The organism is Dictyobacter vulcani (assembly GCF_008974265.1).
Classification (GTDB): Bacteria; Chloroflexota; Ktedonobacteria; order Ktedonobacterales; family Ktedonobacteraceae; genus Dictyobacter; species Dictyobacter vulcani.
The window spans coordinates 1,326,446-1,557,131 of sequence record NZ_BKZW01000001.1; the positions used below are offsets into that span (position 1 = coordinate 1,326,446).

A 230,686-nucleotide genomic window follows, 5' to 3' on the forward strand; every position below is an offset into this window, starting at 1 on the left:
GACATGGAGTTTCTGCCGATCATCGTCCAGTTCAAAGATGCACGAACGCTCGGCGCCTGATAGATGGACAGCCTGCGTGGTAATAATCTGCAGGACTTCGTCGAGATTTAAGGTGGAGGCGATAATCGATGAGACGCGGTGGATGGTGGCTAATTCGTGCACCTTGCGCCGTAGTTGCTCATCAGTCTGCTCATAAAGCCGACCGTTCTCGATATTGATAGCCACAATACCGGCCACGACCTCAACGAAACTTACTTCTTCTCGCGTAAATTCTCGCGGCTCAATTGACTGCACACTGATGACACCAATCAAGCGTTCAGTGCCACCGAAAAAGATGATGGGTAATGCCATCAAGCCATGAAAATCTGTATGATACGCACGCGCCTCGGTGGCAAAATTCATATCCGTCAGCGCGTCCGTGGTAAAGAGTGGTCGCCCTTTATCCGCGACCCAACCACTATAGCCCTCACCCAGACGTAAGGTAAAATGCATACCCCCCAGGGGACGAGGACCATTGGTCGCGCGCATCGTCAGGACGCGCTGCAGCTCATCATAGAAAAAGATGGAACAAAGCTCTACGTGTAGTTCGGCAGCGACTTCTTTGGCCGTAATTTCCAGGGTCTGATCCAGATCCATGACGGAATTACTGACACCATTAATGCGCTGCAGTGCGGTCAGGCGCTGCTCTAATTGTTGCGTGATGTGGGCGCTCTCAACTTTGTATTGATCCGTTACACTCTGATAGCCACGGGCCAGCGACATCACACTGATGGATTGCAATTGAGATAATCTGCTCGTGACTTCTGCCAGCATAATCGGCTGCTCCTGAAACATCTCTTTCAGTTCGTTCAAAAGAGCATCGATATACTGTTGCAAACCATTTAAGCGCCCATCTAGCTTGCCACCTTGTTCCGCCAGCCAGCGACCAGACTGCTCAAAGCGGTCAGCCAGATTTTCATGAGTGACACCTTCACTTTTAATCAGAGCATTAAGAAGAAGCCAGGCGTCACTTCCTTCCTCTGGCCCATGGCTATCGCCAGAGACCCGCTGCAAGCAGGCCTGCAGGCGCGAGATATGGGTATGTAACACTTGCTCTACGTCCTCGCCTAATATCACGTTTTTTTCCTAATCTGCTTCTTTCCACACTAAATTGCCGCTGACCATACCATCCATCACACTTTGTCCATTTAACGTATTTTAGTTGGGCAGTGGAACCGTGTCAAGATACAAGCAGATAGTCAGGCAATAAGGTGTGGACATGAGATGGCCTACTATAGTATGACGAATGTCCTATCGTACTCTCATTTTTTACCACGAAGCATTCTCCTTCGTCATATAAATAAGGTTCCCAGGCCAGGATAATTGTTTGATAAAGAGGTTGTTTGATAAAATGAAATGCTCACAATGCGGCATGCCGCTCTCTCCAACGCGTACCAGTTGTCCACGATGTGGCGCATCAGCTGGAAATGGGGCTACGCGTCCATCGGGGAAGATTAAACTGACTCGCGATTCGTCATCCGTGCCCCAGCATATGATGCCACCTGCACATGAAAGCAACGCTCATAGTCAACAATCGTCCTGGGGAACACTGGCACCCGCTGCTCCCCCGTTGGAACCGCGGTCTGAGCAAGGAGTATTTACCGCGCAGGCTGGACAATTTTCACCCGCGCAGAGTTCCTTTCCCAACCAACCGTATGCCGCCATATTGCCACCTGCGAACGCTCAGCAGCCGATGTATATGCCATCGACACCCATGCCAGCACAACCACCTTCGGCCCCTCGGCCACCAGACATGACCGGATCTCCGTCGCTTGTACAGCCTCGTCGCAATCCTGCCCGCAAACCAAATACACGTCTGGGCTATACCATTGCTGGTCTCTGTTTTATGGCTGGTGCCCTGATTATGATCTTTGTGTTCATTATGGCGCAAAGTCTGTCGATGACGCCCTCGCTGACCAATACTGATTCCAATCCAACCCCGACTATTGATCAGACCTCCTCACAGCCAACCGCTCCTGCCAAAACGCATAATGTACAGGCGACGCCAACAACGGCAGCGGCAACACCAACGGCGGCAACACCAACAGCAGTTGCCTCTAACCAGCTCTATATCGATCAGACCAACCTGGCCAGTGCCGTGGATACCCATACCGGACAACCGCTGCAACTCACCAACACCTTTCACGTTGGTCAACCAGTGTATGTGACGATGGCCATTCATCAGGCAGCCTATAGTGGTACCATTTGTCTGAATTGGTCACTCAATCAACAGGGCTACCCCTACCGTAGTACCGCTTCTCCGGGTGGGGCAACCGATCTGGATCAGATCAGCGCCTATTTCTTCTACAAGCCAGGCGCGGCCGGCACGGGTTCCGTCGATATCTCCTGGTCCAGTTCAGCAACCTGCACCAATACAATGCCCATTAAACGGTTATCCTTCACCGTCGCCTGAAGTTAAAGCGAAAAAAGGGCGCCATCATGGTTGTATGATGACGCTCTTTTTTTTATGGACCAGATGCTCTGTTTCCGCATCTTCTCTGGCTACGAGGAGAGCCAGGCTGGTTAACAGGCTACTTTGTTCATGCGGTGTTAATGCCTGCAGGGTAGTCTGGGCAGGCCGCCATAGCCTGCGACATGCTCCAGGGCAGCTTTCAATCCGGCTACACCATATTTAGAAGTTACCGCGGTATTGGCTGGAATCAACAGTGCCTGCAGGATGCGGGCTTCCTCGATTTTCTCTTGCTCAAACAGACTTTGCACACGACACACGCTCCGTGGAAAGACATTGGCCAGCGCGGCTACAGCGCCAATCGCACCAGAGACCAGGGCCGGCAGCAACATATCAGCACTACCGGCGAAGACACGAAAATCAGGCTCAGTCCTGGCTACCAGTTGCATTAATTTACTGACATCACCGGAACTATCTTTGACACCGATAATATTAGGATGCTCGGCCAACGCGCAGATGAGTTCAACGCTCAGGTTAATGCCAGCCGCGCTTGAAGGCATATTATAGATCAGAACCGGCAGTGGACTGGCATCGGCAACGCTCCGATAATGTTGACTGAGGGCAGATTCATTCATGCGGCGTGGATAATATGAGGGCGGCAGTATTAGCGCAAAGTTGGCACCATAGTGGGACGCCTGCTGACAGTAGGCAATCGTCTGGCGGGTAGATTGCGCGCCACAACCAGCGATGATTGGTAGATACACAGTACTGGCACTTTGTACTTCGTGGCAGATAGCCAGCAATTGTGCTCGTTCCCTATCCTCTAAATGGACCGCTTCGCCATTGGAACCCATTAATACATAGCCAGCGATTCCTGTCGTTGCCAGACGGCGCAGATGGCGCTCAAACGTCTGCAAGTCCAATTGCTCATCCTGCCTGAAAAAAGTTGGCACCGGGGGATAGACTCCACCAGGTAGAACCAGAGGTGGCATTGGCATAGACATCCTCCTGCTCACTGTGGCTTCACGCGCTACAACATACGTGCAGCGCGTGAAAAACATACATTCAACTATGAGCGCATTATACCATGGATGCTTTGCCCGTTAACGCCCTCCCAGAGCCACCAGAGCAATCAAAACCACGATCAGCACGACCATTCCAATCCCCAGGAAGCGCACAAACAATGCCTTCCTGGCAGCCTTCTGGCGGAGATCGTCCACACGTATCTCTTCAGATGGTGACCAGTGTGCCATACCACAATAGGGGCAGAGGGGAAACAACTCATAAGGAGGACAGAGCCCACCCTGGTCAGGAGTTTTGTCCTGCCCATAGGAATAGGCGCCGATCTCATAGCGAATCTGCTCGCTCTCAAAGATAGCGGTACAGTGCAAACAGCGCAACAAAAGGTATTCAGGCCAATCTGTAGCATGACATTTGGGACAAAAACGTGGCAGTGGCTGGCGCTTGCCCTGCACGTTGCGATCCTGATTCCAATGATGGTGACAGCGATGGCAAAAATACTGTTGTTTCGCCTCAGGAGCCACCCCGCGTAACAGACCATCCTGCACCAGTTGCTGGGCCTCATGCGGAGCCAGCGTATACTCACTATCGCCCAGATCCACACGCAGCGGCTTGCCAGACTGCAAGACAGGAAACGCATAGTGTCGCTGACGATCGCGCCGAGCACCTGGCGAAACCTCCGTCTGCGCCGCTTTATGGCCTGGTGTGCGCATAGTAGAAGAAGGGGCGGAATATGTCCGTTTAGAGGACATAGAGCTACTATGACCATCCAGCAAGTGTTCAGAACGCCGGAGATCATACTGCTTACGCGCCACCGGATCATTGAGCGTCTGGTAGGCCTGCAAGATATGGGCCATGCGCTCATTCGCATCCTCGCCTTTATAGACATCAGGATGATATTGGAGCGCCAGCTTTTTAAAGGCAGCCTTAATAACCCCTGGCGAAGCCGCTGAGTCTACCCCAAGTAATTCATAGTAATCAGTAAATGTATTCATTGATCAATCAGCATAGGAAACGTGTCCGCTAGTAATTTTTTGTAAAACAAGGTATCTTCTAGTACATAGACGAATAACATATCAAAAGGTTGTATAGATGGTAAAAACACGAGAATATCAGGTGCTGTTAAGTGCCTGCAACCAGGAGGGCTGCCTCCTCTGCAATCTGGTACATGAGAGTATCTTTCGCTACCTGGATGCCTGGAAATATGAGCTTTTCACCGATGTGGATATTCGCCAGGAGCTACGCAATACCCAGGGCTTCTGTCATATTCATACCTGGCAACTGGCAGGCATGGGCGCAACCTTACCAATCGCGCAGGCATATCGGGATATTCTCTCCGATACCATCGATCAGTTAGAGCAAAACACTACACTTACCTCACCTGCAGCGGGTGGTTTATTCCGTCGTCTCTTCGATAATAAAAGTGATACCAGTTCTAAACCCGCTTGTCCAGCCTGCAAACAGAAACTGCAGGCTGAAGAAGGCTATATTCATAACCTGCGCCAGGCCTTACTCGATGACGAATTTGTGGCGGCCCTCTCCGCTTCAACCGGACTCTGCCTGGATCATTTCCGCCAGACCAGCGAGTTGCGCGGTGCTGAAGTGTCCGGCAACTGGCTGCAACGTTTACGCCAGGCTCAGCTTAGCTGTTTGAAACGGCTGGATGCACAGTTAGCTGAACTGATCCGCAAACATGATTATCGTTTTAAGGATGAAGAACGTGGCGACGAAATGAAAGCCTGGCAACGCGCAGCTGGCCTGGTAGCCGGAGAAGATGTTCTGAAAAGAACAAAAGACGCATAATTTATTATTACACGCCTTTTCTCCTGTCTTGTCCAAACGCCAACTATCAATGCGCCTGGTGTTTTATTTAAATCATGCCTGATCAAAAAGGGAAAAAGCAGCATTGCTTTTTCCCTTTTTGTCGTCACAAGAAAGCTATTGGTATTAGTGGGACGCACTCTGTAGTCCAGCATAATCACTACCTTCGACGAAGTCCTGCGCTGAGATTGAAGCGCCTTGCGGCAACACGCGCCAGAACTTGCTGGCCGTGTGATCCCAGTTTTCCAGGAGCGCTTCAGAGTATTTGCTGCGGGTCTTGCGGGCATGTAGCTCCACGATACTGCGCAACGCCTCCAGTTCACCACCATCCGAGATGCGGCTCAGGCCCACCATCTCGCTATTACAGCGGTGTACGAATTGCTCCTCACGATCCAGGACATAGGCCACGCCAGAAGACATACCAGCGCCAAAGTTTTGTCCGGTTTCACCCAGGACAACTACCAGACCACCGGTCATATACTCACAGGCATGATCGCCCACACCCTCGACAACCGCGACACCACCACTATTGCGGACCGCGAAGCGTTCACCGGCACGGCCAGCCGCAAAGAGGTAGCCGCCAGTGGCGCCATAGAGAGCGGTATTGCCCAGAATGATGTTGTCCTGCGAAGCAAAGATTGATTCACCTGGAGGTGCGATAATAAGCTGTCCACCTGCCATACTCTTGCCCACATAGTCGTTAGCATCGCCGCTCAGGATCAAGCGCATGCCGGTTACATTGAAGGCACCAAAGCTTTGTCCGGCCGATCCGTTGAAGTTGCAGGTGATACTGACACCAGGCAGGCCGATATTCCCATAACGACGTGCCACTTCACCGGCCAGGCTCGCTCCGATCGAGCGATCATAGTTATTGATCTCATATTGAGCAATAATACTACGCTCACCGCGCAACGCCGGCTCGGCATCCACCAGCAACTGCTCCGCGACCTTAGACTGCGGTACAATCGTCTGGACGGTAGGATCTGAGATGACCGGTAACGAGGTTAGCAACGGTGCCACATCCAGATCACAGGATTCTTTACACTCCAGCAGATTCGCTCGTCCGATGATATCCTCTAAGCGCGTAAAGCCAAGCTGGGCCAGTAGTTCCCGTACCTCTTCAGCTACCTGGGTCAGGTAGTTGATCAGGAATTGCGGCCGACCGGTAAATTTGGCGCGCAGGTCTTCACGCTGAGTCGCGATACCTGCTGGACAGGTGTTCAGGTGGCACTGGCGAGCCATATCACAGCCCAGGGAGACCAGGGCCGAGGTACCAAAGCCAAATTCTTCGGCACCAAGCAGGGCGCCAATAATCACGTCGCGACCGGTCTTAAAGCCGCCATCGACGCGCAGTTTAACGCGCTTGCGCAGGCCATTCTTGACCAGCACCTGCTGTGCTTCGGCCAGACCACGTTCCCAGGGCATACCCACATGCTTGATCGACTGGATCGGTGAGGCACCGGTACCGCCATCGTGACCACTGATCACAACATAATTGGCATGACCTTTCGCCACACCAGCCGCGATCGTACCCACGCCGGCCGCTGAGACCAGCTTCACGCCCACGCGAGCCGTAGGATTGACCTGGTGCAGATCATAGATCAGCTGCGCAATATCTTCAATACTATAAATGTCATGGTGCGGTGGTGGCGAGATCAACTGCACTCCAGGAGCGGTATGGCGCAGTTTGGCGATAAATGGCGTCACCTTAAATGGAGGCAACTGACCACCCTCACCCGGCTTCGAGCCCTGAGCCATCTTAATCTCAAGTTCCTGCGCTCGCACCAGATACTCCGGTGTCACACCAAAGCGCGCCGAAGCCACCTGCTTGATCTTACTGCTGACGGGATAACCCTCAAGCGTTTTGTGATACCACTCAGGATCTTCGCCACCCTCACCCGTATTGTTACGAGCACCAATACTATTCATCGCCGCCGCAATCGTCTGATGCGTCTCAGGACTTAATGCGCCCACGGACATCGCTGAAATGACGAAGCGGGTACGAATGGATTCCATCGATTCTACTTGATCCAACGGAATCGGATTGGCAGGCGCAAAGCTCAACAGATCGCGCAGCACCGTCGCGGGACGTTGATAGACCAGCGAGGTGAACTGTTGATAATCTTCTTTGCTACCGGATTGAGCCGCCTTTTGCAGCGCACGCACAATCAAAGGATTGAAGGCGTGATATTCAGCATCGCGACGGAAGCGATAGCGACCCAGGTCGGCCAGTTTACGCTTCCTGGTATTCGCAGCAACCTCCAGCGCGGCCTGTCCCTGTTCCAGTTCCTGCGCTTGCTTGATCAACTGCTCAGCCACCAGCCGATAGGTAATCTTGCCCGTATGGAAGGTGGAACCAACAAAGCAACGCTCGACAAACTCGGGTGCCAGACCCAGCACCTCGAATTGTCCCGCGCCGATAATATTGCGCAGGGTTGAGATACCCATGCGCGCCATAATCTTGCACAGGCCTTCTTCAATGACATGAATATAGCGCTCGACCGCCAGTTCGCGTGTAATATGCTCTAGACGGCGCTCGCCAGCCATCGCCCGCACGCTTTCCAGCGCCAGCGTAGGCACAATAGCTTCAGCACCATAACCCAGTACAAGTGCAATCTGATGTACATCGCAGACTTTGCCGGTCTCACAGATCAATGAAGCACTGGAGCGTAAACCTTTTTCGACCAGGGCGCGATGGACTGCTCCGATGGCGATGACCATTGGTATCGGAATGCGCGTCAGGGATGCGTCGTTATCACTCAAGACAATCAATGTGAAGCCCGCATGAATAGCGTCGATCGCTTCCTGCTCCAGTCGATCCAGGGCTTTCTCCAGACCATCCTCTCCATCGGTGATATCGAAGGTCGTTAAGAGTGTACGCGAGCGGAAGTGCTCATCCTTCAGTGTGAGCAGCGCGTGTAACTGTGCCTCCGTCAGAATCGGGGAGGACAGATGGATCAGGTGCGCATGCTCGGGAGCTTCGGTCAACAAACTACCACGACTACCAATATAGGTGTCCAGTGACATCACAATGCGCTCGCGCAGAGGATCGATCGGTGGATTCGTCACCTGAGCGAAACGCTGCCGGAAGTAGTCCGAGAAGGAACGTTGTTGATGTGATAGGACTGCCAGCGGCGCATCATCCCCCATACTCCAGGTCGGCTCTTTATTCTCCGACAGGATCGAGCGTAGCACCATCTCGACATCCTCATGTGTATATCCGAAGATTTGTTGATGTGTGAACACGTCACCAGGTAGTATCTGTTCCGCGGGCTCTTCAACGCTGGCGGCCGGCAAGTCGGACAGGCTTAAGCGCTGACTTTCCAACCACTCCTGATATGGTTGACGCTGCGCCAGTGCCTCCTTGATATCATTATCACGTAAGAAGAGTTGCCGCTCCAGATCGACAGCGATCATTTCACCAGGACCCAGCCGACCTTTCTCAACCACATCTTGCGGCTCAACCGAGACGACGCCCGCCTCAGAAGCGACGATCAACAGGCCCTGCGCCGTCAAAACATAGCGGGCCGGACGCAGACCATTGCGATCCAGGGCCGCGCCAATCGTGTGACCATCCGTGAACACCAGCGCGGCAGGACCATCCCATGGCTCGATCAAGCCAGAGTGATATTCACACCACGCGCGCCGGGCAGCATCCAGTTCTTCATCATGCTCCCAGGCAGGCGGGACTAACATCTGCATACTTTGTAAGAGGCCGCGGCCAGAAGCGGCCAGGAATTCCAACGCATTGTCCAGTTGAGCCGAATCGCTATTTCCCGGCTGCACAACCGGAAGCAGATCAGCGATCTGTTCATTCCAGTAGGGCGAGGACATCGAGCTTTCACGTGCCTGCATCCAGTTGCGGTTACCCTGGATGGTGTTGATCTCACCATTATGGGCCAGCAAACGCATTGGTTGTGCTAGCGGCCAGGCCGGAAATGTATTGGTGCTATAGCGCTGATGGAACACAGCCAGCGCACTCGTATAGCGTGGATCGGCAAGATCAAGGTAGAAATTTGCCAGATCGTCCGGTGCCAGCAGACCTTTATGCACAACAATTGTGTGGGAAAGCGAGACAACATAACAATCGGATATCTGCGCTTCAGTTAATCTGCGCTCGATCACACGTCTCGCATGGTACAAAGCCTTCCCATAGGCTTCAGGAGTAAAGTGAATGGGACACGAAATCAGCACCTGTACAATCTCGGGCGCAATGTCGCGTGCGCGTGCGCCAAGAATGTCATAATTGATAGGAGGGTTACGCCAACTCAGAACGGTCAGATCGGCCTCATTGAGAACCTGTTCGATAATCTGCCGACACCGTTGTGTCTGCGCACTGCCACGAGAGGGGAGAAAAACCATACCGACTGCCAGATCGGCAGGCCTGGGGACAGGTATTTGCTGTTGCTCAAGCTCCTCAAGAAGCAATGCTCCAGGGATTTGTGTGAGTATGCCAGCGCCATCGTAAACCTCTGCGTCCGCATCCTGAGCACCACGGTGGGTTAACCGCGCCAACGCTTCCAGGGCCTGTTGCACCAGCGAATGGGTGGCCTCGCCTGAAACGTGCGCTAAAAATCCCGTACCGCAGGCATCATGTTCCATACGGCTATCATAAAGCGGATATGTCGTTTGACACGCAGATTGAATGGCTTCATGCTTGTGCGTCATGCATTGCTCTCCCAATTAATGACTATCTTGCTCAATGCTAAGGAGGCACCTGCGCCGGAGCCGGAGAGTTCGACGAACTGTCGTTGGCCGCCGAAATCATTTTGCAGTTTCGGGTAATCGCAAGAGGGACTTCGTTTCTGAAAATTGAACGGTGGAGTACGCCAGTCATGGCGTTAAAATGAAAGAGCGACATAGCTCTTAACGAATATGTAATGTTACCACTTGTGGAGAGAGTATAGCATACAGGTAAGCATACAAACAAGCTTTGTATATGTAGAAAATGCCTATACTGATCCTCGAAAGATAGTATATTTTTGACCCTGATTTTCCAACCTCATCCGTGTACCGGCGGCGCTGGTCGCCAATATGTTTCGCTTAAGCCCAGGGACGGTTTGATCCTTAGAGGAGATGAACGAAAGTAGGTTCGACCCTTTGGGTCGATTGGTTCCCTGCATACTATCCTTGCTTGATCATGAGCAAGCTATGACATGTTAGGCAATGCGTTCGTGTGGGGGGAGACAATCGACCCAAAGGGTCGAACCTACCATTTGTATCTCTCTTGATCCTTTTTGCATGCGTTGCTTCATGATCATGCCACCATTGTAGCCATTCCATCCATAACCGAAACGTATTGGCGCTTGCCGCTGCGACCTCCCAGAGAATTTCTATATTTCAGAAAAAAAAGTGTGACAGTCAGAGTAGCTCTAACGATGAGTAAATGAGGTCTCAAAAAGATAAATCTCTGACAAAGGATAAGGGTGCACCAATTGAATTTGTCACCGCAATCAAACGTCTCTGGTGCTGCACTAATTGATGAATTATATCGCCAGCATGCAAGGACCATTTTACGATTAGTGCGGCGCCAGATTAGCTCTTTAGAAGACGCAGAAGATATTATGCTTGAAGTATTTATTGCAGCACTACAAAGCGAAACCTTCTTAAAATTACATAACAATGAACAACAGGCATGGCTAAATCGGGTAGCGCTCAATAAATGCTTTGATTATCACCGTATTGCCACCAGAAGGCCAGTGGTCCCTCTGGATCTAGTAATTACCAATCTCTATGATGATGATGAACACGGCCCGGACAATGTAGCGGTCCAGCAAGAAGAATATCGTGTATTACAACAACATTTAACATCATTAACAGATCAACAAAGAGAAATTCTCCGTTGCAAATTTGGACATAATATGAGCTCTCCTGAGATTGCCAGACACCTGAATAAAAGCGATGGTGCAATACGCATGATCTTAGCGCGCACGATCAAACTTTTGCGTGAGATCTATCGCAAAGATGATGAAAGGAGGGGGAGTTAATGAGTCAAGATGAAACCAGAGAGTCGTTAACTCCTGAAAACATCGATCAGTATATTGCGCAAATGGCGAATGGAGAACCGGCTGAAACACGCCTGAGCACCGATCTTCAACAGTTTTTCCAGGCGGAAATAGAAGAAGATGAAGCGCTCGCACGTGTGCATCAACGCTTACGCTCGCATATATCCACAGAGGCTCAAAAAAAGAAATTTTTACCTGCACAACGTTCGATACCTCAACGTGAAAGGAATCACTCCATGAACATAGCAGTAAATGCTCCACGTGTGCCCATTTTCAATCACAGATTGGCGCTTGTCACAGCCAGTACGACCGCCATCCTGCTCATCGCCAGTTTTCTGTTCGCATTACATCTACGGCAGCCTTCTCTTCCTCCAGTAACAGGAATACCAAATTATACGCAACCTAAACCAATCTATGTGAGTTTTGAAAATCAACTTGTCAAACTGGATCCGCAGACGAAGCACGTACTATGGCGCTATCAGATCGGTAACGATCCAAACGCAAACATGATTAGCTACAATCCTGTGGTTAGTGGCAATACAATTTACTTTGTTGTGATCACGACCGGGAAAATATATGCGGTTGATGCGCAAACAGGAAAATTACGTTGGGATAACTTCTTAAGTACTCTTATGGTAGAGCCACCTTATATCGTAGATGGTGTTGTGTATGTGAGTTACAAGGTTCGCAATAACAATCAAATGCTAACAGAAGTCCGAGCCTTCAATACCAATGGTACAATCAAAAAAAATTATGGTCCAATTGGCAGTATTGAAGGAATTTTCAATGGTGTCATGTATACATATACATATACAGTACATCCAAGCACGCCACCACATGCCAGCGACGCAACACCAACCACAAATATCCTCACTGCAGTTCGCATCAGCGATGGCCACCAGATCTGGCAACGCATCCTTAGTGAGGGAAACCAGGTATGGGAACATCTCTCTAGTGTGAGCCCTATTATCAATGCACATGTCTCTGTCCAGGGATCAATGCTCTATGTACCGGCTAACCTGAGCACTGTTTATCAAGGGACAAGCCGTCCATACACACCAATATCCTATATATATGGTCTCAATCTCCAGACCGGAGTACCTGTCTGGAGATCACCTGTAATCAACAGTGCTAACGTCACAGAACCAATGTTCGATAAAGGGAAACGGATCTACTTTATGGATGCAGTCAAAAACGAGGTAGATGCTCTGGATCCACGCACGAACACCTTCGCATGGAAAAAGAAATTTCCTGGTTGGACTGCTGGTGGATCACCCATCATTGTAGACAATACCATGTACATTGAGCAGTCACAAGGCTACGCGCATGATGCTTCTGGACGAATCATCGCGCTTGATACGAGGACAGGAAAGCAAAATAAGGAAATCACCACATTTAAAATCTCTACATGGCAAATGTGGGGCACCGCTAACTTTGTACCAGAAGATCATGCGATCTTTCTTGCTACAAGCTCAAACATCCTCGAAATCGATGTGCACTCGGGCAATAGTACAGTCAACATCTCACTTAATACATTGTTTGGAAAAAATATAGATTTTGCTACTACCGCATACGCATTAACAATTGTGCATTGAGCGAGTTTTATTGTCACCATAGCCATCAGAAATAACATAGTCTTGATAGACTGGGACTGGGGGCGCTGCAGCCCTCAGTCCTACTATTTTTTGGTTAAGCCCAGGGCTGGTTTGATCCTTGGAGGGTAGGAACGAATATATCTGTGCCGATAAAAGGTTCCATTCCATCAAATGATCGGTAAAATCGCACATGTAGGTTCGACCCTTGAGGTCGATTGGTTCCCATCATGAGACCCTCGCTTGACCACGAACAAACCGTGACATGTGGGGCGAAGCGTTATCGTGGGGGTCAGGAAATCGACCTCAAGGGTCGAACCTACATATTTACCTTTATTGAACCTTTGATAAGGCGTTACATCCAGCACGCTAGGAATGGGCGGGAAGGCTGGATTGGGGGTATGTGCTAGAATTATGGGTGGGTGCATACGATCAAGCCAGTAGATGGGCCAATGGTGGCTGATGGATATCTCTGGGCTGTAACAGGCTGGCAATGATGTTGATCCTGTACCAATAAGATGTGCTTCAGGTTGCAGGTGCAAGACCTGCCGCTACAAAGTAAGGACAATTCAATGTCAGAACAGATGTATCGCCGAGAAAAAGGCAATCCGCTCCGACAGGATATCCGTATCCTGGCGAATGCACTGGGGCAGGCTATTCAGCGGCACGAAGGGCACACCGTCTTTGATACAGTTGAAAGACTACGTGGCCACTGTATACGCCTACGGGATTATAGTGAACGCTTGCATCAGGCGGACACGATGGAAAAAAGTCAGTTACTGCGCGATATCCAGACGCTGGAGCAAGAGATCTTGCAAATTGTGAGCGAGAGTGATCTGGATACGGCGATCGATGTGATTCGCGCCTTTACTGTCTATTTCCATCTGGTCAATACTGCTGAACAATATCATCGCATCCGCCGCCGTCGCGCCCATGAGATTGATCCTGAGACGACACCACAGCGTGGCTCTCTGGAGGCTCTGGTTGAGTTTTTTAAACGCAATCAGCTTGATAGCGCGACTCTGCAAAAACTGTTCGATAATCTGGCCATCGATCTAGTTTTTACCGCCCATCCCACAGAGGCCACACGCCGTAGCTTGATTACTAAATCTCGACGTATTACTACCCTCTTAACACAACTGGATCATGCGGAACTGATGACTCCTCATGAGCGCGCCCGCTGGCAGCGCAATCTGGATACGGTCATTGATCTGCTGTGGCGAACGGATGCGGTACGCCAGGTACGCCCGGAGCCGCTGGATGAGATTAAGATGGGCATTTATTATCTGGATGAAATTGTCTATGATGCCCTGCCGGATCTGTATGGGGAGTTCGAGGAACTGCTGCAGAAAGATTATCCAGATCTGAAGGTTCCGCCTTTTCTCCGCATGGGCTCGTGGATCGGTGGCGATCAGGATGGTAATCCATTCATCCATGCTGATACATTGTTGACCGCGCTCTCACAGCAACGCAACTATGTGCTGGTCCATTACCGCCGTGCGCTGTTTGAACTGGCGCGTGAATGTTCACAATCAATTGACCATGCCACAATTACGCCAGAGTTAGAGGCTTCGCTGGCCCGAGATGCGGAGGCCATGCCTGACTATGCGGCAGAACTGGGACCGCAGACGGCACTGGAACCGTATCGTGCCAAGCTCTCGTTTATGTGGAAACGCCTGGGCGAGACCAGGAGCATGTCTCCCCTTCCCCCCCACGCGTTCGGGAATGTAGGTACTACGCAGTCTGAAAGCAACAACGACAAAAATATTGCCTATCAAAGCGCCGAAGAGTTGCTGGCTGATCTACATCTGGTTGAGGCAAGTTTACTCGCAGATGGCGAAACCGCTATCGCCAGAGGCGCGCTACATACCCTGATCCGTCAGGTCGAGGTCTTTGGCTTCTATTTCGCGGCCCTGGATGTTCGCCAGCATAGTGGACGCCATGCCGCTGCACTCTCAGAACTGCTCCAGGTTACAGGCTTGCGTAAGGATGACTATAAGACTTTGGATGAAACAGAGCGCGTTCGCTTGCTGGAGAATCTCATTGAGGATCCCCGCATCCTGACGCGTCCAGGTCTGAACCTGAGTCCCGAGACGCAACAGATCCTGACCAACTTTGATACTATTCGCCAGGTGCGCGAAACATTTGGTGAGCGAGCAGTGACCTGTTATATCACCAGTATGTCTAACTCGCTCAGCGATTTGCTGGAAGTTCAGTTCTTTTGTAAAGAGATGGGCATCTATGATCTGCCAATCGTGCCTCTGTTTGAAACGATCGAGGATCTACGCAACTGCACCGCTATCCTGGACACCGCCTTCACCCACCCACTCTATCAAAAATATCTGGCCAACTGCCAGCGCGAGCAACAGGTTATGCTGGGTTATTCGGATAGCAGTAAGGATGGGGGTATCCTGACCTCTAGCTGGGAACTCTATCAGACCCAGAGCAAGCTGGCCGAGTTAAGTCGACGCCATCAGGTGGCGATCACGATGTTCCATGGTCGTGGTGGAGCTATTGGACGCGGTGGTGGACCCATCTATGAAGCCATCCTGGCCCAGCCTCCTGGATCGGTCAATGGCCGTCTGCGGATCACGGAGCAGGGCGAAATGCTCTCCTTCAAATATGGCATCCATGATATCGCAATCCGCAACATGGAACTGGTCCTGGCCGGAGCCATCCAGTCCAGTATTCCTGATGAAAATATCATCGAGTCGCAGGTCCATCCTAAAGCCAAACCCGATTGGATCAACACGATGGAGCGGCTTTCCGCCAGCGCCTTTGCCCGCTACCGCAAACTGATCTATGGCGATGAAGGCTTCCTGACCTTCTTTGAGCAAGCAACCCCGATTAAAGAGATCGGCTGGCTCAATCTTGGCTCGCGACCAGCACGCCGCAGCGTTGGCCGCGCCATCGACGAGCTGCGTGCCATTCCCTGGATCTTCTCCTGGATGCAGACTCGCTATGTCTTACCCAGCTGGTACGGCGTCGGCAGTGCCTTGGAGGAATATCTGCAAGAGGAACCCGCTCGTCTGAGCCAGTTGCAGCAGATGTATCAACAGTGGCCATTTCTCAAAACATTTATCGACAACCTGCAGATGACACTCTCAAAGGCAGATATGAGTATCGCCCATGACTATGCCGCCTTCCTGGTTGAAGATCGAGCCCTGAGAGAGCGCATCTCAACAGAGATTCAGGCCGAGTATGATCGTACCGTCCGGGCGGTCGTCTCCATCGTTGGTGGCACCAAGTTGCTCGATAACTCACCTACGCTACAGGAATCCATCAAGCGGCGCAATCCGTATGTCGATCCCTTGAGCTACTTCCAGATTGTCCTGATCAAACGCCTGCGTAGCCTGGGTGGACCACTTACGCTGGATACTGAAGCATTCCAGCAGGCCTCACCCGAAGAACAGGAACGCGCCAGACTCACCTATGGCGTCCTGCTCACCATCAACGGCATCGCCGCCGGCGTGCGCAATACCGGCTAAGCGCCAGCACAACAAAGAGCAAGCGCACAAGCCATCATGACTTGTGCGCTTACTCTTTGTTCAGAAAACTAGAACTCTGTCAAAGTTGATGCGAAAGCAGGGGTGCTGGGGATGCAATCCCCAGACTGGGTTCCAGGGCTGTGCCCTGGCCTCCCCTCCTCTCTCGCCCGCTACGCGGGCGAAGCTTGTCAATATAGCATGACTAAGTACTCTGTCAGACATCATTTGATAGGAAAGCGGGGATGCAAGGGGCGGCGAGCCCCTTGACTGGGGGATCGGGGGCTGTGCCCCCGGCATTTCCCCTCCTCCCGCCCGCGTAGCGGGCGCACAACCTGGCAAACGAAGTTTGACAAAGTACTAGTGCTTAAATTCCCGTAGCAATTTTGGCAACAGAATCGCATGCGACGCCAGCGCCGTAGCCCATAAAGCAACAGTAATCACATTCCCATATTTTTTTGTAAAGGTATTTTTATCAGTATTTATATTCAAAACTACTACTTATCCTCTTTATTGAACTAAAGCAGAACTTTTAGTGTTACCAATACACTAACTATACATAAATTGTAGCCTATAACAGGTTAACTAAACAAGCTGAAGCATAAAATTAATGCTGATCCCTGGAGGTTGTTGGCGCAATCATCTACCCCAAATAATGATCACCATTACGTCAAAAATCCAATATAATCGCAAATGTAGGTTCGGCCCTGGTGTCCAATACTTTTCGGTCAGCGATACGTAGAGAGATGGTTCGACGTGACCAGCAAGCGCTGTGTACGTGGAGAGGGCGCCACACGCGGAGGCCGCACTGCTGCGTTTGCGCAGGCCAGCGTGCTCGAACAACGCGCAGTGCTGTGGCGCCTACAGAGATCGTGTGTGCCGTGGCCTGCTCGCGCGCACATGGTGGAAGATCACGTGGATCCTCCCCGTACCTTCTCGGAGAGGATCATGAAACAAGATCCGTCTTGGTGTAGGCGCCACAGGCATGCGATGCTCTTTGAGCACCTCGCTCCACGATCACGCCGCATGCCGGCCTCTGCGTGTGGCGCCCTCTTCACGTACGATCCGCTGCTTTTCTCCACATACCTTTCGCAGCCAAAAAAGCAAGGTTGGCGTGAGGAAGTTAATCGACCGCAAGGGTCGAACCTACCGTTTTTGCTTCTTTTTATCATTAAAAAGGCAGGCATTGATGAACACCATCAATGCCTGCCTGTAATAAAGGTCCGCTACTTATTTTTTAGCTTTCGGTGTAGCGGTAGCGGTTGGTGTTGGCGTGTTGCTCGTTGCACCGAGGTTGATACTGGTGTCATCAAAATTTTTGAGATTGACGACGGTACCACTACCGCTGGTATAGGTGATCGTTACTGTATCTCCAGTTTGCACCAATGGTAGTTTTGGTGAGAGCGAAAGGTTGGCAGTAAAGATGTAGGGTTGGCCCGAGATTTGCAGGTAGTAGACAGTATTGGTTCCCTGTTGGACCGGTGAGACACGGATGACTTTACCGGTCGCGGTTTGTGGCAGGTTGCTGACTGTACCACCAGAGTTCCCGTTGCTGGCCTGCGAGGTCAACCATTGCTGGTAATCACGCAGTCCTGAGCTGAGATCAGGATCAAACTGGACGTTGTTGCCGTTGAGTTCACGGGCATCAACCAGACCCACGGCCTGGAAGATATCACCGCTATTAGTCGTCTGCGCATAAATGGCAACCCAGGTCGGAGTATTATAGATCTGGTACAACTGCACAGAGGCCACACTATATCCACGAATGTTGGCACGCGTCGATTGGAAGGTTTTGGTGACGTTATCGCCAATACCCAGGCCGGAAGACTTGGGATAGAATTTGGCCTCGTTCTTATGGGTATCAAACAGAAAGACGCCGGTACTTGAATTGTCATTCGCAGAGGCTGAAGTCATTGCAATCAACCAGACTGGCTGATCCACATTATTATACAGCAGCTCTGGTGTGCCTGCAGGAGCCTGTTGTCCCAGACCGGAAGGATTAAACCATGGAGCGTTGTTATAGAGTCCCCACCAGCTGAGGTATTGGGAAACCGTCTCAGACGGCATCACACGATCGACCCAGGCCGGTACATTCTGCGGATTATATTCTTTAATATCGCCGGTATTGGCATCCACCAGCAAAACTTTACTCAGAGCATCACCGGTATAGCCACGTGTGGGCTGCATCAATGAGATCGTCCAATAGGGATGCAGGCTATCGTCCAATTCCAGCGTGGGATCAACCAGCCGCCCATAGGTATAGCCGCTCAGGTAGACATGGCGCAACAGATCCTGGTTGAGCAGGGCTCCTGGCAGGTAGCGGATGTTCGATTGCTTCTCAGTATGCAACTGTGGTGCCTGTTGTGGATCCTCGGCATCCACCATCACAAAGCCAGGTGTTTCTGGATTGGAAAGATTCACGAAGAGATTATTATAACTCAACTCCGACACATAATAGAGGTGATGGTTGATCGACTGCAACGTATAGCTGGCTGGGTCCAATTGATAGGCCGAACCCAGATTCTGACCGGTTGAGCCTAATACCTGCTGTCCCTTGTAAGAGGCAATACTCTGACTGACCAGGACAATATGTTTGGCGTCGGTCGGTGGTAAATCGGGCGCTGCTTGCGTACTGACATGGGGAATGGCGGCTAACGCTTTAGCATTGCCATCGAACCAGGTTGTAAAAATGTTGATCAAGAATGTAGCGGCGATACCAAGTACAGCCACCACAACCAGACCAAAGATGCCAGCCGCGATCGAACGGCGCGAGACACCCGAAGCGCCCGCGCGCGGCGAATAGCTCTGCCCCTGACTGATATTCACACCCATTTCCAATGCGCCACGAGCACCACCAGCCATCGAAAACAAATTGATGATACTACTAATCATAAGCGGCCACAGCACCCACTGCCAGCCCCAGAAAGGACCGGTTAATGCTGGCATCGAGAAATAGAGGATCACCAGAGAAAACACATAATTGAAGATGAAGTATCCCAAAAACCAGCGACCAAATGAGCTAGCATTAAAAGGCTCTTTGCGCCCAAAGCCCAATCGCCCAATGGTCAAACACGCCATAACAATCAAGGTAGCGATCAGCGCTAACAAGAAAATGACCATGTAAGTTGCACCCCTTATAATAATCAGCACAGGATCCGTATTGCTAATTCTAATAACATTTTGCTATGTAATTTATAACATAATGCTATTTACAAAGTCAAGCTTTACAGCCTCAAATCTCCACCATCACCACATTCTTAGAGCCCGTACCGGCAGCGCTGGTCGCCAATATTTTTCGTTTAACGATTTTTGTGGCTGCGAAAGACGTTGTGCAGAAAAGCAGCAAATCGTACATATTGCTTGCTGGTCACGTCGAACCATCTCTCAACGTCTCGCTAAACGAAAAGTATTGGCGCTGGTCGCTGCGATCTCTTCGCGTCCGAGCAAGCAGCCTGGTTGCGTTCGCTCCTATAGGCGCATGGCAAGAAACCCGACGTACCAGCAGCGCTGAAATTGTGTCTATCGCCTCGTCAATTTGAACTTTATCTTAAGACGTTAAGACAATAAGACGTTAAGACATTGTACAGAATTGTCTTAAATCCATGCGACATAAACAAGCAATAAGAGCATATGTTATGAAAAAAGATATCTAGCCTAAGACGTTAAGACAATAAGACGTTAAGACATTTCTGTAAATGTCTTAAGCTAAGCTTTTTTTGTGCGATTTGGTATCCTTAGTATAATATATATTGTATATATTATATATTATACGTCCTTAGGGAGATTATATTATTTTTCAAAAAAATTAATATATTAAAGCAAAAAGTATTGCTGAGTCCATAAGTCAAGAATCTTACCCAGTCCCTCACATTGGTATGACTAAGTTCTTATCTGGCTATCCAGGGTTCAGGCCACACTTCAATACTTTGCATAAATGTCTTAACGTCTTATCGTCTTATCGTCTTAGGCTAGATATCTTTTTTGCATTTTATGCCCTTATAATATCATCATATCGTGCTAAGTTAAGACATTTCTACGCAATGTCTTAACGTCTTATTGTCTTAACGTCTTAAGATAAATTATGCTTTAGCAGATTTTCACACACGGTTGAGGTGGATAGTGTGCAGGACTCACACACATTCTATGGTTTTGTGCGTTGACTTTTCGCAAAGTGGATGGTAATCTTTTTTATAAGACAAATAAATATACGACCCGCGTTGAGCGAAATTAGTATGGAAGCAACTACTAACAGCGATCCGAAGGAGAGTGAGAGTTCGGAGTGGGAACGTGCATCCAGAACGCATTCGTGAGCGGCTGACCGAAGAAAGCTTGCTGCTAGAGTTGCTCTGACAGCAATGCAAGTAGGACAGGTGGGTGGTTCCCATGTAAGATATTAACCAATAAAGTGGTCACTGTCAGTCTGGTCACGATGGTGTGACATACATACAGCTGAGTTGCAGATAGTGACAATTGGGGTGGCACCACGGGCATAGCTCCACGAACGAGAGGCTTGATAGCTTCCAACGTGACTGTACTCGTCCCTTCAACCATGATGGAGGGGGCGAGATTTTTTTTACCTCTTTGCACCTTCCATCGCATTCCAACTTTTTCTTTGCTCTCAACTTAACTCTCTGGCGACATATAGCCAGACAACACCTGAGGGCAAAATAGTTCCGGAAGAAGAGGTGCAGTAACATGCAGACACAACTGACAAAGATTCCTTCAGCAGTTCGCAAACTTGGCATACCTTCAGTGGTCGAGATCAGCGAGCAGATTATCGCTGAAGAAGGGGCCGTCCTGATCGCGGAGGCTCTATCAGATGCAGGTAAAAACAACCTGCTTGAATTTACAAGTGGACGCGTTGGTTTTCTAACCGAAGGCGACATTCTCCCTGTTGTCCTTGGCAAGCGCCGCGCCTTGCGCGAATATAGTGGCGACATTCCTGAACAGCTCGCCGTCGGCGATACGCTGTATTATCTCTGCGAAAGCGGAGTTGTCGGCGAGATCCGTGGCTTAAATGAGCAGTGGGGAACCCCGATGCAGGTGAAAATTCTGGGTAGCCTGCTCCACAACGGCCAGCCTGTCAATCTCAAACATAGTGCCCTGCCCAGCCATACTACCCTGGAGCAGAGCGCTCCGATTATTGGTGTGGTCGGCACCTGTATGAATATCGGTAAAACAACCGCCATCTGTAAGATTATCAAACATTTTAAAGCTCAGGGTCTACAAGTCGCTGGCGTAAAGCTGTCTGGCGTCGCTTCAACGCAGGATCTGGATACAATCGCGGATGCGGGCGCTTCTCCTGTGCTTGGCTTTATGGATGCGGGACTCCCCTCGACCTGTGGCGATCCTCAGGCAGTTGTTGAGGCGGCAATCGGTGTGCTGCGGGCAGTAAATACCTTCAAGCCTGATCTGATCATCGCCGAGTTTGGCGATGGCATTCTGGGTGAATATAACGTTGGCCATATCCTCCAATCACCCGAGATTCAACAGCATATCAGTTCTTTTATCGTGGGCGCAGGCGATCTGGTCGGAGCCTGGGGCGCGCAAGAAATCATGCACCAGTACGGTGTTCCGGTCACCGTCATCACCGGTCCTGCGGTCAACAATGATACTGGCGTGCAGTATGTGGAAACGCATTTCCATGTACCCGCGGAAAGTAATCAGCATGCCATGCCAAAGACGCTCCAACTGATTGAAAAAAATCTCGCCACCGTGAAAGCCAGACAGGCGCAATTTGTTGCGGTGAAATCATAGGCCATCGATCAGGAAGGAGGAACATTTATGCATTTACCACAAACCCATAGTTATTCACAGCCACATTTCCTGAATACGGCCGATCTGCAACAGGAGGAAATCAGCGCGTTAATCGATCTGGCCCTGGATTTAAAGCAGGGCAAAGTCAAGAAGAGTCTGGCCGGCAAAACGCTGGCCACCCTCTTCTTTAATCCTTCGGTCAGGACCCGCGTCTCGTTTGCGACCGCTATGTTTAAATTGGGCGGACAGGCTCTGGAGATCAGTAGCAACAATGTCTGGTCCTTTGAATATCAGGATGATGTCGTGATGGATGGCTCGACCATCGAGCATGTCAAAGAGGTTGCGCCAGTGCTCTCGCGCTATTGCGATGGCCTGGCTATTCGCTGTAGTGAACTGGTCACCAAATCTGCCCAGAGCGCCAGTTCTGGCAGTTGGGCAGAGTCAAAACAGGATGTCGTGCTCAATAGCTTTGCCAGATATGCCACGGTCCCCGTCATCAACATGGAATCCAATGTCTATCATCCCTGCCAGGGACTGGGGGACGCGGTCACGATCAAAGAGCAGTTTGGCGAGACTCGCGGCAAGAAATATGTACATACCTGGGCCTATCATCCCAAAGCTCTGCCGATGGCGACCACAAATTCCCAGATGCTGGCCGCCTGCGACCTCGGTATGGACGTTGTGATTGCCCATCCACAAGGCTGGGAGCTAGATCCTGAGATCCTTGCGGTCGCTCAAAAACGTGCTATACAGAGTGGTGGATCATTAGAAATCTCATATGATCAGGATGAGGCGATTGAAGGGGCCGATATCGTGTGTGCCAAAAGCTGGGGTGCGCTTCCCTATTATGGCAACTGGGAAGCTGAAAAAGAGGCCCGCAGCAGTTTGCAGCATTGGATTGTTGATGAGGAGAAAATGGCTCGGACCCACGACGGCAAATTTATGCACTGCCTGCCTGTACGCAGAAATGTCGAGGTGACGCAAGGCGTGCTGGATAGTAACCGCTCGATTGTCATTGACGAGGCCGAAAACAGAATGTGGGCCCAGATGGCCCTGCTGGCCACACTCTTAGATCAGTAACGAGCCAGGCGTAACCGCTAGTTACACGCGCCGCTCCGGCGCTCGTAGCTATCCAGGTTGACCTGTCATTATGTTCTGCTTACCCATCCTTGCCCACGAGAAGGATGGATGGAAAGGATGATCCATGCAAACGCAAATGCTACCAGAAGTGGAGCTTGTTACTCGCCCTGCTCGCTACGCCAAACTTATCCTGGAAGATGGGACGCAATTTGAGGGCCGATCCTTTGGCTATCAAGGGAGCACCTCCGGCGAGATTGTCTTTAGTACCGGCATGGTAGGCTATCCAGAATCGCTCACCGACGCATCCTTCGCCGGCCAGATCCTGGTGCTGACCTATCCTCTCATCGGTAATTATGGCGTTCCTGCCAGTAGTCTCTGGGAGGATGAGCATATCCATGTTAAGGGACTGATTGTCTCAAATTACATTGACACGCCTTCGCATGTCCAGAGTACGATGTCGCTGGGTGACTGGCTGGTGCAGGAACAGGTTCCCGCGCTGGAGATCAAAGATACGCGCCTGCTGACACAACATATTCGCGACCATGGTGCGATGCTCGGCAAGATCATTTTTGAGCACGATGTTCCCTTCTATGATCCGAATCATGAGAATTTGATAGCCCGGGTCTCAACCCATCAGGTAACAAAATATGGACAGGGACCTAAAACTCTGGCACTGATCGACTGTGGCGCCAAGAAAAATATTCTGCGCTGCCTGCTGAAACGCAATATCGAGATTGTGACTGTTCCCTGGGATTATGATCTGTTCGCCAGCGGGACTGACTTTCACTTTGATGGCATCCTGATCTCCAATGGGCCGGGAGATCCCAAACAGGCGACCAGCACGATCCAGACGCTTCGCACGGCGCTGGAACAGAAAGTGCCAACCATGGGCATCTGTATGGGCAACCATCTACTCACGCTGGCGGCGGGCGGCGATACAACAAAAATGAAGTTTGGTCATCGCAGCCAGAATCAGCCCTGTATTATGAAGGACAGTCAACGCTGCTATATCACCACACAGAATCATGGCTTTGTGGTCAGTGATATCCCGCCAGGCTTTGAGCCCTGGTTCACCAATGCCAATGATGGCAGCAACGAAGGCATCATTCATAGCTCACAGCCTTTCATGTCCGTGCAATTTCACCCCGAAGCAGCCCCAGGGCCGGTGGATACTGAGTGGGTCTTTGATTACTTCCTGGAGAAGATTTGATGGAACAACTACATAAAGTATTGCTGCTGGGGTCGGGGGCACTGAAAATCGGCCAGGCGGGCGAGTTTGATTACTCGGGTTCGCAGGCCCTGAAAGCATTGAAAGAAGAGGGATTACAGACCATTCTGATCAATCCCAATATCGCCACCATCCAGACATCCAGCCTGCTGGCCGATCGCGTCTACTTTCTGCCGGTGACGCCCGAATTTGTCGAGAGGGTCATCGAACGCGAACAGCCTGATGGCATCTTATTGTCCTTTGGTGGTCAGACCGCCCTCAATTGCGCCATCGCCCTCTACGAAAGGGGCGTGCTGGCCAGACATAACGTGCGTATTCTGGGCACACCGATCTCGGCGATTCTTTTGACTGAGGATCGCCAGAAATTCGCTGAACATCTGCATAGTATCCAGATCCCTACCCCACAGAGTCAGAGCGCGACCAGTCTGGCCGAGGCCCTGGATCTGGGTGAAAAGATCGGCTTTCCGGTCATGGTACGGGCAGGCTTCGCGCTCGGTGGCCAGGGATCAGGCATCGCCAGGACACGGCAGGAACTTGAAGAGATTGTCGAGCACGCACTTTCGTTTGCTCCGCAGGTGCTGGTTGAGCAATATCTTCATCACTATAAAGAGATAGAATATGAAGTGGTTCGCGACCGATATGACAACTGTGTTACCATCTGCAACATGGAAAACATGGATCCGCTGGGCATCCACACCGGAGAATCCATCGTGATCGCGCCCAGCCAGACGCTGACCAATCAAGAGTATCACCTGCTACGGGCGGCCTCGATTCAGATCGTCAGGAGTCTGGGGATTGTCGGCGAATGTAATGTGCAGTTCGCCCTTGATCCTGCCAGCAGCCAGTATTATGTGATCGAGGTCAACGCACGCCTCTCGCGCAGTTCCGCCCTTGCCAGCAAGGTAACAGGCTATCCACTGGCCTATATTGCCGCTAAACTGGCGCTGGGGTATGGCTTGACCCAACTATCCAACAAAGTTACCGGTGTCACCAAAGCCTGCTTTGAGCCCAGCCTTGATTATCTGGTTGTCAAAATTCCACGCTGGGATCTCGCAAAATTCAAAGGCGCGCAAGCAACTATTGGCACTGGCATGAAATCAGTAGGCGAAGTAATGGGGATTGGACGCACCTTTGAGGAAGCCTATCAAAAAGCGCTGCGCATGCTGGAGCAGAATTTCGAGGGTGTCCTGCCTCCGACAGGCTTCTTCTCATCCCAGGAAGAAGTGCACTATTATCTGTCGACACCCACACCTAAACGCCCCTTCGCCATTGCGCAGGCGCTCCAGCAAGGCATGAGCATCGAAGCTATCCATATGCTTACAGGCATTAATCCCTGGTTCTTGCAGCGCATCCAGCATATTCTGCGACACGAACAGGCGATCACACCACAGACGATGTTGAGCGCCGAGCAGTTCTGGCAACTCAAACAGATTGGCATATCGGATCAACGTATCGCGGAACTCCAGGGCAGCGATGCGCTCAGTATTCGTGCGCAACGCCAGCGTCTGGGGGTCACTCCCTCCGTCTTGCAGATTGATACAATGGGAGCGGAATTCCCCGCCGAAACCAATTATCTGTACCTGACCTATAATGCCCAACACCATGATGTCTCGCCCGGCACAGACCAGAGCGTCATCGTACTTGGCTCAGGACCCTATCGCATTGGCTCCTCGGTAGAGTTTGATTGGACCAGCGTGAGTACGGTCCAGGCTCTCAGGAAGTATGACAAACAGGCCATTATTATTAACAGTAATCCTGAAACCGTCTCTACCGATTATGATGTCTCGGATCGGCTCTACTTTGAAGAACTGTCCTTTGAACGCATCGCCGACATCTATGATTTTGAGCAGCCTGGCGGACTGATCGTTTCAGTAGGTGGCCAGACGCCCAACAATCGCGCCCAGGCCCTGGCAGCCTATGGCTGTAGCTTACTGGGCACGCAGGCCAGCAATATTGATCGCGCCGAGAACCGCAATACCTTCTCACATTTACTGGACACACTCGGGGTCCAGCAGCCAGAATGGAACACCTTTCATACGCTCAGCAAAGTCAGCGCCTTCGCCGAGCGGGTCAGTTATCCCGTCCTGGTCCGACCATCCTATGTGCTCTCCGGCAGCGCCATGAAGGTCTGCGACACACCCGAGGAACTGGAACGCTATACCCGGGAAGCAGCGGCCCTTTCGCCGGATCATCCGGTGACGGTCTCAAAGTTCTTTGAGTATGCGCGTGAGATCGAGTTCGATGCCGTCGCTCAGCATGGCATTATCAAGGCCGCCATCATCTCGGAACACATCGAGAACGCCGGCGTGCATTCGGGCGATGCCACCATCGTACTCCCGCCACAGAACATAACTGACACGATCCAGCGCGAGATCAATCGTATCGCACGCAAGATCGTTCAGGCCCTTGAAGTGACCGGTCCTGTCAATATTCAATTCCTGCTCAAAGATGGACAGGTCTATGTGATCGAGACCAACGTGCGCGCCTCACGGACCTTTCCCTTTATCGCCAAAGTCACAGACATCAACCTGATGGAACTGTTCGTCGACGCCCTTTTCCAACAAGGAGATATAGCAGAGATCCAGGTACCAGCGCCATCCTTTGTCGCCCTCAAAGCCCCACAGTTCTCCTTCTCCAGACTGGCAGGCGCAGATCCAGTCCTGGGTGTTGAGATGGCCTCCACTGGAGAAGTCGCCTGCTTTGGACAGGATCTGGAGGAGGCATATCTAAAAGCCATGCTGGCCTCTGGTGGCACAGTTCCCCGCAAAGGGATCCTGCTCAGTCTGCACGGAGAAGAAAAGCTCAGCGCCCTTCAAGAAAGCCTGCCCCACCTCAAAGCACTACAGCTACCGCTGTATGCCACGCAGGAAAGCTGGAACTACCTACAGGAACAGCAGATCGACGCCATCCTGCTCGCAGAAGACAATGGCGAGATCGAAGCAGCCTTTCGCCAGCAACGCATTGATCTCGCCGTAGTCATCGTCGCCGGACGCCTGCAGCGCGACTTTGATCAAAACTATCACCTGCGCCGCCTGGCCATCGACTGCAACATCCATCTGATCACCAAACTCAAACAGCTCCGCCTCTTCCTGCGTGCCCTCGCCAGTCAAGACCCGGACACCCTACCCATCAAAGCCTGGGACGAATACGTAACGGCAACCTTCATGGTTGCGACCTGTTGACGTACGAACATGTAGGTTCGACCCTCGAGGTCGATTGCCTCCCCCAGCATCGATCTCGCCCCGAAAGAGACCGATTCCCATTTTCTTGCTCGCGTTGGGGCCGCTTTGGCGTGATGGCTCCAATCGCCCTCGAGGGTCGAACCTACGCGCTCGCGTTGGGGCCGCTTTGGCGTGATGGCTCCAATCGCCCTCGAGGGTCGAACCTACGCGTTTTACCCCTCTTGAGGGTTTAGACGAACATTTTCTCGATTGAGGAGACCAGGATGCCCTGGGCACCGCGTGTTTTGAGTTCTTCGATGACATCCCAGAACATGTCTTCGCGAATGGCGGTATGGACGGCCATCCACTCTACATCGGCGGTCGGTAGCACGGTGGGCGATTTGAGTCCGGGCATAATAGTAGAAACGTATTCCAGTTCGCTGGTCGGGACGTTCATCATGACATATTTGTATTCGGAGGCGGTAATGACGCCACGGAAACGGGTCAGCAGGCGCTCGATGATGGCGGCCTTATGGCTATTGGCCAGCGCGTCCCGATTGCCAATCACAATGGACTGTGAAGCAAGAACGGTGTCGATAGCCACCAGATCGTTGAGGCGCAGGCTACTGCCAGTACTGACCAGATCCACGATACCTGAGGCCACACCCAGCGCAGGCGTAATCTCAACGCTCCCACTGATGGTGATGACATTGACATCAACATTGCGCTCCGCAAAGAAACGGGTGGTCGTAGCCGGATACGAGGTCGCGACTTTACAACCAGACAACTGCTCGATGCGCTCGATGCCGCTCTCCGCTGGAACCGCCACCTTTAAGCTACAATGGCCATAATTCAGTGGCATGATTTCTTCAACAGGCTTCTCGGACTCAACCACCAGATTGCGGCCGACGATACCCAGATCAACGACACCTTCAGCAACATATTCGGCAATATCATCATCGCGTACGTACAGAATATCCATTGGAAAATTGCGGCAGTTACTAAAGAGACGCTGCTTATAGGACTCAAAGTGCAGGCCTACGGTACGCAACAGGTTGCGCGTATCTTCGGTCAGCCGCCCATCTTTCTGTATTGCCAGTTTAATGTGATCATCATTCAATCTTAAAGTCATGCCAGTTGTCTCCTCCAGGCATTTTGCCCATAAAAAAAACCTCCCCTCCTCGTCAATCGAGGAACGAAGGTAAAATCCGCATTCTACTATTACCTCAATGTATATCATTCATAGCCACACAATCACTACTGATCGCCGCAGATACGAACGTAATCACGCATCCTACTTTATCTTTAGTATATAAACCACCCCAACCATTGTCAAGAGAAAAACATAAGCCTATAAATCTTTAACCTATGGATAAAATGCATACATAATCACATGAGAGAGCACTCCCCATACACCTCACTAAGACCAGGAGAACAACAACTAATCGATCATCGAATTGACATTCTCGTCGTCAGTTGCATGTGGGCTTATTGGATCGGCCACCGCTGTAGCATGTTCGTCGGTTGTAGGTGGGGTCATTGGATCGGTCTCAAGCTCTTCCACCGGCTTCGGTTTTGAGCGATAGACAAAGCGGTCCGAGACCAGATACTTGTAGACAAAGGAGAAACAGAGTCCAATCGGATTAGCGATATACTCGCTGATATGGAAAATATAGTGGCAGATCAGCGCTACCGACAGGGAAATAACCAGTGCGGAAACGCTGGTCAGTTCTGCCTTCAATAGACGCTGTATCCAGATTAAGGCCCGGTTGGGTCTATGCTCGGGATAGGTGATAAGTTGATTCATAAAGAAATTAATACCGTTGCTGACAGCAAAGGCAAACACATAAGCGATTGGATAGAAGATGTTGAGCAGGTGGAAAAAGACAAATAAGGCGCCCTCATTAATAATTATGCCAATGCCACCAATGACAGCAAAACGTACAAATTTTTTACGCAATAGATTGCTGATGAAAGAATAAATAGAAATGCTCCTTTTTTTAATATGCACGATACAGCTGCTATATTTATATATTGTAACGTGCTATAAAAATGAAACGCTCCAGAATTGGACTTCTTTGTAACACACACGCATTGAGTAGGTTCGGCTCCACATGATCGCGGTAAGGCGAGGTTGATGGAAAGCTAGCCAATCGGCTTTTATAAACGCTTAAAGCGATGCCATGGTTACCATTTGTTCCAGTGGAGGACGGTATCGAGTGGTTCGCGGGCGGCGGGTTTGAAGTCGGTGCCGATGGTATAGGCAACGGGTATCAGGGCAACCTGGGTGACCTGTTCGTAAGGAATACCAATGATCTCGGCAACTTCTTTTTCATAATCGAGATGAAGGGTGGTCCAGGCAGTTCCCAGGCCACGTTCACGGGCGGCCAGCATAAAACTCCAGGTAGCAGGAATAATGGATCCCCAGGGACTGGCTTGATTGCCTGCCGGTTCACCATCAGGTCGGCCATAGAAACAGGGAATAAATAACACGGGCGCTTCGTGCATATGTTCGGCCAGATAATCTACCGAGGTCATCACGCGTTTCTGTACCTGATTACGCTCAGGCTGATCGGCAAACAGCTTACCAGCCGCAGTCGGACCATCGCGATATTCATAGTAACCGCGTCGGTAGTAATCAGAGATCGCTTTGCGCTTCTCGGGATCGGTCACAATAACAAATTGCCAGCGCTGGCGATTGCTCCCTGAAGGGGCCTGGAGAGCGATTTCTAAACATTCGCGGATCACTTCAGGCTCAACTGGCCGTGAAAAATCCAAACGTTTACGCACAGCGCGTGTTGTCGTCAATACTTCATCAGCGCTTAAATGTAGAGCGGTCACAATATTTCTCCTTGATGGTATCTTCTCGTTAGTATAAGCGATTACCTATACACCATTTCATAAACGAGCAATTCTGTAACCTTATTCCAGGATAGACAAATTTACTAGCAACCCTTTCGTGGTGCTAGTAAATTTGTCTATCACCATGTATGGCCTGTAACAGGTACAGACCCTGGAGCTATGTGAGTTTAGCCTTACCAGGCCGGCCCTGTCCGGGAGGTGGCTGGTTCGGGCGCATTGGGTCGGGTGGTACTGGAGTTGAGTATGTCGATTCAGCGGTTGTATTCACGCCACCCATTGCTGGTGCCCGATTAAAGGGTTGTGACATATCAATCTGGGAAGGTGCAGTTCCGATGCCGCTCAAACGACTTTCACTGCGCTCAAGCAGGCGCTGCGCGCTCTCACGACCACCCAGACCAAAGGCCAGGCCACAGGCAAGAGCAATAGCGCCGACGATGGCGGTGAACAGCGTCGTAATTAAAGCCGGAGCAATATTGAGTTGCTCTAACGCAATCAGGATGGTAAAGCCCAGGATCGCGTAGCGAGCTACGCCTGCCAGCAAGTTCGGATTCGCCATACGCGTGCTGGCGGAGGCACCGCGCACCAGATCCGCTACCACGGTTGATAGCAACATACCCAGGAAGAGGACAACGATCGCTACAAAGACATTTGGAATATAGCTGATAATCTGCGTAATAAGCGAACTCACCGTATTTAATTCCAAAGCGTTACAGGCCGGTACCAGGAAGATCAGGAAAACAAACCAGAAAACGATTCGCCCTAACAGGGCGGCTGGATCCATATGGATATTCATTTGCTGGCTAAAGCGGGTTATCCCGGCACGATCCCCAAGGCGATCAAAACCAACCCGGCGCAGCAACAACGTCAGACCCTTTGCCAGCAACGATGCTACAATCCATCCAATCAGCAGAATCACTAAAAATCCAATTAACTTGGGGATAAAACTAATAAAGAGGGAGAGGGCATTGGCTAACGATGTGTAGATAGCCGTCCCCCAATTGGTAAAGGTTGTCATGACCACACTTCCTTTCGCATGTACGCATGTTGATTCGTTTGCAGTAATGCTACTTAACATACGCCTGACAACAGATGGTTGACGCGGATTTTTACACTGAAAATCGATAATATATATTTTTAAAGCACAACTTTTAATATATGTATGTATTCTTACCAACCACCACTCGTAGCGGCTGCATAAATATTATGTGAACATTGACCTTATGCCGACCCTTTTTTATGTGCAGACATGGATTTGACATTTCAGGATAGGACTGTTATCCTGTTACACATATCAGATAAGACCCGCGTTGAGCGAAAGTAGTACACGTGTTACAGCTAACAGCGATCCGAAGCAGAGTGAAAGTTCGGAATGGCCATGGACACATAGAACGCATTCGTGAGCGGCTAGCCGAAGAAAGTTTACTGGCACGCTGCCAGCAAACAAGTAGGACAGGTGGATGGTTCCCACGTCAACAGAGCAACCAGGAAAGTGGTCTTTCAATAGCATTCGCTTGCGTATGAAAGACAATTAGGGTGGTACCACGGGTGTGATCGGGCAACAGGTCCCTCACTCTCGTCCCTTCAAGATTGACGGAAGGGGCGGGGGTTTTTTATTGTCCCGCAGCTTCTTCCATAGCACAATCGAAGGAGTTTACATAATGGTCACCGCTAAACAGGGACTTGATCCCTCTATAAGCATTATTCGTGCCCACACACAATCAGCCAGCAGTCGTGCAGTTTCTATGCTATGCTCCAGCGTTGCCAGAGCGGATAGCATGAAAGCGGGTGCGCGATGACAAAGATCTGGCAAAAAGGCTATAGTATCAACGCACAGGTTGAACGCTATGCCGCCGCACAAAATAGCCTCCTGGATCAGCAGTTGATCCGCCATGATGTCTGGGGCTCGCTGGCTCACGCTACCATGCTCAAACAGATCGGCATCCTCAAGGAGGAAGAACTACAGCACCTCAAGCAGGCACTGCTGGAGATCCTGGCGCAAGAAAAGCAGCAGAGCTTTACGATTGATCCCGCCGACGAAGATGTCCATACCAGTATTGAGAATTATCTGGCCCGGGTCGCGGGACCAGCCGGTAAAAATATCCATACTGCGCGCTCGCGTAATGATCAGGTGCTGGTAGATTTGCGCCTGTATAGTAAAGAAAAACTCCTACAGATCAGCCAGCAACTCTTTGATCTCTGCTCAACCCTGCTCAACTTTGCGGACAGCCATATGGAGATTCCCATGCCCGGCTATACGCATATGCAGCGCGGCATGCTCTCATCCGTGGGATTGTGGGCCGCCAGTTTCGCTGAAGCGCTGCTGGATGATGAGCGCTTGCTGCTGGCCGCGTACGAGATCAATGATCAATCCCCACTTGGCTCGGCCGCGGGCTATGGCGTCCCGTTGCCGATTGATCGTCAACTGGTCGCGGACCTGCTCGGCTTTGCCCGCGTACAGAATAATGTTATCTATGTGCAGAATGCTCGTGGCAAGATCGAGGCGGCTATCGTGCAGGCACTGACACAGATCATGCTGGACCTGAGCAAGATGGCGCAGGATCTGCTGCTCTTTACGACCACCGAGTATGGCTTTTTCCAGGTCTCACAGGAGGTATGCACCGGCAGCAGCATTATGCCCCAGAAACGCAACCTGGATATTATGGAATTGGTGCGCGCCCGCACTCAAACAATGCTGGCCCATCAACAACATATCCTGGGCATTGTCAGCGGCCTGCCTTCTGGCTATAACATGGATTATCAGGAAACCAAACGGCCCCTGATGGAAGCGCTGGATCTCGCACAGGCAAGTATTGATATCTGCACCCTGGTTATCAGCCATGTGACCGTCAATACCGAGCGTCTTGTGGCGGCCTGCTCGTTTGAGCTTTTTGCCACTGATCGCGCCTATGACATGGTCACTCAGGAACATATGCCTTTCCGCGATGCCTATCGCCTGGTGGGCAAAGAAGTCACCGCCCAGCTTGATCAATATCTCCCCTTACCGGGCGAAAATCAGGAGCAACTGGTAGCTCGCTTGAAGAAGCGGACCCATCTGGGAGGAACGGGAAATCCTGGCCTGGCCCAGGCTCAACAACGCCTTGCTGACGCGCAGCAACGCTGGCAGCACTATGCCACAACCTTTAAAACCGCTATCCAACACCTTGTTGGAACAGCACAGTTCACAATTCTGGAGGAGGAGTAAACATGGCAACCGTTGTACTCGCATACTCAGGTGGATTAGATACCTCAGTCGCAATTCGCTGGATCAAAGAAAAATATAATCTGGATGTCATCGCCGTAACCATTGATGTCGGCAATGAACGCAATATGCAGGAGATATCTGAGCGCGCCACCAGAATTGGTGCCGTCAAGTCCATGGTTGTGGATGGACGCGAGGATTTTGTGCGCTACTTTGTCTGGCCGGCGTTACAGGCTGGCGCGATCTATGAGGGTCAATATCCCCTGGCTACCGCTCTGGCCCGCCCATTGATCGCACGCTTGCTGGTTGAAGTTGCACGTCAGGAAGGCGCGGTCGCCGTAGCCCATGGCTGTACTGGCAAAGGCAACGACCAGGTGCGTTTCGATGTCTCGATCAACACCCTGGCACCAGACCTCAAGATTATCGCGCCGGTGCGCGAATGGAGCATGACCCGCGATAACGAAATAGCCTATGCCGCCGAACATAATATTCCCATCAAAGCCACCAGTGCCAGTCCCTACTCGGTTGACCAGAATCTCTGGGGCCGCAGCATCGAGTGCGGTATCCTGGAGGATCCCTGGGAAGAGCCACCCGCAGACGTCTTTGACTGGACCGCTGATCCCGATAGCGTTACTCTTGAGCCAACCTATCATGAGATTACCTTCGAGCATGGCATACCGGTCGCGCTCAACGGCGAAGAGATCCCTGGCTATACACTGGTCGAGACCCTGAATAGCGAAGCAGGCAAATATGGAATCGGTCGCATTGATCATGTCGAGAACCGCCTGATCGGCATCAAGTCCCGTGAGATCTATGAAGCTCCGGCCGCAGTGGTATTGCATGCCGCCCATAACGCCCTGGAGGGACTAACCCTGAGCCGCGAACAGATCCGTTTCAAAGAGACGATCGCTGCTGAATATGCGCGCCTGATCTACAACGGACAGTGGTATAGCGCTCTGCATCAGGACCTGGCCGCGTATGTCCAGAGCACCCAACGCTTCGTCAGTGGCACCGTGCGCGTCAAGCTCTCACGCGGTCGCTGCCAGATCGTGGGCCGCAAGTCCGACAGCTCACTCTACAGTCTCGGCCTGGCCACCTATGATAGTGGAGATCAATTCGATCATAATGCCGCCCTGGGCTTTATCAAACTATGGGCCCTCCCCCTGACCACACAGGCGCAAGCACAATTGCTACCCTCGATCGGATTTGAGGGCAACCTGCTGAACAACAGCGAAGGCAAAGTCCAGATCGCCACCAACACCAAAGACAAAGCCTCGGAAGCATAATCCTATCGGACAAACAAAAAGAGCCGGAGAACTTACCTGTTCTTCGGCTCTTTTTGTTTGTTGTATGTAAGTGGTAAAACTAAGCTTTACCGGTTGGGACAGCCTTCTCGTTGGTCTGAAGCTCTGGAGTTTTTGGTACGGCTGGCTTCGACTCGGCTGCGGCCTTCTCTTTTGCTTCGAGGGCCGCCGCTTTTTTCTGCTGGCGCGTATCACGCCAGTTTTTGAGGTCCAGCATGCGTCTATAGGCCTGGAACAGGAAAGGATTATATGGTAGATCATAGCCAGGCATTGAGAGGCGCGAGAAGCCATTAAAGCCACGCTTAAAGCTATAGACACCCCACAAAGGATCTTTCTGGGCCTCTGGCTCTTCCAGGGAGTCAGGAATGCCCAGGAAATCATAAAACTCACAACCATGGGCTTTAGCCCAGCGCATACCGGTCCATTGCAGCAGGTGATTGGGCATCAGGTTGCGGCCCTGGTTTAATGAGGCCCCATAGCGATACCAGCACCATTTTCCCAGGCGGACCAGCACAATAGCCGCGATGGCCTTGCCTTCGTGCTCAGCGAGCAGCAGAGCGTAGCGATCATCTTCTTCATAGAGTTTAGCCAGAAGCTCAAAATGTTCAACATTGTGAATATAGAACTGGTCGCGCTCACTGGTCTCCTGCAAGATACGATGGAAGATCTCATGATCCTCATGGCCATGACCCTCACGGATCGTCACACCCTTACGGCCAGCCAGGCGGATATTATAGCGCCACTTCTCTTTCATATTCGCCAAAATATCTTTTTCATCGGGGCGAATATCCAGAATCCATTCATTACGAATATGCAAAGCCTGAGTGCAGGGTTGGAAGCCACGACGCGTCAGAGCGGAAGTCCACTGGACATCCCCCAGATCAGCAGCAGGTTCTAGCTTCAGCATAAATGCCCCAAACTTGCGCGCCTCGCTCTTCACAAAATTCAGCAAGACACCCATAGCAGGCGAGTTTGGATCATCAATCACGGGACCACGTGGCGCATAGAAAAAGCAACTACGCAACATCGACATTTTGACTACCATGACCAGCATAGCGGCGCATAAATTATTCTGCTCATCCACCACACCGATACGTAAAATCCTTGAACCAACATCCTTAGATAGTTCACCCCACTCATATGACTGAGTGATAATTCCATACGGAGACTTCGCTACGAAGTCGTTCCACTGCCGCCGATCAGTAATGAAACGTGCTTCCATTTTCTTTTCTCCTCTATAGCAACCTGATGTAGCGGCAACCCTTGCAGCCAATACGTTTCGGTTAAGCCCAGGATTGGTTGGATCCTTGGATGGTATGAACGAACGTATCTACGCCGATAATAGGTTCCATTCCACCAAATAATCGGTAAAATTGTACATGTAGGTTCGACCCTTTGGGTCGATTCGTGCCTGCATAATATCCTTGCTTGACCATGAGCAAGCCTCTTCACGCCTTGCTTCACCGCTTTTTCACTTGCGTGATCCTGCGGAGGTGAGGGTAGCGTGGAGGCACGAATCGACCCAAAGGGTCGAACCTACACGTTTTACCTCTCTCTTGATCCTTTGAGAAGGTGTTCCTTCACCGTCATGCTATCATTTCAGCCATTCAATCCTTAAGAGAAAAGTATTAGCCCCAAGGGCTACCGCTACAGTTATACACCTCTAGAACGCACCATCACAGTAAGTTGTTCCAAACCAATACAGCATTTTTAAACAAGGACACCATCTCAACAAGTTTATCATGCAAGCAGGTAATAGACCATAAAACAGAACTAATGTCACATTTTTCTTGCCTGACTGCTTCAGAAAAAAAGCCTCCCCTTCCCGAATGCGATGGAAAAAGCTATAATAAACTTCAATAATGTAGCAAACATCCATGCAATCATAAAAAGCAATCGTGATATAAATGAAGGTTCCCAGCCAGCACCTATGGCGACCATAGGGCAAGAAAGAACAAAAAAAGAATGACTGTACTCGACACAATCCGGCACCGCCGCAGTATTGGCAAAATGACCGAGCAGATTCCAAGCCGTGAGCAGATCGAACAACTATTGGAGGCAGCTACCCATGCCCCCAATCACCATAAAGCCGAGCCGTGGAAATTTTTTGTGCTCGGCGGGACCGCACGTAATGAACTCGGTGAGATTATGGCGCAGAGCCTGGTTAAACGCCAGCAGGATAATCCACAGCTGCGCAGCCAGGCCATCATTGATAAAGAGCGCCAGAAGCCACTACGCTCACCCATTATCATCGCCGTGGCCTCAGAAGCACCCAGACAACCCAATGTAGTCGCCATTGAAAATATAGAAGCCACCGCAGCCGCCGTCCAGAACATGTTACTGGCCGCCAGTGAGCTCGGGCTGGCTGCGATCTGGCGCACCGGCGATGCCGCCTATGATCCAGAGGTCAAAAACTGGTTGGGACTGACCGCCGAAGACCAGATCGTCGCCTTTCTGTATCTCGGCTATCCCGCCATCCAACCCGCTGAGAGCCAGCCACAACCAGTGGACAGCAAAACCACCTGGCTGGGATTATAAACATCCAAATAATAAACACGAGCGTTGGTTTTGAAATCTACCAACGCTCGTGTTTATATTATTTACAAAGTTCCCTGCAGTAAGCAAAATTCCCTTTAGTACTGGATCAACGCAAAGACATCGTGGCCTTCTAAACGCTCCCGACCTTTCAGGAAACCCAGCTCTACCAGGAAGGCGATACCAGCAACATGGCCGCCCATCTTCTCAACCAGCTCAATGGATGCCGAAACCGTACCGCCGGTAGCCAGCAAATCATCCACAATCAACACACGCTGACCGGGTTTGATCGCATCAGTATGTAACTCAACTACATTGGTCCCATATTCGAGTGCATATTCCACACTCACGGTTTCAGATGGCAACTTACCGAATTTACGCACCGGTACGAAGCCACAATTGAGCAGATATGCCAGCGGTGCCCCGAAAATAAAACCCCGAGACTCAACGCCAACCACGGCTTCAATACCAGCCCCGGCATAATGCGCGGCCAAACGATCCATCGCAACATGAAATGCCTTAGGATCCTGCAGCAAGGGAGTAATATCCTTAAAAAGGACCCCTTCCTGGGGAAAATTAGGAATATCGCGAACCCAATCTTCCAATCGTATAGGCTCGGATGTTGACGTCATGAGCTATGTTCTCCTCTGTATGAAATTGGCACTAACACAGGGTAGGTCAGACTATCCATTGTAGTTCTTGACGGCCCCCTGCCTTCACGGAACATCAATTGTAAACACTAGATCATGAATAACAATCAATATTTTCTCCGTTAGCAGTATACGCTAGCCATTTCTCACATGCAAGAAATTTTTGAGCGGGTACTCTCATTCTAACACATGAGAAACGTTGATCCTACGAGGCAAGCAGCATGAACATCAACATCCACAACCTTAGCGCTAGTACGCTGTCTGCGCTTGAGTTCCCTCAACCGGTGGCAACTGCGCCGTACAATACGCACAACGTGTCGCCTTCAAAGGCACCGAACTCAGACAGAAAGGACAATCCTTTGTGGTTGGACCCTCTTCTTTTTTGGGACGCAAACGATTATAGCGATCATTCAAGGTGTTGATTGGTTTGACCACGAAAAAATAGACTACTGCCGCAGTCAAGATAAAACTGATCAGAACACCGATAAAATGCCCATACGCCAATGGTGGAATAGCACCAACCGGCGGAGTTTTAACTTTATCAAAGCTAGAGGTATGAGCAAAAGAACCGATCAATGGCTGTAAAAAGTCAGTAACAAAAGCCTGGACCAAACCATTGAATGCGGCACCGATGACAATACCAACCGCCAGGTCAACAACATTGCCACGCAACAGGAATTTCTGGAAATCACCCAGTGTATTCAAGCCACCTCTAAAGCCACGTTTTCCGTAATCCATAAGATTATCTCGATCAAATAAGTCCCGAGCCATGAACACTCCTTCTCTTTTAAAAAGCGATGAGACCACGATAAATTTGCCAGTTTATTGCACACGCATATATTACGCATGAGATAAATATTCCGCTACAGCATAGAGACATGTATTTCTGTAGCTGGCCATATCATGCACCGTAAACAAATGCATGTACAAATGTAGCTATTTCTCAGAGTAGCATAAAGCAGAGCCATAATTCTAGTGCGAACGAGCTCATTTGCATGCGGCATTTCAAATCAGCGAATAATAGGCAAAGGATAAAATGCCATCTGGAGCAAGTAGTAGAGGCTGGCGCGTGGTTATGCTATACTCGGTAAAAAATTACTAGCAATCACCACGCTACACAAAGAGGTACTATGCCTGAATATATATGGGGACGTAATCCCGTTTCCGAGACATTACAAGCTGGACGCCATGTACAGCGCCTGCTACTCGCCGAGGGGGTGCGGGAGGCACCGGCTATCGCGGCCATTTTAAAAGAGGCCAACCGACGACTAATTCCTGTCGATGTGGTGCCGCGCCACCGCCTGGACCAGATCAGCCATGGGGCTGTGCATCAGGGCTGTATCGCCCAGGTAGCGGAGCGCACCTACGCCAATCTCGAAGATATCCTGGCCCTGGCAGAGCAGAAACAGGAAGCGCCCTTTATTTTGATTCTGGATGCGATTCAGGATGTGAATAATCTGGGTTCCTTGCTGCGGACCGCTGAAGCGGCCGGAGTCCATGGGGTCGTCATTCCAGAGCATCGGGCAGCTGAGGTCAACGCGACCGTCGTCAAAACCTCTGCTGGCGCGACCGAGCATATCCTGATCGCGCAAGAGACCAATATTACGCGCGTCATTGATAAGCTCAAAGAGCAGAATGTCTGGGTGGTCGGTCTGGCAGGAGAAGGCAAAACCCTCTACACGCAGGCGAATCTTACCGGTGCCCTGGCCCTGGTTGTCGGCAATGAAGGCAAGGGACTGGGCCGATTGGTCCGTGAACATTGTGATGTATTAATCAAGCTCCCGATGTTTGGGCGCGTCAATTCCCTGAATGCGGCCGTAGCGGGCAGTATCTCGCTCTACGAAGCATTACGCCAGCGAGCCGCGCAAAGTGGAAAAAAGTAAGACACAAGCCAAAAACCAGTACCAACACAGAAAGATAGACGTATTAAGAGTGAAAAGGACTTAATCCGTTACGCACCATCATTCAGTAACGTCTATCTTAATACAATGTTGTGTTCTCAGGAGTAATTCTAGTGTTCAAAACTTTTATCAGGTCGCTGGGTGTCTTATTTTGCGGCATTGTCGGGTTGGCTTTCTTTACCCTTATTTATACACAACCGGCGGCAATGGCGAGTCCATATCCAGCTATGGATCCCACACCGACGCCAACTTCAACCACTACCTATACGCCTGGTCTGAATCTGGCCCTGCCAACTGGAGGCGCACCGTCCGGCCATGCAGGAACGGTCATTCAGTTAACGGGCACAGGATTTCCGCCGAATAGCGATGTGACCTTCTCAATCGCGACCGATCCCAATCAGTGCGCGACCGGCAATGGTGGAGTGGCGGCCTTGCAGCCACAGCAACCCGCCAAAGCCGACGCCAATGGTGGATTTATGGTCCAGGCTGCGTGGCCAGATGGTGCGAACCAGGCCAATACAAAATATTATGTCTGTGCTACCGCATCGGGCAGTAATGCGGCCGCGCCTACGCCCTTTACATTTGTGGGCGCACCAACCGTCGTGCCTTCGAGCCAGAGCGTCAATGCGGGCGACAAAGTCACCCTCACAGGCCAGAACTGGCTGCCCCAGCAGGTCTTAAACATCTCGATTGCCCCGAGTGCTGGTGGTAATCCTATTGCTACTTCCCAGGCCACACCGGACGCCAACGGCAATTTTAGCGTGGATGTATCCATTCCCGCGGAAACGGCTGCCGGAAGCTATAGCATCAACGTTGTTGGAACCACCGATCCTAATCTAAAAGCAAGTGCAGCTACTGCGCTTACGATCAACGCACAGGCCACACCCACGCCTGCAGCGACCGCCACACCCACACCAGCCCCCACTCCAACAGCTCAAGCCACACCTTCCCCTACACCCACCACAGGCTCCTCTGGTGGCAACTCAAACATGCTCGGACTGATCTTCGGCCTGGGAGGTATTGGTGTCGTCCTGGTCATTGTAGGCCTGACCATGTTCCTCTCGCACTCCCATAACAACTAACCTGATCAGAACAACAATAAAAAGCGCGACCGACATAGTATATCGGTCGCGCTTTTTATTGTTGGATGACTTAGAGCGATAGACGCTTGAAGATGCTCTCAGGAATCGATTTGATCACCAGCATAACTACACGCCAGTAGCCTGGAACATAGGCAACATCTTTGCGTTTTTTGATCGCCTCATAAATGTCCTTACCCACAGCCTCGGGTTTAGCAAAGAGCAAACCCTGCTTCATATGGGCGGTCATCGGGGTCGCCACTGAACCTGGCTTAATAGTAATCACCGAGACACCAGATTTCGATAGACGGTTGCGCAGGCCCTGTAAGAAGGTGCTGACTGCCGCTTTGGCCGTTCCATAGACATAGTTCGTCTGGCGGCCACGATCACCGGCTACCGACGAGATCACAGCGATACAGCCACGCTTCTGCTGTTCAAAGTAGTTCGCACTCAGCGTCAAGAGCGAGATCACGCTGAGGGCATTGGTATTCAGTTCCTGCAACGTCTCAGCCACGCTCAGCTCACTGGCCCGCTGATCACCCAGCGTGCCATGCGCGATCAAGAGTACATCCAGACCACCCAGGGTCGCAATCGCCTGCTGCAACATCTCATCATGATGCTCCAACTGATTGAGATCCAGCGTATAGGTCTCGATCGCTTTCGCGCCACGCACCTTTAAGTCGGCGGCAACCACGGCCAGTTTCTCGCTAGAACGGCCAACCAGGAAAAAATCAGCGCCATCGCTGGCAAAGGACTTGGCGGTTTCATGAGCCAGCGCAGAAGTGGCCCCAATAATTGCAACTCTCATCGTATTTTTGCTTTCGTCTCATTATCTATTGCTACATCACCAAAGCGGTCTCAAACAGATATTTACGCTTCGTGATGAAAACTTTGTACTATTCTAGATATATTAGATATACATCGGGGTCGTGCGATCGGTCCCTTCAGTGACACGGCGCCAGAAGCTTGAGGAGAATTTAGGATCGATATATTGCTCGAACTCTTGCCACTGCGGATAATACTTCTTAAAGGACTCAGGACTCATGCGCGCATCTTTAGCCGGATAGAGCACACCACCATTATCCTCAACAATCCGGTCCAGCTCATTCATAAATGTGCGTGTGCGCTGACCATGATTGGAGAAATCCAGCGCCAGAGTGATACCTGGACGTGGGAAGGACAACATGCCCGGTGACTTGATATGTCCAAACTGCTTCAATACCGTCAGGAACGAGCCCTCACCTGCCTGCTGGATATGCTGGATACATTTGTGCATAGCTTCGCGCCCATGCTCAAACGGCACCACAAACTGATACTGGAAGAACCCACGCTTCCCATAGATTCGATTCCAGTTGTGGATAGCATCCAATGGATAAAAGAAAGGATCATATGGGACAACTTTGCTGACGTGCTTTTCTAGCTGAACGTGGTAGTATGCTTCGTTGAATGCCTTGACGGTATAGGTATTGAGCGCAAAAGAGGGGAAATCAATCGGCACCATCAGCGGCAATTTCTTTGGCTTATATTTCTTGGCCAGCTCAGGATCCTGATTGTGGTTACCACGCGAGAACTTACCACGGCAGAGCTTGTCACCACCAATCAAAAGATCTACCCAGGAAACGGTGTAGTCATAATCTTTATCCGAGGCAGCCGAAAGCTCAAAGAACTCATCAAGCGAGTCAAAACGGATCGATTCCATATCGATGAATGGGTTGACGATCTTGCGCAGCCGGAACTCGGCCCAGAGGATCACACCAGTCAGGCCCAGGCCACCAATAGTGGCGCGGAAAAGCTCGCTATGCTGCTCAGGGGAACAGATCAGATGCTCACCACTGGAGCGCACCAGCTCAAATTTCAGCACATGGCAACCAAAGGTTCCGGCGGCATTGGTGGTTTTTACCATGCACATCATTCGCAATCGCACCGCCAACTGATACAAACTTTGTACCAGGTGTCACTGGCAGGAACCAGCCACGGGGTACCGCCACTTGCAACACATCTGCCAGCGAAACACCGGCCTCACAACGAATAATACCCTGCTCAGTATCAAAAGAAATAAAGTTTTTTAGATGACTTGTATCGACAGAAACGCCATTTTCATTCAGACAGCTATCGCCATAACTGCGTCCATAGCCATAAGGGAGAATCGACTGATCGATAGATGCCAGGTCTGGCAATTCATCGCGCCAGTATACGGGTACGACCTGGTTATTGGTTACTGATGGATAACGTCCCCAGGATTGGGGCTGTTTATTTTTAGATGCCATAACGTATCTATTCCTTATCGAGTATACTGCGAAGGGGCAATTTTCAAATAGTTCTTACGTCCATCATAACGCATAGGCACTAACTTCGCTACGAATCAACCAAAAGGTACAGTGCAAGCGGCAGCAGTACCACCTGATGCCGGCCAGCATTCATCACAAAAAAGAACATACAGAAGGGGCCTGACAGAAACTCTCATATGTTTCTATCAGACCCCTCTAGCAATTGCGCTTAGTACGCGGGTGGCTTAGCGACCAGTCAGGGAAGCAAACAGGTGGAAGGCGGCTGGATTAGCAGCATTCAACACGAGCTGAACGATGACGGTCAGGACCAGCAAGGAGGCCGATGCCAGCGTAATTGAGGTAGCCAGGCTCATTGAAGTAACCAGGCGACCTTCCTTCTGTGGCTCATCAAAGAACATGACTTTGATGACACGGCCATAGTAAACGATCGAGACGATGCTGTTCAACAAAGCTACTACTACCAGCCATTGCTGGCCAAGCTGCCAGGCAGCTGTGAAGATAAAGACTTTGCTGAAAAAGCCTGCCACCGGTGGAATACCTGCCAGTGAAAGCAGACAGAGCGCCGTACCCACACTCAAGAGCGGAGCGCGTTTCCACAGACCACGGAAATCATCAATCTTCTCACCACCGGTCAGGTTAGCCAGAGCAATGATGCCAGAGAAGGCACCCAGATTGGTGACCACATAGACCAGGATGAAGAAGAGGACCGCAGCAATACCTGTCGCGGCCGCAGCTGGACTCTTTGGAGCCATGCTCAGAGTGCCAACCACACCGACCAGGATATACCCGGCCTGCGCGATACTGGAGTAGGCCATCATACGCTTGATATTGGTCTGGACCGCTGCCACAAAGTTACCCAGTGTCATGGTCAGAGCGGCCACAATCGACAGGACTACGACCAGTGGAACCAGATCAACCTGCCACAGTCCACCATAGATCAGGACACGGATCAAGGCCGCAAAGCCAGCAGCTTTTGAGCCGACCGAGAAAAAGGCGGTCGCAGGTGTAGGAGCACCTTCATAGATGTCAGGAGCCCACATGTGGAACGGAACCGCTGAGATCTTGAAGCCGAAGCCAGCAATGATCAGCACGTCGGCCACAATCACCATCAGGTTGCCGTTTGAAAAGCCCTTGAAGGTCTGCGCCAGACCCTGCAGATCGGTGGTACCAGTCAGTCCATACAACAAAGCAAAACCGTAGAGCAGAATGGCCGAGGACATCGCACCCAGCAAGACATACTTTACAGCCGCCTCAGAGGACTTGGTATCCGAACGGATCAGGCCTGCCATCACATACAGTGGGAAACTGGTCAATTCCAGAGCGATATAGATTGTGATCAACTCGCCGGTACTGGCCATGAACATCATACCCACAACTGAGAAGAGCAAGAGCGCATAGAATTCACCATCCGCATGCACATACTTCCCAATATAATCATAGGAAGCCAGAACAATCACGGCGGCAATAATCAAAAAGATAACTTGAAAAAAGAGAGAATATTGATCCACCACCAGCATGCCGAAGAATGCGGTTTTGGTACCACTAAATGTAATGGCCTGCGCAATCGTAAAGGCCGCAGGCACGATCAAACCTACCAGCGAGATAGCCGCGATGACAATACGTTTCTTCGTGAAAAGATCAACGGCCATCACCACTAACGCTAACAACATCACACTGATTTCTGGTGCTAGCAGGTAGAGATCAGACGGCTTAAAAGACATAATTACTCCTTAACCCCTCAGTGAGGGACAATCCAAACATAATGTGGATCGCCCTCACTGAACAGGGGATCCCCCTACTTCATTGCGGTCACAGCCGTATGGATAATCGGCGTGATGCTGCTAGAAATCATATCAATCAAAGGCGCTGGATACACACCAACGAACACGACCAGACCGGCCAGAGCCAGCAAAGGAATAAGTTCGCGGCGCGAAACATCAGGCATCCAATCCCATTTCTGGTTGAATGGTCCAAAGAAGACGCGCTTAATCATCCACAGGAGATAACCAGCGGTCAGGATCATCGTAAAGACAGCCAGAATGGTCGGAATGGTCCAGACGCGGAAACTACTGGTGAAGACCATGTATTCAGCCACGAAGCCAGCCAGACCGGGAAGTCCCAGCGAAGCCATAGCCGCGAAGGTGAAGAGCGTTCCCAGCATCGGCATGCGTTTAGCGATACCACCAAAGACCGCGATTTCACGAGTATGGGCCAGGTCATAGACAACACCGACGCAGAAGAAGAGCATACCGGTGATGATACCGTGGCTGAACATCTGCAAGGTTGCACCTGTCAGGGCCACCTGCCGGAACGCCTGATCGCCACCTGCCAGCGCACCCTGGAACATACCATTGCCAGCGCCAGCCGCAGCGGCGACACCCAGCAAGATAATACCCATGTGGCTCACACTGGAGTAAGCGATCAGCTTCTTCATATCCTTCTGCACCAGACAGATAGCCGCGCCATACAGAATATTAATGACCGCGATTACCGCCAGCCAGCCAGCGAACTGGCCCAGGCCTCCAGGGAAGAGGGTAAAGCAGAAGCGAATCAAGCCGTAGGCACCCATCTTCAGCAGCACACCAGCCAGCAGAACGCTGACCTCGGTCGGAGCATCCGTGTGGGCATCCGGCAACCAGGTATGGAATGGGAACATCGGGATCTTCACCGCGAAGGCCATAAAGACCAGCAGGAAGGTCAGCAACTGTAAGCTAATACCGATACCCAGAATGGTTGTTGTACCACCAATCAAGTGATGGGACAGGTACTGCATGTCCGAGCTACCCATGGTGAAGTACAACAGGATAAAGCCGGCCAGCATAAACACGCTACCAAAGAACGTGTAGAGCAAGAACTTCCAGGCGGAATAGATACGTCCAGGCACACCGTGCTTGATCGCATCACTCCCCCAGACACCGATCAGGATGAACATCGGAGCCAGCTCAACTTCCCACATCAGGAAGAAGAAGAAGATATCCAATGCCATAAAGACACCCATCACACCAGCTTCCAGCAACAGAATCAGGGCCAGATAGTCTTTGAAGCGCTTCTTATTCCAGCCACCAATCACGGCCAGCATGGTCAGTAACGCATTCAACACCACCATTGGCAGGCTCAAGCCATCCACGCCCAGGAAATACTGAACCGTGAAATGCACCGAACCCGCATTAAAGTTAATCCAGGGAAGCTTGACTTGATCCGCCAGATTATTCAGATCACCGAATCCGGTAATGCCATGAACATTCAAGATACGAAAGAAAATGTACAGTGAAAGTACAAAGGTCGCAGCCGAGAAAGCCAGGGCTACCCATTTAGACCATTCAGACCATTTTTTTGGAACCACATAGATTGCCAGTGCACCAAGAACGGGCAGCAGGAGAATCCATGTGAGATCATAAGTGAAAATCGACATGTTTTCTTAATCCTTTACTTCAAGCCCGTGGTGATCAGGACAATTACAAGGATCGCCAGGATAGCCACACCACCAAAGAAACCGAGCATATAGGTCTGTACGCGACCAGTCTCCAGACGCCGGGCACCCTGACCCAGGCCAGTCACGCCACGCGCCACACCATTGACGATACCGTCCACGACATATGTATCGAACAACTGCGACAGCTTGGAGACGCCACCCAGGATCACATAATTTGTGAACAGGTTGTACAGGTCATCAACATAGTAGCGGTTATACAGCAAACGGTGTACCGCACGCAAGGCAGGTTTGGATTCAACAAACTGACTGATCTTAACCAGTTCAATGCGTCCATACACCACCCAGGCAATACCAAGACCAGCCAGCGACACCACCACACCAATCCAGGTATCAGTAGTTGTCAGCAGCGTAGGAATGCTCAGGTTACTTACAGCCTCTGCGCTCACGTTCACATACTGGTAGAAACCAGTCCAGTAACCGGCGATGATCGAAGGGATGACCAGCAGCATCAACGGAATGGTCATGGTCAATGGCGACTCATGCACCTCTCCGGAACCACGGTACGGACCACCCCACAGGCCCATAAATTTGCCACCCTTACCACCAAAGGCCAGGATAAAGGCACGCAGCATATAGAAAGCGGTCAGGCCAGCTGTGATCAACGTCAAGGCATAAATGATAGGATGACCATTCTCCAGCGCCAGACCAATGATTTCTTCTTTACTATAGAAACCGGACATGAATGGGAAACCAGAGATAGCCAGTACGGCAATCAACCAGGTTACAGCAGTAATCGGCATCTTCGAGGCCAGCCCACCCATCAGACGTACGTCCTGAACTTCTTTATGCATGGCGTGGTGCAGACCGTGCAGCACGCTACCAGCGCCCAGGAAGAGCAATGCTTTGAAGAAAGCATGCGTGAAGAGGTGGAACATACCAGGGCCAGGGCCAAACTCAGGACCAGCCACACCCAGACCGACAAACATATAGCCCAGCTGGCTAATGGTTGAGAAGGCCAGCACACGCTTGAAGTCCGACTGGACCAATGCGATCGTCGCGGCAAAGAAGGCCGTAAACGCACCGATCGAAGCCACAACCTCAAAAGCAAATGCAGGAGCATGTACGAAGAGTGGGAAGGTACGGGCAATCATGTAGACACCAGCAGCAACCATGGTTGCGGCATGGATCAGCGCGCTCACCGGTGTAGGACCTTCCATAGCGGAAGGCAACCATGTGTGCAGAGGAAACTGAGCTGACTTACCAATGGCACCACAGAAAACCAGGATCATCGCGATACCCAGCAAGGTGGAATGATCCAGGGAGCTACCAGGAATGCGTGCCTGTATCTGCGCAAAGTCGAAAGATCCTGTATTGACAAAAAGGATCATGATACCGAGGATGAAGCCAACGTCACCAATACGGTTCATCACAAAGGATTGTACGTTCGCAGTCGCAGGAGCGGGACGCTGTTCCGCGGGTTTCGCACGCTTATTGATCCAGAAACCGATCAATAGGTAAGAGCTTAAACCAACCAGTTCCCAACCGCAGAAGATCACCAGGAAGTTCTGGGCGAAGATGATCAACAGCATCGAGAAGCAAACAGGGACAGGTAGGCGTAAAAACGCGCATAACCCGCCGAGTTCTCCATATAGCCCTGTGAATAAAACTGCACCAGCAAAGTAATGGTTGTCACCACCACCAGCATGGCAATTCCCAGGCGATCCAGATGGAAGGCAATATCATAATGCAGATTGCCGACATTCAGCCAGTTATAAGAAAACACGGTAATGCCGGACTTTGCCAGATCCGCAGAAGTTGCTGAACTGAAGAGCAGCACCCAGGAATAGATACAGGCAACAACCATAATCAGCAACGCAGCATAAGCGCTAGCTTTTGCACCGGCCGAAAGATGAGGAACCTTAGGATCTTCATCGTCATCCTCACCATGTCCAGCATGCTCATCACCATGGGTTCCCTGCGCCTCAACGGCATGATGTTCCCCATGACTGGTATGGGCCGCAACCTTTGGGCGGCTCAGCATATCCCATACACGGGTACCAAAGATGATGACAGCGAAAGAGAGGAGCGGTGCGAACAAAATTGTCCAGGATAATTGATACAACATCAGATCACCACTTCATCATATCGATCTCGCCAACATCTACCGTAGCACGTTTGCGATAGATGGCAATAATCATCGCCAGGGCTACCGCAGCTTCAGCCGCAGCAACAGTGATAATGAAAATAGCGAAGATCTGTCCAGTCAAGCGCTCTGAGAATGTCTTGACGGTATTAAAGTAAGAAAAACCCACCATCGTAATATTGACGGCGTTCAGCATAATTTCAATGCCCATCAATACGGCAATGGCATTGCGTTTGACGATAGCACCATACAGGCCAATACAAAAAAGCACGGCCCCTAAAACAAGAAAATGATTGAGTGTGAGTTGCATCCCTTACTAATCCTCTCTGCCGATAACAATTGCGCCAACAATTGCGACCAACAATACCAGTGATGCAATTTCAAAGGGGAGCACATAGCTGTAATGGATGGGACTGTACAGCAATTGGCCTATGCGTACCACGTTATCGGGTAACTGTTTGGCTACCTCAGACGTACTGACAACATTTTTTACAGCCATCTGGCTCGATGAAACAGCGTAGATGATCGTCGCACCAACACCGATACAGATAATTGCAGCCACAGGCCATAATTTATTGGCGGGATTGGTCTGCCGCTGTCCAGTGATGCGCGTTAACATCAGCGCAAACAAAATCAGGATCGTCACCGCACCTACATAGATGAGGATTTGCACAATAGCGATAAATGATGCACTGAGCAAGACATAAATACCGGCCGCCATGGCGAAAACCATGACCAGAGCCAGAGCGCTATGCACAATATTGCGAAGCCCCACCACCAATAATGCGGCACCCACCAGGATCACGGCGAAGATCCAGAATAAGAGGGTGGCTAAATCCATAAAAAAACATACCTCCGGATTATATCGGATATTATTGGATCGTAATTTCAGACTCAAACCAGAGGGAGAAGATTACACATCCTTACATTGGTTTATTGTGTTAAAAGTATTGTATCTCATTCTATGACGCCTGGACATGACAAGCGAAGCCTGCTTATTCCATGGGGGTATAGAATGCGTGCATAGTCCCTCTGGGATTCTAACAAAACATGGGGCTGGTGACAAGGGGAAAAAAGTTCTATCAATCCGCCCATTAGTAGCAGATCAGCCCCATCGCAAAATACCCGTTTCTTTCGCTATTCCGGCCTTTCGCTAAAAGAATAGAGATACAGTCAAGTTCAAGTATTCCATTATCTTGCTTAACCAAAATGTAGGACCCACGGCGCGTGAATGCGATAGGTGTGCTATAATTTGTGTTGAGCATAGATAGTTTCATGAAAAAAGGGCGTAATTGTGGCATGAGCTTAACACATACATCTCTCGATCAAACTCAACCTGAAATAGTACGCTGCACTCGTTGCAACACAGAGTTGCCCCCCTCGGCCACTTTCTGTGGACAATGTGGTGAGCGGGTCGAGAAACATAGCGGCGATAAGTCTTCTCCAAAAAACGCCGACATTTCTGATCGTTATCGTATCACTTCGTTGCTACGAAGACAACCACCAGCCCAGGTCTTACTGGCCCTGGACACCCAGCAACAACGCCCGGTCGTCATTCATGATATAGATATTACTACGTTGGATGATGAGAACCGGGCTCAAGCGATCGCAGCGGTCCAGACTGAATATGACCTGCTACGTCGACAACGTATCCCGACGATTATGCCGCTGGTCGATCTACGCTACTATGATGGCCATTTATACGTTATCGCCGCCTGGCCATTCGCCCTGGCAAAAGACAAAGAGAGTGCTCACCCCCAGCACCATGTCTCAACACTCCAGGATCTCCTCCAGAGCGGGCTCGGGCTCCCCGAGGAACAGACGGCCATCCAATGGATCTACCGGCTAAGCCGCGCACTTGAACAGATCCATCGCCTGGAAATTCTGCTCGGTCAGATTGAGCCAGCCACGATCCTTGTCAGTCAACATAACTATAGCGGCGAGCCTCTCCTGATCGTCTCATGGTTGCCAGATCTCTTATATGAGCTCATGCCACAGCCATTGAACCATGCCAATGTGTCACCATTTTGTGCACCAGAAGTAGTACGAGGAGATATAGAACCCCGCTCAGATGTCTATAGTCTGGGAGCAATCCTGTATCTTTTACTGGTTGGCGTCACCCCCACCAATGCCAACAAACGCCAACAACAACCATTGCCTTCTTTACGTGACCTCAATCCACACATCAATAGTACTTTAGATATGGTCGTCATGCAGGCTTTATCGATGGAGAGAGAACTGCGTTATCAGAGTGCCAGCGAATTCTCAGAAGCGCTGCAACAATTCATACCACTAACGCAAGACGGTTACCGTACAGCGCCAGTGGAAACCTCATCCCTTGAAGATAAAGAAGCTATACCTATCTCTTCGAATATTGTCGATAATAAAATTAACGGGGATAATGAGGCAATAGAAAACGCAGATTCTGAAGACATGACCATTTCGATTGTCCCTCTTCAGGCCCGGATGGCCCGGCGCTATTTATCCAGGATCAAAACAGGCAAATTAGAGTTGCCAGAACAACCAACCGGGGAGGCAATAGTGGAAAAAGGGTCAATACAACAAAGACAAAATGATGCAGAGAGGTTAGAGGAACCGTTGCAAAAGGAATTAATCAGTCCAACTACGGATGAAGATCATGGCCAGGAGGCGGCCTATAGTGCCTCTACCCCTGCTGAAAGTGACGTTATTGAGCGATCAGATGCAGCAATAGCAGATCCCACCAGCAGCCCTGAACCAGCGTCACCGGCGACGGTCATTGAAAAGACGCCGGAACCCCCTGTCGAGGAACCAGAGACGGCCGCTTCCATTCAGGAGCCAGCGCCGGCGGCTCCCACACAGGATATCGCCCAGCTGGCAACCGTTCTGATCAAAAGCGACTCGATCGAAGCCGCGCTGGCGGCTCGCGCTGCCCAGCCCGATACCTCGCTGGCGAGTTCGCCGGTGCCTGCTACGAGGCAAACGAATGAAACACCAGCAAGACAGGATTCGTCTACCGGCTCCAGAGATTTATCCATCGGGCATATTAAAGATCTAATCACCGGCTCCCTACCAGGCCTGACGCGCTTGCGGCACCCAAAGGATGGAAGCACGAGCGAAGATGGCCAGAGCCCTGACAGTACCCTGCTCAGGCGCATGCAGCGTTTCATCCTGGGAGAACCACAACATAATACCTCCGCCGCTGCGCTAATCGAGACACCAATGCGTGTCCAGCCCAATCAGGGCTACTCGATCAGGGTGAACATTATGGGACGAGCAAAAACCAAACTTGATCCCAATGCAGGCGGCCTGAGCGCACTGTGTGAAGAAGAAACAGTCCATATCGAAGTACGTTCAGCCCTCTATCAAAACTACGCCTATATTGTTCAACAAGCCGATGTCAGCATTCCAGCCGCAGGCTATGTGGCCGAAATCACCATGCCGATGCAACCAGTAGTGGTCCCAGCGGCCGCCGCGAACGATTGCACATCTTCTTTATGGATAGCAATCGCAACCCGCTGTATGAAAAACCCTTTGTGATTGAACTATTCATCTCGCACCTGGTCCAGAGCGGACGTGAAGGACACAACGTTCTCTCCATACCACTGTAAAACCACAAAAAGAACAGGGGGCTCATTATCAAACAATCGATAATGAGCCCCCTGCTTGTAACTGCGCTATTTATCCGGGAACAATTGGTGATTCACCAAACAGGAAAATAGTACCAGCCATCATCACATACAGCAGAATCAACAATAACCCTTCTAGCCAGACGAGTTCCCCATCCTTGGTAATCTCACTGAAGAGGAACGTCGCCAGCGCCAGCACAGCCAGTTCTACCAGGCTAAAGACCAGGTCCAGACGTACTGGCATAAACACGCTCACCAGTACCAGAATTGGCGCCATCAACAAAGCAATCTGGATCGACGAGCCAGCCGAAGCGGATAGCACCATACCAATCCGTTTATCCAATGCCATGGAGATGGTGTTAAAGTACTCAGGCAACCCACCAATCAAGGGAATAAAGACCAGACCCACAAAGGCAGGATTCCAATGCAGCACCTGTGTCATCGGCTCAATTGTTCCCACCAGAATCTCTGATATGATGGCCACGCCCACAGTTGCCAGCGCCAGGAGCAGCACACCGCGCCAGAGAGGCGTCTTCCCTCCCTCATGTTCAGTCCCTTTTTTCTCAGCATCCAACGCCTGCTTGTGCTGCGACAAGACATCGGTTACTGAAGGGGTATTCCCATCCGGATCGGTCTGCATCGCGACAGCACCGCCTATTTCGGGGGATTGTTTAGTCTCATGAGCAACGATCGCATCTACCGTACCGTCAATACGCCTCAGCACACCACTCTTGCCTTCCACAGCACTTTGCGCCACATGCTGGCGATAAGAGAGCAGGCGTAAAATAGCGGCCGCGGAACGCGCTCCCACCAATGGCTCCATATCCGTTTCATCGTTCGCTGGCTTATCGCCAACACGGAAAACACTGAACAGGATCGAAGCGATATAGCCAATCAAAAGTGTCACTGCGATTACATCTGAGAGCAAGACACCCCGCTGGGTAACCATCGGCTGATTCGCACGAGTCGCAAAAAGTTCAGCAATGGTTGGTAATAACAAGCCACCAATTGAAAGAGCCAGCAGTGAAGCATATTGGCTGGCTGAACGTCTATCAAATTGTAGTCGTCCATGTTTAAAACCACCAACACAGACAGCGACGCCTAATACAAGCAAAACATTACCCAGTACAGTACCAATGATAGAAGCACTTACGACATCGACCAGACCCTTACTGAGCGAGATAATACCAATGATCAGTTCCGTGGCATTACCAAAGGTCGCAAAGAGTAGCCCACCAATGCGTTCACCCGTATGTTCAGCAATCGCTTCCACTGATTGACCAATTAAAGCCGCCAGAGGCACAATACCCAGAGCAGCAATAACAAAGAGAACCAGCGGCGGAACATGCCAGGGCAAAGGCGCATATTCGAGCACAACAGCTAAGCCAGAAAAGATCAATAAGAAATACAACCAACGCGGCATCTCAATTCCTCCCAATTATGCTGGATCGAAATCCATACGTTGTATACGCTCATTCAATCTCAAGGGTTACAGTTTAGCGAGATACAAGCTCTTTATCGGTACAACTCCAGGGCTTGTATCTCGCGGCCCTTGCACAAACCCACCAACTTTTGCCATACTCTCTAATGGAAATATCACAAAATTTATTTTTCATCTGTACTATGTGCAAAGGTTTTAGCTTATGAAACGCAATTTACTGGCCAGACTCCGTTCAAACGGCAGCTATTATATTATTGGTGGCTTACTCTTACTTTTAGGGGTACCACTCTACCAGGTTGTTATCCTGGGTCCAACCGGCTTCAGCAACGCCCTGGAAGCGACTGGCGCTGGCCGCTATACAGCCTATCTGGCCTGGATCAGTAGCCATTCGGTCTCATTCTTGATCTATCGCTTGATCCTTATTTTCGCCTTTCTGCTCTTATGGACTTTTCCATTCAACCTGCATCGCATCATTGTGGCCCAGGAATTGATGGATCAGCAGGAGAGAGATGAATCCGCTCATCACAATCAGGACTTAACGGAAGCAGCTATTGGCAAAGATGATGATGGAGATGCAGAAGAGGATGAAGACGATGGGATGCCAGCGTATCCATGGCGTGGGAAAGGGTTTGTGGTTCTGGCAGCCTGGCTGGGCGTCATCGGACTGAGCATCTATTTAATTGGGAGTATAGTCAGTACTGCCTATTTATTTCTGGCTGCCAGCAGTACAGGAAGCGCGATTCACAATAGTGTCACCACCCTATCACCCATCTTCTCAATCATCACAAACGTCATTGGCACAGGCTTGATCGGCCTCGGCTGCCTCTTCTCCGGCGCGATGATTGCGCGCACAGGAAAAAATCTCTGGCCGGGAGTATGGGTCGCCTTTGGCTATGTATCACTCTTCATTGGTGCTATGCTCTGTATCAGTGCAGTTGCGGTCATCAGTGTAGCCGGCAATGGACAAAGCACCCTGACGACGGTCGCTACCCTGCTCTTCGCAGGTTGGGCCATCTGGCTTGGTGTGATGCTGGTGCGCCTGAAAGCAGAACAATAACATAAACAGGCATACAGGCAGGATCAAACGCGAAGCTTCAAGCCAGGTCCTGCCTGATAACTATCTTAAGATTGCATAGCCCTGGCAATACTGGTATATTCAGCATCGCTTAAACGCCAGCCAAGTGCACCAGCGTTCTCCTGTGCCTGGCGAATCGTCTTGGCACCAGGAATAGGAATCACGTGCGCATCGGTCGCTAATAGCCAGTTCAGGGCCACCTGAGCCAGCGTCTTGTCATGAGCCTGGGCCGCAGCCTCCATTGCCGCAAACAAGGGCTCCATCTTCTGCTGTTGTTTATTCCCTAGATTTGACATCATACGCCGCTGCCACGAAGGCAATGTTTCTTTTCCCGGACGATATTTGCCGGTCAGGACACCTTTGGCCAGTGGACTGTATGCAATCAGCGCAACATCCAATTGGCGGCAAGCTTCTAACACGCCTTTGGCTTCAGGATTGCGATGGAGCAAGCTATACTCAACCTGATTAGAGGCCAGAGGAATGTCATGGCGTGCCAGCCGCGCATGAGCCTGGCGCATCTGTCTGGCGCTATAGTTACTCACACCGACAGCGCGCACCTTACCACTGCGTACAGCTTCAGCCAGCACATCCATCAAGCCATTAATACTCAGAAAAGTAAAGGGCCAGTGAATCTGATACAGATCGATCTGCTCTACCCCCAGCCGCGCAAGACTGGCATCCAACGCATCCAGCAACTGTTTTGACGAGAAGCGTTCAGGCAGAGGAGCAAACTTACTGGCAATCAGGATCGGGCGGCCATCCTGGCGTTGACACTCACCAAGAATACGTTCAGATTCGCCTTTCCCATATATTTCAGCCGTATCAAAAAAATTCAAGCCATTATCCAGGCACAACTTGTACGCCTGCGTAATATCATCACGTGTAAATGATTTACCATAGCCCCAGAGTCCTGTATCACCCCAACTCCAGGTTCCGATACCCAGCGCAGGCACAGTAATCCCGGTAGCCCCTAATTTACGTTGATCAGTCTCAATCATCAAAGCAAGTACTCTCCTTTATGTAGCATATATACTCTCTACACGAGCAGTTAAAGCTGTCCGTTATATGCAACTATCCCACACTGGACATAATCCTCTTTGCAGGAGATCGCCAGGACCTTATACTACTTGTACAGATATGGCGTACAGAATAGATGGGTAATCAGAAGAAAGGAGAATTTCATGCAGATAAAAAGCCAGCCCGGAAGATACCTTCCGGGCTATGAGACCAGACAAATGAGTTATCGAACCTCTTCTTTGGATTGGGATAGCACCGTATAGCCAGCACGCCAGCACTCTATTGCCTCGGTCGTCCTCCCCAGCTCCTCAAGAACCTGCGCCCAACCGCTATACACCTTCGCCTCATCAGCATATGCCTGGGTCGCTGCCAGACACACTTTCGCTTTTTCGTACCAGGAAATGGCCTCTTCCAGTAGCTTTCGCTGTTGATCACCTGTCTGCCGCCGGGCTGCCTCATAGGTCACATTAGCGATAACATGGTACACCCGACCTTGCATATGTCCATCAACGGTTTGTTCCATGTTATTCAGGGCCAGCTGGCAATAGCGCTGCGCTTCTGACAAGCGTTGTTCCGCCAGACGCACCTCGGCCAGGGCAGCACAGTTGAGCATCGCCATAGTAGGGCCATGATAGCTGTTGGCGATGGCTAAGGACTCGGTATAATGATCGGACGCCTCACGATAATTGCCCTGCTGCAGACATACCTGACCCAATAAATTATGCATGCGCGCCGCCATTTGTTGATCCTCACGCTGCACATACAAACGCAACGCTTCCTGGCCGGCAGTATAGGATTTTGATAATTCATCGGTATACCGATAGACGTCACAAAGCCCATAATAGATATCGGGCAACGCAGTATCATTGTTATAGTGTGCGCAAAGACGAATGGCCTCTTCATAATGTTCCAATGCCGGGGCATACAAACCACGCATCAAACAGGTCATGGCCAGATAATAGCGAGCATGAATCCGTACTACTGGCAGATGCACACGTCGATCGTGTAAGACCTTCAGACAGCGTATAAAATGGAAAGATGCATCTTCATAAGTAGAAAGATTGACCGCCGCCATACCCAGGCGCAATAAAGCCATCGCATGGCGCTCCCGCTCTTGCGGTGTTTCAACGTCCAGGCTGTCATCCATACCTGGCAATAATGGCGAAAGTGTCGCCAGCGCATCCCCCCACTGCTGACGTGAGATATGACACCAACCTAGCAAATATACTACCTCTCGTTGCAATTGCTCATCATCAAACTGCATGGTAGTGAGCACCTCAAGAGCAGCATCATATCTTCCTTCTTCCACCAATAATCTGGCCCGGTAGAGTAACATCCTGACATCTGCATTTTGTATCACAAGCGATTCCCTCCCTTACGAAAAAATAAGAGCAATTATAGCACAATTATTTTTATAGGTATATATATCATTTAAACCACAAGAAAAGCATAGCTTGAAGCATATGGTAAGCAAATACAAACAAAGAATAACTTATCTTCATTCGTCTGCAGCAAGCATTTAACCAATCTTTGTAGAATGCTAACACTTGATAAGACTATGCAAAGTTATCATTATTAAATTCTCTATTCATAATTTCGATGAACGATAGAATATTTTCTTTAGCAGTGGAAAAGAACTGATGCAACAGGCGATGAAAAGAGGATGCCAGTAATTTAATACTGTATATGAATAGCGCTAATGGAGATGAAACGCATATATGCATTATGCTAAAAATATAACGGGATTCTTGCGCCCCGAGGCCGCGCCCACAAAGCCTCAAGAGATTCCCGTTGTAAACAGTATAGCGCAATTGTGCTCCTTACACAAGAAGACATTACTTATGGGAGTAAAAACCCTCTATGTCTGATAAAAAGAATAGCTAGCAAGCAAATACAATAAATGTATAAAATATAGAATATACTATAGACTATTATTAGTCATTACACATTTTCAAACTGAAATTTTTACGTAAAAACCCATATATCGATCATAGGGCAGAATAGCTCTTGCGTGGGGTGTGCTCCCGTGGTAGACTGTCGGAAGATAATGGATAATTATCTGAAAAATCATAGATACTGTAAAAATGATTTTTTCCGATTGTTTACACTAAGCAGAATAATGCGGGGCGTAATCAAGGGTGATAAACTCATCCACGCAATCAGATAGCATGGATGAACCTGTGGCGGAGTATAGAAACTACAATCTTTTATTTGTTGATCAAATATGTATCGAAGCAAAATGATAGTTTTACACGTATACATATAATGCGTGTGCTAAAGCACCATCGCGAAATTTTGTGGTATGCATCCGGGTGCATACATATTTATTTATGCAGAGGAATATATTGTGGATAACGAACCTGAAATCAGCCGAAGGAGAAACCTGGTGCAACAGAGGAATAACAGCACAGGAGATCAATTTGCAGGACGCCGTATTGTAACTATCGGCGGAGGATCAGGAACATTTTCACTCCTTTCTCATCTTAAAAAGTATCCATTTAATATCACAGCTGTAGTCAATATGTCAGATAGTGGTGGCAGTTCCCGCCGCCTCATGGATGAATTTCGACGCCAGTTACCATTGGGCGACCTACGGATGTCATTGGTAGCGCTGGCCCGCAACGGGGCCTTATGGCGAGAAGTCTTTATGCATCGTTTTGAAAAGTCTGAAGAGGCCAGAAATGAGCAGGCCATCAGCGGTGTTGGTGGGCACAGCCTGGGAAATCTCATTCTCAAGGGTTTACAAGATATCAATAATGAAGATCTCCTGCTGGCCATTGAGGATGCGCAAGAACTTCTGGATACGGCCGGGAATGTGGTGCCGGTTACCCTGGCTCAAACAACCATCTGCGCGGACCTGGAGGATGGTACATCTATCTGTAGTGAAACAGAGATTGATACACGTGGAGAAAAGCAACCAGGTCAACTTTCAGCCATTCGCCATTTACGGCTGGTGCCAGAGGACGCTCCTGCCTGTCAACAAGCCGTCCGCGCCATTCGTCGCGCTGACACGATCATTATTGGTCCTGGAGATCTCTATACCAGCCTGATGCCCAATCTCCTGGTACCTGACATTGCCCGCGCGGTCCGTGAATCAGATGCTGAAAAAATTTATATCTGTAATCTCATGACCAAACATGGCGAGACAGATAACTACAAAGCATCGGACTTTGTCGATACCGTCCATCGCTATTTAGGGGGACGCGTCGATCGCGTACTGCTCAATGACGGCACATTCCTGCCAGAGGTACTCAAGGCTTATGCTGAAAATGGCGGTCATCCAGTCATGATTGACCGACCACAATTAGAACGTATGGTGCCCAGTGTCGTGATCGAACGCTTCAACTTTGAAGGTGATTCACTGGCTCGCCATGATCCAGAACGGGTTATGCACGCCATCTTCAATCCTGAGACCCATTAAACACCCGTTCACCAGATCAAGAATGCCGGATAACTAAAAGGTTATCCGGCATTGTCTTAAAAGCTCAGTCCTTGTGCGATCGCTTCAAATTCTTCGCGCGGGAATGCCCGCATAGTCTGGATATGTAAACTTCCATGCGCCAGCGTTTTCAGGATAATATGGGCAGCCGTCTGATCATCAGGGGCCTGCGTAACCACAATATAATCATACTGTCCCATCACCAGATAAAAACCAAGAAGTTTCCCTCCTGCCTCTGTTAATGCCGCCTCAAAATTCTGCAGCCGTTCAGGTGCATTTTTGGCTTCCTTCACCCCTTGCTCGGACAAATTCACCAGGCTAATATAGGTTGGCATACATCCCCCCAACGTGGCTAGTCGATATCGCTCCAGGTGTCGCGTTTAATGATGGTTGCCGCACAGATGCATAGACAATGGAAAGCTATACTCTGTATGGACCAATTGTACCCAACAACCATATTGACTCACAAGGTACAAAAATCTTTGCTAGCAGGAAGAGATTTCTTCCTATCCTCATCAAGAGCGATGAAAAAAGACCCGTCCCTCGCATAATCCAGCCAGGGCTCCTACCAGTGAGAAAAAGGCAATATTGTTGCTCCCCTGCTGCCCCCAGGCAAACATGCCACTGGTCAATAAAATATAACTTAAAATAGCGAGAATAGAGCCAATGAAAGGACGAGTAAACCAGGTGATGACGATAAATGTCGGTGGACGATCAACCTGTAAACGTCCCAGCGTCAAAATACAGCTAATGCAGCCGCCCAGAAGGCCATAGACCATCACTAACCATGGCACCCCTAGTGGGTTAAATCCTTTATTGAAAACGCCATTGACTACCCCGAGTCCCTGGATGACAGCAAAAATCAAGACAATGAGTAATAGAAAAACCAGATACACGGCAAAAGCGATGAACCAGCGTTGCGCCTGAGGAGAGGGCTGCGACATAAAAGAACGTGGCACCAGATCTACGGCTGGCAATAAGCGCTCTTTAAAGGCCGGTAATGGCTCAGTATTATGCTCGGGATTGAGCGCGGCCTCACTGCCAGGAAGTGGCAAAATACTCTGTGGCAGCTGGGATGAACGCACTTCAGAGATCTGGGATGAACGATGGTCCGCACTCTGCGAGGTGAGAGATGTATACTGCCCGGGTGCGCTATGCTGATGCAAGGCACTCTCTTCCAAAGAGCTATTCATCGCGCTGATCCGCATCGAGCGCTGGCCCATAAAACGTTCGTTATCGGTCGCTTCGTGTTCACTATTCCAGCGCTGCTCGCTCTGGCGTTGTTGAAAACTGCGTTGGATATACTGTTCGGGTAACTTTTGTTTCTGCGCAATCGTCGCCAGACGCTGCATAAATACCCCATCCTCGGTACTCTGTTCAGCCCGAGCAAAATGTAATTGCTGATAGGCCAGTTCTGTTGCTACATAGGTAACGCTGGTTAACTCACGCTCCCGATAGGTCTCATACACCACGACTGGAACTCCCTTAAAAAATTTTTGCGGCGCTATCGCAGCATGGATAGTATCTAATAAGGATGGCTCATCCTTATTTGGCTCGGACAGACGTCGTGGAATACGATACAACACACCCCACACTTCAGCATCAGGATCCAGGCTCGGGCTAATCGCGACAATCGTTGGCCCTGTACTCCCATGGATACGCTGAGCCCCCACAATCAAGGAATAGCCTTTCAGAACAGCAGGACCATAGAGCAAAGCCAGGCCTGCCAGCCGTTCAGGACTATTGAGGACTGCCGCATCCATCTCCAATCCATATTCAAAAAGCCAGATAAACTCTTGTCCATCTTCCGCGGGCTTGATAGACCCCACAGTCGGCGTCGCCAGCGACTTCTCGGTGTCACGCTCACCAAACTCTTCCGGTACAGGGGGAGCCGAGGGAGCTTTAGCGGGAAAGGTCGGAATGGGGGCGGAATCCTGTGATAGGATACCTGGATACTGGCCCCCTGAGGACACCATCATTTCATAGGAAAGCGGGCGCGGAGTATTGCTACGTACAATAGGCACACCCGGCACGACCTCTTCATTCTTCGCTTCTTTTTGCTCTACCTCTTCGGATGCCACTCCTTTTTTCAGCTTTTGCGCATCCCTGGGCTCTGGTTGCTGCGGTTTTGGCTCCATTTCGATTGCACTCTCCTTCCATTCCCTACCCACCAGACCAATCAAAATTACAGCTTCTATCATGCTAAGATACTCATATTGCCCGTGTTCACCAAATCAATAGGACTAATGGGGGGCGCCGGCTTTTTTTAAGCTGAACATTTTGCGGAGAAGTGCAGACAATTATGAGGCGTTTTCCTGCTTTTTATCATCACACTATTGGTATGCGTTCCACGGGTGAATCTCGCTCATCTGAAGGCGTTCTACGGGCCATCAAACGACGCATAGCAATACCAATACGGCGAATTCCTTCTGTGATATGTTTTTCTTCGGGTGAGGCAAAACTGAGGCGCAGATAATGATGTCCTCCTCCATCAACATGGAAAAGCTCGCCAATCACAAAAACAACCCGTTCATGCGCCGCTTCCCGCAACAGGTTACGCGCACGCATATCGCCGGGAAGACGATACCAGAGGTGTATACCGCCCGTTGGGGGATAGACTCGTCCACCCGTGGGCCAATAGGTCTCGATGGCCTCTAACATCAATGTCAACTTGCGTTGATAGCACTGACGCGCCAACTGCAGGTGTGCATCCAACAGCTCGCGCCGAATCAGCTCAGAGATAATCCATTGGCCGATAGCATTGGTATTCAGATCAAACGTCTGCTTATATAAACCCAGGCGCTCAATCATTGGTACCGGGGCAGCCAGCCAGGCGACCCGCAGTCCAGGCGCCAGCATCTTAGAATACGTGCTGAGATAGAGAACATTGCCATAGGTATCCAACGCCTTCAATGGCTGGGGAGCCTTATCATTAAAATAGATTTCCCCATAGGCATCATCCTCAATAATAGGAATTTGATGGCGCTTCGCCAGTTGGAGCAAACGGCGCCGGCGTTCCAGCGACATAACAACTCCAGTAGGATTTTGGAAGGTCGGGAGAGTATAGATAAAACGCGGCTGGCGCCGGGCCAATACTGTCTCTAACAGGTCCACCCGCATCCCTTCATTATCAGTCGGAATGCCGATGATACGAGCACCCAGTGCCCGAAACATCTGAATCGCGCCCAGATAGGTTGGAACTTCGACCACAACTTCATCGCCCGGCGACAAAAGAAAACGTCCAATCAAACCTAATCCTTGCGTGGAGCCAGACAGGACCAGAATATTCTGTACGTCCACCTGCACCCCACGCTGCCGCATTCTGGCCGCGATACTACGGCGCAAACTCAATAAACCATCCACAGGACAATAGCCCAGCGCGCTCTGCCGAGCAGTCGTCAGATTATCAGCCAGGATCGACTGGATGAGTTCAGCCGGTAACATATCTGGTGGAGGCGTGCCCTGGGCCAGTGAAATAATTTCCTGGCGTTCTTCCATCGAGGAGAGCTCGCTCAAGACCCGCGCATCAGGACCCAGTAAGGCATCTTCATTGGCTGATAGGCCCAGCAGCCAGGAGGGCAGACTCTGTTCAAAATAGTCATCTTCCAATTGGAGGTTGCTCCGCTTCACCAGTGTCCCCCGGCCAACATGCCCTTCAATCAATCCTTCGCTCGACAGATCATGGTAGGCATTCATGATCGTCGTGCGATTCACCCCCAATTCCTGCGCCAGGGCACGCTCTGGCGGCAGGCGTGTTCCCTCAGGGAGATCCCCGGAAAGAATCGCCTCACGTAACCCCAGACTGATCTGGCGATACAGTGGGGTACCATTTGCACGTTCAAGTCGTACAAATGCGCTGATCGAGGCGGTAAAAAAAGGTAATGGCTGATGATTTGGCCTATCCTGTCCCATGGCTTTCTCCCTATTGGCTGCTCTTACCATCCAGTGTAACCAATCCAATAGGGACAGAACAAGGGCCAATTAGTGAAAATATGAGCAGTCCAAAAAAGCCTTTGTTAGTGTTTGCTTCCAACTTTTATCGAGGAGCATACCGCCAGCCGCACTCGGGCACTAAAGCGCCCATAATTCTTTTAATAACTGTGGTGCATATGCGTGTGCTTTTCACACGCATATGCACCATAGCTATTAATGTTGGAGCGCCAAAGGCGCGAAAAGCATGCTGAAAAGCGATTGTAGCATATGGAGGGGACCGCGATAAATTATCGAAGCAAAGAAACGTAGCGATGCGATCCAGCTTTAAGTATCCAGGGGGCTGGAGAGTATGCTACACTAAACCGCATCGTCTAGCCTACAAAAAAGACGAAACTGAGGAAGCAACCTTAAAAATTGTTTGTTTGTATTTTGGGGATGTAAAATACTATTTATGGAGCCATTAGAACAACGTATACAACAAGTTTGTACAGATCGCGAACATGGATCGCGTTGGCTTGTAAAAGAAGCGATTATTATTCTTAAAGATCTGGCGCAAGATACCCAACTCTCAGAAATCCAGCGTCTTCAGTTATTAGCCAGTAGTGCCAGGCAATTGGCTCAGGCCAGGCCAGCTATGGGAGCACTTGCCAGTGCCGTTGGTCGCGTGATCCATGTCCACGAAGAGGGAACTGAGGCGATCGCGCACGAAGCTCAACAATTGCTCACGGACTATGAAACCGCCACCCAGAAAATTGCAGAGTATGCTCAACCCTATTTAAAGGGACATCTGATGACCTGTAGCATTTCCGGAACCGTGCTGGATGTCTTGCTGGCCCACAAAGAACAGATCAGTCAGATCACCATCCTTGAAGGTCGACCACGCTATGAAGGTCGCGCAATGGCGCAAGCATTACACGAGCACGGTATAGCTGTCACGATCATTACGGATGCCCAGGCGGACATCTTTCTTCCGCAATGCCAGGGAGTTGTTGTAGGAGCCGATAGTATTCTGATCAACGGAGATATCTTAAATAAAGCCGGTACCGCTCTGCTCGCCTGGGCGGCCCATGGTCGGAATATTCCGTTCTATGTCCTGAGTGAAACCCTGAAGATCTCACCCAATCGCTGGTACGAACATGATCCGGCCCGCCAGGCCAGTAATCTCAATCTACTCGAGGAGAAAGAAGCGGCTGAAGTCTTTGCGAATGCCCCGGCTGATATCGCGGTACGAAATTTTTATTTTGATCATACGCTCTATCGTCTGGTCACGCATGTGATTACGGAAAATGGTATTCTTGACCGCCACAGCATTCGCGAGATTGCAGTCACCACACGCACAAATGCGCGCATTTTAGCCAGGTGGCAAGCATAGTCCAGAGGAGCAGTCACCTTGCCTTCTTCTGTTTTTTTTAGCTACAATACCCTACAATAGGGTAAAATATAACCTGAACTTCATACCACTGTGCCATAAAAAATGAGCACCAGCGAGACGCACAGAGAAAGGTCCAATTATGTATTCGAGGAAGGAAGAAGAGGATTGGGAGGTTACCGCCAATGGATTATATGTAGCAACAAGAGGATATCTGATACGTCGTGGCTACTGCTGCTCCAACAAGTGCCGCAATTGCCCATATATCAACTGGCGCAATGACTCTGAATGGCAACCACTTCCAGCCGAATGCATTAAGCGCGCTCGCGTAGCTCCCAAATCAGCCGTCGCCGCCCAGGCACTCCTGGCTTATCATCAACAGCAGCTGAAAATATGCTCACCAGACGAGGTAGAACACCAGACCAGCATGGTTGAGCACTATCAGAGGTTACTGGAACACTGGGGTATAAAAAATGAGAGAAGATGAGGATTTCATCTTCTCTCATTTTTACATATTCACATGCCTATATGCCTGTTTATGAATGCCAGACAAACGACACACCGGGTCCAGGTGTATGATGTGCCCAGGAGAATTGTCCCCAACCAACAACGTTCCAGTTGGTAGTTTCCACCGAGCCATCAGCATTAATCTTCTCAACCACACCTACGTGTCCCACCCCACCGGCATACTGGGTACCGGGTTGCAACACAATAATCGAAGGCAGATGAGGTGTAGTGGTCACATTCCAACCACTATAATTCCTGGCATTGTAAGCCCAATCCCCGGCATTACCGGTCCAGGGTACTGCATAGCCGGTCAGATGATGATATTCATAGTCTGCCCAGTAAGTACATTGTCCGGCAGTAAATGGATTGTAAAAACTGCCATCAGCAATCGTACCAGTGCTAGATGAAATACCGCCAGTAGTGCCCGTTGAACCAGGATTCACTGGCTGTTGTGGCTGAACCGGCTGTTGTGGTTGAACCGGCTGTTGCGGCAAATTATTCGTCTGGGTGCCATCTGGCAACGTGAAATTATTCTGTACGCCAGCAAAGCTATATTTACCGCCGGCTCCGTTTAATTCAAAACCATCCTGGGTGACTGCCGTGGCGGTAGCCGCTTCAGCCGCAATCAGAGCGGTATTGTTCTGCTGCGACTTACTTGTATTCATGCTGGGATTAAAAATCTTGCTCAAGCTATTCGCCGAGCCAGGACCCATCGGCAACACCGCTGCCAGTACTCCCAGTATTACAGCTACCAGAGCAACAGTCGCTCCAATATTCACGACGGCACGCCTTCCCTTAGGAGGACGCAATGTACCCGCACTTTTCTTGCCCGTAGCTGGAATCAATAGAGGTTTGCGTTGCGTTGGTGTCAACTCATGTGTCACCGGAGCAACAGTAACCTGATCTACTTCTCCATTTTGCGCCTCTTTCAACGCTATTGACTTCTGCTCAGCAGAGGGAAAGGATGTTGTCACACCACCCGTCTGCGGGGTAGATGTCGCAAAATCCAGTTGTTCTACGCCATGGGACGTATCAGTGTATTCATTTGAAAACATGTATACAAACCTTCAGTTCGTTAGAATTATTTCTCTTATGAGCCGGCAATCAATTGCACTTCTGCAGGCCTCCAATCACAGCGTATTCAATTACGTCTATGTAAGTCAAATCATCGATATTTATCAGGACTATGGAGCTATACCTTTTTAGCTTTTTTACGATAAAAGCTGCATAAAAATCAAACGGAGATAGAGTACTCTATCTCCGTTTGTGCACAATTACTGTTTAGCCGGGGAACCAGACGAATCTAACGCCAGGTCCTGGATGGAAAGTAACCCAGCTGGTAGTGGCCCAACCGCCATTCCAGTTCCAGTTACTGGTTGAAACACCATTATAAGGATTTGCCACCCCGGTCTCGACCACGGCGACATGCCCATATGAGCCAGCACCCTGAGTATAGGGAGCCAGAACGATGATCGAGGGTCCATTGGGGTTAGGCACAGAAGAGGTTCTCCACCCATAAGCAGGAGCCTGATAGGCCCAATCGCCCGCGTTACCGAGCCAGGGCACCCAGTGACCAGTTAACTGGTGATAGCGCATATTGGCCCAATAGGTGCATTGTCCATAGAAAAAGCGGCTCAAACTGCCCTGATCCGCTGCTGGAATGGTGGTGGTGGTGGTGGTGGTCGGCGCAGTTGTTACACCAGCATACACCTGGTTACCTGCGTCAAAACCATCCTGGGTGACCGCGGTGGCGGTAGCCGCCTCAGCCGCAATCAGGGCGGTATCATTCTTCTTAGAGGTCGTTGAATTCGAACTGGGATTAAATATTTTTGCCAGGGTACTATTTGCCTCGCCATTACCAGTCGGAAGTACAGCCACCAGAGCGCCAAATAAAATCACCATTAATACCAGAGCCACGCCTGCGTGAACCACGGCCCGCCTTCCCTTAGGAGGACGTAACATTCCAGTGCTTTTCTTGCCCGTGCCTGGAATCAATACAGGTTCACGCAATGACTTCGTCGTATGCTGGTTCTGTACTGTACCTGGCATCATGGCAGAATCTAATGGCAACGGAACAAGGGGAAATTGTGCCTCACCAGGAGCTTGCATCGCAGTGTTCGATCCAGAGGATGGATCCGGATCCATCAGCATGCTCGAAGCTCCACCACCCATTTGTGGTGTATGAGATCCCCCATTAGTGTGTTCACCTTCGGCATTACGAGAACGGTCACGAAATAACATACACATTACCTTCAATCTTACGCAGGTGCATCAGATACGACGCTTCAAATAGATTAGTTCAAATACTCAATTTGACTTTACCTAAATACTAGCGATTCAGTCAATTAATCAGACTTTTTGTAGGACTATATAACTATCATGTATTTAAAGGTAAAGATTTTTAAAATAGCGCAATGCTTGTCTTACATGAGACCTGCGTCGCATTCTTCGAATAAAGAAGATGGCTTATACTGATTTTTTCATGGCGATACGATTGATATCGTGACGAAAAATTCAGTATAAGCCATCCAGCGAACACAGCATATATGTTCTTGCTCTGACGCCTCGTTCCTACGGCGCTGACATTATTTTTGCGTGAAAGTAACGTCAATCATAAAAAACGATTGCACAGCGCGTTTGTCAATCTGGATACCAGAGAAAACTGATACCACGACCAGGATAAAATGTATGCCAGGTAAGGGTGGCCCAGTCGCCATTCCAGTTCCAATTACTGGTCAGGACACTACCGTCAGCATTGACCTTTTCAACAACGGCAACATGGCCATACGCGCCAGCGCCCTGGGCATAGGGACCAAAAACCATAATCGAGGCACCGCGTGGATTGGGAGTACTCGAGAGATTCCAACCATACGCAGGAGCTTGATAAGCCCATTGATAGGCATTTCCTAACCAGGGTATCCAATGTCCGGTCTCCTGATGATAGCGTTGATTGGCCCAATAGGTACATTGTCCATAAAAAAAACGATGCAAATTCCCGATATCCACAGCAGAAACATGGAGATCCAGCGGAGCAACCTTGACTCCCGCATAGACACGGCCACCACCGGGATCAAATCCATCGACGGTGACGGCGGTGGCGGTGGCCGACTGAGCCTGAATCAGGGCTGTATCGTTTTTTCGCACCGATGTCGTATAAAAGGGAAAAGAAAAGCTGGCATAGAGATGCTCGCTCTTGTCGACTGGCACCAGCGCCATGATGCCTCCTACGGCAAGAAATATCGATAAGATGCTGATTGCACCATGCACGATTAAACTCCGCCCCTGTAATGGCGTTGCCGCCACCGGCACCGTTTTTTTCATCCCATTGCCGGGAATCCATAGTGACGGTCTGGCTAGTGGCTGTGGTGGAATGACTGAGCGCACAATTTCCTCGGTCCTTTGCCCTCCTGTCGCTTGAGCTTTTAACATGGTCGGATCAGGATTAATGGGTAAAACCTGGGGAAGCGCCGTTACAGGTAGCCGCGAACTGGGAAATTGCCGCCCCCATCAGGAAAGGGGTGAAATGAGCGTTGAGTGGCTAAAATATATTCACTGGAAACTGCTGACGGAAACAATGGAGGAGTATGGACGGCATCATAAGAAAAGAAATGCTCATTTTCAGGAAAAGGCAATTGTTCAATCGGAACGTCGAGCCCTGCGGCTTCATGTACCGGAGGGACTATATGGCTACGCTGCCGATAGAGATTCTTCCGTTTACGATAACGATCTGAAAACAACATCCGTAAATACCTTCACAATTTAGCTGAGTTACACTACTACATAACAACCCGACACCAAACGTACTCAACTTCTCATGTTAACTGTACTCAAGTCTGACTTTAAAGTCAAATGCACCTCTATTACATAGCAATATGGTACTACACAACGTATATGTTAAAATATATACTATAGACTCATAACGCATATATCATTTCTTCTATTTTTCGCACGAGATAGCGTTAGCTTACGATCAAAGGAGGGATAGAGAGGCATTGAAACACCTACCTGATTACTACAAAACTGACATCATCCATGGTAGGATATGATAGCGATTGCTCAGGAAGCAAAGATACATAACCTCTACTTAATGGGGTAGAGGTTATACTTCCAACATATTACTCTTCAAGGTCTTTGGACGTTATATCAGAGAGATGAAGGAAGCAGGTCAAACAATCCAGCACCATTAAAAAGGTTCGTAATTTAAAAGATAGTGTTATTAGGAGCTAAAATGAAACGCACCCTGCGTCTTTTTGTCCCCTTGCTGCTGATCATGCTGATGCTGCCATCATGTGGTCCAGTATTCGCAGTAGGAACGGACGGGCAACCTACCCCCAAAGCCACGAGTGCCAGCAAAGCCACTACCTGTCCCGCTAGTCTCAGACAACTACCTACCTGCCTGACCCCTGAAGCGATGCGCCAGGCTTACGGCATTCAGCCGTTATATCAAAAAGGTTTTACCGGAAAAGGGCAGACCATCGTTGACATTGTTTCCTTTGGCAGCCCAACCTTGCAAGAAGATATGGCCGTGTTCGATAAGACCTTTAATCTGCCAGCGGTAAACCTCCAGGAGATCTCTCCACTTAACACCCCCGAAAGTGATCCACATCACGACAAATCCGGCTGGGCCGCTGAGACTACGCTGGATGTACAGATTATCCATGCCCTGGCACCAGACGCCAAAATAGTCGTATTGATCAGTCCGGTCGCAGAAACTGAAGGCACGGTTGGCCTGCCAGAATTTCGCCAGCTTGAGCAATACACCATTGATCATAAACTCGGCAATATTGTTTCTCACAGCTGGGGTGCTTCAGAGTTGACCTTTAAGGATAAAAAAGGTCAGGACGAACTGAAACTGTGGAATCAATTATTAGAAACCGCAACCACTCGTCAAGGGATGACCTACTTCTCTTCTTCCGGCGATAATGGTGCCACTGATTATGCAGATCTGGACGCCAAAAAGATCGCCAATGTCCCTACCACCAGTTTTGCCGCCGATTCTCCCTGGGTGACCAGTGTCGGAGGCACAAGCATGGTGAATAGTAACGGCACGTTCAAGGAAATAGCCTGGGCTGGCAGTGGTGGCGGCTTTAGCTCCTTCTATGCCACACCTGCGTACCAGAAACTCTTGCCAGCGTCAACCCTGGAGCAATTTAAAGGTCGCCGTGGCGTACCTGATGTCTCTGCTGTCGCTGATCCTTTTACTGGAATGGCCGTATATATCGGTGGTAGCTGGACGCAGGCTGGAGGCACAAGTGCCAGTTCGCCAGTCTGGAGCGCCATCATGGCCCTGGCCAACCAGATGGCCGGTCGCCCGCTCGGTTTTATTAATCCAGCACTGTATAAAATAGCGACAACCGGTACCTACCACCAGGCATTTAACGATGTGACCGTCGGCAATAATGATAATCCCGCAGCAAAGGTCAAAGGTTTTGCGGCCACAAGCGGCTGGGATGCCGTCACAGGTTTAGGCACACCCAATGCCCAGTACCTGATCCCTGCATTAATCAAAGAAATGTCCTGACAGCGCAACCCGTTCTCATTACGATGATGATATGGAGAAATACTTATGCAAGAGAGTATTTCTCCATATCATCGCTCCTCTTCAAAATTCCCCTCTGGCTTTGAATCTTTCTCTGTTCTCACGTCATGCTGCCGTAGCGGCAGGTCTTGAGCCTGCGGCCTCTTCACGCATGAGCGGGGTTCCGTAGCGGGCCCAGCGTACAAACGACAGCCGTAACGCTTGCTCGGACTCCTGGCAGGATTATAATAGGCCTTTATAAACACACCATTCGGCGTTTAAGATGGAGCCTCCAGCGGCACCACGAATGGTATTATGGCCCAGCATGACAAACTTGTAACTGAGGATCGGGCAGCGGCGCAGGCGTCCCAGCGTCACGGTCATACCAGCGCCAGCATCTCGATCGCGCAGCGTTTGTGGTCGATCACGTTCATGTCGATAGCTTAAGGTGTGTTCCGGCGCACTGGGCAACAGGACCGCCTGCGACTCCGGCACATAGTTTTCCCAGACGGCAATAATCTCCTCAGGACTGGCCTCGCGTCCCAGTTCAATACTGGCACACTCCAGGTGTCCTTCACGGGTCGCGACACGATTACAATGGGCACTCACCACTAATGGCGCGTCGACAAAGCCACGTCCTTCTTGCCAATCACCCAGCATCTTCAGCGTTTCACTCTCCACCTTCTCTTCTTCACCACTGATGTACGGAATGGCATTATCCAGAATATCGTATGAAGGGAGTCCTGGATAGCCCGCGCCAGAAATAGATTGTAGAGTGGTCACCAATACTTTACTGACGCCAAAGACCTGTTGTAAGGGCTTGAGCGCCATAACCAGAGGCGTAGAAGCACAATTGGCATTGGTGACAATAAAACCAGACCAACCACGCTGTTCTTTCTGTTGAGCCACCGCAGCGATATGGTTCGCATTCACTTCTGGAATCAGCAACGGAACATCAGGAGCCATGCGGTGATTCTTCGCGTTACTAAATACCGCCACGCCTGCACGCGCAAAGGCGATCTCAATCTCACCAGCGATCTCACCCGGCAAGGCAGAAAAGACAATCTTGACCTCTGGCATCTCCTCCGGACGACAACCAACCACGGGCAATGCCGCTACAGCTTCGGGCATATCACCACCCGTCAAACGCCAGACCGTCGCCTCTGCATATGGACGACCATTGTGCTTGCCAGAAGCCGCCAGCGCGACCACTTCAAACCAGGGATGCTCCTGCAACAACTCGATAAAGCGCTGGCCAACCATTCCAGTTGCCCCCAGCACACCCACAGGAATCTTCTCGTGTTGTCTCTCCATAGTTTTTCTATTTTCTTGCTAAAAAGGACAGGCAACGCTAGCGCAGTATGCCCGTCCTTTCGTTTCTATTTACTCATTTCAGCATAGAAGATCAGGCTTGACGACGCTCTTGTTTACGCGGAGCAGGGTGGCGCACCAGCGGAATAACCGGTGCAATCAGATCTCGATGCAAGCAACGTAAGGCCCGCTCGCTTGAACGGTCTTCCACAATCAAGGTAATACCTTGCTCGGATGCTCCCTGTGAGATAACAGGAATACGCTCACTGGCCAGGGCGGTGATCGCGCGCGCAGAGCTCATTGGATCACTGGTGAAACCTGAACCGATACAGGCACAGGCGGCCAGGCCACGACGCACCGAGACACGCCAGAGTGTGGCATCCATATCGTGGTGTAATAACTTTACCACTGAATCCACAGACTTCTCATCAACCAGAAACGATAAATGATGACCGGATGAAGAGCAGATAGCGACTGGCGCGGCACCTGCTCTGGCAGCCAGCACAAAAACCTGTCCGGCATTCTCCGGCGCGCCAAAGAGATCTGTACTTTCTACCGTAATTAATGCCAGTTTGCGGCGCGTCGAGATCGCTCCAGCCCCACTTGTTGTATGATCCACCGGACCTATCACAGTGCCGCGAATATGCGGGTGAAACGAGTTACGAACCCGGACAGGAATGTTGCGCCAGGCAATCGGAATCAGGGTACGCGGATGCAGAACTTTGGCACCAAACCAGGAGAGCCGAGCCGCTTCAGCATAGGATAAATGTGGTAATAATCTGGTATTGGCAACCAACCGGGGATCAGCCGTCAGGACACCATCGACGTCGGTATAAATAGAGATATCAACACAATCCAGGGCTGCACCAATCGTGGTTGCTGAATAATCTGAGCCATTACGTCCCAGGGTGGTCACAAAACCAGTAACGGTCCGTCCAATAAAACCTGCTGCGATCGGGACAATGCCAGCCTGCACCAGAGGATAAATCAACGCCTGAGCATTGGCACGCGTCTCTTCATTTAATGGGTCCGCACCCTCAACCACACCAAAAGGCTGGGAAGGATCATGAGGTGGATGGCTGGTAATGATTACCTCTTTGCTTACTGGTTCAGCCTGTATACCATGCATTCTACTGGCTGCCGAAACCAACAGGATCGAGAGTCGCTCACCCCATGATGCCACGGCTGCGGTACGCAGATGTACCATATCACCAGTTGTAGCAACCCTCCGTAAAGTATGTACATCCTCGATCAGATGGGAGAAAGCATCCTCAAGGAAATGGAGCAAACGGGTCCGCTCATCGCCCGCTGGTGTGACCTGAGCAGCCGCCTCAATATGCTTCTGCCGTAGCGCGAGCAATTCTTTATCGCAAGCGACATCCTCACCGGAACATGCGTGACCTGCAATGCGCAATAACTGGTCAGTAACACCGGACATAGCCGAGACAACAACTACCGGGAACGGAACAGCGGAATCATGCAGCGTATCAGCTATAATTGATGCAACACGACGAATACGTTCTCCATTACCAACCGAGGTACCACCAAATTTTAAGACACAGACAGATTGTTCCATAGCACACCACCAGCCTTTATCAAACGACATTGGGATCTGCAGTCCTTTTTCAGTGCAGAAAACGCACTACAGATCCCAAAGAGGACTTAGCTACGCATCCAGAGCAACACCAACATCAGCGACTGCCGCTTTCAAAGCCTGATCCAGATCCTCAATCAGGTCTTCCACGGTCTCCAGACCAACTGAAAGGCGAATAAAGTCTGGCGTGACACCTGTCTCCACCTGTTCCTCAGGCGTCAACTGGGCGTGGGTTGTGCTGGCAGGATGGATAATCAATGACTTGGCATCACCAATATTAGCCAGGTGTGAGAACAACTCAATATGACGAATCAATTGTTTACCTGCTTCAAGGCCGCCCTTAATGCCAAAACCAAGGATGGCACCATAGCCGCCATGGGTAAAGTATTTCTGTGCCAGGTCATGCTGCGGATGATTTTTCAGACCAGGATAGGTCACCCAGCTCACAGCCGGATGCTGCTCAAGGAATTCCGCGATGCGCAGGGCATTCTGACTATGGCGCTCCAGGCGCAACGGCAGGGTCTCAAGTCCCTGGAGGAAGAGCCAGGAATTGAAAGGAGTCGTAGCAGGACCCAGGTCACGCAGCAACTGGACACGAGCTTTGATGATATACGCCAGCGGACCCACGGCTTCGACATAGCGCACACCATGATACGAAGGATCGGGCTCGGTCAGGCTGGGGAACCGACCGCTGGCCGCCCAGTCAAATGTTCCACCATCCACAATCACACCACCAATTGAGGTGCCATGCCCACCAATAAACTTGGTCGCCGAGTGCACCACGATATCCGCACCATGCTTCAAGGGTTGGATCAGATATGGTGTGGGAATGGTATTATCGACAATCAATGGCAAGCCATGCTCATGCGCAATATCGGCGACCGCGCGGATATCCAGTGTGTCCAACCGAGGATTGCCAACCGTCTCGGCGTAGATCGCTTTGGTGCGCTCATTGATTAAAGGCCGGAAATTTTCGGGATCGCGGCTATCGACAAAATGTACTTTGATGCCCAGTTTCTCAAATGTGTAGTGGAAGAGATTATATGTGCCACCATACAGGCTGGCCGATGAAATGATCTCGTCTCCAGCTCCGGCGATATTGAACAGAGCCAGTGTTTCCGCGGCCTGGCCTGAAGCCACTGCCAGCGCACCAACACCACCCTCAAGCGCGGCCACACGCCGCTCAAACGCATCCTGGGTAGGATTCATAATACGTGTATAGATATTGCCAAACTGTTTGAGCGCAAACAGATTCGCCGCATGTTCCGGACTATCAAAAACATACGAAGAGGTTTGATAAATAGGCACAGCACGAGCCCCGGTCGCACTATCAGCGGTCTCTTGTCCAGCGTGTAAAGATAATGTTTCAAAACCATAACTGCGATTATTGTTCAATGCCATGAGAATCATTCTCCTTTTACAATTAGAACTGACGAAGAGCGGCGGTCAATTGATTCCATTCTTTCAGAAATGCATCATGACCATGTGGAGAATTCAACTCCACATAACGCGCATCGCCTCCCACCATTTGCACTTTATCAGCTAGCCTGCGCACATGCGACGCGGGAAAGAGAAAGTCGGAACTGATGCCGACGAATAATATCTGGCTACGAATACGGCCTAACGCCTCTTCCAGGGATGCATAGCCTTCACTTACATCATAGAGATCCATGGCCCGACTGATGTAAAGATAGCTATTGGCATCAAAGCGCTGAGCTAATTTGTCACCCTGATAATAAAGGTAATTTTCCACATCGAAGCGACCGCCCAGCTCGGGCGCAAAGGTTGGAGCCGTCACTGGCTCACGCTGAACCTGATTACGCGAGAAACGCATCTCCATCGACTCTTCGCTCTGATAGGTGATCATGGCCAACATGCGTGCAATCGAGAGACCACTGGCAGGTCCCTGTCCGGGCAAGTAATCGCCACAGAGCCAGGCAGGATCGGCCATAATCGACTGGCGCGCCACCTCGTTGAAGGCGATGGCCTGTGCCGACACGGCGGCCGAAGCTGCGATAACCGCTACCTTCTCAATCAAATGAGGATAGGTTACCGCCCATTCGAGTGCCTGCTGACCACCAATCGAGCCGCCTGCCACCATAGCCAGACGCCGCACACCCAGATGCTTGATCAACTTATGCTGGGCCCGCACCATATCTCGAATAGTAATCACCGGAAAACGCATGCCGTATGGTCGATCAGTCAAAGGATTTTTTGAAGAAGGTCCGGTACTACCAGCACAGCTACCAATAACATTGGCGCAAATAACAAAGTAACGGGATGTATCAAAGTACTTGCCAGGGCCAATCAAAGGATTCCACCAGGCCGCCCGGGGATTCTCCGGATCGGCGGCATCGTGGGCATGTGAGGTACCGGTTAAAGCATGGGTAATTAAGATCGCATTATCACCAGTTGTATTCAACTCACCCCATGTCTCATAAGCCACGGTCACCGGACCCAGGCGCCCACCACGCTGCAACAAAAGCTGATCAAAAGTAAAAGTCAACACGTCATTCTCTGTCTGAACCTGTGACTGTGTTCGTTGAATATATTCTAATTGCGCTACCACGTTACACTCCTTCCTGGAAAAAGGAACAAAAAAAACCCTCACCCTACAGGGGCGAGGGGTAAACGTCTTCGCGGTACCACCCTGGTTTGCTGACACCTCACGATATCAGCCTTTACGAGTGTTATCCAGGCACCCACCTCTTGTCCACTCATTCATCCACCCCACAAGATAACACTACGGCTATAACGTAGCCCACGGCTCAGTCTACTACCTCCAGCGGAGGGTTCAACCTGCAACTCAGAGGCCATCTTCAATGCCGGTACGGCGCTGACATCTCATCTGCATCAACTCTCTGTAGCCGCCCTTAACATTTACTCTTCCTCTTCAACGTATTTCTTTTTTTAGCTTGTAAAGTACACGAGATTCCAGGAAACAGGTAACAAAAAAGCCCCTCTCTCAGGGGGGCCGCTACATTGCTGTTCCCCTCATCTTGCAAAACATGAAAACATGTTTCACCGGAATTGGCACCCTGCTTGCTACATTGCAAAGCGGGTTGCCGGGCTTCACAGGGCCGTATCCCTCCACCTCTCTTGATGAGAGCAGTTACTACTGCAAATATTCAGTTATGGTATGTTCTTTTTAAAGTTATGCTTTAACTTTTGTAGCATTAACGTTAATGAGTAGTATACCCAAGTTGATTCGCGACTGTCAAGGGCACAACCGTTACATCGATGTGTACAAATTACACATAGCGCTAGATTTAAATCTGCAAGGAATGATTAAGAGTCAGCTTCTAACTCCAAATAAACCTTGGCATAAATTTCGCGTAAAGAGAAACGAGTCTCAATGCTGGCAAGCTCGACAACGTCATTTCTATCTCTATAAAGTGAAACGGCCCATTGAGAAACACTCACACGATGATGATGTTCAACATAACATTTACGCGAATCCACAAATAAGATTTCTTGAATGGTTGGGTAATATTGATATACCTGAAGCTTTTCTATTTTATCAATCCGCTCAGTAGTCGGCGACAAAACCTCAACAACAACTGATGGAGCTTCTAAGGCTTTCTTCCGCGTCCAATCGAAGGGATCGCAGGACACAGAAATGTCAGGATAATAACATTTATCGTCTGTTAACTGCACAGCTACATCAGAACTATACACATTGCAATCACTGGAACGTAAAGCAGAAACGAATAAATATGAAAGGTTAGCCGCAATCTGGCCATGCGCAGGAGAACCACCAGTCATCATGCGAATATAGCCATCTACATATTCATATTTTCGCTCAGGAAAAGTTTCTACCAGCTTCCAATACTCATCTAGCGTATATTTGTCCTGCGGATTTAACATGTGAGACGCCCCTCCTGCTCCACTATAACACACTTTTGCTAGCAGTCTGTCAGACATCATGTGATGGGGAGGCGGGGATGCAAGGGGCGGCGAGCCCCTTGACTGGGGGATCGGGGGCTGTGCCCCCGACATCACCCCCATCCCGCCCGCGTAGCGGGCGCACAACCCATCAAACGAAGTTTGAAAATGTACTAGCAAGAATTACTATACACCAAAAGCAATAGCTTTAACAACAAACAAGCACAACTGCGTTCAGGTGACTCAGCAGTATTGATACATCTACTCTTTGCAACCATTACGCGTCCTGCCGTGTTATGTCCTATAAGATCATCAGCCATGTAGCAATGGATGTTGAACATATCAAAAATGGGGACTGCTAATTATCGTTTCTGGGGAAATTAGCAGGCATATAAAGGAAAGTTATGGAAGATCATGACGAAGAACTTATCCGTTTATTAGCAAATGATATCACTATGCACTTTGAACAACTCGTACTGGCCTATCAAGATCGTCTCTATGCATTTGCCTTGAGCCATGTACGCAATCCCCATGCGGCAGAAGAGGTGGTCCTATCAGCATTGGAACGCGCTTATTATGCGCTCAAAGGCTATCCGCCTCAACGCATCGCCTTGCTCAAACTCGGTGCCTGGCTCTTTGAAATCACACGTAATCTTGCGCATAACTATCTGCGTGATCTACGGACACGCGAGAAAAGATTACCATCCGTCTCACTGGATACTGCTGAGAGCAGTTTTGGCGAATATATCGAAGATCCAGATATCACACCTGAGGAAATAGCTTGCCACAATGAAGATCGCCAGGAACTGGAACAAGGCATTGCCAGTTTGCCCGCCAGTTATCAAATGGCGATACAACTCTATTATTTTGAGCATTTCAGTGCCCGCGAAATTGCTGAACGTGTTGGCCAACCAATTGGCACGGTCAAGTCAAATATCCATCGCGGCACAAAGCTCTTACACCAGTTATTACATACACACGCAGAGGAGGCCCGCTGATGGAGGAGAATAGTAAGGCTCCAGCAACACTCTTACCGGCGCTTTTACAGCGGCTCCAGTTGGCCGAGCCAACAACTACCACCAGAGAAACATCCAAACAGGGAAGCGAAGCTGGTTGGCAGGAACGTGTTCAGGCGATCCATGAGTTGCGTGGACAACACGATATACACACACTCATGCCAGCTTTCACTGATCCAGACGAATCAGTACGGCTAGCCGCTGTCCAGGTTTGTGCGCATTGGGGTGAGCAGGCGCCAATGCAACAGTTGCTAAGCAGTTTGCATGATCCATCCTCATTAGTACGCCAGGCCGCCATCTTTACTTTAGGCTCACTGGATAATGACGTGGCCAAGCAACATATCAAGGATGCGCAATTTGATCCCAGCCCGATTGTTCAAGAGGCCGTACTCCAAATGTTAGCGCAGCACACGGAGTCAGGAGCAACCTCAATATATAACGATACAACACCAGTCACAACACCAAGACTCGTAGCGGATGGGCAAACAGCGTATATATCCACTTCATCAGTAAGCGATGACCATGATGCTACGAAAAATAGTATCGAAATGGACAGGACAAATGCGACTGATCAGAGTGTTGAGATTATGCCGCTGGCAGGCAAGACACCACATAAAACTAATACCAGCATGAAAAAGAAGCGAAATTGGTTGGGCGGACTGATGGCTGCGATCCTGCTCTTTGGCCTGCTCGGTTCCTGGCTTGTCGTCAGTTATCTGCCCAACTTGCAAACAGCTAAAGATAGCGAAATACCACTCTGGACGTATTCCGTCCCAGTGGGAAGCAATAGCATCTCGTGGAACTCGGACAGTTCGCAACTCTCCTTTGGAACCCAACCATATGCACTGAATATCTATACTTTGGCTAACAAGAAGCTGCGTACCTATCCTGCTGTTGATACAGCAAAGCAAATGCAGGCAGACAAGAGCGGCGCAATGACGGATAATACATCACCTGATACAAAATACCTGATTGGTACAAGCATTGATAAAACAAAAATTACTGGCCAATTGCATATCTGGGACAATAAAACCGGCCAAATTTTGGCAAGTTATCCATACTACCAGCCAGCAGGCTATCAACCAGCAAATGGCTTATACGCAGTGGCAACACCTCAGCTTTCCTGGTCACAAGATAATGCAAATCTGGCGACGGTAGATGGCAAAGGGAATTTGATTGTCTGGCACGCACCAGATGGTCAGCACCCCGCGTTAATCTTCTCGTTGAAAAGTAGCCATGGTACGTTTGAGAAAGTCGCCTGGTCAGCAGATAACAAGACCCTGGCAGTAACCACCACAAGTGGCTATCTGGAAATCTGGAATACGTTCACACAAAAAATGATTGCGGCAGCCCTGATTGGTGATGTACAAACAGTAACAGTATCTCCAGACGCTCGCTATGCGGCAACAGGAAATTTATCCAATACCATGTCGATCTTAGATACCCAATCAGGCAAAGTTATCGACCATCCACTCACAATTCCCTACACCAAAGCAGACAATCTGGTCTGGTCAAGGGATAGCCGCTACATGATCCTGTATAAAGATGGAGATGGTGATAATAAGGTCAGCACGCTTGTCTGGGATATTGCACATGACAAAAAAGTTTTTGAAACTCAGTCATCAGTCCAGGCTTCAAGTGTATTATCACCCGATGGACATGATGTGGCCATCGTAAGTCCTGATGATCAGCAGATCAACATCTGGGAGGTCAGTACTGGTCGCAAGCTAGCTACCCACATAGGAAAGCTGGGTCCCGATAGCTTTTCGCTACTCTGGTCACCCAATAGTAAATATATTGCCAGCACCTATCAGGATCAGCAGGTACAGTTGTGGGACGCTCAGAGCGGTCAAAATATCACCACGTATGCTAAGTTAAAGGGAGAAGTACAAACCCTCATCTGGTCTCCCAATGGAGCTTATATGGCGATTTTAACCGCCAAACGCACTCAAGTAGATGCTAATAGTTATAGAATTTCAGATTATAATCTCTCTATCTGGTCAGTACCAACCCATTAAACAAAAAAGCCACAAAGCGGCATGGTCTGAATAGAGATTGCTTTGTGGCTTTTTACTTATCCGCTGGCTTATTCCCAGCTAGAAACTTGATTGAGGGCTTCGATCTGGGCGGGCGTAAGTGTGAGATCGATGGCGGCAAAGTTGGGCTCTAGTTGTTCAGCAGTATTAGCACCAATAATGGGGGCAGTGATAACCGGCTGTGAGAGCAACCAGGCCAGCGATACAACCGCCGGCGTTGTATCACACTCTTGCGCGATACGCTGTACGGTATCAACGGTTCGCCAGGCGGCATCAAAATTGTATTTTTGAGAGATTGAGGCAGCCCGCGCCCCCTTGCCTTCCGTACCACGTTTGTATTTTCCGGTCAGGAAGCCACCGGCCAGCGAACTATAGGGAATGACTCCGATCTGATATTGCTCGCAGATGGTCTTGAGATCCCGCTCAAACTCAGCCCGGTGGACAAGATTATAATGGGGTTCCAGCACATCATAGCGGGCGGTATGATGTGCATCCGCACTCCACAGGCTTTCCATCAGGCGCCAGGCAGGATAATTGGAGGCTCCGACATAGCGAACCTTGCCCATACGCACCAGATCGTTGAATGCCGTCAGAGTCTCATCAATAGGGGTATCAGCATCAAACGCATGGGCCAGGTAGAGATCAATATAATCTGTTTGCAGACGGCGCAGAGAGGCGTCAACTGCATCTAAAATATGTTTACGTGACAGGCCACGATTGTTGGGCTCATCGCCCATCGGCTGATAGACTTTGGTCGCAAGTACAATGTCGCTGCGCTTACGACGAGCATGCAGCCAGTGGCCGATCATGCTTTCGGATTCACCACCCTTATTGCCTGGCAACCAGCGAGAATAGAAGTTGGCCGTATCAAAAAAATTTCCACCCCGCTCCGTAAACGCATCCATGACCGCAAAGGCGGCCGTCTCATCCACGGTCCAGCCCCACTGCATGGTTCCCAGACCCAGAGCTGAAATCTTCAAACCCGTACGGCCTAATCTTCGGTACTGCATTGTGATCCGCTTCCTTTCATGTGCATCAGCAAGGAAACATACAATCTATATTTCCAGGTTTGCTGTAGCGCGAAATTTACACGATACAATCTCTATGCAAGCACGAACAAAAAGCCTGCTGCGCTTCATAGTAGTCCCAAAGATTAGTCCGCTTGTCTCCTTCAGCTCTCAGGTGATATGAAATTCAACCTTCACGCTTATTTTTCAAGATCCAGCCGTTCAATAATCAAGGCATTAGAGAGACCGCCGCCTTCACACATCGTCTGGAGTCCATAACGTCCCCCCTGGCGCTCAAGCTCATGAAGCAGGACAGCCATCAGGCGCGCCCCGGATGCTCCGAGTGGATGTCCAAGGGCAATAGCGCCCCCATTAACGTTAACCCGACTCATATCAGCCTGGAGCTCATGCTGCCAGGCTAAAACCACACTGGCGAAGGCTTCATTGATTTCGACAAGGTCAATCTGGTCCAGCGTCAAACCAGCTTTAGTCAGGGCTTTCTGGGTAGCTGGAATTGGAGCAGTCAACATGAGAATGGGATCATCGCCAGCCAGGGCAAATGAGATAAAACGTGCTCGTGGTCGCAAACCCAGCCGCTCAGCGGTGCCACGTTCCATAATCAAGGTAGCGGCCGCACCATCGCTGATCTGTGAGGAATTACCCGCTGTAATCACGCCATCCGCCTGAAAGGCCGACTTTAAGCCACCTAATTTCTAGGCTACTATCCACCCGAATACCCTCGTCACGCTCAAAGAATACAGTACTCCCATCAGCGGCTGTCACTGGAACCGGTACAATCTGGGAGGCAAAACGACCCTCGACCGTGGCCTGATCCGCCCGACGATGGCTCTCCAGACTAAAGGCATCCAGCGTGGCGCGGTCCAGTTCCCATTTTCTGGCGATCAACTCGGCACTGATACCCTGAGGGATCAGGTGACCGGCATAGCGCTGCTCCATACGAGTGCCAAAAGGCGATGCTACCCCCTGAGAATTTGATCCCATCGGTACACGCGTCATTGATTCCACGCCAGCCGCAATCGCAATATCATAGGCACCACTGAGTACTCCCTGAGCAGCAAAATGGATCGCTTGCTGGCTGGATCCGCATTGCCGATCCACCGTTGTCCCTGGAACAGATTCAGGGAAGCCAGCAGCCAGGACCGCGTTACGTGCGATATTCAAGCTCTGCTCACCGACCTGGCTGACACAACCAACAATTACATCATCAATTAATGCAGGATCTACCTGCGTGCGCTCAATCAGGCTAGAAAGTACATGGGCCAACAAATCAACTGGATGCCAATCCTTTAGTTGCCCACCACGCCGACCAACTGGTGTACGTAAAGCCTCGACGATGACAGCTTCTCGCTGTGTAAAACCAGATGCCATTGCTATTTCTCCTTATTTCCAACCAGTAAACAACAGTGCAATCTCATTCATGAAATACCCGCCAACTATAAGTAAGCCACAAAGAGCGTGTGGGAACAAGGCATTCCCACGCGCTCTTTGTGGCTTAAACAGAGAATATAAATATGGTGATTTATCCTCGCAATGAACGCTCTTCCGCCAGAGCGATGCGCCGCGCCTGCATTTGCTTCGTCAGATATGCCCCCAGTCGGGTACAGGGTTTCTCGATGAGGTGATACGAAAGCAAGGCAACCGGAATAACGATCACCAGCACACTGAGCCAGTACAGCAAATAGCTTGCCTGACCAGTAATGGGAATATGTGGCAAGAGCTGGACATGAAAGAAAGAGATGAGTGGTAGGTGCCACATATACAGGCCATAAGAGATCAGCCCGATCCATACTAACGGCTTCCAGCTAAAAATCCCTTGTAACCACTCAGGGCCAAACAGAATACCGAGCACACAGGAACCATAACCCAGCGCGATAATCATTTCATTAAGCCACTCAAATTGGGGAGCCAGCACATTCAAAAACGCGAATGCAGGCACTTGCATATGACCCACATTGTAATGCCAGATAGACATACAAAACAGGAGCAACAACCCTAAAGGCACAAAAAACAGACTCGTGTTTTTGAGGCGTTGGCGCAGGGCGCTTCCATGTACGGGATGCCAGGCGTACGTGTAGCAGAGGCAGATAATCATACCAACCGCAAAATTCTCAATGTATTTTCCCGTCATACCATACAGAAAAAAGAAGATAACGCTAACTACTATATTAGCAGGATGTTTGACAATCGGCGTGTTATTAGCCAATATGCGCAAAAACAATCCCCACACGATCAACAGGATACAGCAACCAATCATCACCAGTAAACGTTGCCGTGGCAACGCTGGCAGCCGTTTCGCCACCAGCAAAAAGCCCAGGGCAAGTAATGGCAAGATCATATAAAACTGCCACTCGATGGCCAGCGTCCAAAATGGACCGTTCAGTTGGCGAAACGTAGAACTGGAGGAATCCATGAAGAAAGTGAGAAAAAGCGCTAACTTTTGCCAGTGGTCTGGCTGCAAATATTCTTGCTGAAAAAGCAAAATAATCGCAAACAAAGCCACATAATAGGCAGGAATAATACGTAACATGCGCTTCACATAAAATTGACGTGCACTGGGCCAATTTGATTGAAACAGGAGGGATTTGGCATAAGGCAAAAAAAGCAAAAAACCAGAGAGAATAAAAAAGAGAGTCACGCCAGACCCACCAAAAGTCGCTAATGCACTGGCAATAGGATACTGCTCCGGATTCCATAAAAGACCGAGAGACATCTGATTAATATGAAAGGTCATTACCAGAATAATCGCACATGCCCGTATTCCATCCAGGGCGGTAATATTATTTTTTTTGGACGCAGCAGGTAGCGCCACATGTTCAACTGACAACGTAACAGGCTCGGAATCTTTGTGCTTGTGCTCAAGGGGATGATCCACACCTACCTTACCATCAACTCCATCAAATCGCATTGCTATTTTTATGCCTTTCCTTTACATGCATACTATCCTGGAAAACCAAAACATTTCTTATTTGCTATAAGTGCATATATCAATAAAAAAACGCGTTTATAACGTTCCTCTTTGCAATTTATAAGCAAATTCAATGTCCATGTTCACACTATGCTGCCTTGCAGATGCGAGGTTAGTTAGCCATGAGTTTTTCTTTATAGCATGTTTTCATATCAGAAAGAGATCTGGCATAGAAAAATAGCCATATGGGTTAGCTAGAAAGTAATATGGAACGCAAAAAAAAAGGATACTATCCCTGAACAGGGACAATATCCTATGACAGGTATCTTATATTTGCTGTTACTAACGCTGGTAAGGATCAGTATTGTAGCTCGCCTGCCCAAACATCACCCGGCCACGGTTGACTGGACGCTGACCAAACACCAGGTAGAGGAATGGTCCAATAAATGGCAGACACCAGATGATCAAGAGCCAGATCACTTTTCCCATGGAAGAGTGATCATCTTCCAGGATAAAAACTGTTTCAATGATGTGACCAATCACTGGTAAGAACACAATGATTAAAAACAAGAGTGAATTGGTGGCACAGCCTCTACTACCAGACATAATTTTTATTCTCCTTATTTACAGACATAGTGTGTGCTACTATGCCAGCAGATTTTAACATTCATATCAGAATTCTTGTGCTTGATTGTACAGGCAATATCTTAAGCTACTGCTAGTTATAGTACGGTCAATGAGGGCAATTTGTTGCACATGAGCTGATTGAGCATGAAGCAGGCTCAAGCAAAACAGACGGAAAAGTGTAAAGTTGAGCCGTTGCGGATACCACTGTCTGCCCAGATCTGGCCGCCATGCATCTGCACAATTTTTTGCGCAATTGAGAGATCCAGGTTTCGCTCCTGGCTGGAGGAGATGGGGCGATCCAACGGGTAGCAATAGCTCTCTAAGATGCGTTTTAAGCCACCAGCCGAAATTCCCGGTCCTGGATTATGCATACTCACATGTACAGTATTCTCATGAACCTGGCTGGTTATGGTAATTGTGCTGCCCTCAGACGCGAATTCAAGCATATTGCAGAGTAAATTGGAGATAACGATGGTCAGTTTCTCGCGATCACCTAGCAGAATGGGGAGGGCAATAGCCAGGCGGAGCGCAATCTGATGATGAGGATGCATCACCCGTAGTCGTTTGACCACAGCGGTAATTAAGACGTTTATGTTTAACCATTCCAGACAAATATCCATTTGATCTGACTCGATCCGCTCTAAATTAGCCAGATCATTGATCATATGTACGAGCCGTCTGGTGTCAGCATGAATATCAACGGCAAATTCTTTTAACGTATCCAGGCTCAAAGTCTCATCGCACATCAGTTCACTACACTTCTGCATCTCCAACAGGATAGTGCGAAACTCATGATTGATGGTGGTAATAAAATTATTTTTTAAGGCATTAATGCGCATCAGTTCAGCATTTGTCGATTGCAAAGTACTCAGTATCCGCATCTGTTCACGCTGTTCTCGGTCGCGCTGCATCGCCAGTGCCAGCATCCTGCTTAACGTCTTGATGACTACAATTTCAGGCAACTTCAAGGGAAGTTGTGTTCCCCCATAATCCAAAAACAAAAGACCAATCAAGGTGGACTGATGAAGAATCGGTATAATCATTCTATGCATAGGATGGTCGCCTGATCCAGAGTCCGCAAGCGTTACTGTAAGAATCTCACCGGCACACAAACACTGAAACTGATCAGGATTTTGTAGGATTGCGTTGAGTCGCATGCTGCCAGCCCAATATTGCACATAGGCGGATGCAGTACCAGCACAGGCCAATGGCGAAACCATCTCCGCCTCCTGGGAAAATTCAGCCAGCATGGCAGCATGACAGATAAGATGCTGTCGAATACATTCAAGGCAACGCACCATGACTGATGACATCATCCCTTCCGATCCAACTGCCTGCGGTACAGCCAATATAGGATCAGGTGCAGACGGATATTGCTGTAAAAGGATTGTAATCAGCGCGCTTAAAGATTCTAGCGCACTCTGCATACGTTTGGCTTCCTGCTCGACTGCCAGCATTGCTTCATTGGATAGTAGTTGCTCCGCTTCCTGACTACCAATCGAGAGAAGAAGACCATTCAATGATGCTGCATGATGGAGTTCTTTACCGTCTCTGCCCATACTTTTACTCCTTATTTTTACCTATTTATAGTCTACAGAACGCGCATAATAGGGGTAGATAGCTATAGTATTTGCGTATTTTGCCAGATACATATTCATTGGAATGTTCAATTTCACAACAAAGATAAGCAGCCTCTCATAGCCAGAGGCCGCTTACCAGTTAACTTCTGTACATTAGGGAAAGCTACACCAGGAATATACATTGAAGGCCTGGCACATCTGCTATATTTATGGCTGGACATTGATATTGCCACCCAGATAAGCACCACCACTGGGAGCATTAGAGCCACCAGCAGCTGGTACAAATTCCATACCATCGGCCGCTATCTGTGTACCAGATTCTCCAGTCATGTTACTCAAAACTACACTGCCAGTCGTACCACGGCGAAAGTAATATGTTCCCAGGCTCACCCAGCGTGTCCCGGTGTTAACGGTGCCAAAGGGTCCGCCAAAGATACCGATATGCGATTCATCAAGACGAACGGTATGGGCAATCGTCAACCCTGGATTGGCCGGATTGATGCTATAAATGGTATAAGGAACCCAGCTACTGGTAGCATGGGTGTCGTTGACATAGACCCCTACCTCGTAGTAACCGTCAGCCGGGATTGTGGGCCGCCAGGTTGCTGTAGCGCGTGCGCCCCCCGTATTGGTCCAATGCACATCACCGCGAATATTGGTACGGAAGAAATCAGACCGCCAGGCACCGGTCGAACTCCACCCACGAGCGCCATCATCCACCAGGATCGCGCCAGGATACACACGACTTCCGCCTAGATAGGGTACAACCAGACGAGTCGCTGGAGTATCAACCCACAGATAGCGATCCCTGACAATATTTGGGTCCCTGCCACGTCCACTCCAACCAAATGGATCGGTCACGTTCCAGCTCGGCTGGTAATAAATCGACATATGCAGGTGCGGGCCGGTAGAGGCGCCTGTCGTACCACTGGTCCCAATCTGCCATTGAGTACCAACCCGATCACCATCCGCGACTAGGATGGCGCTAAGATGACCATAGGCACTGATCAAACCATTGCCATGATCAATCGCCACCCACAAACCCAGCGATGAATTGTGATTGACCGCATTAAACCAGCCAGCACGGATAACCTGTCCGGACGCTGTGCTGAGCACTGGCTCAAAAGCCATATCCAGATCGTAACCATTGTGCCCATCATAGCAACTCAAACGGGCCACACAATCATAGACAGAAGCCCCCAGTTCACACCGTCAAAACGCACAAACCAGCCATCATCGGCGTACCAGGGTTTATCATGATCCATAAATGAAATGGTACGCTGCATAATAGTGCGGCTACCATAGTAAGGCCGATGCATAAACTGGAAGCCGCCTCGTAGTTGCTGCTGTGACTGCAGAGGCTCAGCCGAAGCCTGGTCAACCTGCGCCAGCCAATGCTCATTTCTCCCCCTGCCAGCAGAACAGACCAGCCCACCAGTAGCAGCAACAAAAACCAGAGTCGGAAATGTCGTCGAAACCATACAAACTTCATAGCCATCTATCCTCTTTTACACCAGGGAAGCACATCTGAACATATTTCCCATAACACTACAAGATGGGAAGCAAGGGGCGTGCGCAATACTCAAATTCGGTCTTGTGCTATCCCCAGGCAACTATATGTGAAAGGACGGGCGAGATCGGGACCACTTGTGTCTCACCAGATGATCCCACATTGAGTTGGGCAGACCAGTAGCGAGGCATGCCTCCTAAAACGGTATTCACCGGATTGAGTGCGGCAAAGATGACGCGATCACTTTGAGCGGCCCAGGTAGGATTGATATTCCACTGTTGCCCCGTCTGAGCTGAGGTTGCAACCAGACGCGTGCGATGGGTACGCAGATTAACCACGCCAATCGCGCTTTGCAAAGCCTGATAGGAGGTATCGGCCCGCCGATCACGGATATTTGTACGCACCACGTAAGCTAACTTCTGTCCATCTGGCGACCAAGACGGCATGTAGCCATGACCACCATCCACCTCCGCCAATCGCTGCTGCCGCCGCCCCTGGCTATCCATGGTCCAGAGTCCTGCGGCAAGAAAAGGCGCGGGACTATCAGCCAGACGCTCATAGGCAATCTGTTTACCATCTGGCGACCAGGCAAACAACCCGACAACTGACTCCAGTCCAGTTGTTGCAAAGAGATGTGTTTGATGGCTGCCATCGCTCTGCATAACATAGGTATCGCTGCCCAGACCAAGGCCTTCTGTAGTTGAGTAGACGATGCGTGAGCCATCTGGCGATGGCACGGCATCAATCAATTTGGCGGACGACGTACCAATATTAATATTGACATGAGATCCTGTGGCCGCATCTACCGACCAGAGACCGGGATTCCAGCTATCCCCGTTATCCAGCGGAGCCAATGGACCCAGTGGAAACATCGGACGGTACAGGAAAGTATGGCCATTGCCATCAGGTTGCCAGCGCAAGAAGTTGCCCATCACGGCATCAGGTCTGAAGGATACCTGATTCTGCTGGACATCATACATCCACACCTGCTCACCATGATCCCGATTGCCATCAATCGCCAGATAATGGCCATCCGGCGATAACTGTAATGATAGGACCGAATCAGAATTGACTAACCCAAAACTATTTCCAAGTGTAATCAGCGGCTGAGGACTTTTCAGAGGCTGCCCATCTGCCCCTTTAGGTGAGCGAGCCAGTACGAAACCGCGCGCATCTTTGATAGTGTAGTAGATATAGGCATTTGAAGCCACCTCTGGAGAACCCAGAAATTGTGGATACAACTTCCATGCTGTAAAACCTCCAGCGATCACTGTCACAATACACAATATCAGAAGAGGTAATAAAATTCTTCTTTTCATGAGCATTCCTAGTTCTGCATACGTTCATGAGATAATGCGATCTATTAAGCAGGAGAATTGATAGATATCCCACAACTGGTGGAATAAGTCTGGTAATCCCAATCGACTGAACAATAAAGCAGAACAGGGCAAGTCCCACCAGCCCGACTGGATAGGACTTATGATAGGGTCACATGGATCAAAAAGAGTATGGGCGCTTTCTTTAGTGCCCCTGTGCGCCCAGGAGAAACGACCACAATAAAAGTGAGAACCAAATACTCACTTAAAAGAAACGGCGCGCGACTTTCATTAAGAGGGGATGATAGACATGTTCATAGCCGCCAGCATAGTGCAATACACGGCCACCCCAGCCACGCTTGAAGCGGTAAACACCGGCCATAGCTTCATCTTCCGCATCGGTAGCGGGAATGCCCCAGAAATCATACTGCCGGGCCCCCTGCTGTTTGGCCCAGCGGATCGCTTCCCACTGCAAGACATAATTAGGCATCAATTGACGCTGCTGGTTACTGGATGCCCCATAGAGATAGATGGCCTGGCCAGCCAGCATCACAACCACAATACCTGCCAGCAATTGACCGTCATGCTCGGCCAGCAAAAGGCGCAACCGATCATCGGGCGCAAACACCTTCCAGGCCTGCTGATAATACGCCAGGCTATGAATACCAAACTGATCGCGCTCACCCGTGGTTTCCAGCAACGCATACCACGCATCCACATCTGCCAGCGAGTTTGCCACACGAATCTGGACCCCTTTACGGCCTCCGAGGCGGATATTATAGCGCCACTTCTCCTTCATCTGGGCCAGCAAACGCTCCTCATCAGGCTCCAAATCCAGCACAATCGTCCTCTGGGGCTGTACTGTTGGAAGAATACCAGCGCCACGTGATCGGGCAAAACGCGCCACCAGTTCACCCTCAGGCGTAGCCTGGTCGATGTCTGGCTCCCAACGCAAAGCGATTGCTCCCCTGCGGCGCAGATAGCGATCTAATTGTCTGAAAAATTCCTCACACAGTCCAGGTTGCAACCAATCTACGACCGGACCACGCGGGATATATGCCAGATGGCCTAATGCCAGCGGGACACGCGGCGCCGTTTTACGCAAAACTTGAGCAGCCGCCACTATCTCACCATCCACATATAAAGCCAATCTCAATGGAGACCAACCAGAAGTAGCCTTAAGCTCCCCCAGTCCCAACACTGCAAAAAATGGCCATACTTATGTCCCGCCACAAACGCATCCCATTGCTGACGCTGACTGGCAGGTACAATCCGTAGCACGGCTGGCAAAGTATTCGCTGTCGCCTGCGGCTTAACATCTGTTACCATAACATTAACTCGACTCTTTCCAGGTATCATTTCCTTGAATAAAAAATATATGGCTTTATTTTAATACGAACTCATAGCCAAAGCCCACACATTATCCATAATATAAGCAAATAGTAACTCATGGCTACAAATTAAGAGGATCGGAACTCCATACATACAAGTACATAGCTGCGCTCACTCGATTGAATTGCATGCTATAATATTTGAGTTACAACCTAACTATCCTAAGCACCGGTCCTTTGACCGATAGGAGGCTATCCGTGAAAATAGTGATCCTGGGTTGTGGCCGTGTTGGTGCAACACTTGCCACACAAATGGATGAAGCAGGACATACAGTATCAGTTATTGACAGCAGTAGCGACGCTTTCCAGCGCCTTCCTCTGAAGTTTTCAGGCGAGAAGATCGTTGGCAATGGCGTAGACGAAGAGGCCCTGCGGCGTGCAGGACTGGAAGACGCAGACGCCTTCGCTGCCGTTACCAATGGTGATAATCGCAATATTATGGCCAGCCAGATTGCCAAAGAAATTTTCAATATTAAAAAAGTTGTCTGCCGCATTTATGATCCTCTTCGGGAGCAAACATTTAAAGAACTTGGCCTGGAGACAATCTGTCCAACAACCATCATCTCGGGTCTGGTCGCTGAATCGCTCACCAATAATACATCATCCGCAGCCGCCACAAAAGCAAAGTGAGGATCGATTATCTATGATGACGACCCATTGCATCTGTATGATTGATGTCATGGTGCGTAACATATATCCCATATACACAGGAAGAGAGTAGGAGAGAGGCACACACATGTATATTATTGTCGGGGGCGGTGGCGATGTTGGCTACTACCTCACACGGTATTTGCTCCAGCAGGGTCATGAAATCTTGCTTTTAGAGAAAGAGAATGGTCGCTTTCAGACACTTTCAGAAGAGCTAGGCCAGTCAGTTCTCAAAGGTGATGCTTGCGAAGCAAGAACCATGGAAGACGCGGGAGCACGCCGAGCGGACGCAGTCATTGCAGTAACGGGTGAAGACGAGGACAATCTGGTCATCTGTCAGATGGCTAAAGAGCGCTTCAATGTTGGTCGCACTATTGCGCGGCTCAATAACCCTAAGCATGAGGAACTCTTTCAGCGTTTGGGGATTGATGTCACCGTTAGCCCAACCAAGGCGATTCTCTCCTTGATTGAATCTGAACTCCCAGGCCAGCGCTTTGTACTCCTGATGAATCTCAAACGAGCTGGACTTGAAATTATTCAGATTGTGGTCCCATCACTCTCAGCAGTCGTGGGGAAACAACTCAATCAGATCAATCTGCCACGCCGCAGTAATCTGGCCTTGATCATTCGCAATGGCGAGCCAGTCATCCCAACAGCCGATGTGACGCTTGAAGCCAACGATGAGATCTATGCCCTGGTAAATCGCGAAGGCGAAGAAGAACTACGCAATACCTTTGGTAACGCATAGAGCGTTATCAACCCGGGGCGGTAGGAGCAGATGACCAGGGCCATTTGCTCCCGACCACGGATAAAGGGAAACATACGCTTAATGTGTAGTAGATGTATCCTCTAGACGCTCATCAACATGTACCCGTGAACGCAATTCATCTTTACTCTGCTCATTCACTCCCCCCACCAATACCTTATTAGGCCGTTGAATCATCCAGGGTGCGCGCTTCCGCGAGAGAATCTGGTCGGCACTCTCACCACGCGCAGAACGATAGATGCTGGCCACGACCACCCAGGCCGCCGCGACTATCGGGGTTGCGATCAGAGCACCAAAAACCCCAAACAGCTTGGCTCCTACCAGCAATGAAAGAATCGCAGCTACCGGATGCAATCCCACGGCATGCCCGACAATACGTGGACCCAGGATATTGCTCTCCAATGCCTGCATAATAATAAATAAAACCACAATAATTGCGGTTCTCCGCACTAAATCAGGATCCCCCTGCAGGAGCGACAACAGGATAGGTGTGATAGATGCCAGGCCCGGACCCACCATCGGGATCGTTTCAAAGAGGAAGGCCAGCACGCCACAGATTAACGCATAATTTCCCAGACCTGAGACCAGACAAATCAAACTGGTGCCAACTCCAATGATCAGGGCCAGCGTCAACTGACCACGAATATAGTTGCCAACCACACGCATGAGCGCATCCTCAAACAGCAACACATTTGGCAACCAGGATCTGGGAGAGATACTGATCAGGTTATTCCGAATGCGTTTCCCATCCAATGTGAGATAGAAGCTTAAAACCGTGATCAGCAAGATATTGAGAAAAATGTTAACGCCATTGGTCACCAGCGCAATTACATTGCCCGGTATCGATGTAGCAAAGTCATAAACTTGCCCTTGAATCTGCGAAATCGCATTCTGAATCTGCGAGTAGGGAACGCCCACATGCACTAACGCCTGGATGAAACTACGCAGCGTATCAGGCAAGGAAAAAGCAAAATCAGAAATTGTGTTAGAAAACGTATTGACCTGCTCAACCAGTGAAAAAACAAGTTGATAGGCCAGACCAATAATGGCACCTGACACCACAATATAGGTAATGGCAGTAGCCACAATACGTGGGATACCATATTTACAGAGAAAATTGACAGCTGGCGTCAATAGAAACGCAACAGCCATAGATAACAAGAGGACGACAATCGCCTCAACAAATTGCCCTAGCAGGGTCCAGACTGCCCAGAATATAATTCCAAAACAGACAATACTAAATAATATATCGCGCGTCCGCTGCCAGTTAATCTGATCCATACACATTCAGCCCTCATCAGTGATAAATCTTACCCGCATATCCTCTGGCATCCATTGTGACAGTTTTTGGCTGGAAGAACAAGCTTATTGATGTTTTTCAGAAACATGGTGTGCCTTGCCATTTGCACATGTGTCGATACAACTATGAAAGCATACAGTAAAAACTTGCTGGCAGTTCCGTATACAATAGTACCAGGATGAAATATTTGTCATAAAACTACAGAAAAATCATAGAAATATTACCAGACGTTCACCTCAAATGAGCGAACACATTTACTAAAACGAATGAGAAGAGAAACATGCCAAATAGCATACAGTAAAGACGTAAAAACAGCCAGAAAGTATGGTTCTGTTGCCAAATGAGCCCTTTTCAGAAACAATATACAGTAGAGACATCGTATGGGGGCATATGTATATGTTGAAACTTTCTTTATTTATATGTCGTCATTTCCTTAGGAGCGTACACTGCAAATTGCTCGGCTAACAAAAAGGAATAGCTCTAGAGCCAGGAATGTAAAAGAGCCTGGTGAGCCTTTCCGCAGGGCGTGGAATGTCCTTCATTCTTACTTGTTTTCCATAAACAGAGGCAGAAAAAAGGAGAAAACGTGCCTGAATAGCAAAAAAAATCGAGTTACAGCGTACGGTAAAAAAACAGTCACATTACTTTTGTTGTTTATTACAAAATGGTAATCGTATCTTGCTTCATAAGAAAGCAACGTGAAAGAGGATGTGCCCGTGGCAATCACACCTACTACATTGTTATTATCTATTCTACTTGTTTTTCTATTGGGATGGATGGTCGTTTTTGCATACCTTGCATTAAGACGATCTCCTGAGCCAGTAGCAGAGGCAAGAGTGGCATCTGTACCACAACCCATCAAGGCACAAACAGTGCCCTCACAACTTCCTAAAATGAGGCCAATGGAGACTTTGCATGCGGAGTTGTCAAAAAAAGAACCAGTTCTGGAGCAATCCTTCAGATAAGACGCTGTATATAAACACAAAAGATGGCACCAACCTTACATCCATACGTGGGATAGGTTGGTGCCAGTTGTACTACTTAACCAGAGAGAGTAGAAGGGTCGAGTCAGGCAAGGCTGCGGTACAGCAGAAAGAGAGTATTTAGAATTGTATGTGTTCTCCCGCACGAGGAGAACGGAATTGACCGGCGTCATTGATAAACACAAAATGACTATCCTGTACATTCACGAGCATATCCACTTTGCCATCGTGATTTACATCTTTAAACATCAGCGTCACAGGCGCAAGATCTTGATCAGCCCCCACCAGGTCAGGTCCTAGATATACCCTGGATTTTGCGGCATCTCCCCCCTGCAACTCAATCACCTGAATATGGCGATTAAGGTTTAAAGCGATAAAATGACTGGGATTGGCTATCGAGTCATTATGCCCAACGGTGTAATCCATTTGAAATGTTCTGGGCCGACCATAGTGTAAATCGTCCTGCGTAACTTGCCACCAGTGGGTAATTCCGCTAACAAGCATCCATCCTAACAGCATACTGATCATAGCCAGGCCAACATAGACGGTCCAGTGTACCCGCGCATAACCAGATGTAGCGCGCGACGGGCGGCGGTACGGCACAACCTCCTCGGTATCAACTGGATAGCGATTGACCGGAGGCAACGAAGGCTGGCTGGCAGTACGGCGCTGTGGAACAGCGTGTTTACCTGTCAGGCGAGAGAGACCTGGTTCAGTGTAAGCAGACCACTGCTCGTCTCCGCGTGGGCGGTCGGTCTCTGTTTGCACATCACTACGGTAGCGCACTACACTACTCGACAAACGAGAAGATGGCCAGATATCGTCATACTCCTCATCGAAAATATCCGGGGTGGCCGGACCCCTCCGGGTTGGCACGCGCCTGGTTGCACGAACATGCGAACTCTGCTCCACATCGCTACCGTCCTCTCTTTATATTTTTACCGGGATAGGAACTTTTGTTCTAACTACTTTCATAGTACATGAAACAACCAAACCTGTCAACAACTATTGGAACAAAAATACTATACCATAGAAAATCCAGAAGTGCACATACGCAGTAAAAACCAGAAACGCCGTCTGATTAATAGCCTTGAGAGGTGGAGAGAAGCGGGTTGGTACGCGAAAACAGCGCCTGGGATGGCTCGGTTGAGAGTCATCCCCAGAGATCACCTTGCACAATTTCGGAAGATGCTGCAGTGCGTTTTTTAGCTGGTGAACGGCGCTCGCGCACTACTTTGCGCGGCTCCTGTTCTACCTCAGCCGGCTCTACAAGCTCAGGCGGAGCAATAAGCTCACCGGATGGAGAGAGTAGCTCAACCGTCACCTCAAAAATCGAGGCACGCTGGACAGAGATACGTGACCATTGTCCTACCAGTGTTTCCAGCGTCGCATCCTCGCAGGTCTGCAATGCTGGATCCAGGCGACGCAATTCATGCAGTGCTTCTGACCAGACAGTCCTGCCACCTGCTTTTTGTTCTAACCAGTGTTGGAAATGTTGCTGAATCTGTTCTAACCAACGCACATGATACATACCCAGTCCAGCCACAAAAGTAATATCGCTTGTTCCATGTGCACAGACACGTGTCGCTGCCTGCTGTAACTCGGAGCGTCGATAGCAATTAAGCAAGGCATAACACTGACTTTCTGGTACAAAACCCAGTTCCTGGACCTGCTGGTGGATTTCTGGTAAAGCTAAATGCGCTAGCCGTTCAGCAAAATCATCATACTGTTGCTGCAATACTTGCAATACATCCATCACTGATAGCTGGCTTTGATAATAGACCACAGGAAAATCTGCCACAATACTGCTAAAAGCCTCTTTAGCCTCCAGTGGAATGGCCAGGACCAGATCTTTCCGACCACGTAAGTAGTGTAATTTCTGCACCTTCCGTTCGCGATAAGCCGGCGTCCAGAAACCCAGAATCTCAAAGTAGATACGGCGCTTGCCCCGACTGAGTGCAAAATCCGGTAGAAAGATGCCTTTGTCTAACAAAAGTGGTTCCTGCTCACGCTCCAGCTGCCAGCCATCCACGCCGTGGTTTCTAGCCAGTGAGAAAAACGCTTCGGAGAAATGCTGTTCAATACTACTGTCAAACAACAATGACGGATCAACCGCGGCCAAACCTTGCTGCGGCTCACTAACGGCAGGCAACAGTTGCAACACTCTGGCATCCATCGCGAAAGTATAAGCACGTTGTAAGAAATGGATCCGGGCCTCGGCCTCAACAATACCACTGGCCAACTGAGGCTTCTTCCGGGTTGTGTTCTGGCCATAGCCCAGTAAAAACCGGCACAGGCGAGCCAGCCGTAAACCATATTGTTGGGGAGCACCAGTCACTTCCTGGGGGCCATAAAGGGTTAAATTCAACAGGGGTGACATGGTCTGACCAGATAGTGATGATTCGGGTGCCTGCTCATATTCCAAATCATAATAGACGCCCAGACGACGGGCCAGAAAGCACAGACGTTTAATCACTGCCCCGATACCCGCAACAGGAGTCAAAGGGGATGTCTGGGCGCTCTCAGCGCGACTGAAAGCCATATAATCAATCACAAAGTGGACACTTGAGGCATTAAAGAGAGCGGCCTCAAAGGCCCATTGATTATACAGCGTAGCAATATCCTGGGCCGTGGGAGGACTGGCCGCCTCGCGCGTCAGTAAAGCCTCACCCTCGCTATCCAGCACCAGCAAGTAGTCCAGATCCTGGGCGGAAACCGCATAACGGCTGGCAAATTCCGCTAATATCTGATCCCGTTGTTGGGCACGCAAAAAACCATGGTGTAGTTCATTGACATAGCTATAGAGAGCCAGGCGCAATTGGGTCGAAGAGGCAAGTTGTAGCAGTTCCTCGTTGCCGCCCAGTTCGGAAACAACGGTATTCCATTCGCGCTGCCGCCAGTTATACCAATGGCTTAAAGTGGCCAGCAGACAATTGGCCATCCGATACTCACCAACATATGCCCGCGCCTCATCCATAGCAAACGCTCGTTGTGGTTGGCCAAGCAGTCGCTCATGATAAGCAATCAAGCGACTGATCTCATCATGGAGCTCACCAGCCCGCAAAAAATGAAGCGTGACGCCCAGACTTCCCCCACGCCGTTGCACTGATTTTTTGACATCTTGTAAACTAAAACGCACCCGCTACTCCTCCCGATGTGTTGGTACAATACCCCTCTGGCATTGCTTGTATGCTCTCAGCAGAATAACCCGCTGCAAAACACTGTATGTATTATAGCGAGAATTTCACGCAATGGTGAACCAACAAAAAAAATGCGGACGCTCACTGCGTCACTCTCCTACCCTCTACCGATCGCCTTAAGCAAGTAGTATAGTATTATCTGGACCATTGGAAAACACAGATCTTTCCACGTCTTATTTTTTTGCAGCAGGGATCAAGCGGTGTACGTAGGATAGATATCCTAAACAATTGAGTGTCTGCTTTAACTCTGTTATGGTAGCAATGGGATAGTACAGACTTTGCCGATAAGAAAGTTGTCGGTGAACAGGAGGAGGCCATGAGCACATCTCCGCGCCGCATTGGACAGTATGAGCTCTTACAACAAATTGGAAGTGGACATGTAGGGGAGGTTTGGAAAGCGCGTGATTTAGCCCAACGTCGTGACGTTGCCATCAAACTATTACATAGCGATTTACAAGCAGACCCGAGTTTCTTGAATCGCCTGACCACTGGCGCCAGGACCCTGACTACCCTGCGTCATGAGAATCTGGTCAGTGTCTATGATGCTGCTGTCTCGCGTCCCGGTGAGGCGCGTGAGACTACCGCATACATTGTTATGGACTACATTGAAGGATATACACTTCGCGATTATTTAAAAGCGACCGCCCAGCGAGGTATCTTTCCATCAACCACAGATATTGTCTATCTTTTCTCATGCCTGGGAGCAGCGGTCGATTATCTCCACCGGCAAGGGATCGCCCATGGCGATATCAAACCAACCAATATTTTGCTTAACAAGCAGCAGCGAACGCGTTTTGCCGCTGGCGAGCCGCTGCTCACCGATGTAGGTCTGACCCAGATTGCAGGCAATGATAGTTACCTTGGTGCCCCACATTATTTATCACCTGAACAGGCTCAAGGTCAGCCCGCAAAACAAGAAAGCGATATTTACGCCCTCGGAATTATTCTCTATGAGCTGTGTACTGGCGCGGTTCCTTTCCGTGGAGACAATTCTTTCGCCGTCATCTCACAGCACATCAATACGTTGCCAACCCCGCCCATGTTATTAAATGCCAATATTCCCACGAATCTGGCGCAAGTCATTCTACGGGCACTGTCTAAGGATCCTGAGTCCCGCTTCGCCGAGGGGATCCAGCTGGCTTATGCGATTGCCGAAGCTTGTTCCGTACCAGCAACCCATCCGGCAATTCAACATATTGCTACCCGCATACAACAATTTCCGACCTCATCCAGCCCGAACCAGAACAATATGCAGTCCATTCTGGGCGTCTCTCAACCGCTGACATCCGCGTCACCTGTTTTTATGCGTCCATTAGGGGATATTACTAGCCGCCAACAATCACAGACAGGACAGGAACAGCCGGCCTCGCTCAATGCCAATCCCGATGTCTCAGCCTCGATGGTCTTTCCAAACTCGGGTCCATTAACTGCAGTAAACCCGGGTCAATCCTCGCGACCAGCACAGACCTCATCTGGCGGTTTCAGGCAGCCCAATCCGGGCTCATTACCGTCTTTGGACAGTACCTCGGGTCCGCTTTCTAATCCGACAGGAAAACATTTCCACTTACGGCAAACATCGCTTACCCAGATACCAGTTGTGGATCCCAACAAACTTGACCAGCCCGGCTCGATTCCAACTACTCCCGATCACGCCAACTCATTTACATCTGGACCAGATCTGGTAAGTCCCTATCAATCCCAATCTGAAATGGGTGGAGCATATCCACAGCAGTTTGAGCAAGCAGTACCACAGACACCACCGCTCTCATCAGCTCAGATGCCGTTGCCAGTACCCGCCAGACAACCCGTCTATAAAAACAAATATGTGATGGCCATTGCAGCCATCCTGGTGATAGCCGTGATAGCTGCCAGCATCGGCATCTCTAATGTGCTCAGGTCGGGTAGCAACGGCGGACAGACAGCCACGAACATCACTAATGCAACCACTCCCCTGCCAAAACCGCAGGGACCTGGTACCGCCTTTTTCCAGGACGATGCCCTGAATCATAATGACCAGCTACGCATCACAATGCAGGATATTCCGGCTCCAGCCAATGGAAAAGTCTATTATGCCTGGTTACAAACAGACACCCAGAAGATCTTACCGCTGGGTGCACTGGATTTACAGAATAAACAGATAGACTTTATGTATGCGGGGGATCAAAACCATGGCAACTTGATTGCCCATACCAATGGCATTCAAGTGACCATGGAAACCGCTGGTAGCCAGCCAGCGATTCCCAGCAAAGAGCTTGTTTACCAGGGCACATTTAACAAAACAACGTTACCTGAAATCAAAAATATTCTTTACACCACACCTGGCCTTCCAAATAGTTCTGTGGTGGTAAATATGTTTGAGACTATCAAGTCGTTGAATGATAAGGCATCCAGTATTGTAGACTCGCTGAATCAGACCAAGGATTATGGCCTGGCCAGGCGCCAGGGAACGCGTATCATCGAGATGATCGATGGTTCTAAATACGCCAGCACAAGTGGCGATCTGCCCAACAATCTACCCAGTCAGATCAATATCCCCGTTGGCTTGCTTTCATCCCCTGGTCATACGGGCTATATAGATATTCTGGATAAACATCTGGATGCACTGAATGGAGCAGCAGGCAACGACACAAATCTTCAGCAGCGTATCCAGAACGCCAAAAACGGTCTGACCGATCTGCGTGAGTGGCTGCAAACAATGCGTGAAAACGATGTCCAGTTATTAAAAGCCACTAATCTGTCCGACCCTAAGAATCATAGTGCAGCCCTGCAATTAAAACAGCTGGCCGCCGATGCCTATACCGGACGTATCATTCCACCAGATACCACAGCCAAACCTACACGTGGCTCGGCTGGTGCGCTCCAGACCTATATCGAAACTCAATATATGGCTGCGCTTGATTTAACGGCGGTGAAATAACAACCATTCAGCCATAAACAAAAGCACGGCTTGCAGAAATACTTCTACAAGCCGTGCTTTTGTTTATGGGGTTTATGAATGGGAAACGACATTATCGACTGGAGGTGTCAATGGCACATTGGAGATCCCACCAACACCAAATTCGGCTGCGACCGCCAGATGATCGCTGGCATGGTCGCCTGGTAGGCCATCTTCCCCGTTAATCACCACATGGCACGTAGACAAGCGCTCAGCCATGATCGGATCAGCAAAGACATAATCAATTCGTCCGGCCGGAGCTGCAGCTGGACAGGTGAAGCCCAGTTCGAGAGGATGGACGTGGCGGAAACAATCGATATACTGGCCCGCTAACAGTCGAATGCAGCCGCGCGGTGCATAAAAATATGCCGCCAGATCAAAAAGCTTACAAAGCACATCACTCTTCGCAACCAGGCGCAAAACAGGAATCAACATACGTAATTTAGGGGGCACCACCGAGTTAATATGGGGATGGCCATCATTGAGGGTGATATTCTTGCGCCGTGCATCCAGCCGTACCACGTAACGCAATAACGAACTGGCGGTAAAAGCATCCTTCGGAGCCAGGGAATTGAAATCCCCCATCAGCATATGTGGCTTGCCTTCAGCACGCAATGGGGCCATGATCTGCAGAATCTCCTGCATCTCACGCATGCGAATATGATTTCCAGCCCAGCCCCGGTTAAAAGCAGCCGACAAATGGATCACGAAGATCGTTAGAGGCTGGCCATTCTTCTCCTCAACACATACTTCGAGCAGCGGTCGCGCCAGGATACCAGGACGGGCATGATGGCGCACCGAGATTACAGGTAAACTAGTCATCAGGGCTGTCTGATAATCTCCGCGATTACCAGTCTCGGCTCCCTTAATCAACTGCATACCCAGCGCGTCAGCCAGTTCTTGTACGACCAGTGGACCAGAGATCTGAGGATTAATACCCTCGGCAAAGCCCACCACATCGGGATTTTCCGAGCGAATGATCTTCAACAGTTGTTCAGTTCTTTTCGCACCATTTTCGCGCAGGCTATAGCCCCCGGCAAGAATATTATATGAAACGATACGAGTCATGTATTTTGATCCTTTTTATCAGAAATAGTATTGCTATGCGTTTTCACCATGACACAGGCCAATCAGAACATTCATAAAAACCTCCTTCAGCCTTCAATGCGCAGGCAGTGGAAGATATTACACTCAGCCATTAGCGTTATTTATCGATCAGCATACAACATCGGACAATGGAGGGACCTTCGCCAACGATTTTCACGCGGGCAATTCCTGTTTTACTATAGCAAACGCCGTAAAAAACATGAAAGGTAGAGGTTTATCTGGCTACTGAAGTACCAGGTTCATCTCAATGGGGATTTACATCTGTTCATTCATGAAAGCGTGAGGAAAGCACATGTGGATATCCCTTTGGAGGTATCCACATGTGCTGAAACCGCTAGCAGGCCACTATCTGCGCAATTACCTGGTTATTTCCAGGTGACGCGATCCAGCAGATACATGGTGAGCTCACTGATAGGCAAGCGAATCTGGGTCATGCCGTCGCGCTCACGTACCGTCACGGTCTGATCATCCAGGGTCTGGAAGTCAATGGTCACACAGAATGGTGTTCCAATTTCATCCTGACGACGATAACGACGACCAATATTGGCGACATCATCGTACTGAGAAACCATATAGCGGCGCAGATTCTGGTGGATCGAGCGGGCAGTCGAGACCAGTTCCTCTTTATTCTTCTGTAATGGCAAGATAGCCACTTTAACCGGAGCCAGCCATGGATGCAGGTGCAATACCGTACGAGGTTCTTTTCCATTCGGATCTGGCTCTTCTTCGTATGCATCCAGCAACAGATTCAAGAAACTGCGATCAACACCACCCGAGGTCTCAACGATCCAGGGAGTGTAGCGCTCTTTGGTCAGCGGATCGGTGTAGCGGAGATCCTGGCCACTATACTCAGAGTGACGTGTCAGATCCCAGTCCTGCCGCCAGTGCACACCTTCCCACTCCTGCCAGCCCAGAACGGTCTGATACTCGATATCAAACGCTTTCTTCGCATAATGAGCCAGTTCATCACTGCCATGCTCACGGAAGCGCAGGCGATCCTTATGATTGATGATGCCCAGATACCACTCAAAGCGTAATTTCTTCCAGTACTCATACCATTCATCCATATCATTAGGATGAACAAAGAACTGCAGATCCCACTGCTCAAATTCGCGCTGGCGGAACAAGAAGTTTCCTGGTGTGACCTCGTTACGATAAGCTTTACCGATCTGAGCGATACCAAATGGAACCTGGACACGTGATGATTTAACGACATTATCATAATCCAGGTAAATGTTCTGACAGGCCTCACCGCGCAGGTAGGTCTTCATGCGGTCGCCCTCTACCACGCCCAGATAGGTCTCCATCAGCAGATTAAAGACACGAGGCTCTGAAGTCAGTTCGCCGCCACAATTTGGACATTTATGCTGCTCCAGATTCGCTGGATCCAGGTGATCGATGCGGAACCGGCGTTTACATTTCTTACAATCGACCAGGCGATCCACAAAGTTCTCAACGTGGCCACTGGCCTCCCAGACACGAGGATGGGTGATAGTGGCACCATCGATACCCACGACATTATCGTGGTTCTGGACCATTGACCACCACCAATAGCGCTTAATATTATTGCGCAATTCCACGCCCAGAGGACCAAAGTCATAGAATCCAGCGACACCGCCATAGATTTCAGAATTGGGGAATACAAAGCCACGGCGTTTAGACAAAGAAACAACTTTTTCAATGGGGACCAGAGGAGTATTTTTAACCTCCGGCTGATTTTCGGTCTGTGTCATGAGTGGGTTCCTCTCGCAAAAAAAATGCCCCAGGCGTCTATAGCCCAGGGACGAATATACCAACGTATGCCTGGGCAACTACGTTTTACGGCAATATCCGCGGTCCCACCCTGCTTCTCCACTCAACCAGTGAAGCCACTTATTCTCAATGCATCCGGCTCAGAAGCGCCCTTCATCTGTCTCAGATTGCCGACCTCACACCATCTGCCGACTCGCTGTTATCTGTACCAGACTACTCCTCTTCCTCAACACCAGAAAACATTTGTATTCTATTCTTTAGAGGTAGTATAACGAAGAACCCTTGAACTTGCAAGTGGAAATACAATAATACCTGTGTGGATTGAGCAAGTTGTATCAATATGCCATACCTTGTAGAGGGCTATCAGAGGTGCTACAATAGTGCAGAAATAATGGGTAACAAATTAAAGAAGAGATGGAAGAATACGTGGTGACCGAGCACGATTACCAGGCTGACATACAAGCCTTTGCCGCGCGTTACACATTCCCTATTGACACGTTTCAATTGGAAGCCATAGAGCAACTGGCGCACGGACAATCCGTGCTTGTCGCGGCACCCACTGGTACAGGAAAAACTCTTGTAGCAGAGTACGCTATCTGGCGTGCACAACAAAATAAACAACGCGTCATTTATACGACCCCCTTAAAAGCGCTTTCTAATCAAAAGTACCGCGATCTGCGTGAAGTCTATGGTACAGAGGCAGTCGGACTGGTAACTGGCGATATTGTGGAGCACAGCCGCGCCTCCATCGTTATTATGACGACCGAGGTCTACCGTAATATGCTACTCGAAAAAGGTGGCGAACAAGCTGGCCTGGGAGCGGGTCCCTCATCACTGGCCGATGTGGGCTTTGTTGTCTTTGACGAACTACACTACCTCAGCGATGTAGGACGTGGACCTGTCTGGGAAGAGGCGATCATCTGCTCTCCTGACCATGTACAACTGGTTGGACTCTCAGCAACCGTGAGCAACGCCGAGGATCTGGCCAGTTGGATCAGCCGCGTCCATCGTCCAATCTCTCTGGTAACCCACGAACAACGTGCGGTTCCGCTCGAACATTACTACTTTTTGGATGGCAAACTCCATCTTGTCCAGGATGCCGATGGTAATCGCATCGAGGAGTTCCCTAAGGTTGGTGGAGAAGCCAAACTGGCTCAGATGCTGGGTCGCAACCGCGTTTTCTCCTTTGATGAAGATGAGGACGAGGATGAAGAGAGCGATTTAGAGACAGATCTATGGGAAGAACGCCGTAAGCGCAATCGTGGCCTGCGTCCCCAGGATCATCGCATCTCACGCAAAGAGCGCGAACGCTTACGTTCCCGTCCTCGCACAACTGGCAAAGAACATACCGACAAAAAAACCGAGGATGACAACGCTATTCCTGAGAGCAGTACCAGCAGCGAGGCACAAACAACAGGTGATTCTGCCCGCCAGGAGAAGCCCCGTGGACGCCGCCTGCAACAGCGTAAAGCACCAGAGCCGGGCGAGATCCTCACGGTCCTGCGTGAGGCTAAGATGCTTCCCTGTCTCTACTTCCTCCCCGGCAGACGTGTCGTGGAAGAAGCCGCTATGAGCGCCGCGCAGCACAACTTTACCACACCTGAAGAAGAAGAGTTGATTCGCGCAGAGACTGAGGTCTGGCTGGAACATCTACCAAAAGAAGATCGTAACCTCCAGCAGGTACATGCTCTGCTGCGTCTCTTGCCGCGTGGACTGGCTTTCCACCATGCAGGACTCCTACCAGGACTCAAGGTGCTGGTTGAGACCCTGTTTGCCCGTGGACATTTGCGCGCTGTCTTTGCGACCGATACGCTGGCGCTGGGCATCAATATGCCTGCTCGCTCAGTTATTGTTGGGAGTCTCAGTAAGTTTGATGGCCAGGAGATGCGCCTGCTCACACCTAACGAATATCGACAGCTGACAGGACGCGCCGGTCGCCGTGGTATGGATGTCCATGGATCCGCGATCATTCCATACTCACCCTGGGAGCCATTTGAAACTTCCTTCCAAAAAATTACGGGCGATATGCTGCCTGTCACCAGCTCATTTGTGATTCGCTATAACTCGGTGCTCAATCTCTGGCGTCCAAATGATCTACAACACCTGCGCCGCATCTGTGCCTCCAGTTTGCGTGAGTACCAGCGCTATCTGCTCTGGGAGATTAATGAGCTACAACGCCTGGAGAAACGTTATCAGAAGGCCCGCAAATCTGGCAAAAAGAAGAAAGGGGCCGCGTCTGTAGAGGCTGAACGTGCCCTTGAGCGCCGACGCGAAAAGATCGGTGCTTTTCCGCTCAGTCGCGCCGGAGCAGCCGAACTGGATGGGACAATCTTCGCCCTGCGCGCTATGGGCCATATCGGACAGGATGAGCAACTGACTGTCAAAGGCCGCCTGCTCCGTAATATCTTCCATCCCGCCGGTATCGTGCTGGTAGAACTGATGACCAATGGTTATCTGGAAGATCTTTCGGCCGCTGAAGTGGCTGAAGTCTGTAGCTGGTTTACCTATGACAATGATCGTCGCCTGAACAATCGCGATGTCGTTCATAATCGTCTGGCGCAGATCCGCCGCGAACTCTGGCACATTATCCAACATGTGCGTGGTGTCGAGGAGCGGGCAGGCGTGAACTTCACTCCCGGCATTGTTCCTGAGTTCCATGGCGTAGCCCTCGCCTGGGCACGCAAGACCACGCTCAGTGGCTTGATGAAACGCATCGAACTGGCCGAAGGTGATATCATGATGATCCTGAACCAGAGCATCGATCTGATCCAGCAACTGCAATCCGCGGTCGGTCATGTGCTCGATAACCGTGAGATCTGGCAACAGCTTTCACCTGTCATGGTTGAAGGCATTTATAATGAACTGAATACGCCTGATTATATGGCGAAGCGCAACGAACAGATGTTGCGCCAGCGTGAGCATCTGGAGCGCCTGCGCCCAATGTTAGGTCAGGCGGCCGCCTCACTCCTGCACGGTATTATCGCGCAGAGCCGCACCGTTCCTTCGATGGCCGTTCAGATTGGGACAGAAGAAGTCCCACTGGATGCCGAAGAGGACCGTGATGCACAGGGCTTATCAGACACTGAAAGCTTTGTGGGCGATCTCTAATATCACTATTTCATCAAGAATTGCCGCATATTTACTGACAATTCTTGATGAAATATTTTCGCACACAATGTGTGTCTCGACATATCGTCAACAGCAATTTGAAATCCACTGAAACACAATGCCTTTCCTACACCCCCAATAAAATCAGAAATTTCCCGTTTAATCCATTACTAATAAATAGCACGAAAGCACAAATTGACGCAGTAATAGACATTACTTTGGTCATGCTTGCACTACCATTTCATTGTCAGAAGCATGGAAGTTGACTAATATGTACAAAGGTACAAGTATGTCGGGAAGGCAGGGTGAGGAAAACCAAGGTTAGTACTGACTGGCATGTGAGCGCCAGTTGTAATAGAGGGGTAGAGTTTTGATGAAAGCAGAAGCATTAATTGGAAGGGCATTAGGCACATGCACACTCCAAAAGTTAGTAGGGCAAGGTGGCATGGGCGCAGTGTATCTCGCTCAGCAGTCCCGCCCTCGGCGTCAGGTTGCCGTAAAAGTGCTTTTACCTATAACCCAGCTGAATGCCAACCAGTTAGCCGCATTTCTAGAACGCTTCCGCCGCGAGACTGATGCCGCCGCTTCTCTGGAACATCCAAACATTATGCCTGTCCATGAATATGGAGAGCAGGCTGGTATCGCCTATCTGGTTATGCCTTACGTTTCAGGGGGCACGTTACGCGATGAACTGGAACGCGAAGGGCCGTTAACCCTGCAAAAGACGATGGATTATTTAGATCAGCTTTCCGCGGCCCTGGATTTTGCTCACGAACACGGGGTTATTCACCGCGATATCAAGCCCGCCAACATTATGGTCACAAACGAAGGACGCCTCATCCTCTCTGACTTTGGTCTGGTCAAAATTATTGCCGCCGGGCAGGCCCCTCAGGTACGTCTGACAGGTGCTGGTGCACCAGTTGGTACACCGGATTATATGGCTCCAGAGCAGGTCATTGGTGAGGAAGTTGATACACGCGCGGACCTCTATTCTCTGGGTGTGATTCTTTTTCAAATGCTTACTGGCACGACTCCATTCCAGGGAGAGACGCCGATGCAGATTGCCGCCCAGCATTTACAGATACCACCTCCTTCCCCGCAGATGTTACGCCCGGATCTGCCCATTGCCGCCGAACAGGTGGTGCTACGCGCTATGGCGAAACGCCCCGGAGACCGCTTTATGCGGGCTGAGGATATGGCCAGAGCGTTTCGTAATGCCCTGCTTAACTCAGGCATACAAATCGGCGCAGCTCAAACATGGGCCGGCCTGCTCAGTGGCTCAACAGCCTCACGCATGGCGGTTCCTAAAGGACAGTTTGATCCTATGCGCCAGACTGCTTCGATGCCTAAAGTGACAAAAGCAGATTTATCTCCTCGTGCCACTGGCAATTTACTTAATCGCGCAGCTATGCCACCAATGCCGCCCGCGCAGAATGGGTTTGCAGCAACAAATCAGAACAATCCATCGCCACGGGCAACTGGCGGCCTCTTAAGTCGAACAGGGATGATGGCCTCTGTCAAGTCAAATGCTGCTGCACTGGATGCTCAGCCACGTAGCGGCCTGCTCTCCAGAACCGGCAAATCCCCTATGACCGGAACAGATAATGACCTCGGGAGTGGGCTACATCCATCCTGGAACCGCGAGTCTCCACAGACGCCTACAGCACTTCCTGGTAATGGTGCGATGATGAAAACTCCCACCAATGCCCTGGCGCTTCAAGAAACAAGAACATCGACGGGCACGCTTAAACTCAATGATCCAGTTAAAGTCGTGAAAGTACCAGTTGCGGGCCAGCCAGGCCAATATATCACCGGCATCTTGCCCTTCGAACGCCAACCAGAAGAAGAAGAGAAGCCACAAAAACAGCGTAAGGCGATGAAGCCATGGATGCCAACCGCACTGGCAGCAGCCGCCGTCATTGTGGTCCTGGCATCTCTGGGCATATTGCTGTTTTTCCAGAATCAGAGTAAAACAGTCCTCAATGGTCAGCAATCCCTGGCTGCTACCGCCAATGCAGTTACTCCCGATACGCCGGGCGCGCGCGCTACAGCACAGGCAATCGCCAATATACTTGTTACGGATCCCCTGGATAAAAATAACAATGGCTGGCGTACGAATCCCGCTAACCTTTATAGCTTTAAAAATGGTGCTTATCATATTGCTGTCCAGGGAGATAAAGGTAGTGGCGCCATTTTACCCGGCAAATCCTATGATGGCCCCATAACCTATCGCTTGACGATGCAAGAAATCAAGGGCAATGATAACGATGCAGGCAACACTTTTGGCATGATTTTCCGTTTCAATCAGCAAAATAAAAATGGCAAAACAAATACCACGTTCTATACCTTTGAGGTCGCGAATACGAAAGGTAAAGAATACAAATTGTGGCGCTACGATGATAGCCAGACTAATCCCTGGACCACAGTGAAAAACGGTACGCTGGCCATGGGGAATGAATTTCATCTGGGCAAACAGGCCAATACCATCGAGATTGCCATGAATGCAGATAAATTTACAGTCACCGTCAACGGAAAAAAATTACCAAAAGTCTTTCAGGATAATACCTATAAAAATGGTACTGTAGGCATGACGGTCAATATGAATGGTACCGAAGTTGCCTTCAAGAATCTCTTGCTCACGCGGAACTAAACCATCAGCTACTACTGTCTTTTCATCATATCCCTGTTATGGCAGGCATATACAGTAAACACACTGCTCCATAACAGCGAAAGGAGAAAGTATTCTGGGACGGTGGTTATGATCAGTCACAGCAGTATAGCTAGCTTTGACGGCAAAGAGGAAATTTTTTCATGAATGCAGAAGAATTATGTGGAAAGGTGCTTGGCACCTGCACGCTCCAAAAGGTGATTGGACGAGGTGGCATGGGAGCAGTGTATCTGGCTCAACAGTCTCGTCCGCGCCGTCAGGTGGCGGTCAAAGTTCTTCTACCCATCACGGCCTTCAAACCGCAGCAACATAAAGCGTTCCTGGAACGCTTCCGGCGCGAGACCGATGCGGCCGCCTCATTGGAGCATCCTAATATTACGCCTGTCCACGAATATGGTGAGTTAGATGGCCTGGCGTATCTTGTCATGCCATATGTCAGCGGTGGAACCTTGCGTGATGAGCTAGACAATGAAGGGAAGCTACCCCTCACACGTATTGTGAGTTATTTAGAACAGATGGCGGCAGCACTGGACTTTGCTCATGAGCGCAAAGTCGTACACCGGGATATTAAACCTGCCAATATTTTGATGACCCCGGAAAAACGCCTGCTGCTCACAGACTTTGGCCTGGTTAAAATTATTACCGATGGGCAGATGAATCAAAATCCACTCTCCGAGGTCGGTATGCCAATGGGGACCCCTGATTACATGTCTCCAGAACAGGTGGTCGGTGGTGTGGTGGATGCACGGGCGGATATTTATTCTCTCGGAGTCTTGCTCTATCATATGGTGGCCGGTGTACCGCCTTTTCAAGGTGAGACGCCGATGAAGGTGGCGCTTCAACATTTACATACGCCACCACCCCTACCCCGTATGCAACGCCCAGATTTACCTCCTGCGGCTGAACAGGTTATCTTGCGTGCCCTGGCTAAACGCCCTGCAGATCGCTATGTCAGCACCCGCGATCTGGCTAGCGCCTTCAGATTGGCACTGGAAGCAGCCGGAGTCCAGGTAGATGGATCGGGATCGGGCGGTCTCGGCGACTCGGGTAATCGACGCCGCGGACTCTTTGATCCTGTCTGGCAGAGTCCAACCTCTGAACCTGTCTCACAACCTGAGCCACAAAAAGAGATGGCCAGGTCACCACAGGTCCCCCCCGCAGCTAAAATTGCATCGGAGGGCGCCAGGCGTCGGGATATCGTGGCCCAGACCAGTATGACACTGCCATCTTTTTCTGGCATCTTAACAGATATCAATATTCCAGGCTTGCAACCGTTGAATGCCCAACCTTCAGCCTTGCCAGGGCAAGGCTCACTACTGGATGCTAAAGACGGTCCAGAAACTCCTGATAACGGCCTGTCATCTATTGGTGTTACACCCTTGCCGCCAACAATCGGATTTGAGAAACCACCTGCAGTTCCTAACACACCCGTTGGCAAACAAGGTGTAGCACATACACCGCTACCACCAGTTGCGGAGGAAACTACGGCAGGTGCCAGGAAGATGTTTGTCCCACCCGGGTTACGACTTGCGCATAAAACCAATTTGCGCGGCATGCACAAAGATACAGCTTCCTTGCTCGCTACCAGACCAGGTAAAGAAGGCGGACAAACATCGGCAGAGGCAGTAAAACATAACCAACAAGGCGGACAGGCACAAGCAATATCTGGCTTGCGGGCGAATGCTGGTACAGCCAATGTATTGGCAGGAACCGCCACCTCAAAAGAGGATACAGGAGCCTTACCAGTACAGGCATCATTCACATCCTGGCAAGAGCTACTAAAAAAATATAAGAAAATAGCCTTCCTGGTTGCAGTGGTAATTCTGATTGTGCTTAGCATAATCATCTATACATTTATCCAGACCATGACTCCCCCACCAGCGGGAGGATCAATCCGCTTTCAGCAGCATGCCATCAGTGCAACCACACCGCTGGCTCCTGAAACGCAGATGGGTCTGGTGCATAGATGAGCTAGCCAGGATCCAGCCATAAATGATGGCCCAATCAACACATTTTGAGTGGTTGATATAGAGGCAACATTCTTTATTACTGTAAAATATACGCCATTACACACCGGTGAGAGATATGAATAATCAACAAGGACCTTTTAATTCGCCGTTCTCCCCAAAGATGGGGAATCAATCAGGCGACGCAGGACAAACTGAGAATACGAGAAAAACTGGGCCCAACGCACGCCTGGGGCGCAAAGCAAATCTGCGCAATCTGGCCGATCAGCGTACGGAACCACCAATGACCAATCCAGATTGGACACCACAACAGCCCGACGCAGGAAATGGACCTCAGTCCTTTCTGCCGCCGCAACAAAGCTGGGGTGGATCAGCTGATGCTCAGTCGTCTCAACCTGCTCAGAGATCGTGGAATGAAACCGCAGCCGAGGCATTTCAATCAGCGCAACAACCGGGAAATGGGGCTGCAAACCAGAATTTTCAATCTCCACCGTCACAGTCAGCCTCAAATTTCAATACGATGGGGAATAGCAACACCCAGCTTGGATCCAATGGCCAGCCGCAACGCACCCCAACGGGACAGTTAGGACGCGGTTCCTCGCTCCTGGGCAATCCAATGTTTCCCAAAACGAATAATGGACAGGCAGCACCGGCGACACGCCAGCTTGACGACACCTATGGCGCGCAGCCCAATGGCACTAACAACAGTGGTATCTATAACAAAAAACCTACCGGTGCCCTCGGCACTAGTGGCATATTCCAGAATCCTGGTAGCACCCAGGGTAACAGCGGCACATTTAAAAATCAGACCGGTGCTCCTGGCAATAACGGTATGCATCAGAATCCTACCGAGGCCTTCAGCACGAGTGGCATGTACACCAATCAAACTGGAGCTTCAGGCAACACTGGCGCGCTTATGCATCCTGCGGGCGAGTATAGTGGTGATACTGGCATGCTCAAATTGAACCAGGCCGTCAAGGTCGTGCGTATCCCGGTCGCCGGCAAACCTGGAGAATTCAAAACCGGCATCCTACCCGTGATCTCCCAGACTCCGACCGGTACCCTACCACCATTGCCGCCACCTGACGCCTCCTTTCAAGGGAAAGTCAAGAAAAATGGCAAGCTCGTGCTCCTGGCTGTCCTGGCTTTACTCATCGTCTTTGGCTCCGGCATCTATATGATGACCCGCTCCAGCGGCAACATGCCGGTCGCAACTACAGGATCTGGCAATAAACCAGGCCAGACAATCTCAAACACCAATCTCAATGCTACTGCAACAGTACAGGCACAACCAACTCCCACATTTCTTATTGATGACAACCTTAGCTCTAATGGACGCGGTTGGCTAACTACTGAAACAAGACCAGATCTATTGAGTAAAGGTATCAAAGCCTATTTCGCCGATAATGCTTACCATGTTAGTTCAAAGAAAACAAAGGACGTTCCATACTTTGTATCTTCTGCGCAAAGAGGCATCGTAACGCCAGCAAAATACACTTTAAGCGTGGACATGCAACAAATCAAAGGTGATGAGGGTAACGCTTTTAATTTCTTTGGCTTGCTCTTTAATTATACCGAGATAGGTGGTCATCCGATAACCTATGCATTCCGCCTCGTTAACAATAAAGATGATCGGAGATACGAGTTCACTACCCTTGACGATCGAATAGCAGGAGGCGGCTGGGCCCCCGATCCAAAGTGGAAACATGCCACTGGCAAAGAGTTCAAGGGTGGCAAGGCAAAAAACAACCTGAAGGTACAGGTGGTTGGTCACCAGTTCACCTTCTTTGTGAATGGGGTCAAACTGGGTAGCGCGACAGATTCAAGCTATGGCCCTGGCAACGTTGGTGTAGGCGTCAATGGCTTAGCCGATAAAGATGGCTCAGATGTTGCCTTTACCAACTTCGTGATGACGACAACCAATTAATTTTTTATTGATCTTATCCGTTCTAGCGCACACACAACATTTCTGGGTGGAGGTATTCGTTGATAACTATGACTAACATAATCGCGTCTGTAGCACTACAACAGGCAGGCCTACTGGCTTTTAAATCAAAGTCAACTGACATCATTCCGATTGTCTTATGGGTCACAGGTTTTCTCTGTCTGCTCAATATTGGACTGGCGATCTTTTATCGCCGCAATAAGCACCTTGAGATCCTGTCCTACTATGGAGCCTGTGCATTTGAACTGCTGCTCTTCGTAGGTGCCTTACTGGTACTGCTAGGCGTCATCTCACAATCACTGTTCCGCCTACCGCCCGGACTCCCTATCAACCAGGCCGAGATAGGCGTAGCACTCGCCATCGGCCTGGGACTCTTCCCTGCTGCCTACTGGCACCGCATCAACTTGTCCGAGTTGCCGAAACGCATTAACGAAGATGGCAAAAACATGAACAACGCTCAAGCCAAAGTGCGCGTTCGCGACCGCAGCATTCCTGGCGAGTGGATGAACTAAAACAACCAATCAAAGGCGGCAGAAGAAAGAATATTTCTCCTGCCGCCTTTTTTTATATCGCTATATATCCTGCATAGTGTAGCCCATTAAAAAGCTCTCAATAAAAAAAAGGAGCGGGCCAGTGCATTTTCATTGGATAAATCCCATCCTATTCCGTTTATGTCTATGAAATACAGGTAAATAGCTTTCTGCTATAATAATCATAGCCTTTAAATAGTCAGCCTGAGCAGACAGCTGAACATAAACATAAAGATATTTTGACCGGGTCTACCGAAAACAGATGCAGGACAGAGTACCTGCATGCATCATAATGAAAAAGGATAATGAGCATGACGACATTTCCTGAACCGAACTCATCTACTACTTCTTCGGTGGAGCAGTACTATACTTCTCCGGTTCCTATGCAGGCGAATAACAACACGTCTTATGCTATCGTGACCCGCAATCTGATTCGCCAGTTTGATCAGAAATGGGCGGTGAATAATCTCAATCTAACGGTGCAAGCGGGCGAATTCTTTGGTTTTCTTGGACCCAATGGAGCAGGTAAATCCACGACGATCAAAATGATGGTTGGCTTGTTGCGACCCAGTTCGGGCAATATCTGGGTTGGCGGCATCGATGTCTGGCAAGATCCACTCAAAGCCCGGGCCTTGATGGGAGTACTGCCAGAATATCTGAATCTCTACGAGCGCCTGTCTGGACGCGAGTTTATTACCTTCTCGGGCCATATGTATGGCGTGCCTGAGGCTGATATTCTGAAGCGTACTGAGGAGTTATTGCAGATATTGGATCTGGCTAATGATGCGGATAAATTGATTGTCGACTATTCAGTGGGTATGCGCAAAAAAGTAGCCTTGGCCGCTGCGATTATTCATCGTCCCCAGGTACTCTTCCTGGATGAACCATTTGAGGGCATTGATCCAGTCAGTTCACGTGTCATCCGCGACATTCTACAGGACCTGACGCACAGGGGTACCACGATCTTCTTCTCTTCGCACATCATGGAAGTAGTGGAGAGGCTCTGTACCCGCGTGGGTATCATCAATCAGGGAGTCCTGGTTGCCGAGGGTACATTGCAAGAGCTACGCGAGCGCGCCAGTGGCAATGGTGGGGATAAAGATGCCACCTTAGAGGATATCTTCCTCAATGTAATCGGTGTGCGCAATGAGAACCACAATTTAAGCTGGTTGGACTAGGATTATCCATAAAGCACGGAGAGGCTGCATTATGTTCATCATATACGTAATGCAGCCTCTCTTACTACCAGAGATCCTCTTTATGCGACTCCAATTTCGCCATTCTCCATCTGAATCTCAATCAAACGTGCGTAGAAGCCACCGCGTTGGAGCAAGCGATGATGGGTACCCTGCTCCACAATACGTCCCTGATCCAGGACAAGAATAAGGTCTACGTTACGGATGGTACTCAGACGGTGTGCGATCACGATTTGCGTACAAGAAAGACTATTGAGACTCTGCTCGACCGCTCGCTCGGTCGTCACATCCAGGGCGCTGGTTGCCTCGTCGAGTAACATCAGGACGGGATTATTGGCCAGGGCGCGCGCCAATGCCAGGCGCTGACGCTGTCCACCCGAGAAGACACTCCCACCTTCTGACAGCAACGTTTCATAGCCCATCGGCATCTTTTCGATATCCTCATGGATAGCTGCGGCTTTTGCGGCTCGGATAATCTGCTTCATACTCATATCAGAGTTATTGAAAGCAATATTTTCGCGCACAGAGCCACTGAAAACAAACGACTCCTGCAGCACAACACCAAACTGCCGCCGTACCTCCTGATAGTTGAGTTGCTTCAATGGGATACCATCATACAGGATATCTCCGCTGGTAGGAGTGATCAGACCGATCAGCAATTTGCCCAACGTGCTCTTACCAGAGCCAGTCTTTCCAACCAGTGCCACCTTTTGTCCGGGTCGAATATGGACCGCGATATCATTCAAAACAGGTGGGGTATTAGGATCATATTGAAAACTTACCTGCCTCAGTTCAAGTGCACCTTTCAACCGTGGTGGTAACTGAACCTGCTGCAGGTCCTGCTCCGGTTCGCTCCCAAGTACATCCGCCAGACGGTCAAAGTGGGCATGCGCTATTTGTATTTTCTGTCCACTGGAGGCCAGTGAACTGAGAGGAACCAGAAATGAAACGGCCAGCGTGCTCAGTGCCAGCATAGAACCAACGGACATGGCACCATTGATCACCTGCGTAGCCCCTATCCAGAGCAGTAGTAGTGGCGATAAGAATTGCAGGATCTCAAAAGCAATCCCGACCATCGCCTGAAGATAGTTACGCTGGTTAGAAATATTCATCTCGTCAAAAAAGAGATTTGTCCAACGGGCCAGCGCTCGCTGTTCCGCGCCAGCGGCCTTCACCGTGGCAATACCGGCCAGCACCTCGTTCAGATATCCTTGCGTTTTTCCTTGCGCAATCAGATCACGCATGGTCAGCCTGCGAATAGCTGCGGCCGTAGATAGTAGCAAACCTACCTGCACTGCACCAATAACGATGGTCGCACCAGCAAATAGCTTCGATTGGATAATCAAGACTATAAGATAGACAAGTACCGATGAACCATCCAGCAGAGTAGAGATCATCTGACCCGTTAATAGATCACGAATGGCCGCGTTGCTTTCCGCACGTGATAGCAGATCGCCATTCAAACGCATCTGAAAGAAACGATAGGATAAACTCAGCAAGTGCTCCAGAAAGTGCAGCATCATTTGCGCATCCATACGTGTTTGCAGATAGATAAGTAAAGAAACACGCAGTAGCTTCATGACGCCTTGCATCAGAATCAGGAAGAGCATACTGATACCAAGCATGATTAAAAGATTGCCAGCTTTGGTTGGGATCACATAATCGATAATCGTCTGTGTTAACAGCGGCGCGCCTAATCCAATAATCTGTAGTAACAGGGAAATGCCAATAATCTGGGCCATAACCCCGCGCATATCTGGCAACGAGCGCAGATAGGTCCACAGCGAAAGAGTACGGGATGAAGTATGGCGCTCAAAACTTGCGCCCGGTTCGAGCATAATTAAGACACCTGTAAAACCCTCCTCAAACTCCGCCTGCGATAATTTTCTGCGCCCTGTTGCTGGATCAACGATATCCACATGCCGGCTAGACCAGCGCTCAATCACCACAAAATGATTGAATTCCCAGTGAGCGATGGCTGGCAAGGTGAGAAAACGAAAATCATTCTTTTTCAACGAGACGGTACGCACCCGCAGTCCATACTGGCGTGCAGCCTTTACAATCGCCAGCGCGGACAGACCATCACGGCCCACCCCACAGAGGTCCTGCACATCCGAAACACTGACTGTACAGCCATGATAATTCAAGATCATTGCCAGACAACATGCTCCGCATTCAACGGCACTCATCTGTCTCAGTTCATGCACACGACGCCAGCGTCTTTTGCGGCGAGGGGCTGACACTCCTGCTGAGGATGGCTGTCTGGCTTCCTGTGCCTGCTTCTGAACCAGTTGGGGCCTTGCGGCTGCTTGCTCTGGTACTATACTGGCAGGCTTGTTTTCAGGCACCCTCAGCACCTGTGGCTCCGGAGAAGATGCACGTGAAACCTGCTGGCCTTTAACCGCAGGCATCGGCCGGCTCGGCAATGAAAGGAGTTGAGGGCCAGAAGCTATATGTTTATCAGTATGCAGATTATCCGTGGGAGGAGCAGAAATCGTGGAGGATACCGGGCGTCGAGAGTCAGTGCGCCGAAAAGAACCGGGTAACATAAGCCGGGGCGGCCCCTGCAGCTTCTGCGGCTTCTTGCTCACCATGCCTTTTCCGACAAATTGGGTATGCTGTTTCTGTTCCATAATCACTCTATCCTTCTGATTTTCTGAGAAGTTGATTGAATCCTGGAAGCAAGGAAAGCACACTCTGCGATCCAGTCTGAATCTGTGCACTACATAGGCTACCAGCATAAACGCTTGAGGAAGCAGCAGACCCGATGGAAATAGTAACAGTAAAAGACGGCTCTACGATTACCTGCGCCAGTCCACCTTGAAGTTTGTAACGGCTACGTGCCTGGTCAGGACTTATCAGGGTTGCATCCACCTGCTCGACAATGCCAGTTACTCTGGTTGGGGTCGAGCCAATGTTCACGACAACGGCTTGCCCTGGATGAAGTCCTGCCCGCTGGTGCGGTGAAAAAAAGAGTTCGGCTACGGCTGTTTTCGCGCTTTGTCCGGCTACCTTCTGTTCGACAATTATTCCCTGACCCTGAATAACAACTGGCACCTGGATAGATAAGGCAAAACCCGCGGCACCAAAAAGGGCTAGCAAAAAAATCCAGAAGAAGATCAATGCCGGCGGATAAGCCACATGTAACAATACTCCTTGCTCGTGTTTCTGCTGATATCGTTCTACGGCCTTTTCTCGGAAGATAGATCGTCCTGACATCGGTATGATATTTCCTCATAAACAGACAAGGCAAAAGCCTAACCAATGGTTATAACTTTTGCCTTGCCACACACAGGCATTCTGGGGTCCAGAGCAGACTGCCTGGCGTCAATTAGGGGAGTAAGGTACCTGGAACAATCGCAGGCGTTGTGACGCTAGCGCCCGCGGCCTGAACCTTTATTCCACTTACACTCAAGCTGCTAACAGCACCTGTTGCCGTGTTAGTAACATTGCCAACGGTCGAAAATACGTCGACCATGTCAACAGTATTGAGCAGGCTACCACCTGAGACCTGGCTCAACTGCTCATCGGTGACTTCTTCCATAACCTGGTCCGTGATCTCTGTGTTTTTCTTTCCAAATTTAAACATGCTATACTACTCCTTTTCGTAAAACGTTTGCCTCCGCCATGCAACCATTTACGGTCAACTGGCAGTAGTAAAAATTGGCAAACAATAAACACTTCGACTCGGGCTCACACGATAAATGCTGCAAGCTATCTATACATTCCAGCCATAACAGACTCCGAAGATAGATATTCACGCATTCAGCGGTAAGCATTTCAAGACATTAAACACTTTTCTTGAAATTGTTGAGACCATAACACAAAACACCTTGTTTCCATCCCTACAGCATAACTGCATTGCAAGAGCATTTTCTGCGGTCTCATTTTGTTATCGAAAAAGTCTGAAAAATGTTGCGCGATTTGAACGATTCCGTAAAAATTCGTTACCCGATAGATTTTCATTACCCGGGTGAGTAGGATAAAATATGCCAATCACAGCTCGTCTGTTTGGCAACCGGGTATAAATAGCCATTTTGGTTAGTATTTCGATGAACATCGCAACATTACCATATATTGCCCCGATAACCATGCGAGATTTCAAAAATACCCTTGAGGAGCACCATGCATCAACGACAACGGCAAGTCCTTAGCGGTTTACATGTTGAAAAGCTCTACAATAAACATGCACCTGATATTCTGAGATACATTCATAGATATATATTTTCAAATGAAAATGCTGATGATGTATTAGTTGAAGTTTTTCTAGCTGCTATTGAGAGTCCAAACTTGCTCAAATTAACGATGGAAGAACAATTTGCCTGGCTACAACGCGTAGCACGCAACAAAATAGTCGACCACCAACGCAGGGTCACCAGATATCCAGAGGTAACTCTGGACGAAATGTTGGATAGTCCATTTGATGCCGACCTGGTTACACCAGAAAAAGAAATAGTGGAGCGAGAAGAAGTGGAATTATTGCGTTCCCATTTGTCTGTCCTACCAGAACTGCAACAACAGGTACTACAACTGCGTTTCGGTGAGGGTCTACGTACCAAAGAGATTGCTTCAAAACTGCACAAAAGTGATGGTGCCATCCGATCCCTGCTATTACGTTCGCTCAATCTTTTACGGGATCTCTATAGCACACATGACAAGGAGCGGATCAATGGATAGGGATGACGAAAAACTTACGCTAGAGAACGTAGATGAGCAAATAGAACAGTATCTTTCACAGCCTCGGACATCCACTTCTGAGACTAAAACTCCGCTCGCTCGTACTACCCATAATCTGCACGATATTTATGCTGAGCAGCGTAGGTTAGAGCAAGCCTGGGCGCGTATTAATAACCATATATCTGCATTGAATGCTGACAATGACGCCACAATCGCGGATTTGTCTACTATCCAACCTTCTCAGGCAAAAGAAAAGAAGGCCAGACCAGTTGTTGGAGAAGAGTCATCTCATCCTATCCTGCAGCTCAATAAAAAACGCTCCCAAAAGGCCGTGTATTGGAAGCGGCGCATGGTCGGATTTGGCGTCACGGCGGCAGTAATACTGCTGGCCATCTTCCTCTGGCCAACCATTTCATACCTGATGTCTATGGCACGCTGATCGGGCACCCAAAGCCTTCCAGCGTTGTGGTTACACCTCAGAGCCAATCGACGGTAGATGTAGCCAATATGAAGGTCTATAGCAGTCAGTACTTCACCATCCAGTATCCAGCCAATTGGATCATTACACGCTTAACAACTGGTGGATCTTCACAGCAAAGAGTGCAGTTCCGACCTTCCGCGACAAGTACTATTTTTGCTGATATTACAGTTTTACATAATAGTGGCTCTACTGCTACTCAATTGCTGCATATGGATCCTGATGTCAAACTGGGGAGCGGACTCAGCACGAGTTCAGTTGTCTATCATGGTGTGCCCTGGATGACTGGCATCGTCAACCTTCCGGCTTCTGATCACACTCCGGGCAGTAAACGTGAGGTTGCCTATACTAATCAGAAAACTCCTTACAGACTTGAGTTTGGCACAACAACAGACAAATTTGACGCCTATAGGCCGGTTTTCAATAACATGTTTGCTTCGTTCCAGGCGCAGGATATGCCTTTAGCCACAGCTACCGCTACGGCGCCAGCTACAAACAAACCAGGACCTCAAGTGACGCCAACGGCAACATCACTGGCGCAGGGAACGCCACCATCCGCGGCGACACCGACACCACCAACAACGCTGGCTGGCATAAAAGTGTATAGCGGTCAGTACTTCACCATTCAGTATCCAGCCAGTTGGTTAATTACCAACATAACTACTGGTGGTACCTATCAACAAACGGTGCAATTCCGTCCATCAGTGACGAGTGCAGCTTTTGTCAATATCAATGTACTAAATACTAGCGGATTATCGGCGGATCAACTGCTGAATATGGATCCTGATCTGAAATTGGGAAGTGGACTCAGCACGAGTTCTGCCACCTATAACGGCATGCTCTGGAAAATTGGCACGGTCAATCAGCTGGCGACATTGCTAAATCCAGCCAGCAAAACAGAGATTGCATACACTAATCAGAAAAATCCTTATAAAATCGAGTTTAGTGCACCGCCAGATACATTTGATGCAAATACGCAAGCTTTCAATACCATGCTGGCTTCATTCAAACCAGCAGGTTAGCCAAAACACGCCAATAAATCATGAACTATCCATTGGGGGATAACAATGTATGCAGAGTACCTCTTTAAGATAAAAGGTACTCTGCATACACATCCGCCCGACTATACGTCCAGATGAGAGGCAGGTTTCTAAGATGAAAAATATACGATGTCTTGCTATAATAGATAACATAAAGCAATCTCGACTCAAGCAGCGTCCTCACAAGATATCAGTGCCCCTTATCTCTCTACGCGCACTACTAGCCAGCCTTTTGCTGGTCATTATGCTGGGATCGCACTCCGGGCTGCTAATGAAAACTGCCTATGCCAGCAGTACATGTGGCGTGCTCTTCGTGTGTCCAACACCGACTCCACAACCATTACCCACACCCACTCCACAACCATTACCTACGCCCACTCCAGCACAATCAATGCCAACGCCAACGCCACCGACCAGTGCAACACCACCAATACATCCCAATCCAACAAGTGCTGCAGTACCAGGATTAGCACCGACAACTACGACCAAAGCATCGCCTACGGTCAAGGCAAAGGCTACCCCTACCCGCGTAAGCCAGACGCCAGTTCCTGCTTCGACACCTGCCCCGACTACGCACGATGCACAGGCTGGAAACCAGCCAGCAGATCAAGCAGGAGACAGTGGTTTTTCTCGGATGTTGCTGATCATCGCGATTGTCTTCGTATGCCTGCTCATGGGTCTTGCAATCGGTCTCTGGTTCTTCCGCCGTAAGCTTTTGCCACCCATCAATGTCAAAAAGCCAGTCAGTGGCATTTCCTCCTGGACTCGTACCCTGAAGCCAGATGGCACCCTTAACGCGAATAACATAAATACTTTATCTGCCACTGAGACCGAGAACCATAGTGCTGCCACCATCGCCAGTAGTGCTGTACACTCCCCACAACTCGTTCTGTCGAATAAGACCGATATGGCCTCTAATAGCACTAGAACAGCGCCGAATCTGGCAGCGACCAACGCCAATAACTCATGGTATGATGTGTCAGACGAGCCATTCTCGGTTTAGCCAGGGGTACGAGACGCATTAATTTTATCCACCTGTTTGACTGTTTGGTTATAGTAGTGTATATACGTTTTAATATATGCCTTTTCTATAGCGAATGCTTTACATAACTCGTTCAAAGCAGTCGAGCAGAAAAAACTCCTCTATCTGTAAGTTTGTTCTGCTGAACAGTTGGATAGAGGAGTCTATTCTTACGTATGTATCATATGTATCATATGTGGCATAAATTTTTTCTACCTGGCTAGTGACTGTAATAGTTCAGGGGGGACTGTGATATCTCTACGTAATTCATTTCATGCGGATAAAATTCGCTGGTTATTCTGGCTACGCTGGAAAATGTTTACGCGTGGCTTTACCCGCGGCAATCGCGCCTCACGCATTATCGGTACCATTTTTCTTGGCATCTTTGTCCTCACGATTGGTATAACGGTTGCCGGCGGAACCTTTGCTGCCTACCGTTTTCTGCCTGCTCCAGCCAATGCTGAAGTCCTATTCCTGGTTTTAACTGGCATCTTTGCTCTCTGGCTGATATTGCCTCTACTGGAATTTACAACCAATGAGGGATTGGATATCTCCAAGCTGGCACTCTTTCCACTAACGCGCGGCGAACTGATGACCAGTCTGGTCATCTCTACGCTACTGGATATTCCGACAGTAGGATTAGTTATTGCCCTGGGGGCTGTCGTCGTGGGTTGGGCGACCTCAATTCCACTGGCCCTGATGGCCTTTGTCACCATGCTTGTATTCTATGTGCAACTGGTAGCAGCAAGTCAGCTCATTCTGGCCTTACTGCAAAAAGTATTGCAGAGCCGGCGTTTTCGCGATATCAGCGTGATCCTGGTGGTGCTCCTATCATCCAGCGGCTACCTCTGCCAGTTCGCGGTGCGCGGATTTATCAATGTGGGCTTCTATAATACAATGCTCCATGCCGGACTCTCACCCTATCTACAATGGCTACCGCCAGGCATGGCGGCACGCGCGATCCAGCAGGCCTCGGTTGGCAACTGGCTCATGAGCGGAGTCTGGTTACTGGCTCTGATTGTGATCAGCTTCTGCTTCTTATACTTCTGGCAGATGATTGTCGAGCGTGGCCTGACCGCCGCCGAAAGCGCTGGTTCAGCCAAGACGGTTCGTCGTCAGCGCGTTACCACGACTACAGGCGCAAGCGCAGCGACTGGTAATCTGATCACACGCTACTTGCCAGTACAGGTCAGGGCAATGCTGAACAAAGACCTCAAATACTTCTGGCGTGATCCACAAATCAAGGCTATCTTTCTACAATCCATGGTCTCAATGGTCTTCCTGGTCCTCTACTTAGGCTTTACCGTGTTTAGCAATAGTGGTCAGAGTAGTGGCAGGATTCTTACGATTCTGGGACCCTGGGCAGTACCGGTCGTGCCATTGTTCATTCTATTCACCCTTTACGCGCTGGCCTATAACTCGCTGGGCTTTGAGCGTCAGGGCATTACAACCCTGTTTCTCTTCCCTATTGATCCCCGTTATATCCTGTGGGGCAAAAATATTGCCGTTTTCCTGATTGGATTGGTTGAGGTCACGATTCTAATTCTGCTGGCGGCAATCATCACCCATGGTTGGCTCTATATCGGACCAGCCTTCGTCGTTGGCCTGGCTGGTATTGGCATTATTCTGGGTATCGGCAACATTACCAGTGTCTTTCTACCACAAAAAATGCGTCAGGGACGGCGTGGCTTCCAGACGACAAGTAATATGTCAGCGGAAGGCGGCTGTCTACGTGGTCTGCTCTCAATGGTAGCCTGGTTAACCATGGTCGTCCTGCTGATCCCCGTGGGGGCTGCGGTGGCCTTACCCATCTTCTTCCATATGCAATGGATCTGGCTACTCAGCTTGCCTGCCTCACTGCTGTATGGCCTGGCTTTCTATATGATTGTCACCAATATTGTCGCGCCACACATCTTGAAAAAAGCACCTGAAATAGTTGGAACTATTGCCAAAGAATAGCATTCAAGCATAACAAGCGCCCGGCGTTAGTAAAAATTAACGCCGGGCGCTTGTTCATTAGACAGGCATTTTTCTGCTTCACCAGTACGAAAAAGTTCAATGCTCCGCTGGTGGTTGAGGAGAGGAATGTTCTTCATTAGCCTGCTCCACCGGTACCTCCACAGCTTGCTTCTCACTGACTGCAGGTCGTACTTTGGAATAGCGGCGGAAAAGGATAAAGGGCACGACAAGTAGCACCACTACGATGACATACCCCAGGATATTTCCCAACTTATCGATCAGGCTGGCCTGCTGAGGAGTACTACCCAGGCTCGGCGGATAGAGTCCGGTAATAATAAATTGGGGGTGCCGCCGGTAGCAATCATGGTAATCACCTGTCGACCAGGGATATCATACATGGCCACCTGACCAGTACTCAGAGCCGCAAAGCCCAGTTGCCCATCATTGGTAATGGCGATTGAACGTGGTGCCGCATCCAGCTTCAAGACATGATTTGGCTGTTTGGGCAAGGCAAAGCCAGCGTTGACTGGATTCAACACCACCAGTTGCTTATTGGCCGCATCGGGCACATAGATTTCACCATTCGTCTCATTAAAATCCATCGGACCATAAGTACCGCCACTGATCAGTTTGGAGACTTGATGGGTTCCCATATCGATCGATAGCACAGAGCCCTCGTTGGTGGTTGCATAGATGGTCGCGCCCGGAGGAATCGACAGGTAGCGTGGCCCCTGGGGGACGGCGACGGTTCCCAGGGACTGACCACTCACATCGTCATAAATGGCCACCGCTTTCTCATTGGAAACCCACAACTGCTCACCATTTTTCCCGGAAACAGCAGAGCCCACTGCGGCATAGGCCAGGCCATAGACAGGTCCGGTCGTCTCAATCCGTTTTTTGATCGCACAGTTTTCCGCATCAATCACGGTAACCGTTGAACTTTTTGGTCCACCCACATACAGAGATTTGACGTTAGGATCAAATGCCAGCAGGGTAGGTTCACCAGGAACATTGGCGGAACAGAACTGATCACCCGTTCTGGCTGTGATGATCGCCAGACGATTCAGTTGTGGCTGTGTCACATACAAAAAACGACCATCCTGGCTTAATGCCACCAGATGGGGATCGCCAGCTACTTTAATAGTTCTGGTCACTTTTTGCTGCTGCACATCAATGATACCGACACCGCCATTGGCACCCGCCACATAGGCAAGATTAGGAGCCCCACCATCTGCATGAGCGACTGGTACAAACGAAGCGCTGGCTGCCAGCAGAAGCAAGATGAGCACAATCAACAATGAATAGGTACGTGTATACATGTAATTACCTGGCCTCTATTCCTCTCTATGCCTTCGGTGTCAATGAAGTCCATGCCCCGGCCTGCTGATCAAATTGATACACCTCACTGGGATAAGATAGTGACAGGAAGAGACGTGTAGCGGTCTGTGGATCTGGTACGAGATTCTCCAGATTGCCCTTGATCTGCGGCAATGTCTTCCAGCTTTTGCCACCATCAATACTCTTATAAATCATGCGTCCAGTCTTACCATACAGTAGATCAGGTTGACCAGGTGCGGCAATCAGGGCACTATAGCGAGCATCCGCATACACCAGTTTAAAGCTTTTTCCGCCGTCCTGCGATGCCAGGATACCCTGGTCACCTGAAGCATAGATAGGGCCCTGGGACCGCTGGTCGTCATATTATAGATCGCGGAATCCAGACCTTTGATGAGCGCCCAATGAGCGCCACCATCGCTACTACGCGCCGCTCCATCGTTACTGTAGACTAGCAACTGACCTGGCTGATCGGGCAAGGCCAGGATACCCAGAATACGTCCAAAAGGCAGGGCAGCAGGAGATGAGAAGTGTTTGCCTCCATCCTGACTGACACAAAACCATTGGCTCCTCTGGTAGGAACATAGGCATAAACTTCATCCGCGGAACGGTTACCCGCCACAACGGTATACATTTTTCCGATCCGCGCTTTAGAGGCAGCCGCCAGCTCTTGCCACCATCCTGGTGGCTACAAACCATATCACCAGTCTGGCTACTCACGAATGCTCGACCAGGCATATACCAGCTGACACATTCCGCACTCGCAGGGCAAGAGGTCATCAAATGTGTCCTATCCATCCTGGACTGGCATACCACCCGCCACCATCCCGTCCGGCCGCTCTCGTCACTCCTTCCGCCACCTCCCACCAGAGCGAAACAGCCCCACCAGTCCCAATCTACGCACATCCCCTCTCTACACTGCCTACCACCACCCATCAACCGCTATCATTAATTCGCAAGGCAACATAGCTGGAACCATGATTGGTCCGCAAAAACTGACTGACCACAAAACCATTGGCATTCTCTAGGAACATAGCATTAAACTTCCATCCGCGGACGTTACCCGCCACGAGACGTATACATTTTTTCTCGTGACCGCCGCTTTAGAGCAAGCCGCCAGCTCTGCCCCACCTGGCTGCAATATCAAACCAATATCATCCCACCTACACCACACAGCGAATGCTCGCAACCAGCCATTCACACGCTGACGTCCCACACACCATCACACCACCGCCAGGAAGCCAGTGTCAACATATTAACTTGGTCTGGTCGGGGGCCGACCAGCTTTTAGCATCACCAAGCGTAAACAGCCCCATAATGGGTAGCCACCACCAGTACATTATTCGGCAAGGCCAACATAGCATGGACATGATTGGCCGCCGTCCCAAAGACATTCACCTTTTGCGCCTCTGGCGTTGCTGCTGGCGGAACAGTATTATCGAAACTGGAGCAGGCACTCAAAAACAGTGCCAGCCCACACAGTAATATGACAGGCAATGATACAGGAGAAAACTTTTTGCTCATCCTTACATCCTCAATATCAAGGTAACAACCCACTCCTCCAACTTAAAATGGAGTCGTGAGATCAATCGTTCCGCTGTGAAGGGTATCCTGAGGAGTACGTACCTCAATGCGTAACTGCCAGTGTCCACCCATATTTAAATCCCCCGGGCACTGAAATGTCCCTTTCCATCAGGCTGTAGATTAATCGCATCAGTGCCCATATCCATATCCAGCATCGTCGTATAGATCGACACCCCTACCTGCGTATCCGGCTGTCCTTTACTATCTAACACATTCACGGTAAACACGTTGGTGCCAAAACGATTAGGTGAGACCGTCACGTTCAAGGTATATTTATGGTCCTTCGTTTGCACCGTACCATGAAATGGCTTCACAACTGTAGCCTGAGATGAAGTTGTTTGACCTACCGTTGTTGGCAACAATGTGCCAGCAAAAACGTTCAACAATCCTGTACAAACTAATACGGCTACACCCAGCAAAGGTTCCCAGCGCAAAATCCGTGTCAGGCGGGTGACGTGGCCTTCAAGCTTATTTTCCAGCACTTTTATTTCTGAGCTCAGCGCCAGAAATGGATGCTTGCCAGTATCCTCTGGTTTATCGTCCGGATGAGATCCAATCCCTTCATAACTGGCAAACGCTTTCTTTAAACGCGGACGATACACGAAGACATGCAGAGAACTGGTTACCAGGAGTGCGATGACCAGCAATGTTTTCACGGAAAGCGCACGCCCATAAGCTGTGGTGATAAGCTGGGAAAATGTATCCATGTGCACAACGGCATTAAATGGACCGCTTACTGCCATGATAATTACGCCGGCAAGAGCTAACGGCGAATAATGAGCCAGTGTTGACAATAAAATGCGGCTACGCGAGGGCAGCGTAGTAGAATGCAGAATTGGTAAGTAGATCAGGGCAAGATAGAGCATCCCTCCAACCCAGAGTGCCGCAGCTAATAGATGCAACCAATCGCCGAGAATGGCAAAAATCTGCAGGTCGCCATTTACCGCCGCCGCATGTCCTGAGAGGGTCACCGCGATCAGAAGAGCCAGGGCTAAAATCAAGTTGATCCAGGATAATGTGCTATCAATAGCACGTGGACGCTGCCGTTTCAGGGCCGCGAATACGGCCAGTAACAGCGCAAGCGCTAAGACGGCCAGGCGCAACAACCAGTAGGTGCCAAAGCGACTATGCAAGACCAATCCTTGCAAGGTCGCTGGCAGCAGCGCCTGCGACCATGAGCCATCGGAGAGTGCCAGGCCCTGTCCTATGAGTACACCCAGGTTCGCTAGCAGTAGGAGCACCAGCACAGGTACAGCGAAAAAGCGCTCAAAACGCTGGATAGCGCGCTGATCGGCGCGTTGTTGTTCAACCTCTTGAGTATCAAATAACTGGAGCACAAATGAGTGCCAGAGTTGCGCTCCCACCCAGAAAACAACCCCGATATCAACCAGGGTGATCATTAAGAAGCTAAAAAGGCTTGAACCATCCAACTGTCCACTGGAGGCATCTGTAGCTGAGTTCGAACCAAGCACATCGGTACCAGGAATTGTCTTGCTGCTTACCTGCGGCACCGTACCATCAGCCTGAGCTACACTGAAGTGGAAAGAGCCCCGCAACACGTGTCCATCATCAGACGATTGCGTCCGCCAGACCACGACATACACCCCTGCTGGCAATTTTGCGGGCAAAGAAACAATCATTTCACGTGGATCATTGACGGTCACATGTGCATCTTTCGTATCCACGCGCGTATTAGTAGCATTAACCACTTCCGCGGTACTAGAAGCTGGATTCAAATCTTCGGTAAACCACATGCTCACCTGGGATGGTGCGGTAGCCAACACAGCATCTTTAGCTGGATCAGACTTAAGCAAGATCGCATGCGCCTGTGCTGGTAAAATAAAAAAGCATAACAGCAGCCCGGCCAGTAACAAAGCCAGTCCTGGTATACGTATAAAAGCCATTAAGCGGCGTGAATATCGCATAAAGTGCAAACCTATCGTAGATGATAATAAAACCCAAAAGAAATACTGATGCCGAATATCTATAGGATGAACATATCCTTACCCCCTATTATAGCGCAACCTGCTGGATAAAAACTTCTTTGCACTGGCACAAATAAAGTCTTCACAACAGTTCAAGCACGATCATAGGTGGGCGGCAAGCATTTTTGTAACCCGGCGGTTTGAGCTTATAATCACACGAGTCTGGCAAAGAAAGCGTAAGAAGACTCGACGCTCTTGTTATCACTGAGATATAATAAGCACTATGAACGATGCAGATACTGTAGATAATCTTGGAGCTCTGGAGTCATTACTTCAGATTACATTTGACGACCGTAAGTTGCTACAACGGGCGATTACTCATCATTCGTGTTGCCCGAATACGGCCGTACATGATTCGTATGACACACTCGAATTCCTGGGTGATGCCATCATTAGCGCTCATGTAGTTGAATATATCTACCGAACGCATCCTGATGCCTCGGAAGGCGAAATGACAGCCGTCAAATCAGAGGTGGTAAGCCGTCGTGTCCTGGCCCAGGTTGGACAAAAACTCGGTCTCTTCCCATTTATCTGTGTTGATATCGCTAACCTGCGTACGTTCAATGAGCGTTCCCGCGATTCCCTCTGCGCGGACGTACTGGAAGCGATTGTCGGCGCCATCCATATCGATCAGGGTACCGAGGCCGCGCGTACATTTGTCACACGCACGATTTTTCCCATGATTGAGCTGGTAAGTAACCACGCCATAGATACCAATCCCAAAGGACGTCTACAAAAAGTAATTTTGCAGCGCACGGGCCATCTCCCACGCTACCGGGTCCTCGAACAAAGTGGTCGCCACAATGATCGCGTTTTCCTGGTTGGCGTGTTTGATCAGGAACAACTATTGGGAACTGGAAAGGCGTCCAGTATTAAAGAGGCTGGCCGTTTAGCGGCGCTGGAAGCATTGCAGTTGCTGCAAAAGAAAGAAAAACGCTCGTCAGCCAATGACACAAAAGCATAATCTCTTGCATTGGTATGAAGCCAGTTTGCCTCAGCGAGAACGCAAAGCACGTGGGCACTTCTCTACTCCGCCACGTCTCGTTGAACAGATACTGGATGCCTGCGGCTATACGCCAGACAAGGACCTCTCACAGCTACGTGTCCTTGATCCGGCCTGTGGTAGCGGTAATTTTTTGGCGGGCGCGACACGCCGCCTGCTAACATATGGTCAACGTGCCAACCGATCTGCTCTCCAGAGCGCCCGCTCTATTAAAAAAAATATCTGGGGCTTTGATCCAGATCCCATTGCCTGCACGCTGGCCGAGCTACAACTCCATGCAACCTTTACTGATAGTTATCCTGACAGCCAGGCCTTGCGACATACACACATCCATCAGGCAGATGGTCTGGCCTTTCCCTGGCAACACCATAGCAATATCGACCTCTTTCTGGCCAATCCACCCTATCTGGCCGCTAAAAATATTGATCTGAGCGGCTATCGCTCCACGCATCAACGTGGTCAGGCTGATAGTTATCTGCTTTTCCTCCGGCTGGCACTCCAGGTAGTCAAACCCGCTGGCTGGATTGGTCTGGTGCTGCCAGATCCAGTGCTGGCACGTGCCAATGCGGCCCGGGAACGGGAGCTCCTGCTCTCCGAGACAACGATTCATCATATCTGGCATCTCGCAGATGTTTTTGCGGCCTATGTCGGCGCGGTCGTGATTATCGCCCAGAAAACACCACCCAACCATCTGCATCATATCTCCTGGCAACGCTCCCGCTGGTCAGATACTGCATCCCCGCCTCCAACCATCAACAGCAATGAGCTGGCACTTGAAGTTGCCGCCACGGTCTCACAGAGCCTGTTAAGCCAGCAACCAGGAGCAGAGCTACGCTATCTACTGAGCTCCATCACAGGAACCCTGGTTGAGCGTCTCCAACATCAGATCCATCAGCCGGTGAAAAATGGTGAGGTGCGTCGCCTGGGTTGCATGGGCGAATATGTCATGATCAGGCGTGGCGAAGAACTTGGCAAGGATAACCCGCTACTCACCGCGAATCCACCAACCACACAGCAATCAGCCTGGCGTCCAGTCCTGCGCGGCGGAATAGACGTGCATCCCTATGAAATACCCAGGGCCCGCTATTGGATTGCCAGTGAGCAAATCGCCAAACCCCTGGATCGTTATCTTGCTCCCAAACTATTACTCGTCAAGAGCTCTGGACGCTTGCAGGCAACGTTAGATCTGCACGGCCATATTGTGCTACAAACGTTGTATATTCTACAACTAGCAGAAACCTGGTCAGACACACAGGCAAATGAGCCAGGCAGGCCTGCTTTTAGTACAGAAGAAGAGCTGTACTTTTTGCTGGCCTTACTCAACTCACGCATCCTGCAGGAGTACATGTATACTCTGCATACCGCCTACAAATTAGTTCAACCACAAATTGAGCAACATGTGCTGGCTCAACTGCCGATACCGATCAATACAGCGTATACTGAAAAAGTGCAGATCATCGACAGGGCAAAATTACTGATGCATGCTTGCGACAAAGCATCCTCCGTTGTAGAATTAAAAATACAAAACCTTGAGCTGTATGAAGAACAAGAGCGCGCGATTTGCGTACTCTACGAAACCGCTCTCGAAAAGATGCAAGCACTTGACTTGCCTCGCAGTGGTATTGACGAAGGAGTCAGTTTGTATGGTTGAGAATCAGACCGCCCGCCCGATCCGTGTCCTGGTAGCAAAACCGGGACTTGATGGACATGACCGTGGTGCAAAAATCATCGCTCGTGCCCTGCGCGATGCAGGCATGGAGGTTATTTATACAGGTATCCGTCAGACGCCCGAAATGATCGTTGAGGCCGCCATTCAGGAGGATGTAGATGCAATCCTGATGAGCATTCTCTCTGGCGCCCATATGGCCCTGTTCCCGAAAATTATCGAACTTCTCAAGCAGAATGAAGTCGATGATATCTTGATTGCTGCTGGCGGCATCCTGCCTGATGAAGATATTCCAGCCATCAAGCAGATGGGCATCCAGGGCTGCTTTGGACCAGGAACATCTACTGAAGAGATTATTTCGTTTGTTCGTAACAATATTCAGGGTGAACGCCTGAGCGTAGAGGCATAGGTGTTGGCGTGAAAAATATCGTTGAACGCCTTCTCCAGGGAGATCGGCGGGCACTGGCGCGTATGGTGACCTTAATCGAGAACGAGCTACCCCAGGCCCATGCCTTTCTGGCCGAGCTTCATCAACATAGCGGACAGGCCCAGATCATCGGTGTGACAGGCTCACCAGGAGCCGGAAAAAGCACATTGGTGACCCGCATGGTCCGCGAGCTACGCAAACAGGATCACAAGGTTGGCATTATCGCCGTCGATCCGACCAGTCCTTTTAGCGGGGGCGCCATTCTGGGTGACCGCATCCGCATGATGGAACTGGCCGGAGATCCCAATGTCTTTATCCGCAGTATGGCCAGTCGCGGACACCTGGGGGGCCTCTCGACCGCTACCCGTGACGTGGTACGCGCGATGGATGCCGCCGGTTATAATCCAATTATCATCGAGACCGTGGGGACCGGCCAGGCTGAAGTAGAGATCATGCGCACAGCACAAACCGTGCTGGTGACCATGGCACCAGGAATGGGCGACGACATCCAGGCCATTAAAGCTGGCATCCTGGAGATCGCGGACATCTTTGTCGTCAGCAAAGCCGATAAACCCGGAGCCGATCAGACCGCCGCAGAGCTAACCATGCTTCTGAGCCTTGATCCCAATCGCCGGCAATCGGCCTGGCGCATTCCTGTGATCAAAACTTCGTCCTTGAAAGAGCAGGGGATCAGCGAACTGATCACTGCTATGCATAAACATTATGCCTATCTCAAGGAAAGCGGGCAGATCACCCGGCGTGCCCAGCGTCAGCTCCACAGCGAGATCCAGAATCTGATCATGCAAGCAGTCGCCAAAAAACTTCAGGCCCAGATTGATCCCGAAGAATGGGATGCCCTGATCGCCGAAGTTACCGACCGCAAGCGCGATCCATATAGTGTCGCCGACAGCTTGCAAACGCGTATCGGCCTCAATTCATCTTTATAAACAGACAATTTTGCGGTCGATGGCAGCATTGACCGCAAAATTCACCTGCTCTTTTCATCCTCCTTTCAACACTTACTATCACCCACAAAAAAGCTATACTCTCCGCCGGGCAACAAAGTACGTCGCTGCGGCAACACCAGACAAAGCAAGCGTTGTGTAAAAATTACGCTTGCGATGACGTTGCGGGGATCCTGAAGCGAGAATCTGGTTAATGGCCTGTTGGACATCTTGATACTGAATACCTCGCTCTTTAAGCACATTAGCAGCCAGACCATTCCCCTCAAGCAACAGGCCAAGCAGGATATGTTCAGTGCCAACATATGGATGCTGCAAGCGTTGGGCTTCGCGCTCGGATAACTCTAAAATTTTTAGCGCCCTTCTGGTGAAATGACTATGTTGTACCATGATCAATTACTCCTTGAGATAAGCTTTGCTGAAAGTATCACCACAGGTAGTTCAGCAGTATATACAGCCTTATTGCTCAAAAAGGTTCCACTCGGACACTATCTATCAGGAATACTAGATAGTAAGACTCTATTTTGTTTGTGAGGAAGCGGGATCTGGATTTTAGCGGCCGGTACGAGTCCGGTACGATGTACAGGGACGCTGGCCTGAGATACAATGGCGTCTGTAGGAGGAGATTGTTTGTGGAGCATACGATTATTGATCAGCGCGGCCGGGATCTGGCGATTATTCCACCGCTAGAATTGCAAACGGTAGCACGTGTGGCACTGATAGAGCAGTTGTTTGGCTCGTATCTACCACCCGAAGTGGTGACTGGCATGGAACTGGATCGCCGGGGACATTTTTTACGCACGTTACCGATCCACTTTCCCTTGATTAAAGCGGCCCTTGAGCAGCAACAGACGCCTTTCAGCATTGCTTTTGCAGAACGGCCAGCCCTGCCATTTAAGACTGCACTGGCCATGGACGCTCGTCCTTATCAACAGGAGGCTCTGGCCGCCTGGCTGGCCGAACAACACCGCGGAGTAGTGGTCCTGCCCACGGGTGCGGGCAAGACTTTTGTGGCAGCGATGGCCATTCAAGCCACCGGACTCTGGACGCTAGCTGTGGTACCAACGATTGATCTTTTGCAGCAGTGGCGCGTGGCATTGGCCGCAGCCCTGGCGGTGCCAGTGGAAGAGATTGGCATGTTTGGTGGTGGTGAAAAAGAATTAAAACCAATTACAATTATTACCTATGATTCAGCTGCTTTATATCCACGTGAGTTGCGCCAGTTTGGTTTATTGATCTTTGATGAATGCCACCATTTACCAGCACCCACCTATCGCTTGATCGCGGAAAGTGCTTTTACACCCTTACGCCTGGGATTGAGTGCCACACCTGAGCGCAGCGATATGGCGCATATAGAACTGGAAGAGTTGATTGGTCCCGAGGTGTATCGCCGCTCGCCAGCGGAACTGACCGAGGGGCGCTTTCTGGCCCAATATCAGGAGAAAGTGATTGACATTGCCCTTGGCACAGAAGAACAGGAACGCTATACCGAACAGCGCCGCCTGTATCGCTCGTTTTTGCAACGTCGGCGCATCGTGATTCGCAGTCCGGAAGATTTTCAGCAGAAGATTATTTATATGAGCGCGCGCGATCCAGAGGCGCGGGAGGCGATGCTGGCCTGGCGTGAGGCGCGCAATATCGCCATGAATGCTCCAGCCAAATATACCGAGATCGAGCGGCTGCTGCACGAGCATAGTCAGGATCAAATTATACTCTTCTCAGAATATAATGATGTCGTCGATCAGATCAGCCAGCGCTTCTGTTTGCCCAGCATTACCTATAAGACACCAACCGAAGAGCGGCGCACGATCCTGGAGCGCTTTCGGCGTGGCGAATATACCAAGCTGGCTACGGGCCGCGTCTTAAATGAAGGTGTCGATGTTCCCGATTGCCGCATCGCGATCATTGTCAGCGGCAACAGCACGAAGCGCGAATACATTCAACGCCTGGGCCGTATCCTCCGTCCTAAAGCCGGGCAGGCAATTCTCTATGAACTGGTCACGACCAATACAACCGAAGAAAGTATCGCCAAACGCCGGCGCTAATGTGCGCTCCGATCAATCAGAAACAGACAGATGAATTGGCATCAGCCGGACACACCTTCATGGTGTATACAAGAGGTGCATGCGTCAAAGGTATCTTTGCATAATAGAGACGCAGCCTGGGATCCATCGCAGGAACCAGCACCTGAGGATTTGTGGCGTCTTCCAGGGTGATCAGGAAACGATTGTCGGGGAGCAGCAAATTAGCAGTTGCAGCATCACTCAATGGTCCACTATGAATCTGCTGATCCTTGACTGTCAGTTTCCAATGGACAAGATGCTCTTCACTGGTCACAGGATCAATCCAGGCATAGTAGGCTTTTCCTGCTGGTGGCGCGGGAATATGCTCGGCATCGATCTGGAGTGTATTATAGTACTTCGCCGCCGGACCACGCGAGAAATGGATCGTGCCCGCAGGCTGAAATGTTTGCGACTGGGTGGTAACAAAGAAGAGACTGCCAACCACCAGTGCCACCACCAGCAGTACGATACTGCCTATGAGCAACCACCTGCGCTGCACCTGCGAGTGTGGTTGTGGCGGAGGGGCAGGTATCGGTCCAGGAGCAGATCCAGGCAGAGAGACGGGTGTTATTCCTCCTGAGCGTAACGAAGCTACCGTAGCCATATCTGCATCGGTCTCACTCATAGGTTCTTTAATGCCTGCATATCCTACGATAGATGGCGAGGGTGAAACAGCCAGATCAGATAGCGACAAAACGGGAGGATCAGGCTGGCCTGGCGACTGTACAGTCTGCATAGAATGGATATAAGAAAGAGAGAGGGCAGCATCGGGAGGTGATGTATGCATGCTTTGCAGCAATGATGCAGGAGGAGCAATCTGAAAAGCTTGCGCTAATGCTACCGTCATCGCACTGGCGCTGGCGAAGCGCTCCTCTGGCTTCTTCGCAATACTTTTCAAGATGACTTCAGAAACAGCTGGACTGATCCGGGTATTTAACAATTCAGGCTGTACTGGCGGCTGACTGACATGTTGCATAATCACATTCATCATGCTCGCACCATGAAATGGTGGTGTGCCAGTCATCACCTCATAGAGGATAATACCCAGGGAATACAGATCGCTGCGCTTATCTTCATACATTCCCAGCGCCTGTTCTGGAGCCACATAGAGAGGAGTACCCACGATGGATCCGATCAGTGTGCCACCTGATACTCCCTGGCGGCGCGCGATCCCAAAATCGGTAATGATCGGCTCACCCATCGACCTGACTCTGGTATCTCTTTGATCCAGCAGAATGTTAGCTGGCTTGATATCACGATGAATCATGCCACGTCCATGCGCATAATCCAGGGCCTGGGACACGGCCGTAAAAATATCCACAATCTCTTCAGCTGGAGGAAATTTGCCCTGTTTGGAGGTGTCAGCGATATACGCAGCCAGCGTCTGTCCCTCCACATAATCCATGACCATGTAGAGGAATGGCGGCTCACCCTCCCGTTCCTCTATATAAAAATTATGAATATTCACTATATTGGGATGCCGTAGGGACGCGATCAGCCGGGCCTCACTCTGGAAGCGTGTGACAAAATCGCTTGAGCCACGCCAGTTTGATAGCAGCAGCTTGATAGCCACCGTTCTTTGCAAGCGCGTATCCAGCGCCTTCCAGACCTCACCCATGCCACCTCGCGCAACGCATTCCAGCATCTGATAATGTCCAAGGTAACGTGGTTCTGTCGCCATAAAACTACTCTCTCCATATGCTCAAAATGCGAGCATGCCTCCAGCTTAAAGATGCGCTGGCAGATTCTTCGTGATCGTAAATGTTGCCAGTTGCTGAATATCATAGTGAGCCTGTGTTATTCCGGGATGCACCTGATTTGTGACGGGATCTAATTTGCCAATATAGGCATACGTGGTTAAAGTCACTATATCATCCAGCATATGGCCAGACTCAGGGCTCCTCAACTGATCAGGTGTACTATTAAACAGCTGAGCCGCATCCTGGTGTACCACCTTGAGCCAGGCATTCACATTCTGCAGGGACTCAATAATATGGGCCAGACGTTGGCGCATCGTCGCCGAGATATCCGAGGCCTTGGCAATCTGGGCCACATGGAACTGGGTATGATCGATATACCCCAGAGGATTGGTTTTGTTGAACTCGCCACCCTGATTGGCAGGATCAACCGTCAATAAACCGACCTTCGACGCGATCTGGTCAGCACGCACAGGCGTATTCGCAGGCATATCCACATGCACATTTTTCAAGCCGTCCAGATAATCCAGTATGCTAATAAATTGATTCTTCATTAACTGGATTTCTGCATCATTGGTCTGCTGACCATGCCAGTTATCACGCGCACTAACCGACCATTCCAGCAGTTTCTCAGTATTATTTGACAGCCAGACATCCAGGCCACCTGGTAAACCCAGTACGCTGATATCAACCTCGTTATAGAACAGATGCCGAATATGGATCAACGCACTAAAGGCCGCCGCATCCTGCGCAATCGGCTTCTGTGGTAAAACAGCATAGTAGCGCCAGGTAGCGCGATTGTTTGAAGGGGTCGTATTGGCACTATTAGCATCCTCCTCAGTGATCAATAAGCGACTGGTAGCCGATAACAGGTTATTATGGGCAGCATCACCGGGGAAAAAGTAATGAATGTGACCATCCTGAACAGGCAAGCTTTTCGTCAACAGGATCGGTGGATTGACGGGTAAAGGACCGGTTAGATCGTCGCGCCGCAAAGGATCAATATCACCAAGCAACCAGGCATGATAACTTTTTCCTACCGCTGGAGTTGCCACTCCTGGTACATCAATCTGTAGCTGATCCGCGATCCCCTGAGCGCTATCAGCATTGGTCAGACCACTACTGACAAAGAAAGCATGCCCATCAGTTGATGCTGGCAAGGCTGCCATCAGTGGGAAATGCTGGAATGCCACCACGCCACCAACAATCAACAGGATGACCAGTAAAACAGTACCTGCCAGCATATAACCACTCACGCGGCGACGGCGCTTCACAGGTAGCTGTGGTGGAACATTGGTGGCAGGACGTAGAGGTGGCGGTGAGAGAGCCGCTGATGGATGAGACGGGCCAGCCACGTTTGGAACTATCGGCCTGCTCTGAGCCATAAACACGGGAACAGCACTGGTAGCATCAGTCTGGGTCGCCGCTGAAGCTACCGTGTCTGCTGCTGGCTGTGACGTAACAGGAAGCACAGGAGTGGCAGCTACCACTTTTTCCGAACCAGATAGAGAGCTATCAGCAGACCAGGCCTGTTGCGTTTGCAGGTTTGCGCGATCCCATACCTCCAGATGGGTTGGCTGACCAAGTGTCTCAGGCCCTGGAATAGAGAGAGACTTTGCGATATCAATAGTCATTTCAGAGGCCGTCGCATAGCGTTCAGCAGGATTTTTAGCCATGCTACGCTCGATGACCTGCGCCAGCGCGGGCGGAATATTCGGATTAATCAAAGTAGGAGAGATGGGTGTGTTGTGGATATGTTGCATGATCACTTCCATGGGAGTATCCCCACGAAATGGCAACACACCAGTTACCATCTCATACAGGATAATACCCAGGGAATACAGATCGCTACGCTCATTCCCCAGCATGCCTTTAGCCTGTTCAGGCGAGAGATACAATGGGGTGCCCAACTGCGCTCCGCTCTGGGTATTGGTCAGCGAACTCAGCAGCTTGGCCACACCAAAATCCGTCAGGATTGGCTCACCCATTGGATTACGAGTTGTATTGCGCTTATCAAGCAGAATATTCGCGGGCTTGATATCACGATGGATCATATCTTTACTATGTGCATAATCGATCGCCAGACTAATCGATGTAAAGAGATTGACAATCCTGGCAGGAGCTGGCACCTTGCCTACATTTGAAGTCGCATAGATATATTCAGCCAGTGTCTGGCCTTCCACGTAGTCCATCACCATATAAGCCAGGGGAAAGGGCTGCTGTGGCTCATGCGGCTGATAAATCTGAAAATCGTGAATCTGGACAATATTGGGATGATGCAGGGCCGCGATCAACTGGGCTTCGCGCTGGAAACGTGCCACAAAATTTGGATCTTCGCGCAAGTTTGGATGCAACATCTTAATCGCCACATAACGCTGGAGCTGGGTGTCCATCGCCTTCCAGACCTCAGCCACACCGCCATGGCCCAGCCGCTCCTGCAACTCATATTTATCCAGACGCTGAGGAAGAGCATTGTACATGAGCATACCTCCGTCTCGCTATGCCTGCCGCTAAATACAGGACTTGCTAGCTTTGCTTGCGCTACACGCCATAACATCAAAGGTTGCCAGTTGCTGCGCTTTGTAGTGAATCTGAGAAACACCTTCTCTCACCTGATTCGTGGCAGGATCTGTCTCTCCAACAAAGGCATTGTTGGCCAGTTTAAACATATGATTCAGCCGTGCCAGCGTCTCAGGCTTACGCAACTGATCAGGTGACATATGGATGATCGCCGCCGCATCGTCATGTACGCCAAGAAACCAGCTCTTGACGTTGTTAATGGCGACATTGATTTCAGTCGCCAGTTTTTTCTGGTCACCATTGACATTGGGAGCAAACGAGATCTCATGCAAGTGATTACCTATATGCAGCAGATAAGCTGGCGGGCTCTCACTCTGGCTCACCTCTAGTAGCGCCACCCGCGCAATTTTGGGATCTACCAGGATCGGTGATAGATTAGCGGGAATCTTCTCCGTCTGCACATACTGGGTACCATCCAGATAATCCAGAATACGGACCGCCTGGCGTTGCATCAAGCCAGTATCCCCACTGCGATACGCATCGCGTGCGCTACCAGACCACTCAAGGATCTTGAGCGTATTGCGGAAGAGCCAGATATCCAGTCCTCCACTCAATCCAACTGAAGCCAGTTTGGGATCTTGCGCAAGCAAATGGCGTAGATGATCCAGCAAGCTATAATGGTTTTGTGTATCCTCTGGACTCGGCACCTGCGAGAAGAAGGCTCCATAGCGCCAGGTATTCTGATCAAGCGAAGGATTGGCCGGCGGCATGCTGGCATCCTCTTCAGTCACCAGAAAACGACTATAGCGTGAGAGCAGATTCTTGTTGTCATTACTGGTAAAAGACTTGGAGACACGCCCATTCAAAATCTGTAACGTGCCCAGCGAGAGGGCCGGAATAGTAACATTGGCGTCATTATCGCCAAGCAACCAGGCATAATAGCTCTTACCGGCTTGCGGTGCTGGTATATGACTCAGATCAAGCTGGAGACCATCAACAATACCATTGGGATTATTCGAATCAATCAGACCACTACTCACAAAAAAAGCATGCCCGGAAAGTGTTTCGGCCGCTGCACTCTGCCGCTGCAATAATAAAAACGTCATCAGGCCAGCACCTACGACCAGCAAGCACAACAAGACCGAAGCCCAGATGGCCAGATTCTTTTTGCGAGATCTATTGCGGCGGCCTGCGCGTATCAAGTTTGGAGCTTGCTGAGGTTGCAGATCAGGGGTAGATGCTCCATGGCCTTCCAGTTGCTGTGTTGGCTGTGCCGATAACATACCTTGACTCTGCCCGGAGCTCACCGCCATCTGTGTGTGCCCACTATTGGACACGGATACAGCGGGCAAAGGAGTCATCATCGGTGCCTGCGTATACTCGCCGGACTGCGTTTGTGCTGTCAAAGGTAATTGGGTAAACGCACCAGAAACTTGAGGACTCAAATAAGTCACATCATCCATAGCATCTAACGACGTGCCGCGTGGAGTCAGCCGATTGCCACTGATAGCCGTGCCAGATTGTCCCAGACGCGAACTGGTCGGTGCATTGAGAACTTTCGCCACTGCCGCCACCAGGGCAGCCGCGGTGGGAAACCGTGCAGCGGGCTCTTTAGCCAGACAACGCAAGATAATCGCGGTCAGACCCGGCACAATATGCGGATTAATCAACGCGGGCGACATCGGAGTAGCATGGATATGTTGCTGTAGCAGTTCGGCAACGCTGTCGCCATGAAAAGGGAGCGTCCCTGTACAGAGCTCATAAAGGATCACACCGAGCGAGTAGATATCGCTACGAATATTCTCCGTTTGCCCCTGAGCCACCTCGGGAGAGATGTAGGCAGCATCTTCAGCAGGTAGTACTAGAGGTGACAGAATGTTGTGCAGACCAAAGCCAGTCAGCTTTGCCTCCCCCAGCGGCTCCTGGGAATCCGGCTCACGCTCAAACAAAATACAGCCAGGCTTAAGACGACTATGAATGATTCCATGTTGATGGGCATAATCAATGGCCGAACCAATCGGTGCCAGCAAATGATAGATATCAGCAACAACAGGAAAATCACCCACCCGTGCCGTGGCGTCGATATAATCCGCCAGCGAGACCCCTCGATATACTCGCGCACAATACAGGCATCAGTACGCTTAAATCCTGCCTGCTCCTCTGCCTGCTCTGGCGGTGAGAAAATCTGTACCTCATAGATTTTTGCGATACTGGGATGATTGAGAGCCGTCAGATTCTTGGTCTCGTAAAGGAAACGAGGCACAAGTTCAGCAGCATCGGCTGCCGGCAAATGCAAAATGGTAATCTCCACCTGGCGTTGCTGCTGCCGATCAAAAGCCTTCCAGGACTCATACTGATTTGCGCTGCTTAACTGCTGCTGTAGCTCATATGGACCGAGATAGCGCTGGTTCGTGCTCATGGAGACACCTCAATCACTGCTAAAAAGCTGCTATCCTGAATGCTTTCACTTTTATCAAAGGACGGCATAGTAGTATCTGGCATTCACATAACTATACTATGCCATAATTTGAGTGCTAAGTTAAACAATATTTTAAATCATTTTTTATTATTGCTTAGAATTCATTGCATGTCAGTGAAAAACTTCATAATTTGAGGAGAATTTTTCTTTACAGCATAATCTTTCAGCTATTTTATATGGCTACATTAATATACGCGCTCTTGTGGGAAAATTTGCCAGTCATTCCTGAGAATATATATATGATGCTCAAACTTCCTGATATCGTTGCACCAGGCACACTCGGACACTAAAGTGCCCATACTTCTATGAGTCATCCCGAATTTTTGAGGAACATTTCTAGCCGGAAAGAAAGAGAGAAAACCGGAAAAGTAAGAACTAGGCAAAGAGGGGTCTCCTGAGTTAAACTGTTAAAAATTCAACTGACAGCAAAAAACCAGGAGGCCCCCAACTCATGCCATTTCAGTATGACATACTTCAACCCGAGGAACAAGATGCGCAGAGAGCATCACAGGAATTAGCTCAATTGCTTGAAGAATTTCTTATGCCACTTTTGATTGTGCTTGATAGGCTGATAGATAAGAGGTTAGTGCGAACGTTAGTACAGGTATGCGTTGCAATTATTCGTTTCAGAAATAACAAGCAGGGACTACTTTTGAGTGAATTAGGTTCCTACCTCGATGGATATGCGCAGCAATCAAAAACAGCGACTGCTGGAACGAAGAGAGTGGGAAACCTGCTTCGCTCCATAAAATGGAATTTTTTGCAGATAGATCACTATTTACTAGAAGAAGCTGATAAAGAGGTGACACGTATGAGAGAACAAGGGAAAAGGATTATTTGCCCTTGGGATGAGAGTGTCATAGAAAAAGCAGAAAGCGAGAAATTAGAAGGAATCTGTCCAGTAACTTCTAGTAAAGCGAAAAGATTGCAGCGCTCAAAAAAAGGCCTGGTCTTTAATTTTCCACCAAAGAAAGCGATTACAGTGGCAGGAATGCAGTGGACAGCAGCATTGATCATAGGAATGGAAGGAAGGGTAAAAGTAGCAGTGATGAGCTGGTGGACTACCAGAGGTGATGATGCGACAAAGTTAAGAGAACAACAAGAAAAGTTATTGAGAAAAGTTGTTCGGAAATGGGGGGATCAGCTCCTTCACATATTTGATCGTGGAGCAGCATCAGGCCCTTGGATACAAGTGTTACAGAAATTACGTGTGCGTTTTGTGATTCGCTGGAAAAAAGGGCATTTCTTTTTCAATGAGAAAGGGGAAAAGAAGAAATTATGGCAGATTGGATTACATAAAAAGTATTTATCTCATAAAGAAATACGTGATAGCCATACTGGTGAAAAGATGCCTTGTGATGTTTGGTGGGCGCCGATATGGCATGAGCAATACGAGTATCAACTTTATCTCGTAAAAGTTCGCGTGAATAAGAAAGTCTGGTATCTGGTAACTAATGAGCGTATTCGAACTGCAGAGCAGGCTTGGGAGATTGTTTTTGCTTATCGGAGACGTTGGCAAATAGAACTCGTATTCCGCTATGGAAAGAGTGAGCTGGCGATGGAGAGTCCGCGTTTGTACGCGATGGAAAACCGACTCAAGCTGTTAGGTATCGTGACACTTGTTTATGCTTTTCTCCTCCATTTACTCACTCCTATCCACGGGGATCTTGTTGAAATGATCTTGCATTTGAAGTGCAAAAGAACCGGAAAGCGATGCAAAAAAGCTATTGCACCGCTTTACCGCTTACGTTGGGCGATCAGCCGTCTGTGGGACGACTATCGTCCAAGCCTTGGCTACCTTTTGGCTCCCAATATCCAGACATTACAGTCTTTGTCAGATAAAAGGTGTTAGAAAAGCATCCCGAAAATTCGGGATGACTCATATTTTTGAGCGCCGTAGGCGCGAAAACGCCAGTGGGGTAATCGTGGAGAGAATGAGATGCGGACACACGCCAGCAAAAAAATGCAAAAAGAGAGGGCCGACCATGTATGATAAGGTCGGCCCTCTCTGCATCAGAAGCAAAAGTCTGCTTGTTGGCTTGCTTGCCTATTGAAAGACATCTTTCGTTTTCTCAAACAGATCACGGAAAATGTTTTTATCGTTCTGCTCATTGCGCTCGGTTTCAATACGCGCAAACTCTTCAAGCAATTGACGCTGCTCGGCGGTCAGGTTGGTTGGTGTCACCACCTTGACGATGACATGCTGATCACCACGCGCGCTACTGTGGACCACTGGAACACCCATGCCTTTGAGGCGGAATGAACGGTTGCTCTGTGTGCCGGCAGGAATCTTCAAGACGGTGGTCTTACCGTCAACCGTCGGGACATCAACCTCATCGCCCAGGGCTGCCTGCGTAAAGCTGATTGGCAGTTCATAGATGATATCGTTACCCTGACGTTTGAAGAACTCATGCGTCTTCACGGTCAAGACGACATACAGGTTACCCGGTGTACCACCACGGGCACTGACTTCGCCCTCGCCGGTGACACGTACGTTAATACCATCGTCAACACCGGCAGGAATATTCACTACCACACGACGGTTATTGCGCACACGGCCCTGGCCACGGCACTTCTCACAAGGCGTGGTAATAATGCGTCCCTCACCGCGACAGCGCTCACACATCGTGACATTGACAAACTGACCAAAAATCGACTGCTGCACACGGCGGATCTCACCGGATCCCTGACAGCCGGGACAGCGTTGGGTGGAGGTCCCTGGCTGGGCACCATTACCACGACAGGTTGAGCAGGTTTCCCAACGCGGCAACTCAATCTCTTTTTGACATCCAAACACAGCTTCTTCAAAAGAAATGGTTAATTCATAGCGTAAATCTGCGCCACGCTGGGGTCCAGAACGACGCTGACCACCCCCCGTGGAGCCTGAAAAGAAGGTTTCAAAGATATCATTGAGATTGTTAAAACCACCAAAGTCGAAGCCCGCAGCGCCACCAGCGCCACTTGCCACGCCGGCATGCCCATAACGATCATAAGCCGAACGCTTCTGCTGATCACTTAAAATCTCATAGGCTTCATTGATTTCGATAAAGCGGGCTTCCGCTCCCTGCTCTTTATTTGCATCAGGGTGATATTGCTTTGCCAGGCGACGGAAAGACTTTTTAATTTCGTCGTCCGTTGCGCTGCGCGATACCCCCAGCACCTCATAATAATCTCTTTTGTTTGCGGCCATCTGCTGGTCCTTTACCCTTAGAAACAGGGCGCGAACGTATCCGCGCTACTGGATGAAAAAAAACACGTATCGACTATATCATTTGCCCAAAGTTGGCATTGTCTAAGAATACATCATGACACAAAACATAGGCAATTATTATAGCCCGAGTAGGAGCATTGGAAGCTTATTCTAGTACCTGGACTCCAACTCCATATATTGCTGCGCCATATTGCTGCGCCAAAACAAGGGAAGAGAGGATAACATAGACGTTATCCTCTCGGAAGGAGGCAATATACCAGCAGAGTAAATGTCGTCTTTACCAGCAGCATACGCCTCCTTCAGTTAACTACATCTCTTTGTATTCGCCCTCGATGGTGTCATCGTTAGGACGCTGCTGGCCCTGATCGCCTTCTGGCTGCTGGGCATCAGCAAAATCTGCGCCAGCACCAGGCTGGCCGGCCTGACCATACATTGACTGGCTGATTTTGTAGAATGCCTGCTCCAACTCTTCGCGGCTCGCTTTGATGCGCTCCACGTCGTCGGTTGAGAGAGCGGTACGTACGTCGGCAATCTTGCCTTCGAGCTCGCTCTTCTGCTCAGGAGAGATCTTGTCGCCGATTTCCGAGAGGCTCTTCTCTGAACGATACGCTGCGCTATCGGCCAGGTTACGCTCCTCGACTTCTTCTTTACGGCGCTTGTCATCAGCAGAGTGGGATTCAGCATCATTGACCATTTTGTCGATCTGATCTTTTGACAGACCGCTGGAGGCCATGATGGTGATCTTCTGCTCACGACCAGTACCTTTATCACGGGCAGACACATTTACAATACCGTTGGCATCGATATCGAAGATAACCTCGATCTGTGGCACACCGCGTGGTGCAGGTGGAATACCATCCAGGATAAAGCTACCCAGTGAACGGTTGTCTTTTGCGAACTCGCGCTCACCCTGCAGGACATTGATTTCCACGCTAGGCTGGCTGTCGCTGGCGGTCGAGAAGACCTGACTCTTCTGGGTTGGGATGGTGGTGTTGCGCTCGATCAAACGGGTGAAGACGCCACCAAGGGTCTCGATACCCAGGGACAATGGGGTTACGTCGAGCAGCAGGACGTCTTTGACATCACCGGTCAGGACACCGGCCTGAATGGCGGCACCAATGGCTACAACCTCGTCCGGGTTCACACCACGGTTTGGCTCGCGATCAAAGATGCGGCGCACCATCGTCTGTACAGCAGGCATACGAGTCTGACCACCGACCAGCACAACCTCGTTGATATCGCCAGGGCGAACACCAGCATCAGAAAGCGCTTTAGTAACCGGGATGCGGGATTTCTCGACCAGGTCCTCAACCAACTGCTCTAATTTCGAGCGGGACAGGGTGACGGCCAGGTGCTTTGGACCACTGGCATCAGCAGTGATGAAAGGCAGGTTGACTTCGGTCTGCATTGAGCTGGAAAGTTCTTTTTTCGCTTTCTCAGCAGCCTCTTTCAAACGCTGGAGAGCCATACGATCCTGACGCAGGTCAATACCCTGGTCCTTACGGAACTCGTCGGCCAACCAGGTGATAATGCGCTGGTCGAAGTCGTCACCACCCAGGTGAGTATCACCGTTGGTGCTCTTTACTTCAAACACGCCATCGCCCAGTTCCAGAATGGAGATATCGAAGGTACCACCACCCAGGTCATAGACCGAGATACGCTCGTCTTTTTTCTTGTCCAGACCATAGGCCAGTGAGGCGGCGGTTGGCTCGTTGATGATACGCAGGACTTCCAGGCCAGCGATCTTACCACAGTCACGGGTGGCCTGACGCTGAGCATCGTTAAAGTAAGCAGGAACTGTGATAACAGCCTGTGTGACGCGCTCACCCAGATAAGCTTCCGCATCATTTTTCAATTTCTGCAAGATCATCGCGGAAATTTCTGGGGGGCTGTACTGCTTGCCCTGAACCTCTACCCAGGCATCGCCATTGCTGGCGCGTACAACTTTGTAGGGCATCAGACGTTTGTCGCGATCAACTTCAGGATCATCAAATTTACGACCCATGAAACGTTTGATCGAGTAAACAGTGTTCTCAGGATTTGTGATGGCCTGACGCTTGGCAACTTCACCAACCAGGCGCTCACCATTCTTATTGATAGCTACGATAGATGGGGTTGTACGGGCGCCTTCTGCGTTAGGGATAACAACAGGTTCGCCACCCTCCATTACAGCCACACACGAGTTTGTAGTTCCCAGATCGATTCCAATAACCTTTGGCACAGTTGCCTCCTAAATTTAAAATCAAAATCTTTAAAATCAAAATCTTTAAAATCAAAATCTCAAGATTTTGCATCTAAGATTTAAAATCTATATGTCTGCCTGAGTATTACTCACATCCATAAACATCAGCCAGTAGTTCATTCATAACCTCTGCCATATAACGAACAACGGCAATGGCACGACCATATTGCATACGTGTAGGGCCAATAATTCCCAACAATCCACCAACCTTACCTTGCTGCCCATAACGCGCCAGGACTAAACTGACGTCTTTCATTTCGTCCCACTGGTTTTCACCACCAATGATCACCTGGATACCGTCCGTTGATGGGAGATGCGAGGCAAGCACTGGTAAAATGCGCTTCTGCTCAATATCATCCATCACTTTTTGTAGACGTTTATGCTCAAGGTCTTCAATGATTTTGCGAATACGCTCGGCACGCTCTTCTTCAGGCGCCAGGCGAATACCCACGGCTGAACCAGCTGTATGGTCTAGAATATTGACAATATCTTCTCCGAAGAAGACATCCCCCTGCATGTCGCCATTCTGCTCCAGGATGCGTACGATGCCATTGGCAACAATGCGTTCCACAGGAGCGGGGGCATAGGTCACGAGAAACTCATTAATCTCATCGGCATTTTTGCCCTGAAATAATGGGTTGAGTCGAGCTGCAATAGCACTCAGTTCTTCTTGCTGCGTTGGCTTCTCTAAGAGCAAGCGCTGTTGTTGAATCGACCCATCCATCAAGACCAATACCAGATGTACTGAAAGATCGGTCACCGCCAGCACTTCAAAATGCTTAAAGCGACTCTCACTGGAACGTGGGGGCGTCATCACGGCGGCACTATGGAGCAAACGCGCCATCACAGAAGCCGTCAGGCGTACCCATTGATCCAGTTGATCTTGAACTTGATAGAACATATGCCGAATCAGACGCTGCTCATCGAGCAACAATGCCGATTCCTGCATCAGGTGTTCGACAAAGTAGCGATAGCCAAGGTCGGTAGGTACACGACCAGCAGAGGTATGTGGCTGGTTAATCAGATTTGCCTCTTCCAGGCCTGCCAGTTCATGGCGTACAGTAGCAGAGCTGAAAGGAAGTTCATACTTGCGTACGAGCGTCTCAGACGCAACCGGAGTCGCGTTGTGGATATATTCTTCAACCAGCGCACGCAAAATCTGCTGTTTGCGTGGGCTTAGAGGTGTCATGTACTTGCTTCCCTCGATAGTCTTGCTGTACCTCCCTGGCAAGTATCCCATTATTTACAGTCAGTTCGCCGCTCGCAGCAGTTTTACTGATTGCACGGTAAGGACCGTTTATGGATATGCTCGGATGATACAACATCTGTCAACTGCGATTGCTAGCACTCTCACTTGGAGACTGCAAGTACAGAATAGCACTCTCAAGGGTCGATTGTCAAGTCTCCAAACAGCCAGTCACAAGAGCGCACAAATTTCTCAGGACGATATGCAGCAAGATTCTAACAGAGATAGCATATTGAACACGCCAGAGGACATTTTCAGTCCTGCGCCAGACAGAAAAAAAGTGATATAAAGAAAAGGATGCTGCCAGAAATATATTCCTGACAGCATCCTCATTAAAATGGAATATGCACACCAGTATTACCGTTGCAGTGGGTCCTGTCCATCAATCACCCAATCGTACTGTCCACTACCCGCGAGACCATTAAACGTCGAGAGGGACGCCTTATGGATACCACCCGGCACATCAAATTTCCACTTTGGATGCTGCGAGAAACGGAAGTTATAATTGGGCCCGCAGTCAATATCATCTCCCGTTTGATAAAGGTTACCATTATACACTTTATTACAGTATCCCAGAGTTCTCTCCATGACACTATGCCAGATTGGAGCCGCACCTGTAATACCGATAACATGTTCCATCGGAGTGTTATCAGCATTGCCAACCCAGACAGCTACAGTCACATCTGGAGTATAACCAATCGTCCAGTTATCTATAAAGCCGTCAGTGGTACCAGTTTTGGTTGCCACCTGATGCTCACAGGCCGGATTTACTGCACAATTGGAGTCGATATCAGCGAAAGACAAGTCATGATCATCAAGGAATTCTGCATGGCGGTCAGGTTCATCGATCAAGACAGAGGTCATCAAATATGACACCTGGGGTGAAAACACACGACCAGAAATCGGCTTGCCAGTATCATAATGATACAAATTATGGCCTTGATTATCCCAGATATTCAGAATACTCTGTGGCTGCACACGCACGCCACCATTAGCAAAAGTCTGATAGGCATTAGCCATTTGCAATGGTGACACTTCCTCTGAACCAATCGCCATGGATAGACCACTATTTCGCAGTGTAGTAATACCCAACCGTTGTGCAGTGTTTAGTACTGCATCTTTACCAGTAAACTGCAGGGCTTTAACGGCGGGAATATTTAAAGAACTGGCGGTAGCTTTACGGATAGTAGAAGCCGTATCCGTCCAGGATTGCATATAGTTCGATGGGAAGAACATGGCATCTGTCCCAGCGAGGGCTCGCGCCGCGTCATCTGTGGGGGGTATCTGCAAACCAACATTATATTGTGTTGGAAAGTAGGTACGATTATCTTGCACTACTGTACCCGGATTCCAGCCCATCTGGAAGGCAGTCGCATAGTCAATGGGCTTAAACGTGGAACCAGGCTGGCGAGGATGGGTAGCCGCGTTAAACTGACCTTTGACTTTGATACTATCCGAATCATAATTCGCGCTACCAACCATACTCAGGATCTCGCCAGTCTTCGAGTCCATAACTACCGCCGCAGCATCATTCACATTATTATCTACATTCAAGGTTAAGACTTGATTAGTGACCTTTTGACTCTCAGGTTTATAGATGTGGCGCGTAATCGCTTTTTCTGTATAATCAACCAGGTGTGCATCAACCGTGGTCTGGATGTTATAGCCACCGGTTTTGAAGGCATGGGCGCCAACCTCACCACCACCCAGGGCATCCTCCACCTGTTGAATAACGTAATCCACAAAATGTGGGGCGAGTTTCTTACGCACATACGATGTAAAGGTTTGTTTGGCCATCAGGTCTTCGGCCTGTTTGGCAATCGCGGGCGTGATCAGTGGGCTATCAGGTTTGCCGTCTATGGTCATACCCTGATTGATCATCGCATTAAGCACCAGTTTCTGGCGCGCCAGCGCACGCTCTTTATTCCCGGGTCCAGCCGTAGGATCAGTGGCACTTGGCCCATTGGGTTGTAATGCCAGGAAAGAGGCGCGGGCAAGGCCTAAAATAGGATCATGCTTCTTCGTTTTGGTATTGTAGTCCAGCTTGGAAATACCAGGTGTACAAACTTGATTAGCCTGACAGGTTGGCGTCAGCTTGAAATAATCTTCGGTTGCAACCTCAACACCATAGGTCTGAGCACCAAAAGGAGCCACGTTAAAATACAACTCCATAATTTTAGTCTTTGGATACTGCTGGGTCAGACCAATCGCCATCGAGGCCTCGTTAAGTTTACGCTGATACGAAGGGGCCGCATCATGGGACATATTTTTAATGACCTGCTGGGTCAGCGTACTACCACCACCATAGTTACTGGCACCGGCACGGATAATAGCCAGTGGATCAATACCAGAGTTGGTCCAGAAGGTTTTATCCTCAATCGCGGTCATAGCATTCTGCATAACCAGAGGAATATCCTCATAACGGACAGTGACGCGACGGCCGCTATAGGCTGAGGTCGTATTGTCATAAGCGTCGTATAATAATACGCCATTACGATCATAGATACGTGTATTTTGATCGATATGCTGACTGGTGTACGCTGCCATCTTCGGCTGCTGCTGCAAATAATAGCTGTAGCCATAGGCGGTACTGCCAAAGGAAGCCAGCACGACCAGAGCGAGCAGACTTGCTATTGCAATGGTCAGAACCTTGCTGGGACCGCCCTTATTGGCTTTTAAACGACGCTGGCGGATCTGCTTGTTGATACGCAACACGCGTGAACGTTTCCAGGGTCTGGAGCGCTGCGTTGAAAACACCTCAGGAGCCGGCGTTGGTGCTGGCCGATAGAGGGCCATATATGGATCAGGAGGCTGTACTGGTGGTTGTCCATGATTAGCTACGGCAGCCATCTTACCAGAAAAGCGGCGCATCATATCAACGGTATTGGACAAGAGGCCACTGCGCTGGCGCATAGGCGGTTGCGGGGCCACCGGTTGGACCGGAAACTGCTGGCCGGGATATTGCTGGCCTGGCTGCGGCTGACGCGTTGGCGACCACTGCTGCGGTGCGCCTGCTGGATATTGTGAGGGAGGGGGATTTTGTGGACCATTCGCTGGCGGCATACCAGGTCCTGGTTGCCCCTGTGGATACTGACCACCATTCTGCGCAGGAGAGTATTGGCCAAATGGACCACGCAACAACGACGAGTTGTTTCTGGTTGGGCCACCTGGATTTGGTTGGCCGTTTGGTGTATTTTGATCAGGTTGCTGGTTTTTGTAATTCCGTAAAAGTCCCCCGGTCTTGGGCGGGGGATTATTCTCCGCAGGTTGATTAGAATCGGAATATGGATTCTTATTATCACTCATACATTATTCCTCACGTTGGTGCAGCGGGTAAATCTCTGCCTGCAGTCTCTAGAAGTACCTGCTATTCCCACTGTCAAACATAAAATAGTAGCCGTCCCCACCCCTTCCTCTCCTCACATGCCAGAGAAAGTATCTGTATAGACTTTTTTCAATATACCGAAAAAGAACGTCTAATCCAGGTACATTGGGAGGACGCCAGTCCAATAAACATAATCATCCTCACCACATACATTCCCCAGCATTCGGCTATTCACAAATTGCATCATTTTTAGTGTTCCGAACTACCTATCTGAACGAACCATTTGACACACGTTAACACACCTACCCAAATAGGGGATGTAACATAAGCTTATAGCTCTTTTTTAGGAACACAAACAATATGCTTAAAGAATAGTCACTCACTAAAAAAGACTATACAGCTCAATGGCTTAGGTAGGCAAATTACAGCCCTAATAATGAGAAGGCTATCCTAGTGTTTTGCCCATTCATCACCTTTGACAGTGCGAAAATGCCATAAACGGCACGTGAGGACCGTAACAAATATGCTGTCACGGTCCTCTTACCAAATGTTGTAAAGAACTGCTTGATCAGGGAGCCTGCTCATCCAGTGTCCAATCAGGCTGCTCACTTCCATGCAATCCGGCCGCAGTAGTCGTCATCTGTTCCAATCCATCTGGCACAGGAAATGTCCACTGCGGATTTTGTGAAAAACGGAAGCGATAGTCGGGTCCACAGGCCACCTGATCGGCCGACACAAAGGGATTGGTCAGAGCAGGATTTTCATTACAGCGTCCCAATACACGCTCCATGACGCTATGCCAGATCGGACCCGCCCCCGTAATGCCGATCACATCATTCATTTTTTCATTATTAGCATTGCCAACCCAGACACCCACCACCACATCTGGCGTATAGCCAATCGTCCAGTTATCTCTAAAGTCGTCGGTCGTCCCGGTCTTGGTAGCTACCTGACGTGTACAGAGCGTACGCGAATAGGCACAATTGGGGTCCATATCAGCGAAAGACAGATCATGATCACTGCCAAACTCGGGAGCCCGGGAAGGCTCATCGGACAGGACCGAAGTCATCATATAAGAAATCTGTGGTGAAAAAACGCGCCCCATGGGAGGCTGGGCCGCATTATAGTGATACAGGTTATGCCCGGAATTATCCCAGATATCCATTACCCCTTGAGGAGGGATGCGCATACCATTATTCGCAAAGGTCTGATAAACATCCACCATTTGCAGCGGCGAGATATCCTTTGATCCCAGTGCCCAGGCCAGACCAGTATTCTCCTGGGTTGTAATCCCCAGGCGACGCGCGGTATTTAATACTTCATGGGCACCACTAAACTGCATCGCTTTAATCGCAGGAATATTATAAGAATTAGCGATGGCGGTCCGCAGGGTCACCAGCTGATTGGTATACGTATGCCCATAGTCGTAAGGAGCATAGATCGTCGCATGCTTATCAGTAATCTCTTTATCGCTAAGAGGCATTGATGTACCTGCCGAGGCACCATTAGGAAAATAGGTACGATTATCCTGCAAGACAGTGCCCGGATTCCAGCCCATCTCGAAGGCGGTCGCATACTCGATAGGCTTAAATGTCGATCCCGGTGGACGACTATTGACGGCGGCATTAAATTGGCCACCAACCCTGGGATCCTCTGAATTATAATTGGCACTCCCATTCATCGCCAGGATTTCGCCCGTTTTGGCATCCATCACTACCACAGCCGCCGAATGCAAATTATTATAGGTACTCAAAGTGGCATAATAGCCCCGAACCTTTTGATATTCCGGCTGATAGATGTGGCGCGTAATGGCTTGCTCCACATATTCCTGTAAGTGCACATCAATCGTCGTGCGAATATTCAAGCCAGCCTTTTGAAACGCCTCATAGCCATCCGCAGAATTGCCATTGCCCAGCGCGGTCGAGACCTGATTGATGATCCAATCCACAAAATGCGGGGCATGTTTGGTGCGTGTATACGCGTGAAAGTGCGTCCGCTCCATCAATAAACGAGCATGTGTGGCAATCTCGGGCGTCACCACTCCCAGGCCATCTACAGAGATGTGTTGCACCACCATCTGCTGTAACACCATTTCCTGCCGCGCAATCGCCCGTTGTTTGGCATCTGGCCCGAGGGTCGGATCATTATAACCTGGCTGATTGGGCATACCAGCGAGCAGTGAAGCACGCGCCAGGCCCAATAGAGGATCATTTCTGTGGGTCACCTGATTATAATTCAGCCTGGCGATACCTGGAACACATTTTTGATTGGTGCTACACTCTGGCTGCAAGCCAAAATAATCCTCGACCGCAACTTCAACCCCAAAGGTCTGTCCACCAAAAGCCGCCACATTGAAATACATCTCAAGAATTTTGCTTTTAGAATATTGCTGCGTCAGGCCAATCGCCATCGCCGCCTCAGTAAGCTTACGTTCGAGTGCATATTCACGATTATTCGAGAGATTCTTGATCACCTGTTGGGTCAATGTACTGCCACCACCATATTGTCTGGCCGCTGCTCGTACGATCGCCATAGGTTCAATACCGGCATTGGTCCAGAAGGTTCGATCTTCAATTGCTATCAGCGAATCTTGCATGACATGAGGAATATCTTCATAATGCACAGCCATCCGGCGGCCGCCTTGTCGAGAATTTTGATCATAGGCCTCAAAAAGCAAGACACCATTGCGATCATAAATATGCGTCGTCTGAGCAATATGCGCGTTCGCCAGTTCATTCACTCTGGGCAATTGGCGCTCATAATATCCATAGCCATAGGCCGTGCCGGCAAAAGAGACCAGGACCAGTATAGTGGCCAGGCCAATCAGCAAAACTGGCCAGATCTGGCGTGGACTTTGTTGCCAGCGAGCACGACGCTGGCGCATCTGCATCGCAATGCGTAAAGTGCGCGACCGTCGCCAGGCACGCTTGCGTTGCGGTTGGGGCGTGCTGACAACTGGTCCTGGCGCTGGCATATGATACCGTTCCATATAAGGAGCAGGAGGCTGAATTTTATAGCCCGCTACTGTCGCCATTTTACCAGACCAGCGACGGACAAGATCCACCGTCGTCGACAATAATCCAGGCACCATTCCCCCCTGGCCGGGGACCACATCAGAGATAGGTCGAGAGGAAGATAACTGAGCAGGTGAAGGAGGAAGCGGCATCGAAGGCAGGGAGATTGGACCCCTCAAACGCGAAACAGGCACCTGAGGCGGCGCTGACACCAGGGGCGCTAAAGGCTCGGAGGATTGCCCGGCTTGCGCCGTAGAAGCCGAAGGATGCTGGTTTCTATAACTGGTTAAAAGTCCTCCCGTTTTTGGTATGATATTATCCTCAATCCGTGATTGCTGGCTATCAAGTTGCTGGTCCGAATTATTACTCATAAAGTAATTATCCTCATCACTACCCACTTTCTGTGTACCTGAGGAGTACAGCGCTGTCCAGTCCTCTGCACATGCATAACAAAACTATAGGAAGAATCAAGAGGATATAATGTATAGAAGCATCCCATGTGTGGCACACAACCTCCCTTCCACCTCACTCCCAGATTCGGATGTTTGTGATGAGCAAGCACTATCCGAACCTCAATTATATTAAACGAATAACTATGACATAGATTAACAGGCTATTTCAAACTTTACGAGCAGCCAACTCTGTTTTTCCTATTTTACACCTTAACAGGGAATAAGGAAAGAATGACATGCTATTAAAAAGCAATGGAGAAACAGAGGAGTAGAATGGGCAAGAAACAGCGGAGGGTTGAGGTGTGTGATACGTCGGCCCGCTATTATCCTTCGGACGCATTAACATTAGAGGAGCTTGCATACTGGATCGCGTTTAGCCGCGTGATGGGTATTGGTCCGGTACGTTTTCAAATGCTGTTGGACTTCTTTCAAGAGGATGTAGCCAGCGCCTGGCGGGCCACATCCAAAGATCTTATCGGGGTCGGGCTGGACCAGCGGACATTGGAAAGCTTTATCAAGCAACGTACCAATATTGATCCTGCCAGTGAATTGAAACGCCTGGAGAAGCTGCGTATTCAGGTGATTACCTGGAAAGACGCTGGCTATCCACCACTGCTGCGCAAAATGGACTATGCACCACCTGTCCTCTATGCGTGTGGTCAATTAGTTGAGGATGATCTCCGTTATACCATCGGCATCGTCGGCACGCGCAAAATGAGCACGTATGGCCGCCAGGTGACCGAGCACTTCACCCGTGATCTGGTCAAGGGCAGAATCACCATTGTCAGTGGACTGGCCCTTGGCATCGATACAGTGGCCCACAACACAGCACTTGATGAGGGTGGACGTACCATCGCCGTACTGGCCTGTGGTCTGGACACTATTTATCCTCCCTCTAACTATCATCTGGCCAAACAGATCGTCGATTCTGGCCAGGGAGTTCTGCTTACTTCCTTCCCGCTGGGCATTAAACCTGACGGCGGCAATTTTCCGGCCCGCAATCACATCATCTCGGGACTTTCCCTGGGCGTACTGGTAACAGAGGCTCCAGATAAAAGTGGAGCACTGATCACGGCCAGCTCGGCCCTCAGTCAGGGACGTGAAGTCTATGCCGTCCCCAATAATATCTTCTCAAACAGCGGGATGGGTACCAATCAGTTGCTAAAAGATGGTGCGCATCCTGTCACCGAGGTCAAAGATATCCTGGAACATCTCAATATCCATACGGTCCCACGTGATGAAGAATTACCGCTATGCGAGCCCGCCAATGAGGAAGAAAAGCAACTGCTGGCCCTGCTCACACGCGAGCCTCAGCATATTGATGATCTTATTCGTAGCTCGGCATTGGCGGCAAATACAGTCAGCTCTACGTTAATCATCATGGAGCTCAATGGAATGGTCAAACAAATTGGCAATATGCAGTATGTGCGTACCCGTTAAAGCTCGCTAGTGGATAGAATGAAGGGAATAAGGAGGAACGCCAATGCCGATTGCATATAATAAATTCGTGCGCAATCGCATACCAGCAATCATTCGCAACCGTAGCGACAACTGTGATATGGTAGTCTTAGGATAAGCTGAATAATCAACATACCACCACTATTTAGTCAGAGGGATGCCCATGATCTATCTCGATCACCTGTTAAAAGCGACTCAGGGTACGCTGGGTCAACGGAGCAAGCATACACACTTTCAGGCCTTCAACCATGATACCCGACAACTGGCACCAGATGAGCTCTTCGTGGCAGTACGAGGTGAGCGAGGAAATGGTCATGATCATTTGCTGGATGCTGTCCGTAAAGGTGCCAGCGGACTTCTCGTTGAAGGGCTGGCATTTCAACAATTGTCCGAACAAACCCGCTCTGCTTTGTCCCAGGAAGAAATTACAATTATTGTGGTTGAGGATACACGCCTGGCTTTACAACATTATGCCAGCGCTATCTTGCAAATCTGGCATCCTACCGTGATTGCGGTCACGGGAAGTGTGGGCAAGACCAGCACCAAAGAAGCGATTGCCAATGTATTATCATGCCAGTTTAACACCTTCCGCAGCTGGCAAAACTACAATGACACCCTCGGCATCCCCCTATCCCTGGGTAGGCTTGAGGCCCGGCATGAGTATGCCGTGATTGAACTTGGCTGTGACCATCCAGGAGAAATCGCCGCCCTCTGCCGTATGCTCCAGCCCCAGATCGGTGTGCTGACCAACATCAGTCCCGTCCAGCTCCAATATTTCAGCTCGCTTGAACATCTCGCGTTTGAACTAAGCACGCTGCTCACCAGTCTGCCTGCTGGAGGACACTTTTTCTATAATCAGGACGATCCAACTATTCAAGCATTGTTAGCCCAATATGTCCGCGATACCCCTTCACCCATCACATGTCATCCTTTCTTAGAGAACATTCCCGAGGGTTTGAGCGCCCAACAACTGGTGACCGCAGTAACCTGGCAGGGTGTCCAGGGCAGCATTGTACGGCCAGAGGCACGAGAACATGCCACTGATGTTGAGGCTCCTGAAAAAGAGGGCCAGCAGTACATCCAGCTGAGTTCCCAACTATTAGGACGGCATCACTTTGATACGATGCTGGCCGCCTATCAGATCGGGCTCAGCCGTGGCATCTTTCCAACCCACGTTGAACAGGCGCTGACAGACCTGAAGCCGCTCGTCGGCAGACTCAATCCACTCCCCGGTGTACGACAATCAATGTTGCTGGACGATAGCCATAACGCCACTCCGGCCTCGACCGCCGCAGGACTGCAGACATTAAGCACCCTGGCACCTGCTGGCAGCCAGCGTATCGCGATCCTGGGTGATATGCTGCACCTGGGCGATTACGAAGAGGAGGCCCACCGTAGTATTGGACGCCAGGTTGCCGAACATGTCGATTATCTGATTACGCGCGGCGAATGGGCCGCCTTGATCGCGGAAGAAGCCCAATTAGCAGGTATGCCGGTTGAACGGATCATTATGACCTCAACCCACGAAGACGCAGCCCAGGCCGCGCGTCGTCTGCTGAGTGCACTGCCCACTAGCACTACATCATCCAGCACAGACCTTGAGAACCTCAACGCGGTCATCCTGATCAAAGGTTCTGAAGAGACGCGCATGGAACGAGTAACCGAGCTCTTAATGGCCCGTCCCTGGGAGGCCTCCGAACTCCTGGTACGTCAGACTCCTGGTTGGAAAAAAACCTTCTTTATGCATGCAGAACGCCCTACCTGGGTCGAGATAGATCTGAACGCGATTGGCAGCAATACACGTCACATCGCCTCGCTGGTAGGTCCACAGACCAGCGTTCTGGTTGCCCTCAAAGCCGATGCTTATGGCCATGGTGCCCTCAAAGTCGCGCGTACAGTCCTGCAAAACGGGGCCAGCATGTTAGGGGTCGCCACCGTCAGCGAAGCCATACCACTACGTGAAGCCCACATCAACGCCCCGATCCTGGTCTTTGGCTATGTGCCCCGCTGGCAGATGCGCGAAGCGCTACGCCTGGGTGTCAGCGTCACCATCTACTCTAAAGAAGAAGCCCAGGCCCTCTCACGAGCAGCGATCGCCCTGGATAAGGTCGTCAAAGTCCATGTCAAGGTTGATACTGGCATGGGACGACTGGGTATTCGTTATGAGGAGCGCGAAAAGATTTTAGAACTGGTACGCACAGCCAGGCATCTTCCAGGACTTGAGCTCGAAGGCATCTATACCCATTTTGCCCAGGCCGACGCCGAAGATCAGGCACATGTGCAGATGCAGTTATCCCGTTTCCAGGAAATACTTCAGGCGCTGGATGCCGAAGAATTGCGGCCGCCCATTGTACATGCGGCCAATAGCGCGGCGACATTGATGCTGCCCGAAGCACGCTTTGATATGGTCAGACCAGGCATCGCCATCTACGGCCTGGAGCCATCACCCAGCGTACACCTGCCTGAAGGTTTCCGGCCAGCCCTCTCATTCAAGACCCAGGTCTCACAGGTCAAGTGGATTCCAGCCGGTGAGGGCATCAGTTATGGTAGTACCTACATCACCGAAAAACCAACCTGTATCGCTGTTCTGCCCGTTGGCTATGCCGATGGCTTTCGCCGTGGACCCCAGAACTGGCAGAGCGTGCTTATCCACGGACAGGAAGCCCCCATCTTAGGTCGAGTCTGCATGGATCAGTGCATGGTGGATGTCACCCATATTCCACAAACACGCATGGGTGACGAGGTCGTGCTGATTGGACGCCAGGGAGAAATGACACTGAGTGCGGAAACGGTCGCTGAGCGTCTCGGTTCCTTCAACTATGAAGTAGTATCAGGGATTCTGGCCCGCGTGCCCCGCGTCGATTAATTCTTTTCATTCGTGGTACCTACTGCTCTGTCAACGTGGATGCGCAAGGCAGGGGTGCAGGGGATGGCCATCCCCGGACGGGGTTCCAGGGCTGTCCCCTGGCCTCCCTCCCCCTTTCCCGCCCGCGTAGCGGGCTCATCTTTCTCATGGAGCCTGACAGAGTACTACAACTATAGGCAAAGATCATACGTAACAGAAAGGGACGATGTAAACCCATGCATGGATACATAAATATCCATGCCAGCAGATTGCCGATATCCAGATTGGTATCAACGTTTACAAGCATAATTGTACATGGATGGTGAGGTTGATAATGCAAGAAACTACACATGAAATGAATTCCACCACAAAAAAACAAAAGATAAAAGCAATTTTAATCGCCAATCCAACTTCGGGCAGTTATACCATGCATGAACATCAGATCAAACAGATCATTTCAACCCTTCATCAACATGGTTGGCAGGCTGATCTTAAATTAACTCAGGCCGGTGGCGATGCCCGCAGAATAGCCAGTGAGGCGGTTGAGCAAAAGATCGATGTCGTGATCGCTATCGGAGGAGACGGCACCATCCATGAAATCATTCAGTCATTAGCGGGCAGTGAGACGGCCCTGGGAGTATTACCCAGCGGGACCGTCAACGTCTGGGCACGCGAGGTAGGCATTTCACTGGACCTCAATAAGGCCAGCAATGTCCTGCTCAATGGACAGACGCGCCGTATCGATCTGGGAAAAATTGATGATCGCTATTTCCTGCTTATGGTAGGTATTGGAGTGGATGGTGAGGTCACCCATGCCGTCGAGAAGAAGCCGGTAAAACGCCTGGGTGTGATTGGTTATTTGCTGGTCGCAGCCTGGTGGGGCGCCCGCTATCCCGCCTTTCGCGCGGCTATCGCCCTCAACAATCAAGTCATTAAAGTTCATGCCCTGCAAGTAATTATTGGCAATACCCAGTTGTATGGGGGCGCAATGAAATATACCTGGGAAGCCAAATGTGATGATGGCGTACTGGATATCTGTGTGATACGTCGACAAAATATCTTACGCCGCTTACCGGTGCTACTGGATTTCCTGTTGCGGCGCCCACAACGCAAACAATGGGTCCGCTATGAGACCAGCGATACACTCAAAATTACGACCACTGAACCGGTTGCTATTCAAGTGGATGGAGAACCAATCGGTCATACCAGCACATCAGAAGAGCAGCCAACCTGCATAAGCGTCGTACCACAGGCATTAAAAGTGATCGTGCCACAAATATTGCCAAAAGATCTGTTCTCTCAGCCCCCGCTGTAACGTATTATAACTACACTATCCATCGCGATAGATGGGTAATACAGTGGCCTTGCAGAGGAGAGAAAAAGAGTATGGCCAAATCTATATTACAGGATCAACAGCGCGTCCTGTTACAACAAGAGAAGCAATTGGCAATTGAGCTGGCAAGCTGTTTAGAAAACTTTGAAGGCGGCGAGCCGTATGAACAGACCCTGCGACAGGTCACAGCTTCGCTTGATGATTTATTCCTGCTGGTCATTGTAGGCGAATTTAATGCGGGCAAATCTGCGTGCATTAACGCCCTGCTGCACAGCGACGTGCTGGAAGAAGGCGTCATCCCCACCACCCATCAGGTAACCATCTTGCGCCATGGTGAGGAACAATCCCAACGCCTGCTCGCACAAGACATCCTGGAAATCGATTATCCTGCAGAGTTTTTACGTGATATCAGTATTGTAGATACCCCGGGCGTCAACGCCGTTTTACAGGAGCATCAGCGTCTGACCGAAGATTTTGTGCCACGCAGTGATCTGATCCTTTTTATTACTTCGACCGATCGCCCCTTTACCCAGAGCGAAAAAACCTTCCTGGAACGTATTCGCTCCTGGGGGAAAAAGGTCGTTTTTGTCCTCAACAAGATCGATCTGCTGCGCACGCCAGATGAATTACAAAAAATCACCACGTTTATCGCCAACAATTGTCAGCAACTCCTGGGCTTCCAGGCAGACATTTTTCCTGTCTCTGCTATGCAAGCGCAGAAAGCCCGCACCGCAGTGGGACACGATGCACTGGATCTCTGGGAGCGCAGCCGCTTTGGCAAGCTTGAAGAATATCTGTTTGAAACGCTGGATGCCGAAGAACGCGTACGTATCAAGCTTCTCAGTCCGCTCGGCGTCATGCAACGCCTGCTGCATCAGACACGCACCTCGGTCGAAGAACGGGCCAAACTCCTGGCAGAGGATTCCCGTACCGTGTCCAATATCGAAGAGCAGCTCAAATTTTATCGCGAGGATATGGAGCGAAACTTCAAGCATCGGCTGACCGAGATCGCAAATATTATATTGGAGATGCGCCAGCGTGGTGATTACTTCTTCGACGATACGATGCGCCTGCGCCGCATCCTGGATCTGGTACAGGGCGAACGCATTCGGCGCGAGTTTGAAAACGAAGTCCTGGGAGATAGCGCGGCCCGTATTGAGCAGGCGGTACAGGAAATGATTGACTGGATGGTCGAACAGGAACATCACTTCTGGCAAAGCGTCATGGAATACCTGGATCAGCGCCGTGAGGTCAGTTTGCGCCGTGAAGATAAAATGATCGGCACCGTCAGCCGACAATTTGATTATAACCGCCGCGTCCTCTTACAGTCCGTCTCACGTACAGTCACTGGCGTCGTCAACACGTATGATCCAGAAACCGAAACATTCCAACTGGCACAGGATATGCGTAGTACCGTCGCCCAGGCAGTAATTACGGGAGCGGGCGGTGTCGGTCTGGGTGCACTGATTGTGGCTTTTATGGGCACACTGGCAGCCGACGTTACCGGTATTATCGCTGGCCTCGGTCTCTTACTGGTTGGATATGGTATTATCCCACTACGCCGTAAACAGGCCAAAAAAGCCTTTGGCGACAAAATGACTGAGTTACAAACCAACCTGACCAATGCCATGAGCGAGCAATTCCGCAAAGAACTCCATAACTCGGTCGAGCGCATCGAGGATGCGATTGCGCCCTATACGCGCTTCGTGCGGTCAGAACAGCAAAAAACAGTCGAGGTCCAGAGTCGTATCACTCGCTTAGATAATGACATCAACGCCATCAAAAATGAGATAGAGAAACACTAAACCAGCGCAATCTCTGGCCTGGTGTTTCTCTATGAGATGGAACCATGTATGTAAAATTTAAAGATTAAAGATGAGATTAATCAAACAGATGGCGCCGCAAATCATGCCCAGCGCGAGTATAGATATAGCAGAACTGAGTCCAGTGGTAAAGAGTACCGGAACTAATGGAACCAGGATACCGAGCGAGACGATAGACAGTGCCAGCCGCTGAGCAGGAGATGATTTCGCGCGCTGACTTGAGGCCTGACGCAACTTGCCATTGAATTGATCATTATGAGGCAAGCGCTGGGCAATACGCTGTGAGATGGCTTCAATAAAGTTATCATCCATAAAGGTGTTAGCGCCTGGCGCTTGCGTATAAGGTGGTCGGGTATGCTCATACGCTGGTGGATTCTGACGAACCTCCTGATTTCCCTCATAACCCTGATATGAATCGGAATGAGGTCGCTGCTGCTCAGAATTCATCTGTGGTGTCATCCTGTAAACCCCTTTTGCAATCATTTATAGCATAAAAAACCTTCTAAAAAGTTACGCAATACATCCAACAAAGTTGCAACTCAGCCATACTACTGACCTTACTTGATTTTCGAGCAGGGGATTAAGAGAGTGTCTGAGATGCATGTTGATAGGAACCCTCGCATTTAGCCACACCCGGGCACTAAAGTGCCCATGTTTATTAGTATGTGGTGGAAAATCGTGCGCGATGAGCACGATTTTCCACCACATACTAACAATTGTTGAGCGCCGCAGGCGCGAAATCCATGCGCCAAAGTGCCCCATAAACATGAGTGTCAAACATACTCTAAAGTTATTAAAGATACTATATAATAAGCAAGCTAATTCTCTCAGAGAGAGATGATATAGCTAGGAGGGAACCCATGGCAGAAGATCAGACAACCCAACCGCTCCAGGCCGTAGAAACGGTGGCTGCGGCGGAAAAATTGCTAACCCAGAAATATGGTACGACCATTCGATTAGGAACAGGTGATGATCTGGGTGGTAGTCAGCGCACCAGGGTTTATCGTTGTGCTGTTATCGAGGGTGAAACGATGCTGGCAAGCAGTGTCATTATCAAACAGGCCAACCAGCCAGATGAGACGCCACAGACAGAGCTGCATCCATTATTCCTCAACGAGTGGGCCAGCCTGCAATTTATACAAACCCTCTCGCCAGATGAACCACTGGCACCACGGTTTTATGTCGGGGATCGCAATGCTGGTATGTTTATAATGGAGGACCTGGGCTCTGGCACACAACTCAACCACGCCCTGTTAGGCAATGATCCACAACAGGCACGAGCAGCACTGCTGGATTATGCCAGTATTCATGGTCGCCTCCATGCCCTCTCCAGCGGCAAGCAGGACACCTATCGAGAATTACGGGGCACACTGGGTCCTGATAGTCCATCCCCTTACTTTAACTATCAGTGGCTGCCACAGACAATGGAAAAGATCCTGACCACACTCAATGTCACGCCAGCGCCCGGACTCATGCATGAGCTCGCGATGTTACAGACAGCTCTGACAAATCCTGGACCATTTCTCGCTTTTATGCAGGGAGATGCCTGTCCAGATAATGTGATTCAGACGCAAGCGGGTATGCGCATGATCGATTTTGAAGGAGGCACCTACACCCATGCCCTGCTAGAAGGCGCGTATGGCAGGGTTCCATTTCCGACCTGTCGCTGTCTCTATCGCCTGCCCGAGGAGATCATAGCAGAGATGGAGGCATGCTATCGTCGCGAGTTCAGCCATGGCTGTCCAGCCGTAATGGATGATACGCTTTTCAATCAGGGATTGACGGAAGCCTGCATCTCCTGGGTCCTGGGTTTTCATTCCCTGGTACCATTAGAAATTATTCTCCCCCAGGATCGCTTTATTATGGCCCTGACCGACCGCCAGCGTTACCTACTCTTCTTCGAGAATGCAGCCCACCTGACAGAGGTCAACGGCTATATGCCAGCAATCGGTGCGACCTTGCGTGCCCTGGCACAAAAAATGCGCCAGCTCTGGCCCGACACTGAGGAGGCCCCATACTATCCAGCCTTCCAACCACCCTTTCTGCCTCTCATCCACAACTAAAAAAGCAGGGGATCAATGAAGATCCCCTGCTTTCACCACTATTAGCTAGATGGATGACTAGTCGCCAGCTACAGCCTCTGTTTTGACAGAGATACCAATACCACTGGCAACGCGCTGACCATAATCAGCATCGCACTGGCTCAGATGGTATACCATGCGCTCCTGGATGGCAGGAATGCAGGATTTCAGAGCCGTGACCAGATTATTGACCAGCTCATCGCGCTCCCAATCCGCAAAGCTGCGATAGCGCTCGCCAGCCTGCTTATAAGGATTCTTACGATCGATGGCCTGACGTACCAGCTTACCAGATACCTGTGGAGTATGCTCAACGCCAGCGCGAGGAGCCTCTTTCAGACCATGCTGCAAGCTTGGCTCGTAGTTGACATGTGGATTCTCACCACTATCGATACCATCCACTGAATAAGACATATTACCATCACGCTGATTGGTCGCGACGTGTGTCTTGGGATGATTGACTGGCAACTGCAGGTAGTTTGTGCCCACACGATAGCGCTGTGTATCCGAATAGGAGAAGCTACGGCCCTGCAACATTTTGTCGTCGGAGAAGTCCAGACCGTCAACCAGCACACCTGTACCGAAAGCAGCCTGCTCGACTTCAGCAAAGAAATTGGCAGGATTCTTATCCAGTGTCATCTTACCAACTGGCAACATCGGGAACTGATCCTCAGGCCAGAGTTTGGTGTCATCCAATGGATCAAAATCCAGTTCAGGATGCTCGTCATCAGACATTATTTGCACACGCAATTCCCAGGAAGGATACTCACCGCGCTCGATGGCCTCGTAGAGATCCTGAGTTGCATGGTTGAAATTTTTGCCCTGGATAGCATTGGCCTGCTCTTGAGTCAGGTTTTTCACACCCTGGTCAGGTACCCAGTGATACTTCACCAGGACAGCCTCACCCTGTGCATTCACCCATTTATAGGTATTAACGCCTGAGCCCTCCATATGCCGATAGTCAGCTGGAATGCCCCATGGGCTAAAGAGCCAGGTAATTGTGTGCATCGTTTCAGGAGTCTGACAGACAAAATCAAACTGACGGTTAGGATCCTGGCGATTGGTCACGGGATCAGGCTTAAAAGCGTGGATGAAATCTGGGAATTTGATGGCATCGCGAATAAAGAAGACCTTCAGGTTGTTGCCAACCAGATCCCAGTTGCCATCCTCAGTATAAAACTTGACCGCAAAGCCGCGTGGATCGCGCAATGTCTCAGGCGAGTGACCACCATGAATCACGGTAGAGAAACGAATTAAGACAGGCGTACGCTTGCCTTTTTCCTGGAACAATTTAGCGCGAGTAAATTTGCTGATCGGCTGATCGCCCACGCTTCCATAGGCTTCGAAATAACCATGGGCACCCGTACCACGGGCATGAACCACACGCTCAGGTATGCGCTCACGGTCAAAGTGAGCCATTTTCTCCATGAACTGGTAATTCTCAAGGGTGGCAGGCCCACGATCGCCAACGGAACGCAGGTTCTGATTATCATAAACAGGGTGGCCCTGACGGGTAGTCAGGATTGGCTGCTCGTTTGTATTTTCGTTATGCTTATCGCTCATAAAAAATCCTTTTGTCTCCATCGCTAGCAATACGATCTTGCACTACAGGATACGGAAGAGCTTTTTGCGTGTGCTCATACCAAATACTGCTACTAAGATACAGCTTACAGCTACCAGAGGTTGTATTTTACTATATAACAGCACGATAACGCTATGAGGGGCGCAAAAAAAAGCTCAGATTTAGAATGCGTTAATACTCCATTATATGGAATAGCTATTTGAGATGTCAAGGTAAATCAAGAGGATACATTTGCACTCACCCATGATAAACCGGGGTAAAAAAACCGAGGAAGCCGCCTCCAGCCGTAAGGGGTTGTCCTCTGCACATCTACATTAGACAGCCCTTTATTGGAACATATTCAGGCGAGTTTTTCTGTCATCAGCGATTCTAGTGAGCCTCCGATGACAATGGTGTGGCCACTCGGCAATGAAGAATCACTGGCAGCGCTGGCGATGGCTTCACCCATTTCCGTAGCAGTTGGCAATGCGCCAACCCGGATATTGCGATTAGCCGCCAATCCAGGTGCTGAACGCTCTAACAGCTTTGGAGTAATGGTGCCTTCGATAAGATCGCCGGTAACAACAATCAGGCGGATATCACGTTGCGCAAACTCTTGCTGTCGCTCCCGCAATGCCTGCTCGCCCGCATATTTCGAAGCGGCCACAGGCTCATAGGCAGGGACATGCTGAATGCCATGGCCATAGAGATGTGCCCAGTGACTGGTAATAAACACAATCACCCCACCTGGACGTAGCAGGGGTAGTGCCTGATCAACCAGGGCCGTCTGAGCATCCCGGTTAATGTGCATAGGATACTCAGGATCCTGGGCCAGGATCTCTCTCTCAAGTCCACCAGACGCATTCAGGATCAGGACATCCAACTGAGGATGCCACTGCTGAACCTGCTGAAAAAGCTGGATCCGGTCCTCAGAGCGTGTGATATCACAACCTACGGCCAGCGCTTTCACTCCCCGCTGAGTCGCCTGAGAGACAACATCATTGGCACGCGCGGCCTTGTTGCGATAGGTAAAAGACACATCATAACCACGATCGGCCAATGCCAGAACTGTTTCTGCTCCAATACCACGGGATCCTCCCGTAATCAAAGCAGTCTTCGTCTGCGTTGTCTCTCCCATAAAAATCTCCTTTTATCTACCACTGAACCAGCCAGCTATGCTTCTGTCTCGATCAAGACTTCACGACCCTGCAAGGCTGAAGCATAACAGGCATCAATAATACGAGCACGACGCAAACCATCAGATCCATTATATTGGGACCAGTTTCCGCCCACGATGCGCTCAATAAAGGTTTGCGTTACCGCGTTATGGAATTGTCCACCACGAACATGGGGATGAATCTCTGAGGGGGCACCCGCAATATCTGTATAAATAGTGACAGTGTTTTCCGTATTATAATTCTTCACACGGATATCAGCGCCCCCATCTGTGCCATAGAGGACAATGCCATAATCGTCTTGAGCACTGCTATGGGTGGCCCAGCTGGTTTCCAACAGAAGTGTCCCCCCATTCGAGAGGCGTAAGAATGCGGTGGCAAGATCTTCTACCTCATAGCCATGACCAGCCCCTGATTTACGCGCTTTAAGATCAAAGCCAATGCCCCGGCTGCCCAATTCATTATAGGTGGATGCTGATACCGTCAACACAGAAGGCTCTGCCAATAAATGCAAAACCATATCCAGCACATGTACCCCTAAATCAATCAGTGGACCACCACCGGCCATGTTCTTGTTCACAAACCAGGAGCCCGTACCGGGAATACCACGGCGGCGCATCCAGTATGCCTTGGCATAATAAATCTTGCCAAGTTTACCTTCATCGATATAGCGCTTCAAGGTCTGCACATCATCGCGCTCGCGGTGGTTAAATACTACTTGTAAAACACGATTAGCTCTGGTTGCAGCCTCAACCATGGAAGCGGCTTCCTCGCTATTACGGGCCAGCGGCTTCTCACAGAGCACATGCAAACCACGCTCCAGGGCCGCGATGGCGATCGGAGCATGCAAAGAATTAGGTACCCCGACGCTCACAGCATCCAGCTGCTCGTTCGCCAGCAGATCCTGATAATCCCGATAACGACCGGAAGTTGGGATTCCGTATGTGTCTCCCAAAAACGCCAGGCGATCCTCTTCAAGGCCTGCCAGCCCCACGACCTCAACATTTGGTAACAATCGAAAGCCTTTTAAAGCACTTTCGCCACCAAAACCCAGGCCTATAATACCTACACGAATCTTGCCATTTTGTATCTCACTCGTCATTGTGGAAAAAAGCTCCTTTAAAATTTTACCCAACGCTATGTAGCATACCATACATAGTAGAGATTTCAAAAAACCATCATTCCCAGAAATCCAGCGACAATTAGTACCTTCTTGCAGAAAGATTGCGCTTCAAAAATGGCCGTGGCTATACTATGATAAGTGGAAGTATTTTTCTTGCACTAGCTGATCCTGGCGCAATTATACCATCCAGAGACAGCAGGTTGTGATAGGTAGAAAAGATAGAAGTGGAGAGTTATAAGCATGGATATTGCAGGCCATCAGAAAATAAAAGCATCCCAGCAACGTGTCTTTCAAGGTATTCTCAATCCTGAAATTTTACAGCAATGCCTTCCAGGTTGTCAGACAGCTGAATATGTTGATCTGCCGGAAGGACGCCAGATAAAGATCCTCATCTCACCTAATTTTCCAGGCTTCAAAGGGCCATATACCATCTATCTCCAGCCCACCGAAGTGGTAGCGCCATCGCATATTGTGCTACAGGCTGCTCCTAGTAGCTCTATTGGCTCAATTAAAACCTTATGTAAGATTGATCTGGCTGAAGAAGGGGCGTTCACTAATCTGGTTTACAATGCCAGCACCGTACTCGAAGGCAAGATTGCGAATACGCCTGAATTTATCATTAAAACGGCCGTCAAAGGAGCGATGGATCATTTCTTTAAAAACTTTGAAAAGTTGATCGGTACAACACAGGCCTGATAAAAAAACGCTTCAACGATAGGTGTACCCCATAGTTGAAGCGAGTTATTATAGATGATGAAAATGACTAGAAGGGCATCTAAACGATGCCCTCTGGCATGAGACCAATCACACGTGTAGTATCAGGATACTAAATCCAGAGTTGGAACACCCAACACACGAGCTAAAATACGCAGGTGATATGGTTGGGCCTCTTCACGTCCCGTTTCAAAATGAGTGATGGTATCGCGGCGCAGACCGGAGAGGTCTGCAAGCTGCCCCAGGCTCAATCCTTTACGCTGGCGAAGTACACGTAGATTAGGAATACCATGAGATCTGGTCATTCTCACTTTTGTAGCTACTTTCATTATCCTCTCCTTCGAGGTTCTATTGCTAGCTTCTCGGGCGGCGTTGCAAGAGAAGATGAACTGGTGCAAAACATGTATACACTTTTTCTATCTACATCAAATAGCATACCAGATGATACATGTTGTTGTCTAGTGACATAACAAGAGTAATCTTTCAACGTCTAACAATACCCCTTATAGCTAAAAATAGGCCAATGCGTATCTCTCTATACTAAACGCAAACAATGGCTCAAACCTTGCAGTGAATTTCCTCAAATAGAAACGATTTGATTGCATAAAGGAAGGTATTTTCAGATTTTCATAGTCCAGGAACGAAAGTTCCGTATACTATACGGTTGGATCCTGAAAAGTGTTTCATGGTAGTACTCTGTCAAACTTCATTGAAAAGGTTCGCCCGCTACGCGGGCGGGAGACCAGGGCACAGCCCTGGAACCAGTCAGGGGATGGCCATGCCCGGCACCCCTGCCTTTCGCATCATCATTGACAGAGCAGTAGTCTATTTGGAGTTGGCACAAAGGAAGCTATACCAGGCAAAAAGTATAGGCTTCCACTTGCTACCGAAAGTATCACAGGGGCATTAATTGATAAAAGGAAACTGGCTACTGAGAACATTGCGGGATAGTGGTTGTTCAGATGTGGATCCGACAACCTTAAAGGAAGGACCATCGTTGTTGTCAGGATTCTCCAGCGAGATAACGTCATGGGCAAAAAGACTAGGGGTATCTTCACCACTCTGAATAACCCGATCCAGACGACCACCAATATGATGATTAGCGTGCAGATCAAATTCATGCAATGAATTAGCTACCGATGTCAGTTCTGCATTATTAATGCCATCGCTAGGATCGCCAACGATCCAAAAAACGACACCATTATTTTCATCAATAATTTCACTGCGATCATTATATACCCAGGTAGAGGATGCATTGCCGAATTGAGTCCAATGGCCCTCGACAAAGATAGCCGAGTCGCTACTACCATTGTGGTTGACAGGAATCTGTCTGGCCGCTCCGTCCTTCACAACCAGGAAGACCGTCTGTTGAGGCTTAAACTCACAGATAGTAATATGTTTGGGTGCCACGCCTGGCAACGAGTAGGTATATTCAGCCACGATAATCGGACCATCCACCCAGGTATTGTCGCCTTCATACATATACAAATCGCTCTGATTATAACGAGTCGGTACATATGATGGTACAGAAAGAGGGAAATGCAGTCGCTGCTGTGCTTGAGGCACAGTAATCATCTGGCCTTCGGTCCTGGAGACGCCAGGTACATGTTTTGCATTCGGAACTTTTGCGGTTGAAATCAGTGGCGGAGTATTTACCATCAGTACCCCACTATGGGTACCGGATAACAAATATGTCAGGCCAGAAGCAAAAGTGGGTGCAGTTACAACGACCGTAAGCAACATAATGAAGAAACAAGAGGCACAAAAAGCCAGCAAAGGACGTGAAATTGAAGCCATACGACCAGATAACACCACCTTCAGGGAGGGACGAGAAAGGGGTGGAGCAATACGGCGCTTCAAACGCAGGCGCCGCATTACAGCGGCCCGCGTCTTCAATTCAAATCCTTGCTCAAGAGACTGGAAACGTGCATCTTCGGGCTCGACCAGCGTCTGTACAAATAAAGGCGGAAGCTCCTCTTGTTCCGGCGAAAACAGGGCATCTAACTCACAGGCAAACTCAACCTCATCCAGTGAAAAATCAGCGGGGAACAAGCCTTCCATATTTGGGAGACAAAATGTTTCGGCATTGATATCAATTGGATGTTCCTCAAATTCGCTCATACTCATGGGAATGCTCCTTGAGCGCCTCGCGTAAACTTTTGCGCGCTCGCCAGAGTCGGGTGTCAACTGCGTGGCGGGTCAATCCCGTCTTTTTCGCTAATTCTTCTGTGCTAGCAAATTTAAAGTAGCGATGATAGATCAGAAAGCGGTCAAGTTCGGGCAACGTCGCCAAGGCCTGCCGTAATTCCTCACGCCTTTCACTTTGCTCCAGCAAATGCTCCATACTTGCTTCAGGGTGAGGAGGTAATGTAGCACGGCCCTCGTGCTCATAGCCCCAACCAGAAGCTCTACCATTTCCAGAAGTATCAGATGAACTCCACTGACGAATTTCATCCGCGGATTGAACATTGTGTGTCTGACGGCGACACAGCTGGCGTCGACGATCCAGTGCAATGTATTTCGCACGCATCGTCAGCCAGGTACGCAAGGTCCCGCGTGTAGTGTCAAAACTATCTATTTCCTGCCACACCGCAACAAAAAGATCATTGACGCACTCTTCTGCATCTTGCGTTACCCCTACACTATCAAGTACCAAACGAATAAAGTAAAAAACTTCACGAGAATAACGGGAAATAAGGGTTTCCAGCGCCTCGGGGTCTCGCTCATGCAGCTTTTGGGCTAGATCCTCATCGGACCATTCATGTCGCACCATCATTGCTCCTTGCAGACCTGCGTATATCCTTTCAGAATAGTGAGCCACCGGCACCTGCCACTTATAAAAATATAGCAAGGTAACTCAAAAAGAGGGGAAAGGATATACCATGATCGGTGGTACACTCGCCTAATCCATGATAAATATACGTCTAATATGATGCACATCTCTCACAAACCGGGCTTTTTTACAATTTTGCGTAATATGGCGGGAATTGTCAAGTACCTATTCCAATGTACTACTAGAATGAAGTAGATAAATCACATATATATTAGACGTTTAAATAGGCAAATAAAAGAGGATCTGTCAAGCCAAAAGTCCTGCCAGGATTTCTATTGCTCTCCTTGCTTTTTATACTATCTCTATCACTGTCAGATAAATAATAATATAGATCTATAAATGCACATATTTAAAGGGGGAGAGAGCAGAACACATATATATCTTTTAAGGCCATGAAGATCTTTTTTATGCTCTTCTTCAGAAATAAATGCTGTTTTTAAGCACACCAGAAAAAAAACAGCACCGGGATGCAATGACTGGCGCGAAAGACCTATGCATCCACCAACCAATAAACCTCGTGAAGACGGCAAAATTATAGAGGTTTTATACATAGAACATTATGATTGTTTCACACATTCATAATGAAAAGATATATACATACCGCTTTATGCCTTTGATAGGAAATCTGGAGAAATGCTGTCGGCAAGCCAGACACTTTCATTGCCCAGATAAAAAGGAATACCACGCTGGTGCGCGGCCAGTGCTGAAACGCGCAAAATGATGGGCTGTGAGGTACGGCGACGAGCAACCTGCAGCGCAGTCTCTCTATCCTCAGAAAGATGGACATACTGACGTCCCATCGGTAATAAACCAGACTGGCAAATCTGTTGATAGGCGACCGGTGTGGTACCGTGAAAAAGAGATTCAGGCGGGGTTGCCGCTTCACGCAGCATTCGCTGGTGGATAGAATGACCATAATACGCCCGAATGCGACCAGAGCGCAATTCATAGCGCTGTTTACCTGGTAGCGATAGAACGGCCTCGATGTCAGCCACCTGTACATGCCGCCATTTTGGACGCTGCTGGCGCAGGGCCGAGGCCAGAGCCTCTACAGCGACCCATCCTTCATCATCTAAGGTTAAACCAAACTGTGCAGGATGATGACGCAGGGCATAAGCCATGGTCTTACTCAGTTGTGTCAGATCAATTTCCATGCATACAATCCTTGTATCTCTATCGCTATCCAATGCGGCAACACACTGTTCAAGTTCTCAGACAAGCTGAAATACAGGAATGATGATAACCATTCCTGTATTTCAGCTGACCATTTATTTAGTTGACGTTAATGACTGGTATTTTCGAAACCGTCCAGCGCGAATTCGGGCTGGCAACTTCAAACTGTACCATCGAGATGGCGTCCGTGGGACAGCGTACAATACACAGTCCACAGCGAATGCACTTCTCTTCGTCAATAATCATGTCGGCTCCACCCTGCCATGAGCCAGCATCCTCGTGTAGAGGATCAGCTTTCACCACACGGGATAAGCCTTCCATGCTAATACAGTCATAAGGACAGATGTCTACACAGCCAGAACAGAGAATACAGATTGAAGGATCAATCATGATATTCAGCTGACACTGTAAACAACGACGGGCCTGAATAACCGCCTGCTCAGGGGTATAACCTGTCTCAGTCTCTCGTGTATGGCTATAGCGATCTTTGAGAGCCAGTGAAGGCAGCATCTGGTGTGGGATGGACTCATAATCATCAACCATACCACGGCGATAATCGGGCAACTCAACCTCTTCCGCAGGTTCAGCTGGCTTATCAACACCACCCAGATAACGGTTAATGGCTGCCGCAACGTCTCGGCCATCACCAATGGCGGAGATCAAGTTACGTGCACCCTGAGTGAAGTCACCGCCGGCAAAGAGACCAGGATGGTTTGTCATCCAGGTATCCATATCCAGCAGAGGCACACCCCATTTATTCACTTCCAGGCCCAGCTCTTCAGCTTGCAACCAGGATACATCGCTATACTGACCAAAGGCCGGAATCACGGTATCTACATCGATTGAGAATTCGGTGCCCGGGATAGGTACAGGACGGCGACGGCCGCTGGCATCGGGATCACCCAGTTTGTTGCGGATAAAACGCATGCCATTGACATGAATACCATCCTCAGTGGTCACTTCCAACTGTGTCACGAGATAGTTGAACTCAACGCTCTCGAACACCGCCTCATCAACCTCATACTCGTCTGAACCGGCTTCTTCTTTGGAGCGACGGTACATGATATATACCTTCTCAGCACCAAAGCGGATCGCGGTACGACAGCAGTCCATCGCGGTAAAGCCCGAACCAAGTACAGCTACTTTTTTGCCAATAAAGCCAGGCTCGCCATAGTTCGTTTTTTCCAGTAACCGAATACCGTCTTCAACGCCACGCAGGTCAGCACCTTTAATGACTTTATTATCGGGACCGGTCAATGCGTTTGGCACATAACACCCAGCCGCCAGATATACCGCGTCATACTCTTTGAGCAGATCCGTCACCTGAACATCACGACCAACACGGGTATTATATTTAATCTCGACACCAATGTCCGCCATGTACTCATCACACTCTTCAGTGGTAACATAGCGAGGCAAGCGCCAGACAGGAATACCATTGACCATGACACCACCGGCGGTTGGATACTGCTCATAAATGGTAACCGGATAGCCCATCTCGCGCAGATCACGAGCACAGGCCATACCAGAAGAGCCAGCACCCACAACAGCAACCTTTTTATCTTTGGTTACTGGCGGGCATTCCGCATGATGGCGATATTCACGATGATCGGCAGCCGCACGTTTGAGCCAACAAATGGCAATCGGCTTACCGTCAATTTTATTACGACGACAGACAGGTTCACATGGCTTAGCACATGTCCGACCCAGTACACCTGGTACAACATTGGCTTTACGGTTCAATAAATATGCTTCATCAAACCGCGCCTGTGAAATTAAACCAATGTAGGTGGATACATCCGTATGAGCTGGACATCCCACCTGACAAGGAATATTTGTTTGATACCAGTCCGGGGTCACTGTAACCGAACGGTATCGAGCTTCCAATTCGCTATCGGGATCAATCATCTTACAAAGTCCTTTCCTGGGTGCCGGGTACTCTCTACCAGGTAGGGAGGTATGCTAGCACCCGGAACAGGGGGAGACAGCGCAGACGGCATATGCCACCGTCCATAGTACGGCCTATTTCCCTATAAATTTTCCAAATAATCATTAGACCAATACTCGTGGGAAACATAATTGCGTTTTTGCTGCGCGGCTAGCACGCTTGGCGTTGAGATACGAATATCATCTTGGACTAATTTTCCTTGTCAGATTATAGCATAAGGCCAGTCCCTGGAACAAGAAGAGAGCACGTAGGAGCGAGCTGACTCCAACGGAAGGCCAGGGATATTGCTCCAGGATGTGCTTATGTCGATCAGTAATAAGGAGGTAACCATCAAAAGGCATACATGACATAATATACAATAGCAGGAACTCTATTTCCTAAAGAGGAAAATGGCATAGCATTGCCCACTCACGTATACTATTCGGATGAGATAAAGATTCTTCCATTCTTTGTGGAAGCGTTCGAAGTTATCTATCAACTCAATGCTTTTGCACGTTGAATGAAATAAAATATGGAGACAATAAGCTGTTTTCAGAAACGAAATACTTCATAAGAAGGAGTCGTCAGTGAGCGAGACACATACCCCACTATATGACGGCACACCCGTAATCAGTACGCAAAGACTAACCAAGGCCTTTGGCAATCTTGTGGCGGTCAATGATCTCAATCTACAGGTCATGCGAGGTGATGTCTTTGGCTTCCTGGGCCCCAACGGCTCAGGCAAGACAACGACTATTCGTATGTTATTGGGGTTGATTCATCCAACCGCTGGCCGGGCAGTCCTTTTTGGAATGGATAATGCGTACCAACTGCCAGCTATTTTACAACGCATTGGTGCCATTGTAGAAACGCCAACCTTTTATCCGTATCTTTCTGGCATTGATAATTTACGAGTCATTGCCGCAAATTCTGGCATGAAATTGGGTGGCACAAATAAAGCCCGCTATGAAGAAGTTTTAGATATTGTTGAACTCCAGCAATACCAGCGGCTCGTCTATCGGAACTACTCACTCGGTATGAAACAACGTCTCGGCATCGCGGCTGCACTCCTGGCAGATCCTGAACTTGTGATGCTTGATGAGCCAACAAATGGCCTGGATCCTGCTGGTGTCATTGAAATCCGTAAACTTATTCAGCAACTGGCTGCTCTGGGAAAAACTATTTTTCTATCCAGTCATATCCTCTCCGAAGTACAGCAGGTTTGCAATCGCGTGGCGATACTGCGTAAAGGCAATCTGGTCAAACAAGGGGACGTCAAAGAGCTGCTACGTGAAAAAGAGCAGGTTGAGGTTCGTATGCAGCGCGAAGGGGAAGTACAGGAAGCACTCGAAGTTTTACAACGCGTCAGAGAACAGGAAGCCAGCTGGATTAACCATATCGCGGTAGAACAAAATGCGTTGCGACAATCCATCATTCTCGTGGATGCACCATCCGCACGCTCAGCTGACATCAATATGCTGCTGGCCCGGCATAATCTTTTCGCAGCTGAACTCCATCCACGTGAAGGCAGTCTGGAAGCAGTCTATCTGCAAGCGACAGCCCTGCCTCATCAGTTTTCAGAGGCCGGTCACATTGAGACGCAAAAATTCCTGAACGCTGCCAGCGATAACACAAAAGGAGCTATACGATGAGTAAAGTTTCTCCATCAATGACAGAATCACTGCTCCCGATGCCCGAACGCAGCAAAAATGTAGTTATGGGCAACCAGAGCTTTATCAGTGTCCTGGGACGTTCAATTGCTGGTGAGCTCTATAAGATTCGTCGCCGTGCCATGTCCAAGGTCTTAAGCACTATTGCTATTGCCACCATCATACTGGCCTTGCTCTTCACCAACTGGACTTCATCGCAACCTTTACCTGACGCCATCTATATGACTTTATCTATCTCAAATTTTGTTGGCTCAATCCTCTTTATTATTCTCGCGGGAACGATTGTGGGCGGAGAATACTCGGTTGGTACTATCCGTTTGATGTTGACCCGTGGACCTACCCGTCTCCAATTTCTGCTGGCCAAACTTGGAGCCATGTTGATCTGTGTCTGTATCACAATCATTTCATTGATAGGGATTGGTATAATAACCTGGATGCTTTTGAATCTGCCTGTTGGTCACAAAATAGATTTCAGCTTTTTTACGGGCCACTGGATCCAGCATACCATTTTATTTATCCTGGCAATCATGCTTAGCCTGTTTACTTACAGTATGCTTGCCGTTTGCCTTTCTAGCTGGGGAAAAGCCACGGCGGCGGGAGTAACAGGAGTTTTAATCTGGTGGTTTCTAGAGAATGCTATCAGCGGCTTGCTCGCGTTGCTAGGAAGTCGTTTACAGAATGCATTTGGTAACTTTCTAGCCACGGTGCCAGATTATTTTATTGATAATAACTTAAATGCGCTACGCAGCAATCAGCAAAATTACTTGATGGGAAATTCTGCTGGAGCTATCAATGATCTTCATGCTGGTATCGTCATCATTATCTACCTGGTAGTTTTTGGTGGTCTCACCTGGTGGTCTTTGAAAACTCGCGATATCACCAATTAGGTGGAACACCTTCCGCTCAAGAAATAGATGTAACGGTAACACATAACCATGCTTGATACACAGACAATCAAAGAGTATGCTTACTCATTAGGCTTTGATATAGCACGTATTACCAGCGCAGCGGCGTTTCCTGAGGCCAAACAAGTCATCCAGGAGCGTATTGGGCGCGGCTTACTGGATGGTCTTCCCTGGTTCACCGCTGAAAGGGCTGAAATCTCCTGCCATCCAGATGCTCTTTTACCGGAAGCCCAATCAATCATTACACTGGCACTCTGCTACCTGACAGAGCAACCTGAGGAGCCAACCTCACAGGTACCACATGGAAATATCTCACGCTATGCCTGGGGGGATGATTATCACGATATTATCAAGCCCAAACTGCAACAATTTGCCGAGTGGTTAAAAGATTATGCAAAAACAACAGGAACCGAAGAGGTAGAGACGCGTTTATTTGTCGATACTGGCAGGATGGTTGATCGAGCGGTCGCACAGCGGGCCGGTTTAGGGTGGTTTGGTAAAAACACCAATATCTTAACCAAAGGCTGGGGCTCCTGGGTCTTTCTGGCAGAGATCGTGACCAATCTGCCACTTGAACCAGATAATGCGCTGAAGGCAAACTGTGGCAGTTGTGAAATATGCCTGCACGCCTGTCCAACGGGCGCTCTTCCCAATGCATATGAACTGGACAGTACCAGGTGTATCTCATTTCTGACTATTGAGTTGCGCGGTAGTATCCCATTAGAGTTACGTCCACTTATGGGAAACCTGATCTTCGGCTGTGATATTTGTCAGGAGGTCTGTCCCGTCAACAAGGTGGCAGAGAAACGCCTGGGATTGAGGGATGCACAGGGAAAGCCTGTGATTGCACTGGATATGATCAAGAAGCGAGAGCCTATAACTGTCAGCGACACGAAACCAGTGAAAATTTTCCAACCACAACCAGAATTTCGTACCCGCCCTGCCGTAGGGAGTACTCCTGAATTAATTCCTTTATTAGCACTTACCGAAGAGGAGTTTCGCGAGCGCTTCAGACGCAGTCCTATCAAGCGTACTAAGAGACGCGGATTTTTACGCAACGTGTGTGTAGCTCTTGGTAATAGTAAAGATCCACAGGCGATTCCAGCTCTCGTGAATGCCTTACATGATAGTGAGGCGCTGATTCGCGGTCACGCAGCCTGGGCATTGGGAAATATTGGGGGAACCACTGTCGTTACAGCGTTACAGGCAGCCCTGGTGACAGAAGAGGATGAGGAGGTTCAAAAGGAGATCCGCTATGCGCTGACGATAGGCTAGCGCATAGTTGCTTCTTACAAATATCAATCAACATAAAAAAACCACCAGCAAGATATATCTCTCTGGTGGAAGCATGTCCGAACTAAAGTCTATATCATTTCCTCAATTTTGCCGAGCGCCTCTGCCAGCCGATGAGCTGAAGCCGAGTGCACTCACGCGAGTGTCCACGATGAAGATACTGATGTGAAACAAGCCGTACGATCATTAGGGCGACTTCGCTGCGCCTGTTACCAGGTGTCCACGTGTCGTCTATTTACCAGGTCGTCTTCCTGGGATCTTGATCACACGAAGTGATGGGAAAACTCGTCTTGGGTGCGGCTTCGCGCTTAGATGCCTTCAGCGCTTATCCTTTCTCGACATAGCTATCCAGCTCTGGCCCGGGCAGGCCAACTGGCACACCAGCGGTCGAGCCATCTCGGTCCTCTCGTACTGGAGATGACGCCCCTCAATTTTCCTACGCCCACGACGGATAGAGACCGAACTGTCTCGCGACGTTCTGAACCCAGCTCGCGTGCCGCTTTCATGGGCGAACAGCCCAACCCTTGGGACCTACTCCAGCCCCAGGATGCGACGAGCCGACATCGAGGTGCCAAACCTTGCCGTCGATATGAACTCTTGGGCAAGATAAGCCTGTTATCCCCGGGGTAGCTTTTATCCGTTGAGCCACACTCCTTCCACTCGGGAATGTGGGATCACTAAGCCCGACTTTCGTCCCTGCTCGACCTGTCCGTCTTGCAGTCAAGCTCCCTTCTGCCTTTGCACTCTTACGGGTGATGTCCATCCACCCTGAGGGAACCTTTGGGCGCCTCCGTTACGCTTTGGGAGGCGACCGCCCCAGTCAAACTACCCGCCTGATCTTGTCTACGTCCCGGCTCACGGTGACGTATGAGAAACAAACCGCAACGAGAGTGGTATTTCACTGTTGTCTCCCCTACCCCCACAGGGATAGGTTCTCCGACTCCCACCTATGCTACGCACGCTTCAACTCGTTTCCAGGTCAAGGTGTAGTAAAGCTCCACGGGGTCTTTTTGTCCTGTCGTGGGTAACCCGTATCTTCACGGGTACTTCAATTTCGCCGAGTCCTCTGTCGAGACAGCGCTCAACTCGTTACTCCTTTCGTGCGGGTCGGAACTTACCCGACAAGGAATTTCGCTACCTTAGGACCGTTATAGTTACGGCCGCCGTTCACCGGGGCTTAGATTCGCAGCTACGATCACCGCTCCTCGTAACCTTCCGGCACTGGGCAGGAGTCAGCCCCTATACTTCCGCTTTCGCGTTCGCAGAGACCTGTGTTTTTGGTAAACAGTCGGTTGAGCCAATTTCTTGCAACCCCCTCACGCCGCTCCGAAGAGCCTCGCTACTAGGGCACCCCTTCTTCCGAAGGTACGGGGTTAATTTGCCGAGTTCCTTAACAGAGGGTCGCTCGATCACCTGGGGAGATTTCCCCCTGCCTACCAGTGTCGGTTTGCGGTACGGGCGGAGAAGCATTCTGGCGAGAGGCTTTTCTCGGCGGCGTAGGGGCCAATGACTTCCGCGGACTGACGTCCGCTCGCTGCACGTGTCATGCACAGGAAACCGGGATTTTCCTCGGTTTCGCACTTCGCCGTACAGACCCATCCTGTCCAATCGATGGGCTCACCTTCCTTACCGCGTCCCCCCATTGCTCATAACAAATGTCTCCGGTGCAGGAATGTCCAACCTGCTTGCCATCGCCTACGACTATAACGTCCTCGGCTTAGGACCCGACTCACCCTGGGACGATTGACGGTGCCCAGGAACCCTCAGGCATTCGGTGTGTCTGGTTATCACAGACATGACGCTACTCATTCCGGCATTCTCACTTCTCTTCGCTCCACCAGTCCTCACGGTCTGGCTTCTCTGCTTGAGAACGCTCCCCTACCAACCCTATCTAGGATAGAGTTCCATGGCTTCGGTATGATGCTTGAGCCTCGGTACGTTGTCGGTGCCACTACACTCGACCAGTGAGCTATTACGCACTCTTTAAATGATGGCTGCTTCTAAGCCAACATCCTGGCTGTTTGGGCGTACTGACTCCCTTTCACACTAAGCATCAATTTGGAGACCTTAGCCGATGGTCTGGGCTGTTTCCCTTTTGACGACGAAGCTTAGCCCCCGCCGTCTCACTTGCATGCATGCTGTCCTGGCATTCGGAGTTTGGTTGAGTTTGGTAACCAGCACGTGGCCCCTAGCTCATTCAGTGCTCTACCTCCAGGATAGTGTTTCATACAGCTGTACCTCAATACATTTCGGGGAGAACCAGCTATCTCCGTGTTCGATTGGAATTTCTCCCCTATCCACAAGTCATCCCCCAGTTTTGCAACACTGGTGGGTTCGAGCCTCGACGGACTGTCACATCCGCTTCACTCTGCTCATGGATAGCTCACACGGTTTCGGGTCGCATCGCCGCAACATTCGCCTTGTTCAGACTCGGTTGCCCTGGGGCTCCCCAGCTTTACCACTGGTTAACCAGGCTACGACGATGCACTCGCCGGATCATTCTACAAAAGGCACGCCATCAGCCCTTAGTTCCTCATGGAACAGTGGCCTCTGACTGCTGGTGAGTACGTGGTTTCAGGGTCTCTTTCATCCCCCTCTCGGGGTGCTTTTCACCTTTCCCTCACGGTACTTGTTCGCTATCGGTCGCTAAAGATGTGTAGCCTTGGAGGGTGGTCCCCCCAGCTTCCCACAAGGTTTCACGTGCCTCGTGGTACTCAGGATACCGACCCACGCTTCTCGCTCGTCCTCTACGGGACTGTCACCCGCTCTGGTTGCGCTTTCCAACGCCTTCAAGTAAGCAAAAATTGTTTGTTGTCGGTCCTACAACCCCGATCATCTCGAAAGATCATCGGTTTGGGCTCCTCCCGGTTCGCTCGCCACTACTACGGGAATCTCGGTTGATTTCTTTTCGTCGAGTTACTGAGATGTTTCAGTTCACCCGCTGCCCCCCGTCACTGCCTATGTGTTCAGCAGGCGGTCTCCAGACATCACTCTGGAGGAGTTGCCTCATTCGGAATCTCGGGGTTCATCGCTTGCATGCAGCTCCCCCCGAACGTTTCGCCGGTCTCCGCGTCCTTCTTCGGTCTTTAGCGCCAAGGCATCCACCTCGTACTCTGTGTAGCTTGTTCTCTGATTCTTCATCATGTGTGTCTGTGAATGCTTGATCTCTTGTTTGCTTTCGCAAAAAATTGCGATCCTCTGCTTCAACTCTGGCTGGCATAAATCGCTCAGCAAAATTGAAGAAATGATATATCTTTAGTTGTTAGTGTGCTTTTTTGCCTTCCGCATCGCTTTCGTGCGGCGCTCAGATAATATGCCATACATCGCTGGCTTTGTCAACACTTTTTTCGGCTATTTTCTAGAAATCACCAAAACTCATAGCAATCCAACAATCAAGGAATAGCCAGGCTTTATTTTTATGAGGTAGAGATAGGTAACACATCTGTTTGTATAAAAAGTAGCCTGCCAGACGCTATTCATACCTCCACGCCAGAAAAAAGCTCGCAATGCCAGGGATAAAGGCACAGAAGAAGCAAATACGCCAGTTCGTAGCGCATGGGCTACAACAAGTGTCTTAGCCCATGTAACGTCAGCGAAACGGTAACTTGACGTTTAAAGATTGTTATGCTAAAATTGTCGGAGTGTAGTATGAAGCCTGACAATCCACCTGATAAAAATGTGGTGTGTTGCAGTGTGACAGAGTCGTCGTGAAGAGGAACTATTAAGTAAACAATTGAAATTTTCTTCCAATTATTTAGGGAGGGAGAAATGCCGGCCACGTTTAGTTATGCGAACATCTTACATGCCGTCGGTCAAGTTCTAGATCAGATAGGTGTGAAGAGCATCGCGATCCATGAAGAAGAGGATGGTCTCTTCGTAGAAGGTTTTGATAGTGACGGCCAGCTACAAGTACAGATGCGCTACGACATTGCCAGTCTGTATGAACTAGTGGACAGAGCCGATAGTCAAGCGGATGAACTCACCACCACGCAAACCACTGGTGTGTTAAGCCGTTTCCTCTCTGAACACCACCGTGAATTAGTTGGAGCATCACTTTAATACGTTTGGAATATATGAGAAAGAACCGGGGGCGTACCTCCGGTTCTTCTAGCTTAGGTACATTATGTGGGTAGAGGAGTTAACTACAATATTGATCTAACACATGCGATCTACTTATTACATAACCACTGTTCACCGTAGTCACGCATGCTATCGATCACAGAAACCAGGTCACGCCCCTTCTCGGTAAGAGAATATTCGACACGAGGAGGTACTTCAGCAAATGTTTGACGGACGATGATCCCCTCTTTTTCAAGAGAACGTAATCGTTCGGAAAGTGTTTTAGGGCTGATGCCCTGGAGAGAGCGCTCTAACTGATGAAACCGCTTGACACCAGACGTCAAATCGCGAATAATTAGTATAGTCCATTTCCCGCCAATCACCTGAACCGTGCGGGCGACCGGACACATTATTTTCTCTACTTGATCGGATCGTGTTAGCTCCATCACTTGTTACTCTTTTGTCTCTCTTGTTCTTTCTCAACTACAGAATATACCATAGTAGGTACGCAAAGTAAAGCGCAGACCTCTCGACTTTAACCATAAAGTATGATATGCTCATAGCTAGAGGATAACACTGCTAGGTATCCGAGCACCTGAACAATCATAAATCTTGGCCTGCGCGGTTTCTCCCCATGAGAGGAGAAGGTTGTGCCCGAAGATATTGCTTTATTCATCGATTTTGAGAACATACGCTACAGTATGCTGAATATACAACGGCGGGAGCCAGACCCACAAGAGCTCATTGCTGTCGCTCGCCGCTATGGCACTGTTATGGTCGCCCGCGCTTATGCGGATTGGTCTCGGCAACCAGAGCCATTTAAAGGAAGCTTAACAGCGGCAATGATAGACCGTGTTGATTGTCCTGCCAAACAGAGGGATCGTATTCGCATGGGTACGGTTCATTATGCATCTGGTAGTACTCCAACTGGCTCTCTTGGCTCCTCAAACTATGTTGCTGAGCAAGGAACTGGCGCTTATCCCCGGCAGTGGCCCTCGAATGTTACGAGTAACTCTGGCTCTCTACCCGCGATTCAGCCAGGTCTCCTAAACAGTGGTTGGCCAACTGAAGCGGAGTCGTCACTCTCACTCCACAATGATCTGGATGAGAATCTTCTCACTGAGGAAGAAGAGCAGCCTCCTGAAGATCAATATTCCTTATCAGAAGATCAGCAGCGCGAATCCTATCGCCAATTGCCTTATGGAAATTCCTATGGTCAATCCAGCCCTACCGGCCCGCTTGGGCAAAGTAATACTGGTCCTTTAGGATATTCTAATAGCCCCCAGCATACTGGAAATACTGGTCACATGCCCGCTGTCAATCCTGCCAATAGCACTATTGTGCAGAGCACGGTTGTACAAAGTACTGTCGATCTGAATATGTTGATGGATATTATCGAAACTGTTTTTGATCGTCCCACCATCTCTACATTTGTTTTGATGACCGGCGATAAAGATTTTACTCGTATTAGTGCCCGTCTAAAGTTACGTTTGAACAAAACTGTTATTGTTGTTGGTATTCCAGGAACCGTCAGCCGAGATTTAATCAGTAGTGCTAATCAATTTGTGCCTCTAGTCCCAGGTGGCGTGAGCAGTAATACTGGACAGTTACCCATTGTCCAGATGTCACCTAGCAGTGCTCTTACTACCAGTACCGGTTCTATGCCCGCAGTAAACTTTAATAATAGTGGATCTCAGTATCAGCAACCCCCTTATGGCAGCCCACCGATGGATGTACTCGATCCACAATTTTTACAGTTTCTGGATTATATCGACCGCAACTGGTCCTGGCGTACAATTATCGGGGTGTCCAATTTTATTGGTGATCCGGTCAATCCGAAGAATCGCTTCCGCGGACGTTTAACACGTGATTCTGCTCGTGAGTTGCTTAATAGCTGCATCCAGCAAAATATCTTACTCGTTCAAACAGATGCGACCGGAGCTGAAGATCTCCGCTTAAATCGTACACATCCTGGTGTTGATGAAGTACTAAAACAATTTGTACGTTAATAATTGCGTAAAACTTGACTATGATTCTGCTTCTGTAATATCCTAAGGAAGAACGTAGGTCCCGGTGAAAGCCAAAAACTCATGTATGAGCAGGCCTTCACCGGGCTCTTTGTTTTCGTGGGAATTTATCTATAATAGCATGTGTTTTGTGGAGGTTAGTATGATAAATGAAGCACGCGTTGCTTTTCTTGAAAAGATGATCAGCAGCCCCAGTCCTTCCGGCTTTGAACAACCCGTACAACAGGTTGTGCGAGAAGAGATTCAGAAATATACTGATGAAGTGCGCACCGATGTCCACGGAAATGTGATTGCTGCTCTTAATCCGGCAGGCAATCCACGTGTGATGTTAACCGCACATAGTGATGAGCTAGGCTTTCTGATCCGCTACATTGATGAACAAGGTTTCCTTTATTTCGCTCCCATTGGTGGTTACGATCCTTCAACACTACCTGGCAACCGTGTTAACGTACACACACCCAATGGACCCATCCTGGGTGTGATCGGCAGACCACCTGTGCATACGCTGAGTCCAGAAGAGCGTGGTAAAGGTCCAAAACTGGCTGATCTGTGGATTGATATCGGCGTTTCCAGCCAGGAAGAAGCCAAAAAACTGGTGCCACTGGGTAGCGTAGCTACACGAGCAGCTGAATTGGAACGTATGCAGAAAGACGTGATCGTCTCACGAGCGCTGGATGATAAGTCCAGTCTGTTTGCTCTGGTAGAGACAATGCGCCGCTTACATAAAAAGCGGACAGCATTAAAGGCTGGCGTCTTCTTTGTATCTGCAGTACAGGAAGAAGTGGGTTCTCGTGGTGCCCAGACGGCGGCCTTTAGCGTTGATCCATTGATCGCAGTAGCAGTAGATGTGACCTTTACTTCGGACCATCCTGGTACCTCGAAAAAAGATCTGGGAGAGATCAAGCTCAATGGCGGACCAGTACTCTCAATTGGGGGTCATATTAATCCACGTGTGTATCAACTCTTAGTCAAAGCAGCCGATGAGGCTGGCATAAGCTGGCAGATTGATCCACAGGCAGCCAGGACATCAACCGATACTGACGTTATTCAGGTAGTTCGCGGTGGTGTAGCTACGGCTCTTATCAGTATTCCCTGTCGCTATCTCCATACAGGATCTGAGATTGCTTCGCTTAAGGATATTGACGAAGTTGCCGAACTCTTAACCCATTTTGTACTGGCGTTAGATAAAGACACCAACGTCATACCTTAAGCAAGCTTTTTTTTGCAATCCCATTTACTTTCTGATTACCTATCCTCAGTGGTAGTCTCCCTTACATAGGAGGCATCTGCTGAGGATATTCAGCTTTTGGCTGATAGGGATCATCCTGAAGCTGTTCCGGCGCGGCACGATACATAGGCTCTGGATCGCGGGAAGGTTCGCTGCTCGCAGGTTGATACTGATAGCCCTGTTGATAGGACTGTGTGTAGCTCGGAGCCTCTTCCTGGCTATGGGGCTGCTGACCCGTTGGCTGGTAATAGGGAGGCTGATAGTAAGGTGCCTGCTGACCTTGCGGTGGATTGTAGTATGGCGGTTGCTGATTCATTGTCGCCGACCGTTTGCTCATATAGATGAGAGAGGCAATGGCTGCGACAATAATACCAATCACCAGAACAACTGCCCCAAATCGGCTTGAAGCAATCCCGATAATGGCAAAGAGCAGCCACGGAAAACCATACCAACCTCCGCGCATCCGCCGTCGGCGCGGATAGCCAGGTCGATAGTTAAACCAAAACATAATATGATCCTTTTCGCCATTCCTGACGAACTCATCTTCGTTAGCTACCAGATGACGTTTTATATTACTAAATGCTATACTCAACTTTTATAAATATAACATTCAGTAATAACAGTGTCAAGGGGTATCTATTTTTCCTGCTTACAAATGATGGTATGTTTTACTCATTTTTATTTACGCGCTCTTTGAATATAGACGGAAGCAGGAATAAAAAATCAAACGATATAACGAATACGTAGAAGGATTGCAGGAGTTGTATTGAGAAGTTAACTGACTGGCTCATTCTGACTTCCCATCCGACGCAGCGCCAGGACATATTTAATCAACTCCACAAAAATTGTGGCATCCGGTAGCTGTGAAAGGTACGTCAGATCCAGGCACGTGTCCTCAACGCTGATCAAAGCCAGGCCAGAGTCAACATAGACACATGTACGCAACTGTTCCCACTGAAAGAGTTGCTGCCCATTATTGATACCTTCCCAGCTGACAGTAAAACGTCCAAAAGTGACTGCATCGCCAGAATTATAGGAGGTACGCGCACGCGAAAAAAGATAGCGGAAGGTTTTACCATAAATAAGATGTTGTACAGTCGAACTATTTGCCCAGCTACGCCGCAACTTCATGCTCGTCCCATTGTTGCAAACAATGCACGCAAAGCCTTTTCCCAGGCGAATGGAAGCAATTTGTTCCCAGCGCACAACCTTGCGCGGGAGCAAGGTCTGCATAAAGAGACATCCATCGGTACATATCAATACAGAATGCAAAAATGGTGAAAAATAGAGAGCGAGCGAACTCATCAAGCCGCCCACCACCATTAAAAAGAGGCTCCCGAAGAGATAGGCATCAGGATCTTGATAGGGGAATGTATTGATAAAGTAGCCGGACAGAGTGACAAGCAACAGGCTGAGGATGCTACACACAATATTCAAGGCAAAAATACGTCTGTTTCCCCGCCGGTACATGATCCAACCAAAAACGGTGGGAACAGCTCCTGCAAGTGGAGGCCATAACCAGGCCATATAAAGATGATAAGTGTATGTCGTAGAAATAAGCAGGATACTACCACAGGTAACACAAAATAAGCCACATAAAGCTACCACAAGGAGTTCAACAAAAATTAAGGTCATATGCGATGGAGAATAGCGGCGGGAATTAAAATTGAATTTTCTGGTGGGGACGCCCAGATTGTATTTTCTGGCAAGGAAATGATCCCGGGGTGAAATTTGATTTGCCACGAGCAATAATCCTTTAGATTAAGGCTGGAGTGCAGGGATTCGAACCCCGATTACCTGTTCCAAAGACAGATGTCCTACCATTGGACGACACTCCAATATGCTCACCTCCCATATAATAACTCTTTCTTTGTGGGTTGTCAATACACCTACCCGGCAATTTCAGGGCTTTTTATGTTCCTTTTCATTTTTGGCATGAACCAGGCATGCAAAAATTCAGCTGACGATTTGATTTCAAGGATCCCAAAACTATCCGCTACATAGGAAAAAGGGCCGGGTTGATAAGAATAGCTAATAGTAAGGTTTTACAGCGTCTATTCACATAGAAAGTACGCAATTAAAAAGCCCTTCACTCGTTGCTCGCAAAAGTCACCATAACGCAACATCTGGAAGTTGATCAATTGCGCGAGGACAATAAAACCGCTCAAGCCGCTTCGCGCAAATGTTTACATGGCTGGTGTGCCCATTATACTGTACTCATACCATAACAGCTGAAAAGCCATCAGGTAAAACTTATGCCGGGAGGAATACTATGAACAATTATAGCTGCGGTCCACATCCACGTCGAGCAGCTACACATGCTGTCATTATGCTCATTCTCGCATGTATGCTAACAGGTTGTACGTTGGGAACTAATAATAATACGACCGCGGCACCACAACATACAGTGCCAGCCGCAACACCGACCATAAACATCACACCAACAGCTCCACCATCCATACAATTAGGTCAACAAACCTGCCCCAAAGCCATAGATACCGCAGCTTATTGGAATCCTAAAGTGCCAACGCAACCATCGAGCGATCAAGTAGAAAGTATTATTTGTGCTTACCTGATGGGTAAAACCCAGCTACAAGCACTTGTCTCTGTCCGTCACAAAAATAGCGGGCTCGTGTTAGATCTACATGTGTATGACAAGATTAATGATCCAGCGCCCAAAGAAGTTTTTCAAGTCTCTGGACTCTATAAAGGCGAGGCGAAAGTGAGTACCTACAATACTGTATTGACAAGTGAGGTGAATCAAAACTCGCCACAGAATCAGAAGTTATCTGGTAATACTATGGTGAATGATCTGCAACGCGAATTCAAATGGGCTGATAGCCGCCAGACACTTGTGCCAGTCTCCTTTCCAGGACTCTTCCCCAGCACGACCCGCTACCAGGCTGAAGCCGAGCAGCAACAGGTGAATCAAGGACAAGAGGCCTGGAAGTTGAGTGCGACCAGAATGGCTACGACCTTTGTAGCAAGTTCGCAGTTTTTTAACTGGCACAATGGTACCCAGGCCACAATTGTGAGCGGTGGTGGTCAAAAGGATGTTGACGCGGTTGTCAAAGTCGAGCATAACTCGGCCGCGGGTAAGAATACTGCCACGATTACGATGACCCGTCTGGAGAATAATGCCAATGGTGGCATCTGGATCGTCACCAAAGCCAGTAGTGAAGGTTTAAGCCTGGATACACCCGCACCACAAAGCCTGCTTAAAAGTCCTGTTGCCGTTAGTGGAAAAGGGCCGGCTTTTGAAGGGGTAATTGGCAAAATTTCCGTCCTGGACAGCCATTATAATACCCTGGGCACCACCGATGCACATGGTCAACAGGGCAATGGACCTACCTCATTCACAGCCACTGTTACCTATACTCCAACCTTCAAAACAGGCACTGAAGATGGCATGCTGGTCCTGATTTCCAACAGTAATGCTGATGGTAGTGTCAATGGTATCGCTATCGTAAAACAGCTTCTGGGCTAAATAGCAACTGTTTGCTTGCTTTAAACAAAGATAGTCGACATAAAAAAAGGAGGAGATAGAGGGCGCAGACCCTTTATCTCCTCACATCATCTCAAAAAGAAGATGACGCCACCTGAGCGAGCTAAGCATCATGGTTGGCCATTGGGTGTTTTCCCAATGTTTTATTTTCTTAATCTCTTTATAACACAAGAATGTACAGAAGAGTACACTTTTATGGCTATTTCCGTATTTTTTTTATCTTTTTTTAATGCGGTCGATTATATACAGAAAAGAAAGACATGTACTCGAACAATAACCTGCTTCAAGCAAACAATCGAAGACGATTATTGCTAGCGTGGAGGCCCTTGCTGAATATAAGGACGCAATTCTTGTAAGGTGCCACGCTCCCAGGAGAGATTTTCAATCCACCAGTTTGTTCCGACCTCTTCATATGCCGAGACCAGGGCTGCATCATGGCCACGATCCTTGCCTTCGAGAATTCCCCATTGTACTTTTGTAAATGGCTGAGCGGCTTGCTCTGCTGTCTGTTGAGCGGTGACATAGCTAAAGCAAGCATGTGCCTGCTCAGGCGTCATCTGCCCGGTCATATTCACGTCTTTACCAATCGGACAGACACCATCCCAGCGTGCGGCACGGCGCATAGGTTTCTGGTTCGGCCAGACGCCACCAACCCAGATCGGAACGCGGGGTTGCTGGACAGGGCGGGGCAGGTGACGCACATTATCAATTTGATAATATTTCCCTTCATATGAGATACGCTCGCCACTCCAAAGAAGAGAGAGGATTTCTAGCGCTTCATCCATGCGTTCACCATAGGTCTTAGGTTCGCCAGGCTCATGATAATTCACATATTCAACACCGCCCCCACTACCAACACCCAGGATCATGCGTCCATTGGAGAGTTGATCCAGGGTAGCTACTTCGCGGGCTAATTTCCAGGGTCGGCGTCGGGTAACAGGCGTCACCATCGTCCCTAACTTGACGCGCTGAGTACGCATAGCGGCAGCCGTCAACATTATCCAGGGATCGAGTACTTCATCGCCCCATTTATCTCCAATATGGTCCCAGACAAAAAAACCATCCCAACCGGCTTCTTCTGCCTCATGGGCCACTTCCGCAGCCAGATGGATATCAGCATAATCCCCATGACAATTAGGAATGGCAATCCCAAATTTCATAGCTCATCTCCTTGGTTCTTTTTGTTGTTCATTATACGCTACCGTCAAGATAGCCTCTGTCATATTGCCACAGGAAGTTTCCGCCAGCATAAATATTGTCAGACTATTATTAATAGCAGCGAAAATTCACAGTCTATATATATGCACGAAGATAAAGTAGATTAATACTAAAAGAGCATTTTGGCATGTTTGCTGGAAGAGTTGTGGTGATCTGGAATGCCGAGGAGTAAAGCTCTTGCCAGTTTAATACGTGTCAAGGCAAAGAACGTACTGGTCAACCAAAGGAGTAAGGGCGTATGAAGATTGCACAGGTAGCACCACCCTGGATTGCGATCCCACCACAAAGTTACGGTAGTACTGAAAATGTTATTTATCATCTGGTTGAAGAACTTGTTGAACTTGGTCATGAAGTTACCTTGTTTGCTCCTGCGGACGCACGTACATCCGCTAAACAGGTCTCGTTTATCCCCAGATCATTGATCACAGAAGGTGTGCCCTGGCAAGCCAATCTCAAGGCATACTATCATTTACATAAATCGCTGGAATATATCTCAGAGCACGACTTTGATATTGTCCATACTCACCTTTCTTCAAGCAGCGATATGTATATTTTTCCTTTAACCTCTACGCTGCCAACGCCCCACGTGAGTACACTCCATGGATATTTTCCATTTGATCGCACCCTTGACAATTGGACCGGTGATGCCGATGGCTACTTTATGGAATGGGCACGCTATGTTCCATTGGTAGCAATTAGCGAATGTGCCAGGACGCAGGTCTCGCGTCTCATACCCTCGGTCACCTTCGCTGGCACTGTCCACCACGGCATACAGATGCAGCACTATACAGCCAATCTGGAGGCGTGTAATGATGACGCCTTTATCTGGTTGGGTCGTTTCACTTATGAGAAAGGGGCACATCTGGCAATTGAGGCCGCCAGAAATGCGGGCGTGCCATTAATTTTAGCTGGCATCAAAGAACAACAGAGTCGAGATGCCATGGAGTATTATCGACATCTGGTTGAACCATATATTGATGGTGACCGTGTGCGCTATCTGGGTCCAGTTACCATGCAGCACAAAGTTACATTACTACAGCAAGCCAGAGCTTTGCTCAACCCGATTGAATGGGACGAACCGTTTGGGATCGAGATGATCGAAGCCATGGCCACTGGCTGTCCGGTCATTTCGTTTGCGCGTGGGGCTGCGCCAGAAATTATTGCGCATGGGAAAACAGGCTTTCTGGCCAATAATATGTTGGAAATGACAGATTATATGCACCAGGTTGACAGGATTGATCGCCAGACAGTGCGCGCGCATGCAGAGCGCTCATTTGCGGCCAGAGTCATGGCCGCAAAGTATCTGGATATTTACTCGCATGTTATCGCCACTCAGATGACAGGACCGCAAACACCCTCCAGAGATACCCGGCCTCTGGTCCAGGTCAATAGTGAGAATATACTTTCCGCGTAGCAACGGCGCTACACGGTGTGTCTATATTTGAGCCTCGCAGGAAATTTCCTGCGAGGCTTACTTTTAAGCGTTTCTTGCTACGCTAGCTGAATCTGCCAGCCAGTCTCTCTTTCCAGTTCAACGAGTAGTGCTGCATCAATATGCTTGTGTCCATTGGGAAATTGAAAATGGACCAGCAGTATATGCCGCATCGCATCTACAAGCAGACGACGAACAGTACCATACTTGCCAAGTCTGCTCTGCACCAGAACTTGCACATCCCGTTCGTTCATTGGTTCAGTTTTAGCTACCTGACCGGTATTATTCGACTCACTCCCACCAGGAGCAATATAAAACGCTTGCTTGCCAGAAAAATCCAGCACTAAGCGCCAGCCAGTTTCCGCGCTAAACTGTTGCTGTATATCCTCCAGGAGTTGAGGCTCTAATGCGCCAGTACAGGTAAGGCGCAAAATCATTTGCTCATGCAGAATAGACTTTTTCCCGATGATCGTTATATGCTCAGGTAACAGTCGTAAGACAGCCTCGACCAGAGCCTTTTGATGCACATCTTTATCTACATCAATACGCCAACCAGTCTCACGCGATAGATTTTCAAAGACAGTGGCATAGCGTGAACGGGCGAGTTCAGGAAAGTAAAAATGTAGCCAGAGTGTCAGGCGCCGATCATCCACTCCCAGCTGATAGAAATCTGGTACTTCTCCAAACTCTTCGATCACACGCTGCATAACCTGACTCCTGGAGATCGCAGTAGTATTAGCAAGCGCCTTCTCATCTACAACCTCTTCAACGGAAGAGCTACGCAATTCCAACTCCCAGCCAGTCTCTTCAACAAAACGTTTCCGCGTCTCATCTACTGCCTCCAGTGATACCTGACCAACACACACAATTCCCACTTTGTGCTTGTCCTGATAGATCGATGGTGTATCAATACAGGAAACACCCTCAGGTAAAATGCATGCCAGCACCTCTTTGAGCGCCGGTGGATAAATAATCAGATGAAGGCGGACATTCCAGCCAGTTACTTCAGTAATCAAGCGGAGTTGCTCGGCATAGCGCTCTCTGGCAATATCAGGAAAGGTGAAGCGAGGCACAAGTGTATGGGTAGTGGCCTCTACCTTGACGCGTAAATAGCCTGGCAATGGCTTTAAGAGATCCTGCGCATAATGCAAAGCATCTTCCATACGATATGGCTTATCAGCAGTGCGTGCCGCAACGGGCCGACAGTACTGATGGTTGACAACTGAGGCTGTTACAACTGATGACGTATGCACTAACGACAGGGTCCAACCAGTGGTCACCTGAAATTCGGTCCGGGCATCATTGATATCTTCATGTGAATCATAACCATCATAGACAAGGCGGACAATCTTTTGCGCAACAACTATTTCTGGAATGCCCTGACAGACCAATCCTTCTGGTAAAGAACGCCTGGCTACTTCGATCAACGCTTCACGCGAAGCAATCGGCACAATTTTCACCTGCCATCCGGTGACATCAGCTATTTCTTGCCATAATGCGGTATAACGAACACGGGCCACATCAGGAAACAAGAACGAGACCACCAGACTCTGTTCAGTCTCACCAGGCTCGATCTGTACAAATCCTGGCAACGTATGTAGCCGTTGTTCAGCCAGACGAAATGCTTCATCACAGGAAACCGGGGATGACATGCCAGGCTCAGCCAGCGTTTCAGGCAATGCATGTGAGATCGCGGTTGCTCCAATAGTAGCGCCTGTGAAAGTTAAATGCCAACCAGTCAGATCCTGATAACTGGCCTGCGCCTCTTTCAGCGCACGTGGGGTCGTCTGCCCTATCACTTCAAAGTGAATATGTTTGCTCTCCTGGTACACCGACGGGTGGCTTTGAATGGTCAGCCCCTCGGGCAAGACCTGGTGTGCGACCTCGTTTAACGCATCTTGATGAGCATATGGCGAAATCACAATATTCACATCAGCTTCTTCAGCGGCTTCACTTAAGCGCTGCTGGTACTGCTTTTTTGCGATATCAGGAAAATGGAATGACAGCGTCATATCGCCGGTCTCAGAATCAAACCGCCGGCGATAGAGATCCGATGGATTGCCAATATGCTGTTCCAGAATCTGGAGGACGACGCGTCGATCGATCTGCGTGGTAGAAATTTCACCCTCGTCCTTCTTCAATGCCTCCTGCCAGTTTGGCGCTAAGGTATAAAGCGTTTGCCCTTCTTCAAACTGGGGCATCTGTTGCACATAGAAGAGTGAGGAGGAACGCTGCACGAGATCAGCAACCGCAAGACGATCCGCCAGTTCTGTTGCAGAGACGCCCGCCAGTTCGCACAGATCCGTCAGCGTATAACTTGTTTGTTCATGACAGGCCAACGCTAATTTTTGTACCGACAACGAACGGCGTAATATCCTGGCCTGGCGGCTCAATTCAGTAAGATAAGATGAAACCTGGCGTTCCTCTAAATGCTCTGGCAAAGCGCCCAGTACATCCAGAATCGTTGAATAAGCATAGCGAATACGATCGGAAACACCGGGGGCAAATTGCACGCGTACAGAAGCGGTTGGCAGCAGTCCTCGGCAGAGTGCTGGCATAGGACTGCCGCCAAAGGCGACTTGCACAAAGAGAACCTGGCCAATCAAATCACTGAAAAGCTCAGAAGATGTGCTGCGACCACGTACATAAAATGCTTCTTCGAGGGCGCGATGTGGCATAAAGTAGCGATAGCGAGGATCTTGTTTAAGTACCTCCTGTATACGTGCAATCGTGCCCTCATGGGCCTGACCCTCCCAGATCAGCGCCAGTTCACGAACAGTCACGATACGCAAAGTAGGAATCTGCGAGACTGCCTGCCAGAGCTGATCAACATGCTCATGCTCAAACAAGATTCCTTTACCAATGCCAATCGCCAGTTGGGATAGGGCGGTAACGTTATTGCGTGCCACCGAGTGCTCAAGTTGCCCATCATTCACGATAAATTCGGTGGCATTGTGGGGGAGCAGGACATCAGTGTCGGTCAGGCGAGCACGTAAGGCGGCCCGAGCCTCATCATCACCATGTACCAGCGCCACATGCAGGGGTTGCAGTGAGGCGGCATAGCTGGCCAGTTCACCTGCATCAGCATGAGCAGATAGACTATACTTGCCCACATGACAATGGACCGGCGTTGGCACACCATCAAGATCCAGGCACTCCTGCTTATGTTCCGCAACATCCAGTAAACGCTTACCAGGGGATTCTTCATCCTGATAACTGGTAATTAAAATAGATGCACATGGATTTGAAATCAAGCGCGCAGCATACCAGACGCTTGGTCCTCCGGTCAGCATACCTGAACTAGAAATGATACAGGCTGGCTCACCTGCCAGGATGCGCTCACGATCATGCTCATCTTTCACATACGTAATACGCCGGCCAGCAAAAGGGTAGTACCCCTTACGGATCTGGCGCGTAAGCCTGGGAGTTAATGCCTCTGGCAGTAAATGGTATGTCGAGCACACACGGCGGACCAATCCATCCACATAAATAGGAAATTCAGGGATCAAGCCTTTTTGCTGCGCATCAACCAATAGTAATAAAACTTCCTGGCCGCGTCCAAGTCCAAAACAAGGGATCAGAACTGGGCCTCCACGCCCGATTCCTTCGGCCACGGACTGTGCTAATCTTTGCTCTTCAGCCTGGCGGTTAGCGTGCAGCCGAGAACCATAGGTCGCTTCTAAAACCAGCAGATCCGGCTTCTCAATCGGCGGGGGCTGAGCACCTGAAACGGTACGTTGATCGGTAACACTGATATCGCCAGAAACCACCAGCGATCCATCCGCCGCCACAAAGCCCAGGCTAATCGCGCCCGCGATATGGCCAGCCGGACTGGTCATCACGGTGACATCAACAAGTTCAGGAACCGTTATGGCTTCACCTACCGGCAATGGGCGTACCTGATTAAGCATACGCTCAACCAGATCACTGGGATAGAGGGGGAGTTCCATTTCTTCGACGGCCCGCCGCTGCATAATACGTTGTGCATCCGCCAGCATCACTTCTATCAACAACCCGGTTGCGCGTGATGCAAAAATAGGGGCATCTGGATACGCCTGATGCAACAATGGAAGCGCTCCAATATGATCCGCATGCGCGTGGGTTACAAAGATCGCTCGGACCTCTTTGTCCTCAAGCAGGACAAAATCTGGGAGGGGGTCTGCACTGCGGTCAATCCGCACACCGGCATCGATCACAATCCATTGACCGGCAATCTGAACAGCAAGACAACTGGCGCCAACTTCACTGGTGCCACCAATAAAAAGTACGTGCATAGACTGTCCTTCGTCACATAATGATGATGTAGCAAGCAGGTACACCATCAACCTAAGTATCCTTCTATGGATCATTCTCAAATAAGCTGCTTGCAAGAGTGTCGCTCTGGCATGAAGCTCATGAGAGCACATTACGGCTCAATGTAGAATGTATCATTCTGTCTTGTGGCAAAACGTTGCCAGACCCATGTTTATTGCTACACCTGAGTAGCAATATCTTCAGTTTGGGGGTCACAGAGAAGAGAGGATAAGATTATTTTAAGAGGAGTTAGTTTTACAATAGATAACCTTTCATTTCTGACAACAATATAGAGTAAAATATCACAGCAAACGACATCGGTACAGCTACACTAAGTGGTGGATGCGTTGAAAAAGGGACTTGAAAAATGACGTATTACACGGCACACTGTTTGTATGAAAAAACAACAGAAAGCGCCAATGAACACGTCTTCTCAATTTTGCCCTAATTTGACGTGTTCCGCAAGGGGTCAAAAAGGGCAAGGAACTATTGTGGTTCATGATCGTCAACGTGAACGCTATCGTTGTAAGGTCTGCAAAAAAACGTTTACATCCCGAACAGGAACCATGTTCGAAGGGCTCCGCAAACCAACCGAGCTCATTGTCATTGTGGTAACTTTGCTTGCCTATGGCTGTCCGGTGCAAGCGATTGTCAAAGCCTTTCGTTTAGATGAAAGAACCATTGCCAACTGGCGAGATCGCTCTGGAGCACATTGCCAACGGGTCCATGAACAAATGATGCAGCAGGCTGACCTCACTCTGAGTCATGTGCAAGCCGATGAAATTCGAGTCAAAGGAAGAAAAAAGGTCATCTGGATGGCCCTGGCGATGCTGGTTCCTACGAGATTGTGGTTGGCAGGCGTGGTGCAGCCAACTCGCGATACTCCGTTAGCCGATCGGTTGTTTGAGCAGGTTCGTCAGTGGACCAAGCACATCAGTGCGATCCTGGTCTGCGTGGATGGCTGGCCAGCCTATCCACACAGTATTGAGCGAGCCTTTCGCTCAAAAATCAAGCGCACAGCTGGAAGAGGACGCTGTTGTCTGGAAATGTGGTCGGGATTGGTGATTGGACAAGTGATCAAGCGTCAATACAAGCATCGTGTGGTTGAAGTGGAACGGCGTTTGCTACGTGAGGATCCGCATCAAGCACAGAAGTTGTTACAAACGACACCAGGATGCACGATTCTCAATACGGCGTACATTGAACGATTGAATGGCACCATGCGAGAGCGTTTGGCACAGTTAACCCAGAAATGCCGACATGCCGCATGTCGGCTTGAGAGCTTGCATCACGGCATGTATCTGTTGGGTGTCACCTACAATCTATGTTGGTCCCATCAACAGTTGAGCACAAATCAGCAGCAGATCAGTCCGGCGATGGCCAGCGGTTTAACCGATCATCTGTGGAGTATTGTTGAGTTGTTAACGTACAAGGTCGTGCCCGAACCCTGGCACGAACCGAAAAAACGAGGACGCAAACGGATCAAACCGTTGCCTGATCCTAATCAGTCAAAGCGACCACGAGGGAGACCTCGTCTTCGACCGTTGCCTGATCCCAATCAGCCAAAACGGCCGAGGGGGCGACCTCGTAAAGTCATTTTGAGCTCATCCACCGTTTAGTGTGGCTGTACCACGACATCTATTCTATTATTTTAACCCATAGATTGATACTTTTACAATCTTTTTCATTTGTATGCGGATACGATAAATTCTTATACTGCTATTATTCGATATCCACTCTCTGCCTGCTGAGCTAATTTATAGATATCTGTAACATAGCACTGCAAAAGAAAGTTCTGCATAAAGTAGAGGTTAGATATAACGTAATGCTTCTGCTGGAGCCACGCGACCAGCCTGCCAGGCTGGTAAGACCGCTCCAATGAAGGATGCAAAAAGGGAAATTGCAACAATCAAGGCCAGCTGTTGCCAGGGAATACTAAAGACCAGACCTGTCTGATATTGTTCAAAGAAGTTGGCCGCAAAGATATTGCGAGACAGTATAACTCCCAGAATTATCCCGAAGAAACTTCCAGCAGCACCAACAAGAAAAGATTCTAGTAAAAATGCCCCCTGGATTAACGGACGTGAACTTCCCAGAGCTCGCAGCATACCAATCTGCTGTCGCCGCTCAATCACGGCCCGCGTACCCGTCAAGGCCAGAGCCGCCACACCCAGTAATAAAATCAGGCCTACGACCGCTAATAAAACATTACTCAGTAAAATACGCGGTCCACGAATCTGCCAGATCACATCTTGCAGCACGGTCGTTTCTAACCCGTAGTCCAGATATGCGGAACCAAGTGCCAGGGCCAGGGTGCGCGGATCGTGGCCCGGAGCCACTTTAAAATAGTAACTCTGGGATTCTGGCGTGCGCTGACTTCCAGGTACGATGCTTGCCCTGGTAGGATCATAGGCGGCTCGTGGCACATACAAACCAAAGTGGGCCGAGTCACTATTATCCACCACTCCAATCACAGTGATTTTGGTCGCTGTTTTTCCTTGCAATCCAACTACCCACAGTGGAGTCGCCAGAAATGAGGTATCACCTTGCCCGATTCCATTCATCGCAAAAGTAAGCTTTGGATCAAAGCCTGGAGGAATAGCTGGCACGTTAGCGCTATTCGCATTACCAGCCGTTGGATCATAGACAGCCGAGTGGCCAGCATCGTATGGTAAGGCGCTACTATCGATCAGTGCATAGTTGGAATGTGTTTGCAGCGCCTGCCAGACCGCAGCATCGTTATTAAAGCCCTGAGCACGCGCCACCAGATGTGTACCATAGCCCTGTAAAAAACCGCCACTCACAATCTGGGCTGGATAGGTAGACCAGCGCGGTGCCGGTGCGCCGGGTTGTAAGACACCTAACGTGGTCGTATTGCGAACCCCAATCGCGGAAAAACTGGCAGGATCGATTCCCTGATGGGCCAGGGAAGTTTGCAGATCAGGTAAGTTCTGAAAATAGGCAGTAGCCTGGATATCATAACCGCCAGTCTGGGTTGCAATATCGACATATGAGCTTTGCATTGCATTGGTGATAATCGCCATCACGGTCATTGCAAAGACGACCAGACTAAACATCACGACACTCAGACCTGTACGTAAGCGGCGCTGCAATGGATAGGCCAGGGCAAGTTTCGTGACAACAAAGACACCTGGAATACGAGCACACAACGCTAATAAGGGTGCCATCAACAATCGAGCATTCGCAATCGCGGCCCAGACGGTTCCCAACACCATCATGACACCCGCCACAAAGAAGACTTCAATACCACCTTGAAAACGTGGCAGGCCCAACGTCTGTAGAACATCAAAAGGCAAAGCCCAATACGCCATCCACGACAAACCAATTAAGGCCGCTGCCGCTGCATCCAGCCATGCTGACCAGCGCTGACTATTTCCACTCCAGTCACGCCGACTCAGGCGCGCAAAGATCAATAGACACTGCAGCAATAATGTCTTTAATAATAAGACTGCACCAAACACAAAGAGCGAAAGTCCTGAGGAGAAAGGTATAATCTCGTCCGTATTTAAACCTGATTGGATCAACAGGAAACCTGTGAGCAAAGGGATTAATCCGGTCAGCAACAGGGTCAGTAAAAAACCAAACAAGCTCTCTGGAAGATACTCAAACAGGATTCTCCGGGTGCGGCGCCAATTATAGCGACCCGGTCTCATACCATCCCATAACTGCGTCAGAAGCTGATAGAAGCGCTGACCTTGCTCATGCAAGGGCAGACGCATACTCGCAGGCTCAGGCAGATCACGGATCGCCTCAATGATTGTCATACGGCTTACCAGCCAGGAAGAGAGAGCCACAGAAAGAAAGGTAAAGATTACGCCCAGGCAATAAGCAACCTCAAGACTATGGGGCTGAAATGTAAACTTCAGAGGAAAATTAAAACGTTCCAGCAGAGGTCCAAGCAGGTAGATCAGTACCACTCCCAATCCAAAACCAGCTAAAAGTCCGGCCAGAGAGGCAAACAGATCATAGACCGAACCTTCAAATAGATACATCAGGATTAAATGACGCCGCTGGACCCCGATCGCGCGCGCTATTCCCATCTCTGCTCGACGCTCTGCCGCCAGCAGGACAAAGATCAAAAAGATCAGCAGTAGTCCAATCGCGAGCGCAAACAGGGCGAACAGCGAAAAGATACGTGAGAATATTTCCTGGGCTTGCTGCGAGTTCTGCACACCTTGCTGCTTGACTTGAATCACATGAACTCCACGTGGCAGCCATTTTTCAATGCGATCTTCAACCTGGTCAGATAAGCCAACGCCATTCACACCACCACCACCTCGATTGGCGATCAGGATTCGATTAATCTTGCCCTGCTCCTTTTCAATTTTTTGAAAGGTAGCCAGGTTGCTGATCACGACAGGTTGGTCACCAACGATGCTGGTGTTGCTGACAATCGCAACCACACGAAAAGCATAACGACGGCCAGGCCAGCGCGAAGAATAGATATATAAGCGATCATTCGGTCTGGCATTTATTAAGGTCGCACAGGTCTGGTTCAGATAGACAGTTTGATCAGCCAGTGCACTGACTGGACGCGGCTTCTTAGAGGCAACATCAGATAAACCGCCAAACCCTGCTTCACTCCCTGGCAAAACTGCCAGCGCACCTACATTTGAACGTACCTGGCGCGAGGTTTGATCCGCAATTAATAATCCACTTTCATTTAAAACAGCACCAACAGCAGCAATATCAGAACTCCCCTGGCTGCGTCGCTTTACCCGCTCATAGACCCATTGCGGATATGTCCCAAGAGATCCATGACCACCTTCAATCAGTTCATCGATGTTTCCCCAGTTATAGACCGCTACACTTTGTACTGCTGCCGTCATCACATCTCCAGTCGCGAGGACTCCCGATAGCAAGGTGGTAGACAACATCAAGGCAAAGACAATCAAACCCATCTGGGTACGCCGCCTGGAGACGTTGCGCACACCAATCTTAAAAAAGATCCTGTTGGCCAGGGCTAACAGCAGGGTACCACCCATGATGATGCCTGTCACGATCAGTAAGATTGGCGTCAGGGTATCAATTGAAATACCAAAAAATTGTGTCATAAATGGTGCATCTGTAAAGTATCATAAAAGATCTCAGCCAGCACGGCATAACCAGACGCATTCGGATGAAAACCATCCGCGCTAATATATTCTGGATGCTCGCTCAAGGTCTGCCAGGTCTGGTAAAGATCGACCAGTATAACGTGTTGACCTGCCACAACAGTAGCAATAACACTATTATACGCGAAAATGGTGGACCTGAGTGCCTGCTTATCACTATGAGCGAAACGCGGCAGCACGGTTAGATCTGGCACATTGGCAACAAAAATTCGTGCCTGTGGATTAGCCGCCTGCAGGCGTTGGAGTACACTGGCTAAATCCTTCTGGTAACTGGCAAGAGGTACTTTATCAATAAGATCATTGACAGCCAGCCAGACGGTAATCAAATGAGCATGCGAGTCCAGGGCTACAGGTACCTCAATATTGAGAGCGTCATGAGCATCAATGCCAGGAATTCCCAGGTTTATCAGCCGTGCATCAGGTCCTAAGCGCTTAATGAGAGATGCCGGCCAGCATTGCGTGGCGGGATCATTGGTTCCGGTCCCAAAGGTGTCCGAGGCTCCAATTGCCACATAGGTCAGATGAGCAGCAGGTGTAGGCTGCAAGTGAAGGTGGGAGGAAGAAGATTGGTTGTCTGGTATACCTACGCAGGCTGCCAGGAAAGCGCTGATCAGCAGGCAGCAAAAAAGACTGTTGAATGTATGTGTGGCCCGCTCACGATTGGAACATGACCGCTTCAACAGCCTTTGCATTCTTATTGGATATATCATCCGTACACGATGTACCTGCATATCCCCTTAAAATGGTAATATCACCTGTATTTACGAAGTTCGCTTTACAGATTACCGCACGGAACTGACGACGCTCCGAGCCAATTTTAAGACGATTTACAGACCACGCGCTGCGATTGCTGCACTTAATACCGAGATCAGGGCAAAAAGTACCACAAAGACAATCGTTGCATTGAAGATCAGGCGCTCAACGCCGCGACGTGTCTTGAACACTGATCCGGCGCTACTACCGCCAAAGGCGCTACCCAGGCCAGCACCGCGCGCCTGTAATAAAATAAACACTACAACGGCTATGCTCAAAATAATCTGAACGATACGAATAGCCGGAAGCCACTGTTGCAGCAAGAGTTTTCCTCTCTTTCGTGCTAACCCCTATAAAACCAAAAGTGAAACAATTTCTGAAAGATTATACCATAGGATATAGACAACGTCGAGATAGTAAACAGACATATACGAATATGCACAGGAAAAACACTCGTGAACATGCTTACTTAAGAGCGCAACAATCACTATAGTTGATCTCTTATCTGGAAACGTCACACTCCGTCAGATAACTATGCTCATATGAAAGCCAGCAGACAATGTGTCTAACCAGAGCAAACGTTTGGTTGAAAGGAAAAAGGGAACAAGATCTTTAAGGAAGAGTTATATACATCTATGCCTTAAAGATCTTGTTCGTCACCCTACTTATTGCTATGTGCATGTTCAGGCTCAATCGTGCTGACAGGTGTCGCTTCATTCACACGAAATGGTTTGCCAAAGCGCTGTTGCAGTAACATCGCCAGAGCAGGCCAGCCATCTTTCCACGGTGAGAGTTTTTTCTCTTCGCGAGGATAGTAACTGATGGGTACCTCAAAAATGGAATACCCGGCTTTGAGGATGCAGGTAGTAATTTCGGGCTCAATTTCAAAACGACGTCCGGTCATTGGTAATGCATGGGCAACCACACCAGGCATCAATTTATAACATGTCTCCATATCATGAATCCGGCTGCCAAATAATACATTGGTCATGGTGGTCAGGAAGCGATTGCCCCAGCGGGTAGTGAATTTCTGGCCAGCAAGGTCGCGATAACCATAAATAGCCACACGTTTATGACCAGCGGCCGTAACTTCTTCCCATTTACGCACAAGCCCTGGAATATCCTGAGGATCGTATTCCATATCCGCGTCCTGGACAGTAACCAGATCACCAGTTGCCAGACGGAAACCTGTACGTAAGCCCGCCCCTTTACCCTGGTTCTGCTCATGGCGTACATATTGATAGCTATCAAAGGGTGCATTTTGACGAATCTGTTGTAAAATTTCCCAGGTGCGATCGGTGGAAGCATCATCAACCACAATCACTTCTAGATCTAATGCTACATTAGAAAGCATTTCTAAAATCTTAGCAACAGTATTCTCTTCATTATAGACAGGGACCACTACAGAAACCCGCATAGTATAAAGCCTCTCCTTATTAACAAAATGAAAGCACTCACTCTTATAAATAATAACTTAAAAAAGTGTATCCATATCGAGTAAACGATTGACTAAGTATATCGCAACAGATAGTAGCCTGGATAGGAGTTATAGCTTACTTACCAATCTCAGTATCATCCCCTCACAAAAATCATACCTCCCTTGTAGAACACTTATCCAGTATGATACAATACAATCCGGGCGAGGACATTGGGTCCCCGCCCGAACTTATGTGAGAGAGTATTAAAGTTATGGAAATAACCTGGCTTGGCCACTCTTGCTTCCAGCTTCGTGGCAAAAATGTCATTTTAATTACTGACCCCGCGACCCCTCAGCAGGAGGATGCCACAGAGCCATCCCCGTTGAGTAAGGTGAATGCTTCTATTGTTACAGTCAGCCATAATCATCCAGGCCATAACTACGTCCAGGGTGTGGGTGGAAATCCACGTGCCGTACGTGGACCGGGTGAATATGAAATTAGTGATGTGTTGATTACCGGTGTTGCTTCCTATCATGATGATGAACATGGCAAGAAACAGGGACGCAATACTATCTATATTATACATATGGATGATCTTGTCATCTGTCATCTAGGTGATCTGGGTCATGTCTTACCTGAGGAACTACTAGAAGAAGTTGCCGACGCTGACGTACTTCTCCTTCCCATCGGTGGTGGAAATTCTATAAATGCAACGCAGGCCGCGGAAATTATCAGTCAGGTTGAACCACGGGTAGTGATTCCTATGCACTATCATCCGGAACAAACTGAAGGTATTCCAGCAGAATTACATAAATTTTGTCGTGAAATGGGTGTGGAAACAATTGAGCCACAGCCTAAATTCACGGTTACCAGGAATTCTCTGCCGGCCGCAATGCAGGTTGTGTTACTTACACCACGGTAAATACCGTGAATATGTTGTCAATCTTTCAATTGCTTAAGGCAAGGCTCCGAGGATAAGGAGAAAGCGAAGCTATGTCAAAATTCATCTTTGTCACAGGCGGTGTGGCATCATCAGTCGGAAAAGGTATCAGTGTAGCCTCACTCGGGCGTCTCCTCAAAAATCGCGGAGTCTCCGTCTCACTTATGAAGTTGGACCCCTATATCAATGTGGATCCAGGCACAATGTCACCATATCAGCATGGTGAGGTGTTTGTGACCGATGATGGCGCTGAGACCGACCTGGATCTTGGTCACTATGAGCGCTTTACGGATGAGCCATCTTACCAGGCTAACAATGTTACGACCGGACAGGTTTATGCTTCGGTTATTGGAAAAGAGCGCCGTGGAGAATATCTGGGTGGCACGATTCAGGTTATCCCACACATCACCAATGAGATTAAGGATCGCATTCATGCCGTTGCTCGCCGCTCCGATGCGGATGTGGTGATTGTTGAAGTTGGTGGCACCGTCGGCGATATCGAAGGCGAACCTTATTTAGAGGCGATTCGCCAGATGCGCAAAGACGTTGGACGTCGGGATGTCCTCTACATCCATGTGACCCTCCTCCCCTATCTGGGTGCCGCAAAAGAACTCAAGACCAAACCAACCCAGCACAGTGTCAAAGAGTTGTTGCGCGTTGGTATTCAGCCAGATGTTATTTTATGTCGTTCGGATTATGCTGTCCCCGATGACCTACGTGAGAAAATCGCTCTTTTCTGCAATATCGAGGAGAAGGCCGTCATTGGCATGACCAATGCCGAGACTATCTATGAAGTTCCTCTCCACCTTGAAGATGCAGGCCTGGGTGAATTCCTGGTACAAGAACTGAATCTGCCAAAACATGAACCTCAGATGCAGGAATGGAAAAATCTGGTTGATCGTATTAAACGTCCACGCTCAGAATTAACAATCGGCCTGGTCGGCAAATATGTTGAACTCCATGACGCATATATGTCTGTCGCGGAGTCCCTCCATCATGCTGGCTGGTTCCATGATGTCGATATTCGTATCAAATGGATCAATTCAGAAGCCCTGGAGCAGATGGGCGATAATTATGAAGAGGCACTGGAAGATGTCGCCGGTATCGTGGTTCCCGGTGGTTTTGGCCATCGCGGTATTGAGGGCAAAATCAAAGCTGCCAGCTATGCACGCCGCAACAATATTCCCTATCTGGGTCTCTGCCTGGGCATGCAAGTAGCCGTCATCGAATTCGCCCGCAATGTCCTGGGACTGACCAACGCCAATAGCTCCGAATTCGATCCCCAAAACGCGCATCCAGTTATTGATCTGATGCATACACAGCGCAATGTTTCCGATAAAGGCGGCACCATGCGTCTGGGTAACTGGGTCTGCTGCTTGATGCCAGAGACAAAAGCTCTTCAAGCCTATGGAGAAGCCATTGTCTTTGAGCGCCATCGCCATCGCTATGAATTTAATAATGAATATCGGAAGCGTATGGAATCTCAGGGTCTGATTGTCAGCGGTCGCTCAGCCGACAATAGTCTTGTAGAAGTCATTGAAATCAAGGACCATCCCTGGTTTGTTGCCTCACAGTTCCATCCTGAATTCAAGAGCCGTCCGACACGTCCCCATCCATTGTTCCGCGATTTCATTGGGACCAGTCTGAAGCTCAAACTACAAAAAGATAGTGCTGTAGAGGTTGAATCAGGTAAAGTATTATCCGACTCACGGATAGAGATGTAACTCCATGTTATACTTGAGCCAACTGCTCAACGCACCGGTTCTAGACCAGCAGAATGTGCGTGCGGGCAAAATCATCGATATACTAGCGCAAGCCAATCAGGTAGGCCAGGATACTCCGGCCTACCCTACCGCTCTGCTGGTAGAGGTTGAAGACGATCAACAGAGACGGGTACCTGTGGATGCGCTCGAGCGCCATGAGAATACCTGGAATCTGCGTTATCCCATCGAGCGGTTCGCTCTACAAGCTAATTATCCAGGTGAGGATGAGGTTCGCCTGGCTCAGGAAGTGCTGGATAAGCAGATCATTGATCTTGAGCATAAAAAAATGGTGCGCGTCAATGATCTTTGCTTTGACAATGATTGGCGTATTCTGGGCATCGATAAAAGTTCTTTGAGCCTGATACGCCGCCTGGCACCTTCCTGGCTGGCAAATGCCATTAATCCACCAACCTATGACACTTTGATTCCCTGGCAAGAAGTTGAACTGATGAGCTCGACCTCTCGTGTCAACGATGAGATTGAGAAAACACCATCTTCCCCACTCGTTTCTCCATCATCGCGCTCATTAAGCGGCCATCTTTCTCAACTCCATCCCGCTGATATCGCCAGCATTGTCCATCAGGTCACCGTTGAACAGGGGACCCGGTTGATTGAACGCCTCGATAATAATACTGCGGCCGATACCATGGAAGAGATTGATACGGAGCGTCAGGGCCAGATTCTAGAGAATTTGCCACCCGAGCGCGCTGCTGCGATCTTGCATGAAATGGGACCCGATGAGGTTGCTGATCTGCTTGGTCAGCTTCCAGAGGAGCGCAAGCAAGAACTCCTACGCCAGTTACATCCTGAGGACTCAGAAGAGGTTCAGGAATTATTGGAGTATGAGGCAGATACGGCTGGCGGCTTGATGACAACGGACTATATCGCTTTGAATCAGATGCGTACGGCGCAAGAGGCGTTGGCTGCGATTCGTCGCGATATTCTCGAAAATGATGTACGCATCGCTTACGTCTATTGTATCGAAAACGAGGCCGAGGATGATAATCGCCCACTGGGTGTGGTCTCTATCTGGGATCTCCTGGTGGCCCAACCGACCCAACCCCTACAAGAATTTATGGAAACGCAACTGATTACGGTACAACCAGATGCAGATCCTCGCACCGTAGCTGAGACGCTGGCAAAATATAATTTGCTGGCCGTTCCAGTTGTGAATGAAGAGGGTATGCTCGAAGGGATCGTGACCGTTGATGATGCCCTCGACGTCCTACTGCCACCAGAACGACGTCGCCGACCAACCCGCATGTATTAGTATAGTATTCAGGCTTGATTTACCCTGAAGAAAAACTTGCCTGCCCATACATTTTTTCACGCTGGCGCGATTGGGCAGGCTTACCCACAATACAATTAGTCAGGCAATGTTATTCTGAGGATCTGAAGTGTTGGATACAATACTGGCTTCCAGCGCCACTAATACTTGCGTAATATCCTGACACACTTCCACCATTACCTGCGGAAGCCACTCCTCTGGGTGGGGATCATCGGGCAAGATCACGCTCTCGACCTCGCCATCATTGACTTGTATCAGGACACTTTCACTGGGCATCGGCTGCTCTTCATGCAAACCACGCATACCCAGTGGATGCCAGATAGGAATCTCTACCCGCTGCTGCAGATTCAAAACTTCAGGATATAAACGGTTATCGCGCAAGATCATCGTAATTCCCGGGCGAGTCTCGATGGTTCTACGGCTCTGTTCACTGGCCTGTAATTTGACTAATTGGGATAGTGAGAGCAGCGTCTCTTCAGATAAACTTGCCCCATGTAAGGCCAGAGAATAGGAGAGTTCCAATACCAATGGCGGAATGGCGCTGGTGTGAAGATGATCACAATCATCCTCTATCTCGTGGAAAAATTCGCATACGCCGGTGGTCCCATCCGTTGAAAGTGCAGTATCAAGCACGCCCCAGGAAAATGAAACAACACATGAACTCTGCTGCTCAACATCACACGTACCTGTATGACAGGTACAATTAAACTCGCGCTCCAAAGAACGTGTATTTAACCAGGACTCAGGATGGGTGACGAGACCGATGTTGCGGGCCGCTTTGATGAATAATCCGGTCGCGTCTTCAAATGTTAACAATTACAAGCTCCTTATTGCCTCGAAACAGATAACCATGCCAGTCATAAAGCTAACATGCTTGCTACACCTTGCCAGCTAAACATGAGTTCAGCAGATGTATCACCCTTATATTACTGATGCATTCTATGGGTGTCAAATAATGGGGGGAATTACATAAATACAGGGGTACTACCCTTACCATAAAAAAACAGGGCACCTGACAGTATTGGTGCCCTGTGAGGTCTTTTTGAGGTTATAGCATTGGACGGATGGAGACGATATAGTACGTTGTTACACCGCCAGGAGTTGAAACGCTTACTTCATCGCCCTCGCGATGGCCCATCAAAGCCTTACCTACTGGAGCCTGATCAGAAATCAAACCAGCCTTTGGATCAGCTTCAAATGTCTCAACAATCTTAAACATACGCTTGGTGCCTCTGTCGGTCTCCACCTCTACTTGCATACCAATGCGCACAGTGCCATCTGTGTCAGCGTGCATATCCGGAGTCATCACTTCGGATAAACCAAGTCGTTTTTCGAGTTCTGCGATTTCACCTTCAAGCATCGCTTGATCGTTTTTGGCTTCTTCGTATGCGCTACTTTCACTGATATCGCCTGCTTCCTTGGCTTCATGAATATAGTCGGCGACCTCACGGCGCTTTACATCGCGCAAGTAATCCAGCCGCTCTTTCATGCGTTTAAAGCCTTCTGGCGTCAAGCGATAGATTTTGCGATCAGATGCATCACTCTGTCCACCAATACTCATTGTATAACTCCTCCTGGTAGTGAGGCTGTCGACCCCAACGGGTCCGTTCCCGATATCCGCCTCTTACTTGTCTAATTCTAACGATAAAACCTTATCACTCTTTTGTTGCTGACCTGTTATTGCTGCCGTTGCTCTTTCAGCTATAGCTTTTCGTAACGCTTCCCTACCAGGGAATGACATTTGGCAAAGAACAAATCATGGCAAGTTCTTCATAAAAGAGGGATAAAAGACTAACAACAAATACAACGTCTACACGTCTGCTTATTTGTTGCTATCTTTACTTGTCAATCGAGGCGACATTATCCCACGCCTCAGTTAATCCGAAACGTAGATGCTCAACACACATGAGGGAGATTATACGTTGAGAATGAAGGAACGTCAAGTGATTTGCCCTGTTTTTTCATTTCTTAGCAATGAAACATCTAAAGCCTGCTGCGACGTACTGAAACTATAGAGCAATCTTCCTGGAAAATAGATTGCTCTATAGTAATGTTTGACGTTATCTCTGTATCATCTACCCACTGTGTAAAATGTGTGACGCGTAGAATTGTCTATTTTGACGTGACAAAACGGAATAGTCGAGTGCCACAAACAGGACAGGTACCTTCCATTGCACTACGTCCATTCTTTGTAACAATCTTCTTACCATTTTGCATTCCACGTTTGGTACGACACTTTACACAATAGGCTTCGGTGGCAGCAATCGGAAGCTCAATCAGGTCACTGGCAATTGGATCTGATGTAGCCTGTACAGCTGGTTCTTTCAGGACCGCTTCAGTCTTCTCTTCCGTGGCAAAGTTTGAGGCAACAACGGACTCCTGCTGATCTTCAGCAACAGGTGCTGGCGTCAATTCCACGACAGCTTCTTCCTGCTCTACAAGAGGAAGTGCCTCGGCTACCACCGCTTCCATTTCTGGCTCAGTAATCGCCTCTTCCTGCTCTACAAGAATTTCTTCTACTGATGCTGGCTCTACTACTGGATCGTTGCTGCTCGACTCTTCTACTATTGGAAGAGCGGCTGCCGGCTCTATCACTGCATCACTGCTTGTCTCATCAATCCTGAGCTGCGGCTGCCCGCTCATTGGTACTTCAAGTTTCTGACTGGGCGTTGATCGAGCATCATCGACTTTTTCGATAGCAGGGGTAACAGGTGCCAGATTGGTTTCCGCTATCTGCGCAGAGCGCATGCCCTTGTTCTGCCAGGTCAGAATCTGATTAATAACTGCGGTGGGGCGTTCTTCGTGCACACGTATGCTGGTATCGTTGAAATGGGTTGTTTGCACCACTGAAGAGTGCTGCTGTACTTTTGAACTGGATGGTATATTGCCACCCCAGATCATCAAGACAGGTTGAGAAAGTTGTTGCAGCGTCTGTGATACATCTAATTGTAATTGCTCATCCAGGTAAGCCCGCAGTGCATGCTGTGCACCTGGTTGCTTGACCACAGCACGGGCGTGTTGGAGTTCTCCATCCGTTACTTGCTGACTGGCAACCATGTGCTGTTGCGCAAGTGCCCGTCGTAAAAAGCTGCGCGAATAGATCGAACCATAGAGAGAAGTCACCAATTTATACTGGCCAAGCCAGTTACGTTTGTCACGAGCAGACAATTGATCCTGTACGAGTTGCAGGGGTGAAAGACAGACCAACCCACTACAAAGATCAGGAGTACGTTGCGCCACCGCGACACAATAATTGCAGCTTAAGCCACTGGCAACCAGGGTCGCTGGCTGACCAACAACATCTCTCAGAAAGTCTTGAAATAGACTGATATATGTCTCAGCGCTATAAGCCAGCTTTGGATGTCCTGATAAGCCAAAACCCAGCAGATCTAAGGCATAGACACGATAATTTTTGGCCAATCCATCAAAAATATTTCTCATTTCATAAGAAGAACCAGCCACTTCAGGCGCATGAAATAAAACCAGAGGAGGTGCATCCTGGGCTCCCAGGACTTTATAAAAAATATCACCATGGGTCCAAGTATAAAGATGTTCCTCTCCTGACAGCACGCTTTTGAGTGGGGATGGAGTTTTTAGAACATTTCTAACCATCATAAATAAGACTCCAACTAGAGCAAATGCAAGAATTTTTACGCTGGCGCGGCTATAGTTTCCAGTATGACGCATGCGCAACCTCCTGCCACAACTACAAACAATAAAATATCTACTCTTCTCGTAGGACGTAACGACTTTTTATTATTCGCTGGATGATCGAGAAACAGCAGAACGTGTCGGCTGAGTTTAAGGCTGCTTCAATCCAAATTATAGCTGCTAGAGCAGCGAGAAAAGACTATTTTAACCATGCGTAGCACAATATAGCCATCCAGTAAAATTTTTATGTTCTTCAACAGATCCAAATCTACTGAAAAAACATAGTTCATTTACCACACCAGTCCCTGGAGATTCAGCGCGAAACCGCTACCCATCCCAGGGTTCTTCTTGAGTATATCACCATCTGTCATCCTTAAAGCTTATAATTTCTCAATGCATTTAGTATGTTGTTTGAGATTCACGCTGATCGGGAGCGTCGCGAGCAACCGCACTCGGGCACTAAAGTGCCCGGGCTTCTTTTTTATATATTTTTCGTGCAATATATGTGCATATGCACATATATTGCACGAAAAATATATAAAAGGCAGGTTCCCTCCGGGAACGAGTGCGGCAGGAATGAAAGTCTGACACATTCTTAGCTGCGCACTAGTCAATTTAACAGAAGCAGTTTATAATGGGCCTGGCACTGGATGTAGATCAAACAAAGGAGAAATCGATGCCCAATATCATCGGTTCGCTTATCATTACGGCACTTATGGCTTATCTTTGGGGCTCAATTCCCGCTGGTTACTGGATGGGGAAGGTACTGCGTGGCAAAGATTATGATATCCGCGATCATGGCAGTCGCAAAATAGGAGCAACGAATGTACAACGTACGCTCGGCACCGGGCCAGCGCTAATTGTGCTGGTTATTGATCTCTCAAAAGGTATCGGACCCGCACTACTGGCTACGTTTGTTCCATTCTTCTATGGTGGCGGCTGGGGAATTCTGGTCGCTGGCCTGGCAGCGTTGCTGGGACACTGTTATCCTATCTTCATTGGCTTTAAAGGGGGCCGTGGAGTTCTCACTGGCGCGGGGGCGCTTTTAATCTGCTCTCCACTCACTTTCTTGTTAGCAGCAATTACCACAATCAGTACAGTCCGTATCTGGAAATATGTATCACTCGGCTCGATTGTTGGTAGTGCAACTGGTATTATTTGTGGCATTATCTTTTATGTGCTCGGAGTACTTCGACCTGGCTTCTTTGCCGCAGTAAGCCTTCCTCAAATGGTATATATGATTATCGCTCCATCACTGATTATTATTTTTCACCGCGATAATATCGATCGTCTACTGGCTGGTAAAGAACGTAAATTCGGACAAAAGGTAGCGGATACCGAGGCTAGTACAACAAAATAAGCGAGTAGAGCAGACTCTTCTCGCTTATTTTTTAAGAAGATCTGCTCATTTCGCTGCTTCTTCACTGGATCGCAAGAGCGGCCACCCTCCAATGAGATACTCCACACCAGACATAATGGTCCAGATCGTGGCAATAATAATCAAGCCATCAGCTATCAACAACAGGATCTCGGCTGGATTAACGGTCTGGCTATTGAAGGTGAGCATGGGTGGAAAGAGCGAAAGCATATGCGCGCCCAGACCTTTGGCCAGTAACAATGCTCCCAAAGCCACCAGGGTGATAAAGGTTTTCTGCTTACCCCAGACACCCGCCGGGATCACTTTTCCTTTGGCCGCCGCAATTGAGCGCAGGCCCGATACCATCAACTCACGGGTCAGAATGATAAATGTCACCCACGCAGGTACCAGATTGAGTTGTACCAGGGCAATCAGCACGGCAGCGACAAAGACTTTATCCGCCGTCAAATCCAGAAAAACACCTAACGACGAGACAACTTTAAAGCGTCGAGCCAGATATCCATCCAGGTAGTCAGTCACAGATCCCAGGAAAAAGATGATTGTGGCCAGCAGGAAAGCCCAGGGCTGGTTGACCAACACCAATATGAATACCACTACCGTGGCTACCAGACGACTGATACTCAGTATATTTGGGAGATTACGCATACATACCCCTTATTATGCAGCTACCCGTTTTTTCACGGATAGCTTTTGTGTTCCGATATTGCCCATGCCGTTATGGAGACAATTAGTCACATTATATGCGAATCCTGACAGCGTTGTATAGTTGTTAAGGGCTATGAAGCCTTGACTGCTACCAGTAGATCACGTCGCTTAATGACCCGATCGACGGGATGCACAAATTGTGTATATGGACCTTCGTTCAGGACCTGAAGTTGAGTATGCTCTTGTAGTAAAGCCAGCATATCCGTGCGCTCCACCCGCGTAGCATTCCACGCCAGGGCCAGCGTTCCACCCGGCAGAAGCATACTTTCCCAGACCGGTAGTGCTTTACTCAAAAGGGCAGCGATTTCTGCGAAATGTTGGATACCATAGGGCAGGTCACCCACAATGGCGTGCATATGGGGTCCACCAACCACCTCACGCATATGCAGAACAGCATCCCGGGTATCCCCATTTGCCAGTACAAGTTGCCGGGTATTCCCTTTAGGACCAATCTCAAATTGATAGCGACGTCCACTGCGGCGGCCACGCTCATCGGTCTCTTTAAAGCGGATGCGTTCACCCTCCAGGTACTGGCGCACAAAGACAGCCGTCGTATCTACGTCCTGGCGATTAAGTTCAATACCAAACGCATCATGGCCCAGTGCCAGACAAAGAAACAGGGTCGTACCACCACCACATAAAGGATCTAAGATTCTCAAACGATCCGTCGAGGTAGTTTCATAGCGACCTGCGAAGATGGCCGCATTCAACAAGACACGCGTAAAGGTTTCATTGGTCTTGCCACGATAGCGTCGCGCCTCGGACATCTCCCAGGGAATAAAGGGCGTGAACTGTGGTTCAATAGGACGTAGAAGCGGACCAGCGATATCTCCCAGCTGATCAAAATATTCATATCCTTCGCTCAGCGCTCCTAAGCGCGGTATCAACGTGGACAGCAGGCTCCGGATCTGACTGGCATGAGCCTCATCAAATGTGACCAGCAAATACTTCTGGCCTGCCAGTGTTATAGCTTGTATATCCTGAATCAAACCACCTGCAGGACTGGTCAACAGTTCAGGTGGTGCCAGGAGCGCAGTCATATCAGCATACTGCGTATTGCGTTGTGGTGTAATTTTGAGCGCGATTTTCATAGCTAGCAGTATAACATAGCGATGAGCCAGTTCCTAGCACTCAAACGTACACAGTAACAGGGGTCGAGGACCTTCACTATTGCCAGACAAGTTTGTACAATACAAAAAGACACACAATTTCATTGAGCAGCATGGAGGGTGTTGTATGCATATCGTCACCATTTCGGAAATGAAAACACTGGAAGCTCAGGCTGAACAACAGTACGGCCTGACTTCGCCTATACTGATGCAGAACGCAGGGAAAAGCGCAGCCGATCTTTTTGAGGCGAACCTGCTGCCAACTTATAGCTTGAAAGGATTGAAGGTCCTTTTTCTGATTGGTCCTGGCAATAATGGCGGCGATGGGCTGGTGATGGCAGAGCACCTGAAGAATGCCGGGGCCCTGATCAGTCTGTATCATTGGAAAGAACAAAAACTCATCGTACAAGGCAAACATCAGCAGGATCAGCCAGTGCATGAGCTTCTGACCACTCAGATCAAGGACGCCGATTATATTATTGATGCATTGCTGGGTACCGGTCGTTCACGGCCCCTGCCAGATGATATGCGTGCCCTGCTGGCTCTGGTTAAAGAAGAGCGCTCGCGCAGAGAAAGTCTTGGACTGGTGGCGATTGATCTTCCCACCGGACTCAATGCGGATACAGGTGAAGTCGATCCTGGTAGTATTGCAGTTGATACAACCATTACCCTGGCTTATCCCAAACTCGGCTTCTTCTTTTTTCCTGGACGAGACTATATCGGTGATCTGGAAGTAGGCGATATCGGTCTACCAGATGCCTTAGAACCCTCATCACACACTGAGATGATCACAGGACAACAAGTGCATAAACTCTTGCCTGAGCGGCCTCTCAATAGCAATAAGGGGACATTCGGTAAAGTAATGCTCCTCTGTGGTTCACTACCGTATCCCGGCTCTGCATTCCTGGCGGGCAATTCCGCAGCGCGCGTAGGGGCAGGATTAATCACGCTGGCTGTGACTGAAAAAATGTTACCGTTCTATGCCAGTTCATTTCATGAAGCAACTTTTGCAATTTTACCTGAGGAAGATGCCGAGAGCTTTGAACGTGCCAAGGCATTGATTGAAAAACTTGAGGGCTACAAAGCCTTACTGATCGGACCTGGCCTGGGCCAGTCGGCCAATACACGTGAGGTGATTCTGCAAGTGCTCGAACATCTCCGTTCGCTCCCTGACGATAAACGCCCTCATCTGGTTATCGATGCCGATGGATTAAATAACCTTTCTGCCCTGGAACGCTGGTGGACCTTGCTGCCAAAGGATACGGTGATTACACCTCATCCAGGTGAAATGGGACGCCTCAGCGAGGGCATCAAAGTCTCGGGTGGTAATATTGAGCGCCTGGAGTTAGCACGCAAGAAAGCACAGGAATGGCAGGTCAATCTGTTACTAAAGGGTTCTTGCACCCTGATAGCCAATCCAACTGGAAACACACGCATTAACTGGTGGGGAAATCCAGCCCTGGCGACTGCTGGCACAGGAGATGTTCTGGCCGGTATGATCAGTGGCTTCCTGGCCCAGGGCATGTCACCGTTTGATGCCGCCAGCGCCGCAGTCTACCTGCATACAGCCGCTGCGGATCTGGTGAACGAACATATGAATATCGAGCGGGCCGGCCTGCTGGCCTCCGATCTCCTGCCGTATATCCCGATGTCGCTGGTCAACACAACATACTCTGAATTATAGCGATTAATCAAGCTGCCAGCAGCACAAAAAATGACCGTCATAACTTGCTTAACCCTGTTAGGGGATAGCAATGACGGTCAATTTGCCTTATAGATAACAAACAACGCAGAGCATTCACAAGCGCAAACAGGCCTGCTAGATAGCTATGCGTAGCTTAGTAGGAAAAGCTTATTTGGCAGCAGCCTTTTCCGCCGAATCAACCACATTGACTGTGATTTTTGGCTCTAACTGAGATGCAATCTTCACTGGAACACTGAATGTGCCCAGCGAACGGATTGGATCTGGTAGATCGATAACACGGCGATCTACGGTAACATTCTCGGCATCGCGTAATGCAGTCGCAATATCCTGGCTCGTGATCGAACCATAGAGACGACCCTGACTACCAACTTTTGCCTTGAAGGTCAGTGAAATCTGACCCAGTCGCTCAGCCAACTGCCGATTGAGTTCGGCCTGCTTCTCCAGCTTACGCTGTTCAGCAGCAATGCGTTGTGTGCGATTGGCGATCAAACCCGGGGTCGCTCCTGCAGCCTTCTGGTGCGGCAAGAGGTAGTTACGGGCATAACCATTGGCAACCTCTTTCAGGTCACCAGCTTTTCCCAAACCTTCAACGTCTTGTAACAAGATGATTTTCATGAACACTCCTCACAGAGGGGGGTCAAAACCCGACTTCCTCCTCACGCAATTATACGCGTGATAGTATACACCCTGAGTTAAATGAAAGCAAGTATCCCTATGTCAGGGGATAGTTCCATACTGATACTTTTTATCTCCATACTCCTGGACCATTTGTGGCAAAAGCCAGTTCTAACTTTTAGCAACGGTCCAGGACAAATAACATAAAATCAGTGATGTGTTGCAGCCACTAAACTTCTACCCTATAATGACTGCTATCAGTAACTATTATTATTCAACGACGAGAACTCATCTATCACAAAGGAATTCTCTATGAATATCGAAGGTACCTACACCCTACAGGCATCAGCCCAGGAGGTCTGGCGTTGTCTGACTGATCAAGAAGTACTTCACGCCACGATACCTGGCTTACAAGATATCTCAGCCGTAGATGCACATACGTATGATGTCATGCTCACAACGAATACCAGGCCGTTCGCGGGATCACACCATGGTGTCATGATCCTGTCAGAACAACAATATCCTTACCATTATCGCCTGACTTTCACGAGCGATGGTGAAAGTAATTTGAGTGGAGTTGGGAGTATCCATTTACACGAACGTGGACATCAAACAATTGTAGCATATAAAGGTACATTGACCACCAACAAGGTCAGTGCCCGCCTCTCTTCATCCTTGATTAAAGGCGCGATTAAGCTTTTTATCCAGCAATATTTTCAAAACCTGGCTGAATATATACGCACCCATAAATCACCGATTACAACGAAGCTTGACGCATTAGATGATACGGGCATGCCTTCGACTTCAGATGCTTTTGTCATGTCTTCCTATGCGGATAAACAAGATCATGCACCATTACCTGATACGCTGGCCGCCAGATTCGTACAGCTACTTCGCCTGGGCAAGAAAGATCCACAGGAACAGGTACTTTGGGAGCAGCGCATTCGTCGTACCAGTACGATTACTGGCTTCCTCTTTTTGATCTGGGTAGGAACACGCATCCCAAGACGCCGCACACGCAAGCAGCCATTAAATTAAAACGTGTAGATAAAGTCGCCTGGCAGACTACCGCATTGTTGAAGATATATCCATCTGACACAGGATAACTGCGGTACGTGCTTTTCAAGTACACACTGTCAGGCGTCAATGATTGAACGCAAGCGAGATTTCCAGCCGTTATCATCATCATTTGAAGACTGCGTATTTTCAACCACCCAGCTGCGGGTTCCATCAAGTGCACGAGCAGGAGCAGGCCGCGTCTGGCGCGTATCTTTTGTCAGGAGATTGCGTAAGGCGGTCTGAGCTGCTTTTCGCACATCTAACACTGGATCATTGAGGAGCGCAGTGATTGGTTCGATTGCTGATTGAATGGACATACGCCCAAGCGCCCGGGCACTGGCCGCGCGTTCATCAGAGGTAGGTGCCTGCAGTAATAGCAAGAGCTCACCAGTCAATTGCGTTAATGAGAGATCTGCAATTAAACGTAACAAGCGGTTGCGCCGCATAGGATGTTTCACCTTAACCAGGGCAGCACGGCAGTCAGCCGCAACCTGGGCCCGATTATGAATTAATCCCTGAGCTTTTGCTTCGGACACCGCCATTTCTGGTGAGAGGGCTGAATTTCCACGCAGAAACGGCTCAATCCAGTGGGCCACCTGATCAGATTTTCCTGCCGTCTCATGCAGTTGTAGAATCTCATGATGATGAAGATCTAACCAGTGATAGAGAGCCAGCGTCACTTCCGCATCGCGCGCGGCATAAGCCACCATCGCTGGCGGTAGTGGACGCCGCGTCCAGTCAGTACGTTGCAGACTTTTATCCAGATGATATCCAAAAGCCCTTTGTAACATTGCCGCCAATGAAGATTCGTGCTGACCAAAAATAGAACGGCAGGTAGCCTCTAAATCATAATAATGGACCACCTGCAATCCTCGCTCAGCCATCACACGCATATCCGCCCCCGCACCGTGCAAAAGCACAGCGATGGCAGGATTGCCCACAACCTCAACTAGTGGTGAAAGATCTTGCAAACGCAAAGCATCCACCACAAAGCAATGATTCTCAATAGCAAGCTGTAAGAGTGCGAGACGAGGGATATTTGAAACAGCCTCGCCCTGTGTTCGCGATCGCACCTGGGTAAATTCCGCATCCACCGCCACCACACCAGACTGCTTTAATAAGTTGACAGCATTAGCAAGTTGTGCCGGGCGGTCAACCCAAAAGCGCTCTCCACGCTGCGGCAAAATACCCTGCGGTGGAGTCGGTCCCAGATATCCATGTAAATTTTCCAGGTTCTCTAAATCTATTAATGGTGAATTATCACTCAATGAATTGCCATTCTGACTTCTAAAAGCATGATAGACATGGTGTGTACTCTACACTATACCATACTTTAAACCGTTAGTCCAGCTACCACGCGACAATTGCACTGAAGTAGCACGGAATCATCTTAAATAACTCAAATATAGTCAGTAATTTGCTCAGCTTTACTTATCCAGCTTTTTTCTCATGGCTATCTCTCATTTTATATCCAACTCTCTCTACAGACGTAAGTGCAATCGTTTTATCATTTGCAGAGAATGGAGATAGAAAAAAACATGTGTACAATAAAAATTGTATGATGACAGACCAATGATCAGACACCTCCCTGGCAGATCTTGTATGATAATAGCCAGAGGGTCCATAATTTGTGGATGATACAGTGTCGCGGATGTCGTGTTTTGCATCATGGAACAATCCACATGTGCCTTGAAGCGACACCTCTTGCACAGTACACTGTACATGAGAAATGATAGATGCGCAAAAAAGTTACTGGAGGATAATAAAGTGAAAGTACTTGTGCCCGGTGGGGCTGGTTACATTGGTTCACATACCGTACGTGAGTTGCTGGCACGTCACCACGAAGTCATTGTTCTGGATACACTGGAAAATGGCAATAAAGCCTCGCTCCTTGGGGCTCCTCTGGTTCAAGGTAATATTGACGATGCAGCACTGCTCAATAAAATTTTTATTCAAGAGAAGCCTGACGCCGTTATCCATTTCGCAGCATATAAAGCCCCTGGCGAGTCAATGACCCATCCAGGCAAGTATTTTCGCAATAATGTCAGTGGCACGCTGACACTACTTGAGGCCATGCTACGTCACAATTGCCACTATATCATTTTCTCTTCCAGCTGTTCGGTCTTTGGTACCCCTAAAACGCTGCCAGTTACGGAGGACGCACCATTCGGTCCTGAAAGTGTCTATGGCGAAACAAAGTTGATGGTAGAAACAATGCTGCGCTGGTATGACAGAACAACAAAGCTGCGTTCAACCAGCCTGCGCTACTTCAATGCTTCAGGTGCTTCGCTCGATAATAAGATCGGTGAGGATTGGCGCATTACCGCGAACCTGATTCCGCTGGTGATGAAGGCCGCAGTCGGTAAAACCAATTCCGTAAAAGTCTTCGGGACCGATTATCCGACGCCGGATGGAACCGCCATCCGCGACTATATCCACGTCGTCGATCTGGCTATTGCCCATGTAAAAGCGGTGGAATCACTGGCAAAAACCAACAAGAGTACCGCTTACAATCTGGGAACTGGTGTTGGTAGCAGTGTCAAAGAGGTTGTCGATACCGCCAAACGCATCAGTGGTGTTGATTTTAAAGTTGAACTGGAGCCAAGACGTCCTGGTGATCCCGTGGCAATCTGGGCCAATAGCACCAAAGCCCAGACCGAACTGGACTGGAAAACTCAGTATTCATTAGAGGATATTGTACGCACAGCCTGGAAATGGCATAGCACACATCCAGAGGGGTATACTGAGGAACAGTAATGAGCACGACACCTTTTACCCAACCAACCAGGTGGGAAGAGCGCTGGCACCCACTCCACGCGGAGTGGGTGGTGCTAGCACCACATCGGCAAGATCGTCCATGGATTGGTTCCCCTGGTACTGATCGCCTGGTTGAGCTCATACGGGTAGCAGGCCCAACCTCAGGATTGTATGGGGGCCAGGATCACAGGTGGTGGGAGTGGTGGAACAGTAGCCATCATTGCTCGTCAGCATGCGAATGATATATTTGCTGAAATCAGCCAGCGCTATGAACAAGAAACCGGCCTGAAAACCACTATCCTATGTGGCTCATCACCTGGGGCCTCTACCTGGGGCATCCGTATCCTCCACCATACTCGCTAGCGTACCGGCAGCGCTTGCCGCCAATACGTTTCGTTGAAGGAGATAACCTCAACTATATGGCGTGGCGTCGTGTACGTCGAGAGAGCGCCACACGCGGAGGCCGCACTGCTGCGTTTGCGCAGGCCAGCGTGCAAGAACGACTCGCAGTGCTGTGGCGCCTACAGGGATCGTGGGTGCCGTCACCTGCTCGCGCAGCCACGTGGTGGGTGAGCGCGTGGATCCTCCCCGTACCTTCTCGGAGAGGATCACGACACAGGATCCGTCGCGGTGTAGGCGCCACAGGCATGCGCTGCTCTTTGAGCCCCTCGCTCCACGAGAACGCCGCATGCCGGCCTCCGCGTGTGGCGCCCTCTCCACGTATGATTCGCTGCTTTTCTCCACCATGTTTTTTATGGTCACAAAAGCGCTTCACCGAAACGTATTGGCACTTGCCGCTGCGACCATTTCGCGTCCGAGCAAGCGAATCCCCCCGCTTGTACATGACGAATGCACATGCTACACTATGGCAGGTTACACGAATTGCAGGAACTAATTCTCAATTGTTCAACAACAAAGGCAGGTAACTCGATGCTTCAAGATATTCTTGCTCAGAATGAGCGCTTCCTCCAAAATACAGCTCTTCCCCATGTGGGACATGCTCCACGCAAACATACGGCGATCGTAACCTGTATGGATTGTCGTCTGGTTACGATGTTTGAACCAGCCCTTGGATTAGAACGTGGAGATGTATTGGAGCTACGCACGGCTGGCGCGACGATCTCTTCTCCTGATCGTTCAGAGGCCGCCAATGATCTGATTCGCTCTCTGGCTGGTGGCGTCTACTTGCTTGGGGTACGTGAGATTATTGTCGTCGGGCATACCGAATGTGGACTCTCCAAAGTCAATCCCACTGTATTGACCTCAACCATGCAAGCACTGGGGGTTAATCCTGAAAAATTGATCCAGGAGTATGGACTCAAAGATGTAGATGGCCTGGTCGAATGGATTGGCGCCTTCAAGGAAGTGCATATGAACGTGCAGGAAGTAGTCAATGTGATTCGCAACAGTCCATTTTTGCCCAAACTACCAGTTTCCGGTCTGGTCATTGATATCAACACAGGGAAATTGACCGTAGTCGATGATGGTGGAAAAGCGACGAAGTAAATTTTTCATGTGGTACAATGCGGGTAATCACTGACACCCTGGTTTCATGATTAGCCAGAGTTATTTCCAGAGGTCACGTACAACTACGACACCCATATGGGGAGAAGTACGTGCTCTTTATTATGTTCCAAAGCTTACATCCCGGCTCCCGTATCAGGAGCGGCAATACGGAGAAAGGACTCCTAAAATCGAATGGCAAATAAGACACCAATTACAGTAGCCCACGGTGACGGTATCGGCCCTGAAATTATGGATGCAACGCTGCATATTATCGAGGCAGCCGGAGCACAGATTGAGACCGAAACGATTGAGGTCGGTGAAAAGGTTTATCTGCGCGGTATTAGCGCAGGCATCGAACCCGGTGCCTGGGAATCCCTGCGGCGCACAAAAGTTTTCCTCAAAGCGCCTATTACAACTCCTCAGGGTGGTGGCTACAAAAGCTTAAATGTGACCACACGGACCACCTTTGGTCTCTATGCCAATGTACGCCCCTGTGTCTCTTATCATCCTTTTGTTGACACCAAACATCCTACCATGGATGTCGTGATCATCCGTGAAAACGAAGAAGACACCTATACAGGTATCGAATATCGTCAGACGACGGATATGATGGAGTCACTAAAACTTATCAGCCGACCAGGTTCGGAAAAAATCATTCGTTATGCCTTTGAGTATGCTCGCGCGAATAACCGTAAAAAAGTGACCTGCTTCATGAAAGATAATATCATGAAGATGACAGATGGTCTCTTCCATAAGGTGTTCGATGAGATCGCCAGAGAGTATCCCGACCTTGAGAATGAGAGCTGGATCGTTGATATTGGTTCAGCCAAACTGGCCGATACTCCAGAAGCCTTTGATGTGGTTGTTATGCCAAATCTCTATGGCGATATTCTGTCAGACGTAGCAGCGCAGATCGCTGGCTCGGTTGGTCTGGCAGGCTCTGCCAATATCGGCGAGCAGTGCGCCATGTTTGAAGCCATCCATGGTTCTGCCCCCCGCCGCGCAGGACAAAATCTGGCCAATCCTTCCGGTCTGTTACTGGCCGCCGTCATGCTGCTGGTGCATATCGATCAGCCAGAAGTTGCGACCCGCGTCCATAACGCCTGGCTGCGCACAATGGAAGATGGTATCCATACCTATGATATCTTCGCCGAAGGTGTCAGCAAGCAAAAGGTCGGCACCCGAGAGTTTGCCGAGGCCGTGATTGCTCGCCTGGGCCAAAAACCACAGACGCTGAAAGCCGTTGAGTATAAATCCAAGCCAAAGGAGACAGCGAAAAAAGCTGAGTACGCGGTACGGGCCGAAAGCAAGAAGGAACTGGTAGGCGTAGACGTCTTCCTGGATTGGTCTGAGCACGATAGCAATAAACTGGCTGAGCTCTTACAGCACACCAATGGTGATGGTCTGAAATTACAATTGATCACCAACCGTGGTGCCCGTGTCTGGCCGAATAATATGCCTGAAACATTCACCACAGACCACTGGCGCTGCCGCTTCCTGGGCGAAGGCACAATCAAACATGCTCAGATCACAAGCCTGCTGCAACGCGTCAGTGAAGCAGGTCTGGATTTCATCAAAATTGAAAATCTCTATAATTTTGATGGTCAGGCAGGCTACTCGTCCGTTTCAGGTGCTTAAATTACTCCATTGCTGGACAACAAACGTCTGACAGATAACATAGCCAAACGCAGATAGAAAGGGTACTCGCTTGAGTACCCTTTCGGCTTTTTCTATACCGCAAATTTTTTTATACGCTGTATTGAATAAAATGGTATGTTACAATGAAGGTGTTGTTGCATTCCTTTTTAGTTTGATCCAAAAAAGTGATTTATACTATGCATATAGCTATTGATAAGAAACATTCAATTCTCTCGTTATTCATGGTTGCGCTATTGCTCATCATATATACAGCCTGTGGCAGTAGTACACCAACCAAACAAACTACAACCAAAACCCCTTTACCGAAGGATTCAACCACGCCAACGACTTCCGCGCAGACAGACACACAACTCCCCACTGGACCCATTGTGTATGTGGCGCTGGGAGCTTCAGATGCAGTCGGGGTTGGTAGTACGCAGCCTGGTTCACAGGGCTACGTTCCCTTGATTAGTAGCCATTTAGCGCAAGGATCGCATACTATCAATCTGGGTGTAAGTGGTATCCACCTGCACGAAGCGATCAACCGAGAGCTTCCCCTGGCTCTCTCAACCAATCCACAGTTAGTCACGATCTGGCTGGTGACGAATGACTTCATCGCAGGTGTCTCTTATGAAAACTATATGAAGGATCTGAACTCGATGCTAGAGCAGCTTCATGACCAGACCCAGTCGCGTATCGTCATGGCTAACCTGCCAGACGTGACTTTACTGCCTGCCCTCGCGCGTACCAGTGCTACCCGAAAAGCACAACTGCGCCACGAGGTACAACGTTGGAATACCCAGCTGGCAGTCCTGGCAAAAAAATATGGGATCACCATCGTCGATCTGACCGCCCGGGACAGCCAGATCACATCCCATCCTGAATATATCAGTGGCGACGGCTTTCATCCCAGTGCCGCCGGATATGTCCAACTGGCCAATTTTTTCTGGACAGCCATCAAACAATAAAGACGAACCAGGCAATACAAAAAGACGACTACCCTATGTATTTATGAGGCAGCCGTCTTTTTTGATATGTCTCTTACTAACGATCTGAGGAAGCAATAATTTCGTTTTCACCCTCAATAATAAAGACCAAACGTTCGCAAACATTGGTACAATGGTCGGCGACACGCTCCAGTTTATGTGCAATCCATAACAAATAGGTTACACGTTGTAATGCTTTGCCATCATTCTGCAGGGTAGGAATCGCATGGGCACCAGCCATCATCGCCATCAAATCATGACGGACCAGATGGTAGCGGACATCAACCACATCATCCTCTTCCCAGATATAGCGGGCAGCCTTAACATCGCGCTCAGCAAAAGCCTTCATCGTTCCTTGTAATACCCGGCGAGATTCACGCCCCAGCTCTAAAATGCCACGAAGTGTAGAGGCTTCAGAAATGAGTGTATCTCCGACAGTTTGCGTGCTCGCACCTTCTCCAACCCGCAAGGGAACCATACGCAAAAGGATCTGCGCAATACCCGCTGCGCCATCACCTGTACGCTCAAGATCACCGGCTATCGCCAGAGCTGACGTCAGAAAGCGTAAATCGCGCCCACCGAGCGGCTGCTGCATTGTTAACAGGCGAATAGCATGCTCTTCAACAGTTTTACGCACACTATCAATTGTTGAATCAGCCTCAATAACCATACCCGCCTGGGCCAGATCACCCGTTGCAAGAGCATCTAAAGATTTCTCTAATGCGTCATCAACGAGAAACCCAAGACGCTGAATTTGGGAGTCCAACTCCTGAAGTTCTCTATCTAATGTTGACCTTGCCATTCAACTCTCCTCAAACTCTTAATTGCATGATCATTGATTACCATGCTACCCACCAACCATCACCTTATAATATATGAAGGTTTTAAGCAAAAGATAAACTCGTGAAGAATATGGATTCGCAATACGAGCGTTTACTAAATGGAAAAATAGGCATAAACTTACACACTAAACATAGTATAACATATTTGTCACAGGAAAGATAGAGTCATAGTCTAAATGCGTGTTCTATTCTTTAAGGATAAGACATAACAAAAAAAATGTAATTCACAACAATATCTTTTCTATAAAATCCAAAATATATTTACTATTTTCTCCTAAATATATGTATAGAAGTGCAAAGTCAATCAAAACAATGGCGGCAATCTCTACACACAAATGTATATATATACGATAAAGATCTTCCCTGGGAATGAGAATCGAAAGTAGGCAGAATTGACAGTCGTTCGTAACACATGCTACATTAGCATAAAGGTTCCATCCACAAGGCAGGCAGAGGAAGAAGGAACAAGAACCATGTCAACGAAAAGACTACTTGGCGTTTTCGCCCACCCCGATGATGAGGGATTGATCAGTGGTGCCTTGCTGAAGTATCAAGGACTCGGTATTGAGACCGGTCTTGTCTACGCTACAAAAGGAGAGGTTGGAGAGACATCCAATTCTGTTTTGGCTGCACCCAATAATCTTGGTGAGATCCGTGAGGATGAGATGCGGGATGCTGCTGAGGTACTGAATGTGCAGCATTTGTGGTTCCTGGGCTACCGTGATTCAGGAATGCCAGACACACCTGCGAATCAGCATCCAGAAGCGCTGCTTAATGCCAGCGCGGCCGAAGTAATTGGCAAGTTAGTGAACATTATACGTGAGTTTCGCCCACAGGTTATTATCACCTTTGATGAGTCAGGCGGATACGGCCATCCCGACCATATCTCTATCTATAAGTATACCATCGGAGCCTTTCATGCTGCGGCAGATAATGCGCTCTATCCTGAAATGGGACCAGCTTTTTCAGCGGCGAAACTCTATTACACCTCTTACTCACGTCGCCAGGTAATGATGATGTCTGAATGGATTCAAGATCAGGCCTTTGATAATGTGTTTAAAAATCTGGATCTTGAGCACACTGGCTTTGATGACGATCAGATTAGCGTCCTGCTGGATGTCGAAGATTGGCAGGTTGAGAAGAAAAGATCCTGGGACATGCATCGTAGTGAGGTAGATACGGTGCTCCCGATTATCCGCCTGCCACGTGAGCTTCAACGCAAGTGGCGCAGCACAGAATACTTCCAGCTAGCCACCTCGCGGGTCGGCAATGATGTCATGGGAGAGAATAATTTATTTGCACATATCCCCTGACCAGGCCATCACTATGTAATAAAAAAGACCTCGCCTATTAGTGCGAGGTCTTTTTTATTACATAGTGATGGCTTATTTTTTTCCCAGTTTCGCCAGGACCGCTCCTTTTAACATGGAAACCTCTTCTACTTTAAATAGAATCACCAGTGCAAAGTAGATGACGGCAGCGATACCACCAGCAATCACCACAGTCAGGACACTTCCCATAAAGGTTGCAGTGGAGAAGAACGGAAAACGAGCCAGCACCGATTGAAGCGCCCATGCCACGAGCCCCATTACGACTGCGGCTCCCGATATTTTCATGAGAGCTGGCAACAGACCGCGTAGATGCAGCGACCCGACAGTTTTCCATAAGATCAGCAGGAGAATCAACGGATGTAGAATGTTCTGCACGGTATTTGCCATGACCAGAGCCGGCATACCGAGCGTCTGCCAGAAGGGCAAAGCCACCGCAAGATAGCCCAGTACGCTGAGCACCAGAACCGCGACCGGAATAATGGTATTCTTGCGTGCATAGAAAGCGGAGATCAAGAGCTGGTCGATGGCGATAAATGGCAGTTGATACGCATAGTTCTGCAAGGCCATCGCGGTCAAAATACCCTGCGCCGCTGTAAACTTACCACGCTGGAACAGCAGGGCCACAATTGGGAGCTTCAAGACAATCAGACCAACCATGGCAGGAATCATTAAAAGTAATCCCAGTCGAAAGCCCAATAACAACATACTTTTGAAGCGCTCGATATCGCCTTCACGTATATACGTGGTCAACGTCGGCAAAACCGCGAATGAGAGTGCTGATGCCACCAGACCACCGGGAAACTGAATCAACATAGTGGCAAAACCCATAGCGGAGAAATTTGCGTCCCCACAGCTCTTCAACTGGCGCATCACGTCAATACAGGGCGTCTGCGTCGCCAGAAATTGATCCAGAAAAGCCACACAGGCAGAGAAAAAGAAGCTAAAGGCAACCGGCGCATACAACTTTAAAATACGGCGCAAAGCCGGATGTTTCAGGTCCACCACAAACATATAGCGTAAATGCTGGTTGCGCATACCCGGAATAAGCAGCACAATTTCGCCCATCGTACCAAGAATCACGCCAAAAGCCAGACCATAATGACCCAGGCCAAAGAAACGCTCACCCGCTACGGAGGTAAAGATCGCCCCGGCAATGATACCAGCATGGTAGGCAGCTGCCGCAAAGGCCGTCCAACCAAACTCCTTCTGGGCATAAAGAGCCGCCTGCAAGACAGCAAATGGTCCCAGGGCCAGCAGGGAGAAGAAAATAATCTGGGTAAAATGCAGTGTCAGCAATTGCTCCTGGGGGTGGAAACCAGGAGCCAGAATAGTATTGGTGAACCAGGGTGCAATAAAAAAATAGCCAACCGATGAAACCGCCATCACCATCAAGACAAGGTTAACAATCGTAAAGACCAGACGGCGTAGCTCTTCACGATTGTCCGCGTAATCATTGAACGTGGGAATAAGGGCACCGGGAACAGAACCATTGACAATAAAATCATTAAATTTTTGTGCTGGTGAGATTGAAGCAAAAAATGGTCCCGAAATACCAGGACCAGTATAAGCAATGAAACTCTGCCGTAGCATCCCTAAGACACTACTACCCAGATTTCCTAACGCCACCAGGGACGCCGATTTCATCAATTCTCGCCGATCGCTCGTGACTGCTTTTTTCGCAGGAGCTACTGGCTCTTCAAGTCGCTCCTCATCAGTATCCACGCCAGCAGACGTCTGAGGAGTTTCCACTACTTCCTGGTGAGTGGGGGTCGTCTCTACCACTTCAACGAAAGCCTCTGTTTCGCCAGTCCCCCTCCCAGAACAGTGGGAATAGCCTCTACGGTTCCATCCTCATGATTATTTTCAGATGCGCGAGTTTCTTCATCAATAGAATCTTTTGCCATAAACATTGCTCCTTACAGATCAAGATACAAAAAAGAATGGAGCTTTATAAAATAACCAGAAGGCCATACTCCACAGAATACTATTTTTATACAGTAGGATCGATGATAACGTGCAAAGCAGTTTTATGGCAAACGCTTAATTTTCTCGATTAATGCGGTTGTTGAATGATTCGGCAAATAAGAGATAAAACGCAGAGCTCCATTATAGGCCTGAACATGCGGTGCCTCTGGCAGACGCTGCGGATCTGGCAGTTCACCATGCGCCCCTACATAATCTGCACCCTTAACATAGATAGCTGGCTGCAACAGATCAATTAATGCCCCGGCAGTGCGTTCAGGAAAAACAGTCACATAATCAATACAGGATAGAGCAGCCAGGATCTCAGCCCGCTCTTGTTCAGCGACTAATGGACGTGTCGGACCTTTCAACTGCCGAACACTCTCGTCGCTATTCAGTCCTAGGATCAGAAAATCGCCCAGGTCGCGTGCTTCTTGTAGATACCGGATATGTCCCAGGTGTAACAGGTCAAAACAACCATTGGTAAAAACACAGTGCTCGCCTGCCTGCTGGCGCCGCTGTACCTCAGCCGCCAGTTCGGCCCGCTGCAAGATCTTTTTCTGCGCGACTGCTTGTAAGTTACTCATGTAAAATCCCCATCAATTCTTCCGGTGTATTACTGGCACAGCCCATACGACGCACAACCAGGGCGGCAGCCGCATTGGCCACATAAGCTGCCTCGGGCATACTGGCACCTGCGGTTAAAGCCAGGGTAAATGTCGCCGCGACGGTATCACCTGCGCCATTGGTATCAACAATTTCGCTGCTCAATGCCATTGGATGAAGTGGCAGGTGCAGTGGCCCTTTGCCCGCTTCAAACAGGCTCATCCCCTCACTACCACGAGTAATGAGCACACCCTGCGCGTTACTTCCCTCTAATAAA

168 protein-coding genes, 1 tRNA gene, 1 rRNA gene, 2 pseudogenes, 1 riboswitch and 1 other annotated feature (2 of these 174 cut by a window edge) are annotated in these 230,686 nt (G+C 49.5%); of the genes and pseudogenes, 71 read left to right on the forward strand and 101 right to left on the reverse strand.

Annotation, left to right across the window (positions count from 1 at the left end; translation table 11 throughout):
- Nucleotides 1-1,116: the 5' portion of a GAF domain-containing protein gene (locus KDW_RS05555; protein WP_151755035.1), read on the reverse strand. Its footprint begins 1,032 nt before the window's first position; 1,116 of the gene's 2,148 nt are visible here — the first part of the coding sequence; it begins with the start codon at nucleotides 1,114-1,116; its stop codon lies beyond the left edge, outside the window.
- Nucleotides 1,117-1,390: 274 nt separating this feature from the next.
- On the opposite strand from KDW_RS05555, the gene KDW_RS05560 reads away from it, so the two are divergent.
- Nucleotides 1,391-2,452 (forward strand): zinc ribbon domain-containing protein, encoded by a 1,062-nt coding sequence (locus tag KDW_RS05560; protein ID WP_151755036.1) that lies wholly within the window; start codon nucleotides 1,391-1,393, stop codon nucleotides 2,450-2,452.
- A gap of 137 nt (nucleotides 2,453-2,589) precedes the next feature.
- On the opposite strand, the gene KDW_RS05565 is transcribed toward KDW_RS05560, so the two are convergent.
- Together KDW_RS05565 and KDW_RS05570 are read right to left on the reverse strand one after the other, a co-directional pair.
- On the reverse strand, nucleotides 2,590-3,447 hold the full coding sequence (locus KDW_RS05565; RefSeq protein ID WP_162004978.1) for a dihydrodipicolinate synthase family protein: 858 nt from the start codon (nucleotides 3,445-3,447) through the stop codon (nucleotides 2,590-2,592).
- A gap of 105 nt (nucleotides 3,448-3,552) precedes the next feature.
- Nucleotides 3,553-4,464, reverse strand: a complete 912-nt coding sequence (locus KDW_RS05570) for a J domain-containing protein (protein ID WP_151755038.1) — start codon at nucleotides 4,462-4,464, stop codon at nucleotides 3,553-3,555.
- Nucleotides 4,465-4,561: 97 nt separating this feature from the next.
- Between KDW_RS05570 and KDW_RS05575 the strand changes: the two genes are divergently transcribed.
- Entirely contained in the window at nucleotides 4,562-5,272 is a 711-nt protein-coding gene (locus tag KDW_RS05575; protein ID WP_151755039.1) for a DUF6062 family protein, read from the forward strand.
- 144 nt (nucleotides 5,273-5,416) lie between these two features.
- Here the strand turns inward: KDW_RS05575 and gltB are convergent, their stop codons facing one another.
- Nucleotides 5,417-9,958 (reverse strand): glutamate synthase large subunit, encoded by a 4,542-nt coding sequence (gltB, locus tag KDW_RS05580; protein ID WP_151755040.1) that lies wholly within the window; start codon nucleotides 9,956-9,958, stop codon nucleotides 5,417-5,419.
- A 758-nt stretch (nucleotides 9,959-10,716) separates the two neighbouring features.
- Between gltB and KDW_RS05585 the strand changes: the two genes are divergently transcribed.
- From KDW_RS05585 to ppc, 3 genes are all read left to right on the forward strand, one after another.
- Nucleotides 10,717-11,277, forward strand: coding sequence for an RNA polymerase sigma factor (locus KDW_RS05585; RefSeq protein WP_162004979.1), 561 nt, complete (start codon nucleotides 10,717-10,719; stop codon nucleotides 11,275-11,277).
- Nucleotides 11,277-12,890 carry an outer membrane protein assembly factor BamB family protein gene (locus tag KDW_RS05590; RefSeq protein WP_151755042.1) on the forward strand — a complete coding sequence of 538 codons (1,614 nt, stop codon included), beginning with the start codon at nucleotides 11,277-11,279 and terminating at the stop codon, nucleotides 12,888-12,890. Before KDW_RS05585 ends, KDW_RS05590 begins: the two co-directional genes overlap by 1 nt.
- A 569-nt stretch (nucleotides 12,891-13,459) precedes the next feature.
- On the forward strand, nucleotides 13,460-16,375 hold the full coding sequence (ppc, locus tag KDW_RS05595; RefSeq protein ID WP_162004980.1) for a phosphoenolpyruvate carboxylase: 2,916 nt from the start codon (nucleotides 13,460-13,462) through the stop codon (nucleotides 16,373-16,375).
- Between the two features lie 1,227 nt (nucleotides 16,376-17,602).
- Here the strand turns inward: ppc and KDW_RS05600 are convergent.
- Nucleotides 17,603-19,492, reverse strand: coding sequence for an MARVEL domain-containing protein (locus tag KDW_RS05600; protein ID WP_151755044.1), 1,890 nt, complete (start codon nucleotides 19,490-19,492; stop codon nucleotides 17,603-17,605).
- 1,575 nt (nucleotides 19,493-21,067) lie between these two features.
- Between KDW_RS05600 and KDW_RS05605 the strand changes: the two genes are divergently transcribed.
- The 4 genes from KDW_RS05605 (at nucleotide 21,068) to carB (ending at nucleotide 27,619) form a co-directional block, all read left to right on the forward strand.
- Entirely contained in the window at nucleotides 21,068-22,129 is a 1,062-nt protein-coding gene (locus KDW_RS05605; RefSeq protein WP_151755045.1) for a P-loop NTPase family protein, read from the forward strand.
- Nucleotides 22,130-22,156: 27 nt separating this feature from the next.
- A complete protein-coding gene (locus tag KDW_RS05610) occupies nucleotides 22,157-23,209 on the forward strand; it encodes an N-acetylornithine carbamoyltransferase (protein ID WP_151755046.1) in 1,053 nt (350 codons plus the stop codon).
- A gap of 124 nt (nucleotides 23,210-23,333) precedes the next feature.
- A complete protein-coding gene (gene carA, locus KDW_RS05615; protein WP_198925203.1) occupies nucleotides 23,334-24,419 on the forward strand; it encodes a glutamine-hydrolyzing carbamoyl-phosphate synthase small subunit in 1,086 nt (361 codons plus the stop codon).
- Nucleotides 24,419-27,619: a carbamoyl-phosphate synthase (glutamine-hydrolyzing) large subunit gene (carB, locus tag KDW_RS05620; RefSeq protein ID WP_151755047.1), complete on the forward strand. Its 3,201-nt coding sequence runs from the start codon at nucleotides 24,419-24,421 to the stop codon at nucleotides 27,617-27,619. The genes carA and carB overlap by 1 nt, the downstream gene beginning before the upstream one ends.
- A gap of 229 nt (nucleotides 27,620-27,848) precedes the next feature.
- Here the strand turns inward: carB and hisG are convergent, their stop codons facing one another.
- The 4 genes from hisG to KDW_RS05640 form a co-directional block, all read right to left on the reverse strand.
- A complete protein-coding gene (hisG, locus tag KDW_RS05625; protein WP_151755048.1) occupies nucleotides 27,849-28,730 on the reverse strand; it encodes an ATP phosphoribosyltransferase in 882 nt (293 codons plus the stop codon).
- Between the two features lie 309 nt (nucleotides 28,731-29,039).
- Nucleotides 29,040-29,609, reverse strand: a complete 570-nt coding sequence (locus tag KDW_RS05630; RefSeq protein WP_233097627.1) for a GtrA family protein — start codon at nucleotides 29,607-29,609, stop codon at nucleotides 29,040-29,042.
- A gap of 176 nt (nucleotides 29,610-29,785) precedes the next feature.
- Complete coding sequence (locus tag KDW_RS05635; RefSeq protein WP_151755050.1) at nucleotides 29,786-30,439, reverse strand: nitroreductase family protein; 654 nt, start codon at nucleotides 30,437-30,439, stop codon at nucleotides 29,786-29,788.
- 178 nt (nucleotides 30,440-30,617) lie between these two features.
- Complete coding sequence (locus KDW_RS05640) at nucleotides 30,618-31,475, reverse strand: mechanosensitive ion channel family protein (RefSeq protein ID WP_162004982.1); 858 nt, start codon at nucleotides 31,473-31,475, stop codon at nucleotides 30,618-30,620.
- Nucleotides 31,476-32,118: 643 nt separating this feature from the next.
- Here KDW_RS05640 and KDW_RS31580 point away from each other — a divergent pair.
- From KDW_RS31580 to KDW_RS05650, 3 genes are read left to right on the forward strand one after another with little or no spacing between them, the layout of a single operon-like run.
- Complete coding sequence (locus KDW_RS31580; protein ID WP_162004983.1) at nucleotides 32,119-32,256, forward strand: hypothetical protein; 138 nt, start codon at nucleotides 32,119-32,121, stop codon at nucleotides 32,254-32,256.
- Nucleotides 32,253-33,662 (forward strand): argininosuccinate lyase, encoded by a 1,410-nt coding sequence (gene argH / locus KDW_RS05645; protein WP_151755052.1) that lies wholly within the window; start codon nucleotides 32,253-32,255, stop codon nucleotides 33,660-33,662. Before KDW_RS31580 ends, argH begins: the two co-directional genes overlap by 4 nt.
- 2 nt (nucleotides 33,663-33,664) lie before the next feature.
- Complete coding sequence (locus KDW_RS05650; RefSeq protein WP_151755053.1) at nucleotides 33,665-34,945, forward strand: argininosuccinate synthase; 1,281 nt, start codon at nucleotides 33,665-33,667, stop codon at nucleotides 34,943-34,945.
- 79 nt (nucleotides 34,946-35,024) lie between these two features.
- Here KDW_RS05650 and KDW_RS05655 read toward each other — a convergent pair whose 3' ends face one another.
- The gene (locus tag KDW_RS05655; RefSeq protein WP_151755054.1) at nucleotides 35,025-36,185 is read right to left on the reverse strand and encodes a lipid II:glycine glycyltransferase FemX; all 1,161 of its coding nucleotides are present in this window, start codon (nucleotides 36,183-36,185) and stop codon (nucleotides 35,025-35,027) included.
- A gap of 743 nt (nucleotides 36,186-36,928) precedes the next feature.
- Between KDW_RS05655 and KDW_RS05660 the strand changes: the two genes are divergently transcribed.
- Nucleotides 36,929-37,501 (forward strand): nitroreductase family protein, encoded by a 573-nt coding sequence (locus KDW_RS05660; protein ID WP_151755055.1) that lies wholly within the window; start codon nucleotides 36,929-36,931, stop codon nucleotides 37,499-37,501.
- A 95-nt stretch (nucleotides 37,502-37,596) separates the two neighbouring features.
- On the opposite strand, the gene KDW_RS05665 is transcribed toward KDW_RS05660, so the two are convergent.
- The gene (locus tag KDW_RS05665) at nucleotides 37,597-38,130 is read right to left on the reverse strand and encodes an adenine phosphoribosyltransferase (RefSeq protein WP_198925204.1); all 534 of its coding nucleotides are present in this window, start codon (nucleotides 38,128-38,130) and stop codon (nucleotides 37,597-37,599) included.
- A 267-nt stretch (nucleotides 38,131-38,397) separates the two neighbouring features.
- A complete protein-coding gene (gene mscL / locus KDW_RS05670; protein WP_233097630.1) occupies nucleotides 38,398-38,919 on the reverse strand; it encodes a large conductance mechanosensitive channel protein MscL in 522 nt (173 codons plus the stop codon).
- A gap of 359 nt (nucleotides 38,920-39,278) precedes the next feature.
- Here mscL and rlmB point away from each other — a divergent pair, with 359 nt between their 5' ends.
- Both rlmB and KDW_RS05680 read left to right on the forward strand, forming a co-directional pair.
- A complete protein-coding gene (gene rlmB / locus KDW_RS05675) occupies nucleotides 39,279-40,031 on the forward strand; it encodes a 23S rRNA (guanosine(2251)-2'-O)-methyltransferase RlmB (RefSeq protein ID WP_151755056.1) in 753 nt (250 codons plus the stop codon).
- A 131-nt stretch (nucleotides 40,032-40,162) separates the two neighbouring features.
- Nucleotides 40,163-41,131, forward strand: coding sequence for a hypothetical protein (locus KDW_RS05680; RefSeq protein ID WP_151755057.1), 969 nt, complete (start codon nucleotides 40,163-40,165; stop codon nucleotides 41,129-41,131).
- 70 nt (nucleotides 41,132-41,201) lie between these two features.
- Here KDW_RS05680 and KDW_RS05685 read toward each other — a convergent pair whose 3' ends face one another.
- The 8 genes and pseudogenes from KDW_RS05685 to KDW_RS05720 all read right to left on the reverse strand — a co-directional run bounded on the left by KDW_RS05685 (nucleotide 41,202) and on the right by KDW_RS05720 (nucleotide 49,833).
- A complete protein-coding gene (locus KDW_RS05685; RefSeq protein ID WP_151755058.1) occupies nucleotides 41,202-41,936 on the reverse strand; it encodes an SDR family oxidoreductase in 735 nt (244 codons plus the stop codon).
- A gap of 102 nt (nucleotides 41,937-42,038) precedes the next feature.
- Nucleotides 42,039-43,395: pseudogene (locus tag KDW_RS05690) on the reverse strand (FAD-binding oxidoreductase).
- Nucleotides 43,396-43,640: 245 nt separating this feature from the next.
- The gene (locus tag KDW_RS05695; protein WP_151755059.1) at nucleotides 43,641-45,137 is read right to left on the reverse strand and encodes an NADH-quinone oxidoreductase subunit N; all 1,497 of its coding nucleotides are present in this window, start codon (nucleotides 45,135-45,137) and stop codon (nucleotides 43,641-43,643) included.
- 74 nt (nucleotides 45,138-45,211) lie between these two features.
- Entirely contained in the window at nucleotides 45,212-46,828 is a 1,617-nt protein-coding gene (locus KDW_RS05700; RefSeq protein WP_151755060.1) for a complex I subunit 4 family protein, read from the reverse strand.
- A 14-nt stretch (nucleotides 46,829-46,842) separates the two neighbouring features.
- Entirely contained in the window at nucleotides 46,843-48,438 is a 1,596-nt protein-coding gene (locus tag KDW_RS05705) for an NADH-quinone oxidoreductase subunit L (RefSeq protein ID WP_151755061.1), read from the reverse strand.
- Nucleotides 48,429-48,974 carry a hypothetical protein gene (locus KDW_RS05710; RefSeq protein ID WP_151755062.1) on the reverse strand — a complete coding sequence of 182 codons (546 nt, stop codon included), beginning with the start codon at nucleotides 48,972-48,974 and terminating at the stop codon, nucleotides 48,429-48,431. Before KDW_RS05710 ends, KDW_RS05705 begins: the two co-directional genes overlap by 10 nt.
- Nucleotides 48,975-48,978: 4 nt before the next feature.
- Nucleotides 48,979-49,302, reverse strand: coding sequence for an NADH-quinone oxidoreductase subunit NuoK (gene nuoK, locus KDW_RS05715; RefSeq protein ID WP_151755063.1), 324 nt, complete (start codon nucleotides 49,300-49,302; stop codon nucleotides 48,979-48,981).
- Nucleotides 49,303-49,308: 6 nt separating this feature from the next.
- Complete coding sequence (locus KDW_RS05720) at nucleotides 49,309-49,833, reverse strand: NADH-quinone oxidoreductase subunit J family protein (RefSeq protein WP_151755064.1); 525 nt, start codon at nucleotides 49,831-49,833, stop codon at nucleotides 49,309-49,311.
- A gap of 458 nt (nucleotides 49,834-50,291) precedes the next feature.
- On the opposite strand from KDW_RS05720, the gene KDW_RS05725 reads away from it, so the two are divergent.
- Nucleotides 50,292-52,511 carry an inactive serine/threonine-protein kinase VRK3 gene (locus KDW_RS05725; RefSeq protein WP_162005355.1) on the forward strand — a complete coding sequence of 740 codons (2,220 nt, stop codon included), beginning with the start codon at nucleotides 50,292-50,294 and terminating at the stop codon, nucleotides 52,509-52,511.
- Between the two features lie 141 nt (nucleotides 52,512-52,652).
- Here KDW_RS05725 and KDW_RS05730 read toward each other — a convergent pair whose 3' ends face one another.
- On the reverse strand, nucleotides 52,653-54,023 hold the full coding sequence (locus KDW_RS05730; protein ID WP_151755066.1) for a calcium:cation antiporter: 1,371 nt from the start codon (nucleotides 54,021-54,023) through the stop codon (nucleotides 52,653-52,655).
- Between the two features lie 220 nt (nucleotides 54,024-54,243).
- Between KDW_RS05730 and KDW_RS05735 the strand changes: the two genes are divergently transcribed.
- Nucleotides 54,244-55,098, forward strand: a complete 855-nt coding sequence (locus tag KDW_RS05735) for a hypothetical protein (RefSeq protein WP_151755067.1) — start codon at nucleotides 54,244-54,246, stop codon at nucleotides 55,096-55,098.
- Nucleotides 55,099-55,163: 65 nt separating this feature from the next.
- On the opposite strand, the gene KDW_RS05740 is transcribed toward KDW_RS05735, so the two are convergent.
- Entirely contained in the window at nucleotides 55,164-56,111 is a 948-nt protein-coding gene (locus KDW_RS05740; protein WP_371876247.1) for an aldo/keto reductase, read from the reverse strand.
- A gap of 245 nt (nucleotides 56,112-56,356) precedes the next feature.
- Nucleotides 56,357-57,493 carry a tetratricopeptide repeat protein gene (locus tag KDW_RS05745; RefSeq protein ID WP_151755069.1) on the reverse strand — a complete coding sequence of 379 codons (1,137 nt, stop codon included), beginning with the start codon at nucleotides 57,491-57,493 and terminating at the stop codon, nucleotides 56,357-56,359.
- Between the two features lie 1,026 nt (nucleotides 57,494-58,519).
- Here KDW_RS05745 and KDW_RS05750 point away from each other — a divergent pair.
- Nucleotides 58,520-59,554 (forward strand): gluconeogenesis factor YvcK family protein, encoded by a 1,035-nt coding sequence (locus KDW_RS05750; protein WP_233097635.1) that lies wholly within the window; start codon nucleotides 58,520-58,522, stop codon nucleotides 59,552-59,554.
- 56 nt (nucleotides 59,555-59,610) lie between these two features.
- Here the strand turns inward: KDW_RS05750 and KDW_RS05755 are convergent, their stop codons facing one another.
- From KDW_RS05755 to pdxR, 3 genes are all read right to left on the reverse strand, one after another.
- Nucleotides 59,611-59,907: a GYD domain-containing protein gene (locus KDW_RS05755; RefSeq protein ID WP_151755071.1), complete on the reverse strand. Its 297-nt coding sequence runs from the start codon at nucleotides 59,905-59,907 to the stop codon at nucleotides 59,611-59,613.
- Between the two features lie 180 nt (nucleotides 59,908-60,087).
- Entirely contained in the window at nucleotides 60,088-61,710 is a 1,623-nt protein-coding gene (locus KDW_RS05760; RefSeq protein ID WP_151755072.1) for a gamma-glutamylcyclotransferase family protein, read from the reverse strand.
- 190 nt (nucleotides 61,711-61,900) lie between these two features.
- On the reverse strand, nucleotides 61,901-63,484 hold the full coding sequence (gene pdxR / locus KDW_RS05765) for a MocR-like pyridoxine biosynthesis transcription factor PdxR (RefSeq protein WP_162004985.1): 1,584 nt from the start codon (nucleotides 63,482-63,484) through the stop codon (nucleotides 61,901-61,903).
- Nucleotides 63,485-63,956: 472 nt separating this feature from the next.
- Here pdxR and KDW_RS05770 point away from each other — a divergent pair, with 472 nt between their 5' ends.
- Together KDW_RS05770 and KDW_RS05775 are read left to right on the forward strand one after the other, a co-directional pair.
- The gene (locus KDW_RS05770; RefSeq protein ID WP_151755074.1) at nucleotides 63,957-64,877 is read left to right on the forward strand and encodes an eIF2B alpha/beta/delta subunit family protein; all 921 of its coding nucleotides are present in this window, start codon (nucleotides 63,957-63,959) and stop codon (nucleotides 64,875-64,877) included.
- A 139-nt stretch (nucleotides 64,878-65,016) separates the two neighbouring features.
- Nucleotides 65,017-65,361: a DUF5522 domain-containing protein gene (locus KDW_RS05775; protein WP_151755075.1), complete on the forward strand. Its 345-nt coding sequence runs from the start codon at nucleotides 65,017-65,019 to the stop codon at nucleotides 65,359-65,361.
- A gap of 49 nt (nucleotides 65,362-65,410) precedes the next feature.
- On the opposite strand, the gene KDW_RS05780 is transcribed toward KDW_RS05775, so the two are convergent.
- The 4 genes from KDW_RS05780 to KDW_RS05795 all read right to left on the reverse strand — a co-directional run bounded on the left by KDW_RS05780 (nucleotide 65,411) and on the right by KDW_RS05795 (nucleotide 69,121).
- The gene (locus KDW_RS05780) at nucleotides 65,411-66,436 is read right to left on the reverse strand and encodes a CHAP domain-containing protein (RefSeq protein WP_151755076.1); all 1,026 of its coding nucleotides are present in this window, start codon (nucleotides 66,434-66,436) and stop codon (nucleotides 65,411-65,413) included.
- 226 nt (nucleotides 66,437-66,662) lie between these two features.
- On the reverse strand, nucleotides 66,663-67,622 hold the full coding sequence (locus KDW_RS05785; protein ID WP_162004986.1) for a CHAP domain-containing protein: 960 nt from the start codon (nucleotides 67,620-67,622) through the stop codon (nucleotides 66,663-66,665).
- Nucleotides 67,623-68,021: 399 nt separating this feature from the next.
- On the reverse strand, nucleotides 68,022-68,765 hold the full coding sequence (locus KDW_RS05790; RefSeq protein WP_162004987.1) for a CHAP domain-containing protein: 744 nt from the start codon (nucleotides 68,763-68,765) through the stop codon (nucleotides 68,022-68,024).
- A gap of 86 nt (nucleotides 68,766-68,851) precedes the next feature.
- Nucleotides 68,852-69,121 (reverse strand): hypothetical protein, encoded by a 270-nt coding sequence (locus KDW_RS05795; RefSeq protein WP_151755079.1) that lies wholly within the window; start codon nucleotides 69,119-69,121, stop codon nucleotides 68,852-68,854.
- 488 nt (nucleotides 69,122-69,609) lie between these two features.
- On the opposite strand from KDW_RS05795, the gene KDW_RS05800 reads away from it, so the two are divergent.
- On the forward strand, nucleotides 69,610-70,902 hold the full coding sequence (locus tag KDW_RS05800; protein WP_151755080.1) for a S53 family peptidase: 1,293 nt from the start codon (nucleotides 69,610-69,612) through the stop codon (nucleotides 70,900-70,902).
- Between the two features lie 240 nt (nucleotides 70,903-71,142).
- On the opposite strand, the gene asd is transcribed toward KDW_RS05800, so the two are convergent.
- The 5 genes from asd to KDW_RS05825 form a co-directional block, all read right to left on the reverse strand.
- Nucleotides 71,143-72,213, reverse strand: a complete 1,071-nt coding sequence (asd, locus tag KDW_RS05805) for an aspartate-semialdehyde dehydrogenase (RefSeq protein WP_151755081.1) — start codon at nucleotides 72,211-72,213, stop codon at nucleotides 71,143-71,145.
- 91 nt (nucleotides 72,214-72,304) lie between these two features.
- Nucleotides 72,305-73,816, reverse strand: coding sequence for an aspartate kinase (locus KDW_RS05810; protein WP_233097637.1), 1,512 nt, complete (start codon nucleotides 73,814-73,816; stop codon nucleotides 72,305-72,307).
- 60 nt (nucleotides 73,817-73,876) lie between these two features.
- A complete protein-coding gene (locus KDW_RS05815) occupies nucleotides 73,877-75,205 on the reverse strand; it encodes a homocysteine synthase (protein WP_151755082.1) in 1,329 nt (442 codons plus the stop codon).
- 22 nt (nucleotides 75,206-75,227) lie between these two features.
- On the reverse strand, nucleotides 75,228-76,373 hold the full coding sequence (gene metX, locus KDW_RS05820; protein WP_151755083.1) for a homoserine O-acetyltransferase MetX: 1,146 nt from the start codon (nucleotides 76,371-76,373) through the stop codon (nucleotides 75,228-75,230).
- Between the two features lie 44 nt (nucleotides 76,374-76,417).
- Nucleotides 76,418-76,710, reverse strand: a binding site (T-box leader).
- Nucleotides 76,711-76,795: 85 nt separating this feature from the next.
- A riboswitch (SAM riboswitch) is annotated at nucleotides 76,796-76,913 on the reverse strand.
- Between the two features lie 179 nt (nucleotides 76,914-77,092).
- Complete coding sequence (locus KDW_RS05825) at nucleotides 77,093-77,671, reverse strand: Uma2 family endonuclease (protein WP_162004988.1); 579 nt, start codon at nucleotides 77,669-77,671, stop codon at nucleotides 77,093-77,095.
- A gap of 422 nt (nucleotides 77,672-78,093) precedes the next feature.
- Here KDW_RS05825 and KDW_RS05830 point away from each other — a divergent pair, with 422 nt between their 5' ends.
- A complete protein-coding gene (locus KDW_RS05830) occupies nucleotides 78,094-78,687 on the forward strand; it encodes an RNA polymerase sigma factor (protein ID WP_151755085.1) in 594 nt (197 codons plus the stop codon).
- On the forward strand, nucleotides 78,687-80,723 hold the full coding sequence (locus KDW_RS05835; protein ID WP_151755086.1) for a HEAT repeat domain-containing protein: 2,037 nt from the start codon (nucleotides 78,687-78,689) through the stop codon (nucleotides 80,721-80,723). The genes KDW_RS05830 and KDW_RS05835 overlap by 1 nt, the downstream gene beginning before the upstream one ends.
- A gap of 68 nt (nucleotides 80,724-80,791) precedes the next feature.
- Here KDW_RS05835 and KDW_RS05840 read toward each other — a convergent pair whose 3' ends face one another.
- The 10 genes and pseudogenes from KDW_RS05840 to KDW_RS31585 form a co-directional block, all read right to left on the reverse strand.
- A complete protein-coding gene (locus tag KDW_RS05840; RefSeq protein WP_151755087.1) occupies nucleotides 80,792-81,751 on the reverse strand; it encodes an aldo/keto reductase in 960 nt (319 codons plus the stop codon).
- A 197-nt stretch (nucleotides 81,752-81,948) separates the two neighbouring features.
- Nucleotides 81,949-83,137 (reverse strand): annotated as a pseudogene (locus KDW_RS35790) (thiolase family protein).
- Between the two features lie 151 nt (nucleotides 83,138-83,288).
- Nucleotides 83,289-84,674, reverse strand: a complete 1,386-nt coding sequence (locus tag KDW_RS05850; RefSeq protein WP_151755088.1) for an acyltransferase family protein — start codon at nucleotides 84,672-84,674, stop codon at nucleotides 83,289-83,291.
- A gap of 342 nt (nucleotides 84,675-85,016) precedes the next feature.
- Nucleotides 85,017-85,280, reverse strand: coding sequence for a PLDc N-terminal domain-containing protein (locus tag KDW_RS05855; protein ID WP_151755089.1), 264 nt, complete (start codon nucleotides 85,278-85,280; stop codon nucleotides 85,017-85,019).
- A 176-nt stretch (nucleotides 85,281-85,456) separates the two neighbouring features.
- Entirely contained in the window at nucleotides 85,457-86,860 is a 1,404-nt protein-coding gene (locus tag KDW_RS05860) for a sensor histidine kinase (RefSeq protein WP_151755090.1), read from the reverse strand.
- 228 nt (nucleotides 86,861-87,088) lie between these two features.
- Nucleotides 87,089-88,060, reverse strand: coding sequence for a peptidoglycan DD-metalloendopeptidase family protein (locus KDW_RS05865; protein WP_269822431.1), 972 nt, complete (start codon nucleotides 88,058-88,060; stop codon nucleotides 87,089-87,091).
- Complete coding sequence (locus KDW_RS05870) at nucleotides 88,048-88,362, reverse strand: hypothetical protein (protein WP_151755092.1); 315 nt, start codon at nucleotides 88,360-88,362, stop codon at nucleotides 88,048-88,050. The genes KDW_RS05865 and KDW_RS05870 overlap by 13 nt, the downstream gene beginning before the upstream one ends.
- Before the next feature lie 118 nt (nucleotides 88,363-88,480).
- Nucleotides 88,481-89,710: a TolB family protein gene (locus KDW_RS05875; RefSeq protein WP_162004989.1), complete on the reverse strand. Its 1,230-nt coding sequence runs from the start codon at nucleotides 89,708-89,710 to the stop codon at nucleotides 88,481-88,483.
- A gap of 262 nt (nucleotides 89,711-89,972) precedes the next feature.
- Nucleotides 89,973-90,908: a lipid II:glycine glycyltransferase FemX gene (locus tag KDW_RS05880; RefSeq protein ID WP_151755094.1), complete on the reverse strand. Its 936-nt coding sequence runs from the start codon at nucleotides 90,906-90,908 to the stop codon at nucleotides 89,973-89,975.
- Nucleotides 90,860-91,036 carry a hypothetical protein gene (locus tag KDW_RS31585; RefSeq protein ID WP_162004991.1) on the reverse strand — a complete coding sequence of 59 codons (177 nt, stop codon included), beginning with the start codon at nucleotides 91,034-91,036 and terminating at the stop codon, nucleotides 90,860-90,862. The genes KDW_RS05880 and KDW_RS31585 overlap by 49 nt, the downstream gene beginning before the upstream one ends.
- 260 nt (nucleotides 91,037-91,296) lie before the next feature.
- On the opposite strand from KDW_RS31585, the gene KDW_RS05885 reads away from it, so the two are divergent.
- Both KDW_RS05885 and KDW_RS05890 read left to right on the forward strand, forming a co-directional pair.
- Nucleotides 91,297-91,728, forward strand: a complete 432-nt coding sequence (locus KDW_RS05885; RefSeq protein WP_151755095.1) for a potassium channel family protein — start codon at nucleotides 91,297-91,299, stop codon at nucleotides 91,726-91,728.
- A 106-nt stretch (nucleotides 91,729-91,834) separates the two neighbouring features.
- Nucleotides 91,835-92,494 (forward strand): potassium channel family protein, encoded by a 660-nt coding sequence (locus tag KDW_RS05890; RefSeq protein ID WP_151755096.1) that lies wholly within the window; start codon nucleotides 91,835-91,837, stop codon nucleotides 92,492-92,494.
- A gap of 78 nt (nucleotides 92,495-92,572) precedes the next feature.
- Here KDW_RS05890 and KDW_RS05895 read toward each other — a convergent pair whose 3' ends face one another.
- The 3 genes from KDW_RS05895 to KDW_RS05905 all read right to left on the reverse strand — a co-directional run bounded on the left by KDW_RS05895 (nucleotide 92,573) and on the right by KDW_RS05905 (nucleotide 97,934).
- Nucleotides 92,573-93,793 (reverse strand): AI-2E family transporter, encoded by a 1,221-nt coding sequence (locus KDW_RS05895; RefSeq protein ID WP_162004992.1) that lies wholly within the window; start codon nucleotides 93,791-93,793, stop codon nucleotides 92,573-92,575.
- Nucleotides 93,794-94,915: 1,122 nt separating this feature from the next.
- Nucleotides 94,916-95,707 carry a hypothetical protein gene (locus tag KDW_RS05900; RefSeq protein WP_151755098.1) on the reverse strand — a complete coding sequence of 264 codons (792 nt, stop codon included), beginning with the start codon at nucleotides 95,705-95,707 and terminating at the stop codon, nucleotides 94,916-94,918.
- 241 nt (nucleotides 95,708-95,948) lie between these two features.
- Complete coding sequence (locus tag KDW_RS05905; protein ID WP_151755099.1) at nucleotides 95,949-97,934, reverse strand: DUF790 family protein; 1,986 nt, start codon at nucleotides 97,932-97,934, stop codon at nucleotides 95,949-95,951.
- A 377-nt stretch (nucleotides 97,935-98,311) separates the two neighbouring features.
- Here KDW_RS05905 and KDW_RS05910 point away from each other — a divergent pair, with 377 nt between their 5' ends.
- Nucleotides 98,312-100,912 (forward strand): protein kinase domain-containing protein, encoded by a 2,601-nt coding sequence (locus tag KDW_RS05910; protein WP_151755100.1) that lies wholly within the window; start codon nucleotides 98,312-98,314, stop codon nucleotides 100,910-100,912.
- Between the two features lie 72 nt (nucleotides 100,913-100,984).
- Here KDW_RS05910 and KDW_RS05915 read toward each other — a convergent pair whose 3' ends face one another.
- Together KDW_RS05915 and KDW_RS05920 are read right to left on the reverse strand one after the other, a co-directional pair.
- Nucleotides 100,985-101,998 (reverse strand): endonuclease/exonuclease/phosphatase family protein, encoded by a 1,014-nt coding sequence (locus KDW_RS05915; protein ID WP_151755101.1) that lies wholly within the window; start codon nucleotides 101,996-101,998, stop codon nucleotides 100,985-100,987.
- A 404-nt stretch (nucleotides 101,999-102,402) separates the two neighbouring features.
- Nucleotides 102,403-103,770, reverse strand: coding sequence for a glycine--tRNA ligase (locus tag KDW_RS05920; protein ID WP_151755102.1), 1,368 nt, complete (start codon nucleotides 103,768-103,770; stop codon nucleotides 102,403-102,405).
- Nucleotides 103,771-104,203: 433 nt separating this feature from the next.
- On the opposite strand from KDW_RS05920, the gene KDW_RS05925 reads away from it, so the two are divergent.
- The 6 genes from KDW_RS05925 to KDW_RS05950 all read left to right on the forward strand — a co-directional run bounded on the left by KDW_RS05925 (nucleotide 104,204) and on the right by KDW_RS05950 (nucleotide 115,185).
- The gene (locus tag KDW_RS05925; RefSeq protein WP_151755103.1) at nucleotides 104,204-106,897 is read left to right on the forward strand and encodes a DEAD/DEAH box helicase; all 2,694 of its coding nucleotides are present in this window, start codon (nucleotides 104,204-104,206) and stop codon (nucleotides 106,895-106,897) included.
- Nucleotides 106,898-107,270: 373 nt separating this feature from the next.
- Nucleotides 107,271-109,547, forward strand: coding sequence for a serine/threonine protein kinase (locus KDW_RS05930; RefSeq protein WP_151755104.1), 2,277 nt, complete (start codon nucleotides 107,271-107,273; stop codon nucleotides 109,545-109,547).
- A gap of 161 nt (nucleotides 109,548-109,708) precedes the next feature.
- The gene (locus tag KDW_RS05935) at nucleotides 109,709-111,535 is read left to right on the forward strand and encodes a serine/threonine-protein kinase (RefSeq protein WP_151755105.1); all 1,827 of its coding nucleotides are present in this window, start codon (nucleotides 109,709-109,711) and stop codon (nucleotides 111,533-111,535) included.
- Between the two features lie 115 nt (nucleotides 111,536-111,650).
- A complete protein-coding gene (locus tag KDW_RS05940; protein ID WP_151755106.1) occupies nucleotides 111,651-113,459 on the forward strand; it encodes a hypothetical protein in 1,809 nt (602 codons plus the stop codon).
- 68 nt (nucleotides 113,460-113,527) lie between these two features.
- Entirely contained in the window at nucleotides 113,528-113,989 is a 462-nt protein-coding gene (locus KDW_RS05945; RefSeq protein WP_151755107.1) for a hypothetical protein, read from the forward strand.
- A gap of 329 nt (nucleotides 113,990-114,318) precedes the next feature.
- A complete protein-coding gene (locus tag KDW_RS05950) occupies nucleotides 114,319-115,185 on the forward strand; it encodes an ABC transporter ATP-binding protein (protein ID WP_233097639.1) in 867 nt (288 codons plus the stop codon).
- Nucleotides 115,186-115,265: 80 nt separating this feature from the next.
- Here the strand turns inward: KDW_RS05950 and KDW_RS05955 are convergent, their stop codons facing one another.
- The 3 genes from KDW_RS05955 to KDW_RS05965 all read right to left on the reverse strand — a co-directional run bounded on the left by KDW_RS05955 (nucleotide 115,266) and on the right by KDW_RS05965 (nucleotide 118,792).
- Nucleotides 115,266-117,836, reverse strand: coding sequence for a peptidase domain-containing ABC transporter (locus KDW_RS05955; RefSeq protein WP_233097640.1), 2,571 nt, complete (start codon nucleotides 117,834-117,836; stop codon nucleotides 115,266-115,268).
- Nucleotides 117,837-117,843: 7 nt separating this feature from the next.
- Entirely contained in the window at nucleotides 117,844-118,422 is a 579-nt protein-coding gene (locus KDW_RS05960; protein WP_151755110.1) for a hypothetical protein, read from the reverse strand.
- A 112-nt stretch (nucleotides 118,423-118,534) separates the two neighbouring features.
- Complete coding sequence (locus KDW_RS05965) at nucleotides 118,535-118,792, reverse strand: bacteriocin (RefSeq protein ID WP_151755111.1); 258 nt, start codon at nucleotides 118,790-118,792, stop codon at nucleotides 118,535-118,537.
- Nucleotides 118,793-119,328: 536 nt separating this feature from the next.
- Between KDW_RS05965 and KDW_RS05970 the strand changes: the two genes are divergently transcribed.
- From KDW_RS05970 to KDW_RS05990, 5 genes are all read left to right on the forward strand, one after another.
- A complete protein-coding gene (locus KDW_RS05970) occupies nucleotides 119,329-119,880 on the forward strand; it encodes an RNA polymerase sigma factor (protein ID WP_151755112.1) in 552 nt (183 codons plus the stop codon).
- Nucleotides 119,873-120,319, forward strand: coding sequence for a hypothetical protein (locus tag KDW_RS05975; RefSeq protein ID WP_151755113.1), 447 nt, complete (start codon nucleotides 119,873-119,875; stop codon nucleotides 120,317-120,319). Before KDW_RS05970 ends, KDW_RS05975 begins: the two co-directional genes overlap by 8 nt.
- Nucleotides 120,320-120,345: 26 nt before the next feature.
- Nucleotides 120,346-121,380, forward strand: a complete 1,035-nt coding sequence (locus tag KDW_RS05980) for a hypothetical protein (RefSeq protein WP_151755114.1) — start codon at nucleotides 120,346-120,348, stop codon at nucleotides 121,378-121,380.
- Nucleotides 121,381-121,591: 211 nt separating this feature from the next.
- Nucleotides 121,592-122,401 carry a hypothetical protein gene (locus tag KDW_RS32680; protein ID WP_198925207.1) on the forward strand — a complete coding sequence of 270 codons (810 nt, stop codon included), beginning with the start codon at nucleotides 121,592-121,594 and terminating at the stop codon, nucleotides 122,399-122,401.
- Nucleotides 122,402-122,668: 267 nt separating this feature from the next.
- Nucleotides 122,669-124,378 (forward strand): hypothetical protein, encoded by a 1,710-nt coding sequence (locus KDW_RS05990; protein ID WP_151755115.1) that lies wholly within the window; start codon nucleotides 122,669-122,671, stop codon nucleotides 124,376-124,378.
- 278 nt (nucleotides 124,379-124,656) lie between these two features.
- Here the strand turns inward: KDW_RS05990 and KDW_RS05995 are convergent, their stop codons facing one another.
- Genes KDW_RS05995 through KDW_RS06005 form a run of 3 tightly spaced genes read right to left on the reverse strand, consistent with a single transcriptional unit; the run spans nucleotide 124,657 to nucleotide 126,192 of the window.
- Entirely contained in the window at nucleotides 124,657-125,697 is a 1,041-nt protein-coding gene (locus KDW_RS05995) for a YncE family protein (RefSeq protein WP_151755116.1), read from the reverse strand.
- Between the two features lie 25 nt (nucleotides 125,698-125,722).
- Entirely contained in the window at nucleotides 125,723-125,989 is a 267-nt protein-coding gene (locus KDW_RS06000) for a hypothetical protein (protein ID WP_151755117.1), read from the reverse strand.
- Nucleotides 125,959-126,192 carry a hypothetical protein gene (locus tag KDW_RS06005; RefSeq protein ID WP_151755118.1) on the reverse strand — a complete coding sequence of 78 codons (234 nt, stop codon included), beginning with the start codon at nucleotides 126,190-126,192 and terminating at the stop codon, nucleotides 125,959-125,961. Before KDW_RS06005 ends, KDW_RS06000 begins: the two co-directional genes overlap by 31 nt.
- Nucleotides 126,193-126,498: 306 nt before the next feature.
- Between KDW_RS06005 and KDW_RS06010 the strand changes: the two genes are divergently transcribed.
- On the forward strand, nucleotides 126,499-126,741 hold the full coding sequence (locus KDW_RS06010) for a hypothetical protein (protein WP_151755119.1): 243 nt from the start codon (nucleotides 126,499-126,501) through the stop codon (nucleotides 126,739-126,741).
- 265 nt (nucleotides 126,742-127,006) lie between these two features.
- Here the strand turns inward: KDW_RS06010 and KDW_RS06015 are convergent, their stop codons facing one another.
- Both KDW_RS06015 and KDW_RS06020 read right to left on the reverse strand, forming a co-directional pair.
- Nucleotides 127,007-127,237: a YdgH/BhsA/McbA family protein gene (locus KDW_RS06015; RefSeq protein ID WP_151755120.1), complete on the reverse strand. Its 231-nt coding sequence runs from the start codon at nucleotides 127,235-127,237 to the stop codon at nucleotides 127,007-127,009.
- 134 nt (nucleotides 127,238-127,371) lie between these two features.
- Nucleotides 127,372-129,222: a copper resistance CopC/CopD family protein gene (locus tag KDW_RS06020; protein WP_151755121.1), complete on the reverse strand. Its 1,851-nt coding sequence runs from the start codon at nucleotides 129,220-129,222 to the stop codon at nucleotides 127,372-127,374.
- Between the two features lie 283 nt (nucleotides 129,223-129,505).
- On the opposite strand from KDW_RS06020, the gene rnc reads away from it, so the two are divergent.
- Genes rnc through meaB form a run of 4 tightly spaced genes read left to right on the forward strand, consistent with a single transcriptional unit; the run spans nucleotide 129,506 to nucleotide 133,325 of the window.
- Nucleotides 129,506-130,246 carry a ribonuclease III gene (rnc, locus tag KDW_RS06025; RefSeq protein WP_151755122.1) on the forward strand — a complete coding sequence of 247 codons (741 nt, stop codon included), beginning with the start codon at nucleotides 129,506-129,508 and terminating at the stop codon, nucleotides 130,244-130,246.
- A 4-nt stretch (nucleotides 130,247-130,250) separates the two neighbouring features.
- Complete coding sequence (locus KDW_RS06030; protein WP_162004993.1) at nucleotides 130,251-131,936, forward strand: N-6 DNA methylase; 1,686 nt, start codon at nucleotides 130,251-130,253, stop codon at nucleotides 131,934-131,936.
- The gene (locus KDW_RS06035; protein ID WP_151755124.1) at nucleotides 131,929-132,360 is read left to right on the forward strand and encodes a cobalamin B12-binding domain-containing protein; all 432 of its coding nucleotides are present in this window, start codon (nucleotides 131,929-131,931) and stop codon (nucleotides 132,358-132,360) included. Before KDW_RS06030 ends, KDW_RS06035 begins: the two co-directional genes overlap by 8 nt.
- Nucleotides 132,361-132,368: 8 nt before the next feature.
- Nucleotides 132,369-133,325 (forward strand): methylmalonyl Co-A mutase-associated GTPase MeaB, encoded by a 957-nt coding sequence (meaB, locus tag KDW_RS06040; RefSeq protein ID WP_151755125.1) that lies wholly within the window; start codon nucleotides 132,369-132,371, stop codon nucleotides 133,323-133,325.
- Nucleotides 133,326-133,418: 93 nt separating this feature from the next.
- On the opposite strand, the gene KDW_RS06045 is transcribed toward meaB, so the two are convergent.
- Nucleotides 133,419-133,730 carry a Clp protease N-terminal domain-containing protein gene (locus KDW_RS06045; protein WP_151755126.1) on the reverse strand — a complete coding sequence of 104 codons (312 nt, stop codon included), beginning with the start codon at nucleotides 133,728-133,730 and terminating at the stop codon, nucleotides 133,419-133,421.
- Between the two features lie 242 nt (nucleotides 133,731-133,972).
- Between KDW_RS06045 and KDW_RS06050 the strand changes: the two genes are divergently transcribed.
- On the forward strand, nucleotides 133,973-135,385 hold the full coding sequence (locus KDW_RS06050; protein WP_233097641.1) for a DEAD/DEAH box helicase: 1,413 nt from the start codon (nucleotides 133,973-133,975) through the stop codon (nucleotides 135,383-135,385).
- A 16-nt stretch (nucleotides 135,386-135,401) separates the two neighbouring features.
- On the opposite strand, the gene KDW_RS06055 is transcribed toward KDW_RS06050, so the two are convergent.
- From KDW_RS06055 to KDW_RS33670, 4 genes are read right to left on the reverse strand one after another with little or no spacing between them, the layout of a single operon-like run.
- Nucleotides 135,402-137,084, reverse strand: coding sequence for a serine/threonine-protein kinase (locus tag KDW_RS06055; protein ID WP_151755127.1), 1,683 nt, complete (start codon nucleotides 137,082-137,084; stop codon nucleotides 135,402-135,404).
- A 45-nt stretch (nucleotides 137,085-137,129) separates the two neighbouring features.
- On the reverse strand, nucleotides 137,130-139,580 hold the full coding sequence (locus KDW_RS06060) for a protein kinase domain-containing protein (protein ID WP_162004994.1): 2,451 nt from the start codon (nucleotides 139,578-139,580) through the stop codon (nucleotides 137,130-137,132).
- A gap of 30 nt (nucleotides 139,581-139,610) precedes the next feature.
- On the reverse strand, nucleotides 139,611-141,626 hold the full coding sequence (locus KDW_RS06065; protein WP_233097768.1) for a protein kinase domain-containing protein: 2,016 nt from the start codon (nucleotides 141,624-141,626) through the stop codon (nucleotides 139,611-139,613).
- Nucleotides 141,518-142,039, reverse strand: a complete 522-nt coding sequence (locus KDW_RS33670; RefSeq protein WP_233097642.1) for a protein kinase family protein — start codon at nucleotides 142,037-142,039, stop codon at nucleotides 141,518-141,520. Before KDW_RS33670 ends, KDW_RS06065 begins: the two co-directional genes overlap by 109 nt.
- A 511-nt stretch (nucleotides 142,040-142,550) precedes the next feature.
- On the opposite strand from KDW_RS33670, the gene KDW_RS06070 reads away from it, so the two are divergent.
- Nucleotides 142,551-143,951 carry a transposase gene (locus KDW_RS06070; RefSeq protein WP_151754717.1) on the forward strand — a complete coding sequence of 467 codons (1,401 nt, stop codon included), beginning with the start codon at nucleotides 142,551-142,553 and terminating at the stop codon, nucleotides 143,949-143,951.
- 195 nt (nucleotides 143,952-144,146) lie between these two features.
- Here KDW_RS06070 and dnaJ read toward each other — a convergent pair whose 3' ends face one another.
- The 5 genes from dnaJ to KDW_RS06095 form a co-directional block, all read right to left on the reverse strand.
- Nucleotides 144,147-145,289 carry a molecular chaperone DnaJ gene (gene dnaJ, locus KDW_RS06075; protein ID WP_151755130.1) on the reverse strand — a complete coding sequence of 381 codons (1,143 nt, stop codon included), beginning with the start codon at nucleotides 145,287-145,289 and terminating at the stop codon, nucleotides 144,147-144,149.
- Between the two features lie 328 nt (nucleotides 145,290-145,617).
- Nucleotides 145,618-147,531 carry a molecular chaperone DnaK gene (gene dnaK, locus KDW_RS06080; protein ID WP_151755131.1) on the reverse strand — a complete coding sequence of 638 codons (1,914 nt, stop codon included), beginning with the start codon at nucleotides 147,529-147,531 and terminating at the stop codon, nucleotides 145,618-145,620.
- 106 nt (nucleotides 147,532-147,637) lie between these two features.
- Entirely contained in the window at nucleotides 147,638-148,741 is a 1,104-nt protein-coding gene (gene hrcA / locus KDW_RS06085; RefSeq protein WP_162004996.1) for a heat-inducible transcriptional repressor HrcA, read from the reverse strand.
- A 414-nt stretch (nucleotides 148,742-149,155) separates the two neighbouring features.
- Nucleotides 149,156-152,104, reverse strand: a complete 2,949-nt coding sequence (locus tag KDW_RS06090) for a transglycosylase domain-containing protein (protein WP_151755133.1) — start codon at nucleotides 152,102-152,104, stop codon at nucleotides 149,156-149,158.
- 587 nt (nucleotides 152,105-152,691) lie between these two features.
- Nucleotides 152,692-155,508: a transglycosylase domain-containing protein gene (locus KDW_RS06095; RefSeq protein ID WP_151755134.1), complete on the reverse strand. Its 2,817-nt coding sequence runs from the start codon at nucleotides 155,506-155,508 to the stop codon at nucleotides 152,692-152,694.
- 354 nt (nucleotides 155,509-155,862) lie between these two features.
- Between KDW_RS06095 and dprA the strand changes: the two genes are divergently transcribed.
- From dprA to KDW_RS06115, 4 genes are all read left to right on the forward strand, one after another.
- On the forward strand, nucleotides 155,863-157,029 hold the full coding sequence (dprA, locus tag KDW_RS06100) for a DNA-processing protein DprA (RefSeq protein WP_151755135.1): 1,167 nt from the start codon (nucleotides 155,863-155,865) through the stop codon (nucleotides 157,027-157,029).
- A gap of 181 nt (nucleotides 157,030-157,210) precedes the next feature.
- Complete coding sequence (alr, locus tag KDW_RS06105) at nucleotides 157,211-159,913, forward strand: alanine racemase (protein ID WP_162004997.1); 2,703 nt, start codon at nucleotides 157,211-157,213, stop codon at nucleotides 159,911-159,913.
- 313 nt (nucleotides 159,914-160,226) lie between these two features.
- A complete protein-coding gene (locus tag KDW_RS06110) occupies nucleotides 160,227-161,207 on the forward strand; it encodes a diacylglycerol/lipid kinase family protein (protein ID WP_162004998.1) in 981 nt (326 codons plus the stop codon).
- A gap of 71 nt (nucleotides 161,208-161,278) precedes the next feature.
- Entirely contained in the window at nucleotides 161,279-163,030 is a 1,752-nt protein-coding gene (locus KDW_RS06115) for a dynamin family protein (protein WP_151755138.1), read from the forward strand.
- A gap of 57 nt (nucleotides 163,031-163,087) precedes the next feature.
- Here KDW_RS06115 and KDW_RS06120 read toward each other — a convergent pair whose 3' ends face one another.
- Nucleotides 163,088-163,507 (reverse strand): hypothetical protein, encoded by a 420-nt coding sequence (locus tag KDW_RS06120; RefSeq protein ID WP_151755139.1) that lies wholly within the window; start codon nucleotides 163,505-163,507, stop codon nucleotides 163,088-163,090.
- Between the two features lie 401 nt (nucleotides 163,508-163,908).
- Here KDW_RS06120 and KDW_RS06125 point away from each other — a divergent pair, with 401 nt between their 5' ends.
- Nucleotides 163,909-165,111 carry a hypothetical protein gene (locus KDW_RS06125; RefSeq protein WP_151755140.1) on the forward strand — a complete coding sequence of 401 codons (1,203 nt, stop codon included), beginning with the start codon at nucleotides 163,909-163,911 and terminating at the stop codon, nucleotides 165,109-165,111.
- A gap of 57 nt (nucleotides 165,112-165,168) precedes the next feature.
- Here the strand turns inward: KDW_RS06125 and KDW_RS06130 are convergent, their stop codons facing one another.
- The 3 genes from KDW_RS06130 to KDW_RS06140 all read right to left on the reverse strand — a co-directional run bounded on the left by KDW_RS06130 (nucleotide 165,169) and on the right by KDW_RS06140 (nucleotide 168,964).
- Nucleotides 165,169-166,689 carry a catalase gene (locus KDW_RS06130; RefSeq protein WP_151755141.1) on the reverse strand — a complete coding sequence of 507 codons (1,521 nt, stop codon included), beginning with the start codon at nucleotides 166,687-166,689 and terminating at the stop codon, nucleotides 165,169-165,171.
- Nucleotides 166,690-167,048: 359 nt separating this feature from the next.
- Nucleotides 167,049-167,825, reverse strand: a complete 777-nt coding sequence (locus KDW_RS06135) for an SDR family oxidoreductase (protein WP_151755142.1) — start codon at nucleotides 167,823-167,825, stop codon at nucleotides 167,049-167,051.
- 35 nt (nucleotides 167,826-167,860) lie between these two features.
- Complete coding sequence (locus tag KDW_RS06140; protein ID WP_151755143.1) at nucleotides 167,861-168,964, reverse strand: Gfo/Idh/MocA family protein; 1,104 nt, start codon at nucleotides 168,962-168,964, stop codon at nucleotides 167,861-167,863.
- A gap of 261 nt (nucleotides 168,965-169,225) precedes the next feature.
- On the opposite strand from KDW_RS06140, the gene KDW_RS06145 reads away from it, so the two are divergent.
- The gene (locus KDW_RS06145) at nucleotides 169,226-169,681 is read left to right on the forward strand and encodes an SRPBCC family protein (protein ID WP_151755144.1); all 456 of its coding nucleotides are present in this window, start codon (nucleotides 169,226-169,228) and stop codon (nucleotides 169,679-169,681) included.
- A 122-nt stretch (nucleotides 169,682-169,803) separates the two neighbouring features.
- Here the strand turns inward: KDW_RS06145 and KDW_RS06150 are convergent, their stop codons facing one another.
- From KDW_RS06150 to KDW_RS06170, 5 genes are all read right to left on the reverse strand, one after another.
- On the reverse strand, nucleotides 169,804-170,028 hold the full coding sequence (locus KDW_RS06150) for a helix-turn-helix domain-containing protein (RefSeq protein ID WP_126626286.1): 225 nt from the start codon (nucleotides 170,026-170,028) through the stop codon (nucleotides 169,804-169,806).
- 577 nt (nucleotides 170,029-170,605) lie between these two features.
- Entirely contained in the window at nucleotides 170,606-171,826 is a 1,221-nt protein-coding gene (locus KDW_RS06155) for a hypothetical protein (protein WP_151755145.1), read from the reverse strand.
- Nucleotides 171,807-172,475 carry a sigma-70 family RNA polymerase sigma factor gene (locus KDW_RS06160; protein WP_151755146.1) on the reverse strand — a complete coding sequence of 223 codons (669 nt, stop codon included), beginning with the start codon at nucleotides 172,473-172,475 and terminating at the stop codon, nucleotides 171,807-171,809. The genes KDW_RS06155 and KDW_RS06160 overlap by 20 nt, the downstream gene beginning before the upstream one ends.
- 662 nt (nucleotides 172,476-173,137) lie before the next feature.
- A complete protein-coding gene (locus KDW_RS06165) occupies nucleotides 173,138-173,686 on the reverse strand; it encodes an RNA 2'-phosphotransferase (RefSeq protein WP_198925208.1) in 549 nt (182 codons plus the stop codon).
- Between the two features lie 118 nt (nucleotides 173,687-173,804).
- Nucleotides 173,805-175,613 (reverse strand): FAD-dependent oxidoreductase, encoded by a 1,809-nt coding sequence (locus KDW_RS06170; protein ID WP_151755147.1) that lies wholly within the window; start codon nucleotides 175,611-175,613, stop codon nucleotides 173,805-173,807.
- 606 nt (nucleotides 175,614-176,219) lie between these two features.
- On the opposite strand from KDW_RS06170, the gene KDW_RS06175 reads away from it, so the two are divergent.
- The 3 genes from KDW_RS06175 to queG are packed head-to-tail and all read left to right on the forward strand — an operon-like array spanning nucleotide 176,220 to nucleotide 179,482.
- Nucleotides 176,220-177,284, forward strand: a complete 1,065-nt coding sequence (locus KDW_RS06175; protein ID WP_233097643.1) for an ABC transporter ATP-binding protein — start codon at nucleotides 176,220-176,222, stop codon at nucleotides 177,282-177,284.
- Complete coding sequence (locus tag KDW_RS06180) at nucleotides 177,281-178,189, forward strand: ABC transporter permease (RefSeq protein WP_151755148.1); 909 nt, start codon at nucleotides 177,281-177,283, stop codon at nucleotides 178,187-178,189. The genes KDW_RS06175 and KDW_RS06180 overlap by 4 nt, the downstream gene beginning before the upstream one ends.
- A gap of 48 nt (nucleotides 178,190-178,237) precedes the next feature.
- Nucleotides 178,238-179,482 (forward strand): tRNA epoxyqueuosine(34) reductase QueG, encoded by a 1,245-nt coding sequence (queG, locus tag KDW_RS32685; protein ID WP_151755149.1) that lies wholly within the window; start codon nucleotides 178,238-178,240, stop codon nucleotides 179,480-179,482.
- A gap of 184 nt (nucleotides 179,483-179,666) precedes the next feature.
- Here the strand turns inward: queG and KDW_RS06190 are convergent.
- Nucleotides 179,667-182,628 (reverse strand): 23S ribosomal RNA (locus tag KDW_RS06190).
- A gap of 640 nt (nucleotides 182,629-183,268) precedes the next feature.
- On the opposite strand from KDW_RS06190, the gene KDW_RS06195 reads away from it, so the two are divergent.
- Nucleotides 183,269-183,559: a hypothetical protein gene (locus tag KDW_RS06195; protein WP_151755150.1), complete on the forward strand. Its 291-nt coding sequence runs from the start codon at nucleotides 183,269-183,271 to the stop codon at nucleotides 183,557-183,559.
- Between the two features lie 110 nt (nucleotides 183,560-183,669).
- Here KDW_RS06195 and KDW_RS06200 read toward each other — a convergent pair whose 3' ends face one another.
- Entirely contained in the window at nucleotides 183,670-184,005 is a 336-nt protein-coding gene (locus tag KDW_RS06200; protein WP_151755151.1) for a winged helix-turn-helix transcriptional regulator, read from the reverse strand.
- A 204-nt stretch (nucleotides 184,006-184,209) separates the two neighbouring features.
- On the opposite strand from KDW_RS06200, the gene KDW_RS06205 reads away from it, so the two are divergent.
- Together KDW_RS06205 and KDW_RS06210 are read left to right on the forward strand one after the other, a co-directional pair.
- The gene (locus KDW_RS06205; protein ID WP_151755152.1) at nucleotides 184,210-185,568 is read left to right on the forward strand and encodes an NYN domain-containing protein; all 1,359 of its coding nucleotides are present in this window, start codon (nucleotides 184,210-184,212) and stop codon (nucleotides 185,566-185,568) included.
- 160 nt (nucleotides 185,569-185,728) lie between these two features.
- On the forward strand, nucleotides 185,729-186,796 hold the full coding sequence (locus tag KDW_RS06210) for a M42 family metallopeptidase (RefSeq protein ID WP_162004999.1): 1,068 nt from the start codon (nucleotides 185,729-185,731) through the stop codon (nucleotides 186,794-186,796).
- A 61-nt stretch (nucleotides 186,797-186,857) separates the two neighbouring features.
- On the opposite strand, the gene KDW_RS06215 is transcribed toward KDW_RS06210, so the two are convergent.
- From KDW_RS06215 to KDW_RS06225, 3 genes are all read right to left on the reverse strand, one after another.
- Nucleotides 186,858-187,322, reverse strand: a complete 465-nt coding sequence (locus KDW_RS06215) for a hypothetical protein (RefSeq protein ID WP_151755154.1) — start codon at nucleotides 187,320-187,322, stop codon at nucleotides 186,858-186,860.
- A 266-nt stretch (nucleotides 187,323-187,588) separates the two neighbouring features.
- Nucleotides 187,589-188,557 carry a DUF6585 family protein gene (locus tag KDW_RS06220; protein ID WP_151755155.1) on the reverse strand — a complete coding sequence of 323 codons (969 nt, stop codon included), beginning with the start codon at nucleotides 188,555-188,557 and terminating at the stop codon, nucleotides 187,589-187,591.
- A gap of 24 nt (nucleotides 188,558-188,581) precedes the next feature.
- Nucleotides 188,582-188,652 (reverse strand) — tRNA-Gln (locus KDW_RS06225).
- Between the two features lie 434 nt (nucleotides 188,653-189,086).
- Here KDW_RS06225 and KDW_RS06230 point away from each other — a divergent pair.
- Entirely contained in the window at nucleotides 189,087-190,301 is a 1,215-nt protein-coding gene (locus KDW_RS06230; RefSeq protein WP_162005000.1) for a Gmad2 immunoglobulin-like domain-containing protein, read from the forward strand.
- A gap of 329 nt (nucleotides 190,302-190,630) precedes the next feature.
- On the opposite strand, the gene KDW_RS06235 is transcribed toward KDW_RS06230, so the two are convergent.
- Nucleotides 190,631-191,479, reverse strand: a complete 849-nt coding sequence (locus tag KDW_RS06235; RefSeq protein WP_151755157.1) for an LLM class flavin-dependent oxidoreductase — start codon at nucleotides 191,477-191,479, stop codon at nucleotides 190,631-190,633.
- Nucleotides 191,480-191,775: 296 nt separating this feature from the next.
- On the opposite strand from KDW_RS06235, the gene KDW_RS06240 reads away from it, so the two are divergent.
- Nucleotides 191,776-192,951 carry a glycosyltransferase family 4 protein gene (locus KDW_RS06240; protein ID WP_151755158.1) on the forward strand — a complete coding sequence of 392 codons (1,176 nt, stop codon included), beginning with the start codon at nucleotides 191,776-191,778 and terminating at the stop codon, nucleotides 192,949-192,951.
- A 77-nt stretch (nucleotides 192,952-193,028) separates the two neighbouring features.
- Here KDW_RS06240 and KDW_RS06245 read toward each other — a convergent pair whose 3' ends face one another.
- The gene (locus tag KDW_RS06245) at nucleotides 193,029-197,243 is read right to left on the reverse strand and encodes an MBL fold metallo-hydrolase (protein WP_162005001.1); all 4,215 of its coding nucleotides are present in this window, start codon (nucleotides 197,241-197,243) and stop codon (nucleotides 193,029-193,031) included.
- Nucleotides 197,244-197,753: 510 nt separating this feature from the next.
- Between KDW_RS06245 and KDW_RS06250 the strand changes: the two genes are divergently transcribed.
- Entirely contained in the window at nucleotides 197,754-198,881 is a 1,128-nt protein-coding gene (locus KDW_RS06250; protein WP_151755160.1) for a hypothetical protein, read from the forward strand.
- A 192-nt stretch (nucleotides 198,882-199,073) separates the two neighbouring features.
- Here the strand turns inward: KDW_RS06250 and KDW_RS06255 are convergent, their stop codons facing one another.
- From KDW_RS06255 to KDW_RS06270, 4 genes are all read right to left on the reverse strand, one after another.
- Nucleotides 199,074-202,337, reverse strand: a complete 3,264-nt coding sequence (locus KDW_RS06255) for an ABC transporter permease (RefSeq protein WP_151755161.1) — start codon at nucleotides 202,335-202,337, stop codon at nucleotides 199,074-199,076.
- Entirely contained in the window at nucleotides 202,334-203,077 is a 744-nt protein-coding gene (locus KDW_RS06260) for an SGNH/GDSL hydrolase family protein (protein ID WP_162005002.1), read from the reverse strand. The genes KDW_RS06255 and KDW_RS06260 overlap by 4 nt, the downstream gene beginning before the upstream one ends.
- 147 nt (nucleotides 203,078-203,224) lie before the next feature.
- Nucleotides 203,225-203,473: a preprotein translocase subunit SecG gene (secG, locus tag KDW_RS06265; RefSeq protein WP_151755163.1), complete on the reverse strand. Its 249-nt coding sequence runs from the start codon at nucleotides 203,471-203,473 to the stop codon at nucleotides 203,225-203,227.
- Between the two features lie 338 nt (nucleotides 203,474-203,811).
- The gene (locus KDW_RS06270) at nucleotides 203,812-204,567 is read right to left on the reverse strand and encodes a glycosyltransferase family 2 protein (protein ID WP_151755164.1); all 756 of its coding nucleotides are present in this window, start codon (nucleotides 204,565-204,567) and stop codon (nucleotides 203,812-203,814) included.
- 272 nt (nucleotides 204,568-204,839) lie between these two features.
- On the opposite strand from KDW_RS06270, the gene KDW_RS06275 reads away from it, so the two are divergent.
- The 3 genes from KDW_RS06275 to KDW_RS06285 all read left to right on the forward strand — a co-directional run bounded on the left by KDW_RS06275 (nucleotide 204,840) and on the right by KDW_RS06285 (nucleotide 208,541).
- On the forward strand, nucleotides 204,840-205,490 hold the full coding sequence (locus KDW_RS06275; protein ID WP_151755165.1) for an MBL fold metallo-hydrolase: 651 nt from the start codon (nucleotides 204,840-204,842) through the stop codon (nucleotides 205,488-205,490).
- A gap of 71 nt (nucleotides 205,491-205,561) precedes the next feature.
- Nucleotides 205,562-207,232 carry a CTP synthase gene (pyrG, locus tag KDW_RS06280; protein ID WP_151755166.1) on the forward strand — a complete coding sequence of 557 codons (1,671 nt, stop codon included), beginning with the start codon at nucleotides 205,562-205,564 and terminating at the stop codon, nucleotides 207,230-207,232.
- Nucleotides 207,233-207,236: 4 nt separating this feature from the next.
- A complete protein-coding gene (locus tag KDW_RS06285) occupies nucleotides 207,237-208,541 on the forward strand; it encodes a magnesium transporter (RefSeq protein ID WP_151755167.1) in 1,305 nt (434 codons plus the stop codon).
- A gap of 99 nt (nucleotides 208,542-208,640) precedes the next feature.
- Here KDW_RS06285 and KDW_RS06290 read toward each other — a convergent pair whose 3' ends face one another.
- From KDW_RS06290 to KDW_RS06300, 3 genes are all read right to left on the reverse strand, one after another.
- On the reverse strand, nucleotides 208,641-209,375 hold the full coding sequence (locus tag KDW_RS06290) for a hypothetical protein (protein ID WP_151755168.1): 735 nt from the start codon (nucleotides 209,373-209,375) through the stop codon (nucleotides 208,641-208,643).
- Nucleotides 209,376-209,607: 232 nt separating this feature from the next.
- Nucleotides 209,608-210,120 carry a GreA/GreB family elongation factor gene (locus KDW_RS06295; RefSeq protein ID WP_151755169.1) on the reverse strand — a complete coding sequence of 171 codons (513 nt, stop codon included), beginning with the start codon at nucleotides 210,118-210,120 and terminating at the stop codon, nucleotides 209,608-209,610.
- Nucleotides 210,121-210,671: 551 nt separating this feature from the next.
- The gene (locus KDW_RS06300) at nucleotides 210,672-212,246 is read right to left on the reverse strand and encodes an alpha/beta fold hydrolase (protein WP_151755170.1); all 1,575 of its coding nucleotides are present in this window, start codon (nucleotides 212,244-212,246) and stop codon (nucleotides 210,672-210,674) included.
- 598 nt (nucleotides 212,247-212,844) lie between these two features.
- Between KDW_RS06300 and plsY the strand changes: the two genes are divergently transcribed.
- On the forward strand, nucleotides 212,845-213,570 hold the full coding sequence (plsY, locus tag KDW_RS06305; RefSeq protein WP_151755171.1) for a glycerol-3-phosphate 1-O-acyltransferase PlsY: 726 nt from the start codon (nucleotides 212,845-212,847) through the stop codon (nucleotides 213,568-213,570).
- Nucleotides 213,571-213,615: 45 nt separating this feature from the next.
- Here the strand turns inward: plsY and pgsA are convergent, their stop codons facing one another.
- Together pgsA and KDW_RS06315 are read right to left on the reverse strand one after the other, a co-directional pair.
- Complete coding sequence (pgsA, locus tag KDW_RS06310) at nucleotides 213,616-214,233, reverse strand: CDP-diacylglycerol--glycerol-3-phosphate 3-phosphatidyltransferase (RefSeq protein WP_151755172.1); 618 nt, start codon at nucleotides 214,231-214,233, stop codon at nucleotides 213,616-213,618.
- Between the two features lie 131 nt (nucleotides 214,234-214,364).
- Nucleotides 214,365-215,384, reverse strand: a complete 1,020-nt coding sequence (locus KDW_RS06315; RefSeq protein ID WP_151755173.1) for a TRM11 family methyltransferase — start codon at nucleotides 215,382-215,384, stop codon at nucleotides 214,365-214,367.
- Between the two features lie 145 nt (nucleotides 215,385-215,529).
- Here KDW_RS06315 and KDW_RS06320 point away from each other — a divergent pair, with 145 nt between their 5' ends.
- Nucleotides 215,530-217,086 (forward strand): NAD(P)H-hydrate dehydratase, encoded by a 1,557-nt coding sequence (locus KDW_RS06320; RefSeq protein ID WP_151755174.1) that lies wholly within the window; start codon nucleotides 215,530-215,532, stop codon nucleotides 217,084-217,086.
- 168 nt (nucleotides 217,087-217,254) lie between these two features.
- On the opposite strand, the gene rplI is transcribed toward KDW_RS06320, so the two are convergent.
- Nucleotides 217,255-217,722: a 50S ribosomal protein L9 gene (rplI, locus tag KDW_RS06325; protein WP_151755175.1), complete on the reverse strand. Its 468-nt coding sequence runs from the start codon at nucleotides 217,720-217,722 to the stop codon at nucleotides 217,255-217,257.
- Nucleotides 217,723-218,034: 312 nt separating this feature from the next.
- On the opposite strand from rplI, the gene KDW_RS06330 reads away from it, so the two are divergent.
- On the forward strand, nucleotides 218,035-218,760 hold the full coding sequence (locus KDW_RS06330; protein ID WP_151755176.1) for an SRPBCC family protein: 726 nt from the start codon (nucleotides 218,035-218,037) through the stop codon (nucleotides 218,758-218,760).
- Nucleotides 218,761-218,858: 98 nt separating this feature from the next.
- Here the strand turns inward: KDW_RS06330 and KDW_RS06335 are convergent, their stop codons facing one another.
- Nucleotides 218,859-220,049 carry a HEAT repeat domain-containing protein gene (locus KDW_RS06335; RefSeq protein WP_151755177.1) on the reverse strand — a complete coding sequence of 397 codons (1,191 nt, stop codon included), beginning with the start codon at nucleotides 220,047-220,049 and terminating at the stop codon, nucleotides 218,859-218,861.
- Between the two features lie 499 nt (nucleotides 220,050-220,548).
- On the opposite strand from KDW_RS06335, the gene galE reads away from it, so the two are divergent.
- Nucleotides 220,549-221,538: a UDP-glucose 4-epimerase GalE gene (galE, locus tag KDW_RS06340; RefSeq protein WP_151755178.1), complete on the forward strand. Its 990-nt coding sequence runs from the start codon at nucleotides 220,549-220,551 to the stop codon at nucleotides 221,536-221,538.
- Nucleotides 221,539-221,709: 171 nt separating this feature from the next.
- Nucleotides 221,710-221,901, forward strand: a complete 192-nt coding sequence (locus tag KDW_RS06350) for a hypothetical protein (protein WP_151755179.1) — start codon at nucleotides 221,710-221,712, stop codon at nucleotides 221,899-221,901.
- A gap of 48 nt (nucleotides 221,902-221,949) precedes the next feature.
- Here KDW_RS06350 and KDW_RS06355 read toward each other — a convergent pair whose 3' ends face one another.
- Nucleotides 221,950-222,228, reverse strand: coding sequence for a hypothetical protein (locus KDW_RS06355; RefSeq protein ID WP_162005003.1), 279 nt, complete (start codon nucleotides 222,226-222,228; stop codon nucleotides 221,950-221,952).
- A 240-nt stretch (nucleotides 222,229-222,468) separates the two neighbouring features.
- Between KDW_RS06355 and KDW_RS06360 the strand changes: the two genes are divergently transcribed.
- The 3 genes from KDW_RS06360 (at nucleotide 222,469) to KDW_RS06370 (ending at nucleotide 225,650) form a co-directional block, all read left to right on the forward strand.
- A complete protein-coding gene (locus KDW_RS06360; protein WP_162005004.1) occupies nucleotides 222,469-223,044 on the forward strand; it encodes a beta-class carbonic anhydrase in 576 nt (191 codons plus the stop codon).
- Nucleotides 223,045-223,236: 192 nt separating this feature from the next.
- Nucleotides 223,237-224,682, forward strand: a complete 1,446-nt coding sequence (locus KDW_RS06365; RefSeq protein WP_151755182.1) for an NADP-dependent isocitrate dehydrogenase — start codon at nucleotides 223,237-223,239, stop codon at nucleotides 224,680-224,682.
- A 197-nt stretch (nucleotides 224,683-224,879) separates the two neighbouring features.
- The gene (locus KDW_RS06370; protein WP_151755183.1) at nucleotides 224,880-225,650 is read left to right on the forward strand and encodes an SGNH/GDSL hydrolase family protein; all 771 of its coding nucleotides are present in this window, start codon (nucleotides 224,880-224,882) and stop codon (nucleotides 225,648-225,650) included.
- 76 nt (nucleotides 225,651-225,726) lie between these two features.
- On the opposite strand, the gene phoU is transcribed toward KDW_RS06370, so the two are convergent.
- A complete protein-coding gene (phoU, locus tag KDW_RS06375; protein ID WP_151755184.1) occupies nucleotides 225,727-226,470 on the reverse strand; it encodes a phosphate signaling complex protein PhoU in 744 nt (247 codons plus the stop codon).
- Nucleotides 226,471-226,983: 513 nt separating this feature from the next.
- Here phoU and KDW_RS06380 point away from each other — a divergent pair.
- Nucleotides 226,984-227,823, forward strand: coding sequence for a PIG-L family deacetylase (locus tag KDW_RS06380; RefSeq protein WP_151755185.1), 840 nt, complete (start codon nucleotides 226,984-226,986; stop codon nucleotides 227,821-227,823).
- Between the two features lie 72 nt (nucleotides 227,824-227,895).
- Here KDW_RS06380 and murJ read toward each other — a convergent pair whose 3' ends face one another.
- The 4 genes from murJ to KDW_RS06395 all read right to left on the reverse strand — a co-directional run.
- Nucleotides 227,896-229,623, reverse strand: a complete 1,728-nt coding sequence (gene murJ, locus KDW_RS06385) for a murein biosynthesis integral membrane protein MurJ (RefSeq protein WP_151755186.1) — start codon at nucleotides 229,621-229,623, stop codon at nucleotides 227,896-227,898.
- Entirely contained in the window at nucleotides 229,617-229,745 is a 129-nt protein-coding gene (locus tag KDW_RS34855) for a hypothetical protein (RefSeq protein WP_269822432.1), read from the reverse strand. The genes murJ and KDW_RS34855 overlap by 7 nt, the downstream gene beginning before the upstream one ends.
- Nucleotides 229,746-229,868: 123 nt before the next feature.
- Entirely contained in the window at nucleotides 229,869-230,390 is a 522-nt protein-coding gene (locus KDW_RS06390) for an adenylyltransferase/cytidyltransferase family protein (RefSeq protein ID WP_151755187.1), read from the reverse strand.
- Nucleotides 230,383-230,686, reverse strand: the final stretch of a protein-coding gene (locus KDW_RS06395; protein WP_151755188.1) for a bifunctional heptose 7-phosphate kinase/heptose 1-phosphate adenyltransferase. 725 nt of this gene lie beyond the right edge of the window; the window shows 304 of its 1,029 coding nt (coding positions 726-1,029); its start codon lies beyond the right edge, outside the window — the gene reads right to left on this strand; the stop codon is at nucleotides 230,383-230,385. The genes KDW_RS06390 and KDW_RS06395 overlap by 8 nt, the downstream gene beginning before the upstream one ends.

Bases quoted from the DNA above. Each gene is read 5' to 3' on its own strand.
- KDW_RS05780 (WP_151755076.1), bottom strand. From the start codon at position 66,436: ATGTTTTCAAATGAATACACTGATACGTCCCATGGCGTAGAACAACTG.
- KDW_RS05760 (WP_151755072.1), bottom strand. From the start codon at position 61,710: ATGGAGCCAAAACCGCAGCAACCAGAGCCCAGGGATGCGCAAAAGCTG.
- KDW_RS05925 (WP_151755103.1), top strand. From the start codon at position 104,204: ATGGAAGAATACGTGGTGACCGAGCACGATTACCAGGCTGACATACAA.
- KDW_RS05855 (WP_151755089.1), bottom strand. From the start codon at position 85,280: ATGTCTGGTAGTAGAGGCTGTGCCACCAATTCACTCTTGTTTTTAATC.
- KDW_RS05995 (WP_151755116.1), bottom strand. From the start codon at position 125,697: ATGTATACACGTACCTATTCATTGTTGATTGTGCTCATCTTGCTTCTG.
- KDW_RS05695 (WP_151755059.1), bottom strand. From the start codon at position 45,137: ATGTCTTTTAAGCCGTCTGATCTCTACCTGCTAGCACCAGAAATCAGT.
- KDW_RS06380 (WP_151755185.1), top strand. From the start codon at position 226,984: ATGTCAACGAAAAGACTACTTGGCGTTTTCGCCCACCCCGATGATGAG.
- KDW_RS05950 (WP_233097639.1), top strand. From the start codon at position 114,319: ATGACGACATTTCCTGAACCGAACTCATCTACTACTTCTTCGGTGGAG.
- KDW_RS31580 (WP_162004983.1), top strand. From the start codon at position 32,119: ATGGTCACCGCTAAACAGGGACTTGATCCCTCTATAAGCATTATTCGT.
- KDW_RS05860 (WP_151755090.1), bottom strand. From the start codon at position 86,860: ATGGGCAGAGACGGTAAAGAACTCCATCATGCAGCATCATTGAATGGT.
- KDW_RS06210 (WP_162004999.1), top strand. From the start codon at position 185,729: ATGATAAATGAAGCACGCGTTGCTTTTCTTGAAAAGATGATCAGCAGC.
- KDW_RS05665 (WP_198925204.1), bottom strand. From the start codon at position 38,130: ATGACGTCAACATCCGAGCCTATACGATTGGAAGATTGGGTTCGCGAT.
- KDW_RS06320 (WP_151755174.1), top strand. From the start codon at position 215,530: ATGCATATCGTCACCATTTCGGAAATGAAAACACTGGAAGCTCAGGCT.
- KDW_RS06170 (WP_151755147.1), bottom strand. From the start codon at position 175,613: ATGATTGATCCCGATAGCGAATTGGAAGCTCGATACCGTTCGGTTACA.
- KDW_RS05600 (WP_151755044.1), bottom strand. From the start codon at position 19,492: ATGGTCATTTTCTTGTTAGCGCTGATCGCTACCTTGATTGTTATGGCG.
- KDW_RS06390 (WP_151755187.1), bottom strand. From the start codon at position 230,390: ATGAGTAACTTACAAGCAGTCGCGCAGAAAAAGATCTTGCAGCGGGCC.
- KDW_RS05755 (WP_151755071.1), bottom strand. From the start codon at position 59,907: ATGCCAACCTATATTAGCCTGGTGAATTTGTCCGAGCAAGGGGTGAAG.
- KDW_RS06095 (WP_151755134.1), bottom strand. From the start codon at position 155,508: ATGAGTAATAATTCGGACCAGCAACTTGATAGCCAGCAATCACGGATT.
- KDW_RS05560 (WP_151755036.1), top strand. From the start codon at position 1,391: ATGAAATGCTCACAATGCGGCATGCCGCTCTCTCCAACGCGTACCAGT.
- KDW_RS05795 (WP_151755079.1), bottom strand. From the start codon at position 69,121: ATGTTGTTTTCAGATCGTTATCGTAAACGGAAGAATCTCTATCGGCAG.
- KDW_RS06155 (WP_151755145.1), bottom strand. From the start codon at position 171,826: ATGAGTATGAGCGAATTTGAGGAACATCCAATTGATATCAATGCCGAA.
- KDW_RS05840 (WP_151755087.1), bottom strand. From the start codon at position 81,751: ATGCAGTACCGAAGATTAGGCCGTACGGGTTTGAAGATTTCAGCTCTG.
- pyrG (WP_151755166.1), top strand. From the start codon at position 205,562: ATGTCAAAATTCATCTTTGTCACAGGCGGTGTGGCATCATCAGTCGGA.
- KDW_RS05920 (WP_151755102.1), bottom strand. From the start codon at position 103,770: ATGACACAGACCGAAAATCAGCCGGAGGTTAAAAATACTCCTCTGGTC.
- KDW_RS06230 (WP_162005000.1), top strand. From the start codon at position 189,087: ATGAACAATTATAGCTGCGGTCCACATCCACGTCGAGCAGCTACACAT.
- KDW_RS05830 (WP_151755085.1), top strand. From the start codon at position 78,094: ATGGAAGATCATGACGAAGAACTTATCCGTTTATTAGCAAATGATATC.
- KDW_RS06315 (WP_151755173.1), bottom strand. From the start codon at position 215,384: ATGAAAATCGCGCTCAAAATTACACCACAACGCAATACGCAGTATGCT.
- KDW_RS05590 (WP_151755042.1), top strand. From the start codon at position 11,277: ATGAGTCAAGATGAAACCAGAGAGTCGTTAACTCCTGAAAACATCGAT.
- KDW_RS05810 (WP_233097637.1), bottom strand. From the start codon at position 73,816: ATGTCGTTTGATAAAGGCTGGTGGTGTGCTATGGAACAATCTGTCTGT.
- KDW_RS05930 (WP_151755104.1), top strand. From the start codon at position 107,271: ATGAAAGCAGAAGCATTAATTGGAAGGGCATTAGGCACATGCACACTC.
- carB (WP_151755047.1), top strand. From the start codon at position 24,419: ATGGAACAACTACATAAAGTATTGCTGCTGGGGTCGGGGGCACTGAAA.
- KDW_RS05955 (WP_233097640.1), bottom strand. From the start codon at position 117,836: ATGGAACAGAAACAGCATACCCAATTTGTCGGAAAAGGCATGGTGAGC.
- gltB (WP_151755040.1), bottom strand. From the start codon at position 9,958: ATGACGCACAAGCATGAAGCCATTCAATCTGCGTGTCAAACGACATAT.
- KDW_RS06300 (WP_151755170.1), bottom strand. From the start codon at position 212,246: ATGCGTCATACTGGAAACTATAGCCGCGCCAGCGTAAAAATTCTTGCA.
- KDW_RS05575 (WP_151755039.1), top strand. From the start codon at position 4,562: ATGGTAAAAACACGAGAATATCAGGTGCTGTTAAGTGCCTGCAACCAG.
- KDW_RS05730 (WP_151755066.1), bottom strand. From the start codon at position 54,023: ATGCCGCGTTGGTTGTATTTCTTATTGATCTTTTCTGGCTTAGCTGTT.
- KDW_RS06110 (WP_162004998.1), top strand. From the start codon at position 160,227: ATGCAAGAAACTACACATGAAATGAATTCCACCACAAAAAAACAAAAG.
- KDW_RS05655 (WP_151755054.1), bottom strand. From the start codon at position 36,185: ATGGAAGCACGTTTCATTACTGATCGGCGGCAGTGGAACGACTTCGTA.
- KDW_RS33670 (WP_233097642.1), bottom strand. From the start codon at position 142,039: ATGAGCACGAACCAGCGCTATCTCGGTCCATATGAGCTACAGCAGCAG.
- KDW_RS05700 (WP_151755060.1), bottom strand. From the start codon at position 46,828: ATGTCGATTTTCACTTATGATCTCACATGGATTCTCCTGCTGCCCGTT.
- KDW_RS34855 (WP_269822432.1), bottom strand. From the start codon at position 229,745: ATGGCAAAAGATTCTATTGATGAAGAAACTCGCGCATCTGAAAATAAT.
- argH (WP_151755052.1), top strand. From the start codon at position 32,253: ATGACAAAGATCTGGCAAAAAGGCTATAGTATCAACGCACAGGTTGAA.
- ppc (WP_162004980.1), top strand. From the start codon at position 13,460: ATGTCAGAACAGATGTATCGCCGAGAAAAAGGCAATCCGCTCCGACAG.
- KDW_RS06145 (WP_151755144.1), top strand. From the start codon at position 169,226: ATGGATATTGCAGGCCATCAGAAAATAAAAGCATCCCAGCAACGTGTC.
- KDW_RS05910 (WP_151755100.1), top strand. From the start codon at position 98,312: ATGAGCACATCTCCGCGCCGCATTGGACAGTATGAGCTCTTACAACAA.
- KDW_RS06150 (WP_126626286.1), bottom strand. From the start codon at position 170,028: ATGAAAGTAGCTACAAAAGTGAGAATGACCAGATCTCATGGTATTCCT.
- KDW_RS06140 (WP_151755143.1), bottom strand. From the start codon at position 168,964: ATGACGAGTGAGATACAAAATGGCAAGATTCGTGTAGGTATTATAGGC.
- KDW_RS06215 (WP_151755154.1), bottom strand. From the start codon at position 187,322: ATGTTTTGGTTTAACTATCGACCTGGCTATCCGCGCCGACGGCGGATG.
- KDW_RS06130 (WP_151755141.1), bottom strand. From the start codon at position 166,689: ATGAGCGATAAGCATAACGAAAATACAAACGAGCAGCCAATCCTGACT.
- KDW_RS06370 (WP_151755183.1), top strand. From the start codon at position 224,880: ATGCATATAGCTATTGATAAGAAACATTCAATTCTCTCGTTATTCATG.
- asd (WP_151755081.1), bottom strand. From the start codon at position 72,213: ATGGAGAGACAACACGAGAAGATTCCTGTGGGTGTGCTGGGGGCAACT.
- KDW_RS05770 (WP_151755074.1), top strand. From the start codon at position 63,957: ATGGAGCCATTAGAACAACGTATACAACAAGTTTGTACAGATCGCGAA.
- KDW_RS05915 (WP_151755101.1), bottom strand. From the start codon at position 101,998: ATGACTCGTATCGTTTCATATAATATTCTTGCCGGGGGCTATAGCCTG.
- alr (WP_162004997.1), top strand. From the start codon at position 157,211: ATGATCTATCTCGATCACCTGTTAAAAGCGACTCAGGGTACGCTGGGT.
- KDW_RS05650 (WP_151755053.1), top strand. From the start codon at position 33,665: ATGGCAACCGTTGTACTCGCATACTCAGGTGGATTAGATACCTCAGTC.
- hrcA (WP_162004996.1), bottom strand. From the start codon at position 148,741: ATGACACCTCTAAGCCCACGCAAACAGCAGATTTTGCGTGCGCTGGTT.
- KDW_RS05705 (WP_151755061.1), bottom strand. From the start codon at position 48,438: ATGCTGTTGATCATCTTCGCCCAGAACTTCCTGGTGATCTTCTGCGGT.
- KDW_RS06035 (WP_151755124.1), top strand. From the start codon at position 131,929: ATGGTTGAGAATCAGACCGCCCGCCCGATCCGTGTCCTGGTAGCAAAA.
- KDW_RS06195 (WP_151755150.1), top strand. From the start codon at position 183,269: ATGCCGGCCACGTTTAGTTATGCGAACATCTTACATGCCGTCGGTCAA.
- KDW_RS05710 (WP_151755062.1), bottom strand. From the start codon at position 48,974: ATGTTGTATCAATTATCCTGGACAATTTTGTTCGCACCGCTCCTCTCT.
- dprA (WP_151755135.1), top strand. From the start codon at position 155,863: ATGGGCAAGAAACAGCGGAGGGTTGAGGTGTGTGATACGTCGGCCCGC.
- KDW_RS06070 (WP_151754717.1), top strand. From the start codon at position 142,551: ATGCCATTTCAGTATGACATACTTCAACCCGAGGAACAAGATGCGCAG.
- hisG (WP_151755048.1), bottom strand. From the start codon at position 28,730: ATGACTTTAAGATTGAATGATGATCACATTAAACTGGCAATACAGAAA.
- KDW_RS05970 (WP_151755112.1), top strand. From the start codon at position 119,329: ATGCATCAACGACAACGGCAAGTCCTTAGCGGTTTACATGTTGAAAAG.
- KDW_RS06240 (WP_151755158.1), top strand. From the start codon at position 191,776: ATGAAGATTGCACAGGTAGCACCACCCTGGATTGCGATCCCACCACAA.
- KDW_RS06360 (WP_162005004.1), top strand. From the start codon at position 222,469: ATGCTTCAAGATATTCTTGCTCAGAATGAGCGCTTCCTCCAAAATACA.
- pgsA (WP_151755172.1), bottom strand. From the start codon at position 214,233: ATGCGTAATCTCCCAAATATACTGAGTATCAGTCGTCTGGTAGCCACG.
- KDW_RS05835 (WP_151755086.1), top strand. From the start codon at position 78,687: ATGGAGGAGAATAGTAAGGCTCCAGCAACACTCTTACCGGCGCTTTTA.
- KDW_RS05965 (WP_151755111.1), bottom strand. From the start codon at position 118,792: ATGTTTAAATTTGGAAAGAAAAACACAGAGATCACGGACCAGGTTATG.
- KDW_RS05815 (WP_151755082.1), bottom strand. From the start codon at position 75,205: ATGGCATTGAACAATAATCGCAGTTATGGTTTTGAAACATTATCTTTA.
- KDW_RS05850 (WP_151755088.1), bottom strand. From the start codon at position 84,674: ATGCGATTTGATGGAGTTGATGGTAAGGTAGGTGTGGATCATCCCCTT.
- KDW_RS06270 (WP_151755164.1), bottom strand. From the start codon at position 204,567: ATGCGGGTTTCTGTAGTGGTCCCTGTCTATAATGAAGAGAATACTGTT.
- KDW_RS06235 (WP_151755157.1), bottom strand. From the start codon at position 191,479: ATGAAATTTGGGATTGCCATTCCTAATTGTCATGGGGATTATGCTGAT.
- rplI (WP_151755175.1), bottom strand. From the start codon at position 217,722: ATGAAAATCATCTTGTTACAAGACGTTGAAGGTTTGGGAAAAGCTGGT.
- KDW_RS05785 (WP_162004986.1), bottom strand. From the start codon at position 67,622: ATGTTATTTCGTGACCGTTCTCGTAATGCCGAAGGTGAACACACTAAT.
- KDW_RS05870 (WP_151755092.1), bottom strand. From the start codon at position 88,362: ATGGTTTCGACGACATTTCCGACTCTGGTTTTTGTTGCTGCTACTGGT.
- KDW_RS05960 (WP_151755110.1), bottom strand. From the start codon at position 118,422: ATGTCAGGACGATCTATCTTCCGAGAAAAGGCCGTAGAACGATATCAG.
- KDW_RS06015 (WP_151755120.1), bottom strand. From the start codon at position 127,237: ATGAGCAAAAAGTTTTCTCCTGTATCATTGCCTGTCATATTACTGTGT.
- KDW_RS05775 (WP_151755075.1), top strand. From the start codon at position 65,017: ATGTATTCGAGGAAGGAAGAAGAGGATTGGGAGGTTACCGCCAATGGA.
- queG (WP_151755149.1), top strand. From the start codon at position 178,238: ATGCTTGATACACAGACAATCAAAGAGTATGCTTACTCATTAGGCTTT.
- KDW_RS06295 (WP_151755169.1), bottom strand. From the start codon at position 210,120: ATGAGTATTGGTGGACAGAGTGATGCATCTGATCGCAAAATCTATCGC.
- KDW_RS06275 (WP_151755165.1), top strand. From the start codon at position 204,840: ATGGAAATAACCTGGCTTGGCCACTCTTGCTTCCAGCTTCGTGGCAAA.
- KDW_RS06020 (WP_151755121.1), bottom strand. From the start codon at position 129,222: ATGCGATATTCACGCCGCTTAATGGCTTTTATACGTATACCAGGACTG.
- KDW_RS05975 (WP_151755113.1), top strand. From the start codon at position 119,873: ATGGATAGGGATGACGAAAAACTTACGCTAGAGAACGTAGATGAGCAA.
- pdxR (WP_162004985.1), bottom strand. From the start codon at position 63,484: ATGGGACAGGATAGGCCAAATCATCAGCCATTACCTTTTTTTACCGCC.
- KDW_RS06330 (WP_151755176.1), top strand. From the start codon at position 218,035: ATGAATATCGAAGGTACCTACACCCTACAGGCATCAGCCCAGGAGGTC.
- KDW_RS06355 (WP_162005003.1), bottom strand. From the start codon at position 222,228: ATGCGGCGTTCTCGTGGAGCGAGGGGCTCAAAGAGCAGCGCATGCCTG.
- KDW_RS06165 (WP_198925208.1), bottom strand. From the start codon at position 173,686: ATGGAAATTGATCTGACACAACTGAGTAAGACCATGGCTTATGCCCTG.
- KDW_RS05895 (WP_162004992.1), bottom strand. From the start codon at position 93,793: ATGGATCAGATTAACTGGCAGCGGACGCGCGATATATTATTTAGTATT.
- KDW_RS05945 (WP_151755107.1), top strand. From the start codon at position 113,528: ATGACTAACATAATCGCGTCTGTAGCACTACAACAGGCAGGCCTACTG.
- KDW_RS06055 (WP_151755127.1), bottom strand. From the start codon at position 137,084: ATGGCGACAGAACCACGTTACCTTGGACATTATCAGATGCTGGAATGC.
- phoU (WP_151755184.1), bottom strand. From the start codon at position 226,470: ATGGCAAGGTCAACATTAGATAGAGAACTTCAGGAGTTGGACTCCCAA.
- KDW_RS05800 (WP_151755080.1), top strand. From the start codon at position 69,610: ATGAAACGCACCCTGCGTCTTTTTGTCCCCTTGCTGCTGATCATGCTG.
- KDW_RS06180 (WP_151755148.1), top strand. From the start codon at position 177,281: ATGAGTAAAGTTTCTCCATCAATGACAGAATCACTGCTCCCGATGCCC.
- KDW_RS31585 (WP_162004991.1), bottom strand. From the start codon at position 91,036: ATGGTAACAGATGTTAAGCCGCAGGCGACAGCGAATACTTTGCCAGCC.
- KDW_RS06365 (WP_151755182.1), top strand. From the start codon at position 223,237: ATGGCAAATAAGACACCAATTACAGTAGCCCACGGTGACGGTATCGGC.
- KDW_RS05570 (WP_151755038.1), bottom strand. From the start codon at position 4,464: ATGAATACATTTACTGATTACTATGAATTACTTGGGGTAGACTCAGCG.
- KDW_RS05940 (WP_151755106.1), top strand. From the start codon at position 111,651: ATGAATAATCAACAAGGACCTTTTAATTCGCCGTTCTCCCCAAAGATG.
- KDW_RS05610 (WP_151755046.1), top strand. From the start codon at position 22,157: ATGCATTTACCACAAACCCATAGTTATTCACAGCCACATTTCCTGAAT.
- KDW_RS06245 (WP_162005001.1), bottom strand. From the start codon at position 197,243: ATGCACGTACTTTTTATTGGTGGCACCAGTGAAGTTGGCGCCAGTTGT.
- KDW_RS05640 (WP_162004982.1), bottom strand. From the start codon at position 31,475: ATGACAACCTTTACCAATTGGGGGACGGCTATCTACACATCGTTAGCC.
- KDW_RS06125 (WP_151755140.1), top strand. From the start codon at position 163,909: ATGGCAGAAGATCAGACAACCCAACCGCTCCAGGCCGTAGAAACGGTG.
- plsY (WP_151755171.1), top strand. From the start codon at position 212,845: ATGGGCCTGGCACTGGATGTAGATCAAACAAAGGAGAAATCGATGCCC.
- KDW_RS05685 (WP_151755058.1), bottom strand. From the start codon at position 41,936: ATGAGAGTTGCAATTATTGGGGCCACTTCTGCGCTGGCTCATGAAACC.
- carA (WP_198925203.1), top strand. From the start codon at position 23,334: ATGCAAACGCAAATGCTACCAGAAGTGGAGCTTGTTACTCGCCCTGCT.
- KDW_RS06060 (WP_162004994.1), bottom strand. From the start codon at position 139,580: ATGTACAATGCTCTTCCTCAGCGTCTGGATAAATATGAGTTGCAGGAG.
- rlmB (WP_151755056.1), top strand. From the start codon at position 39,279: ATGCCTGAATATATATGGGGACGTAATCCCGTTTCCGAGACATTACAA.
- KDW_RS05735 (WP_151755067.1), top strand. From the start codon at position 54,244: ATGAAACGCAATTTACTGGCCAGACTCCGTTCAAACGGCAGCTATTAT.
- KDW_RS05725 (WP_162005355.1), top strand. From the start codon at position 50,292: ATGAGCTTAACACATACATCTCTCGATCAAACTCAACCTGAAATAGTA.
- nuoK (WP_151755063.1), bottom strand. From the start codon at position 49,302: ATGCAACTCACACTCAATCATTTTCTTGTTTTAGGGGCCGTGCTTTTT.
- KDW_RS05605 (WP_151755045.1), top strand. From the start codon at position 21,068: ATGCAGACACAACTGACAAAGATTCCTTCAGCAGTTCGCAAACTTGGC.
- KDW_RS06285 (WP_151755167.1), top strand. From the start codon at position 207,237: ATGTTATACTTGAGCCAACTGCTCAACGCACCGGTTCTAGACCAGCAG.
- KDW_RS06255 (WP_151755161.1), bottom strand. From the start codon at position 202,337: ATGACACAATTTTTTGGTATTTCAATTGATACCCTGACGCCAATCTTA.
- KDW_RS06160 (WP_151755146.1), bottom strand. From the start codon at position 172,475: ATGATGGTGCGACATGAATGGTCCGATGAGGATCTAGCCCAAAAGCTG.
- KDW_RS06090 (WP_151755133.1), bottom strand. From the start codon at position 152,104: ATGAGTGATAATAAGAATCCATATTCCGATTCTAATCAACCTGCGGAG.
- KDW_RS05720 (WP_151755064.1), bottom strand. From the start codon at position 49,833: ATGGATTTAGCCACCCTCTTATTCTGGATCTTCGCCGTGATCCTGGTG.
- dnaJ (WP_151755130.1), bottom strand. From the start codon at position 145,289: ATGGCCGCAAACAAAAGAGATTATTATGAGGTGCTGGGGGTATCGCGC.
- KDW_RS06115 (WP_151755138.1), top strand. From the start codon at position 161,279: ATGGCCAAATCTATATTACAGGATCAACAGCGCGTCCTGTTACAACAA.
- KDW_RS06135 (WP_151755142.1), bottom strand. From the start codon at position 167,825: ATGGGAGAGACAACGCAGACGAAGACTGCTTTGATTACGGGAGGATCC.
- mscL (WP_233097630.1), bottom strand. From the start codon at position 38,919: ATGGCTCGGGACTTATTTGATCGAGATAATCTTATGGATTACGGAAAA.
- KDW_RS05660 (WP_151755055.1), top strand. From the start codon at position 36,929: ATGACTGTACTCGACACAATCCGGCACCGCCGCAGTATTGGCAAAATG.
- KDW_RS05890 (WP_151755096.1), top strand. From the start codon at position 91,835: ATGTATATTATTGTCGGGGGCGGTGGCGATGTTGGCTACTACCTCACA.
- KDW_RS06200 (WP_151755151.1), bottom strand. From the start codon at position 184,005: ATGGAGCTAACACGATCCGATCAAGTAGAGAAAATAATGTGTCCGGTC.
- rnc (WP_151755122.1), top strand. From the start codon at position 129,506: ATGAACGATGCAGATACTGTAGATAATCTTGGAGCTCTGGAGTCATTA.
- KDW_RS06350 (WP_151755179.1), top strand. From the start codon at position 221,710: ATGGGGGCCAGGATCACAGGTGGTGGGAGTGGTGGAACAGTAGCCATC.
- KDW_RS05825 (WP_162004988.1), bottom strand. From the start codon at position 77,671: ATGTTAAATCCGCAGGACAAATATACGCTAGATGAGTATTGGAAGCTG.
- KDW_RS06120 (WP_151755139.1), bottom strand. From the start codon at position 163,507: ATGACACCACAGATGAATTCTGAGCAGCAGCGACCTCATTCCGATTCA.
- KDW_RS05565 (WP_162004978.1), bottom strand. From the start codon at position 3,447: ATGCCAATGCCACCTCTGGTTCTACCTGGTGGAGTCTATCCCCCGGTG.
- KDW_RS05875 (WP_162004989.1), bottom strand. From the start codon at position 89,710: ATGAAAAGAAGAATTTTATTACCTCTTCTGATATTGTGTATTGTGACA.
- KDW_RS05935 (WP_151755105.1), top strand. From the start codon at position 109,709: ATGAATGCAGAAGAATTATGTGGAAAGGTGCTTGGCACCTGCACGCTC.
- KDW_RS06045 (WP_151755126.1), bottom strand. From the start codon at position 133,730: ATGGTACAACATAGTCATTTCACCAGAAGGGCGCTAAAAATTTTAGAG.